The following is a 162,594-nucleotide window of genomic DNA, read 5'->3' as shown; positions in this document are numbered from 1 at the left end:
GGTATCCCTTAACTTCTGCGCCTTTTTACGCCCCATTAACCCACTTTGAGCAATAGCGCGATTAGATTCACCCATTCGCATCCGAACGAGTATGTGTCGATATTCGTACATTTCAAACCTCTTGTTTGCCATGCGCATCTCCTTGTCTAAAAAGTAGACATAACGATACGCTATTTACAATGAAGTTTGAGAAGGAAAAGGATGGCTAAAGTGGCTCCATTAGCCGCAAATCAGGTGGTGCCATTAGGTGCAAATTAGATGGTGCCATTACGCCGCAAGTCGAATGGCTCCATAGCGGTGCAAATTAACAACTAATAAGGAAGAGAAATTCAGTCTTCCTCAACGAGCGCATCTTCGACGCTTTTGAACTCTTCGAGTGCTGCGGTTAACAACTCAACTATTTCGCTGGCGATGACTGCTGGAGGTTGAAGGTTCTCGGTATCTTCAAGTGAATCATCTTTTAACCACGAGATATCAAGGTTAGTTTTGTCTCTCGCAATGATCTCATCGTAGCTAAATTTACGCCATCTGCCATCAGGACCGGGACCTCCATCTTCTTCACGTGGCTCCTCTTGCCAATTTGAAACACGATTTTTGATATCTGATGCAGAATATAACTCTACAAATTCATCAAAATCTGAACGCATTAATTTTTTGGTTTTGAGTGTCATGTGAACATTGGTTCGGAAATCGTAAACCCATACGTTTTCAGTCCATGCTTTTTTAGATGCTGGTTTCGCATCAAAAAATAACACATTTGCTTTTACACCCTGAGCATAAAAGATTCCTGTAGGTAAACGTAAAATTGTGTGCAAATTAAACCGTGCAAGCAATGTCTTACGGATAGTTTCACCAGCACCGCCTTCAAACAATACATTGTCAGGTAAAACAACTGCTGCTTTACCGCCTACTTTCAGCATATTGCCGATGTGTTGCACAAAGTTTAGTTGTTTGTTTGACGAATCAGCCCAAAAGTCTTCACGTTCATAAGTAAGTTTTTCTTTTTCAATCTTGCCTGTTTTTTCACTAATAACAGTAACTGAGCTTTTTTTACCAAATGGAGGATTAGCCAGCACCATATCCACTTTATCTGCACCAACTTCTTTGGCTAATGCATCACTTGTAGAAATAGGGCATTCACTGGTACCAATGCCGTGTAAATACAAATTCATGGCACATAAACGAGCAACCGAATCAGAAATATCATTACCTCTAAAGCCATCTTCCTTTAAAAAACGGGCTTCTTTTTTGGAAAGTGGTCGTTCTACATTATTAACAATATAGTCATGCGCTACCGTTAAAAAACCGCCCGTACCACATGCAGGGTCGGCTATAATCTGCATGGGTTGCGGCTGCATCACATCAACAATGGCTTCTATAATTGGTCTTGGAGTAAAGTACTGGCCAGCACCTTTCTTTTCACTTTCTGCACCTTTTTGTAAAAGGCCTTCGTAGATTGCACCTTTAACATCGATACTCAGCGTTGACCATGACTCCTTATTTATCATGTCTATTAGACGTTCAAGCTTCGCAGGATCTTGGATCTTATTTTGCGCTTTACGAAAAATCGTACCTAATGTTCCTTTTTGCGTGCCTAATTTTTCTAGGGTGTGCCGATATTCTTGCTCTAAATCAGAACCATCAAGCTTAATTAGTTTGTTCCATTGCACTGTTGCAAGGCTTTCACCTTCTTGGCCACCGGCAACACGTTCTGCGGTCATTTTAAGGAAAATGAGATAGGTGAGTTGCTCTACATAGTCGCCATAGCCTACGCCTTCATCTCGTAATACATGAGCGTAATTCCAAACGCGGTTTACTATTTCTGTGGTGGTTACATTATTCATTATTAGTCTCTATCTCAATTCGAGGATTTCTTTTACCCATTGATGGTTTTTGAATTGGCTAAGATATAACTTAGCGGCAGTATTAAATTGTGTTGACTTGCATGTTGTTCTTATTTTTTTCAGCAAAGTTTTTATATTATTCTCAACTGCAATAGATTGAATATTTACGCCTTGCTCTAATAGTTCGTTGGTCGAAGCCACTAGCTGTCTTATTTCTTGGTGTATTCGCTTTCTTGCTCTTGTCGTATTCTTATGATTTAAGTGGTAAAGCTCTATTGATTTATTTGCTTTTTTGAAATTATCTGATGACTTATCACTTTCATTGGGACAAGCTTCGCCGTTTTGGTTAAATGTTAAGAGTTTGCAATCATTAGCTTTTGTGGGGTCTAAAAGCATTGGTTTTTCATTATTGGTATCTGCTTCGCATTTATTCCAATCTGGTGGAGTAAATAAAGGAAAATGATCGTGTTTTCCCCCTGCGGATTCAGCTCCATTTCTTCGTGAATTACAATAGGTACATGCATACCTATAATTAGACCAATCAAAAGCTAGCCACCAATACCCTTGATGGTCAGGACATTCAACTACTTTTCCTTTAGGTCTAAAATGATCGATTGGATTATCTGATCTAAGTTCGTTAGATTCACAATACCAACACTTCCCATTAGATTGCTCTGCAAGGAGATTACTCAAATCACTCCACAGTGTGTTTTTTGCTGTTATAGCAGCCTTTCTAGCAGCTACTCTTCCAACTTCTACTTTTAATGTAATTTCTGCATCAGACAAATTTTTTCTGGCCCCTTCGGTACGAATGGCAGCCTCTCTTTCATCCATTTTACGATTCACGTATACCCAAGCAGCATCAACTTGCGCTTGTCTATTTCCAGGTAAATCGTTCTCTATTTCATCCATATCAATATAACGCATTACTCACCAGCCTCTTCAGCATCAAGTTCAGCTAGTATTTCATCAGTCATATTGGCGAGTTGTTGTCTGTCCCTATCTGATAAGAAAGTCTGAGTAAATAATCTATCGCCATGCTTCCTACCCCATGCTTTAACAAATGCAGAAAAATAAGGGTCAGAGTAAGCGTCAAGAAAACCTGATTTATCTAATTGTTCTTGCAATTGTTTGTAACGAGTTTCTTCTGGTTCTGAACGTTCTTCTTTGGCTAACAAAATTGCGTGCTCATCTAGTTTTGCTAAGGTTTTGGGATCTAAGTCCGAACGCAAACCAAACATATCACTCATCAATATGCCGGAGAATCCCATACCTTTTGGTTCATACAAAGGTGAAGCAGCAAAAACTTGTAAGGTATCCTCATCACGCTTCATTATTTTTATTTGTTCTTGTTTAAGCGTAGAAATCACGATGGGATCATGAGTGGCTAGCACGATATGGCTATTATCAATCGCGTCTGTTTCTGCTTCATCTTTAGCATCCTCGCCTTCCTTTACATCTAAATTAAAGCCCGCCACTTGCTTTAAGAAGTTAATATACTCCATACTCCAAGCTGGGTTTAAGTGGGTATCGGGTTCATCAAGCAAGAATAATGATTCATCATCACGTGTAAAACGTAGGAGGCCTAATACGGTAATTAACTGCTGCTCACCTTCACTAAGTTCGCGAAATGTTAAAGTTTCATCAGTCCCATTTTTGTTTTTAACTTTTACACGAATACGAACTTCGTGAATCAGATTTGAAAAGTAGATGCTCTCAAGCAGTTTGAAAAAGTCTTTGTCCGAAGTTTGAGTTCCCACTTCTTGTAAGGCCTCAAGGTCTTTTAAATATAAGAAAAGCGCATCTACATTCTCGGGGCTTTTTTTCATTGGATGAGGCACCTTTATAGTCTTTCTCATTGGAGCCAATGATGCAGAGAAGAGCCTGTCCAGAAATGGCCTTACTACACCAGTTGCATTCCAAAACCTCGGGTCACCTTCTTTACTAGACCAATCCGGTTTGTTCAGCACGAATAGTACTGATTCAATACCTTCAATGAACAATTTCTCTTTTAGAAATCGCCTAACATTTTCATCTTGACCTAAAAAGAAAGACAATAATACAAAGTTGCTATGTACTTTTTGCGCATAAAACAGAGGTCTCAAAGGTAACGTTTTCTCATCTAAGCCATATTTATCAGGATATAGCAATTGGTCTCTAAATTTGCGCTGATGCTCGTAAAAGTGATTTGCTAATCGATCGCTTGGACCTGAGTAATAACCGAATACATTGGAGGGTAGGTATTCTCTTTCTTTATTGTTAAAAAACTCTGTGTATTTGTCTGTAATGATATCCTTAATATCATCTGCATTGTGAATGAGCACTTTGTACTGTTCTTTTTTGATGTCAGTAGTTTTGGCTTCGACGATGATTCGGTTTCCACGGCAAACATATTCAAGCTTGTAAGAGAATGAAGGGGCTTTATGTAGATCCAAATCACGAAAGATAATCACTAATGCTTCAATCACATTTGATTTGCCCGCACCATTCCAACCAATAATAACCGTGACTAATTCGTCTTGGTCAAAATCAATTTCAATATCTTTAAGATTTTTAAATTCACTGATCCAAAGTTTATCCAGCTTCATTTTCTTTTACTTCCCTATATTTAAATTTGTCACCTTGCTTCCTCCCTTTCAACATAATAGGGCTTACATCAACATTACTGTCTTCGGCGACTATTTTTAACTCTTGGTAAAACGCCTCGATACCTTCAGGTGAAACATCATTTTGAAAACCTGCTTGTTCAAATAACTCTTCTACCTTCAATGCATTTTTTGAAGCTTTAAGCACATCAATAATTGGGCGTTTTTCCATTTTTTTTGCTCTCGCGTTAGGTTTATTTTTGGCAAGTTTGGCTTTTTCTTCTAAGAGCTGCTTTTCTGCTTTAATCTTTTCTAAAAGCTGTACAGCTGTCTCATTCGAGTCAGTGTTTTCAACTAAGCGCCCCGAAAATGCGTCAGCTAGTATTGATGATTTTAATTTTGATGCGTGCAGTAGTTTTTGTTCGATTTCTTTTTTTAGTTTGTCCAGTCCAGAAATCTTAACTTCTATTTCATCAACAATTTTTTCTTGTTCTAGTATTGACGGTAAACCAAAACTAATCGACTTTATATCATCCAAACCCAATCCAGCTTTGGTGGCACCTTTTTGTAACGCTTTAAATTGTTTTTTTGCAAAGTCACCTGATAACAGCCATGAAAGGTATTTCCCCATCACTTTTTGCACAGGCCTAGCTAAAGCAACATGTTGGTTGATATAAGCCTCTTCAAAACCTTTAGGGACATAACCAACCATTCCAACATCAGCAGTAATGGAAATTAAGTTATCACCTTCTTGCACTTTAGTTCGGCTACCTTCGGAGTCTTTCGGAGGTGAAACTCTCTGAAGTTTTCTCAAATCAAGCTCGACATTGTAGTGAAATAAATTTCCTACTCGCAGAAACAAGGGCCCGTCATCAGAGTAATATTTAGCCCAACCTCTTGAGCCACTCGTAACAAAAGAAAAGACTTGATCCGTTACGGTACTAACCCAACCAATAGGTAAAGAATCAAGTTTAACAGCAGCTTTAGGTTCGACGTATTTCGCTTTCCACTTATCGTCTTTGGGTATTTTGCCTTTCTCTTCGAATTGTTTGAGTTGTTCTGCTTCCCAGTTTGTGCGACGTTCGTCGAGAATGCGTTCGAGTAATTTATCCGCAGGCTCTAGTTTGTCGGCATTTTTTTCACGCCATTGCTCGGTTAGTTTGCCGGTTACCGCGTCTTTTAACACCGATTGGCGGTATTGTTGTAATTTCGCTTTGGCTTGCTTTAGCCCTTCTACTCCAGCATCGATATGGGAAAAGAGTTCTTCGATTTTTTCTACAATTTTTTTTTGCATCAAAATAGATGTTAAAGGAACAGGTAGTTTTTTCGATTCAGCAAGTGCAAGAGTCAACCTGCCCGAGCCTGTTGCTCTTTGATGTGACAGTTTATTAATTTCAGGTGAGTTCATCCAATACTCTAAGTATTGAGAACTTATTATCTTATGATTTGGTTTGAGCAGTCCTAAACCGACAAATAAAGATACCGTTTCTTCGAAATCTATTCTTTTAGCATATCCAAGAGTACCTATTCGGGGAAATAAAATATCGCCGAATTCAGGGTTACACCTTTTTGTTAATTCTTCATGCTCAGCATAAGAAATATATTTCTCATACCTATCCCAATCAATTTTCTTAAACGGTTTAATATTTTTAATTGATATAAATCTAACTCCACTACTTTGGTAATTAGGAGTCTTATGTGTTCCATCGGTTATCTTGTTACATACATCATCGAGAGTTACCCCAATCCAGCTTTTCGGTAGTGTCATCTTTTATCTTCTCTATGCTATCAAATAGCCATTTAATTCGTTTACAACACTATCTAGATTATTACCAAATAACTGCTTTGCTTTAAGTACACCACCTTGTTGATTAAAGGGCGCGTAGTCAAAGTCTTCTATCATCATTTCTGCATTTTGCGCGATTTGTTTTTTGATCAGGTTTAGCCATTCGAACTGACCATCATCGAACTCGACTCCTGATTGTTGCTGTTGAGTTACCCACGCATCAAAACGTCGTTCAACTACCAATGGAAAAGGCTCCAGTACATCATTTAAACCGGTCGCGTAACTCACTAGGCTGACAATATTGGTGAGTAAGGTAGCAGGCGGCAACCCTTTCACTTTGGCAGTTTCGAGTTGTTGGTAAGCCTTCCACACCTCAATAGGGGCAAGATTATAAGGGGGCGCTTGAATATTTTCTGCTAATTCTTCAATTTGCTCGTAACTTAAATGCCGTTGCTGATAAGGCTGGCTGTAAATTAATTCAATAGCAGTTAATTCGTGTTTGTTATCGTCGATAAACTGTTTAAAGCTTTGAATAATATGTTGGGCTTTTTCTTCATCAAAGTTGGCATCTATTAGCTCGTCGGCACTTTCATCTATTATTTGGTCGGTGCTGCGGCGCACCTTTTCGACGCTTTCTCGTACATCTGGATTGTGAAACGGTTTCACTGCGGCTTCTGCCAAGGGCTTATACACTTGGTCGCGTTGCTCTTGTGTGGGTGCGTCTGTACCAAATTCTGTTTTGGCTTGTTGCTCTAGATGTTCTTCGTTAGTGGCATGAATTAACTCCCCAGCGACTAATGACAGTGGTTTACCTATTAGTTTGCTGAGTTCTGCACGCTGTTTATCATCAAGTTTAAGATCTAGACGTACTAATCGATTACCTAAGCTGCGCAGTGTATCGGCGGCCCTGTCTCCACGGGCAATTTGCTCCATTAGCTTTTCCGTTGAAACTGATGGTTTTTGCTCCATGGCTTGGCTTTCGGTTTTGTCGGTTTCGGTTACGCCAACGGCATCAACTAACACAAACTTTGTTTTTGCTGTGGCATCTGGCGTCACGGCATGTAATGAGTCAATATCAATCACCCGTGTACCACGGCCTTTCATTTGTTCGTAGTAAGCTTGGCTACGCACATCGCGCATGAAAATTAGGCACTCTAGTGGTTTTATGTCGGTGCCAGTGGCAATCATATCTACGGTGACCGCAACTCGTAGTTGAGGGCTAGTGCGAAATTCGGCGATGGTGTCTTCAGCCGCTTTTTTACCCACGCGATAAGTGACCTTTTTACAAAAGCTGTTACCTTCGTTAAACACTTCACGCACTTTGTCTACTATACGATCAGCATGATCATCGTCTTTGGCAAATATTAAGGTTTTAGGTACCCAAGTACGCTCACTAAAACAATCGGGTAAACAACGATCTTTAAAAGCAGTTAATACGGTTAAAATTTGGTTGGGGGCAATAACACTGCGGTCTAATTGTGTTTTAACGTACTTTTCGTCTTTATCTAGAATTTCTTGGCGTTTCTTTTTGGTTAGGCGGTCTCGCACCTGTACAGCAGTTCCGGCTTCTATCAAATCACCTTGTTCTGACTTTTTAGTTTTTATCCGGTAGATGTCGTAACCCACATTCACTTTGTCTATTACCGCGTCTTCGTGGGTATATTCAGACACAAGGTTTTGATTAAAAAAGCCGATGGTTTTTTTAGTGGGAGTAGCGGTTAAGCCAATTAAAAAGGCATCAAAGTACTCAATGACTTGTCGCCACAAGTTGTAAATAGAGCGGTGACATTCGTCGATAATAATTAAGTCAAAGGTTTCTATGGGGATTTCGGGGTTGTAACTGACGTTACGAGGTGTTTTTGATTCTGTATTAGCTTCAACCTCAAAACCAGAGCGCTCGTCAGCATCGTCATCTAACTCTGTGCCTGATAACTGAGAATATAAACGTTGAATAGTTGATATGGTTACTTTAGTGGTATCGGCAACCCCTGTTGTACCTAACATATTCACATTGTAATGGGAGGTGAATTTACGACCGTCTAAGGGCGTGTCGTATTGTTCAAATTCTTTTTTAGCCTGACGACCTAAGTTACCTCGGTCGACCAAAAACAATACGCGCTTAGCTTTAGCGTATTTAGCCAGCCGATAAATTTGGGTAACTGCTGTAAAAGTTTTACCAGAGCCAGTCGCCATTTGTAGCAAAGCGCGTGGCTTATTGTTTTTAAGGGAGTTTTCAATACCTGTTATAGCTTCAATTTGGCAAGCACGTAAACCATCTGTATTTAGTTCAGGCAGGTCATGCATACGTGCTCGAAGCGTATCCACTTCTTCAAGCCAGGATTTTAGAGTTTCAGGTTTGTGGAAATGAAATACTCGGCGACTTCGAGCCTTAGGATCTCGGTTATCACAGAAACGAATCGATAGACTGGTTGCTTCGTAAGTAAAAGGAAGTGGATCTAACCAGCGCTGTGTAAAAGCTGATTGGGACAAACTATAACGCCCACTCTGTTCAGCCACGCCGCCTAAAGAAACTCCGTCCTTCTTAGCTTCCAACACGCCACAAGCTTTGCCATCAATAAACAACATATAATCAACCGGACCTGTAGAGGTATCCATTTCACGCACAGCAATACCATTAATGCCTTCTTTACCAGCGTAAAGATTCATGCGTTTTTTGTCTTGGACTTCCCAGCCAGCTTCGATTAACTTAGCATCAATAGTTACTCGCGCTTGGGCTTCAGGTGTTATATGTTGATCCATCCTTGCATCCTCATTGTGCCTTTTGCATTTCTATCCATTTCTCTATGTCGACACGCTTAAATCGCCAACTACCGCCAACCTTAAATCCTGGGAGCTTTTTCTCACTGGCTAAGCGATATGTGGTCTTTTCATTCAATTTAAGGTAATTCGCAACCTCTTGAATAGTCAGAATTTCACTGTACATTTATTTTACTCGTTGCGTGACCAAAGACAGGATATGAGAAAATTGTGGAAATCGCAATTTTCGTTTATTGTAAACGCAACAGTCAGCGTTTAAAGTGCATTCTATATGTGGCTTCTTTTGTTTACGTAACCAACTACGCAGGAATACTAGCCAGACAACAATTTATGAAACGCCATTAGACTTAACGGAAATATAGTCTCAAATTACAGAGGAAGTAAAATCAACATGACTACTATCAATGAGCAAATTAGAAGCGCTGATTATGTTATTTGCCAAAATATAGAATCACTTGGTAACCAAAGGGATCTTCTGTCCCAGAATATACTTTCTCAGTTAAGAAACTTAGTTGAAGGAGTCATCGTTCTTTTCAATAATGGCTATTTGAATCATCAATTTAAGTTTGATTTGGTAAAGCCAAGTGTCGAAGCAATCAAAAGCAATGGCCGACTTAACTTTTTAACTAAATTTCATCGTCTTTTACAAATAAGTGTTTCTCACTATACTGTCGACGGCGACAGCTCTGAGCGGCTCATGCTGAAATACTACGAATGTTTGCTTCGAATCCGTGACTTACTTCAAAAAAAACAAAACCTTCACATTTTAGCCAATTTGGAAAAGTTTCCAATTGATCTTGATCCGTCCCTTCGAGAATACCACGAAAAAATCTCTGCTAAGATAAATGCGCCATTATATGCAAGAGCAGGCCAAACGACGCATGAACGTTACTACATACATAAAACGAAGCCGTTCTTTTTCAATGGAATGATTTATTACGAAGTGACGTTTTATAGGGCAATTAATAAGTCTAACAAGTTTGACCGAATAATTGCATTCACTGATTTTGACCTTGCAGATAAACATGCTGCAACATTGACCTTGCAGCGAGATTCCATTGAAGTTCTTGGCCAAACGATGCCAATTACTATTATCCGAGCATGGCATGTGTCGATTAGGCCATGTGAATTTGATAATTTTGCAAAATTAATAGGTATTAATACTAAGGTAAGCACAAACTCATCTGAGTACAAACACGTAATGAGCTGTCTGACGTCAAGCTACGAAAGCCTATTAGATATTGTTCTTCTGTCAGATTACAGCTACGCTGCCGTCAAACTAGCAGGGCTGAGTAATGCCAAAAGTCCTAAGATTTTTTCAATTTTAGATAAAGTCCGATCCATAATTCAGTTGAATAAACATGGTCACAATATAATACGATATCTTTTGTTGCGGATGAATAACCAGATCATTAAGACTCAATATTATTATGATGAATGCCCAATCTTGTCTAGCTTGTACCTAAAGTTTGGTTGTAAACCGTTCGATCAAATGCCATTTTGTACATCGTTGCCTGGCCATAATCCTCGGTTCTGGGACGTAGTAGAAAGTATCGATGCGAACGGAAGGGAGCATGAAATTCTAGCTAGGAAGGTAAAGGCAAATGTCGAGCGACACGGCATCTTGTATACTCCGCTGGCAGATTTTCAAAATATTGCCAATATCAATGAACTTATTAATAAATACAACGCGCGCATATATCACAAACACAAGCATCGAAAATTGTATTTAGATAAGGGTCATATTTTTGAATGCGGCTACGAAGACGAAACGGTTTCCATTGTCGAGAAGCTGCAAGAGATAACGCAAAGCGGAATAGCAGGATACCCGCAATCTGTAGATAAGTGGTTAAATGAAAGAGCTGGATATATTGATGACCCTTTAAAATCAGAATCATTGAAGCATCTTTTCAGTCAATCTTGTGTAGCAATAATCTATGGCGCAGCGGGGACTGGGAAGTCGACTATGGTTGAGCATATTGCTCAGTATTTTAACGATAAAAATAAACTTTTTGTTGCGCATACAAACCCTGCAATAGACAACCTTAAACGCCGTGTGAACGCGCAAAATTCGGAATTCCGCACAGTAAGAAAGCAAATCAATTCCGGGCTAGGTGTAGATTTTGATCTTATGATTGTTGACGAGTGCAGTACTGTCAGTAACCGAGATTTTATCAACCTGCTGGAATCAACATCTTTTAAGCTTTTAGTGCTTGTAGGTGACACTTATCAGATTGAATCAATTCAATTCGGTAACTGGTTCGGCCTAGCTTCCTCGTTTATTCCAAGCACATCAGTATTTGAATTGACGACACCGTTTCGCGCTAAGAATCCTGAATTATTGAGGTTTTGGAATAGCGTTCGGGCTTCTGCGGATGATATATCTGAAATAATGATTAAAAATGGCTATACCACTATGTTGGACAGTTCATTGTTTAATAAACAATCCGCAGACGAAATAATACTTTGTTTAAATTATGACGGCCTCTATGGGATTAATAACATTAACCGATTTTTGCAAAGCGGAAATAATGGCGAAGCGACCATGTGGCGGGAATCGACGTATAAGGTTGGTGACCCAGTCCTATTTTCTGATAGCGAACGGTTTCGCCCTGTTATTTACAATAATTTGAAGGGGTGGATAGCTAAAATAGTTATTGCACCAGGTTGGATACAATTTGATGTCACACTCGATCGCGCTTTGAATGAGTTTGATGTATATCAATGCGAAGAGCTCGAATGGGTGGCAAATTCTACAGTTCGTTTTACAGTTTTTGATTACCCGACTACTAGCGATGACGATGATGACAGCTTGAATACGACGGTTCCGTTCCAAGTTGCTTATGCTGTCTCGATCCATAAGGCGCAGGGCTTGGAGTATGAATCAGTCAAGATTGTTATCACGGATGCCAATGAAGACGATATTTCGCATAATATTTTTTATACTGCTGTCACTAGAACACGAGAGCGCTTGAAGATATTCTGGACACCAGAGACACAGCAGAATGTTGTTAAAAGGCTTAAGCGACAACCTAACTCAAAGGACACTTATCTGCTGACAAATCGAAGAGGTCTCAAAACCGTCAACTAAAAGGTAAGTCACTTGTTCAATTTTAAAGGAAAGAAATCATGGACGATTTATTAGAAAAATCAGAAGGCTTAAATAGCGAGTTTAGTCGCATCTTTGAATACGGAATAGCTGACAACAGTAAACGCTTAAGTGCAAGTTGGATAATGTGCTTAGTGGCACTAGAGCATGCTAATAGCCTACGGCAGTTAGCCATGTGTGGGAACTACACGTCAGCAATATGTATTATCCGTTCTCAGTTTGAAGCACTAACGCGAGCGACCTGGTTATTCTATGCGGCGAGTGACACGAAAGTTGATAATACGTTTTCTACTTTGAGTGAGCTATCACAAAGTGCAGACCAAAAACCAAATAACGCAGAAATGATTAAAGCTCTAGAAGGCAAAGCACCAGCGCAAGCTGCGGCTATGTTTAGTGAATTCAGAGACGTTCAGTGGAAAGGATTAAACTCATATGTTCATGGCACCCTCAATTCCTTGAACGAATCGTTTTTTTCTGCTTTTACGCCTCATAAAGAAAGAATGGTTGCTCGCTTGATACAAAGAAAAGCAAGAAATATCTTAATTCGTAAGTCTCCAGACTGGAGGCAAATTATGAGTGGTAATGCAGAAGTAACCTTTAACACAGATGATTTGTTCGAAAAGGAAACAATTAATATTGATAGGCTTCTGAAAGAGAAAGATATTTTAAAAATAATTTCTAGATATCCAATAAGGGAGACGCCAGCTCTTGAATCAATATCACGACTGTTGGGTTTTCAGTCAAAAGAAAAGTACGAACAGGCTACGAGAAAAATGCTTATTGATGATGATGTTGCGAAAAATCAGATTTTGAATATTTTGGAACCAGTAGTTCAACATTTAGAATACTTAAATTCAAGTTTAGGCTAGTGTTCGCTATTTATATTTTTAGCGCCTATGGTTGGTTTGTTGAAGAATGAAAAAGGGGTGAATTTATTGATTGTCTCTGGAGTGCTCTAAGACAATTGGACGGAAAGTCTCAGGATTTACACATTGATGATATTTATATTAAAACATGAATGACCGGAGAAAATGGAGAGCCTTTATTATGGTCAAAAGAAGAGTGGTATGAACTGATAAAACCTAGGAGCTAGGTTTTGATTGTGCCTTTAAGCGGATTGATGTGAGTGGGGTGAGGTCACATGTCTTATGTTGCTAAAATGAACGCAGCCTCCTTACTATCCTTTCATTCTTGAGCCCTCAGCATCAATGTAGAAACATCACCGATGAAAGAAATAAAAAGCAGGTATGGAGGTAACTCCCTCCTCTAGAATGTTATTGCCTTTCGATACCAAGATCTCCGGCTTTGGGGCACTCAAGTTGCCAAACGATGGGCTCGATATATCTGTTTTCTTTGCGAGCGTTTCTTGTAGCTTTAAAGGTAACCTGCCAGCAAATATTATTGCTGTTGGATCAAGAAGGCTCTGTATCGCTTTAAGCGGGTACTTCATGGATTCGACGCAAGAAATTACCCATGAGTCTACAATAGGATTATCAGCCGCAACAGCGGCCTTAAGATCTTCAATGGTCGAGTTTTTTCCGGTTGCATCAATCAAATATTGCTGCAATGAACCAATTGTAGGTCGCGGTAAATTGCCGTTTGAGTTAAAAAGCACAGAGACTTCACCAGCATTACCAAAAGCGCCGTCAACAAGCCGCCCCTCAAACACAAAACCTCCACCAACATCTAGTGTGAATAACAACAAGAAGAAACTCTGCATGGCAGAGCCTGTTTTAGTGAGCGAAAAGCCAATCGAAGCTGCATTGCCATCGTTCTCAACAAAACATTGGCAGTCGTATCTCATGGCGAACATATCCTGAAAGTCGATTGTTGACCAACCTAATGGATCTTGTTGAGAGCATATTTGACCCTCAACGTTTGTAAAGAAGCCTGATATGGATACGCCAATACCCAAAATAGTTTTATCTGCATCTATATTCGCAAACAGTCTATCCAATAGTTGAACCGCGACATCTGTTGCCTTTTTTGCCGAAAGAAATACTCCCTCTTCTCTATAACGCAATAATTGCTCACGATTAAAGTCATCTAGCAACACTGTTACGCGATCATGCTCAAAGACTACCCCTACGCATAAAAATACACCGCTGTTAAGCATTAGATATGTTGCAGGCTGGCCCCGCGTGCCCTCAGTCTTTGAATGCTCTGATATGAGCCCTAGTGCTATTAAGTGCTTTGTTAATCGCGTTAACGACTGAGAAGAAAGTCCCGTATCTTTGGCTATTTGTGCGCGTGTTGCTCTTTTATTCCGTCTTATTACTTCAAGTACTTTTTTATGACTTGTATTCAGCTGATTCTCGATTGTTGAAACAGGTTGTTTTTGTATTTGAGTATGCAATTTTAAATCTCGCCTCTATTTAACATGCTCACACTTTTCGCGTTCCTATTATTAATATAACGAAAAAAGAATAAAGTCACATTTAAAGTATCAAGTAGTGTTTAAGCCACGTTATTAACTATCGGAGTGGGATAATTAAAAATTTCATGAAATTGTAATATATCCTAAAAACTTGTTTTTAATAAATAAATTAATCTATTGAAGATAAATCTGTTAATAATATATATCATAATGGTAATAAATGATTGACTAAATGACGAGATATAGATAAGTTAATTACCGGCTTGGTACTTAATGGTGGATTAAGCGCTAATCAAGTTGATGCAGTGTATGCCTCAACTAGTTGATTTAGTAACCATTGATAATGTCGTTGTACAAGTGAGTATTAGTAGTTAGGTCAGTAACGGATTTTGTGCAGAAAAGCGGTAGTCAGGTGCAAGCAAGTTATAACAAGGCTAATAGATAAATTAATTTTAAGTCAATTGTCGCTCTCGGCTTTTGCCTTTTGTTAATCAATAACTAATTAAAAATAGAGGTTGGGGAAGGATAATGCAACATAAAAACTTAATGAAAAAATCTATACATAAATGCTTGATAGCAACGTCCGTCGCTGTGGCGCTTAGCGCTAGTGCACTTGCTCAAGAGTCGTCATCTGATGAAACGCCAGCGGTAGAGGATTTTGAAAAAATAACCGTCACAGGTGTCAGAGGCAGTTTAAACAGAGCACTTGGCCAAAAACGGCAGTCCGTTGGGGTGAGCGATGTGATATCTGCGGAAGATTTAGGTAAGTTTCCAGATCTTAATATTTCAGAGTCGCTTCAGCGTATTCCCGGTGTAACACTCAACCGAAATAGCAACGGCGAAGGTCAAGCGATAAACTTGAGAGGTTTAGGCCCACAGTTTACCCGCGTCGAATTAAACGGGATGTCTGGCACTGGCAACGGCAGTGGCGGCAGATTTGGTACAAGCTCTGGTGAGCGTGGCTTTAACTTTGAGCTCCTTGCCGCTGAATTATTCAGCTATGTAGAAGTTGCGAAATCTCCCAGCGCCAGTCAAGTTGAGGGCGGTATGGCGGGTTTGGTATCGTTAGAAACGCCCAAGCCGCTAAGCTATGACGGCCTGAATGCAACGGTATCAGCCCAAGGCAATTATAGTGAGCTCACTGGGGATATTGATCCAAGAGGGTCATTCCTAATTTCTCAAAACATAGATGATGTATTCGGTATTGCATTCTCATTAGCGCTTTCAGAAACAAACTTTAGATCTGACACTGCTGAAGCGGGCTCTTGGCGACCTGGGTCGTCTTTTGGACGAGGAGACAGTGATGCACTCTTACCCAATGGAACTCGCTACTATAATTTCCTCGAAAGCCGAGATACGCTGGGCAGCACACTTACCATTCAATATCGTCCAACGAATGACTTAGAGTTTAAGGTGGATGCAATTTACGCGAACTTAGATAGCGAACGAATTGCTAATCGTAACGATATGCCGATAGAGAATCCAGGTCCGGTTGTGACGTTAAATGAGCAAAACGGTGTTGCTACAAGCGGAAGCGTGACCGGCGTGCAACAGCGTGTGGGCACCAACTTTATTGCAACCGATGAAGAATTCTTTCAACTTTCTGCGGGGGCTGATTGGACTCCAAATGATGACTGGAGAATTAGACCGTATATCGGTTATTCAAATCGCGAAGCCGATAGGCAGTTTGATTTGTATTCTTTTCGCTTAGCAGATGAAAACGGATTTGACCCAGGTACCGTGTCCTTTGATGTACGGGGTGATTTTGTAGATTTCAGTTCAACAGAGACAGACTTTACCGCCAACCCTGAAGACTTTTTGTTTAACATCTTCATTTTGCGCCCGTCCACAGATGAGGACGAGGAGCTTGCAGCGAAGTTAGACTTTGAACGATATTTTGATGTAGGGGGATTAACCTCTGTCGAATTCGGATTCAGGTATGCTGATCGCGAAAAAACCCGTATTCAAACTCAGGAGCGCTTGCAACGAAATGTTGATGACATACGATTAGTGCCTAACTTGTCATCGGTTGCCACCCTTTTACCGTTTGAAGTGTCTGGTGCCAACGCACCCTCTCAGCAACTAGCCGCTGATCCAGCATTGATAAGAAGCATCTTTTATCCTGGTGGAAATGCAGTCAATGGGACTTTCATTCGACCGCTTCCCGGTTTTGATGCCTCTGAATCATGGTCAGTAGAAGAAACAACGTTTAACGCTTATGTGCAAGCCAACTTTGAGATAGAAGACGTACAGTTTAACATCGGTCTTAGACTTGTTGACACCGAGCAAACGTCAAACGGGAACACCGTAGCAAATCGTTTTCAACCGACCGAGCAGATCACACCTGTGTCAATCACGAGTGACTACACAAGGTACCTCCCTAGTTTCAACTTGAAGTACGACGTGACAGATGAGTTGGTAATGCGAGCTGCATATTCAACCACCCTTACGCGTCCTAATTTATCAAGCTTGGCACCTTCGGAAACAGTCAATGGCATTGACGAAGGGGGCGGCACAGGCAGCACGGGTAATCCTAACCTTGAGCCTTTTACTGCTGACAATTTTGATTTAGGTCTAGAGTGGTATTTTGCAGAAGAGTCACTGTTATCAGCGAATTTATTTTACAAAGATATCGGTGGGCTTATTGATACAACAAGCTTTACTGAAACGCGCTCATTTCCGCGCCAAGCGGATGGCGTTATTGTCAGTGCACCAATCGTCTTTACATCCTTCGAAAATGGCGTATCAGCTGAAATTAAGGGTTTAGAATTATCGTATCAACAGCCTATCGCTGCTAATTTTGGTGTGATTGTAAACTATACCTATGCTGATAGCTCTGCTGACTTCGGCGCAGAGGGTGATGTGCGAACAACGGGTCTCCCTGGGTTGTCTCGGTCAAGTTATAACGCCTCTATCTATTTCGATAATGGCGCACTTGACGCGAGACTTTCTTACGCATGGCGTGAAAGATACCTTGCAGACTTTACGGATGATTTCGGTATTCCTAGATTCACCGATGACTTTGGGCAGTTAGATTTCTCTGCAAATTACAGCGTCAATGATAACTTGCAGCTTCAATTGCAAATTTTGAATATCACTAACGAGCAGGTAATCAATCAATCTACTGCGTTGTTTCTGCCATACGGTGTGAATGACTTAGACAGAAGAGTGCTCTTTGGGGCTAGATATAGCTTTTAGCGTTATCTGATGTAGCGTAATACCTTAGAAAAAAGTTGACTGGGCAGATTGGGGTGAAGTTAATACATCACCCCAAATAGTCGCCACATTTTTCATTTGGTTTTCCTATGTAAGTGTGTACTGGAGGGTAAGGACACCCTCATTTTTTCTAACTATCTATTCAATAATATGACAACCGATACATATCTTGTTGGTATGTATCTTTTAAGGAAATAGCGAAATGCTTAAGAGCGTGCAACTGACATTAACGGTTTTTTTAATCTGCTTATCATTCAGTAGCAACTCTAAATTTGCTGATGAAAGCTCAGCATTGCCAAGGTTGAAAATAGGCTCGTTGGAAAGTGAGCAAAAAGTCATTCATAACCGGCTTGGAAGGGGGCTTTCGCATTATCAGGTAACCATTGTTACAGATACTTCTGAATATGCGTTGCTCAGTGAGTTTTTAACCCCCGAAAATGCTCAGCGCTTATTAAGCAAAATAAAACACGACACCACCTCTGACGATCTAGAAAATTTACTGAATGCTGAAAGTCTGTTATCCACTGCACAAGTTATGATCTTAGAGACAGAAGGTATCGAAGACCAGGTCTTAAATAACCAGAAAACTAATCGTGTTTACATCAAGGGTATTAGCTCAAAAGTGGATACAGAGTCCTTTCAGCAGCGGTTGGTTCAGGCTGGTGTAGAAATGTCTGTGATTGACGTATCTTCAAGACAATATACGCCTGGTAATTTTAATATTAGCGTTCTCAAGCTAAACCTAGCCGAATTCCAAGGGGAAATATTTTCCGTATTAGCGCAAGATAAGATAAAGGGGCTAGAAACAGTGTCTAAAATAGCAGTTGCTCACAATGCGAGTGCTGCAACAAACGGGGGGTATTTTGCTTATAAAGAAGAGCAAGGAACGCCTGGGGATTTAGCCGGTATATCGGTTATTTCTGGCACCATTGTTAGTGAGAGCGTTATCGGCCGGCCCGCACTACTGATTCAAAACTCCCCTTCGGTTCAAGTTAAAATCTTAGAAAATGTAGTCTCAGAAATTAAACTCTCAATTGACGATAATAGCTTTCATGTAGACGGTATCAATCGAAAATTAGGATACCAGTTTAATTGCGGCCACATGGACGGTGGGGTATTAGTAAGAGCAAGCCACGATGTAGTCTGTCGCAACGATAACGAAATAGTGATTTACGACGAACATTTTGGCGATGTATCGCCAGACATGTTTACAGATTCTTTGACATTTTTGCTGACTGAACAAGGCACGGTTTCTTTTGAGCCAATGCCCCAAAGTAAATTTACCGTGCCTAATGGTCAATACCTCATCGCTACATCAGGTCAGAAAAAAGAACTATTGGCGAAGCACATTAAGAGTGCCACCAAAGCCCGCATCACAAAACACCTTTTCAATGACAAAAATCCTGTTGCGATGGGGCAAGATGTATTTTTAATAAATGGCGGGCCCACCCTTTTAGTCGGCGGAATAAGGCAGGAAAGTAACTGGGCGAATCAAGGCTGGGATCCGTTTGGCTCTAAAGTTGGGAGTGAATCAGCAGACATTAGAGATGGCAAAAACCCGTCAACCGACGTCGAAAGAAACGATCGTATCGCTTTTTTTGATGCATGGGTCAATCAACGCCATCCAAGAACCGCGGTTGGTATTGATGAGTCAGGTAACTTTTATGCTGTGGTGGTTTATGGAAGAAACCCTCAAATAAGTATTGGGGCATCTATATCTGAGATGGCAGATATTATGTCATCACTTGGTGCTACGGATGCAATCAACCTAGATGGAGGTGGCTCTAGCGTAATGGTCTTAAATAACAAGCTCACTGGGCTCCCGTCAGATGAGAAGGGCGAGCGAAAGGTTGCTGATTCCCTGATTTTTAAGGTGTCCAAAGAGGGAAGAGAATGATTTCAGAACAACTTGTTCAACAAAATAAGTTATCAATCGAAGGGCCATTTATTATAGGTATTGATGGCGGTGGCACAAAATGTAAAGCGGTCTTAATGGACCGAAATAATCAAATTTTAGGGGTGGGGGTATCAGGCTCTGGTAATCCAGTATACGGAGTAGAACAAGCACAAGCATCTATTGTTGAATGTGCAAGCGAGGCATTGAATACAGCAAGATCTCGTGATCACAAATTAATAGATTTAGCGCTTGAAGATATTATCGCTGGCATTGGGTTAGCTGGCGTAAATATACCGTTGCTGTGTGAAGAAATGACCAAATGGAAATCTCCATTTAAGTCGACGTTCATCACTACCGATTTATTGATTGCATGCTTGGGAGCCCATTCGGGTAAAGATGGGGCTGTCATTGTTACTGGCACGGGCTCGTGCGGATATTCTTATGCAAATGGGAAATCAAAGATAGTTGGTGCACATGGATTTCCCCAGGGAGATAAGGGAAGCGGAGCATGGTTTGGACTCAAAGCGGTCGAAGCAACACTCTTGTCATTAGATAAAATAGGTCCCGAGACGGCAATTAGTCAGTATGTCTTTAAAATACTGGACGTAGATGACTCCCAAGGCATTGTGGAGAAGGTAGCATCAAAACCTTCATCACTGTTTGCTAGCGTTGCAAGGGCGGTATTTTCTGCCCTCAAAGAAGATGACGCTATTGCAATCGCTATCGTCAAGGAAGGCAGTGATTACATTAATCATATGGCTAAGTTACTTAATCATCCAACATCAGCCCGCATATCATTGCTTGGTGGACTTTCAGAAACAATTACTCCCTATCTAGACAAAAACTTACAAGAAAAACTGACTCCAGCATTGTCTCCACCAGAGGTGGGAGCAGTTATTTACGCACGTCAAAAACTCGCATCTCAACTTCGCTATGAAGCTGCGAACAGTTAGCATTAAGGGAGATTTATGACCAATACAATTATGGAAAAAGAAGCGAGGGAGACTCCTGAGCTTATAGCCGCTCAAATTAAAATGAATAATGATGTCGTCAACAAGGTTGCTAAACATCTGCGTTTTATTGAGCCTAAAATGGTGATGATCATTGGCAGAGGCTCCTCTGATCATGCGGGTGTTTTTGCTAAATATCTCATTGAGCTAGAGAGTGGTATTCCAACGTCATCTGCCGCCCCGTCTATATCCAGTGTATATAAAAAACAACTCAAACTTGAGTCTGCCTTAGTTATCGTCATTTCTCAATCAGGTCGCAGCCCAGACATCATTGCCCAAGCGAGGATGGCGAAAGCCGGGGGTGCATATTGTGTGGCGCTAGTAAATGAGGTCAACTCTCCGTTAGTAGAAATAGTCGATGAAGTTATTCCATTAGGGGCAGGAAAAGAAGTTGCAGTAGCGGCTACGAAGAGTTTCTTAGCGACTTTGTCCGCAATCATTCACCTAGTCTCTGTATGGACAGAAAATAGAGCCCTGTATGCTGCATTACTTGAATTGCCAAATGCACTAACACGAGTCATTAATAGTGGTACTCAACTCATGCCCAGCGATTTCGCTCAGACTACTAACATGATTGTCTTAAGTCGTGGATTGGGGTTTTCAATCGCGAAAGAAATCGCATTAAAATTAAAAGAAGTGTGCAGTATTTACGCCGAGGCTTTTAGCAGCGCAGAGTTTCCTCATGGGCCAATAACATTAGCGGAGAACGGGCTAACAGTATTGAACTGTATTGTTGAAGATGAAAGCAAAGGTTTTCACCGAGGACAAATTTATGAGCTCATGAAACGAGATACACGCATAATTTATTTAGACCAAGCAGGTATCGATGTTCACGCCAGACTTTCTCCATTACTGATTTTACAACGCTTTTATATCGATATAGCAGATGTGTCTATTGCTAGGGGTTTTCATCCGGATACACCAAAAGGACTAAACAAGGTAACGCAAACGCTATGAAGTCAAACGACGGCAGTGTGAAAGTGTTATCAAAATATCTTTTCGACGGCGTCGATTATCACCATGATGTTGTAATGTCTATTAGAGACGGATTGATTATTGATCTACACTGGGAAAATTTGAGCTGTGACATCGTGCTTGAGGACTTGGTCGCCCCTGGTTTTGTTGATTTACAAGTCAATGGAGGGGGAGGTGTACTATTTAATGCTGCCCCAACTATAGATAGCCTCCAAAAAATGATGGCTGCGCATTCACAGTTTGGCACTACGGCAATGTTACCGACGGTCATAACAGACAACGTAGATGTAATGAGTGAGGCAGCGGATGCTGTCGGCCTCGCTATTGCCAATAAAAATCTCGGTATAGTCGGTATTCACTTTGAAGGGCCACACATTTCCATCGCTAAAAAGGGCGCACATAGCAAAGAATTCATTCGGCCTATTTCAGAGGAAGAATGGCAAATATTTGAGAGAACCGATATTGGTCATATTCTGGTCACACTTGCTCCAGAGGCTGTAAGTGCCGAAGATATCCAAAAATTAGTATCATTAGGAGTTCACGTCTGTATTGGTCACAGTAATGCTACGTTTGAATGCGCTGATAAAGGATTAAAAGCGGGTGCCACAGGATTTACGCATTTATTCAATGCAATGTCTGGTATAAACGCTAGACATGCCGGGGTTGCAGGGTGTGCTTTGTTAAATGATAGGGCCCAATGCGGACTCATAGTAGACGGGCTTCACGTCAGCGAAGCTAGTTGTAAACTTGCACTCAAGATAAAGCCGAGAGGGGGCATTTTCCTTGTTACAGATGCTATGCCGCCAGTTGGCTCAGCAATGAAAGAATTTGAATTTTTTGGCCGCACAGTAACCAATAATCATGGAAAGTTAACATCATCCACAGGTGAGTTGGCGGGTTCGGTTCTCGATATGGCTACAGCAGTCAGAAACTGCATAAAAACTTTGGGGGTTGAAGAGTCTGAAGCAATTCGAATGGGCAGTCTTTATCCGCTAAGTTACTTATTGTCGACACGTCTTCCAATATCTCCATTGGCCTTATTAAAAGCTGGTAAACCTGCAAACTTCATTCAATTGGACAATGATTTTTGTGTTAAATCAACATGGATTGAGGGGCAATGTGTATATGGCCGCCATTCAGTATACTCACATAAATAAAAGGGTTAGTTATCAATGACAGAGCTTACTTCAAACAAATCTCAAACATTTATATCAATGACTATCATCGGTATATTATTTTTTATATTTGGTTTTGTGACGTGGTTGAACGGCTCGCTCATTCCATTTTTACAGGTTATCTGTCAGTTGACTGAATTCCAGGCACTTTTCGTTACCTTTGCTTTTTATATTGCATACACGGTGATGGCGTTTCCCATGTCCCTCATTCTTAAAAAGACAGGTCTCAAAAATGGGATGGCGATAGGTTTAGCCATTATGGTCATCGGTTCTTTGATGCATATCCCAGCCGCTATCTCTGAAAACTACTTCGTATTTTTGGTCGCGCTTTTTGTATTAGGGACTGGGCTGACAATACTGCAAACGGCATCCAACCCTTACATCGTCTATTTGGGGCCAGTGAAGAGTGCAGCGATGCGGATAAGTGTTATGGGGATCATCAACAAAGGAGCTGGTGTAATTGTTCCGATAGTATTCACCGCAATGATATTGGCAGATATGGGTGATATTTCAAGAAATCACTTGTCGACTTTAAATGCTAGTGAGCTTAGTCAATTAACCAACGAACTAGCAAATCAACTAATAGTTCCCTATCTGTTAATGGCGATTGTTCTATGCGCAATGGTTGCACTTGTAAAATTTTCGCCGCTGCCGGATATTGATATGGAGGAAGAAGGCGATGCTGAATCTAAAACCAAGTCGTCAATATTACAATTTCCTCAAACCATTTTGGGCGCGATAGCACTTTTTGCTTATGTTGGCGTAGAGGTCATTGCCGGTGACACAATCGGATTATACGGAGCTAAGCTGAATGTCGATAATTTTGCAGGTTTAACCTCATATACCATGTTTTTTATGGTCATTGGTTACACAATTGGTGTGATATGTATCCCAAAATTTCTCTCCCAAGAAAAAGCGCTAATAGGCTCTTCCATTGCGGGTTGTCTGTGCATTTTGGGGATCATGATGTCATCTGAAGCGTCAACAAGTGTAGCTGACTTCTTATGGGGATGGTCAGGACTTCAAGTACTGCCTAACCCAATTACGTTTGTTGCCTTGATGGGGTTGGCTCATGCCTTGGTATGGCCATCAGTGTGGCCTCTTGCCTTGAAGGGACTTGGAAAATATACGGCACAAGGCTCTGCTCTGCTCATCATGGGTATTTCAGGTGGTGCGATTTTGCCATTGGTTTTTGGAAAAATCTCACATCAAGCGAATGACCTTCAAGTAGCCTATATCATTGGACTTCCCTGCTATTTATTTACCCTATTTTATGCGTTGGTCGGCCACAAGGTTAGACGCTGGCGATAATGAATTTTTAGTTATTCATCAACTTGCGCTGATGAGTAACTAAAAATAGAGCCACCGCATCAATTAATTTGTTAATGTCTTACGGGCTTGAAGTAGCAAGAGAAATTTATATCGGCCTTTAGGAAGTTAAAGCAGGCGTCGGTGTATACCAACACTCTTTTGAGCCCTCAAGGGAATCACATGTCCTCTTTTTATTTCAACGACTCATTGCTATCAAAATCAATTTTATCACTGGAGGATATTTGCTAAGGAATACACGCATATGAAAGCTAGATTATTTTTATTACCGATATTTATTTGTTGTTTTTCGACTTTTGTAAGTGCCAATATCTCTGGTGTTATGGGGCCGAATGTAGATCCTACTGATCGAAGCTTTCAATTTAGATCAGCCATATCCTTTGCTGAGAATGAATTGCAACAAGATAGCTGGCTCTATCGCGCACATTATCAACATGCTCTAAACGATACATTTAGATTGAGAGGTGTACTTCAATACCGCAATCAAACAAGTTTTGAGTATGATTTTATTAGAGCTGAGCTTCTCTATAATTTTAGAAAACGAGCAAATGATCAAATTTGGTCGAGTGGATTACGGTTTGATTTCAGGGCACGTCGAGGAAGTCGACCCGAAGAGTTTGCAATCAACTGGGGAAATGAATGGCATTTTTCAAATGGGTATAGAGGTCGAGTTACTATTATTGTTGGCTATGAGCTAGACCAAAATGATGACTTTGATGACACCATAGTGCAAACGCGATTCAGTTTTAGCCGTAAATTAGGCAGTGGACAACGAGTGGCATTACAGATGTTAAATCAACATGGCAGACTAGGAGAATTGAATCCAGTTGATGAAAAAGGAATTTTTTTGGGTCCCTCAATCAGTGGCGATTTGCATGGGGTTAAATATGAGTTGAGGTATCTTCGTGGAATATATTGCTTCCTTTAACCCTGTCATGCACAGAGTTTATAGCACTTACTTTGCGAGCATCAGTTAAATTAACATATATTTACACTATTGCCTCTTGTAAACCAGTTAGGGTTGTAGCTTTCTAAATATCAAGCTCTTCTTCAAAGTTCATTACGGCGATAATTTCTGAGAAGTTCGACATTTTAGGTATGTAGTGTGTCCAGTGTATCGGATGATAAGGATTTGTCATTCGTGGATTCACGCAAATTGTCTGAGCGCCTGATTCATGAGCCCATTCATCATTGACGGAATTGCCTACAAAAAATACCTCCATTGGATGAGCATCATTTTCAGCAATAGATTTTTTAATAAATGTAGCTTTCTCTTCAAAATCATATTTAGTTCCTATAATTCTAATGATATTTCCGTCACGGCCAAAAACTATATCGTTCGCCTTTACCTCTTCAAAGTACTGATATAAATCCCCGAGAACTCGTTTAATAATATATTTGATTGAGCCTGATAAAACGTATAATTTAACACCACTTTCATAAAGTCCTTTTATTATCCGATCCGCCCCCGCAACTAATTCTATATCTGCTGCTATTTTATCTAACGTTTTGTTTTTTAAACCCTTTTTTTTGAATTTATCTTCGGTAAGTTTACACCACTCTTTATGTGTAATCTCTAAAGCACTGTACTGTCTATGCAGTTCGCCGCAGTCGTCTATACCATAACCTAACTCTAGCCATATTCTTTCCCATGTCGTAATGTCATCGTTATGACAAGTTAGAGTTCCATCAAAATCAAATAGGACGACCTTTGTCAGAGCCATGAATTTTTGCGTGCCTTTGAAAGCAGCTCTAGATCTAGTCCCTTTGTTCTTGAAGTAAAAAGCTAGATATTGAGAGAGGAAATCATCTGGTAATCCAGCTCGGATGTTGCCAATGTGACAACCAAGTCCATCAGCTATTAACTGAGCATGTTTGTGAGAAACCTTCCCAAAATCTTCTATATTTATATGGCGCTTCTTCAGCCCAGCATCCTCAAGTATTTGGATTTCTCTCTCTTTTAGACGAGACCTTGACGCTAGTTCTTTCTGAGATATTCCTAAATTCCTTCTAAAGAAAAATAGCTTAAACGAATTTATTGCTACCTCACTTTGAGATCTTAGAGCAAAAGATTTTTCATTTTCTAAATACTTATTGAACAAACCTGCCCACTGCTTTTTCAATGTCTCTTTGATGGAATCCAAATCATTAAATTGATAAATAAAACGCATATTCCCCTCGGAACATACCTCCTCGATGAACAGAGCTAAGTTTTTATTTTCCATGTGTTTGAAGACAAATCTTTTTCTATTTTCTTGGCTTGAATATGTTTGATACTCAGAAAAAGTATTGATATCTATAAAAACAAAGGCAGGTATTCCCTCTCTAATCGCAGTTGCATATTCATTTCTCGTTATTGAGAAATGTCTCTTATCACCAGATGCCATCATTGAAGAAGATCCAAACCTACTTTTAATTATCAGTATAACCATCGAGCACTTTGTTACTTCTTCGTAACAGGACTCCTCCAACGTTTCATTTAAACCAAAAGGTACACTGTCTTTTTCAAATACAACAGGCTCATATCCGTGTTCTTCAATAAATCTAGCTAATTCACCTCTTATATCTTTCAAGTCAACATAAGTGGAGCTAACAAAAATCCGAGGTTTCGCCATAATTAATTCCTTTATTGTGGAAAATATTAGTTTTCATGCGCCAAAAGAAACTATATTTATGTTGTTGATTTATTCATTGCACATGCCGCACTGAAAACACATCATAACTAAAATATTTAACAAAGCATTAAATTTTTAAGCTAGAAAGAAATGCCTTATTTGGGTTGTTGGGGTAGTGAAGAATATCTATTGCTTAGTTAGGAGGCATATTATGCTTGATTATGACAAAGCAATCAGTAACCTCCGACTATTCGTTCGCCACAAAGAGACACATTCAAAGTGAAATTTAAATGTCTGAATCGCCACTAACACCTTAGACAATTCTCCGTTGTTCTTGCTATCGTTTTTCGAAGTTTATTGGCGATAGCAAACTATTGGAGCCGTGTTTTCTTTTCACGCTATAAAACATCTCGATTTCAGTCGATTATCACTCTGAAGACGAGGTTAATGGTAATATATTGCTTTAGTGCAAATCAAATTCGAAAAACTGTACACAGTGTCTTATATTTGAGTTTTAAAAACTTGCGTTATTACAGTTATATATCGTTATAAATTTGATTAGTATGACACATTTTTGTTTGAGAATTTTCCTCATATTATCTTGTACGAAAAAAAGTATGATACTTTAATTATTTTATTGTAGGTCGTGGGCTAATAAAATCAGTGACTTACAAAAATAAAAGTATGATACTTTATTGTCAACTTACACCTCTGTTGTGCGATCTAATTAATGTTTGGAACTGACCCGATTATATAAACCCGCTTTTGAGCGGGTTTGTTGTTTTAATTCGAACCAACACTATTTCAGTTCTAAACATTAATACACTCTGACTAGCTAGACTTAAAAATTTTCAATGCGCGTTAGTCGACGATAAAACCGCATGCCAGAGGGCGCTTTAAAATCCAAAACTAAATCGCCTTCTTTGAAATAAAACGGACGTACTGCAGAGCTGCCATCTCGATTTGGCATTTTTGCGCCTTCAATATGATGAGTAATGGTCATAGCAGCATAATCCACAATGTAAGTACCGAAATATCCTATGTATGGAGTGTAGGCTTCTGCAATCGCTTTGTCATCGCTATCGCGAGTCACTAGTTTGCGCGGTTGCTTGGGCGCAAATAGAGGTTGGTGCGGCTTGTAATGCGTTTCGACATAGTGCAGCGACACATATGATTGAGAATGGTGCTGATTGTCGTGAACTTCAGGAATACTTGGGGCACGCTGATTTGTCTACCACGCAAGTCTACTTGGAGGTAACACAAACACAGCTCAAAAAAACTTATGCCAAAACATATCCTGCGGCCATCGCTGGCAAACGCCTAACTAAAGGAGAAGTCGCTTCGTATTTATATCACTTTTAAGAAGTGCTCGCCGGTTATAAATCTGTACTCCTTTTGGAAGGCTTATAGCCGAAAAGCTCTGTTTCTTGTATGCCTTCTTCAAGCTAATGAGCATTAAAGCCTACAAATAATAAGTCATTAAAACCTATAAATGAAGTGACGGTAAAACCTGTAAATGATATAACGCTAAAACCTAGAGGTAACGATTGATAACTGGTCAGTATCGCGAGTAATAGTTGGAGCGAACATGAATGATATATCACAAAAACTAGCAGATTCGCTTGAGCAATTACAACAGCTTCAAGAGTCTGGGGTTGTTGCCATCCAGTCAAAGCAACTCAGCAGAGTGCATCGAGAGCGGCTGTTGAAGCATGGCTTTATTCGTGAAGTTATCCGGGGCTGGTACATACCGGCGATGCCAAATGAAAAGCCTGGAGACAGTACGTCTTGGTACACCTCTTTTTGGGATTTTTGCGGTGCTTATTTGTCACAGCGGTTTGACCGTTCATGGTGCCTGTCACCTGAGCAATCACTTAATCTGCATATTGATGATAGAACTGTGCCGCAGCAATTGCTAGTACGCTCGCCAAAAGGCAATAATAAACCCACCGCCTTTCTGTACAACACCTCGATTTTTGATGTCAGGTTGAACATGCCAGCTGCGGAATACATTGAAAACTTGGATGGGCTCAATGTTTACAGCTTAGCGGCAGCACTTGTTTATTCTTCGGCGAATCAGTTTCAAAATGCGCCCATCCAAATGCGCACTGCCTTATCGATGGTGACAGATGCATCCGATGTATTGTCCGTTTTACTCGCCGGTAATCACAGTGTGATTGCCGGCCGATTAGTGGGGGCTTTTAGAAATATTGGCCGAGATTTGATCGCTGACAATATCTTAAAGGGCATGCAAGCGGCCGATTTGAAAGTGCAGGAAGAAGACCCTTTCGCAGAGAAAGTGCAGGTGAGCTTTGGTCGTCGTGATGTGTCACCCTATGTTAACCGCATGCGGCTGATGTGGGCCCAAATGCGCGTAATTGCCATAGCGCACTTTCCATCAGCATCAAGCCAAACCATCGACATCGAAACCTACATGGCCGAAGTGGAAGACAAATACGTCACAGACGCCTTCCACTCACTGTCCATTGAAGGCTATCGGGTAACTCGCGAATTGATTGAACTGGTTCGCTCTGGCAACTGGCAGGCTGAAGGCTCAGACGAAAGTAAAAAACACTTAGATGCGATGGCCGCTAAAGGCTACTGGGATGCGTTTCAGGAAGTTAAAAAAGCAGTGTTAGCGGTATTAGAAGGTAAGAACCCTGGCGATGTATTGGAACAGACGCACAGCGATTGGTATCTCGCCTTATTTGGCCCAAGTGTGGCCGCCGGTATTATTAAACAATCGGACTTGGCTGGTTACAGAACAGGGCCTGTCTATATTCGCCAGTCTATGCATACACCACCTAATAGGGACGCGGTTCGCGACATGATGCCGACACTCTTCGACTTGCTCGCAGAAGAGGAAAATGCAGCAGCCAGAGTGGTGCTGGGGCACTTCATTTTCGTTTACATTCACCCTTACTTTGATGGTAATGGTAGGATGGGCAGATTCATTATGAATTTAATGATGGCCTCAGGTGGTTACCCTTGGACAGTTGTGCCGGTTGAGCGGCGAGATGAATATATGCAAGCGTTGGAAGCAGCCAGCGTCAAGCAGGATATTGTGCCTTTTACACAGTTCTTGGCATCGCTACTTTAACAAAGGGCTGGTTATAAGCTTATTAACTCTAACGGCTCCCGCTTCAGCGACGGCTCTTTCGCCTAGTTAAACTTTTGCATTCTGCTCTGTTTCACTTTGTTCTTGGCCGCCTGCTTTGATGATTCAGCAATTTACACAAGGCAAGGGTTACGCATCAGCAGTTGCATCTACCATGGCGTAATACCCCACACGATAAACGTCACACTCAATAAAACAGCAGACAGCCCCATCAAATTAAGCCCAATAAGTGTTCGTTTTCTTAATGCATTTTGCCGATGACTTTTTAGGGTGATAAGTATGCTGGCTATTCCCAGCAAGCCTGCGAACATTACCAGCAAAGCGCCAATGCCAGCCGGTGGTGCAAAGCCGGCCAATATGCTGATTTCACTGATCTCAAAAGTGGCGCCTAGACCAGCCCCCACCAAACTTACGCCCATTAATAAAACAAGGGCTGAAATAAGCGTTGTGAGCCGGGGCGTTATTGGACCAATACCGGGCACTGGAGCGGCGCTTGAACTAAAGCGTCTGGCGATGGTTCCCCATGCAATCATAATAAAACCAATAAGCGAGAAAAGAATAGGAGTTGAAGCTAGCAAAGCTGGGACGAACAAACGCTTTGGGTTGTCGATTGCTCTGGCTGCAAACTTTAAGGGCATATGGGTTTGCACGTAGTCTAAAAATTCGGGCGGCTCTGCTCCTTTCTCGAGGCAAGAGGCATCTAAATTTTCGAGTTCTTGAATAGGGTCATCGAAAAAGTCGGTAAGCACCTGTGTTGCGCATTCAGACATCGAGCGGGTCGGACCATGGCCTGCGTATGGAACAATAATTAAGCGGCCGTTGCTAAACCCGGGTGCAATACGCTGCGCAAGTACATTAGGCGTAATTGGATCCCAATCACCATTTACAATCAAGGTAGGAATATCGCTTTCAATTAATTGATAATGCTCGCGGCTGCGGGGCGACAACCCTGCTGCAACGCAGGTATCGGCCATGAGTTGAGCACCTTCAACACTGAATAGGCCTTGCGTAAAACCATAGCTTTCTTGCAAATCTTCGGCGGCTGTTCTGGCTTGTTCTGCGGCGTATCCATCGTTGCATGTTATCGCATTGTACATACCTTGAGAAATGCCCGCGAATAGGTCTGAGTCGCTAACAAATACTTGAAATACTTCAGCATCACGAGTTTCAATCATCTCCACTAAGCTGCGCATAACTGCGGGAATGGCGGGGTACGAATCTTGTTCATAAAGCATAGAAAACGGAACGCCCGCAACAAGTAAAGGGGAAACATTGGCTTTGCCCGCAGGAAAAAGCTCTTTGTCCATCGCGTCTACCAATATTGGGTCATTGATAAGCGCGTTGCCAGCAGCATAAAATGCGTCTTCTAAGCCATCACAAATGGACGCATTTTGACGGGCACATTCTTCAAATATGTGAGCATGGTTTCTGGCTATATATCTGTGAATACGTTGTAAATCGACTAAGTCGTTAGGTACGATGGCATCGAGTACTAATGCGCGTATACCTTGTGGGTCAATATTGACCAACATTTGTCCTAAATGACTGCCGTAGCTTATTCCCCATACATTCCAAGAGTCAAAGCCTAATGCTTGGCGCAGAGCGCGCACGTCTCTGGCGTTTTCAACCGTGTTGTATGCGCTTAAATCAATGCCTCGATTAGCTGCAGCCTCAAAACAATCTCGCATGCGTTGGGCGTCTTGTTGTTCTTGCTCAGCCAAAGTTTGCCCTACGATCAACTCACGGCTAGTTGCCATATAGTAGGGGCAAAGCTCCTCAGAATCACCGATGCCACGTTGATTGAGAATGTATATATCGCGGGTTTTGCTTAGTTCGTGCTCTAAAAAACGCGCAACGTAATATTCCATACCGGCACCGGGTCCTCCAGTAAGGTACATAATGGGGTCTTCTCTAAAAACCGGTGCGTCGTCCTCTGTTTGAGATGCGACATCTTTATCACTGGCAATATTTGCTGGGTTTGCTTGTGCGACGATCTGTGTAAAGGCTAAACGAATGAAACGACTGTCTGATACTTCTCGGTTTTCTGGTACGGTAATAAATCCACAGCGCACCCTGCCTTGCTCATAATCGATGTCATTTTTAAAGGGACAAACGACATTTGTTACTTCACTTACATAGTCGTTAATATAGCTACTGGCCATACTCGATTGCGTCGCGTTTTTTTCTGGCATCACTTGAGCTTGCGTAAACAAAGTGAAGGAAAGCAGGGCCAATAGGCAGAGCTGTTTGGTGGTCATCGTAGCAAATCCCTTTCTGTTGATATGTTAGAGCGTTACCGCTTCTTTTGTTTCGAGAGCCACATTTTTAGCACTCAAGCCGCGTTTAGTTTCTTGGAAGACTCTTTTGTGCAACTCCTGACGGAATATCTTACTATAACTTTGCTTTTCTATAACAAGATTTAAACATTGTCCCATCAGGTTTTATAAATTAATCCCCACTCAGGCTAGCTGTAAGCGCTCAACATCGCTTGGCTCGCCTGTCTTATTGCCTGCTTAACAAGCCGGCTCGGATTATCCAATTGCGGTTAGTGCAATCAAGATAACTTTGTTAAAAAGCGTCAGATTTGGCCCGCTTTAACGCATATTAATCCAACTAAACGCTTTTTCGTTGTTGAAAATGTACATCTCTATACATTGGCCTTAACCATTATTGTCAATAAGTTGTTAATGGAATTGATTGGTTGTTTACAAATGTAAAGCCAATAGCTCAACGCTACTTATTTTCAATATGAATAAGGTCTGTACCAAATATCAAAGTAAGTCTCGCACAAAGGTTACGTGCCGCAGACATGCAGTGTTTGATATCAGACGATAAATAATACTCTTTCGGGGAAAAATGATGAGTTCTGCTTTTACCAAAAAAATATCTAAACGAATCTTGCTAGCAGCGATGACTGTTATGCTGGTTTCGGCTTGTGGTTCGGACAACGATGATGAGCCACCACCGCCACCGCCACCACCGCCGGCTAATGTAGCACCTGCTGTTACATCAACTAGCGTTACTGTTGCTACTGAAGGCGAGGCATATACCTATACTTTTACGGCTACTGATGCAGATGGTGACACTTTAACATTATCGGCCCCAACGCTTCCTGCATGGTTAGCATTTGATGCAGCAACGGGTGCATTAACTGGTACTCCTGCTACAGCAGATGTTGGTGATAGCGCAGTTGTACTAAGTGTCACCGACGGCACAGATACAGTTACGCAAACATTCACAATTGTGGTCGCGGCAGTAGTTGTGCCAAATACAGCACCAACCATCACTAGCATGGGCCTTACAATGGCTACCGTTGGCGCAACTTACAGTTATACGCTTACCGCGACTGATGTTGATGCTAACGATACCTTAAGCTTCTCTTCTGTCACCTTGCCTACATGGGCTAATTTTGATGTCGCGACTGGCGTGTTATCAGGTACGCCAGATATGGCCGGTGACTACCCAGTTGAATTATCGGTAAGCGATGGCACTGATGCCACTGCACAAACCTTTACTATTGTGGTTACCGCAGCGCCAGAAAACGTAGCCTTAAGTATTTTTGAAGATGCTGAGCGTGCTGACTGGGCTTCTTGGTTATGCTGTAATGCTACTACCACGGGTCAACTTGTTACTGACGAAGATGTAAGTAAAGACCAAGTGATGGAGTTCACAATAGACACTACTGGTGGCACTGTTGCTGGTTTTACTACTCGCGAAGCTGATGGTGCAGTTGGCGGTATGCCATTCGATGCTTCTGCCTTTACTGCTACAGGTGTACTGCAGTTCGATCTTAAACTTGTCCAAAATGGTGCGGCTGGTGCTCAACCGTGGTTTATAAAGATTGAAAGCAACCCCGGCGCTGGATTTATTGAGCTTCCTTTGACAGATGCCAATGAAGGGCACGCCGCACCAGAAGTTGGCGTATGGCAAACTTATACTTTTAATTTATCTGATTTAGGTGGCTCGTTAGACCAATCCGTTATTGATTTGGTCATGGTTTTCCCATTATTTTCAGGTGCCGCTAATGGCATAGTCTTCAAGTTAGATAATGTAAAAATCTTAGAAGACGGTGCATCAGCTCCACCTCCACCTCCTCCGCCCGCTGGCGCTCCTGTAGACGAAGCAATAAGCCTTTTTGATACTGCTGAGCGTGCTGATTGGGCTTCTTGGTTATGCTGTAATGCGACTACTACAGGTCAAGTTGTTACAGATGGAGATGCGACAAGAGCTGAAGTCATGGAGTTCACTATAGACACCGCTGGTGGCACCGTTGCAGGTTTTACAACACGTGAAGTAGATGGAGCAGTTGGCGGTATGCCGTTCGACGCGTCTGCCTTTACCGCTACAGGGGTGTTGCAGTTTGATCTGAAACTGGTCCAAAATGGCCCCGCTGGCGCACAAGCGTTTTTCCTGAAAATTGAAAGTAACGCTAATGGTGGACAATTTATACAGCTTCCTTTAACTGATGCTAATCAAGGTCACTCAGCCCCAGAAGTAGGCGTGTGGCAAACCTATACCTTTAATTTATCTGATTTAGCCGGCACATTAGACCAATCTGCTATTGATCTAGTGATGGTTTTCCCTGAATTTACTGGAGGCGCTAATGGCATCGTCTTTAGACTTGATAATGTTAAGATCTTCAGAGATGGCACTGGATTTGGTGCTAATGGTGGCGGTGCTGGCGACGGTCCTACCGGTGGTGTTGCTGATGTTGGCAATACAGGCTTAGTAACCAACGGTGGATTTGAGAGCGGCAATCTTGATGGTTGGCTTGCTGAAGGCGCTGATATCGCTGTTGAGCTCGACGATATGGGCACCTATTTAGTAAAAATAGTTGCTCCAGAAGCTCAAAACCCATTCATCAAGCAAGACCGTATAGGTGAAGGCGAAATAGCTGCTGGGCAAGCGCTAACCGTTTCATTTGATATGAAAGGTATGGCCGCCGATGGTGGTGTAGTCACTGCGCAGCTTTTAACTGAATCGCCCGCAGGTGTTAGCAAAACTGACCCTCTGACTACAACCGTTCCGACTGCTGACTGGCAGAACTATAGCTTTGATGTAACAGTAGGTGACAATCCAGAGTGGGGTGTATCATTAACACTACAACCTGTTTGTGGCGCAGTTAATGGCTGTAGCGTGACAGCGTATTTCGATAACGTTGTCATTACCGCTCAATAATTATGTAGCAGCGCTTATATGCGTTGCATAATTAATAAAATTAAAAAAGGGTTTACAATGAAAATTGTAAGCCCTTTTTTGCTTAAACGTTCGGTAAATATATGGCTGGTGCACGTGTCACATATTGCATTTTTTTAGTTTGTAACACTACACTTTCAGAATATATTGAATTTCACTTCTCACTCACGCAACAAAGTACTATAGATTGGTCTTACCTTCTGCTTTAGCTTATACATACACACTTGGGCACTTCGGATTGCAAAGCGATACCGCCAGTGACCAGGTAGACCTTATTCAGTAAACGAGCAGGAAGCTAGCGAGGAGGGGGTCTTGGTGCTTGCCTTGTCATCGATTTGTATGAGTCTTTGATAACGGTATCTCGACCCTCTCTTTTTCCTTGATACATGGCTTCGTCTGCTCTTTTCAAGCAACCATGTATCCCATCTATGGCATAAAATTGCGATACGCCGACAGTGATGCTGATGTCTGTTTTAATTTGCTCTGATAGATTTTTTGCGACGCTTAAGCGTAATTTTTCTGCTATCTCATAAGCTTCAGTAATTTCAACATTACCCGCTACTAACAAAAACTCTTCGCCGCCCCATCGCCCCGCGACACCAATATCTTTGATGATATTTTGCATAATGCTACCACCAGCGACTAGTACTTGGTCGCCAATGTCATGTCCGAGAGAGTCATTTAATTGCTTAAAATTGTCGAAATCTACCAGTAAAATGCAAAACGGAATATCTTCGCTTTTAAACAAGGCTTCCTGTTGTTGCAAGTAAGTCATGATCCCTCGACGATTCAATAAACCGGTGAGAGGGTCTTCATTGACTAATTTTGAAAGCTGCAGGTTTGCGTTTTCCAGCTCTTTGGTTCTTTCATCAATTTGCTTTTCAAGAGAGCCACTCAGTGACTCAAGCGATTTATTTTGTGAAGCTAGCATGATATTGAGCGCTTTATTTTCTTGACCAGCATTAATGAAATACAGATAGGTCGTATAGTTTTGACACATAATAAACGCCACTAGGCCAAAACTCGCTAATTGTATGGAGTTTAATAAGCCAAGCCCAATCAATAAATCATGCAGGAGTAAACCGCTTAAACATAATGTTCCCAAAAACAAGATCGGGGCATTTTTGCGCTTATTTAGTAACGCTTGTAACATCCCATACATTACATATAGCAGCACGCTTAGTGAAAAAATTTGAAAGCCAAATACACTGTTTGTAAAGATATCAGGCGTAGTTAACACAACAAAAAGACTCATTATCAGCGAGACGGCGCATATTAAATAAACCAGGCCACGTTTGAAATCTTGCTTGAAGTTCAAATAGAAATACAAAACAATCGGCGTGACAACTGCATAAAAGGTCAGATAACTGATTTTAATTCCCGCGCTTACGCTGATATCAAGCACCTGTGATACCCCTAAAATACCAGAGGCCTCGACTTCGCGTACACAAAATGCAAAGGATGTAAGGGCAATTAGGAAGGGTTGTATGCTTGTCGGACGTAACGAAAATTGAATAAGATTGAATACGCAAACCGTAAAAAAAATGCCAGCAAAAAAGACGACTTGCACAGTTTTACGATATTGTCTTTCATGCAGAGTCTTTGTAAAGCCTAATCTCAAAGGCTCCCAGAGCCCTCCCCAATATGAATCAAAGTTAGCGACTTGCATTGTTATGCTAAAGGAGTCGCTAGGCAGGGCTAAGTTATATACACCTTCACTATAGGCCATTTTGGTATCTACTTTGCTAGTTGCAACCACGCCTGCGTCAACTAATAAAGTATCATTAACAAATATCTTCGAGGCACTGCCAATACGAGGCAGCAGTAAAGCGAGATCGTCATATTCTTTATCTAAGCTTACTTCAAGATGATATGTGCCATAGCCATGTTTCGGGAGTTTAATGTTGTCTCCCTTCGCGCTGTTAATGCTAATGTCTACCCATGTGCCCGGTACCGATATCTGTGCACTTTCGTTTTGCTTGCTTGTAATTTGTGCGGGGCTTAATAACTCATTCCAATAAAAGTCCCACTCCCCAGACAATGCTATGGCGCGGCCTTCTTTAAACATAATTGAGCTGAGATTGAGTACTCCACTCTTTGCTTTTGGCTGCATTTTATCGTCGTTGAGCTCTTTTACAGACGTCAGCACCATGATCAATATCATTCCCATTATACCCACCAAGAAGAAGCCCGATATTGAGGAAAGTGTTAATATTGTCTGGCGTTTGGTGTAAGACGTTTTCATTTGGCTTTTAAAAACATTTCCTTAGGTCTGTGCAGTACATATTTGTCGGAGCGCTTTTTAGGTTGCGATGCCTAATAGCTTATCGACTGAAAAGCTCAGAACACAATGGCTAAAATAGATAATAAAAATTTAAAAAAGAAAGGTTAAAAGTGTCTCAAGTGCTGTATGGTTTATGTGAGAACTTACGGTTCATTTAATCGACGTGGCATCTATATTTACGAGATGCTTTTTTACAAAGTCACTGAGTATTAGCATACATTTATGAGAGCATCCATTTCACAACTAGTAGCAGTTTTATTTATCTGTGCTGCAATTGTTTTTGGTATTGCCTTTGCTACGGCACCTCATACGCTGCCCCTATTTAATTTACCAGCGATGCTAGTATTAGGAGTGCTTGCTTTTGGTATTCAGTGGCTTGCATTTATCCCCGCATACTTGTTGCAAACTGAAAAATTTTACGACCTTGTTGGAAGTTGTAGTTTTCTTGTCTTGATTATCGTGTGTCTAGTCAACACACAAGCAATAGCTTGGTATCAAATCTTACTGGCGGCAATGGTAGGCACTTGGGCAATTCGGCTAGGGTCTTTTTTATTTATTCGAATAGCAAAAGACGGCGCAGACAAACGCTTTGATCATATTAAGCCTAATCCATGGGTCTTTTTTACCAGTTGGACCGTGCAGGGGCTTTGGGTATTTTTGACCTCGGTAGCTGTTACCACCGCATTGTTATCTGTTAACACTATCGAGTTTGATTCAGTGGTAACCAAAGTGCAGTTAGGGTCAGGGGCATTGCTCTGGCTTACTGGTTTCATGCTTGAAATCGTTGCTGATTTGCAAAAACGAAAATTTAAACAGCAGGCCAATAAAGTGACTCCCTTTATTACTTCAGGCCTATGGCAGTACTCGCGTCACCCTAACTATTTTGGTGAAATTCTGCTTTGGTTTGGTGCGGCTCTATTTGCGATGCCGGTTTTAATTGCTTGGCAATATGTGGTGCTAATTTCTCCCTTTTTTGTAGGATTCTTATTAATTTACATCAGCGGTATACCCATTCTTGAAAAAAAGGCAGACAAGGCCTTTGGTGAACTGCCTGAATACTTGCACTACAAATCAAGCACGCCAATTTTGGTGCCAAGGCTCAGCCAAAAAGTTCTCCGCTAAGTCATCCGCTCAAAGTCAACAGCCCAAAGCTAGGCGAGTGGCAAACGCAGATTTACATTGACCTGTGTGAAGCTTTTTCTTGTTTGCTAATAAATTTGATTTTCGAATATACTTCACAACAACTCACTCTGAACAGAAACATAATCATGCGTATCCTAACCATGCTGGCTCTATTGTTTTGCATGTTGCCATTGGCGCATTCAAAAGCTGAATTAGTGCCAGTCAGTGTTTATGGCAAATTAGAGAATAAAAGCATGTTCGCAGTTTCTCCTACAGGAGAGTTTGTTGCTTATCGCCAAACCGATAGCGAAAATGACCTTGTGCTTGTCATGCGTGCTGATGACGGTGAAATAGTTGGGGGTGTTAATGTAAGTGACGTCAACCCGAATACCTTATATTTTGTTGATGAAGACAAGCTGGTTATGGTGGTAACTCAAAATAAGAGAATACTGGGTTACAAGGGTCGCCACGAAGTCAGTTACGCCGTTGGCTTTAACTTAAATAACTCAAAACTGTTTCAGTTACTGTCACTCGGTAGCAGCGAGCTCACGGCTGGGCAAACCAATTTAGGCCGAGTACTGGGTATGTCGGAAGATAAAAAATTCGCATTTATGCCTGCTTACGACAATGAGGGAAATTACAATTTATACCGCGCACGAGTAGATAAAAGGTCTCGCCCCCGATTGCACAAAAGAGGTACATTCGACACGATCGATTTTTTTGTTGGCGAAAACGATGAGCTTATCGCCCGTGAGCGTTTCAATAGTCAATTTAAAAAACATACCATTGAGTCTTATCTGAGTGGAAAGTGGGAAGTCGTGTTTAGTGAAGAGACCGACTACATAACGACAGGGTTTGTAGGCATCACGCCCGATAAAAAAAGCTTAGTCATGTCAAAGACGGGCAGCAATGGGCTCAGGTCGTATTACTCACTGTCGCTTGTGGATGGTAAAATTACAGAACGTCTCTTTAGTCGCGAAGACAAAACTGTTGAGCGCGCCATTACTGACGTAAACCGCATCATCTATGGCGTAGAGTATTCTGGCTTTAAGCCTACCTATGAGTTTTTTGATGATAAATTAAACGCCCGTATGCGGGGTATCGCAACCGCCCTGCCGCAGTTTACAACGCGTATTGTCGATTACACTGATAATTGGGATAACATCGTATTTCACGCTGACGGCACCGATAACGCGGGAAGCTATCTAATGTATAAATCAGGGGCGCTATCACTGCTCGCCAAAACCCGTCCAGATATTATTGCAGACGGCATTGCGAGTGTCACAATCTCCGAATATGAAGCAAGAGATGGCTTGATTATTCCTACATTATTGACTTACCCAAAAAAAATAGAGGCGAAAAACCTGCCAGCGATCATGATGCCCCATGGCGGCCCAGAATCCTATGACAAAATGGGCTTTGACTATTTAGCCCAGTATTTTGCGAATCGAGGTTATTTGGTCATTCAACCGCAATTTAGAGGCTCTACTGGGTTTGGCGCAGAACACACGCTATTAGGACGTGGTGAGTGGGGACGCAAAATGCAGGATGATTTGACCGATGGCGTTAATCACCTTGTTAGTAAGGGCATCGTTGACCCATCAAAAGTATGTATTGTAGGAGCAAGCTATGGCGGCTATGCAGCCCTGGCGGGTGCGGTTTTTACGCCTGATTTATATAAGTGCGTGATTTCTATTAATGGGGTATCTGATCTGCCTGAAATGATGCGATTTTCGCGCATGGAATACGGCAAGCGTCATTGGGTTATCGCATTATGGGACGACCGCATGTCGGGCGGCGATTTCGACAAAGATTTATTAGAACAAATATCGCCAATTAATCATGTAGAAAAGGTAAAGGCACGAGTTTTATTAATACATGGCGAGTATGATGAGGTGGTACCGTGGCAACAGTCAGATGATATTTATGACGAGCTGAGAGAAGCGGACAAAGACGTCACATTCGTCAAGCTAAGCAAAGGCGATCATTATTTGAGCAGCGCAGAAAATAGAATGAAAGCAATGGAAGCGATCGAAGCCTTTATGAGCGAACACAAATGAAACCAGAACAGTCACCATGTGCAGATTATAGGGTCTCTTCTAGTGAGCGCTAAAAGTAAGCTAGTCATTAGCTCAGTGATATTTCTTTTGCTTGGCATCGCTGCAGCTTTTATTGTTTATCAGCCCACATTGATGCAGTGGTTTGAAGATCGTTCTAAACTATATGTCAGCAGCGATTCGGGGCTAAAAAGCCGCTTTTATGCCCAGCGCACCACTGCCATTCAGTGGTCACAATTGTTACCTGATAACGAAAAATTTGTACTGCAAAAATACCAACAGCGACAAGCAAGCACGCCTACCCAGTTTGCAGATAATATTTTGTTGTCCCTTGAGGCTAGCGTAGATGCCGACTATAGCGCCGCTATGAGCTCTATTAATAGCGTCGATACATTTGATAATAAATCGGTTTCTATCGCCGGCTTTATTGTGCCTATCGATTTTACTGAAGACCGCAGCCCGGGTAATATTTTTATTGTGCCCTATTTTGGGGCCTGCCTGCATTTCCCCCCGCCGCCGCCCAATCAAATTATTTTTGCGCAACTGGGTATCGGTTTCACAGCGTTTGAGTTGACCCAAGCGTATCGAATAAACGGTATTTTACGGCGAGGTTTATTTGAGGACCCGCTTGGCACTTCTGCATATATTCTCGATGTCGTTTCAATCGAAGCATTTTTTGAAAATCCGGATGATTTTAGGCAGCATTAATAATGTGAGAGTGAATATTTATATTTTCAAAAAATCTAGGTAAGGGTGCCAACATTTGGGCTGGGTATCCGCATTGGCTCAAACTTGACCATAGTGAACGCAGTTCCGAAAATAGAAAACCACCAGATGTTTGCACAAATGTGACCTCGTTGAACTTCTAATAAAATCAGGAATATTAGGTGAGTCAGAAGCAGAAGGATTAAAATTACTGAATCTCTTTCCTGAACAACTCCATCTTAAAAACGGGAAATGCGGTTATAGAAGCATGAAGATATCAAATGAGCGTTTAGTGCCAGGAGCCGACATTTCGAAGTTAGCGTTATCTTCATTGTTGATAAAGCGGTCATTTCAAAAGAAGGTTTTACAGCGCTTAAATACTGCTTACTATTCAGTACAGCTAGTTTCTTTTTTATAACTAATGTAGATTGCTTATATACGCAAACATTTCTGCAAACCTTATGAACAGGCTGAAAAATAGATCATGGCTGAATTAGAGATATATCAATCTCAAGACGGTTCGCTGCAACTTAGCGTGCCAATGGATAGTGAAACAGTATGGTTATCACAAAGTCAGATGCAAACACTCTTTGGTCGCGAACGCTCTGTGATTACAAAGCACACAAATAACGTATTCAAAGAAAATGAGTTAGATGAAAAAAGCAATGTGCAAAAAATGCACATTGCAAATTCGGATAAACCAGTGAAATTTTATAGTTTAGATGTTGTGATATCTGTCGGCTACAGAATAAAATCCATTCAGGGCGTAAAGTTTCGCCAATGGGCTACTAGAACCTTAAAACAACATTTACTAAAGGGGTTTAGTATCAATGATATTAGACTTCACGAAAATGCCTCTGAGCTCGAAAAAGCATTAAAGCTAGTGCGCAGAGCAGCTTCATTACCAAGGAACAGCGAATTTGGTGCTGGTCTAGTTGATATTTTGGCTAGATATACATCAACATTTTTATGGTTGCAGCAATATGATGAAGGTCTACTTATTGCCCCAAAAGGCCATTCTGGGGGTGAATTAACCCCACTCAATGACACGTATCTAGCGATTTCAGAGCTAAAGTCACAACTGATTGCCAGAGGAGAAGCGACGTCGTTATTCGCAAACGACCGTGCAAATGGCTTATCCTCAATATGGGGGAACCTTGAGCAAAGCGTGTTTGGTGAGCCAGCCTATCCAACGATTGAAAGTAAAGCGGCGCATTTATTATATTTTGTCGTCAAGAATCATCCATTTAGTGATGGAAATAAACGCACGGCAGCGTTTCTCTTCGTAGACTTTTTGAATAGGAATAGTAGGTTATTCAATAGTAGCTATGAGCCTATAATTAACGACACAGGCTTAGCCGCTTTAACCCTGCTTGTTGCAGAATCTGATCCGAAAGAGAAAGATACAATAGTAAGACTAGTTGAAAATTTGATAACGGTAATCGATTCATGAATTGCTTTAAACCTTAATAATCGAGCTTACAAAGAATAGCGACTGAAATGTATATTAGAGTAAGCGTCTGGTGTCGGGTGGTAAAATCTGAAAACCAAAACGACCCCTAATCGCAGGCATACCTGCCGTTGAATCGCTTCCCTGTCTTAGAAACCGTCAATCAGAAGATCGATCCCAGCTTTTATCTCATCTCGGTGAGAAGAGAGGTCATGGTCAGGTATTCGTTTCAATCTACGCTTAGATACGGTCGCAATATCGAGTAAGTCGAGGTAACAATGCTTATCATCAATATCGCACGAAATCTGAAGGTTTTTGATTAGTCTACCGTCATGTCGTTGTTTTATGGGTGCAACTAAAATGCTTTCAACATCATTAAATACTGTGTTTGTTAAAATGACAACGAGAGACGATGAATAAGCACAAACGGTAAACTGTTCAATCATCCAATTGCCCAATCATTTCTGAAAAAGTGCCATGTTTACTTATTGATTCATTATGTTTACTAATTGCTTCTGAATTTTGCTCTAACCACCGTTCTTTTTGTTTCAAAGCTACTGCTTTACAAAGAGCCTCTTCGAATACCTCTGAAAGTCTTATATTTAACAATTTAGCTTCGTTTAGTAAGTTACGGCTGACGGTTGTATTACAAGATACTTTTTGACGCATTACAATGGCCTCACAAAAAAGGGATGTTGAGTATGCGCTTAAGTTGTGCGCATTTCAAGTGAGCAGGGCTAAGCACGCCAATCTGAACTTATTAACTGAATGGCCGGTTCCTGTTTCCAAAAAGCGGATTAATGAAATGGCCCCTTATCGATTGCACAACAGTCATATTGATTGTAACAACTGCTGTCTCTTAATTGCCTGAAGCTACACTTCAATGAATATCTTTCGAGGATCTGCCTCCCACATAAATGACTGGAAATAAGAATTGTTTTATTGCTTTATACTATCCTAAAAGATAGGTTTTGAGGACTCATTGCTCAATGAGGTGTTGAATATGCGTGAGACTGCCACTTTTCTTGAATTAGCTCTATTAAGCCATTACTCTAGAACAAACTATGCCCTTAATAGGTAATGAGTGCGTTTTTCAAAACTGCCAGTCGCAATCAAAAATGTATTTAAAGTGGGTGACTCTCAAAGCAAACCTATCTTGCATTTTCAATTAGATATCTTTAAACGGGTTGTCATTGCCTGCGTTTCCATCATCGCGCTGTTGGTTATCCACTTTATATTTGAGGGAAACAGTTATACCGTCTGGGTATTGTCTTCTCTCGCGCTTGTCTTTGTTTTATGCTTTGTGCTTGCTAAGTACAAAGATGCTAGCTTAGGAGCCGCGCTCTTTTTGCTGTCGGCTACCATTGTTGTTTGCATGCTCATGTGGCAAAACGATGGGCTGACGGATGAATCAATATTGGCCTTTCCGGCTCTACTTATTTTCGCCATGCTTCTTTCAAATTTTACCTTAGCGGGCTGGCTGTTTTTGATAATGGCAAGCAACGTATTGCTAATTGGGTTAGCAAACGAATTTGGCTGGTATACCAATGCGGTAAACGAGTCCAGTTTGAGTACTGCGATCGTTGTGACCTTAGTATTAGCAATGGTGTGTTTTAGTGTTTATTTGGCATCGTTGAGCACGCATAAACTGATGCTTGAACTCGCCGAAGAAAATCGCAAGGTGGTTAAATCCAAAAAAGAAATAGCGCGCCTACAAAATCATGACCCATTAACCGGCTTGCCGAACCGAGTGCTGGCAGAAGACTTTTTTGGCGAACGTCTCAAAATTGGTTTGCGCGAGGGGTTTGAAACCTCTCTTCTATTTATAGATTTAGATAATTTTAAAAAAATAAACGATACGTTTGGTCATGCTACCGGCGATCAAGTATTAAAAACCGTTGCTACAAGGCTGATCAACGTCGTGCGCGAAACAGACACAGTATGTCGCTTTGGAGGTGATGAATTTGTCGTTGTGGCGTTGCACGAATGTGAAGAGGGACGATATTTACAGTCAGTGTTAGCTGCCAAGCTACTAACGATATTACGAGAGCCAATAATACTGAGTGATAAGCAAGTGTCGTTAACGGTTTCAATTGGTATTGCGGTTTCGCCAAAAGACGCCAGTGACTTTGAGGCGCTTTACCAAATGGCTGATCTTGCCATGTATGCAACCAAGCAAGCAGGCCGCAACAGTTATCAATATTATAGTGAAGATATGAATAACGACAGTGCACGTCAGCTTAAGATTGCCCAAGAGCTGAGGTCTGCAGTGGCAAACAACGAACTTAGACTGCATTATCAAAGTGCACAAGAATTTAAAACCGGTAAGGTCGTCTCTTGTGAAGCTCTGCTCAGATGGACAAACCCAGAGTTAGGTGAAGTGTTCCCGAACGAATTTATTCCCGTCGCTGAACAGTCAGGTAGCATCAGCGACATCGGATTTTGGGTGCTCAATGAGGCGGTTAAAACTTGTAAAAGCTGGCATGATCAGGGTTTTGCTGAGCTTAGCGTAGCGGTTAACGTATCGGCTATTCAGTTTCATCGCGGACATTTTGAAGACAAAGTAAAAGACGTACTCATAGAACACGATTTAGATGGCAAATACCTTATTTTGGAACTGACCGAATCCTTATTATTTGATGTTCAAAACAAGCTACACGATGCAATACATGCGATCACCGATTTAGGTGTACAAATTGCGATAGACGACTTTGGTACGGGTTACTCTAACTTGGGGTATTTGCATAAAAACGACATTAGTATTCTCAAAATTGACATGAGTTTTGTGCGCAAAATTTTGGAGTCTCCAGAGGATGCAGCCATTGTTGAAACCATTATTAATATTTCAAAAAGCCTTGGTCTAATTGTTGTTGCCGAAGGTGTCGAAACAGAAGAGGTCAGAGCAAAACTATTTGATATGGGCTGCACGTTCGGGCAGGGCTATTTTTGGAGCAAACCACTAAGCGAAGTTGATTTTTTGACGTTTATACAAAACTAAGCGACGAAGAGTGGCCTTTTAGCTTTCAGTTAAGCACGAAGCGTGGTGATGTTTTACATATTCCATGATGTTAATGTAACTGTCGGTCCATAAGCTGTCTTTGTTAAGGTGAAGATAATCCAATAAGCTTTGATGTGCCTCATTCGACACGCTCAAATGGTCACCACCAATCCCGTGAAACAGTATATTTATAACGCCACCTTTAGCAGCGTTAGTCTCAACAAAATCAATCATATCTTGTCCGCTTACGTTTTCTGCCATGAAGTTGGTTTCAAACCCATTTTCTAGCCAATTATTGTTGCCTTTAATCGCCACAAACCGCTCGCGCAGGGGATTAACATAATTACCATCTTTGGCGATTTGATCATTACAAGGCACTGTGAATGTTCGCTCTCTGCGGCCATCAATGGCGTGCAAAAAGGCATTAGCAATATGGACTTCTTCAAGCATCTGTTCCACAGTTTTTGTATCGGTGTTGTGATGAGGCTTCACCCAATCTCGGTCAGGGAGGGATTTGCTGCAAGGATGAAATATGGTGTGGTTACCTAATTCATGACCGGCCATTGCGGCAGAGCGCCACTCATTCAATCGTTCAAAAATGGTAGTAGAGTTTAGAGTTAAGTAAAAAGAGGCGTTCAACTGCAGTGCATTTAAAGCAGGAATAGCGTTGTCTAATTGCGATGGTAATGCGTCATCGTAAGAAAGACTCACCGCGGCTCGAAAGGTTTTAGGCCATGTAAATGACATCTATTTCACTCTTTAGTAAAGCTGATTTAGATAGCGGTAAATTAAACTAAAAAGCTGAGCTATTCAACCGGCGATAAGCGCTGGCAATATTGCTCTGTAAAGCAGCAACAAAATGTATGCTTTGTTTGCGCTTGTCTCTTAGCGTTTCTCTGCTACTCTTTGAATCAATCATAGAAAAATAAGAATTGGAAGAAAGATGAAGAATAAGTTATTGAAAAGCACATTAGTTGGCATCGTTTTCATTTTGAGCACCGGCATTTGTGCTGCAAATGCTCAAAGTGAACTCAAAGCTGCAGTTGAAAATGACTATAACGATTACCTTAAAGATTTATTTGTTCACTTTCATCAGAATCCGGAGTTGTCGCTAGTTGAAACAAAAACTGCTGCTCGCCTCGCCAAAGAGCTAGAGCTTGCGGGGTTTGAGGTGGCTACTGGGGTAGGCGTTGAGCTTAACGGTCAGTCACCTAACGGCATTGTCGCTATCATGAAAAACGGTGAAGGTCCGCTGGTAATGATGCGCGCCGATATGGACGGCCTTCCAGTAGAAGAAAAATCAGGCTTAGCATATGCGTCTAAAGCAACTCAAACATCGCCCATAAATGGTGAGATAGTGCCTGTAATGCATGCTTGTGGCCATGATGTGCATATCACGAGTTTAGTGGGTACAGCGCGCTACATGGCAAGTATTAAAGACCAGTGGTCAGGCACCTTAATGTTAATTGGACAGCCTGCCGAAGAGAATCTGTCGGGTGCTAAGCAAATGATGGACGCAAATATATGGGATACCTTTGGACAGCCAGACTATGCGCTGGCGTTTCATGTTAGCTCGGCCGGTCCCACAGGCATGGTTAATGTCGTAGAGGGCTCCCCGTATGCCGGCGCTGACAGTCTCGACATTGTCATCCACGGTGTAGGGGCGCATGGCGCAAGTCCGCACTCTGGTAAAGATCCTGTTGTGCTTGGCTCGCAAATTGTTTTAGCATTGCAGACATTAGTATCACGCGAATTGAGCCCTCGAGAGCCTGGAGTAGTTACCGTTGGGTCGTTTCAAAGCGGTAACATCCACAATATAATTTCAGACCGAGCTGAATTAAAACTCACTGTTAGAAATACTAATTTAGATACTCGCAAAACGCTTATTGACGGTATTAAACGCATTTCCGAAAATATGGCTCGCGCAGCAGGTATGCCCGAAGATAAACTGCCCGAAATAACTATTTCCTCTAGCACGCCCCCGACTGTTAACAATGCCGAACTAGCGGCAAGATTAAAAAGCGTGTGGATGGAGCATATGGATGCCAGTTCAATTCATAGTAATGAACCAAGTGGTATGGGTGCCGAAGATTTCCCTTACTTTACTACTGAGCCTGAAATAAAGAGCGTTTACTGGGCTATAGGTGGTAGCAGCCCAGAAGATTGGGCGGCTTCGCAAAGTGGTGAAAGACAGATCCCCTCGCATCATAGTCCTTATTTTAAAGTGCAGCCTGAATCTGTAAAAGTTGGCGTAGAAACAACAGTGCTGGCGCTTTTGGATCTGCTGCCTAGAAAATAAGTGATGGTGATCGCGGCTAGCTAACTTTTACCTAAAGTAGTGCAATGCTGTTTGCTTTGTTCATGATTTCCCAAGAAAGTATTCTATTTCGTCACTTGTGCTGATGGGCTTTTGCTTGTGTATGCTTTGTTATGCACTTTGTTCCGATGCATATCTCACTGAATATGAGCGGCATACCGGCTTCGTTATGAATTGTCAGAACAAGTAGGGCATTGTGGATTGGGTTTGACAATAAAGCGCTCCCAAGTTGAATTCATCGCATCAAACATTTGCAGTGTATTGATGGGAGCGCTGCCAAAGTCGCAGAGTATCTTTATTGCTTCGTTCGCTTGGCTGGCACCAATAATACCAACAACAGGTGACATCACGCCAGATTCTACACAGCTTAAGTTTTGTTCCCCAAAAAAAACGCTCAGGCAACGATAACAGGCAGTTCTGAGTGCGGGGATCACGCAAAAAATATGCCCTTCCATACGAATAGCCGCGCCAGACACCAGTGGGATGCCGACTCGATAGCACATTTCATTTAAGGCGTTGCGGGTCTCCAAATTGTCGCTGCAGTCTAACACTAAGTCGTGTGCTAAAAGTAATGAAGCGAGTTGCTCATGATCTTGTCGTTGATCAAGTGTGTGTATGTCTACATACCGATTCATCTTGCTCAAAGTGTCCTTTGCGGAAGCAACTTTCTTTTTGCCGATGCTGTCTTCACTGTGCAAAACTTGGCGCTGTAAATTGGTCGTTTCAACTATGTCATCATCGACGATAGTAATTTTTCCTATTCCTGCAGCGACTAAATATTGCGCTGCAGCGCAGCCTAAACCGCCTACTCCGATCATCAAGATCCGGCTGTTCATTAGGATTTCTTGTTTGTCTAAATCAAAGCCAGCCAATAATATCTGGCGGCTATATCGCATGGCTTGGGCGGTACTCAGTGTCTTGTTTGTCATGTAATTATCTAGTCAATTATGTATGGTCAAACGCAAAGCTACTGCGCTAATACTCTCAAAGCTTGAGCCATTGTCCTATCTATTTATTAAGGATCTTCATATTACTATGGCACTTCTCAGTATTTGCTTGATAAAAAGTGGGTTAAAGTCCCCCCGCATCTTGTCGATACCTTGTCATTGACGCGTGGTGTTTATTTAATGATTTCCATGCCGTTTTATCCGACGCAACGCTCTTGCTTAGCAATAAAATTAATAGCCTTAGTTATTTACATTAAACTCGGACGGAGCCCACGTTATCAGGCGTGCTAAAACCATAAATATGCAAAGTATGACTGGTATTTCCGCCGTCTCAGTTTATGTCTGCATAGACAACTTGGCTATCTCGCTTAGGCCTTGCTAGATTTCCATCTGTAGTGATGTTAATTATTTACATCAGGAAGAATATTATGAAAACACGTTTAGCACTCCTTATTTGCGCTGCCTCAGGTCTAAGCTCAACGATTTCTGGCGCGGCTATGGCGCAAGATTCAGTTTTTAAATCGCTGCAAAATGCGATTGCTCAGGGCAATACCGACCTCACTATGAGATATCGCTACGAGAGAGTCGACCAAGACAATATCGACAAAACGGCGAATGCATCAACTTTGTTGACTCGCTTAAGTTATAAGAGTGACAGTTTAAATGGCTTTTATGGGGTATTCGAAGTTGATAATATTTCGTCAATAGGCAATGAAAATTACAACAGCACGGTCAATGGAAACGGTCAATATCCGGTGGTGGCTGACCCGACTCTCACAGAAGTCAACTTAGCATATATTGGATATCGTACAGGCGATGTCGAATTATCTTTTGGTCGTCAGCGTATCAATCATAACGACCAGCGGTTTGTGGGCGGTGTTGCTTGGCGTCAGAACGAACAAACCTATGACGGTTATCGCGTTCAATATGGCGCAAATGAAGGCTTAAAGCTTGACTATAGCTTTATTTATAACGTGAATAGAATTTTTGGTCCTGACAGTCCAAATGCTGATTTACATGGCGATATTCATTTGCTCAACGTCAACTATCCAATTAACAAAGCACACAAATTGTCGGGTTATGCTTATGAACTGGACTTTGATACGGCGGCTGCCATTTCAACACGCACAGTCGGCATGAGCTATGACGGCAACATTTCTAATGTTAAAATTTATGCCGCTTATGCTTCGCAAACAGAAACAGGCAACAACCCCACGGATTTTTCAGCTCAATACTTGGCTTTAGAAGTGCTGGTGAAAGTATCGGTTGTTAATCTTGGGGTAGGCTATGAATCATTAGGCAGTGATAATGGCAAAGGTTTTACTACACCTTTGGCAACGCTTCACAAATTCCAAGGTTTTGCAGATAAATTCTTAAATACTCCAGGGACTGGCGTAAACGATTTGTATTTTAAAGCGTCTGGTAAAGTGGGCAAGCTTGCACTAACGGCTGTTTGGCATCAACTAAGTTCCGACCAAGGCTCAATTGATTATGGCAACGAGTTAAACCTTATCGCGAATTACCCTGTGGCAGACAAAGTCGGCCTGCTTGTTAAATATGCCAATTACAGCGCTGATGAATTATCAGTAGACACTAACAAGTTATGGGGAATGCTTACCTTTAAATTCTGAACATATGCATACAGTGACTCATTAGCTCAATTAGCAGACAGTATATGAAGCCATTCAGTCTATCATCGACTATCTCCATATAAGGTCGGCATTGCTGACGCAAGAGACCTCGTCAAAAGGCTAGGCGTTTTATTCTTTCTATCTGCAATTGCATACGCTAAGCTTAGCGTCTCAAGCAAGTGAGCAGCGTTTCACTTCATCGACCTTCAACCATACAGTACCCATGAGAACGACACTGCCTAGCCTATGAAAACTATCGATTTACGCAGCGATACCGTTACCAAACCTGTCATCGCCATGAAGCAAGCTATGCTTGAAGCTGAGTTAGGTGATGATGTGTATGGTGAAGATCCCACCGTAAATAGACTGGAAGAAAAAGCGGCTTTGCTACTGGGTAAAGAGGCGGCAATATTTTGTGCTAGCGGTACCCAAAGTAATCTGATCGCTCTGATGGCCCATTGTCAGCGCGGCGACGAGTATATTGTTGGTCAGGATGCACATACCTATAAATATGAGGCGGGCGGCGCAGCGGTGCTTGGTAGCATACAGCCGCAGCCAGTGTTGGTGGAAGCAGATGGCACCCTTAACCTAGACACCGTTGAGCATGTTATCAAACCCGATGATCATCATTTTGCCAAAACCAAATTACTGTGTTTAGAAAACACGATAGGCGGGAAAGTACTGCCTATGGCGTATGTTGATCAGGCAAAAGCGCTGGTCGATGAGTATCAACTTGGGTTTCATCTGGATGGGGCCCGCCTATTTAACGCAGTGGTTGCTCAGCAGCTCGATGTGGCAAAAATGACGAAGCATTTTGACTCTATTTCGATTTGTTTGTCAAAAGAACTAGGCGCGCCAATAGGCTCTGTATTAGTTGCCAATGCAGATATTATTCGTAAGGCGCGGCGTATAAGAAAAATATTAGGCGGCGGTATGCGTCAGGCGGGTATGCTAGCGGCAGCAGGTATCTACGCTTTAGATAATCATTGTCAGCGTTTACATGTTGATCATGAGAATGCGACAGCATTGGAAAAAGGCCTGTCCAGCATCGATGCGATTAGACTTCATGGCAGTGCACAAACGAATATGGTGTTTTTTACGGCGCATAGGCAACAACAGCTTATTGATTTTCTGGCCACTAAAAATATCATTATTAGCAACGCTAAGGTGATACGCTTAGTCACGCACCTTGATTGCAGTGCATCTGACATCGATACAGTGATTGCGGCAATCAGGCAGTTTTACGATAACAGTACAAAATAGACGTGCTGTTAAAGAACAAATAAATTAAATAACTGGATATATGGCTAAATCACCTTTAGAAAAATTATTAGAGAGACATCCGCAACTCATTCATAGTGAAAACATGAAAGTGACTTCTCATGTGCAGCGAGAAGCCGAAGATTGGTGGTTAAATACCTTTATGTTAGAAGGTTATGACGTGCCGTTTAAATATAAGCGAAAAAAACGCTATAAATCTTTGCAAGGTGAATTGGTGAACGTAACTTATTACCCAAGCACAGAAGAAATCGCCGACCTGCACTTTGAATATATGAAGGTAGTTAGACTGAAAAAAAGTTAAATGGCGCAAGTCAAAAATGTGCGCCATCAAGCAGAAACATCGGTCCTTCAATTATCAAACATCAACGAGTGCCATAATATGACTATGGGAAGCGCATGAAACCAGCCACACAAGCCGCTTTTTGGATGCTCGGTGCCATATTTAGCTTTACCACGATGGCGATTACTGGGCGTGAACTTAGTGCTGGGTTTGATACCTTTGAGATCATGCTACATCGTTCGGTTATCGCCTTGTTTATCGTTTTGGTGCTGATTTATGCGACGGGAAGCTATCGGACGATCGGAATAAGCGCATGGCGTACTCATCTCGTTCGTAATGTATTTCACTTCACTGGACAAAATCTTTGGTTTTATGCCTTGGCTGTGATCCCACTAGCGCAAGTTTTTGCACTTGAGTTTACCACTCCCCTTTGGGTAATTTTATTGTCACCGCTGTTATTGGGTGAGCGTCTTACAATGATACGAATAGTGGCAGCTTTGATGGGCTTCGTTGGTATTTTGATTGTTGCACGACCTGATATGGGTAGCCTGCATCCGGGTGTGCTAGCTGCTGCGGCTTGCGCGGTGTTTTTTGCATTGACGTACGTGTTCACAAAGCGCCTGACGCGTACTGAGAGTATTTCGGCAATTATGCTCTACCTGTGTGCTATGCAGCTTATTTTTGGTTTAGTGTCAGCCGGATACGATGGCGTTATTGCGATACCAAGCTTGTCTGATATGCCCTTACTCATACTCCTTGCCATTTGCGGGTTGTTGGCACACTTTTGCATCACCAAAGCACTAACATTGGCTCCTGCAACCGTGGTTGCTCCATTTGATTTCGCTCGTTTACCTATAATTGCTGTCGCAGCAATGTTGATTTACAACGAGTCCATAGATGCTTATGTGTTGCTTGGCGCGATCATCATATTTGCTGGTAACTATCTCAACATCTGGTTTGAGACGCGCAACAAAGACAAAAGCTAAGACCTTAATAGAACATAAAGGTAATTATCTCTTGTTGCACTTGGCCTTGTTTTGCTCATTACAGAATAGGTTACCACTACTTTTTTATTTACGCTTGAGCACGCCGCGTACATTGCCTACAATAACGCACTTCTATTTATCAGAGCTCGCTCATATGAACGACACCAATTCTTTACCCGCTTTACCAGATCGCTTATCAGGAAATCCTCGCAGCCCACATCATGTTGAAGAGGTTTTTAAGCATGACATTGGTATTTTGTTAAATGGTAAAGAGCGAAATGACGTCGAAGAATATTGCATAAGTGAAGGCTGGGTAAAAATACCTTCTCTTAAAGCACTAGACCGCCGTGGGCAACCGCTTTTGATTACTTTAAAAGGTGTGGTTGAGGCGTTTTATAAGTAAGTCTTAAGAGTCTATCACTACTCGATTTCGGCCTTGTTGCTTAGCGGCAAATAGGGCCGAGTCAGCGCGTTCAATGAGTGAAACGATACTGCGATCCGTATTATGCTTATAGCTAGCAACGCCGATAGATACCGTAATTGGCGGTAGCCCTTTATCAATGGCTTGTCCATCATTGGCTATGTCAGTACATATCCTGTCAGCTATTTCTTGTGCCGATTTTGCTTTGATGCCCTCTAATATGACCACAAACTCTTCTCCGCCATAGCGGCCTACTGAATCATCATTGCGCAAAATCGATTTGATTCTTTGTATGGCTGCGATCAGCGCAGCATCTCCCGCCGCATGGCCAAAGTTGTCATTTACTTGCTTAAAGTGGTCAAAATCGATGAATAATAATGCAAAATCAGCTCCTCCTTTAAGGGCGCTTGCATGGACCAACTCTAAGCGACGGTCGAGTTCTCCGCGGGTCATTGCACCGGTTAAATGGTCAGTTTTTGCACGTAAATGAGCCACATCTCTTTGCGCCTGAGTTTGCGAGATGTTTCTTGCTAATTCAGTGAACAAGAAGCTACATGCATAGACTAATGTCGCTGGATATAACCAGCGCGCCGCTGCAGTCCAAACCGAGTCAACATAAGATGTTGCGCCAAGCCATACCGTCATAATCAGCACTGGTCCCCATGATAACAGCAATACCATCGAGGCGCGGTGGCCTTGCCAAAGGCCAGCCAGCGCGCTGCCTAAGATCATCACTATAATGCCTACCATAAGGGCATTGCTGTAGTGAGATATGCCTGAATAGATGAGCGGGTTTGGTATGATGCTGAGCAATAATACTGTGCCTATCAGACCGAATAAGAGTAAGAGTATCGGCCATAAAATAGGGTGTCTTTCTTTGAAGCCAAGAAAGCGTGCGAGGCCCCAGCCAATCATCATTGATGCACTAATCCCAGCAATGCGTTGTATGTGCCATTCGCGCAATAACCAATAGCCGCCGGGTAGCTCGAGCAGGGTGCCGTTGTTTACCATAACAAAGAGTAACGCCATCGACATCCCGGCCGCGAACATAATAAACGTCAGTCGTTGAATCATTAACGCCAAACCAAGGGCCGCTAAAGTCATCGCAAATAAAGTGCCTTCGGTTAGCGAAGTCACCCGTACTTGTGTCAGTACTGATTTACGTAATTGTGCTTCGGTACTGATACCAGCCTTAATGGCGAACGCCAGTTTTGCGCTATTGCATACCAAAATGATATCGCCAACCGATATTGGCTTATCGATTGTGTAGACCGCCAAATAAGCAGGCCAGTTTGGGTCAACTTGCGTATGACCGGCTTTGTGCCAAGTCCATGCAGATAAGCCAGGTAGCTGCGTAGCTGACTCAAAGTAAAATGCACTCTCTAGGTAGAACACCGTGGTTTCAGCTGTCACTAAGGGGCTAAGTACTTCAAGCTGCCACAAAGCTGTTTCGTCAGACCAACTGTGATTATATTGAGTGATGGATTCGGCGTTTTGCTCGCAACTGCCCATGTTAGTAGCTTTAAATTGTGATGGATTAACCTTTATTTGTCCGGGGTGGGCCAGTGCAGAGCTAACAAAGAACATCAAACATGCCGCAATCAAAGCGAGGTATAGTGTGCGTATTGGCGCCCGATTCTGAGCATTAGAGTGAGATTTCACAGGCTAATAAGCACCACAGGAGAGCTTCGATTTAATATGTTCTTGTACATTTAAAAGAATCCTCATATAAGTAGTGTTTGCCCGAGCGCCTAAGGTAAACCAAGAGGGTTGTGTATTCAATAAGTATCTATTTGCTGAAGAATTGCGCGATAAGGGTGACCACAATCTCTCCACAAATATTTAGGCGTTCGCGGATTTTATTATTGGCTTTGCTTTACTAATAATAAAAAATCTTCTGAGTTAATCGGCTTGCTCCAAAAGTAACCCTGCCCATAGGTGCAGCCTATGTTGAGCAACTGAACTTTCTGTTGTTCAGATTCAACCCCTTCAGCAACTACTTTCATACCCAGTGTTTTAGCCATGTTGATAATCATCTCTACAATCGCTAAATCTTTCTGGGATTCGAATATTTTATTAATAAAGCTGCGATCTATTTTAAGAATATTGATATCGTTTTCATGCAGGTAACCTAGGTTGGAATAGCCGGTACCAAAATCATCTATCGCGATGCGAACCCTGAGGTCGGTGATTTTTTGCAATGCGCTGTTAAAATTACTCTGCATATCAAATAATACCGATTCGGTTAGTTCAAGAATCAAATACTCGCCGTTTAAATCAAATTCTTGAAGTACCGATTTTACTTTGTCTTCAAAACTCTCTCGATGAAACTGAATAGCTGAAACATTCACCGCCACCGATAGATTTGAAAACCCCTGCTGATGCCATGTTTTACATGTTTTAACGGCTTCTCGAAGCACCCAATAACCTATTTCGCCGATAAACCCAGATTGTTCCGCAATTGGAATAAATTCAGTCGGAGAGATTTCGCCTAATTCGGGATGGTGCCAGCGAATAAGTGCTTCTGCGGCGATAATTTCTTGAGTGTCTATTTGTTGTGTACTCTGATAGTGCAGTCTAAACTCTTGCTTTGTTAGCGCGGCTCGCAAATCTTGGGAAATTCTTAATTGACGAGCACTGTCTTTGTTCATATCGGCATTAAAATATTGATAACTGTTACGACCTGCGCGTTTCGTTGCGTACATAGCAAGGTCCGCTTTTTGGTATAGCTCTGCAAAACTGCTTGCTTGTGCCGGGGCCACAGAAATACCAATGGATACAGTGGGCGAGATGTTATTGGCTTCAAGTTTAATAGGAGCGCTCACTACTTGGATGATTTTTTCTGCCAGTGCTGAATAATGCAAAGGAGCACCTTCGTGTTCGTGCATGGCAACGATAACAAATTCATCGCCGCCAAAGCGACAAACCGTATCAGTTTCGCGCACACAATCCATTAGTCTTTCAGCCACCGTTATTAGCACGGTGTCTCCTGCTGCATGACCAAGGGTGTCGTTGACCGTTTTAAAATTGTCTAAATCAATAAATAGCAGTGAAGTCTCAAAACCCTCTCGGGAGCCAATTTTTAAACGCTCCCTGACAACCATTTCTGCCATCGCTCGATTAGGTAAGCCGGTTAGTGGGTCGTGATTTTGTAAATGAATAATTTCTTGCTTTGATTGCGTGACCTTTTGGTTTTCGGCGGCTAAGTCGATCAATAATTTTTGCATGTTTAAAAACGCTAAATACACACCGATACTGACCATGATAAGCACTAACACAAGCACCATGGCGGTGTTTAAATCGGAAGGCTCCACTTTATTGGTGTAAAAGCCATATTGATTTGCAAAACCATTTAGCAAGATATTGCAGCAAACAATTATCAGCAGCCATCGAGCTAAGCTAAAGCTCGAAACCAACATGGCAAAAACGAGAAAGCCTGGGAATGCCACTATCGCTTCGTCATTTAGCCCTTCGCTGCGCCACATGAAAATACAGGCCGTTAGCGTAATACTAATGAAAAACAGCGATGTGCCTAGCTTCGGGTCGTGATGCTTTGCTAAATAGTAACTGGCTAGCAGTACGCCGATATTGACAGCAAAAACACTGACCGCAAACATCACATTGGTGGCTAAGAAATACAGCGCGAGAAGCGCCGCACAGATGATGCTAGCAACCACCACCTGCTTGAATATGGGCAGTTGAAATTGCACGATTGGTTTACCGTTTGAATCAGGCGCTTTAAAAATTTTAGCGGTCTTTAGTAAAATGTGTTTTATATTCAAAGGGTAGGCATCAATTAAACGTTAACGTGTACAATAGGACGAAGTAAATTAGATTTCAAGATAACTTCATAAAATGCCGTGCATCAGTCGCAAAAGCGACTAGCATGAATACAGTTCCAAACGCATTGTTAACGAAGGTATCGTTAGTTAGCAAGAACTTAAGGTAATATAACAAGCCCTTTTTTTATTTTATGCAGGCGGATTATGAACTACATTATTTTGGTTATTGGCATTGGTTTAGTCTTATTTTTATTTTATCGAAACGCGAATATGAAAAAGCAAGCGCTCGAAAATAAAGGCGTTGGCGATACCTTTTTAGCTCAAAACAAATTGCAAGATGGCGTATGTGAAACCGATTCGGGTTTGCAATATAAAGTGATGCTTAAAGGCCATGGAACAAAGCATCCAGTCTCTAGCTCAACCGTGAAGGTGCATTATCATGGCACACTTTTAGACGGTAGCGTATTTGATAGCACTATCGCCAGAGAACAAGCGATCAGCTTTCCGTTAAATCAAGTTATCAAGGGATGGACTGAAGGCCTTCAGTTGATGGTTGTGGGCGACAAATTTAAGTTTTTTATTCCAGCGCATCTTGGGTATGGCAACAGGGCTGCCGGAAAAATTTCGGCAGGCTCTGTGCTTATTTTTGAAGTTGAGCTACTTGACATTCAGTAGCTTGCGCTCAAATACCTAGCGGTATACCCAGTGTAAAGAAGCCTACCAGTAATATGGTCCAAACGATTAAAAACGCAAACGAGTATGGAACCATAATCAACAGCATATCGCCAAAGCCCATATCGGGTTTGTATTTGCGCATAAAGGCTAAAATAACCCCCGCGTAAGCCATCATTGGCGTGATGATATTGGTTGAAGAGTCTGCGACTCTGAATGCCGCCGCCACAAAATCTGGCGTCATAGCAGGGTTAACGAAATAAAGCATTGGTACAAATATTGGGCCAAGCAACATCCATTTTGAGGTTAAGCCACCAATAAATATGTTGATGATGGCAGTGGTTAGTATGAAGCCAATTAGCAACAACACTGGGAACTCTTGTAAGCCTAAAGCCTGCAAAAACTCTGCGCCTAGAAAGGTGATCCAAGTGCCCAAGCCACTATAGCTGAGCAATCCTAAAAAGTTATACGTAAAAAAGGTGAGTACCAAAATGTAGCCCATGGTGTTCATTTGCGCAACCATCGCCTCAACCACATGCCAAACGCTTTTAAAACGGCCGGTGGCTACGCCGTAAAATACACCGGTGACAACAAAAAACAGTGATATGAGTAAGATGATATTATTCATATACGGTCGAACAAGCGCACCTGATTCGTCAATATACCCAGCAAGCGGCCCGGCGGCTAAACCAAATATCATTAGCATGGCGACTATGGTGCCGATGCCTGCTGCGCGCAAACCACGCTGCTCTTCCGGGGTAACGCTAAACTCTCCGGGGTTGATGTCTTTAGGGATAACGTAGTCGCCCCCATCGAGCTTTGGCTCAACAAATCGCTTGGTTACCCAAAAACCAGTGGCACTAAGCACAAAAGTTGAAACCACAATAAATATCCAGTGCATGGTAATGGGGTTTAATGCATCACCTGCAACATTTTCAAAAGGCACGCCTTGCGCTTCAGCAAATACCTGTGCATTTAAGCCAATGATGGCGTCTACCGGCCCAGGAATAACATTGGCGCTAAAGCCTGCCGATACTCCTGCAAAGGCTGCGGCCATGCCGATTAGCGGATTGCGCCCCAGACCGGCATAGAGCAGCCCAGCTAATGGTATCAGTACTAAGTAACCGGCATCGGTAGCAATAGAGCTTAAAATACCAATTAGCACAAGTAACAGTGGAAGAAGGCTTTGCGGTATGTGAGCGCCTGCGCGCTTTATCAAAGCACCAAATAAGCCAGAGTTTTCAGCAACTCCCACGGCCATCATCACAATCAGAATGACCCCTAGTACACCGCTGCCAAAAGCCAGCCAGTTAGCTAATAGTGCATTGTCAAAAATCCACTGCATGTGCACGGCTTGATGCATGCCCAAAATCTGATGCTGCACGGCTTCGCCGCCCGCGCCAGGGGTTTCAAATGTGTAACCCGACATTAATACTGTTAGGAGGTAAGCGGCAGGGTAAAACGCCATAAAGATAATAACGGGGTCAGGGATGCGTTTACCGGCACGCTCTACAAAACTGCCTAAGGAATTTGAATTTAATGCCATTTACTTAGCTCTTTGTTGGGTGCACTGCATTTGCGCAGTGCGGGAGGGCTTGTCTTTGTTGCTTGAAGGATAAACAATGTGCATGATCTATTCAATTGATAGTGCGGGTATTTTTTAAAGCCTGTTTGCGTCGCATAGCTAATCGAAAATCATTGGTAATGTGCCTGAAAAATGCTCTCAACACGCCCAACGAAGGCTCCGGTGACAAACCCTGAGATAGCCGAATAATCTGCCAATAGTAAAAACCTACTTGACCATAACCATTGATCGCTTTGATTAAATTTAATGGGCTGTTATTGCCCCAAAAGCCTTTACCCAATACTAATTTGTGCTCATAGTCATCGAGTTGTTCCACAGTCTCTTGCATCAACTGATTGGCACAATCTGCTTGAGTGCAAAGTGGACGAGCCAAACCAATCACATCGACTTCTCCATTTTGAAGCGCGCGCTGCATAACCGCTCTGCTTCTGAAGCCTCCTGTAATCATTACCGGAACGCTAGCTTTTGCCTTTATTTGCTCTGCATACTCAATGAAGTAGGCTTCTCGGCGACGTGTACTGTCTCTGACCTCGGTGGCTTCTACGCCTAACAAACTCATTTGTTCGTAAGTGCCACCAGATATCTCTAGTAAATCAATGCTGTCTTGACCCAGCCATGTAGCGACTTGAATACACTCTTCAAGTGTAAAGCCGCCTTTTTGAAAGTCGGCAGAATTTAGCTTTACCGATATCGGAAACTCAGCGCCTACCGATAAGCGAACCCCTTGGATGATGGTGCGGATAATACGCGCGCGATTTTCTAGTGAACCGCCCCACTGATCGTGTCGCTTGTTGGTGTTTGGCGATAAAAACTGGCTGAGTAAGTAGCCGTGTGCGCAATGGATTTGCACCCCGCCAAAGCCGGCCTCTTTAACCAATTCTGCTGAACGCACAAAACGTTGAATAACATCCAAAATATCTGCTTCTTGCATCGGCTTAGGCTTGCCAAAGTTACCCAGAATATCTAACTGAACGTCAGAAGGTGAGAGGGGTTTCGCATTGACTAAGCGCGCGCACTGGCGACCAGGGTGACTCAACTGCACCCAACACTGATTGCCATTGCTTTGCGCTGCTTTTGCCCAGCTCTTAAACAAATCCAAGTGGACATCATTTTCTAGCACAACGTTGCCTGAACGCTCTAGATATCGAGCATCAATCATCACGTTGCCAGTAAATAAAAGGCCTGTGCCGCCTTGTGCCCACACTTTATATAGGTGATTGAGTGCAGGTGTTGGTTGGCCAAGAGCGCTCGCTAAACCTTCTGTCATAGCGCTTTTGGCGATTCGGTTTGGCAAGTTCACACCGCAGTTAAGCGTTAGCATAGTGGATAATGGATTGCTCAATGTTTTTGCCCTCGGGTAGTCCGTTTGTCTAAGGTTTTTACTGCGGTATGACTATCTGCGGCGGGCGTCTTTAAAGGATGCTGCACCTCTAAAAAAGGCACAGCACTCATAAAACGCGCTTACTTGCGGGTAACTACCCATAGTGCGTGAATGATACCTGGTAAATAGCCAAGTACACATAATACGACGTTGATGATGAAGTCTTTACCTAATCCTTTATTGATAAGTACGGCGATAAACGGCAAAAATATTGCCAGTATGATCATAACTAAATTACTCATTGGTATTCCCTTTTTGTAGCTTATTGTTGGCTTATACAAAGCGCAGCTAAGCTTTTATTTTAATGTGACATCGTCCTATCTGATATTAGCTCTAATGTAAATCCTAGGTCGATACTCGTTGGTGTGTAACGTTCTGACTTGCTTTGACACGTTTGTTGTTCACGCCAGAACCGTCTATAGAATAGTCGTTTTTATGGATGGACGCAAAAGCTTGTGTTTCAGAGATATAGAGGGTTGCCTTTATTTATACATGAAGTTTACTATCCTGAACCCTGAACCCTGAACCCTGAACCCTGAACCCTGAACCCTGAACCCTGAACCCTGAACCCTGAACCCTGAACCCTGAACCCTGAACCCTGAACCCTGAACCCTGAACCCTGAACCCTGAACCCTGAACCCTGAACCCTGAACCCTGAACCCTGAACCCTGAACCCTGAACCCTGAACCCTGAACCCTGAACCCTGAACCCTGAACCCTGAACCCTGAACCCTGAACCCTGAACCCTGAACCCTGAACCCTGAACCCTGAACCCTGAACCCTGAACCCTGAACCCTGAACCCTGAACCCTGAACCCTGAACCCTGAACCCTGAACCCTGAACCCTGAACCCTGAACCCTGAACCCTGAACCCTGAACCCTGAACCCTGAACCCTGAACCCTGAACCCTGAACCCTGAACCCTGAACCCTGAACCCTGAACCCTGAACCCTGAACCCTGAACCCTGAACCCTGAACCCTGAACCCTGAACCCTGAACCCTGAACCCTGAACCCTGAACCCTGAACCCTGAACCCTGAACCCTGAACCCTGAACCCTGAACCCTGAACCCTGAGCCCTGAACCCTGAACCGTGCAGCTATGAGCCATGACATAGCGAAGGATATATTTTGACGAACATACAAAAAGTATTGACTCTATAGTTAGCTTTAGAGTTTATAATGCAAAAATGAAAACAAAAAATCGTTACAAAATAGGCGAACTCGCTAAACTTACCGGTATGACCGTCGAAGCTATTCGCTTTTATGAAAGTAAAAACTTAATACAGGCAAGCGACCGTTTGCCCAGTGGCTATCGTATTTTCAATGCTCATGAGTTAGATAAGCTGTGGTTTGTCAGACGGGCAAAAGCAGTTGGCTTTTCACTAGATGAGATCAGTGAGTTGCTCGAACTTCGCTTGCATCCAAACGATCATTCTTGTCAAGAAGTGAAGCAGGTTACCGCTGACAAGATGGCGCAAATTCAAGAAAAAATTGATGAACTACAAAGTATTCATTCGTCGCTCAATACTCTGCATCAAGCATGCTGTGGAGGTCCAGAAAGTGCCGAACACTGTACCATTTTACAAATACTCAATTCGGAAGCGAAGCTATGAATGAATTTAGCTTATTTGCTCATTACTTTGTCGCCTTATTTATCGAATCGGCGCCATGGCTATTATTAGGCTTACTGATTGCTGGCGTGATGCACGAGTTGGTGCCGGTGGACATTCTGCAAAAACATATGGGTAGCAATAGCTTATCGTCAATTACAAAAGCTGCCTTGATTGGCGCGCCTCTCCCGCTTTGTTCATGTGGCGTTATCCCCGCGGCATTAGGCCTGCGACGCAGCGGCGCGAGTAAATCGTCCACGGTTTCTTTTTTGGTTGCCACGCCTGAAACCGGCGTAGACTCTGTATCAGTTTCGTATGCGCTATTAGGCCCAGTATTTGCTGTTGTGCGTCCGATTGCGGCAATCTTAAGCGCGATTTATGCGGGTGTATTGGTGAAGTTGTTCGATAAAGACGAAGCCTTAGCTGTGGAGAATGCGCCTGTTCAATCTGACAGTTGCTGTAATAAACAGAAAACCAGTTGCTGCGAAACAGCAGAGCCATCAAAATCAAAAAGTGTGTCGGTTTGGCAAAAAAGCCTAAGTGTGCTGTCATTTGCCTCGGGTAAATTGCTGTCTGATATTACCTTTTGGTTGCTTCTTGGTTTGAGCATGGCCGCGCTTATCCAAACCTTTGTTCCCACCGATTTTTTAACCCAGTGGGGCGATGGTTTTGTTGCGATGTTGGTGATGGCCTTAATTGGGATCCCTATGTACATTTGTGCCACAGCGTCTACTCCTATAGCGCTTGGGTTTTTAGTCGCAGGCTTGTCACCGGGTGCGGTGCTCGTATTTATGCTAGCCGGCCCTGCAACCAACGTATCGACTATGGGTATGATTGGCAAAGAAATGGGTAAGCGCACCCTAGCACTTTATTTATTTGCGGTGGTGAGCGCGGCAATGACCTTGGGTTACGGCCTCAACCTCTTGTGGGCGACCATGCAATGGGCCCTGCCTAGCTCTCAAATTAACACCCACGAACATAGCGCTATCGAGTGGTTATATTATCTCAGTGCATTCATTATGGCGGCCTTAATGTTAAGAAACCTATTATTGAAGTATGCGGGCTCTGCTCTTAGAAAATCTCCAACAAGTTAGGGTATCAAATACTTTAGCTCAGCGATTAATAAGGAGCTACTAGGGTGACCAAAAAGAAAACATTGCGGGTAACGATTGTTGCCTATCCTGGGATGACAATGCTCGACGCAATTGGGCCTAACGATGTGCTAGCGAACAGCCCTCATTTTGATGTGGAGTGGGTAAGTACAAGCATCGACGAGCTTGTCAACGACCATGCAAATTTGCAGTTAAGTGCTTTGAAGCACTACACAACAGTTGCAAGCACCGACATTTTGTTGATCCCCGGCGGCGCGGGTGATCATGCCTTGATGCAAAATACCGAATTTTTGGAATGGATAAAGACTATCGATCAGACAAGCGTGTTAACCACCGCCGTCTGCACCGGTAGCTTAGTCTTAGCAAAAACCGGCTTGTTAACAAATCATAAAGCTTGTACTCACTGGGCTTGCTTAAACGAACTCAGTGATTTTGGCGCACAGCCTGTTCGCCAGCGCTTTGTGCGAAGTGGCAAGTACGTAACTGCATCGGGTGTTTCTTCGGGTATCGATATGGCCTTATATTTAGTCAAATCACTCATTTCTAAAACTCATGCCCGAGACCTGCGTTTTGGCATCGAGTACTTTCCGAATCAATATCATCTGCTATCAAGCTACAGTTTACCGAGACGCTACTTAGACAAGCTCGCAACGCGCTTTCACAATGTGTTTTCATTGGCTCGCAGTAGGTTCGATAAAAGTTAAGAGGAGTACTTCAATAGCAAGGTCAATAAATTGCAGAAAGTTATCCTCGCATTCGCTTGTGACGACATCACTTACATGTTATCTAAATACACCCGTGCCGATATTGTAGAAAAAAATGAATATAAACAAACAAATCCTTGATTTTGATATTGCTTTACATGGTCTGGTTAGCGGGATTGAAATTCTTGATGCCATTTCTCCCATGAACTTCAAAGCTCAAAAACAAGCCTTTTTTGCTAGTAATTATGCCGTTGAGCCAGAATTTGTTTATAAGCAAAATACTTTAAATGCATTTGCCCTAAAGCGCCGATTATTTAATCTACCCATAGAGACACTGGGAGACGACGATCTAGTTTATTTGTATACAGGCGTAATCAATTCGTTTGTGGATAAGATTGATCAGGTGGTTTCCATCGGCTCCAATGATTTTATTTATGATTCATTTCGCTACTATGGTGAGCCCTCTGAAAAAGACCTTCGTAATGCCTCATTTGTGCTGCATTTACCCAATGAAAAGCAGGCACAAGATGCACTGCTCGATGCCGCTACCATTGAGACATATCTGCGTGAGTTTGCAGTCCAGCATGGTTATGAGCACAGCGTTAAACTTGATGAGAATATGATTGCTAACGCACTAGTGTCGGGTACTACCGTTAAAATAAATACGCAGGCTAAAGTCAATAGAATGGATATGAAAGCCTTGGCACACCATGAGTTAGGGGTGCACTTAGCCACCACCTTAAATGGTCGTCAGCAGCCACTTAGGATCCTATCATTAGGCTGCCCAGCAAATACCAAAACCCAAGAGGGCTTAGCGATTCTGAGTGAATATATGGCGGGCTGTTTGACCGTTGGGAGACTTCGTAACCTAGCGCTTCGGGTAATGGCCGTCAGCTCTATGATTAAAGAGAAGAGTTTCAAGGCAACATTTTTACTGCTCAAAGAAGAATTTGCCGCGAGTGATGAACAAGCATTTTCAGTCACCGCTAGAGTGTATAGAGGCGGTGGTTTTACTAAAGACTATGTGTACTTGCGGGGCTTTCATGAAATGCTCAATGCTTATGAAACGAGTCAAAGCTTTAATAACTTGTTGTGCGGTAAAACAGCAATTGAGTATTTGCCCACTATCAATCGATTGGTCGATAAGGGCTACTTAATACCCCCTAAATTTGTCTCGCCAGCCTTTGCCGAACCGCAGATAAGCGATAGCATTCAGAAGTTCATTGCGCATGCAATAAAGTAAGCATCTAAAAGCGAGCCTTGTTGAACTATCTAAACGCTTTTGTGAAAGGCAGTTTGTTGTAGTCAAAGCCCAATTTCACTGTGAACATATTGTCATTGTCGCATTAGCATTCATTAGAAGCTCTGGCTTTATAAACGACTTATATCCTCCACAGACAGATACATTACTTTTCCGATGTTTCTCCTCGTTTTAATCGAGCTTTAAAATAGAAACTTATTTCTTCTTGGTATTGTCTTACTTGAGAAATTACTATACCGTTATGTTATAACATAATGATATGTTGTTTTTGAGCTTATAATTTTAACCACATGTATATTTTGTAATAGGAAACAAAAATGAAATTAAGCAAATTTATCGGTGCTGTAGCAGTTACTTTATTTGCAGCTCAAGCGAGTGCAAGCGTAAAAGTCGTCAATATGGGTTTATCAGAGCAAGAAGTACTGAATGCTCAACAAGGCTGGTGCAACGCACTTCTAGACATCAGTAAGACAAATGAAGACAAAGGTCAGGCAGCCGCTAAAACCCTAGCTAAGCAAGTGATAGACGCCGCATATGGTTATCAGATGGGCGCTGTTTTGTTTAAGCCTACACTTACTGTAGTTCCGCAAACGTTCAGACCGACCAGTGAAGGTGCGCTGTCTTATTTTGTTGGCGGCGATAGCAACTTTCCAAAAGACAAAGGCTTTGCACTAATGGGTTGGACGAATTGCGAAGTTGATAATAATGCCGTTTTTATCGCGGGTGACAGTGCGTCTACGATTGGAAAAGTGCACTTTACCGGGCCAGATGGCAGCGTGACCTCAGTGGATAAAACATGGGGTTTTGTAAAAGACGATGCAGGTAACCTGCGCATCGTACTTCACCACTCTTCTTTAGAGTATAAAGGCTAATTTGTTACTTTTCCTTGAAGCTTAAGTTACTTAGTCAACTCTAATGGGAGACGCCCTCTTTTTGAGGGCGTTTTTTTTGTTCTCAAATCTACCTTTCCTACCTCAGATAAAAGCGCTCGATTTTGCTTCAGTTTGTGTTACAACTTTCTAGGATTTGGCGCCTTAATATTCCAAGCGCAACGCGTAACTTCTGTAAGAAGACTTAGCAACCGTTATTTGCTGAAAAAAATAGCCGCATCTAGAACACTAGAGGCAGCTATTTCGGCAATCAAATGCGTAAGAACTTTTATTTAGCAGGTTTGACAAACTTTAATGTCATGCGGTCTGATTCACCAATTTCTTGGAACTGCGGGTCTTTTTCAGCAATCGGTCTGCCGGCTTGAAGGGCCCATACGCCGCGCTCCCAATCTGCTGGATCTTTTGCGTTAGCGTTGATTTCACTGCTTGCTTCAAGTTCAAAACCGGCGCCTGTGACCAAATCGATAATGTAACTTTGCTTCACGTAACCACGCATAGTGGTTTTAGGATCTGTATCAAAGTCCTCGCGCTCACGATGCTGAACAATGCCCAACACGCCACCAGGTTTAAGGCTTGATAGTATTTCCGCTAGTAAACCGTTTACATCGCCGCGTCCGATTTGCCCGTGCATACCGCGGAAAATCAACACCATGTCAACGCTATTTGGTGCAGCAAAAGGCACTGCTTGACGAATGTAGCGGGCGCTTGCGTTGTGCCCGAACATGCCACTTTCATGATTAATAAATGTTTCACGCCATTGCATTTGGCTCTCGTAGCGCTCTGACTCTGGGTTTGGGCTGCCGTTTAAGGCAATGTATTTACCATGATGCGCCGTAAGTGGTGCAATAATTTTTGTATACCAACCGCTGGATGGACCAAGTTCAGCGACAGTCATAGTTGGTTCTAGTCCAAAAAAGTTAAGTGTTTGGACGGGGTTGCGAAATTGGTCACGTTCCATTTCTCGCTCTGTGCGAAATGTGGTGTCGTTTACGGCTTTTTCGAGGGCCGCCATAGGGGTAAGCATTTTGCCAGCCATCTCACCCTTTTCATGATGATTAGCTTGGGCAACAGTTGCTGTGAGCATTAGTAAAGCGCTAGCAGCGCCTAACATGAGGGACTTTATCATATTGGTTTGACTCCATTTGGAACGATTAAATTACACACGTGGCAGAGTAAACTGCATACACATAATACGCAACAATGCTTGTTTTCGATTTTGTAAAAACCACTTAATCAAATCTAAGTAATCATTGCGCGCTCAAGGAGCAATATCAGGGCCAATTTGGCTTGCCTAGATATTAATCAGCAACTTGCTCAAATGAAGTGCTATTCTTAGTGCAAAGCAAAAACAATACTAGATTTAAAAGCATGGATTCAGTAACACAAATAGCATTAGGCGGCGCCGTTGGGTATGCGGTTCTAGGTAAACAGGTAGGGCGTAAAGCGATGCTGTGGGGAGCGATACTTGGCACCTTGCCGGATTTAGACGTACTGATCCCTTACGGCGATGCCATTGCAAACTTCACTTATCATCGAGGTTTTAGCCATTCACTTTTTGTGCATTTGCTAGCCAGCCCATTTATTGTTTGGCTAATTCTTAGCATACATCGGGGCACAGTCGAACATAGAAATCGATGGTTTTACTTAGTATTTCTGTGTTTAACAACCCACGCAATCATCGATAGCTTTACGGTATATGGCACGCAGTTGCTATGGCCTTTGACCGAATATCCTTTTGCAGTGTCCAACCTCTTTATTATTGACCCGATGGTAACGCTGCCGCTTCTGTTTGGCTTAGTTGCCGCATTACTGCTTCGAGCCAAGCCTGCTAGCGCTCGCACCTGTAATGTTGTCGGGCTGACCCTTAGTTGTATGTATATGACTTGGAGCTTAGGCGCTAAGGTGTATATTGATAACAAGGTTAAAACTGCCTTGGCGCAAAATAATATATCAGTCACAGCCTATATGAGCACGCCTGCGCCCTTCAACACTCTGCTGTGGCGGGTAGTGGCGATGTCGGATGGTGAATATTATGAAGCCTATGCTTCGGTTTTTGATACTCCTTCAGAGGTCAGTTTAAACGGCTATAAGACCAGCCCAGAACTGCTCAGCGGATTAGAAGACGCATGGGGTGTGCAGCGCTTGAAGTGGTTCACAAAAGGTTTGTACTCTGTGAAAAGTGACGGTCCCGAAATTATCATGAGCGACCTACGTATGGGCATTGAATGTGCGTATGCGTTTAATTTCGTAGTGGCTAAAAAAACCATTTTGGGTCCACAGTTAGTTGACGTCGAGCAGCTTACTCAGCGTCCGGATTTGAGTGAAGTTAATAGTATTTTCGAGCGTATTTGGGATCCGAGCATTAACCTTGCGCCTAATCAAAAGCGTCTAAAAGGATGTTTACAATGAACACTGCAAAACGTGCAACGAAGCTGATCCTTTCAGCTGCGATACTGACACTATCCACAGCGACTGCCGCGCAATGGTATAACCATTACAGCAAATTAGATGATTTTGGGCACCATGTTTACTTAGAGCAGCATGAACTGCCGATTTTAGCTCATGGCATTACCGACCCAGCGCCATCACCCGACGGTAAGCAGATCGCCGTTGCCTCCAAAGGCTGGCTTTGGCTGGTAGATATTGAAAGCGGCGTAGCAACTCGTTTAACCGATTCAAATGCAATAGATGCTCGTCCACGTTGGTCACCAGATGGCTCGCAGTTGGCCTTTGTTCGCGATTTCAGTGATGATACGGCGGTCGTTATAAAAGACCTAAAATCTGGTAAAGAAACGCTTATAAACACCGATGCGATTGAGCTAGATCCGGAGTTTTCTGCCGATGGACGAGTGCTGTATTATAGTAGCGGTGTATCAGGCTCTTTGAATGTGTATCAAAGAGATATTCTCAGTGGCGTACAGCAGCAAATTACTAATTTACGTCAAGTTGAACGTAATGTCAGGCGTATTGGTGCTTCAAATGCCATCGTTTATCTGCATGGGAATGGTGCACATCGTGTACTTAGGCAGCGAGATTTTACCGCAGGCACCGACGAAATTATTCAGGCACAAACCCTTACTTATCATTTGACTGGTGACGTGCATCCTACTCAAAATATTTTGGTATATAGCGCACCAATCAATAACGACTATCATTTATACACCATGGATTTAAACGATACTCGTGTATCCCACCGCTTAACCGAAGGCACCGGCTTTGCTTTAACACCAGCCTTTAGCGCCGATGGCAATCATATTTACTTTGTTGAGTTAACAGACAATCGACAGTTCAGGTTAATGCATATTCCTACCTATGGCGGCAAAGCTACAGAGCTACAAATAAAACAATGGGACTATAGACAAGCCACTGGCACTTTAGTGGTGTCTATTGTGGATGACCAAGCGCAGCCAATTGCCGCTCGCGTATCCATCGTGTCTGAAAGTGGCCATCCGGTAGCGGCGCCCAATAGTGCCAGTTTTGATGATCCGCAAACTGGTCGTTCGTATTTCTATATCGATGGCACCGAGACATTTACGCTGCCGACAGGTAAATATAAAATCGAGGCGGTACGCGGGCCGATGACCCAATTGGTCAAAAGTGAAGTTAGAGTAAAGAAAGCCGCATCAAGTGATATTGAAATAGTGCTTAAACCTCTTTGGCGAAGTGCTGAGGCCGGTTACCGCTCTGCTGATTTCCATGTGCATTTAAACGGAGATGGTCATCACAGAGCTAGCCATCAAGATGCCTTGCTGCTTATGAAGGGTGAAGATTTGAATTATCTTGCGCCGATGTCTTGGAATCGCTGGGAGCGAAAAATTGACGCTAAAATCGTCGGTAAACGCACGCAAGAAGGTGAACATATTGTCGCGCAAGGTCAAGAAGTGCGCTCGCATTTTCACGGTCATATTGGTTTATTAAATGTCAATGAGCCCTTTACGCCATGGTTCTTTGGCCCGAACAATCCGACATTAGGTGACCCAAACCTGACTAACGCCAATGTATTTGCTTATGCCAGCAAGATAGGCGCGTTTGCCACTTACGTTCATCCGATTGCTGACGATGGTAATCCCTTTGCAGATGAGGTGATTGCTAATATTCCTTTAGAGTTGCTGTCTGACGGTATTTTAGAGCCACAGATGGGGCTTGAGTTAGTGTGCGCATGGACAAGCTCACTGGGCACCGCGGAGCTGTGGTATCGACTACTTAATATCGGTAAGCCCGTTGCTGGTATATCAGGGACCGATAGCTGGGTGGACTTTCATCGTACTCCTGCGGTAGGCACTGGGCGTGCGTATATTAGGCCGCTTCTTGCGTCTGACGTCAGTGACCCAATCCTAGCTGGCGCGATTGCTGGGCGTAGTTTTTTAACAACTGGCCCAGCGTTGATTTTTTCTTTAGAAAATGGCGCTAAACCAGGCGATGTAAGCTTGAGTGGAAAGCAGGGCTTCTCTCTTGTGTTGACCAGCGCAGTAGCCCTTCAGATGGTTGAAATCGTTGTAAATGGGCAAGTAGTACAAACCCTAGAAGGTATAGATGCCGGCGAAACCAAAGGCTACAGCGGAGAAGTCGATTTGCCTGAGGGTGGATGGGTTGCAGCACGTGCCTATGCTGCTCAGCAGCGTTTTGACAGCTGGCCAAGTATGCATGCGCGGCCATTTGCGCATTCATCGCCGATCTGGATTGATAAAATTGGCAGTGTGGATGCTAAGGCGCGCAGCGCAGCGGTTGATGATTTGCTAAGAGCTATCAACGTCGCTGAAAAAACCGCGAGAGAGGCCTATGGTGAGCGACCTATGCCTAGGTTGTATAAGCGCTTTGAGGATGCTCGTGCAGCGCTACAGTAATTTATGCTGATGCAAACTCATCATCTTGCTGCACACGTAGCGCCATGCAGTCGCTGTCTTTGCCAATGATCATTGATGCGTCAACGCGAACACCGCTGCCGGCATAGTTGCCCGCAGCGGTAAATGTACATATTTGCACATAATATTTGCCGACTTTTGGCAGCGGCCAAAGCTGTTGATAAACGTAATCACGCTCACCAAATGCACCTTCTTTGGTTGCCAGTACCTTGTTATTTTTATCGACTAGGCGAATGTTAGCTCCGCAACGTCCAACAATTGGTTTGGCAACATAACCATTTTTTTTCAATGTTTCGCTTAGGCTGTGGTCGGTTTCCAGTAACCAAGGATGATTCGGAAATAGTGTCCATAGTACCGGCAGTATTGCTTTGTTGCTTGGGATCAAGGTCCACATAGGCTCATACACCATGATCTCTTTTCGAAGTAGGACATCCGCCAATTTGGGCTGTGTGTTAATTATGTCATCTGCAAGCGGCGGACACTCTGAGGCACTTACATCTTCGCGCAGTTGCTCAAGTGCAGTTTCCCAGGCCCATGTTTTCCATACCCAACGCAGTGGCACATTATCGTCGTCAACTATCTCGTTGTTTTCATTGTAATGCAGATCATGTAGGCCGATAACGCGTTTGCAAGTAAACCCAGCCGTTTCGATAGCCTCCTGCATGAACAATGCATGATAGTCTTCCTCTGGATCGGTATCTTGCAACACGTGTATGATGCCTTTCGCATCACTGGCTTTCCAAGCATCAACTAAGCTTTCAAATAGACTTTCTCCGGCATCTTTACCACGCTTAAGATCTAAATGCTCAGCCCATTTTCCTTGAATTTTACCGACTTCCATATAGCAAGAAGCAGAGTCACAGTTATACTCATATACTTTAAGACCTTTTTCGGTCATTGCAAAATCAAAGCGACTGGTTATAAGCTGGTTAAGGCGATTGTCCCAAGACTGTTTAATGCGTGGCAATATGACATCAGGAAAGCCAAAGGTGCTGAGCAGTTCTGGGTGCTGTAACACATAGTCGGTTGCGTGCATAAACATGCCGTGTAGTTCGTCAGTGGCAGTTTCTAGTTGCTCAAGTGCCGTTTCGGATATTTCATAATAATCATGAAAGTCCTCGACCACAGAGCTTAGAACGTGTCCCTTCATCATATCAACATATGCCGCTTCATCATGATTGGCAATATTTAACCAAGGTTTGGTATCTCGTTCATGAGCCTTAGCATGAGCCAGCTGCACATTAAATAAATGCGGAGTAGCTTCTGGGGTGTGTTCAGCTTCGGTGTCATCTTCAGTTTGTAGCATCCAGCCTAAAATACGTCCGCTTTTTGATGAGCATTGCAGCCAGTAGTCGCCCTGAGCACCAATGCGCGCAGATATTTCGCGTGAATAATTACGCCCGTTTTGCCAAGGCACAAAATCCATATTTTGCTCCACAATACGAATGGCATTGGGCAGAATTTCGCTAATAATCGCTACGTGCCCGGTGTGCTCAAACTCACCGCCTTCATCCCAAATTAACATGGCGCCGGGCTCTGGGTGTTGCGTTGAACCATTTCGAAAAGCGTTTAGGGGTAACAGTCGGTTGCTTTTGATTTCTCGTACTGACCGCAAATTAAATATTTCGTAGGCCATGGACACATCGTTAAAGATATAGCCTCGATTGACATATAGCCAGCGCCGCGCAAACTCTACGCACTGCCATTTGTAGCCCATGTAGATGCCGTCGAAGTAGCTGCGATAAGAAGTACGATTTGGATAATCTTTTTCATCGGCGCTGTCGTAGTCGCTAGAATAGGAGCAGACGCCGCCTTGTGCGACACCAAGCAAAGTGCCAAATTTAGTTGAGTTAGGGTGCTTAGATGACACCATGGATTGTCCTGAGGGTATGCACAAGGTCAAGTTGACGATGCATTTAGAAGTGGGGCAGATTAAACGCTATTTTTTAAAAGCGCAATACATATGGTCAATATAGTTATGTGCTCTTTTAGTTAACAATGGCATAGATTTTGTGAGTGACATTCGATTAAAGATAAAGCCTGAACTCGCCGATATTGCTAGTAATCTGATGAAATAGTCTGGAAAGGGAGAATATGTATTTAGTAATCAAAGGTAAGCTAGACCTCAGCAATTATTTTGCGCTAATGCTGCTTTCAACTTTCATTTTAGTTGGTGTTGTTGTCGCAACGTCGATTTTACCTTTTGACAAGACGAATACTGCCTGGCTAATCATGTTTTTGAGTGTTGTGTCTTTAGGTTCGAGCATGCGGGTTATTAGTTTGCTTATGGAAAAATCTAGCGAGTAATTACCCGACAAAAAAACCACCGACAATAGCGGTGGTTTCCATATGGTTTGCTGTATTAGCTTAGTGTAATCAAGCCTACTTGGATCTGCGAACTAAAAGCATCGCTAAACCAAACAACGTTAATAAAGCTGCTGAAGGTGCTGATGCTTGAACTACTGAGGTAGTAGATTCTGTCACTATCACGTTGTCTATAAAGTTACCCAAAGTGCCGCTTAAAGGGGTAACTGTGGTAAATCTAACTGTGGTTGCCGAATCTGCTGCTACAAAAGATGAAGTAAATGACGACCATTGTTTCACAATGTGATCATCAACCAATTGGCTGATAAGTGAACCGCTAGAAGAAAATACTTCGACTAAAAACGATTCATTGGTGTTTTGACGAGCAGCATAATAAAAGCTGAAGTCGTAAAGTTCACCAGCAGTTGTAGTGATTTCTTGGAAGATAGAAAACGCACCACCGCCACTGCCACCATGTGCATTCAGTTCAGCCAATTTAGTGCCATCTTGCGCGATCATTCCGCCAAAGTCATTCCATAGCTCAATGTTTGAACCAGACCAGCCGTCTACAGATGAAGAGCTAAACCAGCTCCATGTACCTGCATTGACATTGTTGTTTTCAAAGCTTCCGTTTGAAACAAGGTTTGCGTTTGCAACAGAACTCGCCATTGCGCATATAAGTAATAGTGTTGATAGTAGTGTTTTCAAAATTTAACTCCAAAATAAATTTACAACTGAAAAACGGTTTCATCGTTACTAATACAATATCTTACAATATCCGTGCCAGAGCGTAATACACCATATAAAACAATGTGTAAGCTATCATCATTTGCTGTTAGATATATTCGGTGTAAAGAAAATTGACGGGTCAAGTGCATAAAAAAGGGTTATCTAAATAGATAACCCTTTTTTTATTTTTACAGAAGGGCACTTATACCGAGTGCCTACTCAAAAGCTATAGTCGTATGCGTTGACCTGGGTTTTCTTCAAGCCAAAGTATGTACCAAAGTTTCAAATCAATACGGGTGATTACACCGTCTTCGTCAATGTCTCCGGCCGCATTAAAGTCTGCATCACCACTGACGCTTCCTTGAAGTTGGATAAGTATTCTGAAGTCTTCCGCATCTAACTCACCGTCATTGTTCAAGTCACCTAAACGCACAGGAGCCTCAAAACTAAATCCTACTAATACCGGATCATGGTCTGACGAACGATAAAATGAATCATCACGGAAACTTTCAGGCTTGCTGATGGTGTTCGTTATTGAGTCATTATAATCAAGCGCGACAGGTTCGTCTGCATTGATGTGCCATTCAACTACGTCTTTGACAAGTGGGAAAGCGATGGTATTAGCCATTGCATAATCCAGAGAACCGAATTCACCTCTGAAGCTATAGCTATACGCCATGTCACCGTCAAATACTCGGGCTAAGTCTGCATACCCTGCATTTTGAAGTTCAACAATAGGATCTTCTTTAGCGTAACTATTTAAATCACCAACGACAAATACAGGCAGATCAGCAAAGGTCGAAGCTAACCAAATATGCAGTGCATTGGCTGCTCTTTGACGCGTACCGTTGCAGTTGCCTTGGTCAGGGCTATCATCACCAACACCACAGCCGCTGCCTTTTGATTTAAGATGATTGACGTTGACTACAAAGCTATTGTTCGTGCCAGCCTGAGTAAATACTTGTGCAAACGAAGGGCGGTTACGATTGGTGTTAAACAACGGACCGTCTTCATCAGCGATAGAATTACTTCCATCTAGTATCTGCAAGTCACCTGATGGGGTCACTTCAGCGCCTTGATAAACAATGCCCACCGTAATCGCATCAGTACCAACTGTGCCACCAGCGTCAATGAATGAATACACACCTTCGCCGACACGTTGATTTAGGGCGTCGACTAATTGGGCTATTGAACTGTCCGCATCAAAGCCGTCATTTTCGATTTCCATTAAGCCTACAACGCTTGCGTCAAGAGCCACAATAGCATTGGCAATTTTGGCTAACTGTAGCTCGTATTCAGCAATATCATCAGCGCCTCTAGCAGTCGGGAAACCGCCTCCTTGACCGTTACCATTAAACAGGTTGAGCACATTGAAGCTAGCGACACTTAAATCGCCCTCAACAACCGGTGCATCGGGTCTAGGTGCAGACTGCACACTAGGTGCGCTACTTGGTTGAATGCGATAGGCGTTAAAACCATAGTCCATTACACCGCTGATGCCGGTTATGATGCTACCAGTGCGCAGAGTGTTGCTAGCAGATAGTTCACCGTTAAGGTTAAGTTCTGCCGGTGCGCCATTGAGTGCATCGTCCAAAATGATTTTATTTCGCGCGTTTGTAGCCGCCAAATCAATTGCAGCTTGTGAGCCTGGCTCATGCAGATGCGTTGGTGTAAAGGTTCTGCCATTGGCAACCTCTATTTCACCAAATCGTGCATAGGTAAAGGTATTGACAACAGTAAGCGCTTGCGCATTACTGATGGCCATGCCTTCGTATGCTTCAAAGCTTTGATTTTCTGGAAGTGGCAAGACTAAATCGACCTTAGAGAAAGTACCGACGCCACATCCGGTTGCGACTTCAGTCGCTGTGATTTGTGTTTTGTCAAAGAACTCACCAGCCGTGCCCAATACACGTACCAACTGACCCGCGCTTACGTTAGCAGGGTTATTTCCGGTAAACACAAATATCCCTTCAGATGTCTGTGGATCAGCATCAAAGTCTGCGTCTTCTTCTTGTAAGAAGAAACCGTCTAAGCCAGGGGTAACCAGCGTCACAAGAGCTTCAACCACCACCTCAGAATTAGCCATCATGGTAGTTGCACCACTGCCTTGAATGCTGTGGATAAAGTTTGCTTCATCGCCGCATTGGCCAATTAGTAGACCACCGCCACCACCGCCACCACCGCCGCCGCCATCGCCGCTGTCGCCAAACTTACCAAGGTCGGCAAAGGAATCGATGGGTAAACCAGTCCACTGTTCGCTTGGGTCAAAGGCATTGCTAGGATCAGTATCGCCTAAGCGAATGTTAGTGTTGCGCAGCAAAGTGTTATTTTGTGTGCTGGCGTCACCGCTACCCCATTCGCTGCCAGGATCCTCACCAACGGTGCCAATGACATCTAAAATTGCGTTATCTGGACCGCGTAACACAACCGCATCATCGCCGTTAAACGATACAGATCCTGAAGTTTGGTCAGTTACATCCAGTATGTCTGCGACTGAGTTGCTATTAGCCAGTACAAATACATCGCGGTTAGCAATGCTACCCTGTAGACCAATCGTTTGGCCGGCGCTGCTGCTGCCGTTGAAGTAAATCTCAACACTGTAATTACCATCTAAGGTAACTTCAGTTCCGGTGAGGTTAGCAATTTCTAATGCTTTGTTGTTACTGCTGCCTTCAATGTATTCAGAGAAGAATAAGGAGCCTGCCGCAAACTCAAAGGTGCCAACAGGGATGGTGCCATCATTGCTTTGTGCGCCATCTAGGGTGTTTGGAGCGCTTATACTCCAATCGGCTAGTACAAAAGGATTGGCCGCACTGGTCTCGGAAACTCGATATGCAAAACTATCTGCATATTCCCAAGCTTGACCGCTGCCATCAACATCAATCTCACCATAAACATCAATTACTAGGTCATTACAAAACAGCTCTACCGCGTCATCACCATTAATGCCCATTGCCGAGCCGGCGCTAAAGTTAGGAGCAAAGCCAAAGAATTCAGTAAACCCCTCAGTTTCAGACGCAACATAGATGAAATCACCGGCTGATGCGCTGCTGCCTGCAGGAAAAGTAAACTCTTCTCCGTCTGAGCCGCCGCCATTATTCGCGCTGCCAACACCACAAATGCTTAAGTCAGCAATATCTTCAGATACATATATCTCAACGCCTTTTGGCACACCGCCATTTAGTGGTCCATCAAATACTGCCGTTAGTAACATAGGTGTAGCAGAGTTATTACCGCCGCCACCACCGCCACCGCCACCGCCACCGCCGCCAGTGCAACATTCTTTATGGTTGCCTAAATTTGAAGTGTCATCTTGAGGCAGGGCTAGCCACTCTGCAGATAAATCAAACTCATTGCTGCTGTCGCTATCGCCCATGGAGATCACGTCTAATCTAAGCAATGTTGTATTTTGTGATGAGCTACCACCAGCCTGCCAACTTGAACCTGGATCAAAGCCAACTTGACCAAATGAGTCAACGACCAATTCACCATTTTTCAGTTCGATTGCGTCATCGCCATTAAAAAAACCTGAGCTAGATGTTAGATCTGCTTTTGCAATAATATCTGGGTTGGCATCGTCATCTGCCACCACATAGACTGAATTGGGTTCAAGTTGACCCGATAAATTGATAATGGTGTTTGCAGAAGTATTACCGTTGAAGTAGAAGTTAAGAGTGTAGGTAGATAGGTCTACCGCTGTATTACCTTCGTTAAATATTTCTATGGCTTTGTTATTGCTAGAGCCTTCGATATATTCTGAGATATATACGTCGGCTTGAGTAGCAGTTGCAAAGCATCCTGCTATTAACAAAGAAATCATTTTCATTTGCATGGTGTTAAGTCCCTGATGTTTTTTATAAATTATTATTAGCCTGTACTTTAGACCAGTTACAATATACTGGATAAACGACAAAATTGTGACAATCGTGCAGAAAAATACACTTAAAAAATCAAAAGTCATTAATTTGAAAAGAGATATTTATTGTTGGTAACTGCTCTAGCAGCTATTGAAATTTTGATTTGAGGCGCTAAAAAGGCACAAATGTGTTTTTGTTCTGTTTTCAGCGATGTTTTAAATACATTGGACTAAAAAGGGTTGTGGACGCGAGCAAATCAGCGAACACAAGATTTGATTTGGCTGGCGCCTCAGCGTGGGCAAATTAGCGCTAATTTATCTCCAAAATGCGAAACCGCAGTGCGTGAAATACCTGATTGACATGCTTCAAGGCTAATAGGTATTGTGGTCCAATCGCCCTCAGCTTGAAGCCGGTCGCCTTTTGCGATTAGCTGTCGATGATAAAGGCCTTCTCCGCTGCTGGTGATCACGTGACCTGTAGCACTTACTGAAAAATAGACACTACCCTTGGGCAACGGGGCAACCGTGATTATGTTTTGAGAACGAGCATTGTAGGCTTTAAGCTGCGGATTATCTTGGCCTTGTGAATATAAATACCAATCTGAGCGCTCAAATTGATAAAGGCTTGCGCCAATGTCTGAATCAATCACCTGACCTTTGTTTGCTTTACTATTGATATTTACTCTTTGCAGGGTATGCGGTTCGCCCAGCACGAACAATAACAGCTCCTCTTTGCTCAACCATACTTGATAACCAACGGGTTCGATTCCTGATGCTAAGTGCTGCACGGGCTGACCTTGCATATCTAATGACCAAAGCTGTTGCTTTCCATCACCATTGACTCTTATTACCGACATGCCTCTACCTGCTGGCAGTGGGGTTGCTGAGTATTCACTTTGGCTAGATTGAGTAATGTTAATAATCGCGCTATTTAGTAATTGATATTCAAATATATCGGTTTGTGTAGCATCTCCTTGTTCGACGGATTGCGTAAAATACAGATGATTGCTATCAAAAAAATAGGGCTGATTAGTGTACGCATCGGTGTCTGTTATTCTCACAATGTCGCTTAAGGGCTCTTGTTGCAGCAAGTTCAGCTTTCCGATATACAAATCGCTACCTTGTTGAGCGTTTGCGCCCATAGCCAATAGTACTGATATTGCTGCGAAGCAGGTCGCGGTGATACCCTTAGCCTGAATGTTCATTGCTATCCTTTGTTATCATACATTGCGCTGATATATTTGAGCGCTATTCATTGTCTCGTTATAGTTACTTTAACGAGTTTATTGCATGGGTCAATGCTTTACTGTTATCTAAAGGTTCTGCTATCGGTAAAGTTGCCAAAATTGCATTGCAAAGCAGTTTTTGCCAACTTAACGAGAGCGTATTTGGAATGTGTATTGAAAATTAGAACTAGGAATTAAATATGCCTGAAGCGTTTAAGCATCGATTTTCTTTCGCTTTAATTGGGCAAATGGCAGATTGTTTTGCCCACTTTAGCGAAGCTTTTGATCGTGAGGGTTTTGTCGGGCATGCTAGTCGTGATTTAGATAAACTAGAGTTGAAACAGCGCAGTGCACAAATTACACAAGCTATGCAGCGCTATTTGCCTCAAGATTTTGTAAAAAGCGCGGAAATTCTATTGGCGAGCTTAAGCCCGATGCAAACTCCTGCTCAGATTAGTGTGCTACCCGAGCATGATCATCTACTTAAAGGCTGGGCGATTATGCCTATGGCGGATTATGCTGCGCTGTGCGGGCAAGCACACTTTGATGTTGCGATGAGGCTAATGTATGAAATGACGCAACGGTTTTCCTCTGAGTTTGCAATTCGTTATCTACTGTTAAATGAGCCAGAGCGGACCATAAGCAGACTAGGTCAGTGGCTTACTGACAGCAGTGAACATGTGCGTCGACTTATATCGGAGGGAACCCGCCCTCGACTTCCGTGGGGACTGCAGCTTGGCGAGTTTGTGCGTGACCCAGCCCCTATTTTACCCTTGCTAGAAGCGCTTAAAGACGACCCATCAGAATATGTGAGACGCTCCGTCGCAAATAATTTAAATGATATTGCAAAAGATCATCCGCAGCTAGTGATCGAGCTTTCATCAAGATGGTTAAAAAATGCCACTAAAGATCGTACCAAACTTGTCAGGCATGCTTGTCGAACCTTGTTAAAGCAAGGCAATCCAGAAGCACTTGCTTTATTTGGCTTTATGCCAGCAAATTTAAAATCGGTGTCGTTGAGTCTATCCAGTCATCATGTTCAATTTGACAAGAGCGTATCTGTGCGACTCGAATTACAAGCCGCAGCCGGTGAAGCGCAACAAATTATGCTCGACTATGTGGTCTATCACAAAAAGGCAAACGGTAAACTGCTTCCTAAAGTGTTTAAATGGAAAGTGCTAAGCCTGCAGTCGAATCAGTCGCTAATAATAGACAAAACTCACAGTTTTAAGCCAGTAACGACTAGGAAGTACCACGAAGGCGAACATAAGATAGCCGTGCTCATAAACGGCAAAGAATTTGCGCGAACGCCCTTTGATTTACTCAGATGACGGGAGCGCAGGTATACATATGTTAAACAGGATTGAGAGCGTTAATAATTTCTTTTTTGCATACGATGGCAAGCGCAAAGGGTGTTGAGCTTTTACTCGCAATCGGCTAGTGTTGCCAGCAAATAAAAATACATAGTCTGTTTAAGACATCCTGTTTATAGACCTGAGTCAGCACGCAAGCGAACAAACGCAAAAATTAGGAATAGCATGGCCATTGAATTAAACCCTTTACATACTTTGAGTAACTACGCCGAGCAGTATGGAGTAGACAAGCGCTTAAGACTTTTTGATATATTTACGCCTAAAACAGCCGGCGATATCGCGACTCACATTCACCAAGATTTAGAGTTTAAAAACGCTTACGTTGACGATGGCGAATTCAAATTAATAAGCACCGAAGACCTCCAAGCCTTGGGTACTCAAAAACAACAAGCGCTCACCCAAAGAATATACAAGCAAGCCTCTGAGGGTGTTGGATTTTTATATTCGAAATCTGATATTTATGATAACCCCACCGATTTTACGCTTTCTCAACAAGTTTGGCAGTGGTTAAATTCAAAAGCCGTATTAGAGGGCATTCGCGCAATGACAGGGATTGATGATATAAACGGGGCAAATGCGCAGGCAACTCGTTACTATCCTGGGCATTTTTTAACTCGCCACAATGACGTTAATGATAAGGACAATCGCAGAGTCGCATACGTGTTAAATTTTACACCAAAATGGCATCCAGATTGGGGTGGCTTACTGCAGTTTTATCACGATAACGGTAATCCAAAAGATACTTGGGTGCCTATCTTTAATTCTTTGGCACTATTTGATGTTACCCACCCACATGCGGTTAGTTATGTTGCGCCGTTTGCACGTCATCCTCGACTCGCAATTACTGGTTGGTTTACAGCGAAGAAATAATAAGGCCACATGCTCTCTAGCCGCCTCATTTGAATGGGCGGCTTTTTCACATTGGAAGGTCTTAGTTAGATGTCGCTTTTACCATTGCTTGCCCACGACCATTGCTCTCTGAAGCGGCTTCAAGAACACCATTTCTGTTGACAATCACATGCAGGTCTCCGAAGCGACTGACTCGGGTCGAATACCCCATCGCCTCCAATTCACTTATTACTTCTGCATCTAAGCCATCGTGATAACGGATTTCGTCTTTGGGCAATAATTGGTGATGAAAACGTGGGGCATCGGTGACATCCTGAATGGGAAGTTCAAACTCTATTGCATTGAGAATACTAAGATATACAGATGATAAAATCGTTGTACCACCAGGGGCGCCGGTTACCATTTTCAGCGTATTGTCTTTTAATACGATGGTAGGGGTCATGGAGCTGAGCATGCGTTTGTTAGGCTGAATTTCGTTTGCTACGCCGCCGATTGCACCAAAGTAATTAGGTACACCGGGTTTGACGCTAAAGTCATCCATTTCATCGTTGAGTAAAAATCCAGCGCCTTCTACTACCATCCCGCTGCCGAATCCTAAGTTAATGGTAGTAGTGTTAGATACCGCATTGCCGTGTTTATCAACAATTGAGAAATGGGTGGTTTGCTCACTTTCAGGTAAGCCCGGTTTTATGTTATCGGTATTTGAAATGGCATCTAGGCGAATGTCAGCGCTGCGCTTTTGCAGATATGCTTGATCTAACAGGGCAAGTTTTGGCACTTCGAAAAAGTCAGGATCACCCAAATATTCAGCTCTATCGGCAAATACTCGTTTGCCTACTTCGGCGAGCACATGAATGTATTCGGTGCTGTTATGTGCAAATTGAATATTTTCTCTTTGTTTAACCATATCGTACATGCGCAACCACTGCGATACGGCAATACCGCCAGAGCTCGGTGGGGCAGCGCTGACGAGTTCATATTCGCGCCACTTTGAAATAATCGGCTCTCGCCACTGTGCTTGGTATGCGGCCAAATCATCGGTACTGATCAGGCCGCCATGTTTCTCCATAAAGTTTACAATGTAGGCAGCGGTTTCTCCCTCGTAAAATCCTGCTAAACCAAGCTTTTGGATGCGTTCGAGAGTATTGCCAAGCTCTTTTTGGACGAAAATTTCGCCGGCCTTTACCGAACCAAAGTAGTCGACAAAATTAAGCGCAAGTTCACGTTCCTCAATACGCTTGATATATCGGCTGACATTGCGCGCTAGCTTCTCAGGCACGATAAAACCTTCTTTAGCGAGTTTTATTGAGGGCGCTAGTAAATCTGACCATGGCAAGGTGCCATACTTTTGATGAGCCTCCCACATGCCAGACACAGTGCCAGGAACACCTGAGGCTAAGATCCCATAAATTGATTCAAGGCGTTTTGCCTTGCCCATTTCATCTAAATACATATCGCGATGAGCCAACTGAGGGGCAGTCTCGCGATAGTCTATGAAGGTATTTTCATTTTCAAAATGAATCACCATAAATCCACCGCCACCAATATTACCCGCCTCTGGCAGTGTGACCGCTAAACTAAACTGCACTGCAATAGCAGCATCAATCGCGTTTCCGCCTTGATCTAAAATATCCATTGCAACTTGTGCGGCGAAAGTATCGGGCATGGCAACGGCTTGCTGACCAGTTACTTTGCTACTGTTGGCTGAAGTCGCGCCCTCAAGACTTGAAATGTTAGGCTGAGTGCAGGCAAATAAAACCAAAGAGGTAACAACAAGCAGCATTTTTGCAAAACGTGGCATAATCAAACCAATAGTTAGAAGCAGGGCTTTCTAGTGTGCAACAATCTATGTTGGCTTTCCAGTATGTATATCGCTTAAAGCGGTAATTTTATCGATTGATCTTGTTTGGGGTGTTTGCAGGCTTAGCTGCATTTATCAGTATGGCAAAAAAAGTCGACCCAAAAGAGTCGGTTGAACTACTCATACCTATTAAATTGTTTGATAAGCTGTGTTTTTTATATTTAGGAGCGCGTTGGTTTATAACTGTCAGATGAGCTTAATAAACTCATTAATAAAGCGGGCAAAAATGTCAAACTCAATAAGGTCGATACCAATATTCCGCACAACACAATAATGCCTACGCCTCGGTAAAGCTCTGTGCCTTCTCCTGGCACTAGGACGAGGGGAGCAAGTCCAAAAATGGTGGTTGCGGTCGACATCAAAATGGGTTTTAAACGCTTAGCGACTGCACTTCTAACCGCCGTTTTAATATTTTCACCTCTTTCAACAAAGCGTCGAGTTTGATCAACTATGAGTATGGGGTTATTTACAACGGTGCCCAACAGGATCAAAAACCCTAGCATGGTAATCATATCAAAGGGTTGATGTGCGCCGCCTACACCTATGGCATTTAGTACTGCATTGACGCCATTTATAGCAATCAGGCCCAAAAGCCCGCCTGCCATGCCTAAAGGCACCGTTGCTAGTATAAATAAGGGATATCGCCAATGTGTGAAAATTGCAACCAATAGCAGATAGCAAAGTGCAATAGCAATGACAAAGTTTCCAGAAAGCGCCGCTTTAGTTGCCTCTAACTGATCGGCCGCACCGCTAATACTTAGGCTTACTCCTTGAGCAATTTTGCCCTCTTGCCAAAGCGCGGGCAGCAAGTCATTGCGAACGATAGCTTCGGCAGTTTCTAATGCAACATCACGTGGAGGAATAATATATACCGTCACGGTGCGGTTGCCGTCGACGCGCCGCACGGTGTCGCTGTTTTTACTTTCAACTAAATCGGCAAGTGCATCTAGTGGTAAAACATTTCCCCTTGGCGTAACCATGGGAGTTGCTGCTAGATCGTTTATATTTTGTTGGTTACCGGCACCGCTAAATAAGAAAATGTCAATTTTGTCGTCATTAAGTATGAACTCATCTACATAAGCTCCATCACTAATCGCAGCAACAGAGTAGCCAAAATCTCGATTGCTGATCCCAAGCTCTGCCAGCCGTTGCCAGCGCGGTCGAATTTCTACAAGAGGCTGCTCGAGTATTAATGAGCCGGGATCTGAATTGAGCTGTGGATTGTCAAAGCGTTTTTCGGCTTCTGCGTAGACCGCCTCGGCGGCGCGATACAAGTCTTCTATATTGCTCCCAGCTAGGTCTACGGCGACGGCGCGGGTACCGCCATCGTTACTTGAAATGATAGACCCACGGGCTGAAAATGCTCGCATGTTCTCAAAACTTCTAAATTTTTCAGTGATCGCGTCCATCATCTGACCGATGTATTGCGCTTCAACGGGCGCACTTAAAAACCAAATACGACCGATAGACACCGACATATTATAATATGCTAGCGGTGGCATATTAGTTTGCCCGCTAGCAAAGGCTTCAGGGTCTGCGTTGACATAGTCGTCAAAATAGCTACGCAGTTCGTCACCGATGTCTTCCATGCCGCTAAGATTATAACTAGGAGGGGCTATCATGATTGAGAATGCTTTGGGCTCTTCACCTTCTGGCAAATATTCTGCTGCGGGCATTAAAATGTAAGCACCAGATAAAATTATCACAGTAAATAGCGCACTATAAATTCTTGACCTGCGTTGGTTCACCGTAAACATATCCACTAGTTTGAGCCATTTATCAGATAGTTCAGGCGCGGTATTGAAATGATGGCCTTGGGCATTTTTCTTTTTCTTTTGAGAGCCACCTAGGTTGGCCATTGCCACCGGAACTACGAATATCGCTACTAGCATTGAGGCGATAATCGCCCCTGAAATAGCAATGGCAATATCCGAATAAAGCTGTCCGGCTTCTTGTTCAATAAATAGTATCGGGGCAAACACTAATACCGTGGTGGCCGTTGACGCAAGCACCGCAGGCCAAACTTCTTTTACGCCTTCAATGGCCGCTTTAAATCTCTTTTTGCCTTGCTGTTTTGCTTGCATAATTGATTCGAGCACCACGATCGTATTATCGACCGTCATGCCGATAGCAAAGGCTACTCCGGCTAAAGAAATTACGTTGATGGTTCGGCCAAAGGCTAGCAAGGCTAAAAATGCTGCAATGGTGCAAATAGGAATACCCATAACCCCAATGAGCGTGGAGCGGACAGAGCGCAAAAAATAGAACATCACGAGGGTAGCAAGCAATGCACCGAGTCCTAAATTGATCCATACATTTTTAAGCGAGCTAGATACATACTGCACATCGTCGCTAAATAATTTAAGCGTTAATCCATTTTGCTGCAACAGTGATTGGTTTAACTCTGCGACAACTGGCAGCAGTTGCTCTTTTATTGCAATTACGTTTGAACCACTTTCGCGTCGTACCGACATGGTTAAACTGCGCTCGCCGTTTGAGTACGAAAGACCGCGAGTTTCAAAATGATCGAGGGTAATGTCGGCAATATCTTTTAGATATATATTCGCGTTATCCACTCGAGAGACGATCAGGTTTTCAAGCTCTGAGAGTTGTTCGAAGCGACCGACTACGCGCAGCAAATACCTGCTTTGTCCGCTTTCTAGGTCGCCAGCTGAGGCATCAGTGTTACGAGTGCGGATGGCATCTCTGACCTGCGTCAGGCTGATCCCCCGTTGCGCTAAATTGGCTGCATCTACTTTGATTTGAATTTGTCGAGATGAGCCGCCTCGCACATCCACCTGCGAAATCCCGGTTACCGTTTCCATGCGCGGGCGAATATAGTCGTCGGCAAAATCTCGCAGCATATCGACGTCAAGTCCCAAAGGGTTGCCATCAAGCGGCGCGAGTCTGAAAAACATAAATGCGTTACTTGAAAAGGAGCTTGAAAATAACCTCGGCTGATCGACGTTTTCAGGATATGCAGGTACCTGACTCAGTGCATTACTGACACGAATTAGCGCATCGTTTACATCTACCCCAAAGGGGAATTCAAGCTCGATGTTCGCCGAGCCCATTTCAGCAGAGGAAACCATGCGCTGTAAGTTCGGTAGGCTGCGTAAATAACGCTCTTGTTCAATTAATATTTCTTTTTCTACATCCTGTGGAGTGGCGCCGGGCCAGCCAGTTTGAACCGTGATAGTCCGAACTTCTAAATCGGGGATCATTTGTACCGGTATGTTAAGCGCTGAGACAATACCTAAAATACAGGCGATCATCACCACTACAGTAACGAGGGTGCCGCGTTTAACGCTGGCGGTGATCATAATGCAGGAGCCCTCACAATAGTGGCATTCACCGTCATGCCATCGCTTAGCACTTCAACGCCTGAAATGACATAGGCTTTATCGAAAGCTTGGCCAGAAATCGCTACGTTACCATCGCGCATATCAACAAAACTTGTAATTACCCGCTTTGCTTTGTCATCTTCAACAATAAACACACTGCTGCCGCCATCTGGATGGAGTTTGACTGCAGACATGGGCAGTATAATCATATCTTGACTGGTGTTGGGAATTTCGATTTCGGCGCGCGCCGACATGCCGGCCACCAAGACGTCATTTTGCGGCAAATCAATTTGTGCAGTAAATGTGCGATTTGAGCTATTCGAAACCGGTACGAATCGGCTCAGCGAGGCGCGAATAGGCGCCGCTTGTTTAAGGTCTGGTAACACTGTCACGGCAACCTTGTCGGCCTTTGCTAATTGAAAATAGTGCTGTTGAGGCACTGACACGCTCAATCGTAAATGGCTTTGATCAACGAGTGTTAGTACAGCACTTTGTTGCGTCAGCCACTCGCCAACATCAATGCTGCGATCTGCAATGACGCCTGCAAAAGGAGCACTTAAAATGTGTCGAGCTAAGATTTCTTTTTGTAGGGCAAGGTTAGCTGCAGAGCGAGCTAGCTCAGCCTGTGCATTCGCTAAAACCGCGCCTCGTTCGGCGATTAATGTTTGTGGGACGACCTGCTGCTTTGATAGCGCCAATACTTCTTTATGCAGTCTGTCTGCTTCAGCTAGATTAACATTGGCCGCTTGCAAGCTGGCAGTGGCGCTTTCTACTTGTAATTTGGCTAGACTGTCGTTGAGGCGCAGCAGTGGCTGACCTTTTGTCACCACGTCACCAATTTCTACGTGTAGTTGAGATACTAAGCCCGACTCGAGGGAGGCGAGCTGAGCATGCTGTTTCGCTTCTACTGTTCCGCTAAGAGCAATGATACGAACATCTTGTGATTGCTTGGGATATATGACATCAACATTAATCGCTGCTGACGCTTGCTGCGCTGTCGCGTTGATAGACAACAAGCCAAAAAGCAGTAACAGCAAATAGTGCATATAAACCTCATTTTTTGTGCAGGCGTCGTTGCGCCACAATGGCGCAATCAGCCCTTTCATCTTATTCTATATCATACTGCTGAGATACGATTTTTGATTAAGAGTTGTCCACAATAATTTTTGTGTAAATATTAGCTGAGGTAATGGCTTAGTTAGAATATTGTTCGGCAATTTGTTCAAATGCTTCACATTCAGGTGTTTCGAAACCATCCATTAGGTCTGCACATTTTTGCTCAGAGACGGAGTTGTAGCACGCCAACATGCCATCGTATAAGTCGCCGTGCTCCTTTACAAAATCGAATTGGTAGAGAGATTCGCACATTGAGTTTGCCATGCTTGTAGCTATCTGTTTGGTTTGTTCGTCAAGGTCATCCTCTGCTGAAATTTCTTCAACAATGCACTGCTTCATCTTGTTGCAAAGTTTGTCAGCCGCATCTTTTAGAGGGTCCGCGTTGGAACTAACAGAAAATAGCGCGCCAGCGATGAGTATTAAGCGTAGAGTCGGTTTCATTTACATGTCCTTATGGTGATATATTATGTTTGCTTTTCCTAATAAATAGACATCACAGTATTGCGCTATTCTGCATCTGAATCAAGCAAACTGTCAGGAAATTTTACACCGGTTTTTGCAAATAGTTATTCCGCTTAAATAAGCGAGTATTGTTTTAACTGCTGGTAATAGGGTGTGACTTCTTCTACCACGGCTAACTGTTCATCATTAAGTGCGAGGGTTTGTTGTTTTGCTGGCGCAAAGTGCGTCGAACTCTCAACACTTTTGTACCAGTGGCTTGCCCAAACGCCGTCACTTTCTCGCTTACCTGCAGGCCAATTAAGCATGTTTGGGTCAAACTCTAGCTTCAGTGCCGAACATATTTTTCGCAAGGATGATTCAGGATCACGCAACACAGCGTCTGAATCAATCACCGGAATATCTTGGCCAGATATGGCTGTAATTGCTTCATACAGTTCATGTTGACGCTTTATGCCAATATCGTCAGCGCTACATAAACCGCGGCTATTGGTGTAAGAATTAACGACATAGGCGGGCTCTCTAATCAAAAAGCAATGCGTAATGTCTTTGGTCCAGGCAAGGTCGCAGCCTGGCAGCATATGATGGGTCATATGTTTTTGATACTGCAGTACGCTGCTGCAGTTACCATTACTCATAGCTTGGCTGACTTCCTCAAAATGAATCGACTGTGAGGCCAGTATTTCTTCAAACATTGGATGCGGGCTTTGGGTTTGATGCAAATAGTAGGCGTAAAACGGCTCATCAACCGCACTACAATCTTGTCGATTTTCCCAACTGCGCATCATTGCGGTAGAAATATTTCGGGGCCCTGACCACATTGCAATACGCTTGGTCATCACTAGGCTCCTAGTTGCGAGTTGTTTTGATGATCTTGCTCAATTAACTCAACATAGTGGCGCTCGAGCTGCTTGGTAATCGCGTGACTGCCTACTCCAATTTTACGACCATCTACCTCTGACACCGGCGTTAGACCGGCAAACGTGCCAGTGATAAACGCTTCGTCAGCACCATAGACATCGGCTAAGGTAAAGTTTCGCTCATACACCGGCACATTATTCGCTTTACATACATTTATGACATTGCGACGGGTAATGCCGTCTAGGCAAAAATCACCACTGGAGGTCCAAACTTCGTCACCACGAACAATGAAGAAATGGGTGGAGTTACAGGTTGCCACAAAGCCATGTGGGTCGAGCATAAGGGCTTCATCAGCCTGTGCTTTAGCGGCCTGAATACAGGCAAAAATACAGTTTAGCTTCGAGTGGGTATTCAATTTCGGATCCTGCACGTCAGGATAGCCCCTTCGCACATGCGTGGTGAATAGACTGACGCCATCACCCTGTGCTAGACCAAGGGCTTTTTTGTGCTCTGCTATAATAACTATAGTGGCAGCAGATATGGTTACACGTGGGTCTTGGTAAGGTGTCGCTTTTTCGCCTCGAGTCACCATTAAGCGAATGTGCACGCCATCATGCATGCCGTTGGCTTTGCAAGTTGCATAAATGCGCGCAACGAGTTCATCGCTAGAGATCCCAATATCCATATCAAGGGCTTTGGCACCATCATATAGCCTGCGCATGTGCTGAGCGATAAACGCTAAGTGGCCCTGATGCAGACGAATGCCTTCCCAAACGCCGTCGCCCAATATAAAGCCACTGTCGAATACCGATATCTTAGCTTCGCTACGAGGAAATAGTTCTCCGTTGATGTTGATCAGAATTGTTTGATTGCGAGGGTCGTCGATATATTGGTGCGTGCCTTTGGCCATGGGTAGCTACTTATAGTGATGTTGTGATGCCTACCTTATAAAAAAATCTCTTGGAATGAAATATTCATTTGCATTATTTAGCAGCGCTAGATAATCAATTATTGATTATGAGGGTGAGTGTTTAGAAACAGTTGCGCATCCATTCTGTTTTTTTTGCGTCTACCGCTTGGGAAATGCCGTACATGCTTAGGTAAATGCCGATAATGAAAAAGGCTCCTTAATTCATATAAAGGAACCTTTAGATAGCATAGGTGCTGTTGCTTAAGCCGAGCAGAAAAGTAGCCTTACTGTTGCCTTAGACTCATTCAGTTTGGCCTCTTAATTTTGCGGAATGCAGCCTTGACCTAGTTTGATTGCCTGACTGTTTGCGCAATTTGCCCAAAGATGGATTTACCATCAGCATCAAACATTTCGATGCTCACGCTGTCACCAAACTTCATGAAAGGTGTCGATGGCTTGCCATGCTCAATGGTTTCAATCATGCGAATTTCGGCGATGCAGCTGTAGCCAACGCCGCCTTGTGCAACTGGCTTACCCGGGCCGCCGTCTAGTTTATTTGAAACGGTGCCAGAGCCAATGATGGTCCCGGTTTCAAGAGGGCGCGTGCGAGCGGCGTGTGCAATTAACTGACCAAAGTGAAAGGTCATATCAATCCCTGCATGGGGTTCGCCAAACTTGCTTCCGTTAAAATGCGATACCAAGGGCAAGTGCAGTTTACCGGCTTGCCATGCGTCGCCTAGTTCGTTTGGCGTAACAGCGATAGGACTAAACGCGCTTGATGGCTTAGACTGGAAGAATCCAAAGCCTTTACCCAGCTCATTAGGAATCAGTCCGCGCAATGAGACGTCATTGACGATCATGACCAAGCGCACGTAGTTTAAGGCATCATCGGCGCTCACGCCCATCGGCACATCACCGGTGATCACCGCCACTTCGGCTTCAAAATCAATACCAAAGCCATCATCAGTAGGCATTTTAATGTCTTCGCGAGGACCTAAAAAGCTGTCGGAGCCGCCTTGATACATCAAAGGGTCGGTCCAAAATGATTCGGGCATTTCAGCGCCACGCGCTTTACGCACTAACTCAACGTGGTTGACATAGGCGCTGCCGTCGGCCCATTGATAGGCTCTGGGCAAAGGAGAAGCACAAGCATTTTGATCAAAGTTCGAGCCGGCGATATCGCCGCTTTCCAACTGCTGCGCCAAGTATGCTAGTTTACCTTCAACTTCTGTCCAGTTGTCTAAAGCAAACTGTAGAGTAGGCGCAATGTCCTGCGCAGATACCATTTTAGTTAAGGCTTTGTTGACCACGACAAGCTGTCCGTCGCGTCCATGTTGTATGCTCGCAAGTTTCATGTTTATGGGTTCCCCGTAGAAGCATTGCTTGGAAAGCCCTGACCGTTGTGCAGCCAGTCGGCATGTTTGGGCGCCTGTTTGGTTTGTGCCCATTCGTCTAGCATTTCTGGTGCCACGCGCTTAAGCTCGGTCATCATTTCAGGCGTGTGCGTATTCGCTGCAAGCTCAATGCGATGGCCGTTAGGGTCAAAAAAGTAGATTGACTTAAATATACCGTGGTTGGTCGGGCCTAATACCTTAATGTCGTGCGACTCCAGTTTTGCTTTAGCAGCTAACAACTCATCCATGCTGGGCACTTCAAAGGCAATGTGCTGCACCCATTCTGGCGTATTGACATCTCGGCCCATACGCGGTGAATTAGGCAGTTCGAAGAACGCCAATACGTTGCCATTGCCCGCATCTAAAAATACATGCATATAAGGATCGGGTGCTTGCGTTGACGGTACTTTGTCTTCAGCTATTGCCAATTGAAAGTCCATGCCTAACATTTTCTGATAAAATTCAACCGTCTCCTTGGCATCGTTGCAGCGATAGGCTACGTGATGAATACGAGAGATTGCCATTATGCACCTTCCTTTGCTGTGCCTGAGTTAGCACCTTCAATCACGCCGCGTTCAACTTGATCACGTTCAATAGATTCAAATAGGGCTTTGAAGTTGCCTTCACCAAAACCTTCGTCTTCTTTACGCTGGATAAATTCGAAGAACACTGGGCCAAGCAGCGAAGCTGAGAATATCTGTAGCAATAGACGAGGTTTTTCACCGTCGGTAGAGCCGTCTAACAGTATGCCGCGGGTTTGCAGTTCGTCAGTTGGCTCACCGTGGCCCGGTAAACGCTCCTGTAGCATGCTGTAGTAAGTTTGTGGGGGAGCGGTCATGAACTTCATGCCTTGCGCTTTTAAACGGTCCCAGCAGGCGAGTAAGTCGTCGCAGGCAAAGGCAATGTGCTGAATGCCCTCGCCGTTATAGGCCATTAAGAATTCTTCAATTTGACCGCCCGCGCCGCCGGCTTCTTCATTGAGTGGAATGCGGATTTTGCCGTCAGGCGCGGTCATGGCTTTAGACAATAAACCCGTGTATTCACCCTTAATGTCAAAGTAGCGGATTTCGCGGAAGTTGAATAAGTCTTCATAAAACTTCGCCCAATATCCCATGCGCCCGCGATATACATTGTGCGTGAGATGATCAAGGGTATGAAAGCCGCAGCCTTTAGGATGTTTGTCGATACCTTCTACCCACTCAAAATCGATATCATAAATGGTGTTGTCGCCTTGATAACGGTCAATCAGATACAGCGCTGCGCCACCGATGCCTTTGATCGCCGGCAGTTTAAGTTCCATTGCACCAGTTTGCATGTCGATTGGCTGAGCACCTTTTTCGATGGCCATGCGGTACGCTTTTTGAGAGTTTTTAACACGAAATGCCATGCCGCAAGCAGACGGGCCGTGTTCTTGTGCATAATAATGTGCAGGACTGTTTTTGGTGTAATTGGTAATGAAGTTAATATCGCCTTGACGCCAAAGTGCCACATCTTTTGACTTATGGTTAGCCACTAATGTAAAGCCCATCATGGTAAACACGGGCTCTAGGATACCTTTTTCAAGGGCTGTGAACTCTACAAATTCAAAGCCATCAAGACCCATTGGGTTTTCGAATAAATCAGCCATTTTGTTTCCTCGTCAAAAGCGGGCGCATTAAATGCGCTATATCGTTCTAAGTGGTCGATAAATTAGTTGTAATTGCAACTAATGTCAAGTAAAACTGTGTTTGCAATTAACGAGCAAGTTTGAAAACGAAATTATACAAATATAAAACCTTACAATTTTGCAATCAGGCGATTGGGCTTAAGGTAACAAAACATTATAAATTTCAGGAGAGCAAAATGGCGGAGCAACAAAAAACACTACTTATCTTAGAGCGATACATGCCATATCGACTGTCAATTGTGTCCAACAAAGTCAGTAGTATCGTCGCGCAAACGTACAAAGACAAATTTGCACTTTCTATTACCGAATGGCGAATTATGGCTGTGCTGGGTGAATACCCTGGTGCGTCTGCAGATGAAATATCGTTAAAAACACAAATTGAAAAGTCATTAATTAGCAGGGCTATTGGCAATTTATTAAAACGTAAGCTAGTGGTGCGTAACGTAGCTAGGGACGATAAACGCCGCTCTGAAGTAACCTTGTCAAAAGCGGGTTACGAGGTATATGCTGAAATAGTTCCCCTGTCTTTGCAGTATGAAAAAGAGCTATTAGATTGCTTGTCAAGCGAGGAGCAGACTATGTTCAGTGACGTGATTGAACGATTATATGAGCATGCACAAACATTATGAACGATGAGTGTAAAGATCCTAAATAGGTTTATGGCTGAAGATTGGATGACAATAATCAAACATAAAAAACCCGGCAAAGCCGGGTTCTTGTCATTCATTACATTTTTGCTTAGAGCATACGCTTGCGACGCATAAATACTGCGCCCATGGCAAGTGTCAGTAATGCAACTGTTGCAGGAGCTGATACTTGAGCTGCGCCTAAAGTAATAGAATCGAAATCGACTAAGTTGCCGTCAAGATCAAATACGTCTAGGAAACCAAAGCCTGTGCCAGCGTCAAAGACCATCTGGTAACTCCACGTTAATGGACCAAAACCAACGTCATCACCGTCAAATTCAAAAAACTCTATACCAGCGAATATATTGTCTGTATCGATAGCTACTTCGAAAAAGAAAATATCGAATACGTCAGCAAAAGAGTATAAATCACTTAAGTTAATATTCACTAAAGCGATGTCATCACCAAAACTGGTATCTAAAACACCGGTGTTTAATGCACTCTGCTTTATTTCAACTTCTATCGAGCCGATTTTACCGTAGAAATCGCCGATGATATCGTGCTTGATAACTAGCGCATTCGCAGATGAGGCTGCAAACAACAAACTGATTGCTAATACTGAACTACTTACTATGTTTTTAAAATATTTCATTTTACTACTTCCTTTTTTTAATAATAAGCCGGGAAAGTATATTCCCGGCGACTGCATTACTATTTACGGTTGAACTTCTAGAGCCGTAGTACCTTGTACAACACCATTACCATCTGTAAATGTAACGGTACCCATGTAAAGACCATTTGGATCTAAGCCACGCGTTCTTAAGCTGATGTTTTGCAAACGACCTTCAACAGCGCGAGTTGATGCTGATACGCGAGTTGTATTTTCTTGGCCATCAACAATCCATAGTAGCGCTTGATAATCAACACTAGCATTGCCTAATAAATCCACACCTTGAACCATTAACAAGTAGAAGTTGATATCAGTGTTTTCCGAGTTTTGCGGATTAACGATAATCAAATCTTCGTTTGCATCAGGGCCCTTAGCGTTCTGTAGCGGTGAACAGCCAGCTGCACGGCATGCCCAAAGCTCTATGTCTAAGTTTGTACCCGGTACGCTTACTAACGCGTCACGTGTACTTATTCTTAGCAATGTTGAACCTGCAGGAACCTCAAAAGTAGTGCGTGAGCCAACTGGAACGTTGATATTAAAATCAAAGTCGCCTGGGTTGCTAAACGATGTTCTATTAATACCAAACGGTAAGCTTAAACCCTGATATTCAGTGGTCATAGAACCCGAATATAAAGTTTCAACAAAGAACACTGCACGGCCTCTGTTTAACTGCAATGAAAGTGACTCAGGTACAACAATTGTTTCTGATGGTACTTGATTCAGCGCAATTGGGCTGCGAACCGTTAAACCATCGGTACGTTCAAGTGTTACCGAACCAAATACCCAGTCGTTGGCTGGGAAGCCAGGAACTGAATCAAAGGTTAGGCTGTAGCTTGCAGTGCCGCCCGGAGCAACTTCTAACAATCCACTTGGGATTACATTGCCAGCAGAGTCGAAGGTCTGAACTGTAACAGCCGTTCCTTCAGGTGCATCAACGTTTACTGTGTAAGAACCGCCATTACCCGATACGTCTGTAACAGTACGAGAAATAGTTTCAGTTCCTTGAAGTTCACCAATTGCAATTGAAGGGTAGTTTAATTGACTTGCGTCAGTTGCAAAGCCTTGAGCAACGATGTCGTTACAGTTTGCACCAAAGCGAGCAGAAGCAACTAAACCAGCTTCACCTTGTCCACATAAGAAGCCTAAGTAATCACCTAAGTTGGCATCATATACTAAACCAGGGTTTAATGAAGGAGCAGGGTCAACATGACCTGCACCAAAATCAAACGGGTCAGCAGGTGTTGAGCCGTTCTCTTTAACAAGGTTTTGACGAGCAGTTGTCATAATAGCCGATTTAATCTCAGCTGGTGACCAGTCTGGAAATTCACCGCTCAACAATGCGCCCATACCAGCAATATGCGGGCTAGACATTGACGTACCTTGTAAATATGCAAAGTTTTCGCCTTGTGGGTTGCCACCGAACTGCAGTTGTTGTGGGCTTGATGCAGCTAAGATGCGAACACCTGGAGCTGTGATATCAGGTTTAAGTATGTCAGCAGTTTGAGTATTAACACCACGTGATGAGAAACCAGCCATGATGTTGCCGACTTCAGTCGCTTCTATCGCAGAACCGTTCAATGACATTGTTACGTTAGTCGTACCTGCATTAACGCTGTCTGCTAAAGCTAAACCATCAGCGTTAAAGACCATTACGCCTGGGATACCAATACCAGTGTCTGTGCCACCCATAGCAATAGGTGTTCCGCTTTGCGTATACACTACTGCACCGATGGCGCCGGCAGCTTCAGCGTTTAATAATTTATCAACGAATGGACAACCGCCACGAGCGATAAGCGCGATTTGACCAGTTAAGTCACTTGATAACGGACCACAAGCTTCAATTGGAACAGCTAGACCTAAATCGGCGGTTAAACCACCTTCAGGAACAGCGGTACCAATAACTGCAGGAACAGAGAAAAATCCGCCCGGCGCCAATACACCACTGTTGATGGTAAGTTCGTTACCGATAGCAGCAGATGTACCGTCGTAGGTAGACGCAGCTACTGTTGCAATCCACGGTGCAATATTACTTACCGTGCCAGCATTAGGGCCGCTATTGCCTGCAGAGGCTGCGAAGAATACACCGGCATTTGCAGCGCTTAACGACGCGTTGTATACGGGCGTATTAATATTTTGTGAGTTACCAATCGAATAGTTTAATACGTCTACACCGTCAACTACTGCTTGGTCAATAGCCGCTAAGCTGTCACCAAAGAAACATCCGGCTTCGTCTCCGCCTTGTGGATTAACGTAGTTTGCGTTCCAGCATACTTTGTATGCAGCAATACGTGCGCGCGGAGCCACACCAGATAAAGTGCCAACCTCTGTGCCATTCAATACTGCAGTCACGCCAGCGTTACCCGCCGCTGTTGAAGCGGTGTGGCTACCGTGTCCATCGTCATCCCTTGCCGAAGCGAATGCGCCTAAACCAAACTGCATTTCATATACACTTGAAAAAGTTGCGCCAAAGTAGCGTGCGCCGATAAGTTTATCGTTACATGTAAATTCATCCGCAGGGGCAGTAGAGTCGTCATAAACAACTACACCATTTGCGTCAACAAACGAACCAACAGTACCTACGTTACAGGCGTTTTCCCACCCAGCAGGCGCTGGCGAGTAACTTTGCTCTGGGATAGACGGGTCTGATCCAAAGGAAGGGTTTTCTGGCCAAATACCAGAATCTAATATACCTACGATGACGTCTTCGCCAACGATACCAAGATCATGCAGACCATTACCCGCATCGGTAACTAATCCCATGAATTTAGGCGTATTAGAAGTCTGTAATTTATGTACTTCGTCTGCGTATACCGCAACAACGTCTGGATGGTTGCTGATAGCTTCTACTTGTGCAGGCGATAAGCGCGCAGAGAAACCGTTGAAAGTATGAGCGTAGTTATGCAGAACATCTACTACACCAATCTCAGTTGCAACCGAAAGTTGCTTCTCTTTCATGGCAGCAACGTAAGCTTGAATTTTAGGTGAATCGGCATTGTAATTATTGCCCGCTCTAGCCACCATTTGGTTGCTAGGTACCATTTCACCAAGTTCAACGGCCATATTAACTGCGGTGGAACCCTTCAACTCAACGATGTACATGCCCGATGCTGCTTGAACAACTGGGGCAGGACCGGTCGCGGTAAGTTCGCTAGCATCTACCTGAACAAGATATGGCGATGCTGTCGCATATGCACTCGCCAGCGCGGTTGATACTGCAATACCCACTAGGTATTTATTAAATTTCATTTACTTCTCCCGTTTGAATCATTTTATTCTAAAGTATCCAGTACATCTATTTCTGCATCTACTTGGCTTGTTAATAATTCAACCCGCAGCCGCAACCATAAAAGCACTAGTAACTAAAGGTTTCGATCGAAATTTTTATTATTATGTCATTATCTTTTGTAGTTATTGTTAAAATAATGGCAGAGCATTCAAGCAATATTCATGCCCTGAAAGTAAGTTGCTATTTTTAAAGGAATAATTCTAAAGTATGTTTATCGGGACTGCCAGTGTTGTAAAAAAACCTGACATATGAACGGTCATTTATCAATCAACCTTAATCCATATGGTGCTAAATCTGATGATTTGTGTTTTACACGATTTCAGACTATTTGTAGTCAATTGAAAGAGTTGCTAACGTAGCTTATGGATATCAGCAGATTTTTTAGGAAAGACACTTGAAAAACCGTGGTGAACACTTTATCCGTTGGGGTATTCTTGGCTGCGGCAATATTGCCAGTACCTTTGCACAATCAATTGGCCAAGTTCATGGCGGGGAGTTGTGTGCGTGTGCAGCAGGTGAATTTGGTCGAGCAAGCATGTTTGCAAAGCGCCATAAGATCAAAAAAGTACATACTGATTATTCGTCACTGGTCGCTGACAATTCGATTGACGCTATATACATCGCAACAACGCATAATTTTCACTTTGAACAAATAATGCTTTGCTTAGCGAATCATAAACATGTGCTGTGTGAAAAACCGATTACGATCAATGCAAAACAAGCGCGACAGGTCCAATTGGCTGCACAGAAACATAATTTGCTTGTGCTAGAGGCAGTTTGGACGCGTTTCTTGCCGGCTATTGAAGCGCTTCAAAATGTTTTGAAACAAGAAATTATTGGTAATGTCAAATCACTTTACGCCAACTTTAGCATCAACTTAGATATATCTGATGAACATCGTTTGTTGAATCTAGACTTAGCAGGCGGAGCGCTGTTAGATTTAGGTATCTACCCCATTACTATGGCCGACATAGTTTTTCAAAAACCGCCGACACACGCCAAAGCTAGTGCGTTAATGACGAACACAGGTGTCGATGAGTTATCTAGTTATATGCTCAATTATGCCGAGGGTCAAACTGCTTTGTTGTCTGCCGGATTTAGACAATGTGCACCAACCGAAGCGTTGATTTTTGGGGATAAGGGCTATATTAGGGTGCCGAACTTTTTAGGAGCAAAGTCATTTGAAGTAGTTCTTGATAATCAGCCAACTCAATATTTTGAATATGATTATAAAGACGAATATTGCTTCCAATTTGAAATTAACCATTTTCATAGATGTCTTGAACAAGGCCTCACAGATAGTCCTGTATTACCATTAGCAAAGTCTTTCGAAATTGTGCAGCTTATGGACATTTTGCGTGCACAGTTTAATTTAGTGTATGCAGGTGACTAATAAATCGATAACGTTTAAAACTAATCGGTTTTTTATATCGCTTTATAGTGCTAGTTATTACCATATTTTTGATTGCTGCTAGGTACATTTGAACCGCTTTAGTTTATCCTTGCCTGACTTCATAATTTTAGCACAACAGAGTGACACCAATTTTTGATTACGATTATAAAAAATGCAGATGTATACGCACCTGAGCACCTAGGTCTGAAGCATTTAGTTATTGCTGAAAACAAAATTATATACGTCGGCGCTACTGTTCCTGAGATTAATATTCAGCATACTGTTATTGACGCTGAAGGCTGCATCCTCATGCCAGGATTTATCGATGGCCACACCCATTTAACCGGCGGTGGCGGCGAAGCTGGATTTTCAACTCGCGTACCTCCGGTGCCGTTAAGCCGTTTTACTCGCGCAGGCGTCACTACCGCGGTAGGTCTGCTAGGCACCGATGACATTACGCGCAGCACCGAATCGATGGTTGCTCAAGTATATGCGCTGCGTGAAGAAGGTTTCTCAGCTTATTGCTATACGGGTGGCTATCACCTACCGCCAACTACCCTGACCGGTTCAGTGCAAAGCGATATCGTATTTATCGAACCGGTGATAGGTGTCGGTGAGCTTGCTATTAGCGATCATCGTTCTAGCCAGCCAACTCTCAATGAGCTATTAAAGATTGCCGCTGAAGCACACGTTGCTCGGCTAATGACCGGCAAAGCGGGAATGCTGCATTTGCACTTGGGAGACGGCAAGCGTGGTTTAAGTTTAGTCAGAGAAGCACTAGAAACCGCTGAAATTCCTCCTCGTACTTACAACCCTACGCATATCAATCGTCAGAAATTTCTATTTGAGGAAGCTTGTGACTTGGCTAAAAAAGGTTGTTGGGTAGATGTCACGGCCTTTGAAACAGGCGAGCAAGGCTATGAGCCGGCCGATGCGCTTTTGCGGTACATGCAGCAAGATTTGCCGCAAGACAAACTAACTATTAGCTCAGATGGAGGCGGATGTCTTCCAGATTTTGATGCAAAAGGAAACCTGATCCATATGGGGTTTGCTGATTCGCAGTCGATGACCGATATTTTTTACGCCTTGGTCGATGATGGCCAAGCCATCGAAAGTTTCTTACCTTTCTTTACAACGAACGTAGCGCAACTGATGAATTTTCATCATAAGGGACGCATTCAAAACGGCGCCGACGCCGACATTGTTATTTTAAATAAACACAAACGCATTGAACATGTCATGGCTATGGGCCAATGGCATGTTCACCATCAACAGCAAATTAAAAAAGGGACTTTCGAGTAACTATTATGCCATCTCCTAACATTAACGGCACCCAAAGAGGCTTCATTATCCCTATCGGTGGTGCGGAAGAAAAAATAGATAACCCAGAGATTTTGTCAAAGTTTGTCGAGCTTTGTGGAGGCTCAGAAGCGGTGATAACGATCATTCCAACGGCTTCGCAACTTAACGATACCGGGTCGCGCTACCAAAAGATATTTGAGGACATTGGTGTCAAGAAAACCTATTCACTTCCTATTAATGAGCGTATTGATGCGCAAAATCCTGAATATGTAAAGACGCTAGAAAAAAGCACGGGTATTTTTATCACCGGTGGCAATCAACTTAGACTGTCTACTATTTTAGGCGGAACGCCTATCGCAACAGCTGTGCGCCAACTCAATGCAAAAGGCGTGCACTATGCCGGCACCTCAGCCGGTGCGGCGATTGTATCTCAGCACATGATTACTGGCGGTAGCACTGGGATCGTGCCCACTGAAGACGGTGTGAATTTAGCACCCGGGATGGGCTTAATAAATACTATTGTGGTTGATCAACATTTTAATGAACGTAATCGTTTAGCCCGTTTGCTCTCAGCGGTGAGTTACAACCCATTTTTAGTCGGTATTGGCTTAGACGAAGATACCGCTGCGTTTATCGATCATGAAAACGTGTTTACCACAGTGGGTAGCGGCGCGATTACCGTTATCGATCCAAGTGGTATTGAGTATTCATCGATGGCGGAAGCAAGCACCGGTGATGCACTGACCTTACTGAATGTGAAGCTACATATTTTAGCCAGAGGCGGACGCTTTGATATTTCGGAACGCAAAGCCTACGTTAAGTAGATATTTTTTACAGTAGTATCACTTAACGGTCGGTATTTAATATAAATCCATTTGAAAAGGTAGCGTATGCTGCCTTTTTTATGTAATTTAAAATATTGTTCTATCTGAACGCAGGATATCTTCGGTTCAGAACTTAAGTAACTAGCAGATCACGCATGTGAGTTCGCTTATGTGCCTAATTTTTACGCAATATGAAGGGTGCAATTGATCATGAAAATTCTCAGTAAAAATGTGTATGTCGGCCCTAATGTATACGCAAACTTCCCCGTTATATGCTACCAAATTGATATAGGTGAGCTCGAAAACTGGCCGTCGGTCAAACTTGGCCAAGCATTTATAGATGGTTTGGTGAATGCTATTCCTTCTTTACAAAAACACGGTTGCTCGTATGGCGAGGAGGGCGGATTTTTGCGTCGCCTACGCGAAGACGAAGGCACTTGGATTGGACACATTTGGGAACACGTTGCCTTAGAATTACAAAATATGGCTGGCTCAGCTGTTACCTTCGGCCGCACCCGCAGCTTAGAAGATAAGGGTTGTTACTACGTAGTGTATCAATACCATCAGCGCGATGTAGGGCTTGAAGCCGGGTCTCTGGGCTTAAGACTGCTTACACATTTAATGCCTGCTAATGTGCAGGAATTAAGCGGTGCGAAAGTAGAAGAGGATTTCGATTTTACGCAAGAGCTAACCGACTTTATTAAGATGGCGCAGCGCAAGGAGTTTGGACCAAGTACTGCTTCTTTAGTTGCAGCTGCTGAAGATCGGGATATTCCCTGGTTACGTCTCAATAACTACAGCTTGGTACAGTTTGGCCATGGCAAATATCAGCAACGTATTCAAGCGACCATTACCAGTGAAACAAAGCATATCGCCGTTGAGATATCCTGCGATAAGGAAGACACCCACAATTTGCTAAATGATTTAGGCCTTCCCGTGCCGCAGCAGGCGATGGTATATAGTGACCGTCAAGCGGTGCGCTCTGCTCAGCGAATCGGTTTTCCAGTAGTATTAAAGCCACTCAATGCCAATCATGGGCGAGGCGTGAGCATCAACCTCACAACTGACGAAGAAGTGGCGACTGCTTTTGCAGAGGCCCAAAAGCATGGCACGAGCCGAGCTGTGTTGGTCGAAAGTTTTATCACCGGTTATGATCACCGCATGCTAGTGGTCAATAATGAACTTGTGGCGGTTGCTAAACGAGTGCCAGGTCATGTTGTCGGCGATGGAATACACAGCATTAAACAGTTAGTAGATATTGTTAACCAAGACCCGCGCAGAGGCGTTGGCCATGAAAAAGTGCTGACCCGACTAGAGCTAGATACTCAGGCCCAAAGGCTAATGGAAGAGGCCGAGTATACAAAAGATACCGTGCTTGAAAAAGACCAAGTGTTTTACCTGCGCTCTACTGCAAACCTTTCTACCGGCGGCACGGCGATTGATGTTACAGACATTGTGCATCCAGATAACCGCGAAATGGCGGTGCGTGCTATTCGTGCGATTGGCCTAGACATTGGTGGCGTTGACTTTTTAACTGACGATATCAGTAAGTCGTATAAAGAAATAGGCGGTGGCATATGTGAATGTAATGCTGCCCCCGGATTTAGAATGCATGTCGCGCCAAGCGAGGGTAAGTCGCGAGATGTCGCCGGCAAGGTTATGGATATGCTGTTTCCTGCTGGTAGTCACGCTCGTATACCGGTTGCTGGCATTACCGGTACAAACGGTAAAACCACCACATCAAGAATGCTTGCAAGCATTATGAAAAGCGCCGGCTTTAATACCGGCATGACCTCTACCGACGGTGTGTATATTGACGGCCACTTAACCGTGAAAGGCGATATGACCGGGCCTACATCAGCACAAATTGTACTCAGAGACCCCAGCGTTGATTTTGCCATTATGGAAACAGCCCGAGGCGGTATCGTAAAACGCGGGCTTGGCTACAGCAGTTGTAATGTTGGTGCTTGTTTGAATATCTCTGCTGACCATTTAGGCCAGCGCGGCATTAATACCTTAGAGCAACTGGCACAAATCAAACGAGTCGTTGTAGAGGTTGCTAAAGACTGCGTCGTGCTCAATGCAGATGACGTAAACTGTCTGCAAATGGCCGAATTCTGCGAAGCCAAACAAATTTGTTACGTCACCATGGACCCAGGTCACGGCTTAGTGCGTGAGCACATTCGCAAGGGCGGCATGGCGGTGGTGCTTGAGCAAGGCATTAACGGCGACATGATCACCATTTACGACAAAGGTGCGCATATCCCCTTGCTTTGGACCCATTTAATACCCGCTACCATAGAAGGTAAAGCGACGCACAATGTTCAAAACGCGATGTTCGCGACTGCTATGGCGTATAGTTTTCATACCTCTTTAGAAGATATTCGTCAGGGCCTACGAATATTTAATACTTCTTTTTATCAAGCACCAGGGCGTCTTAATATATTTGACGAACATCCATTTAAGGTGATTCTAGATTACGCGCATAACCCAGCTGCGATTAGCAATATTGCTAGCTTAGCTAGCAGGCTAGACGTAAAAGGTAAGCGCAGAATTGTTATGGCAATGCCCGGCGACCGAAGAGACGAAGATGTCATTGAAGCGGCCAGTATCGTGGCTCCCAACTTTGATTCATTCGTGTGTAAAGCGGATGATGACAGACGCGGGCGCGGCCATGATGAAATCCCAATGCTGTTGAAAAAGACTCTTGAGTCAAAAGGAATTTCTGCTGACAGTATACAGGTCATTCCAAGTGAGAAAGACGCCGTTGAAGCCGGTTTAGCGAGTTGCGCGCCAGGCGATCTTTTAATCATTCTAGGAGACAACATCACTCGCTGCTGGAAACAAATTGTGCACTTTAATGCTGTGACTGAAGAGGGTGCAGATGCGGTAGATTCTACCCCCTCACACGATTTTCCAGAGAAACTTTATGAGCCAGTGGAGCATAAATTTGAGCTGGGTGAAGGGCAACGTATTGTTCATGACGAACGTGGTGTGCACATTGTAGTTGAGCGTGACGAAGAGTCAGACTAGCGCCAATTGAAGGATAGAGTATGGCGTTTGAATTAGATGAAGTAAGGCGACTCACGGGGCCCAATTTATTATCAGATGAGCCCGGTGCTATTGCCGATGTGTTATTTACCGAAGTAGAAGCAAGCAGGGTATTAGAATGTTGGTTACGACACCTCGCTGAGTGTCGAACAGCAATTAATTGGCAGCATGGTCAGCAAAGCTATTACCGATTTTATGACGGTGGGCTAAGCGTTTCTATTTCTGCCCCAATGGACTTGCTCTATAGCGCGTGCGAATTGCTGGAATTAGCATGGGATTTGTGCGTGCAGGAGCTTGCTAGCAAGGCACAAGAGCGTGCAGAACTAATCGATTTACCGGCACGAATTGAAGCCCTTAAGCAGGCGATAGCCGAAGAGCAGCATCCGGCGCTGTTAGCACTTATGCATCAAGCCGAGGTTCACAACGTGCTATGTTTAACTGATGACGACGAAATCAGCCTCGGCACGGGCCCAAGCTCGCAAACATGGCCGGTAACAGAGTTACCTGATATTGATAGCATTGCGTGGTCTGACTATAAAGAAGTTCCACTTGCGCTGATCACCGGCACCAACGGCAAGTCTACCAGCGTGCGTTTAGCCGCCGAAATCGCCAAAGCCGCTGGTATCAATGCCGGTGTAACCTCTACCGACTTTATTAAAGTGGGTGACACCATTATCGACGAGGGCGATTACTCTGGACCAGGTGGTGCCCGAATGTTGCTCAGAGATAAACGCACTGAAATGGCATTTCTAGAGGTCGCACGGGGCGGACTATTACGCAGGGGCTTACCCGTTAAACAAGCTCGCGCAGCGCTTGTAACCAATGTTGCGAGTGACCACTTAGGGCAATATGGCATTAATACTGTTGATGACATCGCCAATGTAAAAACCATGGTAGGTAAAGCCATAGGTCCTTTGCGCAGTAACGATTATTTATCAGCACAAACGATTGCCATGCAGAGCGCTGCGGATAAAAAGCGGATATTGGTATTAAATGCAGACGATAAGCGCTTAGCGGCTCAGGCTACGCTTTTGAATATGCCTATTTGCTGGTTCAGTACCGATGCAAATCATCCTTTAATATTGCAGGCTATTGCTAAAAAGTTGCCCTGTGTTTTTGCACTCAATGGCGAGCTGATTTATAGCGACGACAAACAAAGTAGCATTGCTCAGATCACAGATATTCCAATGACAATTAATGGTACGGCCATGCACAATGTGCAAAATGCGCTGGGCGTAATTGGTTTATGCAAGGCCATGAATATCGATGAAGCTGCCATAAAGGCCGGACTTTTAAGCTTTGCCAGCAGCGCCAAGGACAACCCCGGTAGAGGCAATCTGTATGAGGTAAATGGCGTAACGGTGATTGTTGATTTTGCGCATAACAGCCACAGTATGCAGGCAGTCATTGACATGGCTTCAAAGATGCCGGCAAAACATAAGCTCGTGATGTTTAGTCATGGCGGAGACCGCTCAGATCAAGATATCAAGGATGTTACCGATGCGGTTAGAGCCCTCGACCCAGCAACCTATGTGCTCGCTGAGCTTGAACGCTACTTAAGAGGCAGAGCAGTTGGCGAGATATCGACGCTCGTTCAAAAGCATCTGCTTGAAAATGGCGTAACGTCAAATAAGATCCTACTTGCAGATGACCCTCTCGACGGCGCTAAGAAGATAATGTCGCACGCAAAAAGCGGAGATTTAGTGCTTCTTTTTGTATTGAATGACCGCGAAAATGTGCAAGACTATCTATTATCGTTGACTTGAAAGGCAATTGATTAGAAAAGGGCAGCTTACATCGCTGCCCTTTTAGTATGTTAGATTACCAGCGATTATTCAAATTTAGCTTTGATATTTAATAGAACATCCATAGGGCGGTGTAAGTTTCTTTTCTACTTCGCCACCGCTTAGCAATGAACTCATTCCCATATCAACATAGTTATCAGCTTTCGGAATATCCGCAGGGTTGGCCGATTTAATGCTGTCTATACCGCCGGCATATTTAAGCTCACCAGCAGGGTCAATAATGTACATATGAGGAGTTGTTTTAGCCGAATATTGCTTACCGACTACGCCACTCGTATCAAATAATACGTGGGTGGGCACTGCGTTGCGGCTGGTGGTAAGCTCGTTTGCCTCATCGGCGCTGACGTAGCCTTGCTTTCCTTCTGCTGAGGAGATGATTGACAGCCATACTACGTCCTGCTCTGTATATTTGCGCTGAAGCATTTGCATGTTGTCACTGTCATAATGCTTTTTCACGTAAGGGCACAAATGGTTAGTCCACTCGAGGATCACATACTGACCTTGAAAATCACTAAGCGATACGCTTTCACCCATACTGTTTGTCAGCGTAAAACCAGGTGCTGGTGCATCTACTTCGACCTTTGCAGAGACGCTGGCAGCGAGGGTGAACGCTAATACGCCCACTAAAGTTTTGAAAGATTGTTTCATTGACGTACGAATTGACATATTACAGATCCTCTTTTGCTTGTTTAATTGCATTTATAACAGTGTTAGGTGTCAGTATTTGCGGCAACACCTGTTTGTTTTTGTTGCCTGCATAAATCACATATAGTGGTACGCCGGCGCGTTCGTATTGGCTTAAATATTGTAAAATTTCGTCGTTTTTATTGGTCCAGTCACCTACCATATAGTTCACATTGTTTTGTTTGAGCGCCGCACGGACTTCGTCGCTCGAAAATGCAACCTGCTCATTGACCTTACAGGTAATACACCAATCGGCGGTCATATTGACCACTACAACTTGATTGTCATCTCGCAATTGCTTGAGCGTGTTTTGATTAAATTCAACAAAAGGCAATGCACTATTGGCACTTGCCGCTCCATTAGATACAGCAAGGGTGCCAGTGACACTCAGCCAGATTGGCAAAGCGATGCTTGCTAGCACGCCAGCACTGTTGACGGTTTTACCAAGGCCGCTGCTTGAGCGTCCGAGTAACCATATGAACATACAAAACAGGATCAGAGCGAGTAACAATGCAAATTGTGCCTGCGCACCCATTTGGCCTGCAAACACCCAACATAGCCAAGCAACTGTGGCAAACATCGGAAACGCCAATGCATGCTTAAAGGTCTCCATCCACGGCCCAGGCTTTGGTAAGTAGCTCATTGCTTTTTTGGATAAAAACAGCAAAGTTAGCGGCAGAGCAAAGCCAATCGCTAGCGCATTAAATAGTACAAACGTTATATAGGGCTCGCTCACTAAAGCAACACCTAATGCGGCAGCCATAAACGGTGCTGTGCAAGGTGATGCCACTATAACGGCTAAGGTGCCGGTGGCAAAGTGAGCGCCGGGGCTATCGCCAGACACTAGACTAGAGCCGACATTAGACAGCCGTGAACTTACCGCCAGTGCATCTAAAAGTACCAACGCAATTAGCGTAAACAAAAATGCTAGTACAACAACAACAGCCGGCTCCTGCATATGAAATCCCCAGCCAACCTGTTGACCGCTCTGTTGCAAGATCACGATGATGGCTGCAAAGAGGTTAAAGCAGAACAGTACCCCAAATAAATAGGCGAGTTTATGGCTTAAGCCCTGTTGCGTGCTGTGCAAAGCCATAGCCTTAATCGATAAAATAGGTAGCACACATGGCATCAGGTTGAGTATCAGGCCACCGGCAAAGGCCATTAGCATAAACACTAGCACTTGGCTGGCAGAAAGCGCCGATGCCTCAGCTTCATCAGAGGCAGCGCCAGCGTTTATCACGCCATTTACGTAAAAACCTTGCTTGCCATCGCTCATTAACCAACCAAGGCTTTGTGCTTTGCCATTAAAGTAATCAGAGCGCGGCACGATGATACGCGTGGCGTCCTCGCTATAAATGAGGTTTTGGGTTGAGGCGTGATTGACCAAGTCACTTCTAAAAGGAAACAGTTTCCATTGTTGCTCGCTAAGCCCATTGACTTCAAACACCACCGCATTGTCGGTGATTTCAAACAGGCCTGATTTTATTTGTGAGCTGGGTAATAGGGTTTTTGTCTTCTCAAAAAGTTCGCTGTGCACGGAAGGCTCGCTGCTCTGAGCAACGGGAAGGTGCATACTTAGGGTTGCCCATCCGGGTATGCAGTCTTCTTTGCATACGAGCCAAGAGACGTCCGCAGTTATCTTTAGCTCTTGCTTATCGTTGAGCATTGACCGGTCAATTACTTCGGGAATATCTACCTCGACCATCAGCAGGTTGGCACCTTCGTAACCATAGTTGACGAGATGCGCTATCGGAATCGCTTTGGGCAAAGGCCACTGAATATCGCCAAAACTGAGGGCTTGCTCAACTTGCCATTTGATTGTGGGCGCCTCTCCCGAATCACCGGGGTTGCGCCAGTAGGTATGCCACTGCGCTTCTGGCATAAACAATACGCCGAGCTCAATATTTTCTCCCGGCACTAAGGTCGTTTTACTATGTAGCAAAAATACTTCGATATGCGGGCCAGTTGCATACTGCTGAGCGGCAAAACTAGAGAGGTCAGGGCGCTCTAGCGACTCTGTTGCGTGAGCAGATACGCTAGTAAATGCACTCAGCAATGCAAACAAAAGGCTAAGCATTAACAAGCTCGATATCGCTGCGCTGAGTTTGAAAAAACGGGTAGATAACATCATTTATTCCATAGAACATGTTTTGGATATTTTTCGTCAATAGTGCGAATATAAATGTATCCAAAATTAAGTAAATCTAGTTACGGAAATTATGACCATAAAGTGCACAAGTACGCTACTGCTTTTGATGCTTGTAAATGCTTCGAGCTTATATGCGACTGATCCTGATATTGAAGTTGGCGAGCAAGCAATCAAACTATCTGATTGGCAGTGGCAGTATCGTGTGCTTATCATTAATATCGAAGACCTACAAAGTACTGATGACTTGCTCGATGCATTAAGTGATAACAGTCAAATGATAAAAGAACGCAAGTTAAAGGTACTCTTGCTAAAAGGGCTTGAGCTTGTTGAAGCCCCTACAACGGGGGATGCTTTAATAGAAAGAACCTCGCTTAATGCAAAAGCAATTCAGCAAGGCTTAGCAGGAAAAACCAGCGTCTTGATTGGTCTTGACGGTGGCCTAAAGTCTTTTTATGACTGGCCAACAGCGAATCAATCAATCAATTTAAGGCAAGTGTTTGCTGATATTGATGGAATGCCTATGCGTCAGCAGCAGCTAAGACGAAATCAGCGTTGAGTAAAGTCACCTCAATGTTTGTGGATGAAAGAGAGAAATCGCAACAAAGCATATAAGCCTAATTGGTAATATGATATGACATAAATGGTTTGACAAAAATATGCATTGTTGGTGTTATGAGTTTGTTGATTGAACAAGCATAAATTTTAGGCAAGACCTTGAGAGAAATAATGGCACATTCAATTTTGAGTAGTACCACGCTAGCGTTTAAATGACTGCTTAAAGCAAGCTTAAAGAGTTGATTGACACCAAACAATTTACAGTTACATATTCACAGCTAATTACAAGACCTTTTTAAAAAGGCAAGTACCCAACGACTGAACATGAGTGAGCTCACATATTAATGTGAGTCAGATAAATAGTGCCTTAAATCAAGGAATAAATATGAGCATACTCGTATTCACAAAAGAGGGTAACGCCCTTGAAAAACGCTGCGCGCTATTGCCTGAAAACGCCAAAGCGTATAAGCGATTAGGGGCCACTGTATTGGTCCAGTCTGGTCTAGGTGAGAGTGTCGGTATTGCCGACCAAGAGTATATCGAAGCAGGAGCTGAGATTTTTAACAATCGCAAAGACGCCCTCACAAAGGCCGACGCGGTGCTTTCTGTCGACGCCTTGTCATTTGAAGATTTTAACCTTACTCCACAAACTGCTCTGAGCGTCAGTTTTTTTGACCCATTCAATCACCAAGCGCATCTTAATCAGGTGCAATCAAGCGGTCGTTCGATGATCGCCATGGAGATGGTGCCGCGAATTAGCCGCTGTCAAAAAATGGATGCATTGAGCTCTCAAGCCAGTTTAGCAGGTTACGTGATGGTGCTAAATGCCATGTCGAATCTAAATAAAACACTGCCAATGATGATGACGCCCGCCGGCACCTTAAAGCCCGCGAAGGTGTTTATTATCGGTGCTGGTGTGGCAGGACTTCAGGCAATCGCTACCGCTAAGCGCATGGGCGCAAGCGTTATTGCTTACGATACCCGTGAAGAAGTGGCGCAGCAGGTGCAGTCCTTAGGCGCCAAGTTTTTACAGATAGATTTAGGTAAAACCGAGTCTACCGCCCAGGGTTATGCAAAAGCGCTCACCCCAGAACAGCTCTTAAAGCAGCAAGAAGCTCAAGCACAGTGTATTGCAGACTCCGATATCGTGATCACCACCGCGCAACTGTTTGGCCGCAAACCTCCGGTGCTAATTACTAACGAAGTGATTAATCGCATGAAGCCAGGGTCAGTTATCGTCGACATGGCGGCGCAAGATGGCGGAAACGTGGAGGCCTCTGTCGCGGGCGAAATTATCGACTTTCATGGGGTTAAAGTGATTGGCACAGGCAATTGGGCCAGTCAAGTTGCGCTCGATGCCAGCCAAATGTACGGGAATAACCTCCAAGCCTTGATTCAAGACATGTGGGATGCAGAAACGCAATCTTTAGTGATTGATGATGCAGACGAAGTTCTAAACTCAGCCTTGCTTACCCATAAAGGCAATCTTGTTAACCCCATTGTAAAAGCTCACTATGCTAAGGAGAGCGCATAATGTCGTTTATTTATTTGACCATGATTTTGGTGCTCGCCATATTTTTAGGGTTTGAGCTTATCCGTAAAGTACCCGCCACCCTGCACACCCCGCTAATGTCAGGCGCAAACGCTGTTTCGGGCATCACGGTAGTGGGCGCCATCGTATTTGCTGGCGGTGAATCAAATACCCTGTCGCAGATACTCGGTGCGTTTGCTGTATTCCTTGCCACCATCAATGTAGTGGGCGGTTACGTGGTTACCGATCGGATGCTAGGGATGTTCAAAGGCAAAGGAGAGCGCAATGCAAAATGAATTGATCATCAACAGTGTTTACATTGTTAGCGCTGCGCTATTTATTTTTGGATTAAAACTGCTTAGCCATCCTAGCACCGCTCGTAAGGGTAATTTGCTGTCTGCCCTAGGCATGCTGTTAGCCATTTGTATTACCTTAATTGACCAAAACATCATAGGCTACGAATGGATTGCATTGTCATTAGGCTTAGGTGCTGTGGTTGGTTTGATTATTGCAAAAAAAGTCCAGTTAACCTCTATGCCTGAAATGGTTTCTCTGCTCAATGGGGTAGGTGGTCTAGCCAGTTTAGTGGTGTCTTTGGTGATGCTGATGTCGGGCGCTCTGCCCGCGTATATTGTGATCATCTTACTTATTGCCATAGCCATTGGCGGCGTGACCTTCACCGGTAGTTTAGTGGCATGGTCAAAACTCAGCGGCAAAATGAGCATACTGATCAAAAGCAAAGCGATGGTATTTAAAGGCCAAGCGTTTGCCAATTCAATATTGCTGCTATGTATAATAGGCCTTGCCGCTGCCGCGGTAATCATGCCTCAAGAATATGTGTATGCCTTTATCTTTGTTGGCTTGTGTTTAGTGTTGGGCGTGATGCTAGTGCTGCCGATTGGTGGTGCGGATATGCCGGTCGTCATTTCGTTACTGAATAGTTACTCAGGTCTAGCAGCTTGCGCAGCAGGTATTGCGATGAGTAATAATTTGTTGATTGTTGCCGGTGCCTTAGTAGGTGCTAGCGGCATCATTCTCACCAGCATCATGTGTAAAGCGATGAATCGCTCGCTCAGTAATGTGTTGTTTTCTGGGTTTCAAGCGGTTTCAGGTGAAACCATCAAGATTGAAGGCGAGATAAAGGCGATATCTTGCGAAGATGCATACTATACCCTTGAAGCTTCGCAGTCGGTGCTCGTGATCCCCGGATACGGTATGGCAGTGGCGCAGGCACAGCATGCAATGAAGGAGCTACAGAGCTTATTAGAGGCTAATGGAGCCGAAGTGGTTTATGGTATCCACCCAGTAGCTGGGCGCATGCCGGGACATATGAACGTGTTATTAGCCGAGGCCGATGTTCCTTACGAACTGCTGCTAGAGATGGATGAAGTTAATCCTCGCATGGAGAACTATGACGTAGCAATTGTGATTGGCGCAAACGATGTGGTAAATCCGGCGGCGCGAGAAATGAAAGGTAGCCCTATTTATGGCATGCCAATTATTAACGCAGACTTAGCTAAAAATGTGTTTATTATGAAGCGCTCAATGGCATCCGGCTTTGCAGGTATCGACAACCCGCTGTTTTTTAAAGACAATGCGCGAATGATTTTTGGCGATGCGAAAGAGTCTTTGAACAACATTATTCGACAGTTTGCAGATTAGGGAATGTGTTTGTACATTCAGCATTATTTTTGACTATAGATTGTCGGCTATACATTGTTGCCACATATTAGGGTATCTTTTAACGAAGGTGTTAGGTCAGACTATTGCTAGCTGATCTGACACTTGTAAAAAGGGATATCGTCAACTATGATCTGCGGTGTTACGACATAAAGCTTAATGTTTGGTGTAAATCATGTTTAGTGAGCTAAATTTAGTGCGCTGCTTAAATGCAATGCAATCTAAATTGGAGGCAATCTAAAACACAAAGTAGGTTAAATGCGAAGTAAATCAATTCAAATCGTATTGTTACTGTTACTGCTGTTTTCACAAGTAGCAGACGCCTTTGCCTGTCAATCTATGTCATGCATGGAAAAGACGGATGCGATAATGCTTGCTGATGATTTACCAATGAACGCTCACGCTGGGCACGCTATGAGTAGCGAAAGTATGAGTGATGACCAATCTGCCATGTGTGAATGTTGCCAGCAGCAGTGTAGCTGTCCCCCTAGTATTATTACGGTTGGGATAATAACCGACAATCCACTCGTAAAATCGCTAGCCTTGCTCAGCTTTCAGCAGGCAGAACTGACAACAAGTGTTGCCTCGGCAATACTCAATCATCCGCAGCGCCCACCCAAACCTCTATCTCTTTAGCAGCCTAGATCTGCTCAAAAATTAAGACGTCTGCACATTTTGCAGGCCTTATTGACGTTGTATTGCTTTTAGCAATGCGCGATAGAGATAAATATCATGACTTGTTTTAAACACACCGCCTTAGCCATAAGTTTAGCGTTTGTATTAATTATATCTGTAGCATCGCATGCGAAAGGCGAAGATACCAATAGCCATCTATTGACCCTTGAAAGGGCCATATCGCTCGCCATCCATAACGACCCTTGGCTGCAAAAAAGTGAGTTTCAAGAGAGAGCCGCACTTGCCCGAAGCGTTGCGCTATCGTCAATGCCGGATCCTGTGATGTCAGTCGGTATCGCGAATCTGCCCACCGATGGCTATGATTTTAATCAAGAGCCTATGACTCAGCTTAAGGCCGGTATCTCGCAAATGTTCCCGCGGGGTGACACGCTTAGATTTCAGCGTCAGCAGCAGCTTGAGATGTCTCAGCAACAGCCGTTTATGCGCCAAAATCGCCAGGCTAATGTGGCGGTGACTGCAGCGCTTTTGTGGCTTGATGCGTATCGAGCCAAAGCCAGCATGCGCTTAATTGAAAATGACCGAGCGCTTTTTGAGCAGCTTGGCGATATAGCCGAGACTAATTACGCTTCCGGTTTAGGCAATACGCGTCAGCAAGATCTTTTGCAGGCCGAATTGGAGTTGGTGCGCATTGAAGACAGATTGCTGATGCTCAGTGCACAAGAGGCGCAAGCCATCGAAAAGCTCAGTGAATGGATTGCCATCGAAGAAGGCGTTAAAAGAGATGACGCTGCGAAGTATTCTGGATCTCATAAGCTCGGCAGTGCACAAGTGTTTGAACTTCCCGAGGCCTTGCCCGACTTGGTGCCTAATAGTCTTGCGCTTATGTTGCAACAGCATGCGAATTTTAACGCAAATGTTAACCCGCATGACTTTCAAGGTTTAAGTCGTCTCATCGTAAGCGGTGATCAACAGCAGTTGGCCGAGATGCTGACAATGCACCCGATGATCCAATCCATTCAACAAAAAATTTCAGCCGGGCAGACCGGCATCGAATTGGCGAAACAAAAATATAAACCCCAGTGGGGCGTAAACGCCAGCTACGCTTATCGTGATGATGACCCCATGGATCGCAGTCGAGCAGACTTTTTGTCGGTAGGTTTTAGTGTTGACCTGCCTTTATTTACCGAAAATAGGCAAGACCAAGAGCTATCTTCTGCCGTCAATGAAGCCGAAGCAATCAAAACAGAAAAGCGCTTGACTATACGCAATATGATGTCGAGTTTGCGCGCGGTATATGCAAGCTATCAACGCCTGTTAGCGCGCCAGAATTTATACGAAGAACGGTTTATTACGCAAACCCAGCAGCAGGCAGAAGCCACGCTCACCGCTTATACCAACGACGAAGGCGACTTTGCTGAAGTGGCGCGCGCTCGCATCGCTGTGCTAAATGCTCAACTAGACGCTTTAAACATCGAAGTAGAACTGCTCAAAACCAAAATGCAAATGGGCTACTTTTTTGTGCAGGCGCAATCGATCCAATCATCTAGACAAGACGCTTTGCAAGAGTCGTCTGTTCAATCAACATCAGGAGCCCAATAATGGCCCAGTCATCAATCAAAAAAGTTCTTTTGGGTACCGCAATCGGTGTGACGTTGGGTGTTGGCGTAACGCTGACCTACACCGCCTTCAATCATGGCTCACATAGCAGTTTGCATGGGAATGGCTCACTAAATGCCGCAAAGGATGCAAACGAACCCCTTTACTGGGTGGCACCCATGGACCCAAATTTTAGACGAGATGCGCCCGGTAAATCGCCCATGGGCATGGATTTAGTGCCGGTATACGCTAATCAAAATAACGATGATTCGCCCGGCACCGTGACGATTTCAGCCAATATTGAAAATAATCTAGGCGTGAAAACCACCATGGCAAGGTTAATGGTGCTCGACAGCATGATCCACACTGTGGGTATCGTGCGTTACAACGAAGATACTTTGGTGCACATTCACCCGCGCGTAGAGGGCTGGATAGAACAACTATTTGTAAAAGCTACCGGCGATTATGTGGAAAAAGGCGCACCTTTGTATTCGCTATATTCACCAGAACTAGTCAACGCTCAGGAAGAATACTTGCTCGCCCTGCAGCGTTCTAATAGTAATCTTATTCGAGCAGCTAAATCGCGTTTGACTGCGCTACAAGTGCCGGAATCTGCCATTACGCGTCTAAGCGAAACACGCAGCGTACAGCAAAACCTGACCTTCACCGCGCCGCAAACGGGTTTTGTCGATAACCTGAATGTTCGCCAAGGCTTTTTTGTGCAGCCTAGTAATACTTTGATGTCTATTGGTGCTTTAGACGAGGTGTGGGTCGATGTGGATATTTTTGCAAGAGACGCCGCGCAATTGGCGCTTGAGCAGACAGTTGATATGCGGGTGGATTATGCGCCGGGCCAGCAGTGGCAGGGCAATATTGACTATATCTACCCTAGCTTAGACAGCAGTACACGCACCGTGAAAGCAAGAGTTCGCTTTGATAATCCTGACTATCAGCTCAAGCCTAACATGTACGCCAGTGTGAGTATTCACAGCAATCAAGACAAGGATGCGATTGTGCCCCAGCGTCACCTTGTGGTGCCGTCACAAGCGGTGATCCGCACCGGCCGTCAAAACCGTGTAGTGTTAGCCAAGGGCGAGGGGAAATTTAAGTCCATAGAAGTCAGCCTTGGGCGCATTGAAGGGGATTATATAGAGATTCTTTCGGGGCTAAGAGCAGGCGACAAAGTTGTAACATCTGCGCAGTTTCTGCTGGATTCTGAAAGCAGTATTAATTCTGACTTTATGCGTATGTTGCCCCCTGCCGAGATGCCAGTAACGGTTTGGACTGAGGCGCAAGTCAATAGCATCATGCTAAGTGAACGCAAGCTGAACTTAAGTCATGGTGAACTCAGCGCATGGAATATGGGCGCGATGACCATGGACTTTATGGTTGCCGAGGCAGTCGACATGACTAGTTTGACCGAAGGCATGAATATTCATGTGGAAATTACTCGCTTACCCACGGGCATGTATCAGGTCAATACCGTGCATATTATGAAAGGTGATCATGCAGATGGCCATGAACATGGTGCCCACGAGTCGATGCTAATGGATATGTCGGCTGATGAGCATATGCACCATATGCAGATGAATGATGATGAGATGATGGAAAATATGCAAATGGACAATATGCAAAAGAATGACATGCAAATGGACCAAGCAATGCAAAAGCCAGCGCATAAGCATCACAAGGGAGCATCTGATTTATGATAGGCGCGATTATTCGTTGGTCGGTTTATAATCGATTTTTTGTGCTGCTGGCCACCATCATCATTATTGGCGGCGGCTTATTTACGCTTAAAAATACGCCGGTAGATGCAATACCTGATTTGTCAGATGTGCAGGTGATTGTAAAAACCAGCTATCCGGGTCAGGCGCCTCAGGTGGTGCAAGATCAGGTAACCTATCCGTTAACGACTGCTTTACTGTCGGTACCCGGTGCAAAAACCGTTCGAGGATTTTCGTTTTTTGGTGACTCGTATGTGTATATCATTTTTGATGACAGTACCGACATCTACTGGGCTCGAAGCCGCGTGCTCGAATACTTATCACAAGTGGCACCAACGCTGCCCGAAGCGGCCAAACCCCAACTAGGGCCAGATGCAACGGGAGTGGGCTGGATTTATTTGTATGCATTGGTCGATAGAAGCGGGCAGCATGACTTGAGCGAATTGCGCAGCCTACAAGACTGGTTTTTAAAGTACGAACTGCAAACCGTAGCAGGGGTGTCTGAAGTGGCCAGCGCAGGCGGCATGGTTAAACAATATCAAGTGCAGGTAGACCCCAATAAACTGCGAGCACACAGCATTCCCCTATCGCATATTCAGATGGCCATTAGCCGCGGTAATCAAGAGGTGGGAGCTTCGGTGATTGAAATGGCCGAAGCCGAATACATGGTGCGGGCAACCGGCTATATTCAAAGTAAGCAAGATATCGAAAATATTCCCATCGGAATGAACAGTCAGGGCACACCTCTGTTTATCAAAGACCTCGCTAAGGTTGAGCTTGGTCCGCAAATGCGTCGAGGCGTGGTGGAATTAAATGGCGAGGGTGAAACCGTAGGTGGTATCGTGGTGATGCGCTTTGGTGAAAACGCCCAAAAAACCATCAATGGCGTGAAGGCTAAGCTCGAGCAACTGCAAAAAGGTTTGCCTGAGGGAGTCGAGATTGTCACGGTCTACGACCGCTCGGCCTTAATCGAACGTGCCGTAGACAATCTGACTTGGAAATTAGTGGCTGAATTTGTCGTCGTGATATTGGTGTGTATCGCATTTTTGTTTCACATGCGCTCATCGATGGTGGCCATCATCAGTTTGCCGGTGGGCATTTTAGTAGCGTTTATTATCATGTACATGCAGGGCATCAACGCGAATATTATGTCGCTGGGCGGAATCGCCATAGCAATTGGGGCGATGATCGACGGCGCCATCGTGATGGTAGAGAACATGCACAAACATATCGAACAAACGCCGCTAACCAAAGAAAACCGTTGGCAAGTGGTAATTGACTCGGCTACTGAAGTAGGCCCAGCGCTGTTTTTTAGCCTGCTAATAATAACTGTGAGTTTTGTGCCGGTGTTTACGCTAGAGGCGCAGGAGGGCCGCATGTTTTCGCCCTTAGCCTATACCAAAACATATGCTATGGCGGCCGCCGCGGCCTTAGCGATTACTTTGGTGCCGGTGCTGATGGGCTACTTTGTTAGAGGCAAAATACTTCCCGAAAACAAAAATACGGTGAATCGGGTACTCTCAGCAATCTATGCGCCCTGTTTAAAGCTGGTGTTGAACTTCCCAAAGTCCGCGATTTTCGCATCGGTTTTGATACTCATCATTGGCGTTTGGCCCGTGAGCAAAATTGGCAGTGAATTTATCCCATCTTTAGATGAAGGGGATTTGATGTATATGCCCACTACCTATGCGGGTGTTTCGGTGGGCAAAGCCAGAGAGCTGCTGCAGCAAACCAATAAGCTGATCAAAACCCTGCCCGAAGTCCAAACCGTGTTTGGCAAAGTAGGGCGAGCTGAAACCGCGACTGACCCAGCGCCATTGACCATGATTGAAACCTTTATTCAATTAAGACCAAAGTCTCAATGGCGTGCAGGCATGACCACCGACAAGTTGATTACCGAACTAAACACGTTGGTGGATTTACCCGGGGTAACCAACGCTTGGGTGATGCCCATCAAAACGCGCATCGACATGCTAGCCACAGGTATTAAAACGCCTGTGGGAATAAAGATTGGCGGCCCTGATCTGGAAATTATTCAACAGATTGGTCAACAGCTAGAGACCATATTGGGTAAGGTTGAAGGCACCGCATCGGTTTACTCAGAGCGCGTAGCCGGTGGACGCTATATCAATATTGACATCGACCGAATTCAGGCGGCTCGATACGGACTTAACATTGCCGACGTGCAGCAAATTGTCTCCGGTGCGGTGGGCGGCATGAATGTGGGGCAAAGCGTTGAAGGCTTAGAGCGCTACCCTATTAATGTGCGCTATCCACAGGCCTACCGAGATTCGCCAGAAGCCTTAAACAATATGCCTATTGTAACGCCCAGCGGCGCACATATTGCTTTAGGCGATGTCGCGAACATTGTTATTGAACAAGGCCCTGCAGGCATCAAAAGTGAAAATGCACGACCAAATGGTTGGGTGTTTATTGATATCGAAAATATTGATATTGGGCACTATGTTGCCACGGCTCAACAGGCGGTGAGTGAGCAGTTAGTGTTGCCAGCGGGTTATGCAATTAATTGGTCGGGGCAGTATGAGTATATGACCCGTGCTAAAGATAAACTGACTTATGTGCTGCCGCTGACTTTAGCGATCATCATTGTACTGCTGTATCTCAACTTTAGAAATTTAGCCGAGGTCAGCATCATCATTGGTACGCTGCCATTTGCCATGGTGGGGGGCATTTGGCTGCTGTATTTGGAAGGTTTTAACTTTTCAGTAGCGGTGGGTGTCGGCTTTATTGCGCTTGCTGGCGTAGCGGTAGAAATTGGCGTGATCATGTTGGTTTATCTAAATCAAGCCTATCAAAAGATGCTGACACGATGTGATAACGAAAAGCAAAGCCCGAGCCTTACTCTGCTAAAAGCAGCGGTACAAGAAGGCGCAGGCATGCGCATGCGCCCGGTGATGATGACATCAGCCTCGATCATTTTAGGCTTGTTGCCAGTGCTGTACGGCACTGGAACGGGCTCGGAAGTGATGAGCCGGATTGCGGCACCGATGGTGGGCGGCATGATCAGCGCGTTGATACTTACTTTATTAGTATTGCCAGCCATTTATCTTATATGGCGAAAGCAGCACATCAAATAAAACTTTGGAAAAATAAGCCCTCGCTGTTAAATGTATCCATTGCGAATCGGTCTGCTAGCGGACCGGTTCGTCTATATTTATTTATTATTTCATAAGTTTTATAGTCCGCTCGACTCAAAGAAAATAATTTTTGGCCGATAAATCTAACAGCATCTAAATCAATAGACTATAGAAGTACCTTTGCTTCCTAAGTGCAATATTACAACAAGACCATAGCATTACTCGCTGCAACGGTTTGATTAAACTAACTTTTGGAAATATATGTGCTAGACATAAACACAATCGACATGATGTGGTTGCTTTTTTGCAGTTGCTTGTTACTGCTCATGCAAGCTGGTTTTATGTGCTTAGAATCAGGGCTAGTCCGAAGTAAGAATAGCTCGAACGTAGTTATGAAGAACCTTGTCGACCTAACCATCGCCTTTTTGTTTTATGGCTTATTTGGTTTTGGCTTGATGTTTTATAGCACCAATAGCTTCATAGGCAGCTTTCACCCAGTATTCAATGGGCTTGATCATAAAATAGTCGTCTTTTTTCTATTCCAAGCGATGTTTTGTGCAACCGCAATTACCCTAGTGTCAGGCGCCGTTGCAGAACGGATGTCTTTTTTAGGTTATATCGCTATTTCTATTGTGGTCAGCGGTTTTATATACCCTATTGTGGGAAATTGGATTTGGGGAGGCCACATTATTCACGAGTCCAGCACCGGTTGGCTAGCAAAGCTTGGATTTTACGATTATGCAGGCGCCACCGTTGTTCATTCGGTTGCAGGCTGGGTAGCGCTAGCAGCAATGCTCATCATTGGTCCAAGAATTGGTCGGTTTGGCGAAGGTGGAGGTCCAATCAACACCTCCTCGATTACCCTAAGTGCAATCGGCACATTATTAATTTGGGTTGGCTGGTTAGGGTTTAATGGCGGCAGTTTATTGCGTTTTGATGCATCAGTGGCGACCATCATTTTAAATACTCTTTTAGGCGGAACATCCGGGATGTTTTCGGCTATATTACTGACTTATTGTTTGTATCGAAAAGCATTGGTGATCCCCTTGATCAATGGCGGCCTTGTTGGATTGGTCACAATCACGGGTTCCGCAAATATTTTACTTCCTTATCAAGCCATTATTTTTGGGATGCTGGCTGGACCGATAGTTATTCCGATTAATGCATTACTAAACAAATATAAAATAGACGATGTTATCGGCGTGGTACCCGTGCATCTAGCAGGCGGTATTTTCGCAACTATTGCGGCAGGGTTTGTCGTTCCTTTAGCTGATGAACAAAGTAGACTAGGCGCAATTTCGGTGCAGTTTATTGGTGTTGTTGCTGTGGCTTTGTTTACCTTTGGCGCCAGCTATTTGGTGATGTTAATCATTAACAAAATAGTGAGTCTGCGGGTATCTGCAGAAGACGAAATTATGGGTTTGAATATCTCAGAGCATAATTTATTAGCCACAAATGCAGATATGATTTCCCAGCTTTCTGAAAATATAAAAACAGGTGATGTACTGAGTAAAATTGCGGTTGATACGAGCTCTGAATCCTTTGAGGTAGCCAAAAGGTACAACGAAATAGTGGATATGTTTGATGGACTTAATTCCACAAAACAAGAAGCTCTTGAAAATGCGGTATATCATGCTAGTCATGATTCGCTTACTAGCTTGTTGAATCGCTATGCGCTCAACAAAGCACTCGAAAAAGAACATATCTTAGCAAAACAGTTTGATGAGGCTTGCTGTATCGCGTTGATTGACATTGATAGGTTCAAATCTGTAAACGATACATATGGCCATGATGTTGGCGACAAAGCAATTCAGCATGTAGCGTCTATTTTAAGTCGACGTGCATCCTTAAGTGACATTGTTGCTCGCGCTGGTGGTGAAGAGTTTTGTATTATTATGCCGAAAACAACATTAGAAGAGGGCGCATCTAGAATAGAAAAACTGCGTAAACAGCTTGAGTTACTCCCACTTGTAGGCGAGGACTATCATATCCAGATGACCATCAGCGCAGGTGTTGCATTGATGGATGCTAGCTCTACAACTGGCCACACTATGAAATATGCTGACAACGCCTTGTATGCAGCAAAAGAAGCTGGGCGCAATAGAATCGTAGTGCATACTGAAAATTCTCAAAGTAGTCGTCCAAGGTAACAAAAGTGAGTCGTTAGTCTTCAAACACACAGTTCTTGGCGTACTCTTTAGCTTCATTAATACTCCAATCTGCTTTTGATTTTTCTTCCATATACTCACACCATACTTTGGTGCCGGTGAGCACTGAGCAGCCGTTTAAAGAAATAATTAAGAGGCATGTTGCAAAGACTTTAGCCTTTGTTGAGCTGATAAAATGTGTTGGATATTTCATGGTCACTGCCTTACTAGTTCTGCTTTTAAATATTTGAATAGTTCACGAGATGCAGCCGGCGGTTTGTTCTCTTTTGCTTCTTTAGCTGCGGTGCGCACTAACTGCCGCAATTTTTGTCTATCAAGCTGAGGGTGTTTTTCCATCACTGCCTGCACGCCGTCGTTACCCTCGCGAATCATTTCATCACGAGCTTTTTCAAGCTCATGGAAGATTTTTACGGTATGAGTGTGGTCATTGCGTAGTTTGTCTAAAGCCAGTTTAATGGGCGCTACATCGCGCTGGCGCAGGAGCTTGCCAATGAGCTGTATTTGGCGTCTAAAGCCTTCTTTTTTGCGGTTGATTTTTGCAGCCACTTCTAAAGCGTGCTTGAGCTCGTCGTCTAGAGGTGTTTTTTGAAGCTCACCCTTAGTTAAACCCACGAGTTCGAGGCCTAGCTTTTTGAGTTCTTCAGAAGCGAGTTTAAGCTGCGTTTTGCTTGAAAATTCTTCTGAGCCGTAGTGCTCACCTTTGTCTTCAGAATCAAAAGGGTCAGAATCAAATACGTCGTTATTCATAGGGCGTTTTTTTATATCAATAGTGCTAGACTGGGCGCAATTGTAACAGGGCTGCATTTGAAAACATAATGTTCAGCGCTGTCTTAACATAAGTATTATTTTTAACCGCCATTAATAGTGAAGTGGAGTCTATGCAGGTAGAGCAACAGTTAAGCGAAATTCAAAACATTGTCGAAGAAACCCTTACCCTCGCAAAAAAATTAGGCGCAACTGCGGCTGAAGCAAGTATGTCAAAAGTGCAGGGGATCTCAGTTACTTCGCGCATGCAAGAAGTCGAAACCATCGAGTTTACTAATGATGGCGGTTTGGGAGTATGCGTGTTTGTTGGCAATAAAAAAGGTAATGCATCTACTGCTGACTTAAGCCCTCAGGCCTTGAAATTGACGGTAGAGAAGGCCATTGAAATTGCTAAATATACCAGCGAAGATAAGTGCTCCGGTGTTGCCGATGCTGAAATGATAGCCACCGATATTCCTGACTTAGACTTATATCACCCGCAGGAGCTTGACGCGGAGTTTGCCCTTGCGCAAGCTCTTGAAGCCGAAAAGGCAGGCCTTGAAACAGATTCTCGCATTGTGAATTCGGATGGCGGCAGCTACAACGCAAATTTGGGTGTGCGAGTATATGGTAATACTAACGGCATCAACGCCGGTTATCCTAGCAGCCGATACAGCTTAAGCTGCGTGCTGATTGCCCAGCAAGATGAAGACATGCAGCGTGATTATGCTTACACCGTATCGAGAGAAGCTGACAAGCTAGAGACTCCCGAGTGGGTAGGCAAGCAAGCTGGTTTACAAACGGTTTCTCGACTTGGCGCGCGTAAAATCGACACGGCTAAAGTGCCGGTAATTTTTCATCGCGACATCGCTTCTAGTGTATTTGGACATTTTATTGGTGCGGTAAGTGGTGGCAGCCTATATCGCAAGTCATCGTTCTTACTCGACTCAGTTAATACGCAAATTTTTCCAAGCTGGCTGAGCATTCAAGAACGGCCTCACTTGCTGCGGGGGCTGGCTAGCAGTCCTTTTGATAATGAAGGGGTTCGCACGGTAGATACCGACATTATTAGTGACGGCATATTGCAGCATTACCTGCTGAGCAGCTACTCTGCCCGCAAGTTAGGTTTACAAACTAACGGTCATGCCGGTGGTATTCACAACTGCATTGTTACCGATACTGGTCACTCTGATGAGAATTTACTCCGTGAAATGGGCACTGGCTTATTAGTGACCGAACTCATGGGACAAGGCGTCAATATTGTCAATGGCGACTACAGCAGAGGAGCCGCGGGTTTTTGGGTTGAAAATGGCGTGATCCAATACCCGGTGCATGAAATTACTATCGCGGGTAATTTGAAAGACATGCTCATGAACATTGCTGCGATTGGCAAGCAAAGAGAAGTAAGAGGCGCCTTGCAAACGGGCTCAGTATTAATTAGCGAAATGCAAATAGCAGGTAACTAAGAATCGAATGCTTGTCGCGCGCGGACGAGTGCTCAATTTATCAAAATCGCTAGGCATCGCAGAAGGCAGCTTGTGCACACTAAAAGGTAAATTGCTAGCGACTGCTGCCGCAACCTGTCTTATCGAGTATATTTACGGGGTAAATTGATCGACAAACTAACAAGTGTCTTAACTAACTGATTCAGATCAAATTACTCAACACCAATTGTTGGCATAGTGTAGTTAACCAAGGCGTTTTTAGTTACCGTTTTTTATAGCTAATTATTCAGGCCTCCGGTTGTTTCCTTTTCACTATCTACCCATTGAGGTGAAGCACTATGTCATTAGAAAAACACAGTTTGTTAAAAGAGTTTCCAGATCATCATCACACCATTCGTCATTTAAAAATGCACGATGCCCATTTTGCTAAGTTGTTTGATCAATATCATGAAATTGATCATGAAGTATTTAGCATTGAACGGGGTGATAAAGCAACGTCGGATAATTATTTAGAAGAACAAAAGGTGAAACGCGTACATCTAAAAGACACCTTGTTTGATTTAGTAAAAAAAGAAGAAGCCGCGCAGTAACCATGCAATGATGCCAATAAAATAAAGACACAAAAAAAGCGCAGTTGCTTAAAACAATGCGCTTTTTTGTTATCTAAAATGTTAGTTGCTAATCAACGGCACCACAAAAACGATAACCTTCACCATGAATGGTAACAATTAACTCTTCATCATTCGGCTCAGATTCAAAATGCTTGCGAATGCGACGTATAGTTACGTCTACCGTGCGATCATTTGGGCGCAATTCACGGCCAGTCATTTCCATAATCAACTGTTCGCGGGTAAGAATTTTACCAGGATTGCTCAAAAACAAATGCAAGGCTCTGAACTCACTGCGCGGCAATCTAAACTCATTACCAGCGGCAGATATTAAGCTGCGGCTGTCGCCATCAAGTGTCCATCCGTTAAACTTGACCTTGCTAGGTAAGTCGTCGTCTTCAGCAGAATTACTTGTGCGAGAGAGTAAGTTACGCGCACGAATAGTCAGTTCGCGTGGGTTAAATGGCTTGGTTAAATAATCATCCGCACCTATTTCGAGACCCAAAATACGGTCGACATCATTGTCGCGGCCAGTTAGGAAGATAATTCCCACGTTTTTGCGGTCGCGCACTTCACGCGCCAAAATTAATCCGTTTTTCCCGGGTAAATTGATATCCAGAATGCACAAATTAATATTGTTATTCTCAAAATGGTAATGCATTTCTTCACCGTTTTCAGCTTCAAAAACATTATACCCTTCAGCTTCAAATAAACTTTTAAGGGTGGTGCGAGTTACCACTTCATCTTCTACTATTAATATATTTGGCGTTTGCATTGTTTTACACTGTTCTCATTAGCAATTGAAGCAGGCGGCAGTTACGATGCCCATCTCAATATTGCCTAAGTTTATGCTGTAATGCGTCATGTCTGGCTGATTACAGCGAAAATAAGCGTGTTCCATTACTTATTACCAGATTCCTGTCACAGTATTTCAAAAAAGTCATCATTTTAAAAGTAACTTTTTTGTCAATCCACGTAATTTGTTGTATAAAAACCTAATAAAAAACAAGAAGATTGTCTTAACACGATGTTTATTACCGATAAGTTGTAAATAAACAACAGCTGCAGATTACCTTCCAATAAGACTAAAATCTAGGTCGTACCGCGTTTAGCTGGTATAAACCTGTTCATACTCTTTGGCTGCTTGCTGCCATGTAAACCGTTTTTGCATAGCTCTTGTTTGCATTTGCTGTAATAACTTAGGTTGTTCTTTAGTCAATAACAATACACGACGTAAACAGCTCAATAGCGCTTCTGAAGATGGATCTAAAAATACAAAACCATTTCCCTCTGCGTCTGAAGCGTCTATTACGGTATCGGCTAAACCACCTACACTTCTGACAACGGGCAAGGTTCCATATGCAAGACTGTACATTTGGTTTAAGCCACAGGGCTCAAATTCTGAAGGCATTAAAAAGAAATCGCTGCCGGCTTCAATTAAGTGTGCCCACTCTGGAGAAAATGCTTCGATGAAGGCAAATTGTTCAGGATATTGTTTTGCAAGTTCTTTTAATTCGGCGGTAATGCTCACATCGCCAGTTCCCATGATCACAAGCTGTACTTTATGCTCAAAGAGCTCGGCCAACATCGGCATGAGATAGGCAAAGCCTTTTTGCTGTGTTGCTCGGCAAACCATGCCAAATAGTGGAACCGTTTTTAATGCTTTTAATTTGGATTTTTTCTGCAGCGCGACTTTGCATTTTTCTTTACCGGTCATGTTGCTCAACGAAAAATTGTGTGGAATCAGTGGGTCGTTGCTGGGGTCCCATTGTGTGTAGTCACAGCCATTCAATACACCGGTTACTTTGTACGGTGCTTGATTGATAACATCAAAGATCCCATGGCTGCCAACCATGCTCTTAATTTCTTGGGCATACGTTGGGCTAACGGGGCAGACCTTATCGGCATAGCTAATGCCGGTTTTGAGTAGATTTAGGTAGCCGTTATCGGTATTGACCTGTGAATGCGAAAAATCATCCAGTATAGGCACTCTGGATAGGGCGCAAACTCCCTGAAAAGCTGCATTGTGAATAGTGATCACCGTTTTCGATTTGGCAAAAAATTGGTCATCAGCTATGACTGCATGACGGGCGATAAAGTCGCTTTTTACAAAATAGTTTGCAATTGCGGTATGCCAGTCGTGGGTGTGCACAAGGTCGGGCTGAAAGTTAAGTTCGCTTGCAATCTTTAACGCCGCCAGTGAGAAAAACGCAAATCGTTGTGCATTAGAGCTCGCGTCCTCCGAGTAGGGCGTGGCGTTTTCGCTAAAATAAGGATGGTCAACCAAATACACATCAAGGTCGTGCAACGATAGCTGCTTAACGCCAAACTCATAATGCTGCTGATGAATGTGAATGGATTGTTTAGGCATTGCATCGGCGAGCGCAAAATCAGCCGCCACCTGTTTATAATAAGGAAGTACAATCTTAATTTTGTGTCCGCGCTCGGCTAGGGCGAGCGGTAAGGCTTTACCCACGTCGGCTAAGCCGCCAGTTTTAATGATGTCTTCTACTTCTGAAATGAGGAACAGAATATTCATTGTATTTATTTTAACCCTTGGTAAACGCAGAATTTGTTGGTTTGACACAACACACTGTATTTAAAAAATGTTTTTTCAATATGCTCAGGATAGGGCAAAAAGCGATTGGCTACCATAGTTAAGCGACTGCCTCTATTTCCTTTTGCATACGCATGCTTAATAAAGGCTTGGGTGATGCCATATTCGTTTTTCAAACCATCATGAAACGGAGGGTTGCTAACAATGTGCTCAAAGTGTTGATGGATTTCTTGCATGCCATCGCTCGCGACCACATCAGCCTCTAGCTCGTTGAGCGCAAGTGTTTGTTCGCTGCAAAATACCGCCAAGGCTGAAATGTCGCTCATGGTGACTTTGAGTTTAGGATTAGCTTTTTTAAAATAGCTTCCGATAACGCCGGTACCGCAGGCAAAGTCGTAGAGCTTGCCGCGCATCTTTCGCAGCTCTTCTGGCTGCGCAAATTGCTGCAATAGGAGCTGGGTACCGGGGTCAAACTGCTTATGCCCAAACACGCCTGGGAGTGAATAGATTTTGAGCGCTAGCGCGTTCACGTCGTAGCTACGGACTACCCCATATGCGCCGATGTCAAACGACGGCGGCACTGTCTCAACTGTGCAGGTGATTAAGCCGCAGTGTTTCGCGCTGTCGAGCTTATTGATTAAATGCCCAAATTTTTCGAGCTGCTTGGCGACGCTTTTAATGCCGCCTTTGTTCTCGCCCACCACCATCAGTAAACTATTGGGTTTTATCAGGTGAGCCATATTGGCTAGCAGCATGTCTAGGTGCTGTTTTGCCTTTGGCATATAAATGACCACGCCGTCAAAGGCTTCACCTATCTGCTCCCGGCTAAAAGCTGCAGAAAATAGATGCATTTCAGGCGCGATAGCATGCATCGCTTTATAACTATCAAACTGTTGATGCAGGCCCATAATGTTACTGCCCAGTTCTGCAAAAATGGCAGTATCGCTAGGATTAACTATCGCCCAGCGTCCAGTATCGAACAGTTCGCGATTGCGCAGCAAAAGCTGACTAGGTAAAGATAACATTAACTTACTCGCTTATAGATAATGTCCCACACACCATGACCGAGCTTTTGGCCGCGGACTTCAAATTTGGTAATTGGGCGATATTCAGGGCGTGGGACATACACACCATCGGTGGCGGTATTTTCAAACCCCGTCGCTTGCTGCATGACTTCAATCATATATTCGGCATAGGGCTCCCAATCGGTTGCCATATGAAATTCACCCCCAATGCATAGTTTACTGCGAATTTTTTGCACAAAATCGGTCTGCACGATGCGGCGTTTATGGTGGCGGGTTTTATGCCAAGGATCAGGAAAAAACAGCTGCAGTCGGCTGAGCGACTCATCGCTAATACACGAGGCTAACACTTCAACGGCATCGTGTTCAAATACTCGCAAATTAGTCAATGCCGCTTCTGCGGCATCGGCTAGACAGGCGCCTACACCCGGACGGTGTACTTCAATACCAATAAAGTCGGTATGAGGAGCATGTTGCGCCATTTCGACTAAAGACTTGCCCATGCCAAAACCAATTTCAAGCACTCGCGGTGCACTTCGGCCAAACACTTCGTCTAGGTTCAGCATGCCTTGTTCGACGTTGAGGCCCATATTCGGCCACTGCTCTTCCAGTGCTTTACCTTGAGCCTTAGTTAAGCGGCCTTCGCGTTTCACAAAACTTTTGACTTTTGAAATATACACACCCGCTTCGCGGGCTTCTTGCTCTGAATTAAAACGACTCATAATCTTGGTGGTCTTTCTTTTTAGTGATGGAATTACCGAAACATGTTGAGTGTAACCAAGTTTCAGTCAAAACCCGCATGCAAAAAATACTCATCGTTCAATACTTAAGCAAAATCAGTTAGTTGCAAAAAATATTGATTTGATTTGGGTTAATTCTAGCGGGTTTTCGTATATGTTGGGGTAGTATAAAGCATTGTGCTTGACCTGTGTTTTTAAAATTTAAAATATCCTAGCTGGTGTCGCACGCATCTGATCAACATCGTATCCGTTAAATAATTACTTAGCAGTGATAAAGGCATACAGTAATCATGACAGAATTTTTGTTTTCGCAACAGGTATTGGCTTGGTTTGATAAGCACGGCCGCAAAAATTTGCCTTGGCAGCAAAACAAGACGCGTTATTCTGTGTGGATATCCGAAATCATGCTGCAGCAAACGCAAGTGAAAACGGTGATCCCCTACTTTGAAGCTTTTATGGCACGGTTTCCTAACGTAGTCGCACTTGCTGATGCTCCGGTAGACGAAGTGCTGCATATGTGGACTGGACTAGGCTACTATGCACGTGCTCGTAATTTGCATAAAGCTGCAGTGATGGTTAAACAGCAGCACGGAGGCGATATACCAAATACCTTCGAGCAAGTACTCGAACTGCCGGGCATCGGTCGCTCGACTGCTGCCGCAATACTCTCGCTGGCCGACAATCAGCCTTATGTGATACTCGATGGTAACGTAAAACGCGTATTGGCAAGGTATTTTGCCGTTGACGGTTGGCCGGGTAATAAAAAAATTGAAGATAAGATGTGGGCTATGGCCCAATCTTTAGCGCCAACAGATCGCCACGGCGACTACACCCAGGTGATGATGGATTTAGGCGCGACCTTGTGCACTCGCAGTAAACCCAAGTGCGAAGCCTGCCCAGTGAGTTCGCATTGCTTAGCTTTTGTACAGGGTAGGCAAGTAGAACTGCCGCACAAAAAGCCAAAACAGGCGATACCAACTAAGCAAACTTATATGCTTATTCCGATGTATCAAGGCAGCGTTCTACTTAAAAAGCGCCCAGCTACAGGCATATGGGGTGGCTTATGGGGTTTTGTTGAAGCAGATGAAGAAACCTTAGAGACGATGCTCTTGAATATAGCTTGTGCAGACATACCGAGGCAGAGCATGGAGGCGTTTAGGCATACCTTTAGTCATTTTCATTTAGAGATATCGCCTATATTGTTACCATTGTCTCACCCGCCGACGCAATCGGTACAAGAAGATACCGTGATGTGGTACAACATTGCACAGCGCTCAGAGGTGGGACTTGCCGCACCGACTGTGAAAATTTTGAAGCAAATACAAACTGACTATTTATAGCCATTTAATATCGATACAGGACAAAGACAGAGACTATGCCCAGAACCGTAAACTGTGAACACTTAAACAAAGAAGCTGATGGACTAGATTTTCAACTCTACCCAGGTGAAATTGGAAAACGCATCTTTGATAACATCTCCAAAGAGGCGTTTGCGATGTGGCAAAAAAAGCAAACCATGCTCATAAATGAAAACAAACTGAACATGATGAACGCCACAGATCGTAAGTTTTTAGAGGATAAAATGGTCGCATTTTTGTTTGACGGCATAGAGCCGACCATTGAAGGTTATGTTCCGCCTACAAAATAATCAATTATGCTATGTATGGATTGTTTAGTGCCTTAAACCACAAAAAATCCCATAGTTTTCGCAAAAAGCTATTGACTTGAGAGGCGTAAATCCGTTTAATACGCGTCCACAGCGATTTAGCTGTTGCCTCGATAGCTCAGTTGGTAGAGCAGCGGATTGAAAATCCGCGTGTCCCTGGTTCGATCCCGGGTCGAGGCACCATTATTCATAAAAGCCCTGCTCAACGAGCGGGGTTTTTTGTTTGTGTAAAACAAACAACTTCGACGGTACTTGACGATCATCACCACTATTCGCTAATGTGAGCCCTCGATAGCCTCAATCTATTTGAGCGCACTTGCTCACAAGGACGATACAACAGCATGCTAAAGATATTTACCCCCAATAATACTGCCGCAATTATTTTTACAATCGCGTGTTTAGGCTTGAGCGCTGGCACGACAGCTCAACAAATTCCTGAAGAAAGTATGCTGCCTTGTGACGAGGTCGAAAAAGCCGCTTTGGAGCAGGCCACCCCAGATGAAATTAGACGGATCACGGCATTTACACCAGCTGAAATTGTTGAAAGAAAAAATCCTACCTACCCACGAACCGCGGCCATGAGGTCGCGTGAAGGCTGGGTAAAAGTAAGCTATGTAATTGACGAAGAGGGCAAAGTGCAAGATCCGGTGGTTTATGATCATGCAGGTGACAGCGCGTTTAAACGAGCAGCAATGAGTGCTATCAAGGGCTGGGAATTCAAACCCGCAATGAAAGATGGCAAACCAACTCAGCAATGCCACCAAGCTGTGCGTATCGATTTTACAATGGGCGATGTAAGCGGGGCCAGCAGGCGCTTTGTCAGTACTTACAAAAAAGCCACTGCGTTTTTTGAGCAGGGCGATATCGAACAAACAGAACAACTGCTTGAAAAATTAAAAGCAGACGATGACCGAAACCGATACGAAAACGCCTGGTTGTGGCGCTTAGACTCTTTGGTAGCTCGCAAACTCGAGGATCTACCTCGTGAACAAAGGAGTATCAACAGAACCATCTCCAGCGCCGCGAGCCACAACGTAAGAAATCAAACCTTTGATAAAGACACCTTAGGGTATATGTATCAACGTCTGTTTGCCGTTCAAGTTAATCGAGGCTTATATGCAGAAGCCTTACAAACTGTCGATAAAATTGAAAATTTGAGTAATGGCGAGAAGCTGATGGTGCCGATTCAATTAACAGTTGAGAAGGTTAAAGACTTTATTGCATCAGACGCCAACCTATTTGTAGACGGGCAAATTAATAAAGGTAGCAATTTTTTTCATACTCTGGCCCGCAATCAATTTACCTTTTTTGAAATAAAAGGTCAGCTCGATACGGTTGAAGTACGCTGCGAAACTCACCGAGAAAAGTTTACGGTGGCCGAAGACTTTGTATGGTCTATCCCTGAATCTTGGGGACAGTGCCAAGTATTGGTGCAGGGTGATTCAGGTACTCGCTTTTCGTTAGTCGAGCTAAATCAAGCTTAGTAAATGTAAGTCAATGAACATGAAGATAACGCTAGTTACTTAACCTGCAATCCTTGCTGTAGCGCTTTTTTAAAGGCGCTGACAGCAGGAATGCAGGCAATCACCATCGTCGCTAAACACACGATACCGACAAGACTCAAAGATTGTAATGTAAACACATTGGCCTCAACAAACAGGCCGTAAGTCTGGCTTAGCCACTGACTTCCTAGGTTTAAACTTAACCATACAAGTAACATCGAGATTGCACACGCCAGCACCGTGATCAATAGTGCTTCTGCTTGAATCAGTATGAATATAACAAGCGGCCCTGCGCCAATCGCCCGCAGCACGGCAAGCTCTCTGTGCCGCTCGCGAATAGACGTAAGCAACATGGTGGCCATGCCCAACAGCGAAGAAAGCAAAATTAATATTGAAATTACCCGCAGAAGGTTTTCTACATTGCCGACTATCTTCCACACCTCGGCAAGCGCCATTCCCGGAAGGATCGCACTGAGCGGCTCACCTTGATATTGATTAATATTGCGCAGTACGGTCAGTGCTTGAATTTTTGATTCTAAGCCCACCAACACTGCGCTCACACTTTTAACATCAAACTCGGGGGTTTCGCCATTGGACAAGCGTGTCAGCAGCGCCTCTTGATCGGCCTCGCTCATATGCATGGCCTCTATACCGGCCAAACTCACATGAACGGTTTGGTCTACTGGCGTACCTGTACTGTCGAGCACGCCTACCACGGTAAACGGGGAGTTGTCGTGATGATGGAAACTAGTGTGCCCAATACCATGAGAAATCACTAGGCTGTCGCCCACATCATAGTTGAGCTTGCGCGCTACTTCAGCGCCAATTACTGCTTGCAGGGGCGAGGCAAATGCTTGGCCTTGTGCGAAACTAAGCGGCTGTTTGTTACCGAATTTATAATGGTTAAAGTAGTCGTCAGTAGTGCCCACCACGCGGTAACCACGATGAGAATCTCCCAAGGAAAGTGGGATTGTCCAGCTTACATTATTGGCATTCTTTAAAGCTTGATAACTCTCCCATGACAAGTTGTTGCTTGGGCTGCCGATACGAAATATCGAATATAGCAGCAGATTGGTTTGCCCAGTGCGCGCCCCCACAATGATATCCACATCAGAAATAGTGCGGCTGAAGCTTTCTTTAGCTTGGCTGCGAATGTGCTCGACACTAACCAATAAGCTCACGCTTACAATGATAGATAGCAAGGTGAGCATTACCGATGCGCGCCTGCTTTTTAAGCTATTTATCGCCAACGATAAAATCATTGCGATAACTCCTGACTGGATTTATTTTCTGCGCCCGTTGGGCAAAGCTCGCTCATATCAAGGTGATGCGCAAAGTGGCTTGCTAACGATTTGTCATGGCTGACAAACAGCAGTGTACTTTTGCAGCGCTCAACGCTCTTCAGTAGTAATTGCATAAACGCATCTCGGGCGTCAGCGTCCAAAGCCGAAGTGGGTTCATCGACCACTAATATTTCAGGAGAGTTTATTAAGGCTCGCACGATTGCGACTCGCTGCTGTTGACCCACACTTAACTGTGATGCTTGGGTGTGCAGTATCTTGCTTGGTAGCTGCAGTTGGTTTAAATACTCTTGAACACGCGGCTCAAAATCCTTGCCCACGCCATTCCCAAAATAGGCCGCAGCTTTGACATTTTGGTTCACTGAAAGATAAGGAATGAGGTTAAATTGCTGAAACACTACGCCGATGTGTTTGGCTCTAAATGTATCGCGCTTGCCTGAGGGTAAATCACTGAAGCTATGCCCAAGCAAATTAATGCTTCCAGAGCTCGGAACCAATGCTCCGCAAATTAAATTTAGTAAGGTGCTTTTACCGCTACCAGATGAGCCTGATACAAAAACCGATTGCCCTTGTGGTACTTGCCAGTTTTGAATATCGATAACAGCTTGCGCAGCTGGCTTATATGCAAACAGCACGTCATTAAATTCAATAGCAGGTGAAAAGCTCATAAGGTTCTTTGTACGTTAGGTATCCCAATCATACCCTATGTAACATGCTTTTGATCAATTACAAGGATGGATTATTGATATGTTCCGTCCACTAATCTTAGATAATGTAGTGGCTATTTGGTAAAGAGTTTAGGCAAAGTTGAACTCTATTTAGCACAAGCGTCTATAAACACTATGTGAGCAATTAAGGTCAGCAATGCAATTGATATTAAAAGTCGCGATGAAGTTCGCCAGTATTATCGTCTTTTGCCTATGCAGTGCAGGAAACATAAGTATGGCTCAAGATAATAGCGCTCCACCTGTTGTGATTAGCTTTACACAAAACCAAGAGCTCGATAACTGGATTATTGTAAACGATACCGTAATGGGCGGGCGTTCGCGTACTCGTCTCAATATTACAGAAGGTAAACTAGAATTTTCGGGTGTACTGTCGCTTGCCAATAACGGCGGCTTTGCATCGATTCGACGTGTTTATGACGGCAAAAACTGGGTGAACGGCGGTGTATTGCAAATTCAGGTAGAGGGTGACGGTCGTCAGTATCAACTGAGACTGCGAACCAACCGTCGAGCCGATGGCGTTGCTTATGTCGTGAGTTTTCAAACACAAGCCGAACTATCAACACTATTTGAATTTAAAACTGCCGATTTTGTTCCGCAGTTTCGTGGCCGAATTATAAGCGGCGCGCCTGCTCTTCAATTTTCTGACATTGAGCAAGTTGGCATTATGTTAGCCGATAAAAATCCGGGTGAATTTACGCTAAAAGTAGAACATATTTCACAATTTGAGCGTGATTAGTATTCCCCCTCACTGTTGACGATGCAGCTGTATTTACCGGTGAAGCAAGGCAAATGCGATAGGCAATGGTTCGATAACCTATAGATACCCTTCGGCTGCACTGTAAATTTCCAATAAGACTTTACGCTATTTTTCGGTTACTATTCGCGCCACGTTTTGTTTCATGAATAAGTAATGCCGGTTCGAATCATAAACTTTGTACTGATGCTGTTTATCATTACGGGGAGCTTATACAGCGCTCCTATCGTTGCGTATGAAAATCTAAACATTCCTAATGTAAATCAAGTGGTTGTGATAGATGGAAACCTCGACGATGAGGCGTGGCAGTCTGCCTCTGAGGTAACCTTAAACTATGTTACCCGACCCTTTGAAAACGCTAAACCGCCGGTTAAAACAACAGTAAAAATTTTTGAAAACGGCACTGAGCTATTGGTCGCATTTATCGCCGACGACGACAACCCTGACGACATTCGAGCTTTTTTACGAGACCGCGATCGCACCTCGGGTGAAGATTTAGTCGGCATTAAATTAGATACTTACAATGACGGTCGTCTTGCCTACCAATTTTTTGTAAATCCGCTAGGCGTGCAAACCGACGCTATTGAAAATCAAATGACGGGCAATGAAAGTAAAAGTTGGAACGGCATTTGGGAGTCAGCAGGTCGTATCACTGACTCAGGATTTGTGGTTGAAATGCGCATTCCGCTGCGGCTAATGAATTTTTTAGAAGTAGACTCAATAAAAACCTGGGGAGTCGAATTTGTTCGCTTTTATCCGCGTATCGATAACTACCGAATATCACATGTAACATTTGATCGTGATAACGCCTGCAGATTATGTCAGATGGGTGATATCACTGGATTTGAAGATGCAAAACAAGGCCAGAATCTAGCGATTGTTCCGACGATTGTGGCGGGTGCGCTTAAAACCAGAGAGCCGGTTGAAAGTCTCGCCTGGGAAAAAGACAAAACCCAAGAAGTGGGCTTAGATATAAATTGGGGCGTAAGCCCTGAACTGACTTTTTCGGGCACCTTAAATCCGGACTTTTCGCAAGTAGAGGCTGACGAAGCTCAGCTTAATATTAATAATACGTTTAATCTATTTTTTGCTGAGCAGCGGCCCTTCTTTGTTGAAAACGCAGATTATTTCTCGTCAATTCAAAATTTGGTTTATACCCGTAATATCAACTCTCCAGACTACGGTGCTAAGCTCACTGGCCGCGTGCAAAAGCATTCGCTTGGTGCCTTTGTGGCCAACGATATTTCTACTAGTTTTATCGTTCCGGGTAATCGAGGCTCCTCGGTTGCTACCTTGGAAGAAAAATCAGTGAATTTTGCTGGCCGCTATCGTTTTGATTATTCTGATGACTTTTCGATAGGCTTGGTTAGTACCGTGCGTGACTCCGATTCTTACCGAAATATTGTCAGCGGTATTGATTCGCGCTATCGGATGACCGACCAAGACACCCTGAGAGTGCAGTTAGTCCATTCCGCAACCGACTATCCTGAAGAGTTATTCAAAGAATTTTGTGATAACGATTGTGAGCAAGACTCAGATTTGACTGAGTCAGCTTTGCGTACGCGAACTGACGACACACTCAACGGAATATCGTATCGAGTGCTGTATGCGCGAACGAACGAAGATTATTTCCTTCGCGCACGTCGCGTTGTAGATGAGGCTGATTATCGTGCTGATCTAGGCTTTAATAACAACGTTGATCGTCAGTTTTATGCCTTCGGCGGCGGATATCGATGGTATAACGAGCAAAGCTGGTGGAATCGTATTCAGGTTAATGGCGAGTGGGATATTAGTCACAATGACAACGGAGAGTTGATTGAAAAAGAAATCGAAGCAGAGTTGAATGTAAGAGCTGACCTGCAGTCTGTTTTTGAAATTGGGTATGAAACCAAAACACGTGTAGGTCTTCGGCAAGACACATCTAACCTTCAAATTGACGGCAATGCGACGCAATTTCAAGAATCCTCCGTTAAACTGTTTTTCGAGATGCAGCCAAATTCTACATATGAATTTTCAAGTTTTATAAGAGTAGGCGACCGAGTCGATTTAACTAATAATCGATTAGGCGATCAGGTTTATTTTGAACAAAAATTTGATGTTAATCTTGGCACAAAAACCAGTATCAGTTTCGATTACACTTATAGCGAGTTAGACTCTGCCGAGCAAAGCTTGTTTGTCGCCAATTTAATTGATTCTCGCGTAACCTACCAGTTTGATCCTCGGCAATTTTTAAGACTGATAGTTGCCTTTTCAGATATCAAACGCAATGTCGAAAACTACACGGTAGAGGTTGACGAACGCAGTCGTAATTTGGGCTTTCAACTCCTTTATTCCTATAAAGTTAATCCCCTCACTAAATTCTTTGTTGGTTATTCCCAATCAGCACTTGAGAACGATGATTTAGACAAACTGGTGGTAGATAATCAGTCGCTATTTATGAAATTTAGCTATGCATGGCTGCCTTAATTTAATGCTAGTGTGGCCTACCTAGTATGTTCTTACATGTTCTGCTAACAAAAATCTGGCGTGAACTAAACCTTCCCAGTACTATGCTAAACTGCAGTTGGGAATCTTAAATAAGGCCTTTGCTTGGCGCTTCGCGTTAAAGTGTAACGCACTGAATAACAGGAAAATACATGGAACCAATATTAGACATACTCTTTAGAGCGGAAGTTGCCCTGATTATCCTTGTGGTCATCTTCCTAAAAACATCCATTAAATTTGTACCTCAAAACCGCGCCTATGTGATTGAAAGGTTTGGTAAGTTTCAATCAACCAGAGAAGCTGGACTGAATTTCATTCTGCCTTTCGTTGATCGCGTTGCTGCCGATCGCTCATTAAAAGAACAAGCGGTAGACGTGCCAGAGCAAAGCGCTATCACGCGCGATAACATTTCTTTATTAGTAGACGGTGTGTTGTATTTTAGGGTACTCGACCCGCATAAAGCCAGCTATGGCGTTGAAGATTATGTGTTTGCTGTAACCCAGCTTGCGCAAACGACTATGCGCTCTGAGCTCGGTAAGATGGAGCTGGACAAAACCTTTGAGGAACGCGATATACTCAATACCAATATCGTGAGTGCTATTAATACCGCGGCAGGTCCTTGGGGTATTCAGGTTCTTCGTTATGAGATCAAAGACATTGTGCCCCCCAGCTCTGTAATGGAAGCGATGGAAGCGCAAATGAAAGCAGAGCGTGTAAAGCGTGCGCAAATACTCGAATCAGAAGGTGACCGTCAAGCCGCTATAAACCGAGCTGAGGGTCAAAAAGCCTCGGTCGTATTAGCTGCAGAAGCTGAAAAAGACGAGCAAATACTTCGCGCCCAAGGTGAAGCATCGGCAATTATTGCAGTTGCAGAAGCACAGGCTCAAGCCCTACGTAAGGTCGGCGAAGCGGCCAATACTGCCGAGGGTCAAAAAGCCATAGAGTTAGATTTGGCCACTAAAGCGATTGAAGCTAGGCATGCCATAGCCAAAGAATCGTCCGTGGTATTATTGCCTGACTCGAGCACCGAGGCCGGCTCTGTTGTGGCTCAAGCGATGACCATTATCCAGTCGATGCAGGCAGGTAAAGGAGCAAAATAATGACCTGGTTTAACGAACACTATGCCGAAACCTTGCTGGTGATCGGCATCGTTATCTTAGCGATAGAAGTAGTTGTACTGGGTTTTAGCACCTTCTTTTTGTTTTTTATCGGCCTAGCTACTGTGGTTACCGCTGGCTTAATGTATTTTGGGATTGTGCCTGAAACGTGGCTTGCATCGTTAATGAGCATTTCAGTGTTTACAGCATTTTTTGCTTTATTACTCTGGCGAAAACTGAAAAGCTTGCAATCGAAGGTCGATAATAAGCGTGCCGACAATGATATTGTAGGCCATAGCTTTGTTTGTCCTAAAGACATTGACCCGCTGTTGCCGCTGCATGAGTTACCTACTTATAACTACTCTGGGATTAGCTGGCGCTTGATGTCTGAAGTGCCGATTAAGGCCGGAGATAGAGTAGCAGTTAAGCAAACTGATGTTGGTATACTGCACATCATTCAGGTGGCGTAAATAAGCATCGCTTGGAATAAACGTTTAGGGCAGCGAGGCTGCCCTTTTAATCGCCCACGAAATACCTAATTTTTTTGCCATATTCCTTGCCATAATGCCTTTTTATCTGTAATATCCGCGCCCTTGCAGTCAACACCCAAGTTCCTTGTCTCCATATAGCCGACTGCACTATCCGAGACTATAACCGTAGGGAGCAGTAATGCGTCATTACGAAATCGTATTTATGGTTCACCCAGATCAGAGTGAACAAGTACCTAGTATGATCGAAAAATACAAAGGTATTCTAGAAACAGACGGCGGAACTATCCACCGTCTAGAAGATTGGGGCCGTCGTCAGTTGGCTTATCCAATCGAAAAACTTCACAAAGCACACTATGTTCTTATCAATGCTGAAGCAACTGCTGAAGCTGTTGAAGAATTAGAAACTGCTTTCCGTTTCAATGACATCGTTTTACGTAATTTAGTTATGCGTACAAAAGGTGCCGAAACTGAACAGTCTCCTATGGCTAAAGAAGAGCGTAGAGAAGAGCGTCGTGAAAGACCAAACACTACTCATGTTGCTTCAGAAGCTGAAGACCTTACAGAAACAGAAGAGGGAGATGAATAATGGCTCGTTTTTTTAGACGTCGTAAGTTCTGCCGTTTTTCTGCAGAAGGTATCGTACAGATCGATTATAAAGATATCTCTTTATTGAAAAATTACATAACTGAAAGTGGCAAAATTGTCCCTAGCCGTATCACCGGTACCAGTGCAAAGTATCAGCGTCAGCTATCAACTGCTATAAAGCGTGCGCGCTTCTTAGCATTGTTACCTTACACTGACTCTCATAAGTAAGTTTGGCAATTAAGGGGTAGCAAAGATGGATATCGTCCTACTAGACAAAGTCGCCAACTTAGGCGGACTAGGTGACAAAGTCACAGTAAAATCAGGTTATGCTCGCAACTTTTTGTTCCCAAAAGGTAAAGCAGTACCTGCAACGAAAGCAAACGTCGAAAAATTTGAAGCACGTCGTGCTGAGCTTGAAGCTAAAATCGCTAAAGATTTTGCTGACGCTGAAGCACGCGCTGAGAAGCTAAACGCACTTGAAGGCTTGGTAATTGCCGCTCCTGCTGGAGACGAAGGTAAATTATTCGGTTCTGTCGGCACACGTGACATTGCTGATGCAATCACGGCTGCTGGCGTTGAAGTTGCTAAAGCTGAAGTGAAGCTGCCTACTGGTACACTTCGCGATATCGGCGAGTACGAAATTGACGTACAAGTGCATTCAGACGTTATGGCGTCGGTTAAACTACAGATTATCGCTGAAGCTTAATACGCCTTTCGTTTCAAAATAGAAAACCCGCTTATTTCGATAAGCGGGTTTTTTTATGCTTCGAAGAGTTTGGCGCTCAGACTACTATTAGGTAGATCCATGCTAATCAATAAAAAATATAAATACGGCTTATGGCTGAACTTGTCTATTATAGGCGCACTATAGCCAAACTGATTAGGAACTATCATGAAAGAAGCTGTCATTGTATCAACTGCAAGAACGCCAATTGGCCGTGCTTACCGCGGTGCGTTTAATAATACAAAATCCCCCACTTTAACTGCTCATGCTATTAAGCACGCTGTGCAGCGCAGTGGTGTTGAAGGTGCTATGGTCGATGACGTAATCATCGGCTCAGTATTGAACGCTGGTAGCGCTGGCGGCAATATTGCGCGCTTAGGCACTTTGGCAGCGGGCTTGCCAAATACGGTTTCTGGTCAAACTATTGACCGTCAGTGTTCTTCAGGTCTAATGGCAATATCAACGGCAGCCAAGCAAATTATTGTTGATGGCATGGATGTGGTTGTCGCTGGTGGCCAAGACAATATTAGTGAAGTCCAGCAAAAGTATTTTGAGTGGGCGAGCAAGTGTATGGACGAAAACGTCACCGCGCATGAAAAGCATGCCTATATGCCGATGCTGTTCACCGCTGAGCATGTTGCTAAAACCTACAATATTTCGCGCGATGCTCAAGATGAATATGCCCTTAGCTCACAGCAGCGAACGGCTGCTGCGCAAGCTGCTGGCAAGTTTGACGACGAAATAGTACCCATGACAACAAGCAAAGGCGTCATGAATAAAGAAACCAAAGAAGTGACTTTTGAAGAAGTGACCTTAACAAAAGACGAAGGCAATCGCCCATCTACCATACTTACTGACCTGCAAAGCTTAAACCCAGTACTTGAGGGCGGTATGATTACCGCAGGTAATGCATCGCAGTTGTCAGATGGCGCCTCTGCTTGTGTGCTTATGGAACGTAAACTAGCTGAACAGCGAGGTTTGCAGCCGCTTGGGATCTATCGCGGTATGGCGGTGGCGGGTAATGCACCAGAAGAAATGGGAATAGGACCTATTTACGCGATCCCTAAGTTATTGAAAATTCATGGTCTATCTATCAATGATATCGGTTTGTGGGAGCTTAATGAAGCGTTTGCTTGCCAGGCTCTATATTGCAGAGATAAGTTAGGTATCGACCCAGAGATTTATAACGTCAACGGCGGTGCCATCAGTATTGGACATCCATACGGCATGACTGGCGCACGCACGACTGGGCATGCACTTATTGAAGGCAAGCGTCGCGGTGTCAAATACGTAGTTGTAAGCATGTGTATTGGCGGCGGTATGGGTGCAGCAGGCCTCTTTGAAATCGCATAGATGATGCATTAAGCTTGATTAGCTGCAAAGCAAATAATAAAGGCTATAACAATCAACAAGGGGTAAATTCAGGCTTGAGCCAGATCTGAATTTACCCTACTATGGCTTGGCAACATATTCATATTGTTAATAGGTCAATTCCCTAGCATGCTCAGCTTCGATGTATCCAACGTTCTTTCATTGCTCAGTGCGATTAGCCAAACTCCCCACGTATTTGTATTTAGAGCGTGTGATGCTTGTGCAAGTTTTCCTGTACAGCCGAAAAACCTAGACACTCGAATTGGCCTTATGGCACAGCTCAGCAATCTTTCTTTTACCGATTTCTACGAACATATTCAGCAGTCTTCAAAGACCCTTTCAAATCCGAGTAATAACCCAGTATACAAAGCCCATCTTGTATCTGTTGATGCCTTCCATGAGCTTTATCTATGCTCAGTTTATACCCATGAGTGCGGCGATGTAAGTGTGGATGCTCCGGATGTGATATTGGGTGTATGTATCGATATAGAAGGTAGCTGGAATCAGAGTGCTAACTCTGCGCTTGGTAGCCTCGCTAATATGCTGCAGTTCCAAATGAAACAGGAGGCAAAGTTACGAGCGGTAGCGCGAAGTGAGGCGCTGTTTAAAGAAATATCGAGTCTAAACAAAGACTACATTTATGTGAAGGATGCCCAAGGTAAAATTATTTTTGCCAACAAAGCGGTTATCCAGCTGTTTCCTGATGATACTTATCGCGACATCGTTGAACATAAGCTTCAAGCAATTTTTGAGAAAAATATTGAACAGCCAATCGCTGAGGTTAATGCACTGGCAAAGCTAAAGGGTGAGCATCAGCGAGAAGACAGCATCACTTTGCAAAACAGCACCGTAATGGTATTACAGACCATGACCCAAAGATTTCATGCACACGACGGAACATTGTATTTATTGGTGGTCAGTCGCGATGTTACTGAACGAGAAGTGATCATCAAGGACCTAAAGCGTTCCAACCAAGATCTGGATAGTTTTGCCTATGTTGCTTCTCATGATTTGAAAGCGCCGCTTAACGTGATTAAGAGGCTTGTATCTTGGGTGATGGAGGATTGTGCTGACGTATTGCCTCAAGATAGCCTAGATGACCTAGCGCTAGTGATGAGCAGAGCTAGACGCATGGAACAACTCCTACAAGATTTACTGGCGTATTCACGCATAGGCAAAGAATATCAGCAGGCCAAAGAAGTGAATGTGAAGCAAAAGGTCGTTGAATTGCTATCATTGATTGATTTGCCTATGGGTTTTGTAGTTAACTGTGACGATAGTGAAGTTAAAGTGCCCGAGGTGCCTTTTGGTGTAGTTCTGCTAAACTTAATTGCAAATGCCATCAAGCATCATGATTCGGGTAACGCAAAAATTCAGATAAAAGTAAGACGCAATCAAACCTCAAATGTGATCACCGTAATGGATAACGGTCCGGGCATTGCCTTAGAAAATCGTGCACGTATTTTCGATTTATTCGAAACACTGAAACCCAGGGATGAAATTGAAGGCTCTGGAATGGGTCTGAGCGTTGTTAAACGCTTAGTAGAACATTATGGTGGGCATATTAAAGTTGAAGATCACCGTCCACGAGGTACAAAGTTTATAGTGTATTGGCCATTTAATAATATGGCCGAGCAAGTATTGACCCAGTTAAGTTAAGGTAGACCTTACTTATCTAAACGCTTATGCGATTTATCCAGCGGTAGCATGTTGTAGCAGTAATTTAGTGAGAGTAACAAGCATGGAAATGAGAAGACGTCTTGATGTCTTGGTGGTAGATGATGACTTTGCCGACCGTAAAATAATTCGCAGAACAATTGCTGAATATGCTTATGATGTAAATGTGGTTGAAGCGACATCGGTAGCCGAAGGCCTAGCTGAGCTTAAAAAGCATAGTTTCGATGTGATTTTACTAGATTATAAAATGCCAAACGGCAACGGCATTGAGATGGTCAACACGTTGCGAGCAAAGGCCGACTTGGGCAGTGTCGCTATTGTTATGATGAGCGCATCTGAAAGCGATGAACTTGCTGTAGCCTGTTTAGAAGCCGGTGCTCAGGATTTTATTCTCAAATCCGAACTAGAGAAACTCAATTTACAACGTGCCATTGTGCATGCTCAAAAACGCTTTGAGCTAGAGCATAAGCTGCATCAAAACTATCTAGATGTTAAACATATTGCTGAAAAAGATCCCCTTACAGGTTTGTCTAATCGCCACCATTTTAATCAGCTGATGTCGATGATCATACAAGAGGAAGGCTCAACCAGGGTAGACGTCGCGCTTATTTTGCTAGATTTAGACAACTTCAAATTTGTAAATGACTCGCTTGGTCATGATGCGGGTGACAGACTGCTTATTGAGTTTTCTACTAGGATTAAAAACTTATTACGCCGCCATGAGGGTTTCGCAAGACTAGGTGGGGATGAGTTTGCAATTATTTTAACCGGTATAAAAACCCCAGAACAGGTTGCGCAGGTTGCTCAGCGTATTCATAAGTCATTACAAGGCCCTATTCAGATTAATGAGAATCTACTGGCTTGCAATGCCAGTGTAGGTGCTGCTATGTTTCCCTTGCATGCTAAAAACAAAGAGCAATTAGTGCAGTTTGCCGATGTTGCAATGTATGCCGCAAAGCGAGCGGGTAAAGGTCAAATACGCGTCTATGATCAGCTAATGCATAGAGAGTTTAGCCGCCAATATGATATTCAAGTGGGCTTAAAAAAGCATCTTGAAGAAGCGGCCTTTAGTATGCATTTTCAGCCCGTTGTGGATTTGAAAACGGGCAAACATATTGGATATGAGGCACTCATTCGTTGGCCAGAAATGGTTGATGGCTTTTTGCCTGATGAATTTATCCCAGTGGCTGAAAAGAATAACGATATTCATGCGATAGGGGAATGGGTCATTGATAAAGCGATCCAACAAATTGCGCTGTGGCAAAAAACCGGCGATTCAGAACAGTTTATTGCGATTAATATCTCGCCAATTCAGCTGCAAAGCATGAAGGTTACGCAATTTATTATTGAGCGAGCAGAGTATTATCAGGTCAAGCCCGAAAGTATTGTGCTTGAAATTACTGAAACGGCGCTGTTTGAACAGCAAAAAGCGATAAAGCGAGCAATCGAAACATTATCAAGCTATGGATTTAAAATTTCATTAGATGACTTTGGGGTCGGTTATTCGTCGATTTCTCACCTGATAAACTATCCTATAAACATTGTAAAGCTTGATAAGTCGCTATTTAAGATGGACGAGAGTGAAGAAAAGCGTTTAGCAATATTTGAAGCGCTGGCAAATATGCTAAAACGTTTGAATATGATTGTTGTGGCCGAGGGAATTGAAACCAAGGAGCACTTTGAACTGTGCAAAAGTTTAAATATTGACCATGGACAAGGTTTTTACTTTGCGCGCCCTGCTGGCGCAAAGCAAATTGATTTAGGTTTATTAGAGAGTGCGTAAGGCTGCTGTAGCCAACTTGCCAGTTATTTAGCTAGAGGCGTTTTAAAATCCGCTTAAGTTTGCCTTGCCATTCAGGCGATAAGGTTTCAAGAGTGGCGGCGTGCTCTAACTGTTGTCGTGTATAAGAGATTCCTTTTGGTGTTTTGCTCATATGCATAAGATCTTTGACTGACACAGCCTGATCATCGCGGTGCTCAAGGGTAATTTTATCGCCGACATTAATGGTGCCCTCTTGCAGTACTCGCAGATACCATCCGGTAATGCCCTGTTCCAAAATAAACAAATCAACTTTCTTGATACCGTAGCGCTGATTGATTCTAGAACATGGTGCTCTTGGCGAGCTTACCTGAACGCTTACCTCACCGATTTGATAGATATCACCAATATACACGTTGTTTTCATTCATTTTTGCCGCTGAAATATTCTCGCCAATACTGCCGAACTGCAGCTTATCTGCAATGCTAGGAAAAGCCTCCTGCAATGTTAGGTAGCTCTCTTGTGCATACTGATGCAGGGCCATTTGTGGACCGCCATGCAGTTTCTTATCGCCCTGCTCATCTTCTACTGCACCATTGGTCAAAACACGTAAGTGCTTTTGAGAGGCTTTGACAATGCTGCTTGGGGATTTTCTTGGGCCAAACGGCTGAGGCTTCCCTGCAAATAATCCGGTAATTTCCATGTTGCTAGTTCCTCGACATAAGGGGGGGTATGCTGACAATACGTTGTGCGTCATACTAATTGCTGTAAAGCTTTAGGGCAAATCAAAACGGTGATGTATTGATATGCTGTTTAATTGGTTTGTGGCGCCAAGGCTATTAAGTATTGTGCAGGTATAAACCTTTTGCATTTATTTTGCGACAGACATTATGAAACCAAGAAAAACTAAAAATAGAGGATGCAACGCATCGATAGCAATATAACCCGATTGCCTAATGCTCAAATAAATGACGCGGATGGTTTAACGGACATGCAGTTAAACAATGCGATTGATTTGGCAAAGGGGGGCGATCTTGAAGCTTTCAGGTATATCTATAATCAGCACCTAAACTTGGTTTACGGATTATGCTTTAGGCTATGCGCAGATAAATCCCAGGCGGAAGATGCGAGCCAAGAGGTCTTTATCCAGCTTTGGCAAAAGATCGACAGTTTTAATCACCAAAGTAAATTTACAACTTGGCTGCATAGCGTGGCCAGTAATGTCTGTATTTCGTACATTAGAAAACAAAAGGGTTGGTGGCAAAAGGTGTTTTCGTTAGCTGATGAAAACAAGCATGAGCAACAAGATTGGGGCGAAATCAGCGCAGATACATTAGAGGCATTTGTGTTACGCCTGCCAGAGCGGACTCGCTTAGTGTTCGTGCTGCATGGGATTGAAGGATACCGCCATCAACAGGTTGCTCAAATCCTTTCAATTTCACCAAATACTAGCAAAGTACAGTTTCATCGGGCGCGCGCTATGATTGAGGAATGGGTCAATGAGTAAACCAAAAAAGCAGCAGCAAGAACTTGAGCAGCGGATTGCATCGTTAAATCGTCCGATAGCACCAAACAAAGACTTATGGCAGGGAATTGAGTACGCTATTGTTAATCAACAGCAAGCAGCTTCCCGACAAAAAGCACAAATAAAGAAAGCTTCCGGTGTAAGCCGATATTTGGCTATTGCCGCATCGATAGTCATGTTTGGTTTTCTAGTACTATTCATAATGGATCACAATCTCAATCAGCAGGGCGAATCGTTGATAGCGAACCTAAGTGATAGCCATCAAAAACAGAAACAGGCATTGATAGTCAGTTTTGCTGATACACCCGCCGCCACCAACAATTGGGAGCAACAAATTGCCGATTTGGATGAGGCTGAAAGCGCGATAAAGCTAGCGCTCAAAGATGCGCCCAACAATCCGGCCCTACTGAAGATGTTAAAACAGGTTTACGAGCAGCAATTAGCGATCATTGAAAGAGTTCATGCACCTGCATGGCAACAGATTTAGGAGAATCAAATGAGGAATATGGTTATTTTTAAAACTTGGGTAAGCGTTATTTCGATGTTTAGCATAATGGCATTTGCTGGCGAAAAAGTCGATCAGACGCTTGATGCCGCAGCCGATAGCATCGTGCAAATAGAACACACTGCGGGAAGTGCTGAAATCATTGGTTGGGACAAAGAAATGGTGTCGGTGAGCGGTGAGCTAGGCGACGACACAGAAGAGTTTATTTTTAAGCGCAACGGTAAATCCATTGAGATTAAAATTGAAGTGAAACAAAAGAAAAGTTGGGGTGCTTGGAATAGCAGCGATGTGGATGGTGACAAGTTGGTAATCTATGTGCCAAAAGGCAGTCGGGTCGAATATAACACCACCAATGCTGACCTGCGCATCGATAACATACTTGGCTCAAGCGACATTGAAATCGTGAATGGCGATATTCAGGCTAGCAATTTGGCAGGTAGAATACAGCTAGAATCGGTTAACGGAGAGATCAACGCAAAAGGTATTCAGGGTGACGTCTATGCACAAGCCGTTAATGGGGACATAAAAATTGAACATGTTAGTGGTAAATTAATTCAGGTCGGTTCGGTGAATGGCGACATTAGGGTTACTACCAAGGCTGAAGATATAGCGGTGGAAACAGTCAATGGAGATATCGAATTTGAGATGGCGCAAGTAGCATCGGTAGATGCGCAAACGGTTAATGGTGATATTGATTTAAGCATGGCCTTGCGCTCAGGCGCTGTCGTCAAAGCCAATTCAGTAGGGGGGAAAATCACGCTAAGCTTACCTGTAGATACGGCAGCAAAATTTGACTTAGAAGCACATGCAGGTGGCAGTATTCGCAATACTCTCAGTGACGACAAAGCCCAAGAAGCAAAATATGGTCCCAGAGAGTGGTTGGAGTTTACCACCGGAGAGCCAAATGCAACGGTGGACGTGACTACCGTGCACGGCAGGATAGTGATTGCTAAGAAGTAGGTGTTACGCAGCCGTCACTATTAAGCTTGATAATGTTATTTAACCTGAACTCTAAATAAGAGACAGCGCTCAGCGGCCCTATTGGCGCGAATTGCTTCGTTGCAAAAGTAAGCAATAGAATAACTATAACGTGACTTTTGCGCCTTGCACTTCACGCCAATAGAGCTACTGAGTGTAACAGTATGAAATCTATGGTGTTATTAAAATCTTGCACTATTTCTTATCCAGAGTTCAGGTTATTTAGGCGCACAGGGAGGTAAAAGCCGCGTTTGTTGCGAGGCTTTTATAAACCGTTTTTATAATGAAATCTTGGAAAATCAGTCGAGACAAATCGTTTCAGTTGCTCCATAATGAAACCCCGTTTATTTAAATCAGTTCGAGTTCAGTGGCGCAAACGAAATCAGATCAAATTGAAAAATTAAACATTCCGCCCCACAGTATAGAGGCTGAACAGTCTGTGCTCGGGAGCTTAATGATATCCCCCGATGCTTGGGATAAAGTCGCTGACGTTCTGATTGAGGCCGATTTTTACAATCGTTCGCACCGTATCATTTATGCTTCTATTCTCCGTTTGATTAATGCGAATCAATCGGTTGATGCCGTTACCGTCAAGGACGAACTCAGCTTGCACAACAGCTTGGAAGATGCCGGCGGATTTGTGTATTTAATTGAACTCGCTAAAAACACACCAAGCGCAGCAAATGTGGGGGCTTATGCCCACAGTATTCGCGAAAAAGCCGTAGTCAGAGAATTGATAGGAGTCGCTCACGATATTGCTGAGGTAGGTTACAATCCTGAAGGACGAGATAGTAAAGATGTCCTCGACTTTGCCGAAACCAAAGTATTTGAAATCGCGGAAAAGCGCACCCTAGCCGGTGAAGGCCCTGTTGATGTAAAAAGTGTATTGAAGAAAACCGTCGATAGGCTTGACGAACTAGTTAAGCAAGATAGCGACGTCACTGGTGTTTCAACGGGCTTTAATGACTTAGATAAAAAGACAAGTGGTCTGCAGCGCTCCGATTTAATTATTGTTGCGGCGCGTCCATCGATGGGTAAGACGACCTTCGCTATGAATTTATGTGAAAACGCCATGATGATGCAAGACAAGCCCGTTTTGGTGTTTAGTCTCGAGATGCCCGGCGAACAAATCATGATGAGAATGCTCGCCTCATTGAGTAGAGTGGATCAGACCAAAATTCGAAATGCTAAGTTGGATGACACTGACTGGGTCAAGCTGCAGCAAACCATGCAGAATTTGCATAAACGAGATAATTTATTCATTGATGACAGTTCTGGCTTAACGCCCATGGAACTGCGAACACGCGCACGTAAGCTTGCTCGAGAAAAGGGTGGCCTGTCGATGATCATGATTGATTATTTGCAGTTGATGAGAGTGCCGAGTCTTGCTGATAATCGCACATTAGAAATAGCGGAGATTTCTCGCTCATTAAAAGCCCTTGCTAAAGAGCTACAGGTGCCAGTTGTAGCACTATCACAGTTAAACCGTGGTCTTGAGCAACGTAGTGACAAGCGCCCAATTAACTCTGATCTACGTGAATCAGGCTCTATTGAGCAAGATGCCGATCTCATCATGTTTATTTATCGTGATGAAGTTTACAACGAAAATAGTGAATATAAAGGCATTGCCGAAATCATTATTGGTAAGCAAAGAAATGGACCGATAGGCACTTCACGGCTTACTTTTCAGGGGCAGTTTTCGCGCTTTGATAATTATGCTGGAGCTGAGTATAGCGACGATTACTAGGTTAATGTATTCCCCCTTTCATTTATAAACTTTTGTATATCATTTTATTGACCTAAAAAAATCCGATGCCTTGGCATCGGATTTTTCATTTGTGTGACAAGAGCGAAACTTTGTTTTGCTCTTGTAGTTTACTAACGTGTTGCTTTTTCTTCGATTACGGCAACAACTCTTGCTTCAATACGACGATTCAAGCGATGTGACTCGGCGTTATCTTCAATGAACTTCGGACGAGTTTCACCAAAACCAATTGCTGTTAAGCGGTCTGCATCGATGCCATATAGATTGATAAGCATATTGCGAGTGTTATCAGCACGTCTTTGTGAAAGACCCATGTTGTATTCCGCTGTACCAACCGTTGAAGTGTGACCTTCAATTGATGCAGTGGTGTTAGGATAACGTCTCATGAAGTCTACAAACTCAAGAATCATTTCTGAATCAGTGTTTGTTACCACGCTGCTGTTATTTGCGAACAACAAATCTAGCTCAACAAATATTTCAGTGTCTTCAAATATGCTACAGCCTTTTTCGTCAACACGGTCAGTGCTTGGAGTGTTTGCACACTGGTCAAGACTATCAACAACACCGTCGTTATCTGAATCTTTAAACTCACAACCAGTCGCATCTACTGCAACACCAGATGGTGTTCTTGGACATTGGTCAACGCTGTTCATTACGCCGTCGCCGTCTAAGTCCATACTACAACCAGTCGCATCTACTGCTACGCCAGGAAGGGTATTTGGACAACGATCAACTGCATCATAAACACCGTCACCATCTGTGTCAGGCTGTGCCTTTGGTGCTGAATTTAGACCGAAAACATAGGCTAAACCAAGCTTCAGACTGAATTCATTATAACCTTGACCGAAATCGATGTAGGTTGCTGCTTCGGTGATTACGCGCCAGTTTTCATCAGTTACCCAATGTTTACCGATACCGATGCTTCCCATACGGTAGCTTTCTTCTAAAGATTGCTCTCTGATACCAGCGAACATATAAGCTTTGTCGTTTTCTAGGAAGTACATCATGTCAGCACCAAGTTGCACGCCGTCGTCGGCAGCAGCACCCGGAATTCGGTCGTCTTTGTCTATTAGTACACGACCAAGCTCAAAACGAATCGCCCATGACGGATCGAATCTGAAACCCATTTCAGCACCAAAGCCATAGCCATCGTCCAAACCGCCAACCGGCTCAGGTTTGTCAGCATCTGCACTGTAATATTGCGCAAAACCACCGACCCAATTTTCGTATGGAGGTGCTTCTTGAGCAACCGAGGTCGTAGAAATGCAAGCTGCAATAACGGCAGTTGCAAGGGCTAATTTTTTCATAATGTAAACATCCTTTTTGGCAGAATAATTTTGTATTAATAATAAGTGTTTAATAGTTTGCGACTGAGTAAATTATGTAGGTCTTTTGTGACCTTAGACTAACTTCTTTGGCTAGTTCTCTTACCTTTTTTGCTAACATGGCGTGTATGATAGCAAGGCACAGTTTTTAATCAAATCAAATTGCGTGATAACGAGTAGTATATTAGCGACTATTGCCTACATTATAACCGACATTTGGCAATAGGATATAGTGTCTTTTCAATATAAGGCTCTTATTTGCGCTTTTTTGTACTTTTATTGACAGTTTTTACATAAACCGTGAGCTTCTATGGTCTGAGTTAAAATTTCAAAGGAGTTAGCTTTCGCCTGCGCTTCAAGAGTTTCTTTTACACCTTGAGACTGTATTTCTTGCACGTCGCCACAACCGTCGCATATTAAAAACTGCACTGGATGCGAACAACCAAAGTGATGACAAGCTAAAAAAGTGTTGTTTGACTCGACCTTATGCACTAAGCCGAGCTCCAAAAAAAAGTCTAGGGCACGGTACACGGTGGGCGGTTTAGCGTTATCTTCTACTGCTCGCAGCTTATCCAGCAAATCATAAGCTCCAATGGATGAATCTTCTTGTAACAATATTTCGTAAACACGAGCACGCAAAGGCGTAAATCGCACGCCTTGCTCTTCACAATAGGTCTTTGCCTTATTGAAAATGCTGTGTTGTTTTTTAGAAAGAGCCTGCGGCAAGCTTATTTCCTCATAGAGTCAGTATTAGGTATTTATTTTAAAGAGTATAACACTGCTTTATTTGTGAACAAGGCTCAAAACACGTAAAGTCCTATGCCAGAAATTTGCCCTATTAGGGGTCGAGTAATTAAAAGAGTGCGTAATGCTACAAAAGCTACATTTTATATTTTCTAATAATCGCTTGTTAGTGCCCAAGGATTCTAATTTGAGTGCCTCATTAGAGAAGCTACAGCAAATCAATGTGGATGACTTTTCTAACTACCTTTCGCAAGGTTTAAAGATTACCGAGTCGACTTACGGTGAACATATTTTGATCGACATGCAAAAAGAACAATTTGTAAGTGATGATTATCATATGCTGTCTTTGCGCGAAGCCCTTGGCATGTTGAGCATTGAAGAGTTTGCTCATGTTGCACAAGCTTGGCAATATGCGATTTTTTTACGCCATCATAAATATTGCGGACGCTGTGGCAGTGGCATGCAGCAAGTGCAGTGGGAAATGGCTATGCACTGTCATCGCTGTCAGCATCGAGTTTATCCGCGCGTCTCGCCATGCATTATCGTTTCTGTTCGCAAAGGTGATAAAATTTTACTGGCGCAAGGTGTTAGACACCAAAGTTCTGGTTTTTTCTCTACTCTAGCTGGCTTTGTAGAAAGTGCCGAGTCATTAGAAACTGCAGTGCATCGTGAAGTAAAAGAAGAGGTTGGAATTGACGTTAAGAATATTGAATATTTTGGCAGTCAGCCTTGGCCATTCCCACATTCTTTAATGGTTGGCTATTTGGCCGATTATGCGGGAGGTGATTTAGTGCTTGAAGAAAAGGAAATATTGAGCGCAGATTGGTTTGATATTGACGACCTGCCAAATATCCCCCCAAAGCTATCTATCGCGGGCCGATTAATCGAAGAAACTGTAAAAAGAATAAGGCAAGAAAAAGCAAATTAGCGTATTCTTGCGCCTGAGTTTTTGTACCATATTATAAAAGAAAAGAGAGTCCAATGAGTCACTTAAAAAACGACCGATACATTCGAGCCCTTTTGAGAAAGCCGGTTGACGTCACGCCAGTTTGGATGATGCGTCAAGCTGGGCGCTACTTGCCTGAATATAAAGCAACTCGCGCTGAAGCCGGCGATTTCATGGCTTTGTGTACCAACCCTGAGCTGGCTTGTGAGGTCACTTTACAGCCTCTTCGTCGCTTCAAGCTAGACGCTGCCATATTGTTTTCAGACATATTAACTATCCCTGACGCTATGGGTTTAGGTTTGTATTTTGAAGCGGGAGAAGGCCCCAAATTTAAGCATCCGATCACTTCACATCGCGACGTAGAAAAATTACCCGTACCCGACCCAGAAGATGAACTGGGCTATGTGATGAACGCGGTTCGTACCATTCGTAAAAATTTGAAAGGCGAAGTCCCGCTGATCGGATTTTCAGGCAGTCCTTGGACACTCGCTACCTATATGGTGGAAGGTGGCTCGAGCAAAGCGTTTACAAAAATCAAAAAGATGGCTTTTAGCGAGCCGCAAACGATGCACTTGCTGCTCGACAAGCTCGCCGATTCGGTGATTTCTTACTTAAACGCACAAATTGCTGCAGGTGCGCAATCGGTCATGGTTTTTGATACTTGGGGCGGCGTGCTATCACCGCGTGATTATCAGTTATTTTCTTTGCAATATATGGAAAAAATTGTCGCAGGATTGACTCGCGAGTATGACGGCCAGAAAATTCCAGTAACTCTATTTACAAAAAATGGCGGTCAATGGCTTGAAGCGATCGCAGCCACAGGTTGTGACGGTATTGGTTTAGACTGGACCATCAATATTGCCGATGCAAAAGCACGAGTGGGCGATAAGGTAGCATTGCAAGGTAATATGGACCCATCTATCTTATACGCCCCAAAAGAGCGAATTGAGCAAGAGGTATCAGACATTCTCGCCGGTTTTGGCAAGGGTGAAGGGCATGTGTTTAACTTGGGCCACGGCATTCATTTAGATGTACCACCTGAGAATGCTGGCCACTTTGTGGAAGCGGTGCATAAGTTTTCTAAGCAGTATCACGAATAAATTTACCATGCTACTGATGCAAGCGAAAAGAAAGAGTAGTGATTGCTTTTTCTTATCGCGAGTCTCTCTCAGCGGTCTGGTTATTTATGCATCTCTGGGTAATCCTTTTTTGACCACTCTAACCAAGCGCGCTTGTTGGCGAGTTAGGTCAATGACATCAATACTTTTTTCATAGAGCTTCTGTTTACCGCGCTGTTGTTCTAAAGCCCACTCAAAATGATCTTGTAAGTCATTATCGCTTTCAGCCATAAGCGCCTTTTCTAAAGCGCTTATGATGCTTGGCGAAAACGGCGCGTTGCCTAAAGCGACAGATATGTTTCTGTGCCACTTTTTTATACCAATGCGGCGTATAGCTGAGCCTTCAGTGTTGCATAAAAATTCCTGTTCATTCCATGAGAATAAGCTCAGTAAATCGCCTTTTAGCAACTCACTTCGCGGTTTGAAGTCGTCTTCTTTAGTAATGTCAGCTTCGCGGTTGAAAGGGCAGGTCAATTGGCAATCGTCACATCCATAAATACGATTACCCATTGGTTTACGAAACTCTTCGGCGATAGCCCCCTCATGCTCAATTGTAAGATAAGAAATACAGCGATTGGCATCCACTTTATAGGGCGCCACGATTGCCTTGGTCGGGCATATCGATATACACGCGCTGCAGGTTCCGCATAGGTGCTCTACTGGCGTGTCTATCGGCAGGGGGATATTAATAAAAAGCTCTCCTAGGAAAAACCAAGAGCCAGCGTCTTTATTTAAAGTTAGTGAATGCTTACCTGTCCATCCAATCCCAGCTTTTTCCGCTATTGCGTGTTCTAATACAGGAGCCGAATCAACAAAAGGGCGATACTGTAAACCTTCGCATGCAGCGCTAATTTTTTCTGCCAATTGCTTTAAACGCTTACGCATCACCTTATGATAGTCTCTGCCAAGGGCATAGCGGCTGATATAGGCTTTATTTGTATTTTCTAGGGTGCTCGCAAAAGCCGCGTCTTCTGGAAGGTAGTCCATGCGCACGCTGATCACTCGCAAAGTGCCGGGCAGCAATTGGTCGGGATGCAGGCGTTTTTCAATATTTCGCTCAAAAAACGACATCTGACCGTGGTATCCTTGATCAATCCAATCAAGTAGTGCCTGTTTATGTTGAGACAAATCAATATCAGCGATACCAACTTGTTGAAATCCTAGCGATTTCCCCCAAGCCTTGATATGGTTTGCTAGACTTTTGAAATCCATAGACTGCACGTAAGGACCTAAACTCATGTTGGAAAGAAATAATAGCCCAAGTTTAACACAAAAACTGTATCGGGCAGATCAAGTCCGCCAGTATGAGGAGCGTGCAGCTGAGCAATGCGGTATTGAATTGTTTAGCTTGATGCAGCAGGCTGGTGAAGCTGTATTTAAACAGTCGGTATTGTTACTGCCTAATATTGAAAATTATTTGGTGCTCGTTGGTATCGGACATAATGCAGGTGACGGTTACATAACTGCCTTAGCAGCTACTAAAGCAGGTAAAAATGTCACGCTTTGTGCAGTAGAGCCCGAACGTGAAACGAAAGGCAATGTGGCAAAAGCGCGCGACGCGTGGTTGCAGTCTGGCGGTAAAATTGAGGCTTTTTCTGAAGAAAAGCTAGACCAGGCAGAAGTTGTGATTGATGCTTTACTCGGTACTGGAATTAACGGCGTAGTAAGAAGCGAGTTTGCTAAAGTAATAACAGCGGTAAATAACTCATTGCTACCGGTGGTCAGTATCGATATTCCAAGTGGTTTATGTGGTGATACTGGCGCATCCCTTGGATACAGCATTCAAGCTGACGTTACCGTAACGTTTGTTGGCATAAAACTGGGCTTGACTACAGGCGCAGGTAAACAGTGCTGTGGCAAGCTAGTTTTTGATGATTTAGGAATAGGCAAGACGTTTAGCGATATTGCTCGAAGCGATGCCACGGCGCTAGACATTAAACATTTTCGAGGGCTTGCGCCTAGGCCGGTTAATTCTCACAAAGGCAATCATGGCAGACTGCTCTGTATAGGCGGTAACTCAGGCATGCCTGGCGCGATACGTTTGGCTTCTGAAGCGGCTTTGCGAAGCGGTGCAGGCATGGTAAAAGTGTTTGCTCATGCTGACTCTAAGATACAAATTAGTTCGGGTAGACCGGAACTAATGGTCATTAGCGATGGTCTAGAATCTGCCTTGGAGTGGGCGACGTCGGTTGTTATTGGCCCGGGTTTAGGCACCGATGAATGGGCTAAAAACGTCTTCGATACGGTGATGGAATATTGCCAGCAACATCCTAAACCGATAGTAGTGGATGCAGATGCGTTGAATTTAAAAGCAGTGAATACAACGTTTGTTGCACTACCTGATTGCATTATTACGCCTCACTCAGGAGAAGCGTCGCGTTTACTGCATGTATCTATCGAAGATATTGAGTCAAATCGCTTTAACTATGCGAGGCAGTGCGCGCAACGTTACAATGCAACATGTGTGTTAAAAGGTGCTGGCAGTATTATTGATAACCAAAAGCACTCATGGGTGTGTCGACATGGCAATCCTGGAATGGCGACCGCCGGCATGGGCGACGTGTTGAGCGGTATATTAGGCGCTTTGGTTGCCCAAGGTTTAGATAAAGATATTGCCTGCCAGTTTGGCGTGTCTTTGCACGCTAAAGCTGGCGATATCGTCGCACAAAAATATGGTCAACGTGGTCTGTTGGCCAGTGACTTATTTGAAACTGTTAGAGTATTAATAAACGAATGACGCAAATACAACGGTCGTGTGTCGATGAAACTGCAACCCGTCAACTTGCCAAAGGGCTCGCTGCAGTCCTTATGTCGGCAGAAGTCGGCGGTACGATTATTTACCTAGAAGGCGATTTAGGGGCAGGTAAAACTACCTTTAGTCGAGAACTTTTGCATGCTCTTGGGCATGTCGGTAGTGTAAAAAGCCCGACGTATACGCTAGTTGAGCCCTATCAAATAAACGGGCTTGATGTATTTCATTTTGATTTGTATCGTCTGGCTGATCCAGAAGAGTTAGAATTCATGGGCATCCGAGATTATTTCAACGAAAATACGTTTTGTTTGATAGAGTGGCCAGAAAAAGGCTTTGGTCTTTTGCCCAATGCTGATCTTGAAATCAAGATTAGCTATGAAAATGAAGGTCGACACTTTATATTAGAGTCAAGGTCTGACCGAGCCAATGCTTGGTTAGAAAGCATGAAGTAACGTGGAGTATTTACGCAAGCGATGAATTTAAAATGCAAACATCCATTGCGAATATGTCTGTGCCTGTTATTGGCACTTAATTTTTCGACCCTTGCATTTGCCAATCAAATTCAACAGGCTCGCTTTAATCAAGCGGGTGACACCAGCCGCTTAGTCCTTGAGTTTGAATCCGAACCAACATTTACGTACTTTACTCTGAGCGGCCCGAATCGGCTGGTATTGGATTTGAGTGGTGTGGGTAAACGCTACTCATTTGATAATTTACAGCTCTCATCTAAAGCCGTCACCAAAGTACGCCATTCCACACCGAAAACTAAGCAAGACACTCGCTTAGTCATTGAAATGAGTAAACAACTTACCCCTACTATTTTTACTTTACCTGCGTCGCCTGACGCCTCGTATCGTTTAGTTATTGAGCTGGTGGATCCGACATATATCGCCGACACAACACCGGTGAATACTGCCGGGCCAGATCGCGACAAAGATATTATTATTGTAGTAGATGCAGGTCATGGAGGTGTCGATCCAGGCTCAATCGGACCAGCAGGTACCTACGAAAAACGTATTACCTTAAGTATTGCCAAAATGCTCGAAACCAAAATTAACAATGAGCCAGGAATGCGCGCGATTATGACTCGCGATGGAGACTATTACATCTCTCCAAACGCTCGTCCAAGGATTGCAGTGCAGGCAAACGCTGATTTATTAATTTCTATTCACGCCGATGCATTTACCACGCCGCAACCAAGAGGCGGTTCAGTTTGGGTATTATCAAAGGGTCGAGCTGACAGTGAATTAGGTCGATTGCTGGAACAAACTGAACGAAGCTCAGAATTGCTGGGACCAGCGGCAGAAGTGATTGAGGATCGGGATACTGAACGTTATTTTGCCGAAACCATATTAAATATGTCGATGGACCTGTTCAGGGCCAGCAGTTATGAATTAAGTAATAAAATGATCAATGAAATGAAAGGCGTTACCAAAATGCACAAAAAGGTCCCGCAGAGCGCAAGTTTGGCGGTATTGACTGCTCCGGAGACGCCATCAATTTTAGTTGAGGTAGGATTTATTTCGAACCCTCAGGAAGAGAAAAATCTAAATTGGAAAGAACATCGAGAGCGGCTTGCCGACGCGATGTTTAGGTCAATTACTGCGTTTTTTAAAAAGACTCCTCCTGACGGTACACTTTGGGCACAATGGAAACAGAATGCTCCCCAGCAACATCGTGTGGCAAGCGGCGAGTCGCTGTCGTTATTGGCGCAGCGATACGGCGTTACAGTTAGTAAATTAAAATCTGAAAATAACCTTTCTTCTGATATGGTCAAAATCGGTCAGTTGCTAACTATTCCTAGTTCTTAGTATGTCCGACGACTCTTACATTGCATCAAAGATTCAACTACTGCCCCCGCAGCTTGCCAACCAAATTGCTGCCGGTGAGGTTGTTGAGCGACCCGCATCAGTAGTTAAAGAACTGATCGAAAACAGTATTGATGCTAAGGCCGACAGTATTCATGTAGAAATAGAGCAGGGTGGCCACAAGCGCATATTAATCCGAGATAGTGGCTCGGGTATTGCCCAAGATCAGTTGGTGCTCGCGTTAAGCCGCCACGCCACTAGTAAGATTAGAGATATTGACGATTTAGAGTGTATCAACAGTATGGGCTTTCGCGGGGAGGCCTTAGCAAGTATTAGTTCGGTCAGTCGTTTAACCTTGACCTCTCGGCCACAGGATCAAGCTCAAGCATGGCAAGCTAAGGCCCAGGGCATTGATATGGACGTGACCCTAAGCCCAGCGGCGCACCCCCATGGTACTTCAATAGAAGTGATAGATTTATTTTTTAATACCCCCGCTAGACGAAAATTTTTGCGTGCACAAAAGACCGAGTTTCAACATATTGAAACGATTGTTCGGCGGATTGCTTTAGCGCATCCAAACATCGCTTTTTCGCTCACACATAACGGTAAGCTTGTGCATAAGTGGCGTGCCGGCGATTTAATCTCAAGAGTCAAGGCAGTTTGCGGCGCCGCGTATTTGCAGCAATCAACAGCAATTAATTATCAACATGAAAATATGCGTCTAACTGGCTGGTGTTCAAAAATAGGTGAGGGGTGGCCGACCACCGAACAGCAGTATATTTTTGTTAATTGTCGCATGATCCGGGACAAGTTGGTTTTACATGCGATTCGTCAAGCCTATGAAGGAATGTTGCCAGACAACCAGTACCCGGCTTATGTGTTGTTTTTATCGCTTCCTCCCCAAGATATGGATATCAATGTGCATCCTGCTAAACATGAGGTGCGATTTCATCATGCTAGGCAAGTCCATGACGTGATTTTTCAAGCGATTAGTCAGGCGATTGTGAGTGCTCAGGCCTTAGCTGAGCAAGGCCAGCTTGATAAACAAGATGTCACGAGCTCGACGCCTGAATCATTTTCACTTTCGGCCCGTAGTTCAGAACAATCTGTGGGGCATGATTATATTCGGCCGCTGCAGGCAGATAAAGCGGCGACGCATTCTGCTCATTTGGCTGACACTGCTTCGCCTCGTCTTAATTCGACGTCGGCTAGTGCGGTAACAAGAGGCCGCAATACCACGCATTTCCACCCTTCTGCCCAAGCAAATATTGCTGAAGCCGGTAAGCTTTATCAGGAGCTAATGCAGAATGATACTAGCGCTTCAGGCAATACTCAGTATGTTCGCTTGGGCAGCTATTTGTTGTTGCAACAAAACGAAGATGTCATTGCGCTGCCGCTAGTGAAAATAATCGCACTTGGATTTGAGATAGAAATTGCGAATGCCAGCACAAGTCAGCCGCTGCTAATGCCTGTCTCGGTATGCCAAAAAGCAGTTTTACAAAAAACCGTGCTTAGCCAACTTCAAGCAATTGGGTGCATTATTGAGAGCCGTCATCAAAAGTATATTTTGAAGCAGGTCCCAAGTGCTATTCGTGCATTGCCATGGGCTCATATATTTGCGCGCATACTGGAGCAAACAACGGCGCTAAGCTCTGAGTCTGAGTGCATTGAGCTGATTGCTCAGTACTATTTAGAGATTGCACAATTGAGCCCGCAAAGTATCCAGAGTATGATATCTCGACTGGATAGTAAGCGTTTAGATGATGCAATAAAAGTCGGTGGTCATAAGCTTAGTGAACAGACCTTAGTGTCAACGATGGAGCGAAAATAGCATGACCAGTGACCCAATACTTTCAAAACCAGTTGTTTGTATTATGGGTCCTACCGCAAGCGGCAAGACGGCGCTTGCGGTAGAGTTAGCGAAAGCGATTCATGGCGAAGTAGTCAGTGTCGATTCAGCCTTAATATATACCGATATGAACATCGGTACGGCAAAACCTACTGAAAAAGAAAAGCAGGGGATTGTGCATCATTTAATTGATATTCTTAACCCCGAGCAAAGCTACTCAGTTGCAGACTTTATCCGAGACGCGTCCGTTTGTATTGAGGATATTCTTGAGCGTGGGAAGATCCCCATATTGGCTGGTGGAACGATGATGTATTTTAATGCGCTGCATCATGGTATTTCAGAGATTCCGGCTGCTGATCATGATGTTAGAGCTATTATTGCAGAGCAAATTACAAAGCACGGTTCAGCGTGGCTGCATCAACAGCTTCAAGAAGTAGACCCTGCAAGCGCAGATAAAATTCACCCAAATGATCCTCAGCGAGTAACGCGCGCGTTAGAAGTATTTAAAAGCACAGGCAAAACACTGTCGGCATGGAAAGCAGAAAAAAAACCTATGCCAAGCTATGATTTTTTTAACTTTGCGCTGATGACAGAAGACCGAGCATTACTGCACAGCAGAATAGAAAAAAGATTTAAAACAATGCTCGATGCAGGTTTGATTGATGAGGTGCAAGAGATTATTTCTAATTACACAATCAATCCAGATTTGCCTTCTATGCGTAGTGTAGGATATCGTCAAGTGTTTGAGTATCTAGCAAAAGATATTGACTATGACACTATGGTTGAAAAAGGAATAGCAGCAACTCGTCAGCTAGCTAAGCGACAAATCACATGGCTTAGAGGCTGGGAAAACACCGAATGGCTGGACATAAATGAAGACAATAATTTGCAAAGAGTGATGCAAAAAGTATGTGTTACTCGCCAATAATATGATGTACACTGGGCGACCAGACATGAGTAACGCAACATTATAATAATAATTAAGGATGTCTAATGGCTAAAGGTCAGTCTCTACAAGACCCATTTTTAAACGCTCTTAGAAAAGAGCGCATTCCGGTCTCAATATATCTGGTAAATGGCATTAAGCTACAAGGCCAAGTCGAATCTTTTGACCAATTCGTAGTATTGCTAAAAAATACCGTAAGCCAAATGGTTTACAAACACGCTATTTCGACTGTCGTGCCCGCACGTGCGTTTACAATGCCCACTAACCATGGCGATGGCGACTCTCAAGACTAAATTGGAGTATTTATTTGTTTGACCGTTTTGAAGCCGGCGAAAATGCCGTACTAGTACATATTGATTTTTCAGACGAACAAAACAAAGAAGACTTTCAAGAATTACAAATGCTGGTGGCGTCTGCTGGTGTAAACCAAGCCGGTGTGATTACCGCCTCTCGAAGTGCCCCGCAAGCTAAATATTTTATCGGTTCAGGAAAAGCAGAAGAAATAGCTGAAACCGTAAAAGGCTTGCAGGCTGACGTGGTTATTTTCAACCATTCACTGTCTCCTTCCCAAGAACGAAATTTAGAAGCGTTAATTCAATGTCGGGTATTGGATCGTACCAGTTTGATATTAGACATATTTGCTCAAAGAGCGCGCACCCACGAGGGTAAATTGCAAGTTGAGCTGGCGCAGTTAAAACACATCTCCACTCGTCTAATCAGAGGCTGGACACATTTAGAGCGCCAAAAAGGCGGTATTGGGCTTCGTGGACCGGGTGAAACTCAGTTAGAAACCGACCGCAGGTTATTGCGTGGTCGCATCAAAGCTATCTTGAAGCGCTTAGAAAAAGTCCAAAAGCAGCGAGAGCAAGGTCGTCGCTCTCGTAAAAGAGCGGAAATTCCAACGGTATCTTTAGTCGGATATACTAACGCGGGCAAATCTACCTTGTTCAACACCATCACTGATGCTGGGGTATATGCTGCAGACCAACTATTTGCGACTT

Annotated in this window: 129 protein-coding genes, 1 tRNA gene and 1 pseudogene (1 of these 131 cut by a window edge); 79 read left to right on the top strand and 52 right to left on the bottom strand. The window is 43.7% G+C overall.

The window, feature by feature from the left end; translation table 11 throughout:
- Positions 1–329: 329 nt before the first annotated feature.
- Genes AB9H30_RS07735 through AB9H30_RS07710 form a run of 6 tightly spaced genes read right to left on the bottom strand, consistent with a single transcriptional unit; the run spans position 330 to position 9,159 of the window.
- On the bottom strand, positions 330–1,844 hold the full coding sequence (locus AB9H30_RS07735) for an N-6 DNA methylase (protein ID WP_371194080.1): 1,515 nt from the start codon (positions 1,842–1,844) through the stop codon (positions 330–332).
- A 9-nt stretch (positions 1,845–1,853) separates the two neighbouring features.
- Positions 1,854–2,771, bottom strand: coding sequence for a hypothetical protein (locus AB9H30_RS07730; RefSeq protein WP_371194079.1), 918 nt, complete (start codon positions 2,769–2,771; stop codon positions 1,854–1,856).
- Positions 2,771–4,432: an AAA family ATPase gene (locus AB9H30_RS07725; protein WP_371194078.1), complete on the bottom strand. Its 1,662-nt coding sequence runs from the start codon at positions 4,430–4,432 to the stop codon at positions 2,771–2,773. The genes AB9H30_RS07730 and AB9H30_RS07725 overlap by 1 nt, the downstream gene beginning before the upstream one ends.
- On the bottom strand, positions 4,419–6,197 hold the full coding sequence (locus AB9H30_RS07720) for a restriction endonuclease subunit S (RefSeq protein WP_371194077.1): 1,779 nt from the start codon (positions 6,195–6,197) through the stop codon (positions 4,419–4,421). The genes AB9H30_RS07725 and AB9H30_RS07720 overlap by 14 nt, the downstream gene beginning before the upstream one ends.
- A 12-nt stretch (positions 6,198–6,209) precedes the next feature.
- Positions 6,210–8,975: a DEAD/DEAH box helicase family protein gene (locus AB9H30_RS07715; protein WP_371194076.1), complete on the bottom strand. Its 2,766-nt coding sequence runs from the start codon at positions 8,973–8,975 to the stop codon at positions 6,210–6,212.
- A gap of 10 nt (positions 8,976–8,985) precedes the next feature.
- On the bottom strand, positions 8,986–9,159 hold the full coding sequence (locus AB9H30_RS07710) for a helix-turn-helix domain-containing protein (RefSeq protein ID WP_371194075.1): 174 nt from the start codon (positions 9,157–9,159) through the stop codon (positions 8,986–8,988).
- 225 nt (positions 9,160–9,384) lie between these two features.
- Between AB9H30_RS07710 and AB9H30_RS07705 the strand changes: the two genes are divergently transcribed.
- Positions 9,385–12,084, top strand: coding sequence for an AAA family ATPase (locus tag AB9H30_RS07705; protein WP_371194074.1), 2,700 nt, complete (start codon positions 9,385–9,387; stop codon positions 12,082–12,084).
- A 38-nt stretch (positions 12,085–12,122) separates the two neighbouring features.
- Positions 12,123–12,971, top strand: coding sequence for a hypothetical protein (locus AB9H30_RS07700; RefSeq protein WP_371194073.1), 849 nt, complete (start codon positions 12,123–12,125; stop codon positions 12,969–12,971).
- A 350-nt stretch (positions 12,972–13,321) separates the two neighbouring features.
- On the opposite strand, the gene AB9H30_RS07695 is transcribed toward AB9H30_RS07700, so the two are convergent.
- Both AB9H30_RS07695 and AB9H30_RS07690 read right to left on the bottom strand, forming a co-directional pair.
- Entirely contained in the window at positions 13,322–14,218 is an 897-nt protein-coding gene (locus AB9H30_RS07695) for an ROK family protein (protein ID WP_371194084.1), read from the bottom strand.
- A gap of 60 nt (positions 14,219–14,278) precedes the next feature.
- Positions 14,279–14,458: pseudogene (locus AB9H30_RS07690) on the bottom strand (MarR family transcriptional regulator); the annotation flags it as partial.
- A 549-nt stretch (positions 14,459–15,007) separates the two neighbouring features.
- Here AB9H30_RS07690 and AB9H30_RS07685 point away from each other — a divergent pair.
- The 7 genes from AB9H30_RS07685 (at position 15,008) to AB9H30_RS07655 (ending at position 25,009) form a co-directional block, all read left to right on the top strand.
- Positions 15,008–17,677 carry a TonB-dependent receptor gene (locus tag AB9H30_RS07685; RefSeq protein ID WP_371194072.1) on the top strand — a complete coding sequence of 890 codons (2,670 nt, stop codon included), beginning with the start codon at positions 15,008–15,010 and terminating at the stop codon, positions 17,675–17,677.
- Between the two features lie 220 nt (positions 17,678–17,897).
- The gene (locus tag AB9H30_RS07680; RefSeq protein WP_371194071.1) at positions 17,898–19,592 is read left to right on the top strand and encodes a phosphodiester glycosidase family protein; all 1,695 of its coding nucleotides are present in this window, start codon (positions 17,898–17,900) and stop codon (positions 19,590–19,592) included.
- Positions 19,589–20,545, top strand: coding sequence for an N-acetylglucosamine kinase (gene nagK, locus AB9H30_RS07675; RefSeq protein WP_371194070.1), 957 nt, complete (start codon positions 19,589–19,591; stop codon positions 20,543–20,545). Before AB9H30_RS07680 ends, nagK begins: the two co-directional genes overlap by 4 nt.
- A 15-nt stretch (positions 20,546–20,560) precedes the next feature.
- Positions 20,561–21,559: a glucosamine-6-phosphate deaminase NagB-II gene (nagB-II, locus tag AB9H30_RS07670; protein ID WP_371194069.1), complete on the top strand. Its 999-nt coding sequence runs from the start codon at positions 20,561–20,563 to the stop codon at positions 21,557–21,559.
- On the top strand, positions 21,556–22,734 hold the full coding sequence (gene nagA / locus AB9H30_RS07665) for an N-acetylglucosamine-6-phosphate deacetylase (protein WP_371194068.1): 1,179 nt from the start codon (positions 21,556–21,558) through the stop codon (positions 22,732–22,734). The genes nagB-II and nagA overlap by 4 nt, the downstream gene beginning before the upstream one ends.
- 15 nt (positions 22,735–22,749) lie before the next feature.
- The gene (locus AB9H30_RS07660) at positions 22,750–24,063 is read left to right on the top strand and encodes a sugar MFS transporter (protein ID WP_371194067.1); all 1,314 of its coding nucleotides are present in this window, start codon (positions 22,750–22,752) and stop codon (positions 24,061–24,063) included.
- A 262-nt stretch (positions 24,064–24,325) separates the two neighbouring features.
- A complete protein-coding gene (locus AB9H30_RS07655) occupies positions 24,326–25,009 on the top strand; it encodes a hypothetical protein (protein WP_371194066.1) in 684 nt (227 codons plus the stop codon).
- A 103-nt stretch (positions 25,010–25,112) separates the two neighbouring features.
- Here AB9H30_RS07655 and AB9H30_RS07650 read toward each other — a convergent pair whose 3' ends face one another.
- Together AB9H30_RS07650 and AB9H30_RS07645 are read right to left on the bottom strand one after the other, a co-directional pair.
- Positions 25,113–26,696, bottom strand: coding sequence for an HAD-IB family phosphatase (locus tag AB9H30_RS07650; RefSeq protein WP_371194065.1), 1,584 nt, complete (start codon positions 26,694–26,696; stop codon positions 25,113–25,115).
- An 841-nt stretch (positions 26,697–27,537) separates the two neighbouring features.
- Complete coding sequence (locus tag AB9H30_RS07645) at positions 27,538–27,789, bottom strand: lipocalin-like domain-containing protein (RefSeq protein WP_371194064.1); 252 nt, start codon at positions 27,787–27,789, stop codon at positions 27,538–27,540.
- Between AB9H30_RS07645 and AB9H30_RS07640 the strand changes: the two genes are divergently transcribed.
- Both AB9H30_RS07640 and AB9H30_RS07635 read left to right on the top strand, forming a co-directional pair.
- Positions 27,741–28,058 carry a tyrosine-type recombinase/integrase gene (locus tag AB9H30_RS07640; protein ID WP_371194063.1) on the top strand — a complete coding sequence of 106 codons (318 nt, stop codon included), beginning with the start codon at positions 27,741–27,743 and terminating at the stop codon, positions 28,056–28,058. The two genes, AB9H30_RS07645 and AB9H30_RS07640, sit on opposite strands and share 49 nt — an antisense overlap.
- Positions 28,059–28,284: 226 nt before the next feature.
- The gene (locus AB9H30_RS07635; protein ID WP_371194062.1) at positions 28,285–29,796 is read left to right on the top strand and encodes a Fic family protein; all 1,512 of its coding nucleotides are present in this window, start codon (positions 28,285–28,287) and stop codon (positions 29,794–29,796) included.
- Positions 29,797–29,963: 167 nt separating this feature from the next.
- Here the strand turns inward: AB9H30_RS07635 and AB9H30_RS07630 are convergent, their stop codons facing one another.
- A complete protein-coding gene (locus AB9H30_RS07630; RefSeq protein WP_371194061.1) occupies positions 29,964–32,072 on the bottom strand; it encodes an alpha/beta fold hydrolase in 2,109 nt (702 codons plus the stop codon).
- Between the two features lie 598 nt (positions 32,073–32,670).
- Here AB9H30_RS07630 and AB9H30_RS07625 point away from each other — a divergent pair.
- On the top strand, positions 32,671–34,992 hold the full coding sequence (locus AB9H30_RS07625) for a putative Ig domain-containing protein (RefSeq protein ID WP_371194060.1): 2,322 nt from the start codon (positions 32,671–32,673) through the stop codon (positions 34,990–34,992).
- A gap of 313 nt (positions 34,993–35,305) precedes the next feature.
- On the opposite strand, the gene AB9H30_RS07620 is transcribed toward AB9H30_RS07625, so the two are convergent.
- On the bottom strand, positions 35,306–37,255 hold the full coding sequence (locus AB9H30_RS07620; RefSeq protein ID WP_371194059.1) for a diguanylate cyclase: 1,950 nt from the start codon (positions 37,253–37,255) through the stop codon (positions 35,306–35,308).
- 261 nt (positions 37,256–37,516) lie between these two features.
- Here AB9H30_RS07620 and AB9H30_RS07615 point away from each other — a divergent pair, with 261 nt between their 5' ends.
- The 4 genes from AB9H30_RS07615 to rhuM all read left to right on the top strand — a co-directional run bounded on the left by AB9H30_RS07615 (position 37,517) and on the right by rhuM (position 42,631).
- On the top strand, positions 37,517–38,416 hold the full coding sequence (locus tag AB9H30_RS07615) for a DUF1295 domain-containing protein (protein WP_371194058.1): 900 nt from the start codon (positions 37,517–37,519) through the stop codon (positions 38,414–38,416).
- A gap of 146 nt (positions 38,417–38,562) precedes the next feature.
- On the top strand, positions 38,563–40,476 hold the full coding sequence (locus AB9H30_RS07610) for an alpha/beta hydrolase family protein (protein ID WP_371194057.1): 1,914 nt from the start codon (positions 38,563–38,565) through the stop codon (positions 40,474–40,476).
- A 42-nt stretch (positions 40,477–40,518) separates the two neighbouring features.
- Positions 40,519–41,181 carry a DUF3299 domain-containing protein gene (locus tag AB9H30_RS07605; protein WP_371194056.1) on the top strand — a complete coding sequence of 221 codons (663 nt, stop codon included), beginning with the start codon at positions 40,519–40,521 and terminating at the stop codon, positions 41,179–41,181.
- 481 nt (positions 41,182–41,662) lie between these two features.
- Positions 41,663–42,631 carry a RhuM family protein gene (gene rhuM, locus AB9H30_RS07600; RefSeq protein ID WP_371194055.1) on the top strand — a complete coding sequence of 323 codons (969 nt, stop codon included), beginning with the start codon at positions 41,663–41,665 and terminating at the stop codon, positions 42,629–42,631.
- A 146-nt stretch (positions 42,632–42,777) separates the two neighbouring features.
- On the opposite strand, the gene AB9H30_RS07595 is transcribed toward rhuM, so the two are convergent.
- Both AB9H30_RS07595 and AB9H30_RS07590 read right to left on the bottom strand, forming a co-directional pair.
- Entirely contained in the window at positions 42,778–43,074 is a 297-nt protein-coding gene (locus AB9H30_RS07595; RefSeq protein ID WP_371194054.1) for a CcdB family protein, read from the bottom strand.
- Positions 43,067–43,297 (bottom strand): type II toxin-antitoxin system CcdA family antitoxin, encoded by a 231-nt coding sequence (locus AB9H30_RS07590; RefSeq protein WP_371194053.1) that lies wholly within the window; start codon positions 43,295–43,297, stop codon positions 43,067–43,069. Before AB9H30_RS07590 ends, AB9H30_RS07595 begins: the two co-directional genes overlap by 8 nt.
- Positions 43,298–43,712: 415 nt before the next feature.
- Here AB9H30_RS07590 and AB9H30_RS07585 point away from each other — a divergent pair, with 415 nt between their 5' ends.
- On the top strand, positions 43,713–45,626 hold the full coding sequence (locus AB9H30_RS07585; protein ID WP_371194052.1) for a putative bifunctional diguanylate cyclase/phosphodiesterase: 1,914 nt from the start codon (positions 43,713–43,715) through the stop codon (positions 45,624–45,626).
- A gap of 18 nt (positions 45,627–45,644) precedes the next feature.
- Here the strand turns inward: AB9H30_RS07585 and AB9H30_RS07580 are convergent, their stop codons facing one another.
- Positions 45,645–46,373 carry a polysaccharide deacetylase family protein gene (locus AB9H30_RS07580; RefSeq protein WP_371194051.1) on the bottom strand — a complete coding sequence of 243 codons (729 nt, stop codon included), beginning with the start codon at positions 46,371–46,373 and terminating at the stop codon, positions 45,645–45,647.
- A 196-nt stretch (positions 46,374–46,569) separates the two neighbouring features.
- Between AB9H30_RS07580 and AB9H30_RS07575 the strand changes: the two genes are divergently transcribed.
- Complete coding sequence (locus tag AB9H30_RS07575) at positions 46,570–47,925, top strand: amidohydrolase (RefSeq protein WP_371194050.1); 1,356 nt, start codon at positions 46,570–46,572, stop codon at positions 47,923–47,925.
- Between the two features lie 185 nt (positions 47,926–48,110).
- On the opposite strand, the gene AB9H30_RS07570 is transcribed toward AB9H30_RS07575, so the two are convergent.
- Entirely contained in the window at positions 48,111–48,872 is a 762-nt protein-coding gene (locus tag AB9H30_RS07570; protein WP_371194049.1) for a ThiF family adenylyltransferase, read from the bottom strand.
- A 123-nt stretch (positions 48,873–48,995) separates the two neighbouring features.
- Between AB9H30_RS07570 and AB9H30_RS07565 the strand changes: the two genes are divergently transcribed.
- The 6 genes from AB9H30_RS07565 to AB9H30_RS07540 all read left to right on the top strand — a co-directional run bounded on the left by AB9H30_RS07565 (position 48,996) and on the right by AB9H30_RS07540 (position 53,471).
- On the top strand, positions 48,996–49,181 hold the full coding sequence (locus tag AB9H30_RS07565) for a SirB2 family protein (protein WP_371194048.1): 186 nt from the start codon (positions 48,996–48,998) through the stop codon (positions 49,179–49,181).
- 137 nt (positions 49,182–49,318) lie between these two features.
- The gene (locus tag AB9H30_RS07560) at positions 49,319–50,521 is read left to right on the top strand and encodes an alginate export family protein (RefSeq protein WP_371194047.1); all 1,203 of its coding nucleotides are present in this window, start codon (positions 49,319–49,321) and stop codon (positions 50,519–50,521) included.
- A 246-nt stretch (positions 50,522–50,767) separates the two neighbouring features.
- Complete coding sequence (gene ltaE, locus AB9H30_RS07555) at positions 50,768–51,784, top strand: low-specificity L-threonine aldolase (protein ID WP_371194046.1); 1,017 nt, start codon at positions 50,768–50,770, stop codon at positions 51,782–51,784.
- 40 nt (positions 51,785–51,824) lie between these two features.
- Positions 51,825–52,103 (top strand): hypothetical protein, encoded by a 279-nt coding sequence (locus tag AB9H30_RS07550; RefSeq protein WP_371194045.1) that lies wholly within the window; start codon positions 51,825–51,827, stop codon positions 52,101–52,103.
- 95 nt (positions 52,104–52,198) lie between these two features.
- On the top strand, positions 52,199–53,068 hold the full coding sequence (locus AB9H30_RS07545) for a DMT family transporter (RefSeq protein ID WP_371194044.1): 870 nt from the start codon (positions 52,199–52,201) through the stop codon (positions 53,066–53,068).
- A 154-nt stretch (positions 53,069–53,222) separates the two neighbouring features.
- Positions 53,223–53,471: a DUF3297 family protein gene (locus AB9H30_RS07540; RefSeq protein ID WP_371194043.1), complete on the top strand. Its 249-nt coding sequence runs from the start codon at positions 53,223–53,225 to the stop codon at positions 53,469–53,471.
- Between the two features lie 3 nt (positions 53,472–53,474).
- On the opposite strand, the gene AB9H30_RS07535 is transcribed toward AB9H30_RS07540, so the two are convergent.
- Both AB9H30_RS07535 and AB9H30_RS07530 read right to left on the bottom strand, forming a co-directional pair.
- Positions 53,475–55,151, bottom strand: a complete 1,677-nt coding sequence (locus AB9H30_RS07535) for a diguanylate cyclase (protein WP_371194042.1) — start codon at positions 55,149–55,151, stop codon at positions 53,475–53,477.
- Between the two features lie 200 nt (positions 55,152–55,351).
- On the bottom strand, positions 55,352–57,271 hold the full coding sequence (locus AB9H30_RS07530; RefSeq protein ID WP_371194041.1) for a putative bifunctional diguanylate cyclase/phosphodiesterase: 1,920 nt from the start codon (positions 57,269–57,271) through the stop codon (positions 55,352–55,354).
- A 204-nt stretch (positions 57,272–57,475) separates the two neighbouring features.
- Between AB9H30_RS07530 and AB9H30_RS07525 the strand changes: the two genes are divergently transcribed.
- On the top strand, positions 57,476–57,946 hold the full coding sequence (locus AB9H30_RS07525; protein WP_371194040.1) for an FKBP-type peptidyl-prolyl cis-trans isomerase: 471 nt from the start codon (positions 57,476–57,478) through the stop codon (positions 57,944–57,946).
- A 7-nt stretch (positions 57,947–57,953) separates the two neighbouring features.
- Here the strand turns inward: AB9H30_RS07525 and AB9H30_RS07520 are convergent, their stop codons facing one another.
- The 4 genes from AB9H30_RS07520 to AB9H30_RS07505 all read right to left on the bottom strand — a co-directional run bounded on the left by AB9H30_RS07520 (position 57,954) and on the right by AB9H30_RS07505 (position 62,049).
- Complete coding sequence (locus AB9H30_RS07520; protein WP_371194039.1) at positions 57,954–59,489, bottom strand: AbgT family transporter; 1,536 nt, start codon at positions 59,487–59,489, stop codon at positions 57,954–57,956.
- Positions 59,490–59,580: 91 nt separating this feature from the next.
- Entirely contained in the window at positions 59,581–60,870 is a 1,290-nt protein-coding gene (locus AB9H30_RS07515; protein ID WP_371194038.1) for an NADH:flavin oxidoreductase/NADH oxidase family protein, read from the bottom strand.
- A 119-nt stretch (positions 60,871–60,989) separates the two neighbouring features.
- Positions 60,990–61,151, bottom strand: coding sequence for a YqaE/Pmp3 family membrane protein (locus AB9H30_RS07510; RefSeq protein WP_371194037.1), 162 nt, complete (start codon positions 61,149–61,151; stop codon positions 60,990–60,992).
- A 244-nt stretch (positions 61,152–61,395) separates the two neighbouring features.
- Positions 61,396–62,049, bottom strand: a complete 654-nt coding sequence (locus AB9H30_RS07505) for a hypothetical protein (protein ID WP_371194036.1) — start codon at positions 62,047–62,049, stop codon at positions 61,396–61,398.
- Between the two features lie 44 nt (positions 62,050–62,093).
- Here AB9H30_RS07505 and zntR point away from each other — a divergent pair, with 44 nt between their 5' ends.
- From zntR to AB9H30_RS07480, 5 genes are all read left to right on the top strand, one after another.
- Positions 62,094–62,519 (top strand): Zn(2+)-responsive transcriptional regulator, encoded by a 426-nt coding sequence (gene zntR, locus AB9H30_RS07500; protein WP_371194035.1) that lies wholly within the window; start codon positions 62,094–62,096, stop codon positions 62,517–62,519.
- Positions 62,516–63,610 (top strand): SO_0444 family Cu/Zn efflux transporter, encoded by a 1,095-nt coding sequence (locus AB9H30_RS07495; RefSeq protein ID WP_371194034.1) that lies wholly within the window; start codon positions 62,516–62,518, stop codon positions 63,608–63,610. The genes zntR and AB9H30_RS07495 overlap by 4 nt, the downstream gene beginning before the upstream one ends.
- Before the next feature lie 44 nt (positions 63,611–63,654).
- Positions 63,655–64,332, top strand: a complete 678-nt coding sequence (locus AB9H30_RS07490) for a DJ-1/PfpI family protein (RefSeq protein ID WP_371194033.1) — start codon at positions 63,655–63,657, stop codon at positions 64,330–64,332.
- A 115-nt stretch (positions 64,333–64,447) separates the two neighbouring features.
- Complete coding sequence (locus tag AB9H30_RS07485; protein ID WP_371194032.1) at positions 64,448–65,575, top strand: flavohemoglobin expression-modulating QEGLA motif protein; 1,128 nt, start codon at positions 64,448–64,450, stop codon at positions 65,573–65,575.
- Between the two features lie 335 nt (positions 65,576–65,910).
- Positions 65,911–66,465, top strand: a complete 555-nt coding sequence (locus AB9H30_RS07480) for a hypothetical protein (protein ID WP_371194031.1) — start codon at positions 65,911–65,913, stop codon at positions 66,463–66,465.
- A 286-nt stretch (positions 66,466–66,751) separates the two neighbouring features.
- Here the strand turns inward: AB9H30_RS07480 and AB9H30_RS07475 are convergent, their stop codons facing one another.
- Positions 66,752–67,609, bottom strand: a complete 858-nt coding sequence (locus tag AB9H30_RS07475) for a class I SAM-dependent methyltransferase (RefSeq protein WP_371194030.1) — start codon at positions 67,607–67,609, stop codon at positions 66,752–66,754.
- 242 nt (positions 67,610–67,851) lie between these two features.
- Between AB9H30_RS07475 and AB9H30_RS07470 the strand changes: the two genes are divergently transcribed.
- Entirely contained in the window at positions 67,852–68,892 is a 1,041-nt protein-coding gene (locus AB9H30_RS07470) for a metal-dependent hydrolase (protein WP_371194029.1), read from the top strand.
- Positions 68,889–71,327, top strand: coding sequence for a CehA/McbA family metallohydrolase (locus AB9H30_RS07465; RefSeq protein WP_371194028.1), 2,439 nt, complete (start codon positions 68,889–68,891; stop codon positions 71,325–71,327). The genes AB9H30_RS07470 and AB9H30_RS07465 overlap by 4 nt, the downstream gene beginning before the upstream one ends.
- Before the next feature lies 1 nt (position 71,328).
- Here the strand turns inward: AB9H30_RS07465 and gss are convergent, their stop codons facing one another.
- Positions 71,329–73,218: a bifunctional glutathionylspermidine amidase/synthase gene (gss, locus tag AB9H30_RS07460; RefSeq protein ID WP_371194027.1), complete on the bottom strand. Its 1,890-nt coding sequence runs from the start codon at positions 73,216–73,218 to the stop codon at positions 71,329–71,331.
- A gap of 221 nt (positions 73,219–73,439) precedes the next feature.
- On the opposite strand from gss, the gene AB9H30_RS07455 reads away from it, so the two are divergent.
- Positions 73,440–73,652, top strand: a complete 213-nt coding sequence (locus AB9H30_RS07455) for a hypothetical protein (protein WP_371194026.1) — start codon at positions 73,440–73,442, stop codon at positions 73,650–73,652.
- A 75-nt stretch (positions 73,653–73,727) separates the two neighbouring features.
- Here AB9H30_RS07455 and AB9H30_RS07450 read toward each other — a convergent pair whose 3' ends face one another.
- From AB9H30_RS07450 to AB9H30_RS07440, 3 genes are all read right to left on the bottom strand, one after another.
- The gene (locus AB9H30_RS07450) at positions 73,728–74,357 is read right to left on the bottom strand and encodes a DUF642 domain-containing protein (RefSeq protein ID WP_371194025.1); all 630 of its coding nucleotides are present in this window, start codon (positions 74,355–74,357) and stop codon (positions 73,728–73,730) included.
- Between the two features lie 247 nt (positions 74,358–74,604).
- On the bottom strand, positions 74,605–78,210 hold the full coding sequence (locus AB9H30_RS07445; protein ID WP_371194024.1) for an ExeM/NucH family extracellular endonuclease: 3,606 nt from the start codon (positions 78,208–78,210) through the stop codon (positions 74,605–74,607).
- 314 nt (positions 78,211–78,524) lie between these two features.
- A complete protein-coding gene (locus AB9H30_RS07440; protein ID WP_371194023.1) occupies positions 78,525–79,439 on the bottom strand; it encodes a hypothetical protein in 915 nt (304 codons plus the stop codon).
- Between the two features lie 221 nt (positions 79,440–79,660).
- Between AB9H30_RS07440 and AB9H30_RS07435 the strand changes: the two genes are divergently transcribed.
- Together AB9H30_RS07435 and AB9H30_RS07430 are read left to right on the top strand one after the other, a co-directional pair.
- Positions 79,661–80,791: a DNA alkylation repair protein gene (locus tag AB9H30_RS07435; RefSeq protein ID WP_371194022.1), complete on the top strand. Its 1,131-nt coding sequence runs from the start codon at positions 79,661–79,663 to the stop codon at positions 80,789–80,791.
- 207 nt (positions 80,792–80,998) lie between these two features.
- Positions 80,999–81,703: a 2OG-Fe(II) oxygenase family protein gene (locus tag AB9H30_RS07430; protein ID WP_371194021.1), complete on the top strand. Its 705-nt coding sequence runs from the start codon at positions 80,999–81,001 to the stop codon at positions 81,701–81,703.
- A 61-nt stretch (positions 81,704–81,764) separates the two neighbouring features.
- On the opposite strand, the gene ggt is transcribed toward AB9H30_RS07430, so the two are convergent.
- From ggt to hppD, 9 genes are all read right to left on the bottom strand, one after another.
- Positions 81,765–83,483 carry a gamma-glutamyltransferase gene (ggt, locus tag AB9H30_RS07425; RefSeq protein WP_371194020.1) on the bottom strand — a complete coding sequence of 573 codons (1,719 nt, stop codon included), beginning with the start codon at positions 83,481–83,483 and terminating at the stop codon, positions 81,765–81,767.
- Between the two features lie 221 nt (positions 83,484–83,704).
- Positions 83,705–86,866: an efflux RND transporter permease subunit gene (locus AB9H30_RS07420; RefSeq protein WP_371194019.1), complete on the bottom strand. Its 3,162-nt coding sequence runs from the start codon at positions 86,864–86,866 to the stop codon at positions 83,705–83,707.
- Positions 86,863–87,993, bottom strand: coding sequence for an efflux RND transporter periplasmic adaptor subunit (locus AB9H30_RS07415; protein ID WP_371194018.1), 1,131 nt, complete (start codon positions 87,991–87,993; stop codon positions 86,863–86,865). The genes AB9H30_RS07420 and AB9H30_RS07415 overlap by 4 nt, the downstream gene beginning before the upstream one ends.
- Positions 87,994–88,081: 88 nt before the next feature.
- Positions 88,082–88,444, bottom strand: a complete 363-nt coding sequence (locus tag AB9H30_RS07410; protein ID WP_371194017.1) for a hypothetical protein — start codon at positions 88,442–88,444, stop codon at positions 88,082–88,084.
- A 134-nt stretch (positions 88,445–88,578) separates the two neighbouring features.
- Complete coding sequence (locus tag AB9H30_RS07405; protein WP_371194016.1) at positions 88,579–89,301, bottom strand: HAD family hydrolase; 723 nt, start codon at positions 89,299–89,301, stop codon at positions 88,579–88,581.
- Between the two features lie 2 nt (positions 89,302–89,303).
- Positions 89,304–90,233, bottom strand: a complete 930-nt coding sequence (locus AB9H30_RS07400) for an aminotransferase class IV (RefSeq protein WP_371194015.1) — start codon at positions 90,231–90,233, stop codon at positions 89,304–89,306.
- Positions 90,234–90,577: 344 nt separating this feature from the next.
- Complete coding sequence (locus tag AB9H30_RS07395) at positions 90,578–91,588, bottom strand: fumarylacetoacetate hydrolase family protein (protein WP_371194014.1); 1,011 nt, start codon at positions 91,586–91,588, stop codon at positions 90,578–90,580.
- 2 nt (positions 91,589–91,590) lie between these two features.
- Positions 91,591–92,151 carry a VOC family protein gene (locus AB9H30_RS07390; protein ID WP_371194013.1) on the bottom strand — a complete coding sequence of 187 codons (561 nt, stop codon included), beginning with the start codon at positions 92,149–92,151 and terminating at the stop codon, positions 91,591–91,593.
- Positions 92,151–93,254, bottom strand: a complete 1,104-nt coding sequence (gene hppD / locus AB9H30_RS07385; protein ID WP_371194012.1) for a 4-hydroxyphenylpyruvate dioxygenase — start codon at positions 93,252–93,254, stop codon at positions 92,151–92,153. The genes AB9H30_RS07390 and hppD overlap by 1 nt, the downstream gene beginning before the upstream one ends.
- 215 nt (positions 93,255–93,469) lie before the next feature.
- Here hppD and AB9H30_RS07380 point away from each other — a divergent pair, with 215 nt between their 5' ends.
- The gene (locus tag AB9H30_RS07380; RefSeq protein WP_371194011.1) at positions 93,470–93,922 is read left to right on the top strand and encodes a MarR family winged helix-turn-helix transcriptional regulator; all 453 of its coding nucleotides are present in this window, start codon (positions 93,470–93,472) and stop codon (positions 93,920–93,922) included.
- Between the two features lie 109 nt (positions 93,923–94,031).
- On the opposite strand, the gene AB9H30_RS07375 is transcribed toward AB9H30_RS07380, so the two are convergent.
- Together AB9H30_RS07375 and AB9H30_RS07370 are read right to left on the bottom strand one after the other, a co-directional pair.
- Positions 94,032–94,571 carry a PEP-CTERM sorting domain-containing protein gene (locus AB9H30_RS07375; RefSeq protein WP_371194010.1) on the bottom strand — a complete coding sequence of 180 codons (540 nt, stop codon included), beginning with the start codon at positions 94,569–94,571 and terminating at the stop codon, positions 94,032–94,034.
- 63 nt (positions 94,572–94,634) lie between these two features.
- Positions 94,635–97,835 (bottom strand): S8 family serine peptidase, encoded by a 3,201-nt coding sequence (locus tag AB9H30_RS07370; RefSeq protein ID WP_371194009.1) that lies wholly within the window; start codon positions 97,833–97,835, stop codon positions 94,635–94,637.
- Between the two features lie 434 nt (positions 97,836–98,269).
- Here AB9H30_RS07370 and AB9H30_RS07365 point away from each other — a divergent pair, with 434 nt between their 5' ends.
- From AB9H30_RS07365 to AB9H30_RS07345, 5 genes are all read left to right on the top strand, one after another.
- Positions 98,270–99,268: a Gfo/Idh/MocA family protein gene (locus AB9H30_RS07365; protein WP_371194008.1), complete on the top strand. Its 999-nt coding sequence runs from the start codon at positions 98,270–98,272 to the stop codon at positions 99,266–99,268.
- 153 nt (positions 99,269–99,421) lie between these two features.
- Positions 99,422–100,570 (top strand): beta-aspartyl-peptidase, encoded by a 1,149-nt coding sequence (gene iadA, locus AB9H30_RS07360; RefSeq protein WP_371194007.1) that lies wholly within the window; start codon positions 99,422–99,424, stop codon positions 100,568–100,570.
- Between the two features lie 5 nt (positions 100,571–100,575).
- Positions 100,576–101,394: a cyanophycinase gene (locus tag AB9H30_RS07355; RefSeq protein ID WP_371194006.1), complete on the top strand. Its 819-nt coding sequence runs from the start codon at positions 100,576–100,578 to the stop codon at positions 101,392–101,394.
- A gap of 210 nt (positions 101,395–101,604) precedes the next feature.
- The gene (gene cphA, locus AB9H30_RS07350) at positions 101,605–104,427 is read left to right on the top strand and encodes a cyanophycin synthetase (RefSeq protein ID WP_371194005.1); all 2,823 of its coding nucleotides are present in this window, start codon (positions 101,605–101,607) and stop codon (positions 104,425–104,427) included.
- A 20-nt stretch (positions 104,428–104,447) separates the two neighbouring features.
- Positions 104,448–106,211 (top strand): Mur ligase family protein, encoded by a 1,764-nt coding sequence (locus tag AB9H30_RS07345; protein ID WP_371194004.1) that lies wholly within the window; start codon positions 104,448–104,450, stop codon positions 106,209–106,211.
- A 75-nt stretch (positions 106,212–106,286) separates the two neighbouring features.
- Here AB9H30_RS07345 and AB9H30_RS07340 read toward each other — a convergent pair whose 3' ends face one another.
- Entirely contained in the window at positions 106,287–106,916 is a 630-nt protein-coding gene (locus AB9H30_RS07340; protein ID WP_371194003.1) for a redoxin domain-containing protein, read from the bottom strand.
- A 1-nt stretch (position 106,917) separates the two neighbouring features.
- The gene (locus tag AB9H30_RS07335; RefSeq protein WP_371194002.1) at positions 106,918–109,068 is read right to left on the bottom strand and encodes a protein-disulfide reductase DsbD family protein; all 2,151 of its coding nucleotides are present in this window, start codon (positions 109,066–109,068) and stop codon (positions 106,918–106,920) included.
- Positions 109,069–109,156: 88 nt separating this feature from the next.
- On the opposite strand from AB9H30_RS07335, the gene AB9H30_RS07330 reads away from it, so the two are divergent.
- The 9 genes from AB9H30_RS07330 to AB9H30_RS07290 all read left to right on the top strand — a co-directional run bounded on the left by AB9H30_RS07330 (position 109,157) and on the right by AB9H30_RS07290 (position 122,059).
- Positions 109,157–109,642: a DUF4174 domain-containing protein gene (locus AB9H30_RS07330; protein WP_371194001.1), complete on the top strand. Its 486-nt coding sequence runs from the start codon at positions 109,157–109,159 to the stop codon at positions 109,640–109,642.
- Positions 109,643–110,026: 384 nt separating this feature from the next.
- The gene (locus AB9H30_RS07325) at positions 110,027–111,175 is read left to right on the top strand and encodes an NAD(P) transhydrogenase subunit alpha (RefSeq protein WP_371194000.1); all 1,149 of its coding nucleotides are present in this window, start codon (positions 110,027–110,029) and stop codon (positions 111,173–111,175) included.
- Complete coding sequence (locus tag AB9H30_RS07320) at positions 111,175–111,468, top strand: NAD(P) transhydrogenase subunit alpha (protein WP_371193999.1); 294 nt, start codon at positions 111,175–111,177, stop codon at positions 111,466–111,468. Before AB9H30_RS07325 ends, AB9H30_RS07320 begins: the two co-directional genes overlap by 1 nt.
- On the top strand, positions 111,458–112,834 hold the full coding sequence (locus AB9H30_RS07315) for an NAD(P)(+) transhydrogenase (Re/Si-specific) subunit beta (protein ID WP_371193998.1): 1,377 nt from the start codon (positions 111,458–111,460) through the stop codon (positions 112,832–112,834). Before AB9H30_RS07320 ends, AB9H30_RS07315 begins: the two co-directional genes overlap by 11 nt.
- 276 nt (positions 112,835–113,110) lie before the next feature.
- A complete protein-coding gene (locus AB9H30_RS07310; protein WP_371193997.1) occupies positions 113,111–113,488 on the top strand; it encodes a DUF3619 family protein in 378 nt (125 codons plus the stop codon).
- A 96-nt stretch (positions 113,489–113,584) separates the two neighbouring features.
- On the top strand, positions 113,585–115,087 hold the full coding sequence (locus AB9H30_RS07305; RefSeq protein WP_371193996.1) for a TolC family protein: 1,503 nt from the start codon (positions 113,585–113,587) through the stop codon (positions 115,085–115,087).
- Positions 115,087–116,793: an efflux RND transporter periplasmic adaptor subunit gene (locus AB9H30_RS07300; RefSeq protein ID WP_371193995.1), complete on the top strand. Its 1,707-nt coding sequence runs from the start codon at positions 115,087–115,089 to the stop codon at positions 116,791–116,793. The genes AB9H30_RS07305 and AB9H30_RS07300 overlap by 1 nt, the downstream gene beginning before the upstream one ends.
- On the top strand, positions 116,790–119,909 hold the full coding sequence (locus AB9H30_RS07295) for an efflux RND transporter permease subunit (RefSeq protein WP_371193994.1): 3,120 nt from the start codon (positions 116,790–116,792) through the stop codon (positions 119,907–119,909). Before AB9H30_RS07300 ends, AB9H30_RS07295 begins: the two co-directional genes overlap by 4 nt.
- 287 nt (positions 119,910–120,196) lie before the next feature.
- Positions 120,197–122,059 carry a diguanylate cyclase gene (locus tag AB9H30_RS07290; protein ID WP_371194083.1) on the top strand — a complete coding sequence of 621 codons (1,863 nt, stop codon included), beginning with the start codon at positions 120,197–120,199 and terminating at the stop codon, positions 122,057–122,059.
- Between the two features lie 13 nt (positions 122,060–122,072).
- Here the strand turns inward: AB9H30_RS07290 and AB9H30_RS07285 are convergent, their stop codons facing one another.
- Both AB9H30_RS07285 and yjgA read right to left on the bottom strand, forming a co-directional pair.
- A complete protein-coding gene (locus AB9H30_RS07285) occupies positions 122,073–122,270 on the bottom strand; it encodes a DUF3012 domain-containing protein (RefSeq protein ID WP_371193993.1) in 198 nt (65 codons plus the stop codon).
- A 2-nt stretch (positions 122,271–122,272) separates the two neighbouring features.
- Positions 122,273–122,824 carry a ribosome biogenesis factor YjgA gene (gene yjgA, locus AB9H30_RS07280; RefSeq protein ID WP_371193992.1) on the bottom strand — a complete coding sequence of 184 codons (552 nt, stop codon included), beginning with the start codon at positions 122,822–122,824 and terminating at the stop codon, positions 122,273–122,275.
- 131 nt (positions 122,825–122,955) lie between these two features.
- On the opposite strand from yjgA, the gene pmbA reads away from it, so the two are divergent.
- Positions 122,956–124,287, top strand: a complete 1,332-nt coding sequence (gene pmbA / locus AB9H30_RS07275) for a metalloprotease PmbA (protein WP_371193991.1) — start codon at positions 122,956–122,958, stop codon at positions 124,285–124,287.
- A 317-nt stretch (positions 124,288–124,604) separates the two neighbouring features.
- On the top strand, positions 124,605–124,856 hold the full coding sequence (locus tag AB9H30_RS07270; RefSeq protein WP_371193990.1) for a YdcH family protein: 252 nt from the start codon (positions 124,605–124,607) through the stop codon (positions 124,854–124,856).
- Positions 124,857–124,944: 88 nt separating this feature from the next.
- On the opposite strand, the gene arcA is transcribed toward AB9H30_RS07270, so the two are convergent.
- From arcA to trmB, 4 genes are all read right to left on the bottom strand, one after another.
- Positions 124,945–125,649, bottom strand: coding sequence for a two-component system response regulator ArcA (arcA, locus tag AB9H30_RS07265; RefSeq protein WP_371193989.1), 705 nt, complete (start codon positions 125,647–125,649; stop codon positions 124,945–124,947).
- A gap of 333 nt (positions 125,650–125,982) precedes the next feature.
- Complete coding sequence (locus AB9H30_RS07260; protein WP_371193988.1) at positions 125,983–127,413, bottom strand: glycogen synthase; 1,431 nt, start codon at positions 127,411–127,413, stop codon at positions 125,983–125,985.
- Between the two features lie 5 nt (positions 127,414–127,418).
- Positions 127,419–128,456 carry a methyltransferase gene (locus tag AB9H30_RS07255; protein WP_371193987.1) on the bottom strand — a complete coding sequence of 346 codons (1,038 nt, stop codon included), beginning with the start codon at positions 128,454–128,456 and terminating at the stop codon, positions 127,419–127,421.
- A complete protein-coding gene (gene trmB / locus AB9H30_RS07250; RefSeq protein ID WP_371193986.1) occupies positions 128,456–129,175 on the bottom strand; it encodes a tRNA (guanosine(46)-N7)-methyltransferase TrmB in 720 nt (239 codons plus the stop codon). The genes AB9H30_RS07255 and trmB overlap by 1 nt, the downstream gene beginning before the upstream one ends.
- A 308-nt stretch (positions 129,176–129,483) precedes the next feature.
- Between trmB and mutY the strand changes: the two genes are divergently transcribed.
- The 4 genes from mutY to AB9H30_RS07230 all read left to right on the top strand — a co-directional run bounded on the left by mutY (position 129,484) and on the right by AB9H30_RS07230 (position 132,343).
- Positions 129,484–130,533, top strand: coding sequence for an A/G-specific adenine glycosylase (gene mutY / locus AB9H30_RS07245; RefSeq protein WP_371193985.1), 1,050 nt, complete (start codon positions 129,484–129,486; stop codon positions 130,531–130,533).
- 35 nt (positions 130,534–130,568) lie between these two features.
- Complete coding sequence (locus AB9H30_RS07240; RefSeq protein WP_371193984.1) at positions 130,569–130,841, top strand: oxidative damage protection protein; 273 nt, start codon at positions 130,569–130,571, stop codon at positions 130,839–130,841.
- Positions 130,842–130,966: 125 nt separating this feature from the next.
- Positions 130,967–131,042, top strand: a tRNA-Phe gene (locus AB9H30_RS07235).
- A 158-nt stretch (positions 131,043–131,200) separates the two neighbouring features.
- The gene (locus AB9H30_RS07230; protein ID WP_371193983.1) at positions 131,201–132,343 is read left to right on the top strand and encodes an energy transducer TonB; all 1,143 of its coding nucleotides are present in this window, start codon (positions 131,201–131,203) and stop codon (positions 132,341–132,343) included.
- 35 nt (positions 132,344–132,378) lie between these two features.
- Here AB9H30_RS07230 and AB9H30_RS07225 read toward each other — a convergent pair whose 3' ends face one another.
- Together AB9H30_RS07225 and AB9H30_RS07220 are read right to left on the bottom strand one after the other, a co-directional pair.
- Positions 132,379–133,623, bottom strand: a complete 1,245-nt coding sequence (locus AB9H30_RS07225) for an ABC transporter permease (RefSeq protein WP_371193982.1) — start codon at positions 133,621–133,623, stop codon at positions 132,379–132,381.
- On the bottom strand, positions 133,620–134,330 hold the full coding sequence (locus AB9H30_RS07220; protein WP_371193981.1) for an ABC transporter ATP-binding protein: 711 nt from the start codon (positions 134,328–134,330) through the stop codon (positions 133,620–133,622). Before AB9H30_RS07220 ends, AB9H30_RS07225 begins: the two co-directional genes overlap by 4 nt.
- A gap of 196 nt (positions 134,331–134,526) precedes the next feature.
- Between AB9H30_RS07220 and AB9H30_RS07215 the strand changes: the two genes are divergently transcribed.
- The 10 genes from AB9H30_RS07215 to AB9H30_RS07170 all read left to right on the top strand — a co-directional run bounded on the left by AB9H30_RS07215 (position 134,527) and on the right by AB9H30_RS07170 (position 145,356).
- Complete coding sequence (locus AB9H30_RS07215) at positions 134,527–135,126, top strand: CIA30 family protein (RefSeq protein WP_371193980.1); 600 nt, start codon at positions 134,527–134,529, stop codon at positions 135,124–135,126.
- 174 nt (positions 135,127–135,300) lie between these two features.
- Entirely contained in the window at positions 135,301–137,610 is a 2,310-nt protein-coding gene (locus AB9H30_RS07210) for a DUF5916 domain-containing protein (protein ID WP_371193979.1), read from the top strand.
- Between the two features lie 170 nt (positions 137,611–137,780).
- Positions 137,781–138,728, top strand: coding sequence for an SPFH domain-containing protein (locus AB9H30_RS07205; protein WP_371193978.1), 948 nt, complete (start codon positions 137,781–137,783; stop codon positions 138,726–138,728).
- Complete coding sequence (locus tag AB9H30_RS07200; RefSeq protein ID WP_371193977.1) at positions 138,728–139,195, top strand: NfeD family protein; 468 nt, start codon at positions 138,728–138,730, stop codon at positions 139,193–139,195. The genes AB9H30_RS07205 and AB9H30_RS07200 overlap by 1 nt, the downstream gene beginning before the upstream one ends.
- A gap of 199 nt (positions 139,196–139,394) precedes the next feature.
- The gene (gene rpsF, locus AB9H30_RS07195; RefSeq protein ID WP_371193976.1) at positions 139,395–139,802 is read left to right on the top strand and encodes a 30S ribosomal protein S6; all 408 of its coding nucleotides are present in this window, start codon (positions 139,395–139,397) and stop codon (positions 139,800–139,802) included.
- Positions 139,802–140,029, top strand: a complete 228-nt coding sequence (gene rpsR / locus AB9H30_RS07190; RefSeq protein ID WP_371193975.1) for a 30S ribosomal protein S18 — start codon at positions 139,802–139,804, stop codon at positions 140,027–140,029. Before rpsF ends, rpsR begins: the two co-directional genes overlap by 1 nt.
- 25 nt (positions 140,030–140,054) lie before the next feature.
- Positions 140,055–140,507, top strand: coding sequence for a 50S ribosomal protein L9 (gene rplI, locus AB9H30_RS07185; RefSeq protein ID WP_371193974.1), 453 nt, complete (start codon positions 140,055–140,057; stop codon positions 140,505–140,507).
- A gap of 186 nt (positions 140,508–140,693) precedes the next feature.
- A complete protein-coding gene (locus AB9H30_RS07180) occupies positions 140,694–141,878 on the top strand; it encodes an acetyl-CoA C-acyltransferase (RefSeq protein WP_371193973.1) in 1,185 nt (394 codons plus the stop codon).
- Between the two features lie 147 nt (positions 141,879–142,025).
- Entirely contained in the window at positions 142,026–143,555 is a 1,530-nt protein-coding gene (locus tag AB9H30_RS07175) for an ATP-binding protein (protein ID WP_371193972.1), read from the top strand.
- An 82-nt stretch (positions 143,556–143,637) separates the two neighbouring features.
- Positions 143,638–145,356 (top strand): putative bifunctional diguanylate cyclase/phosphodiesterase, encoded by a 1,719-nt coding sequence (locus tag AB9H30_RS07170; RefSeq protein ID WP_371193971.1) that lies wholly within the window; start codon positions 143,638–143,640, stop codon positions 145,354–145,356.
- A gap of 31 nt (positions 145,357–145,387) precedes the next feature.
- Here AB9H30_RS07170 and AB9H30_RS07165 read toward each other — a convergent pair whose 3' ends face one another.
- Positions 145,388–146,035: an MOSC domain-containing protein gene (locus tag AB9H30_RS07165; protein WP_371193970.1), complete on the bottom strand. Its 648-nt coding sequence runs from the start codon at positions 146,033–146,035 to the stop codon at positions 145,388–145,390.
- A 288-nt stretch (positions 146,036–146,323) separates the two neighbouring features.
- Between AB9H30_RS07165 and AB9H30_RS07160 the strand changes: the two genes are divergently transcribed.
- From AB9H30_RS07160 to dnaB, 4 genes are all read left to right on the top strand, one after another.
- Positions 146,324–146,839 (top strand): RNA polymerase sigma factor, encoded by a 516-nt coding sequence (locus AB9H30_RS07160; protein ID WP_371193969.1) that lies wholly within the window; start codon positions 146,324–146,326, stop codon positions 146,837–146,839.
- Positions 146,832–147,344, top strand: coding sequence for a hypothetical protein (locus AB9H30_RS07155; protein ID WP_371193968.1), 513 nt, complete (start codon positions 146,832–146,834; stop codon positions 147,342–147,344). The genes AB9H30_RS07160 and AB9H30_RS07155 overlap by 8 nt, the downstream gene beginning before the upstream one ends.
- 18 nt (positions 147,345–147,362) lie before the next feature.
- Positions 147,363–148,322, top strand: a complete 960-nt coding sequence (locus AB9H30_RS07150) for a DUF4097 domain-containing protein (RefSeq protein ID WP_371193967.1) — start codon at positions 147,363–147,365, stop codon at positions 148,320–148,322.
- A 385-nt stretch (positions 148,323–148,707) separates the two neighbouring features.
- The gene (dnaB, locus tag AB9H30_RS07145) at positions 148,708–150,087 is read left to right on the top strand and encodes a replicative DNA helicase (protein WP_371193966.1); all 1,380 of its coding nucleotides are present in this window, start codon (positions 148,708–148,710) and stop codon (positions 150,085–150,087) included.
- A 131-nt stretch (positions 150,088–150,218) separates the two neighbouring features.
- Here dnaB and AB9H30_RS07140 read toward each other — a convergent pair whose 3' ends face one another.
- Both AB9H30_RS07140 and AB9H30_RS07135 read right to left on the bottom strand, forming a co-directional pair.
- A complete protein-coding gene (locus AB9H30_RS07140; protein WP_371193965.1) occupies positions 150,219–151,412 on the bottom strand; it encodes an OmpA family protein in 1,194 nt (397 codons plus the stop codon).
- Positions 151,413–151,706: 294 nt separating this feature from the next.
- On the bottom strand, positions 151,707–152,156 hold the full coding sequence (locus AB9H30_RS07135; protein WP_371193964.1) for a transcriptional repressor: 450 nt from the start codon (positions 152,154–152,156) through the stop codon (positions 151,707–151,709).
- 142 nt (positions 152,157–152,298) lie between these two features.
- On the opposite strand from AB9H30_RS07135, the gene nudC reads away from it, so the two are divergent.
- Both nudC and hemE read left to right on the top strand, forming a co-directional pair.
- The gene (gene nudC / locus AB9H30_RS07130) at positions 152,299–153,102 is read left to right on the top strand and encodes an NAD(+) diphosphatase (RefSeq protein WP_371193963.1); all 804 of its coding nucleotides are present in this window, start codon (positions 152,299–152,301) and stop codon (positions 153,100–153,102) included.
- 53 nt (positions 153,103–153,155) lie between these two features.
- The gene (gene hemE, locus AB9H30_RS07125) at positions 153,156–154,220 is read left to right on the top strand and encodes a uroporphyrinogen decarboxylase (protein ID WP_371193962.1); all 1,065 of its coding nucleotides are present in this window, start codon (positions 153,156–153,158) and stop codon (positions 154,218–154,220) included.
- A gap of 84 nt (positions 154,221–154,304) precedes the next feature.
- On the opposite strand, the gene queG is transcribed toward hemE, so the two are convergent.
- Positions 154,305–155,477, bottom strand: coding sequence for a tRNA epoxyqueuosine(34) reductase QueG (gene queG, locus AB9H30_RS07120; RefSeq protein ID WP_371193961.1), 1,173 nt, complete (start codon positions 155,475–155,477; stop codon positions 154,305–154,307).
- Here queG and AB9H30_RS07115 point away from each other — a divergent pair.
- From AB9H30_RS07115 to hflX, 7 genes are all read left to right on the top strand, one after another.
- A complete protein-coding gene (locus tag AB9H30_RS07115) occupies positions 155,476–156,975 on the top strand; it encodes an NAD(P)H-hydrate dehydratase (protein ID WP_371193960.1) in 1,500 nt (499 codons plus the stop codon). The two genes, queG and AB9H30_RS07115, sit on opposite strands and share 2 nt — an antisense overlap.
- The gene (gene tsaE / locus AB9H30_RS07110; RefSeq protein WP_371193959.1) at positions 156,972–157,442 is read left to right on the top strand and encodes a tRNA (adenosine(37)-N6)-threonylcarbamoyltransferase complex ATPase subunit type 1 TsaE; all 471 of its coding nucleotides are present in this window, start codon (positions 156,972–156,974) and stop codon (positions 157,440–157,442) included. Before AB9H30_RS07115 ends, tsaE begins: the two co-directional genes overlap by 4 nt.
- Before the next feature lie 21 nt (positions 157,443–157,463).
- On the top strand, positions 157,464–158,801 hold the full coding sequence (locus AB9H30_RS07105; RefSeq protein ID WP_371193958.1) for an N-acetylmuramoyl-L-alanine amidase: 1,338 nt from the start codon (positions 157,464–157,466) through the stop codon (positions 158,799–158,801).
- 1 nt (position 158,802) lies between these two features.
- Entirely contained in the window at positions 158,803–160,629 is a 1,827-nt protein-coding gene (gene mutL, locus AB9H30_RS07100; protein ID WP_371193957.1) for a DNA mismatch repair endonuclease MutL, read from the top strand.
- A gap of 1 nt (position 160,630) precedes the next feature.
- Complete coding sequence (gene miaA / locus AB9H30_RS07095; RefSeq protein ID WP_371193956.1) at positions 160,631–161,575, top strand: tRNA (adenosine(37)-N6)-dimethylallyltransferase MiaA; 945 nt, start codon at positions 160,631–160,633, stop codon at positions 161,573–161,575.
- A gap of 65 nt (positions 161,576–161,640) precedes the next feature.
- Positions 161,641–161,886 carry an RNA chaperone Hfq gene (gene hfq / locus AB9H30_RS07090; RefSeq protein ID WP_371193955.1) on the top strand — a complete coding sequence of 82 codons (246 nt, stop codon included), beginning with the start codon at positions 161,641–161,643 and terminating at the stop codon, positions 161,884–161,886.
- A 14-nt stretch (positions 161,887–161,900) separates the two neighbouring features.
- Positions 161,901–162,594: the 5' portion of a ribosome rescue GTPase HflX gene (gene hflX / locus AB9H30_RS07085; protein WP_371193954.1), read on the top strand. The gene runs 593 nt beyond the window's last position; only the first 694 of its 1,287 coding nucleotides appear in the window; it begins with the start codon at positions 161,901–161,903; its stop codon lies off the right edge, out of view.

The organism is Glaciecola sp. SC05, from assembly GCF_041380235.1.
Classification (GTDB): Bacteria; Pseudomonadota; Gammaproteobacteria; order Enterobacterales; family Alteromonadaceae; genus Glaciecola.
This window is presented reverse-complemented; position numbering and strand designations above follow the sequence as displayed.

Excerpts from the sequence above, each read along its gene's own strand:
- AB9H30_RS07735 (WP_371194080.1), bottom strand. The coding sequence starts at position 1,844 with ATGAATAATGTAACCACCACAGAAATAGTAAACCGCGTTTGGAATTAC.
- AB9H30_RS07730 (WP_371194079.1), bottom strand. The coding sequence starts at position 2,771 with ATGCGTTATATTGATATGGATGAAATAGAGAACGATTTACCTGGAAAT.
- AB9H30_RS07725 (WP_371194078.1), bottom strand. The coding sequence starts at position 4,432 with ATGAAGCTGGATAAACTTTGGATCAGTGAATTTAAAAATCTTAAAGAT.
- AB9H30_RS07720 (WP_371194077.1), bottom strand. The coding sequence starts at position 6,197 with ATGACACTACCGAAAAGCTGGATTGGGGTAACTCTCGATGATGTATGT.
- AB9H30_RS07715 (WP_371194076.1), bottom strand. The coding sequence starts at position 8,975 with ATGGATCAACATATAACACCTGAAGCCCAAGCGCGAGTAACTATTGAT.
- AB9H30_RS07710 (WP_371194075.1), bottom strand. The coding sequence starts at position 9,159 with ATGTACAGTGAAATTCTGACTATTCAAGAGGTTGCGAATTACCTTAAA.
- AB9H30_RS07705 (WP_371194074.1), top strand. The coding sequence starts at position 9,385 with ATGACTACTATCAATGAGCAAATTAGAAGCGCTGATTATGTTATTTGC.
- AB9H30_RS07700 (WP_371194073.1), top strand. The coding sequence starts at position 12,123 with ATGGACGATTTATTAGAAAAATCAGAAGGCTTAAATAGCGAGTTTAGT.
- AB9H30_RS07695 (WP_371194084.1), bottom strand. The coding sequence starts at position 14,218 with ATGCTTAACAGCGGTGTATTTTTATGCGTAGGGGTAGTCTTTGAGCAT.
- AB9H30_RS07685 (WP_371194072.1), top strand. The coding sequence starts at position 15,008 with ATGCAACATAAAAACTTAATGAAAAAATCTATACATAAATGCTTGATA.
- AB9H30_RS07680 (WP_371194071.1), top strand. The coding sequence starts at position 17,898 with ATGCTTAAGAGCGTGCAACTGACATTAACGGTTTTTTTAATCTGCTTA.
- nagK (WP_371194070.1), top strand. The coding sequence starts at position 19,589 with ATGATTTCAGAACAACTTGTTCAACAAAATAAGTTATCAATCGAAGGG.
- nagB-II (WP_371194069.1), top strand. The coding sequence starts at position 20,561 with ATGACCAATACAATTATGGAAAAAGAAGCGAGGGAGACTCCTGAGCTT.
- nagA (WP_371194068.1), top strand. The coding sequence starts at position 21,556 with ATGAAGTCAAACGACGGCAGTGTGAAAGTGTTATCAAAATATCTTTTC.
- AB9H30_RS07660 (WP_371194067.1), top strand. The coding sequence starts at position 22,750 with ATGACAGAGCTTACTTCAAACAAATCTCAAACATTTATATCAATGACT.
- AB9H30_RS07655 (WP_371194066.1), top strand. The coding sequence starts at position 24,326 with ATGAAAGCTAGATTATTTTTATTACCGATATTTATTTGTTGTTTTTCG.
- AB9H30_RS07650 (WP_371194065.1), bottom strand. The coding sequence starts at position 26,696 with ATGGCGAAACCTCGGATTTTTGTTAGCTCCACTTATGTTGACTTGAAA.
- AB9H30_RS07640 (WP_371194063.1), top strand. The coding sequence starts at position 27,741 with ATGGAGTGTAGGCTTCTGCAATCGCTTTGTCATCGCTATCGCGAGTCA.
- AB9H30_RS07635 (WP_371194062.1), top strand. The coding sequence starts at position 28,285 with ATGAATGATATATCACAAAAACTAGCAGATTCGCTTGAGCAATTACAA.
- AB9H30_RS07630 (WP_371194061.1), bottom strand. The coding sequence starts at position 32,072 with ATGACCACCAAACAGCTCTGCCTATTGGCCCTGCTTTCCTTCACTTTG.
- AB9H30_RS07625 (WP_371194060.1), top strand. The coding sequence starts at position 32,671 with ATGATGAGTTCTGCTTTTACCAAAAAAATATCTAAACGAATCTTGCTA.
- AB9H30_RS07620 (WP_371194059.1), bottom strand. The coding sequence starts at position 37,255 with ATGAAAACGTCTTACACCAAACGCCAGACAATATTAACACTTTCCTCA.
- AB9H30_RS07615 (WP_371194058.1), top strand. The coding sequence starts at position 37,517 with ATGAGAGCATCCATTTCACAACTAGTAGCAGTTTTATTTATCTGTGCT.
- AB9H30_RS07610 (WP_371194057.1), top strand. The coding sequence starts at position 38,563 with ATGCGTATCCTAACCATGCTGGCTCTATTGTTTTGCATGTTGCCATTG.
- rhuM (WP_371194055.1), top strand. The coding sequence starts at position 41,663 with ATGGCTGAATTAGAGATATATCAATCTCAAGACGGTTCGCTGCAACTT.
- AB9H30_RS07595 (WP_371194054.1), bottom strand. The coding sequence starts at position 43,074 with ATGATTGAACAGTTTACCGTTTGTGCTTATTCATCGTCTCTCGTTGTC.
- AB9H30_RS07590 (WP_371194053.1), bottom strand. The coding sequence starts at position 43,297 with ATGCGTCAAAAAGTATCTTGTAATACAACCGTCAGCCGTAACTTACTA.
- AB9H30_RS07580 (WP_371194051.1), bottom strand. The coding sequence starts at position 46,373 with ATGTCATTTACATGGCCTAAAACCTTTCGAGCCGCGGTGAGTCTTTCT.
- AB9H30_RS07575 (WP_371194050.1), top strand. The coding sequence starts at position 46,570 with ATGAAGAATAAGTTATTGAAAAGCACATTAGTTGGCATCGTTTTCATT.
- AB9H30_RS07570 (WP_371194049.1), bottom strand. The coding sequence starts at position 48,872 with ATGACAAACAAGACACTGAGTACCGCCCAAGCCATGCGATATAGCCGC.
- AB9H30_RS07560 (WP_371194047.1), top strand. The coding sequence starts at position 49,319 with ATGAAAACACGTTTAGCACTCCTTATTTGCGCTGCCTCAGGTCTAAGC.
- ltaE (WP_371194046.1), top strand. The coding sequence starts at position 50,768 with ATGAAAACTATCGATTTACGCAGCGATACCGTTACCAAACCTGTCATC.
- AB9H30_RS07550 (WP_371194045.1), top strand. The coding sequence starts at position 51,825 with ATGGCTAAATCACCTTTAGAAAAATTATTAGAGAGACATCCGCAACTC.
- AB9H30_RS07545 (WP_371194044.1), top strand. The coding sequence starts at position 52,199 with ATGAAACCAGCCACACAAGCCGCTTTTTGGATGCTCGGTGCCATATTT.
- AB9H30_RS07540 (WP_371194043.1), top strand. The coding sequence starts at position 53,223 with ATGAACGACACCAATTCTTTACCCGCTTTACCAGATCGCTTATCAGGA.
- AB9H30_RS07525 (WP_371194040.1), top strand. The coding sequence starts at position 57,476 with ATGAACTACATTATTTTGGTTATTGGCATTGGTTTAGTCTTATTTTTA.
- AB9H30_RS07520 (WP_371194039.1), bottom strand. The coding sequence starts at position 59,489 with ATGGCATTAAATTCAAATTCCTTAGGCAGTTTTGTAGAGCGTGCCGGT.
- AB9H30_RS07510 (WP_371194037.1), bottom strand. The coding sequence starts at position 61,151 with ATGAGTAATTTAGTTATGATCATACTGGCAATATTTTTGCCGTTTATC.
- zntR (WP_371194035.1), top strand. The coding sequence starts at position 62,094 with ATGAAAACAAAAAATCGTTACAAAATAGGCGAACTCGCTAAACTTACC.
- AB9H30_RS07495 (WP_371194034.1), top strand. The coding sequence starts at position 62,516 with ATGAATGAATTTAGCTTATTTGCTCATTACTTTGTCGCCTTATTTATC.
- AB9H30_RS07485 (WP_371194032.1), top strand. The coding sequence starts at position 64,448 with ATGAATATAAACAAACAAATCCTTGATTTTGATATTGCTTTACATGGT.
- AB9H30_RS07480 (WP_371194031.1), top strand. The coding sequence starts at position 65,911 with ATGAAATTAAGCAAATTTATCGGTGCTGTAGCAGTTACTTTATTTGCA.
- AB9H30_RS07475 (WP_371194030.1), bottom strand. The coding sequence starts at position 67,609 with ATGATAAAGTCCCTCATGTTAGGCGCTGCTAGCGCTTTACTAATGCTC.
- AB9H30_RS07470 (WP_371194029.1), top strand. The coding sequence starts at position 67,852 with ATGGATTCAGTAACACAAATAGCATTAGGCGGCGCCGTTGGGTATGCG.
- AB9H30_RS07465 (WP_371194028.1), top strand. The coding sequence starts at position 68,889 with ATGAACACTGCAAAACGTGCAACGAAGCTGATCCTTTCAGCTGCGATA.
- gss (WP_371194027.1), bottom strand. The coding sequence starts at position 73,218 with ATGGTGTCATCTAAGCACCCTAACTCAACTAAATTTGGCACTTTGCTT.
- AB9H30_RS07455 (WP_371194026.1), top strand. The coding sequence starts at position 73,440 with ATGTATTTAGTAATCAAAGGTAAGCTAGACCTCAGCAATTATTTTGCG.
- AB9H30_RS07445 (WP_371194024.1), bottom strand. The coding sequence starts at position 78,210 with ATGCAAATGAAAATGATTTCTTTGTTAATAGCAGGATGCTTTGCAACT.
- AB9H30_RS07440 (WP_371194023.1), bottom strand. The coding sequence starts at position 79,439 with ATGAACATTCAGGCTAAGGGTATCACCGCGACCTGCTTCGCAGCAATA.
- AB9H30_RS07435 (WP_371194022.1), top strand. The coding sequence starts at position 79,661 with ATGCCTGAAGCGTTTAAGCATCGATTTTCTTTCGCTTTAATTGGGCAA.
- AB9H30_RS07430 (WP_371194021.1), top strand. The coding sequence starts at position 80,999 with ATGGCCATTGAATTAAACCCTTTACATACTTTGAGTAACTACGCCGAG.
- ggt (WP_371194020.1), bottom strand. The coding sequence starts at position 83,483 with ATGCCACGTTTTGCAAAAATGCTGCTTGTTGTTACCTCTTTGGTTTTA.
- AB9H30_RS07420 (WP_371194019.1), bottom strand. The coding sequence starts at position 86,866 with ATGATCACCGCCAGCGTTAAACGCGGCACCCTCGTTACTGTAGTGGTG.
- AB9H30_RS07415 (WP_371194018.1), bottom strand. The coding sequence starts at position 87,993 with ATGAAAGGGCTGATTGCGCCATTGTGGCGCAACGACGCCTGCACAAAA.
- AB9H30_RS07410 (WP_371194017.1), bottom strand. The coding sequence starts at position 88,444 with ATGAAACCGACTCTACGCTTAATACTCATCGCTGGCGCGCTATTTTCT.
- AB9H30_RS07405 (WP_371194016.1), bottom strand. The coding sequence starts at position 89,301 with ATGACCAAGCGTATTGCAATGTGGTCAGGGCCCCGAAATATTTCTACC.
- AB9H30_RS07400 (WP_371194015.1), bottom strand. The coding sequence starts at position 90,233 with ATGGCCAAAGGCACGCACCAATATATCGACGACCCTCGCAATCAAACA.
- AB9H30_RS07395 (WP_371194014.1), bottom strand. The coding sequence starts at position 91,588 with ATGAAACTTGCGAGCATACAACATGGACGCGACGGACAGCTTGTCGTG.
- AB9H30_RS07390 (WP_371194013.1), bottom strand. The coding sequence starts at position 92,151 with ATGGCAATCTCTCGTATTCATCACGTAGCCTATCGCTGCAACGATGCC.
- hppD (WP_371194012.1), bottom strand. The coding sequence starts at position 93,254 with ATGGCTGATTTATTCGAAAACCCAATGGGTCTTGATGGCTTTGAATTT.
- AB9H30_RS07380 (WP_371194011.1), top strand. The coding sequence starts at position 93,470 with ATGGCGGAGCAACAAAAAACACTACTTATCTTAGAGCGATACATGCCA.
- AB9H30_RS07375 (WP_371194010.1), bottom strand. The coding sequence starts at position 94,571 with ATGAAATATTTTAAAAACATAGTAAGTAGTTCAGTATTAGCAATCAGT.
- AB9H30_RS07370 (WP_371194009.1), bottom strand. The coding sequence starts at position 97,835 with ATGAAATTTAATAAATACCTAGTGGGTATTGCAGTATCAACCGCGCTG.
- AB9H30_RS07355 (WP_371194006.1), top strand. The coding sequence starts at position 100,576 with ATGCCATCTCCTAACATTAACGGCACCCAAAGAGGCTTCATTATCCCT.
- cphA (WP_371194005.1), top strand. The coding sequence starts at position 101,605 with ATGAAAATTCTCAGTAAAAATGTGTATGTCGGCCCTAATGTATACGCA.
- AB9H30_RS07345 (WP_371194004.1), top strand. The coding sequence starts at position 104,448 with ATGGCGTTTGAATTAGATGAAGTAAGGCGACTCACGGGGCCCAATTTA.
- AB9H30_RS07340 (WP_371194003.1), bottom strand. The coding sequence starts at position 106,916 with ATGTCAATTCGTACGTCAATGAAACAATCTTTCAAAACTTTAGTGGGC.
- AB9H30_RS07335 (WP_371194002.1), bottom strand. The coding sequence starts at position 109,068 with ATGATGTTATCTACCCGTTTTTTCAAACTCAGCGCAGCGATATCGAGC.
- AB9H30_RS07330 (WP_371194001.1), top strand. The coding sequence starts at position 109,157 with ATGACCATAAAGTGCACAAGTACGCTACTGCTTTTGATGCTTGTAAAT.
- AB9H30_RS07325 (WP_371194000.1), top strand. The coding sequence starts at position 110,027 with ATGAGCATACTCGTATTCACAAAAGAGGGTAACGCCCTTGAAAAACGC.
- AB9H30_RS07320 (WP_371193999.1), top strand. The coding sequence starts at position 111,175 with ATGTCGTTTATTTATTTGACCATGATTTTGGTGCTCGCCATATTTTTA.
- AB9H30_RS07315 (WP_371193998.1), top strand. The coding sequence starts at position 111,458 with ATGCAAAATGAATTGATCATCAACAGTGTTTACATTGTTAGCGCTGCG.
- AB9H30_RS07310 (WP_371193997.1), top strand. The coding sequence starts at position 113,111 with ATGCGAAGTAAATCAATTCAAATCGTATTGTTACTGTTACTGCTGTTT.
- AB9H30_RS07305 (WP_371193996.1), top strand. The coding sequence starts at position 113,585 with ATGACTTGTTTTAAACACACCGCCTTAGCCATAAGTTTAGCGTTTGTA.
- AB9H30_RS07300 (WP_371193995.1), top strand. The coding sequence starts at position 115,087 with ATGGCCCAGTCATCAATCAAAAAAGTTCTTTTGGGTACCGCAATCGGT.
- AB9H30_RS07295 (WP_371193994.1), top strand. The coding sequence starts at position 116,790 with ATGATAGGCGCGATTATTCGTTGGTCGGTTTATAATCGATTTTTTGTG.
- AB9H30_RS07290 (WP_371194083.1), top strand. The coding sequence starts at position 120,197 with ATGATGTGGTTGCTTTTTTGCAGTTGCTTGTTACTGCTCATGCAAGCT.
- AB9H30_RS07285 (WP_371193993.1), bottom strand. The coding sequence starts at position 122,270 with ATGAAATATCCAACACATTTTATCAGCTCAACAAAGGCTAAAGTCTTT.
- yjgA (WP_371193992.1), bottom strand. The coding sequence starts at position 122,824 with ATGAATAACGACGTATTTGATTCTGACCCTTTTGATTCTGAAGACAAA.
- pmbA (WP_371193991.1), top strand. The coding sequence starts at position 122,956 with ATGCAGGTAGAGCAACAGTTAAGCGAAATTCAAAACATTGTCGAAGAA.
- AB9H30_RS07270 (WP_371193990.1), top strand. The coding sequence starts at position 124,605 with ATGTCATTAGAAAAACACAGTTTGTTAAAAGAGTTTCCAGATCATCAT.
- arcA (WP_371193989.1), bottom strand. The coding sequence starts at position 125,649 with ATGCAAACGCCAAATATATTAATAGTAGAAGATGAAGTGGTAACTCGC.
- AB9H30_RS07260 (WP_371193988.1), bottom strand. The coding sequence starts at position 127,413 with ATGAATATTCTGTTCCTCATTTCAGAAGTAGAAGACATCATTAAAACT.
- AB9H30_RS07255 (WP_371193987.1), bottom strand. The coding sequence starts at position 128,456 with ATGTTATCTTTACCTAGTCAGCTTTTGCTGCGCAATCGCGAACTGTTC.
- trmB (WP_371193986.1), bottom strand. The coding sequence starts at position 129,175 with ATGAGTCGTTTTAATTCAGAGCAAGAAGCCCGCGAAGCGGGTGTGTAT.
- mutY (WP_371193985.1), top strand. The coding sequence starts at position 129,484 with ATGACAGAATTTTTGTTTTCGCAACAGGTATTGGCTTGGTTTGATAAG.
- AB9H30_RS07240 (WP_371193984.1), top strand. The coding sequence starts at position 130,569 with ATGCCCAGAACCGTAAACTGTGAACACTTAAACAAAGAAGCTGATGGA.
- AB9H30_RS07230 (WP_371193983.1), top strand. The coding sequence starts at position 131,201 with ATGCTAAAGATATTTACCCCCAATAATACTGCCGCAATTATTTTTACA.
- AB9H30_RS07225 (WP_371193982.1), bottom strand. The coding sequence starts at position 133,623 with ATGATTTTATCGTTGGCGATAAATAGCTTAAAAAGCAGGCGCGCATCG.
- AB9H30_RS07220 (WP_371193981.1), bottom strand. The coding sequence starts at position 134,330 with ATGAGCTTTTCACCTGCTATTGAATTTAATGACGTGCTGTTTGCATAT.
- AB9H30_RS07215 (WP_371193980.1), top strand. The coding sequence starts at position 134,527 with ATGCAATTGATATTAAAAGTCGCGATGAAGTTCGCCAGTATTATCGTC.
- AB9H30_RS07210 (WP_371193979.1), top strand. The coding sequence starts at position 135,301 with ATGCCGGTTCGAATCATAAACTTTGTACTGATGCTGTTTATCATTACG.
- AB9H30_RS07205 (WP_371193978.1), top strand. The coding sequence starts at position 137,781 with ATGGAACCAATATTAGACATACTCTTTAGAGCGGAAGTTGCCCTGATT.
- AB9H30_RS07200 (WP_371193977.1), top strand. The coding sequence starts at position 138,728 with ATGACCTGGTTTAACGAACACTATGCCGAAACCTTGCTGGTGATCGGC.
- rpsF (WP_371193976.1), top strand. The coding sequence starts at position 139,395 with ATGCGTCATTACGAAATCGTATTTATGGTTCACCCAGATCAGAGTGAA.
- rpsR (WP_371193975.1), top strand. The coding sequence starts at position 139,802 with ATGGCTCGTTTTTTTAGACGTCGTAAGTTCTGCCGTTTTTCTGCAGAA.
- rplI (WP_371193974.1), top strand. The coding sequence starts at position 140,055 with ATGGATATCGTCCTACTAGACAAAGTCGCCAACTTAGGCGGACTAGGT.
- AB9H30_RS07180 (WP_371193973.1), top strand. The coding sequence starts at position 140,694 with ATGAAAGAAGCTGTCATTGTATCAACTGCAAGAACGCCAATTGGCCGT.
- AB9H30_RS07175 (WP_371193972.1), top strand. The coding sequence starts at position 142,026 with ATGCTCAGCTTCGATGTATCCAACGTTCTTTCATTGCTCAGTGCGATT.
- AB9H30_RS07170 (WP_371193971.1), top strand. The coding sequence starts at position 143,638 with ATGGAAATGAGAAGACGTCTTGATGTCTTGGTGGTAGATGATGACTTT.
- AB9H30_RS07165 (WP_371193970.1), bottom strand. The coding sequence starts at position 146,035 with ATGGAAATTACCGGATTATTTGCAGGGAAGCCTCAGCCGTTTGGCCCA.
- AB9H30_RS07160 (WP_371193969.1), top strand. The coding sequence starts at position 146,324 with ATGCAGTTAAACAATGCGATTGATTTGGCAAAGGGGGGCGATCTTGAA.
- AB9H30_RS07155 (WP_371193968.1), top strand. The coding sequence starts at position 146,832 with ATGAGTAAACCAAAAAAGCAGCAGCAAGAACTTGAGCAGCGGATTGCA.
- AB9H30_RS07150 (WP_371193967.1), top strand. The coding sequence starts at position 147,363 with ATGGTTATTTTTAAAACTTGGGTAAGCGTTATTTCGATGTTTAGCATA.
- AB9H30_RS07140 (WP_371193965.1), bottom strand. The coding sequence starts at position 151,412 with ATGAAAAAATTAGCCCTTGCAACTGCCGTTATTGCAGCTTGCATTTCT.
- nudC (WP_371193963.1), top strand. The coding sequence starts at position 152,299 with ATGCTACAAAAGCTACATTTTATATTTTCTAATAATCGCTTGTTAGTG.
- hemE (WP_371193962.1), top strand. The coding sequence starts at position 153,156 with ATGAGTCACTTAAAAAACGACCGATACATTCGAGCCCTTTTGAGAAAG.
- AB9H30_RS07115 (WP_371193960.1), top strand. The coding sequence starts at position 155,476 with ATGTTGGAAAGAAATAATAGCCCAAGTTTAACACAAAAACTGTATCGG.
- queG (WP_371193961.1), bottom strand. The coding sequence starts at position 155,477 with ATGAGTTTAGGTCCTTACGTGCAGTCTATGGATTTCAAAAGTCTAGCA.
- tsaE (WP_371193959.1), top strand. The coding sequence starts at position 156,972 with ATGACGCAAATACAACGGTCGTGTGTCGATGAAACTGCAACCCGTCAA.
- AB9H30_RS07105 (WP_371193958.1), top strand. The coding sequence starts at position 157,464 with ATGAATTTAAAATGCAAACATCCATTGCGAATATGTCTGTGCCTGTTA.
- mutL (WP_371193957.1), top strand. The coding sequence starts at position 158,803 with ATGTCCGACGACTCTTACATTGCATCAAAGATTCAACTACTGCCCCCG.
- miaA (WP_371193956.1), top strand. The coding sequence starts at position 160,631 with ATGACCAGTGACCCAATACTTTCAAAACCAGTTGTTTGTATTATGGGT.
- hfq (WP_371193955.1), top strand. The coding sequence starts at position 161,641 with ATGGCTAAAGGTCAGTCTCTACAAGACCCATTTTTAAACGCTCTTAGA.